Raw genomic sequence first — 230,686 nt, 5'->3', positions numbered from 1 at the left:
TTTCAACATATCCTAATACACGGATTGGTAACTTTTCTTCAATCTCCTTTTTAATAATCGGATAATACATAGAAGTCATATGATTTAATATTACTCCTGCAATTTTGCTATCCTCTACGTATTCTAAAAATCCTTTAATTAATGCAAGAATGGATCCGCTCATCCCTTTTGCATTGATAATTAAGATTACTGGGGTATCTGTAATACGGGCGATGTCATAAGAGCTAGCCTTCGTAGAAAGACCGCTAAGGCCATCATAATAACCCATAACCCCCTCAATTACCGATATATCCATACCCTTTGCTGTTTTTGCAAATACATATTTAAGTGTTTCATCCTCTAAAAAGTATGAATCTAAATTTCTAGATTTTGCTCCAATGACCCGACTATGAAACATTGGATCAATATAATCTGGACCACATTTAAACGAGGCAACTTTTAATTCTCTATTTATTAAAGCTTGTAATAAGCCGCAAGTTATCATCGTTTTACCACTTCCACTTCCAATGGCAGTTAGCATAACTCTTGGTAAATTCTTTTTCATAAATCTTTTCCTTCTCCTGTAAATGAAATAATATAGACAGGATTTTGTCCCATCATTAAGTTATAATCTCCTACATTTTTTCCTTTTGAGATCATTGCTTGCACTATTTCTACATCTTTTACTGGTAATTGCTTTACTAGTGAAATAATTTCACTTAAGGTTTCTAATGCAATCACATTTAAAACAATTCTAATACTTGGATTTTTATCAAGTAAGTCATAAATAATACATGCTAAGTTGCCAGAACTTCCACCAATAAAAGCATGGGTTGGTTTTGGCAGTTCTTTTATAACATCTGACGCTTCAGCGTGTATAATGTGAAGGTTATTCACACCAAACTTTTGCTTGTTCTGATTGATTAATGAAACCGCCTCTTCTTTCTTCTCAATCGCATATACCTCGCCACTTCTAGAAAGAATCGCTGCTTCGATAGAAACAGAACCAGTTCCAGCACCAATGTCGTATATAACCGAGTTTTCTCTAAGCTCTAACTTAGAAAGTGAAATGGTACGAACCTCGCTTTTGGTCATTGGTGTTTTATCACGGATAAATTCTTCATCCCTCATTCCATAGGACACTTTCTTTGAACCATTTAAACTATGAGAATCATGTTCTAGGTACATGACCGCCATATTAGAAACTGTAGTATAGAGTAACTCTTTCGCTGTCCCAGTTATAATTCTTTCGCCTTTATAAGAAAGATTCTCACCAATACTTATTCTTACATCGGAATAACCATGTTGAATAAGTTCAGAGCAAATATCAGGGATGTTTTTATCTCCTCCCAATAAAGCAAATATCTTATTGGAGTTTTGCAACTCCCTAACAATATCAAAGCTCCTGCCATGCAAACTTATAAAAGTAACATCTTCCCATGGGACACCTAATCGATTTAAAAAGTAAATTGACGATGAGATTCCTGAAATTGCTTCTACCTTAAAATCTTTTAAATATGGTCGTAAACGCTTTGCACCACTGTAAAATCCGATATCTCCTGAAAAAGCTACCACAATGTGATCTTTTTCCTTATGTTTTATAATATAATCAACAATATCTTCATTCTTTATGGCAACATAGGTTTCCTTTTTAAATTCCTTTAATTGCTCCAGAAGCCGTTGGGAACCAACAATTGCATCACAGTTTTCTAAAGCATTTAATCCCTCTAAAGTGATTGTTTCTTTACTTCCCATACCCATACCAAGCAAGCTTACTTTTCTTGTCTGTTTTATACCGTACTTCTTCTTAAGCCTAGTAATCACTTCTTCGATTAAGTAACCCTTCTCTTCTTTTGGTCGTCCAATGACAATCGGGGTTACCTTTGCTTCTAATGCTGCTTCTATTTTCTCTTCAAAGCCGCCACTTGTACCTGACTCTTTCGTTACAAGATAGGAGGCACCTACTTGTTTTAACATTGCAAGATTTATGTCTTTCCCAAAGGGTCCTTGCATACACAGTAAGTGATTATCTAAAAATCCTAATTGATTACACTCTTTTACCACAGATACGGTCGGAAGAACGCGTACAAAACACCGCTTTTCATATTGATTTAATTTTGTGAATTCTTTTAATTCCTTACTTCCAGTGGTTATAAAAATATTACCTTCCATCTTTGATAGATACTCTACCGCACCTTTATAATCCTTTACCCAAACACAATTTGCATCTCTTTTATAATCATTACTTCTTAAAACACGAACATATTCTATCTGCATTTCTTCGCAAACATTACGTATATTTTCAGAAGCAACCACAGCAAAAGGATGTGTTGCATCAATTACCATATCAAATGAATTATTATCAATTAAGGCTTTCATTTCAAGTTCATTTAAAGCTTTTGCTGATGTCCTTATGTACTTGCTCTCAGGTAACAATTGTTCTCCGTACTCCGTTGTAACGCACACAAACGTAGGTATTTTATTCTTATCGAAAAACTCCGCTAATGTTCTTCCTTCTACGGTACCGCCAAATAAAAGTATTTCTCCCATGCATTTATCCTCCATTCTGCCGTTTTGAAACTTAAAAATAAACCAAAACACCCTTGTGCTTTCGCAGGTTAAAATACTTTTTCAACCTTTTTCTATTGGTATCCCCTAGGCGTTACTATAGAATTTCCTATTCTTTTTGTTTGTGAATTTCCAATAAAAACTGTAGTAAACATATCAACTTCTTTAATCATTAGCTCTTCTAATGTCACAATTTCCATTGTTTCACCAAGTCTACCGATATTTTTAACAATACCGCAAATCGTATCTTTATCTGCGGATTCAAGGACAATTTCGCAAGCTTTTTTTAAGTAATCTTTACGCTTTTTACTGGATGGATTATAAAGACAGATAACAAAATCTGCTGCTGCTGCAAATTTTAGTCTTTTTTCAATCTTTTCCCAAGGTGTTAGTAAATCACTAAGACTTATTACTGCAAAGTCATGAATCAGTGGTGCTCCTAATACTGCTGCACCGCTTGAAGCTGCCGTTACACCCGGAATTATTTCGACTTTTACTTCTGGATATAATATTCCAATTTCAAGTATTAAGCCTGACATTCCATAAACTCCTGCATCTCCGCTACAAATCATGGATGTCGTTAAGCCTTCCCTCGCTTTTTCAAATGCTAGAATGCATCGATCTTTTTCTTTCGTCATTGGGGTTGTTATGTATTCTTTACTTTCAAAATAAGGTTTTATTAAATCCGTATAAACGGTATAGCCCACAACAACATCACTTTCTTCTAACGCCTTAATTGCTTTTACCGTCATCTGATCATACTCGCCTGGTCCAATCCCTACCACATATAATTTATTCAAAGAAAATCCTCCTATTTATCTTTGTGATTGCTAATGTCATTCCATCTCTTGCAATCTTTTTTTGAATCATCGAGCCATAATTACTCACTAATAAGGTTGCACGCTCACAGACATTTCCTACACCAGTGGTTTGATGCACGAAGTCAGATTCTTCAAAATCACCCTTTACTTGTTTTAATTCCTCGGAAGAATACGTAACAAACTTACTATTATACTTCGCTGCTAGAAAACAAAGTGCCTCTTCTTCTTTTTTTAGATCAATACTAGCAATGTAAGCAATTGCTTCTTTTGAAATATTATGTTTTTCTAATTCCTTGTCCACGAACAATTCCAAATCTTCTTTTCTTGTATTTTTCCTACAACCAATACCTAAGCATATGACCTGTGGAATTAATTGCAATGTAGAATGCTCTTCATCCATTGAGCTTTTTGATGTAACATGTATTTTATAAGCACTTCTAAGCTCGTCCGTATTTTCTGTAAATTCTGTATTTTCCATATTTTCTGTATTTTCTGTATTTTCTGTATTTTCGGTCCTTACAAAATTTATATCACCAGTCTCTTTTCGCTTAACAAACGCCGTTCCAATAAACTCATCAATTCCCACTGGAAACTCTCCATCTACTGGTAATTCAGTTTCAAAAGTTACATGTTTCCCATCTAATATATCAGCAGAAATCAACTTTGCTAACTCTTTATTTGTTAGTTTTAACTCATTCTTTTTTGCAAAGACATCCACTGCAAAGGCTCCATTCACATCCGTAGCCGTTGAAATAACCGCAACCCCACCAGTAATATTGGCTATTTCCATTGCTAGTTCGTTTGCTCCACCCACATGTCCTGATAACAAAGGTATGATATATCCTCCAAGCTCATCCATGGATATTACTGCTGGATCTGTAAATTTATCTTTTACAAATGGTGCAATTGCACGTACAGCAATTCCACACGCTCCAATATAAATAATGGCATCACATTCTTCAAAGGAATTTTCCGTCCACTTCCTAAGGGAATCATTTAAGGAAAATAACTGAAACATTTCTGCATACCGTTCCATCGTATAGCCTTTACAACTAATGTCACGGTTTGATAACGCCTCACATAATTTCTGATTCAATGCACTTCCAGCTCTTGTAAAACTAATAATATGAAGTTTCATTGTTCTTAGAGAGCTCTTAGTTTGAACGTTTATGTCTGGCATCTTTTATTCCTTTCCCTTACGGTATTCTGTTGTAAAAGCAGCATCATAAAGCTTAGATAATTCGTATGAATCTCCCAATACATTTCCAACAATGATTAGTGCTGTCTTTTTCACTTCATTTACCCTTGCAGTTTCTTCTAAGGTTTCAATGGTACAATGGAAAATCTTTTCCTCTGGCCATGTCGCTTTATAAACGATAGCCGCGGGTGTATTCCCATCATAACCTCCTTCGATTAATTCTACGGAGAGCTCTTTTAATAATCCAGTGCTTAGAAAAATAACCATGGTCGCTTGATGTACTGCAAGTTTTCTTATGTCCTCTTTTTCTGGTACTGATGTTCTACCTGCCATCCTTGTGATAATAATCGATTGTGATACACTTGGTAGCGTATATTCCATCTGCAAACTAGCTGCCGCTCCACAAAATGAACTTACTCCTGGACATATATCAAACTCAATATTCTTCTCTCTAAGCAAATCCATCTGTTCTCTAATTGCACCATAAATGGAAGGATCTCCAGTATGTAATCGGACTGTCATAAGCCCTTTTTCTTCTGCTTTTTCTACTACCTCAATGATTTCTTGTAAATTCATTGTGGCACTATTATAAATCTCACATCCTGCCTTCGTGTTCTCTAATAATTTTTTATTCACCAACGAGCCAGCATAGATCACAACGTCTGCTTTTTGCAATAACTTAAGTCCTCTTACCGTAATTAAATCCTCTGCTCCTGGTCCAGCTCCTACGAAATGTAACATAATAATTCCTCCACTCCTTGTGTTCTACCAAGGATTCCATGTTGATTTGAAAATGTGATAACACCAATTTTTAATTGATTCCCAGCCCGCTTGTTCATATGAAATAAAATCCGCTCCATAATTAAATTCATCGTAGAATCAAGCAATCCTGCTTCTTTTATGTAGTCTAGTGCTTCCTCTGTCGTGATAGCGTTCATAATTTGTTTCAGTAAAGAATTATTTCCACCAGCAAGGGCTGTGTATGCAGTTAAGATTTCCATTCTACAATCACCGTTTTTTGAATGGGTATTCATGATTCCACCAGCAAGCTTTATTAACTTACCAATATGCCCAATGAGAATCATTCCCTCTAACTTTTCCCTGATGGCATAATCAATGGTATCTCCAATGTAGTTACTGCATTTTATGGATTTCTCCATTGAAATCCCTAGGACTTCCCTTGAAAAATCTTCTCCGCAATTTCCTGGTGTTGTTAATAGATAGCTACCTCCAGACGCAGAAAGCATTTTAATTTCTAAATGAATTGTTTCTCGTATTGCATCCTCACTCATTGGCTCTACAATACCGCTTGTCCCTAAAATAGAAATCCCACCTTCAATTCCTAGTCGGGGGTTAAAGGTTTTTTTCGCTATTTCAACTCCTTCAGGGATAGAAATAATAACTTTTAAACCACCTTCATAATGGTATTTATTAATTTCCTCTTCAACGGCTTCACGAATCATTTTTCTAGGAACTTTATTAATCGCTGCTTCTCCAATTTCCTGTTCAAGACCTTTTTTTGTGACCCTCCCTACACCAATTCCACCATCTAATAAAATACCAGGCTCAGTCATTTTCTCTACACTTGCATAAACCATAATTCCATTGGTCACATCCGGATCATCACCGCTATCTTTTTTAATCCCGCAAGAAGCCATACTAGTATTATATATAGCCTCTTTTACTTCAAGATTTAGTAAAATACCTTTTGGTGTCATGAATGTAACCATGTCCACATTTTTTTGCTCTAATAACATCCTTGTGGCAGCTTTTGCAGCTGCAGTTGCACAAGAACCTGTTGTATAACCATACCTTAATCTTTTTTGCTCTTTTATGATATATTCATTCACTATGACAACCTCGTATTATTTAAACATTTTAAAGGGGTTACAAAGAAATTTTCTCACTATTATATCAATTATTAGGACTATGGTCAAACTCCTTATCTATTTATATATAGTACAAGCACCTTGAAAGTAGACTATAATATTTTTTGAAGTTGTTGTTTTTTACTTCTTATAAAATAAAAAACACTGAGATTCTATACTATAATCCAGGGCCATAAAATATGATATACATTTTTTGTGTTGTATTATAATTAGAGGATCTATATCGATTATACAAAAACAAAGTAACGTGTACAGTGCTGCTAAATTTAATGATACACCCATTTCACATTAAGGCATAGACAACATATTTTTGTGTAGTATAATAAAATATAACGAATCAATAAGAGGGAGATATTAATGAAGGAAATATTAGAAAAAATAGAATTGATGTCAAAGAATAAAAGACGTATAGTACTTAATATTGTAATATTTTTCTTAATTTTTGAAGCAATAGTTATATTTCCATTAAAATATGAATTTTCAATAATGAATGCTTCTATAATTTATTGTTACTTTATACTTGGATTTGCTTTGTGTGCTACAACAAGAAGAAAATCAATAGTTATACTTTTAGGAATTACTTTTACCAATGTGATAGGACTTGGATTGCGCATTTTGTTAGAATGGGGTGAATATTCGATGATTAGAGATTTAACGTATAAAAATGTTCTGCTTACGTATTTTCCAATTATCGCAATAACCTTCATCAGTTATCTATACACAAAAAATGTTATTCAAAGAAAATCGAATACAGTTTAACAGTATGATAATAAGCACCTTATCTCTAGGCGCTTATTATTTTTTTACATAACAACATTATAATCTAACAGAGCAAAAAAATAAAACCCTACAAGCTACATAATGCTTGTAGAGTTTCGTATATTGCGCTAAGCGCTTTATTATTGTAGTATTTCAACAACTACTTTTTTATCATCCTTTGTTGCGGCAGCTTTTACAACCGTACGAATAGATTTCGCAATACGACCTTGTTTGCCGATTACCTTACCCATATCTTCCGGAGCAACCTTTAACTCAACAACGATTGACTTTTCAGTCTCTGTTTCTGTTACAACAACTTCTTCCGGATGATCAACGAGTGACATAGCAATTACCTGAACCAATTCTTTCATTACTTTTCACCTCCGCATATTCTTCTTAATAGAACTGCGTATAATCAAGCTTTTAAAGCGCAATTATTTAACGATACCAGCTTTTTTAAATAATCTGCTAACAGTTTCAGTTGGTTGTGCACCATCTGCTAACCATTTTTTAGCAGCTTCCTCATCAACAGAAAAAGCACTTGGCTCTTTAGTTGGATCGTAAGTACCGATTTCAGCGATAAACTTACCATCTCTTGGGGATCTGGAATCTGCAACAATTACTCTATAGAAAGGAGCCTTTTTTTGACCCATTCTCTTTAATCTAATTTTTACTGCCATTGTTCAATTCACCTCCTTAAAACTTATATCTATGTTGAATTGTATTATCTATTTACGTGTAGTAAAATTATAGTGACTCCCGTTTACTACACTCCACAAATATTACAAGACACAGCTTTATAAACCAAATGGGAGCTTAAAGCGTTTCTTGCTCTTTCCACCCATCATGCCGGAAAATTGTTTCATCATCTTTTTCATCTGGTCAAATTGTTTTACCACACGATTGACTTCACTAATATCCACTCCAGCACCTTTAGCAATACGTTTTTTTCTTGAAGGATTTAGAATGTCTGGATTACGACGTTCTTCCTTCGTCATGGAATAGATTATGGCTTCAATACCAGCAATGGCATTCTCACCCTCATCCCAATCAACATCTTTAAGATTTTTATTACTTAGACCACCAACACCAGGAAGCATCTCCATAATCTTTTGCATGCCACCCATTTTTCTCATCTGTTGCATCTGTTCTAAGTAATCTTCAAAATCGAACTCTGCTTTCTTAATCTTCTTTTCGAGTTCTCTAGCTTTATCTTCATCAATTTCAGATTGTACTTTATCAATCAGTGTAAGTACATCGCCCATACCAAGGATTCTTGAAGCCATACGATCTGGATAAAATTGCTCCAAATCAGATAACTTCTCACCCATACCTATGAAAAGTATTGGCTTTCCTGTTACAGAACGAATGGATAATGCCGCACCACCTCTGGTGTCACCATCAAGTTTTGTTAAAATAACACCTGTGATTCCAATCTTCTCATTGAATGTTTCTGCAACATTAACAGCATCTTGACCTGTCATTGCATCTACAGTAAGAATAATATGATCCACTGATATATTTTCTTTAATTTCAATTAATTCATTCATCATATCTTCATCAATATGAAGACGACCAGCGGTATCTATGATTACAACATTGTTGCCATTCTTAATTGCATGTTCCATCGCAGCTTTTGCGATATTAACAGGTTTGTGGTTTGTTCCCATTGCAAATACAGGAACCCCTTGCTTCTCACCATTGATTTGTAACTGATCAATAGCTGCTGGACGATAAATATCACAAGCAACAAGTAAAGGTTTTTTACCTTTTGCTTTGAATTTTCCTGCAAGTTTTGCAATTGTAGTTGTTTTACCAGCACCTTGCAAACCACACATCATAATTACAGTAATCTCATTTCCTGGACGAAACTTAATCTCAGTGGTTTCATCTCCCATGAGTTTTACCATTTCTTCATTAACAATCTTAATTACCATCTGGCCAGGTGTTAAGCTTGACATAACATCTTGACCGATTGCGCGCTCTTCAACGGATTTTACAAAATTCTTTACGACCTTGAAGTTAACGTCAGCCTCTAATAATGCCATCTTAACTTCACGCAGTGCTGCTTTAACATCTGCCTCGGAAAGTTTTCCTTTTCCACGAAGGTTTTTAAATACATTTTGCAATTTTTCGGATAAACTTTCAAATGCCATACGAAACCTCCATTTTATAATTCATGTAATATATCTTCAGTAATCTGTACAATTTGTTTTAAATGATCAACTTCATTCGAGACTAACATCTCTTCTGATAATTCTTTAATTTGATTGACCTTTGCTTTCGTAATATGAAACTTTTGAACTAACATTAGTTTTTCTTCATATTCCTTCAACTTTTTTGTACATCGTTTTATTATATCATAAACACCTTGACGACTAATCCCTGCTTCTTCAGCAATTTCACCAAGAGATAAATCGTTTAGGACATAATCTTCAAAAATTTGCTTTTTATGTTCACCAAGCAGTTCACCGTAAAAATCATATAAAATGGAAAGCTCTACGACTTCCTTTAATGTTTCACTTACACTCTCTTTTGTGTTCTTAATTTTTCCACTCATAAAAAGCACCACCTGTAAAGTTTTTTTCTTTACAGATGGTAGTATAAAATAAATAAAAGAGTTTGTCAATAAAAAATTGAAATAAATTCTGAATATTTTAAAATTTATTTTTACGATATAAATCATATTTTTAATTAATATAAATTATTTTAACTCTACTTTATGTTTTTTTAATGGCATAGTTTTTCTTTTTTACTGAATGACCAACCATATCATTATATTTACTCTGGAGATATATTATACATTTTACGCATTCTACTTAGAAAATATATTTTCGTAATTATGACTATGAAAAAGGAAATGTAAGCTATCCATTCATTCATAAAGGTAGAACCGATTACTTGAGTCGCATATCCAAGAAATGAAAAGATCAAAATGTATCTCATATGGTAAATGTAACTCTGCTGCGCTTCTTTCTCATAAAAATCAGATAGATAATGAATGGTACCTTCTAATATATAATAATATAAAATTGTTTCAGCAAGACCAAATAACATAATCAAAATTATATTTCCAAAAGGTCCCATGGATTGAGTGCTTGATGACATGTTAAGAAATATATTAACGACATTTAATAATGCTAATAAGCTTGCACATGATTTAGCACTCTCAAAAGAACGATCATTGTATTCTGATAAAATACTTGTTAAACCCGCTACCATAATTAAGTACCCAATAAAAGGTGGAAATATCTTTATCGGTCCAAGGGTTATATAAATAAAAGTTATAAAAAATCCCCTAAATAATTTGTGATATCCTGCTTTCATATCTTACCTACTTTCCTTAATAAATTGATAGACATCCCACCAATTATTAAAATAAGGAGAATAATTTATGTTATTAATTATTTCTTCAAAGGTTCTTCCTTGTTCATCTTGATAGATAAATAATGGCCTAATGTCAATATTAGCGTATTTCAGTTCTTTTTCATTTGAAACATCAAGGAATGAATATACTGTAATCGTTTCCTCTGGTTGTAATACAAAATTCTTTAAATTCACTTCATATGTACATGGAAGCTGATAACTCCACAGATCTCCAAGAATCTTTAATGTAAGACTTTCTCCAAGAATTTCAGAGTATGGATTTATTATGGAAGTTAAATATATCTTCTTGTTAGCCTCATAACTAACACTCGTATCCCCTTGATTTGAGCCACTAACTGAAAAAGTGGAAAGACCACCCTCTTTATATTCATATTGGATTAACTCAATCTGTCCAAGGTCTACTTCCATTGTGCTGGAGTCACTAAATGAAACAACTGCTTTATTTAGATTAAGATTTTTTAAATCTAGATCGCTTACATTATTTATTGTTACATATACCGTTTGTATCTTGTATAAATCAACTATTTCTTCGTTTTCTCCAACATAGGAAAAGGATGGAAACATAGTTGGACTGTAATTCACATTGACATTTAATTCTGGATGTTCCACAAATGAAATGTTCCACATAAAACTAGATTTATCACGATTTGTTATGTATTGTATTGGAAACTCTACCGAATCATTTTCAGAATCAATTAAGTACTGGGCGTAACTTTTTATAAAGACTGGCTCTCGTAATCTCAAATGCCATTGTAATCCAATGCAAATTATAGTAAGGAGAATAAGTAGAATACTACCATTTTTTAAAATCTTTTTATTTAATCTCATAAGCACCTTCTTAACTATGTGTTATATCTAAGCTATTTAGATGAAACGAGATAAAATAAACTTAGACAATTATTTTTTGTTATATACTATTGTAGAAAATTCTTCCATTTTTGTCAAGTCCGTACACAAACATACCAATAAAAATCTTTACTTAATGAAATGTCATTTCAATTAAAAATCAACGAACAAATTCAACTAGTAGAAAGCACTGAAGATGCTTTTTGCTCAAAATAAACTGTCATTTATTTTTACTATCACCGCTTGTATCAAGGGCAAATACTGTTTGTACTGTAATAATTTTTCTATCATTATGATTTAAATTTAAAATAAGAAGGCTTCTTGAACTCGAACTGCACCCATATGTTATATTTTGTATCTAACATATGGTGGTTCAGTTCAACTTTAAAGACGCCTCCTTATTTCTATTTAATTTCTTCTATTTAATTATTTCTAATTAATTATATTCTCTTTACTCTTTGTACTCTCTATTAATTTAAGAAGTAACCATGAACTTGGATACATCTGTTCCATTTGATCTATGCCATACTGCTGCTTTAAAGAAAGGGCACTTTGTTTTAAATCATCATACCATTCTTGACCATTATCATATTCTACTTCACTAAGAAGGGCTTCCCCTTTGGTACCCATAATATCTTGACATATCAAAGCCATGATATCCCCTTTAAAGCCTGTTTGTTCTCCTTGTTCGAATAATTTGAAACAGTAACTAAGGGTATAGTTTCCATAGAAAAGTAAATCCCTATATTCTATTTGATCTTTTATTATATATTCATCTGGTCTAGATGAAATTTCTTGCGAAGATGCAATCGTATTTAGCAATGAAGTAATAATAGCATCACCATTTACACCTTCTTGCTGTATGGCTTGTTCATAACAGGACTGATCATGTTTTATATAACCTCCAACCATATCAAATACCGCATCGTGAATTTCTTCTGGAAATTTTTCTTTGATTGTAATAGAAAAATAGGAACCATCCTTTGGTGTCCAAAACTCAGTTACTTCATATTCTCCGTTCTTTAGTTTTTCAAATGTTATAGCAGTAGGTGAATGACTTCCCCGAGAAACAGATAAACTATCCCCTTCTAATTTAAACTCCAAATATAATGCCATTGCATATGCAGTTATAAAGTCTCCCTCTTCCACTACTTTAAGAATTGTATGTGCTTCAGTTGCAAAATCACTAAAGTAATATTCATCCTGATAGTTTTTTAAAACAGCGGCAGAAACTGCATTGTCCAAATTAGATACTTCTACATTTGTAGTCTTATCAGAATCATCTGGTGATTGAACTTTACTCTCCTCACTAGCAGTGATTTCTTTTGGTATTTCTTCATTGCTATCATTCTCACTATTTTGGTTATTAATATCGTTGATGCTAATAGTATCATTTATATTCTTAAGTTTGTTAGTAGAGGTACAGCTTACGCAGCTCAAACTAAGCAGTACGAATAGGACTAATCCAATCATAAAATTTTTATTTGTAAATAGATGAATTTTAATTTTTTTAACCAACAACTTTGTATTGTTATTTTTCAAAAGAATTCTTACCCTTTTCTTACTCACATTCATATCGTTTCATTACCTTTCCGTACATGTAATATACAATACTTACAATGTACACGATACATAATATACATTGTAAACAATTTACAATGGTTATATTAACTATTTGCATTTTAAGTCCATGTAAAACGAATCATGTATTTTAAAATCATCTTTAGTAAGGGCTCATCTGTTAAAATCAAAATTCTTTCATTTATAAATTGTTATTTTGGTATAAGCCACTATATTGTCATATTTAAATGTATACTGTAATACCAACTCTACAATTGTAGAATATCATCAAGTCAAATTTATAAGTATCACGAATAATGTCTATTCTTGTTCTACGCTTGTAGATTATCATATGTTAATCCCCTAACATCCTATTAATGTATCCATTAATATATTCGGAATCTCCTTTAAACTCACTAATATCATAGTTCTTATTGTGCATGTGGATAATAGCATTTCTTTTTATTACATTCTTACCTCTCCATCCACAAGACGTCCCACTGATTTTTTCTTTAAAAAATTTGTTATCCATTGTTGCAAATGTATAAACATCACCATTCATATAATCAAGAGTTTTAAATTCATTTAATACATTTATTTCTACCTCTTCATTATATGGGCATTTTAATTGGCAAAAATCACATCCAAAAACGTTTCCTTTTAATAGTCCGATTTCCTTATCACTAATTTCTTTCTTTTGAGTGATATAGGATAAACAGATATTTGGATTAATCTTAGTTTTATTAATTGATTTTGTTGGACATTCTTTGATACATCGTTCGCAACCAATGCATTCCTTGTATTCCGATATTTCACTAAAAGTTCGCTTATCCTTACAATCGATTTCTAAATCAGTTATAATTTCACCCAAGAATACGTAGGATCCATATTCTTTCGTAATTATCATATTATTTCTACCGATAAAACCAACGCCTGCTAAATATGCAATATAACGTTCTGGTAGTGAATTACTGTCAACAAAGCTCTTCGCTTTTCCACCTAAGCTCTCTATATACTCACATATCTTAGCTAAATATGAATTTACTACTCTATGATAATCAGCACGTTTTGTATAAACAGAAAACCCATTATTTTCTTTCTGAAGATTTTCTTGCTTACATTTCTCTTCTAAGTGAATGTTAACCGAATGGTTCTTTCCGTCATGATTTTCTTCCTCATGATTCAGCTCTTTATGAATCTTTAAATTTCCATCCTCATGATGCTTTACCACATGATTTTTTTCATCACTGCTCTCTTCATCATTACTATGATAATAAGGAAATGCTATAGATATAATGGTTTTTCCTTCCTCCATAGAAAGGTTAGGATTAATTCTCTTTTCAATATCTTTTTCTTCAAATTCATTCTGTAAATTATTTTCTTTACGATAGCGATAGAAGTCTCTCAATTCCTCAAAATTTCTACATGGAATAAATCCTATCGTATGAAGTCCTAATGTCTTACAGAAATCTTCAATTTTTTGTTTTACCATGTGAAACCTCCATGCTATAACCATTTTTCAATGGGATTAAAAACCTTTATGACATTTTTAACAATCTAAGCCCTCGATTTGTATCGAACGCCAATCATCATTTATCTTCTTAGGTTCACTTAAATCACCAAATCTTTTTTCTAACACTTGTAAGTGTCTCCAAGCACCAAATTTATAAGCAGTGTTTTTATAAATTGCAACTTCCGTAAATCCAAATTTCTTATGTAATGCAAAACTAGCCTCATTTGGATAGTCAAGCATTGAGTATATATTTTTATATCCCTGTTTTTCAACAATCTCAAATAATACTTTATACAATTTACTTGCGATTCCCTGTCCATGAAATTTCGGAGACAAGTATACGGCAACCTCGCAATCCCATGCAAAACCTGCTCGTTCAAAATGTGGGGATGCGTAGACATATCCTGCAATCTCTCCTTCTACTTCATATACAAGATAAGGATGTTTCCTCATAATAGATTCCATACGAAGTTTAAAATCTTCCAATGGAATCTTATCATACTCATACGTAATCGTTGTATTTAAGATATACGGCTCGTATATTGCTAGGATATCTTTTGCGTCTTCTAAAGTTGCAGGTCTTATTCCAGTCATTTCTTTACTCATCGTTTATGCCTTTCGCTTCACTTATCAAATTAATTTTAGTGTGTAAACATATACGTTCCAATACCAACGGCAATCGTTAAATTTAGCGAATCTACGTCTGGTGACTGAGGAATTATTATGCTTGTACCTACATTTAAATAACTATCATCTAACCCAGTTGCCTCATTTCCAAATACAAGGGAGAAGAGCTCTGGTTTCGGACAGTTTGATACTGTTAATTGGTTTTCACCATTTAACATAAATGTAAATACTTCTTGCTTGGAATATGCTCTTCTGTACTCTTCAAAGGAATCAAAATACTGATGACGTAAGCGAAACAACGCACCCATAGAGGAACGGATTACTTTCGGATTAAACACATCCGCACCTGGGCTTATAAAAGCAACGTCATAAATTCCAAATCCAACTGCAGTTCGAAGGATTGTACCTAAGTTACCCATGTTACTTGGATTTACAAGTACGATATGAGATTTATCTGCTGCCAGTTCACAGGTGAATTTTTGAAATACTCCAACAACAAATACATTTTCCTTATCACTTACCTTAGCAATGGTTTTGTCCCCTGCAAGAACAGGTATATTATTTTTCTTACATAATTGTTCTAAATTTTCTCTATCTGTAAAAGTAGAATGAATATATACTCCTAATACACTACTTGGCTTACTTTTTATTAATTCAATCGTTGGAAATGCTCCTAATGTATATGAATATTCAAATCCTTTTTTATATGGTTTTATTGGTTCCATGACAATTCTTCCTATCTAATTAATTTTTTTACTTTACTTATTGTAACGTTCTTTCTTTTATGTGTCTAGACCTGTACCATAAAAGCTTTTAAAAAATTAAGTAAATTGATTCTAGTTCATCATTGACCTCGTCCTTATTATTTAAACCATATTACTATAAAACACTATATATCATACTCAAAAAGCGATAGTAAAAGGGTCGTTGTCCTTATCTTGATTCCAATCATATTCAATACGATTCGTAATACTTAGAGCTTCATCGAAACCAATACGATCATGAATAAACCCAAGAGCCATATCGATACCAGCGGATACTCCTGAAGAAGTATAGTATTTATCATCTACCATTTATTAACATTTATTTTCTATCTATATTCAGCGAATACACAATGTCATAAACCACTTTTTTTGCAATCTAAGTAACCCAGATAGAAAAGACGTGGTGAAATTAATCAACTTCACCACGTCTTTTCATAATTTATACAATTTTATAAACACATTCTATAAATATTTTCGATATCCTGTTGATTTAAGTGTTTAAATCCAGGTAAAACATCCCCATAACATGCTTTTTGAGCCATAATACTAAATTTTGAATCATCAATACCTATTTCACTTAATGTACTCTTTAATCCCAACGTTTTAAAGAAGAAATCAGAAAGCATTTCAATGCTCTTCTTTGCAACTGTCATAGGTTCAAGATTTTTATCAATTCCAAATACATTACATCCAAACTGGTAGAATTTTGATACAGTTGTTTCGTCTAAAGTATATTCCATCCAACGTGGAGTTAATATTGCTAATCCTAAACCATGAGTTATATCATAATATGCTGATAACTCATGTTCCATTGGATGACAACTCCATGCCTGGTTTTTCCCACCATCAACAAATCCGTTGATTGCCCAGGAAGATGCCCACATCAAATTGGCACGTGCTTCATAGTCATTTGGTTTTTCAATCGCAATTGGCCCAAATTTAATTACTGTTTTTAAAAGTCCTTCCATAACAGTATCAAGCATATATAAATCTTGATCCATGTTAAAATATACTTCTAAAATATGTGATATGATATCAGCACATCCGCATGCCGTCTGATATTCATTTACTGTATATGTGTTGGTTGGATCTAAGAAAGAAACTTTTGGTAACATACTTGGATGCATCATGCCAATCTTATCCTGTGTGTCCATATTGCTAATAACTCCACCAGCATCCATTTCAGATCCAGTGGCTGATAAGGTTAATATCGTAACGATTGGTAAACAGTTCGTGATTGGAGCTTTCTCTATTAGTAGATCCCATGCATCTCCATCATAAAATGCTGCTGCTCCTATGAATTTTGTTGCATCAATAACAGAACCACCACCCACTGCTAGTAATACATCAATATGTTCTTTTTTACAAATATCTGCTCCTCTGTTGACAGAAGTATGTCTTGGATTTGGTTCAATCCCAGAGCATTCAAATAATTCTAAGCCAGCTTTTTTTATTTCTTCTGTAACTTTATCGTATAAGCCAGTCTTTTTAATGGAACCACCACCGTATACTAATAAGACACGTGTTCCAAACTTTTTTAATTCTTCTCCTAAATATCCTAATTTATTTTCACCAAAATACACTTTGGTAGGGATATCATAAATAAAATTTGAATTCATTCTTTCTCCTTTACCTATTTATCTTATATTTCATCTCACTATAATGTTCTTCTATAAATAATATTTTTTATCGTGACACATTAAAATTATAACATCTTTAATTAACTCTAAGTCAAGTAATTAATCACAAATAATTGAAAATAAAAATTCAGAACTAGAAATACTAACTAAAACCAATCTGACCGATACCAATTAAGCCAATAGCGTTTATAAAAAATGAAGCACATTTTCTATAAACGCTATCTTCTACTTACATACTTTCTTTTAAAATACTTACAATTTCTTCATGTGTTAGAACTTTATATCCACCTGGAAGAATGATTGTTGCATTCGCAATACCTTCAATCATATCTTCTGTAACGCCAAGTTCGGTGATATTCATCACAAGACCAAGTTCTTTCATCCAACGTTCCATTGCGCTAAGACCTTCTGCTGCAACCTGTTCTTTTGTCTTACCTTCAGCATTAACATCCCAGACATTTACTGCAAATCTTGCAAACTTTCCAAGTCCATAAGGCATAATGTATCTATAGTAAGGTAATGAAACTGCTGCAAGTGTCATTCCATGAGTAGCATCTGTATAAGCACCTACTGCCTGACCGAGCATGTGAACCATCCAATCTGTAGATTTACCCATTGCAACTAAAGTGTTGAGTGCCCATGTAGCAGTCCACATGATATTACTTCTTGCTTCATAATTATTAGGATCTTCAATTGCAATGCGGCTTGCATGAATTAAAGATTTCATCAAACCTTCACTAATATAATCACTTGTATTATCATCATCGCCTGAAAAATACTGCTCACAAATGTGGTTCATAATATCATAGAAACCCGCAATCATCTGTTGCTTTGGAAGTGTAAGTGTATACTTTGGATTTAAGATAGAGAATTTAGGCATAACATTATCCCCAAAAACATGACCAATCTTAAGTTTTGCTTCGTGGTTCGTAATAACAGCTCCACCATTCATTTCAGAACCAGTTCCAACCATAGTTAATATACAGCCTACAGGAACCACTTCACAGCTAACATCTTCAAAACGAATATAATATTTTTCCCATGGATCTTCATCACAATGAATTGATATAGATAATGCTTTTGAATAATCACATACAGAACCGCCACCTACTGCTAAGATAAAATCTATTTTGTTCTCTCTTGCAATTTTTACACCTTCACGAAGCTTTTCAATCGTTGGGTTTGGCATAACTCCAGATACCTCTGTAATATTCTTACCATTCTCCTTTAAAATACCAACAACTTCATCATAGATTCCATTTTTCTTAATGGAACCGCCACCATACACTAGAAGTACATTAGAACCATACTTCGGAAGCTCTGTGTTTAGATTCTGAAGTGATTCATCTCCAAAATAAAGTTTTGTAGGGTTACTAAATGTAAAATTTCCTAACATAATTTTTCCTTCTTTCTGAATAATATTTATTTTTTGATACGATAAAATGCCTCCTGTTATTTTTCCTTTATAAAATCTTTATGTACATAGACACTTTACACCCTTGACCTAACTTCAAGGCAAGCACTTTTTTATTTTTTTTTGTATCCTCTACATGAGTTACATCTTCGGTGTTTCTGCTTCATTTTCTTCTGTTTATTCTCTTTTGCTATTACTAAAATAATTTTATCATCATCACATAATAATAACAAATGCTTATACCAAATAACCCTCTATGCTTAATAGGCATATTAATATAAACAACGATACAAGCATTCTCTATACCAATCATTTTACATATTTCTAATGATGTTCCTCTCACATTTCTATATATGTCACTACAAAAAAATTCTAAGCCATTAAAATAATGACTTAGAACATTTTTATTACTTATCTTCTACTATTTATTTTATACTTGTCAACTAGGTGCTTTATTCTATCTCAATTATACGATTCGATATAACTTCTACTTCTAGTGGTTTTTTCCCAGTTAACTCTATACTTCTTTGATCTGGTTGGGAACCTCCAACATATATAATATAGCTTCCATTCCACACCTTTTGTTTTCCATTTTCATCAAATAGAGAGAAAGCTTCTATAGGGAGATGTAATGTAATAGTTTTCTCTTCATTAGGGTTTAATTCAACCTTTTGAAATGCTTTTAACTGCGCATTGGGAGAATCCAAATCCTTTGCTTTAATATAAACTTGAATTGTCTCTCTTCCTGCAAACTTACCATCATTTTTAACCTTTACAGAAACATTGATTCCTTCACTAGTAATCTCTGTACTGTTGCAAGTAAGATTTGAAAACGTAAAATCTGTATAAGATAAACCATAGCCAAACGGATACAAAGCTTCATTCTTCATAAAACGATAGGTTCTATTCTTCATTGAATAATCTGTAAACTCTGGTAACTCTTCTGTAGAACGATAAAAAGTAATTGGGAGCTTTCCTTCAGGTACACATTCGCCAAATACCAATTCCGCTATTGCTCTTCCCCCTTGCGCACCAGGATACCAACCTTGTATTATCGCAGGAATGTGTTCCTCTTCCCAATTTATCGCTAAGGCACTACCTGAGAGTAAAATTAAAATTACTGGTTTTCCGCTTTCATAGAGTGTCTTAAGTACATCCCCTTGCACACCTGGAAGATTTAAATTAGGCTTATCACCACTGGCAAATTCGTTTCCTCGGTCCCCTTGCTCACCTTCTAAGCCAGCATCAAGCCCCATACACGCAATAATAACATCACTTTTGCTACAAACAGCTTTTACCTCAGAAAGACGATCATTCTCAGTTCCACGTCCTCTTAAACGATTTTTATATAAATGACAACCTTCTGAAGCAAACACTCTTACCTCATCAACTAAATAATCTTGAAAACCTTCTAATACTGTTACATAACGAGAAGCCGTACCTTCGTAATTTCCTTCAAGGGCTTTTCTATTATTCGCATTTGGACCAATGATACCAATGGTCTTAATTTTAGTTTTATCAAGAGGTAGTAGATTGTCTTTATTCTTTAGTAGCACGAGACTTTTTTTAGCAACAGAAAGATTGAATTCTTTCATTTCCCTTGAATCAACAACCTCGTACGGAATGCTGTCATATGGAACTTTACCACTTTCCTCAAATAACCCAAGCTTCATTCTAGTTATAAACAATCTAGTTACTGCTGTATCTATTTGTTCTTCCTTAAGTTTTCCTTCTTTCACTGCTTCTAATAGATATATGAATAAATTTCCACAGTTTAAATCACATCCGTTTTCTACAGCAAGTGCAACCGATTCTACCGGTCCATTGGTTACATGATGATTTTCATGAAAATCCTTAATTGCCCAACAATCGGATACTACATGGCCGTCAAATCCCCAAGAGTCTCTAAGGATATCTTTTAACAACGTCTTACTTCCACAGCACGGCTCTCCATTTGTTCTGTTATACGCTCCCATAACAGACTCTACGTTTGCTTCTTTCACAAGTGCTTTAAATGCAGGAAGATATGTTTCATATAAATCTTTTTCAGAAACATTAGCATCAAAACTATGTCTTAAATCTTCAGGTCCAGAATGCACTGCAAAATGTTTTGCACACGCTGCTGCTTTTAAATAATTCTCATCATGACCTTGTAAGCCTTCTACAAATCGAACTCCTAACCGTGAAGTTAAATACGGATCTTCGCCATATGTTTCATGACCTCTGCCCCAACGCGGATCCCTAAAAATATTGACATTCGGAGCCCAAAAAGTAAGCCCTTTGTAGATATCGGTATCTCCAAATTCTTGTTGCATATTAAATTTTGCTCGCCCTTCTGTTGCAATTCCATCTCCAATCGCTTCCATCAACTCCTCATCAAAGGTTGCCGCTAAGCCAATCGCTTGTGGAAATACCGTTGCAATTCCTGCTCTGGCTACACCATGTAATCCTTCATTCCACCAATTGTATGCTTTCACATTAAGTCTATCGATACTTGGTGCAGTATGTAGCATTTGAAAAACCTTTTCCTCAAGTGTCATTTGTCCTACTAATTCTTTTGCTCGGTTTTTATATTCATTTACTTTTTCTTTATTTAACATAAAATCCTCCAACCGTATACAGACCTATTTAAATTTCACATGTTAATCCTTATCACTAGTTACATTCTTACGATAGTCCATTGGCGTAACACCGAAAATCTCATAAAAAATACGATTAAATGTCCTTTGACTATCAAACCCTGAATTTTTAGCGATAATCGCTACTTTATCATCAGTAGTACGAAGTAGATTTGCAGCATGCTCTACACGTAGATGTCCTAAATATTTTCTAAAATTTATCCCTAGCTTTTTTGAAAATATATGTGAGATATAATTCTTATTTACACAAAATTCTTTCGCAATAGACTCTAAGCTCAAATCACACTTATAATTTTCCCTAATATATTCCATCACTCTATAGCTAATATCCTTTACATATATTTTTTGAATTTCCTTTAGTTCAATATTCTCCAAGAACCGAGTTATTATCATAATCGTTGCTGCAAGTTGAGCTATAAAAGAATCTTCTATTTGTATATGTTCTAATGCATATACAGCGTCTGGATGAATTATGCTTTGGCTAAGAATTGGATTAAGTGGGATTTTATCTGACAAATCAGGGAAAAAATTACGATAAAATTCAGGTGAACATAAAATAATAATTTCTTCTGTGGCATTATTTGTTTCACGATGATAATCATGAAGTTGTTCTGGAAAGATAATCGCTGCCTCTCCTTTGTTAAGTACGTACTCTTGATTGTTTATATGTATTTTCTGCCTTCCTTCCCGCATATAGATAATTTCAATCTCTTTATGCATATGGGAAGGATATTTAAGCTCCCGAAAATTATGTTGTAATGTCAAATCTTTTTTCTGGATTTGATAAAATGGTACCATATCTTTTCTCCTAATTGCTCTAATAAAAAACTTAATCGATATTGGTATTGTACTATAGATAGTAGAATTAATAAATGTAATTTTGTCCATAAAATTTAACGTTCTCATCTTTATGAAACAACGTAATTAATTTAGATATGCTTATAAAAGCTGTTAAAATCAGCATATTGAGCCATTAACAAAATTACAAATCATTTTTTTATGTCCTTAAATTGTAGTATATTTGTCTACATCTTGTGTCTTTATGACCAAAAAAATCACAACATATTTTTATATCATATGTTGTGATTTTATAAAAAAATTTATTATAGCTTCTATCTTAATTATCATTACATTAATTACTTTTTTAAATTCAACCTTAATCCAAATCCTGTATATTCATTTTTTCTAATTCCTTATTATTTTTTAACTTCTCACGACAAGAGAAATAAATAGTAATAAAAATGATTGTAGGAATGTTTGTAATAATAAATACTGGAACTACACTTAATAACATCTCACCAACACTCGGTTTTAACTGCTGTGGTACTATAGCCTCTGACTCTATTACAGTACCATTCTCCATAGATTCGTTTGTCGACGTAGTTTCGGTTATTGACGTAGTTTCGGTTACTGTTACCGTTTTTACAGTCGAGAATAGATACATATTACTTATCGTCAGAATTGAAAATAAAAAGCAAATGAAAGGTATTACTAATCCCAACCACTTGTTTCTTTTTTTCGAAAGATTAATTTGTAGTACTACCAAACCTATTATAAACAGTAACAGTACTATCATAAAAATAAATACGTTTCTCATTTATCTATGCTCCTTTTTGATTTTTTATATTCTGCAATCAATATTTTAGCGGTATCAAAATCTACCTTATCATTCACCGCTAGCCTCTTTATCAGGGCAATATATGGCTCATTGGCATTCTCTTCGCTTATCTGAATTTTTTGTATTAACTTATCCAGTCTAAGTCTTACCGTTGGGTAGGTTACTCCATATTGATTTGCAATTTCCTTAAGGGATCCAGATGCTAAAAGAAACTTTTTGATAAATGCTACATCTTCATCGTCAAGATTCGCCATCCATTCTGGTACAACTTCTATTGCCATAGTGATTCCTCCTTTAACAATATTAAATATAACATTTAATTTTATTAAAATCAATATTAAATTAAATATATATTTTTCTTAATAAGATTTATATTAAACGATGCTTTATTTATCTCTCGTAAGTATAATTTACTTACAAAGATGTATGTTTCAAAAAAACGGTAGACTCCATTGATATGATCCTCCTTAAGTAGACAAGGTAAATAACCAAAATCTACTTAAGGAGGATTTTTCATGTCCAGAAAAGCTAAATACTCCCCTGAAACTAAAGCGAGTGCTTGTGAAGATTATTTATCTGGAAATTTATCAATGCGAGAAATTTGTGCAAAATATGATATTCCTTTTAACGAAAAGAAAAGGAATTGTTCTGTTCATAAATGGTTACATTTTTATAACTATTCAGGTATTGAGGTGTTTCAAAATCCAATAGGGAATAAAGCTTATACAAAAGAGTTTAAAACTGAAATGGTCGAACGATATCTGCGTGGAGAAGGATCTTTAGAAGAACTTGCAGCTAAATATAATATTTTGTCTGATTCGACACTAAAACAGTGGATTATGAAGTATAATGCCAATAGAGAACTTAAGGATTACGATCCGAAACGGGAGGTCTATATGGCAGAGGCAAGGCGAAAAACAACTATTCAGGAACGCAAAGAAATCGTTACATACTGCATTGAACACAATCGTGATTATAAGGACACAGCAGCACTTTACGATGTTTCTTACAGTCAGGTGTATTCCTGGGTGAAAAAATATGATGCCACAGGTGAAGAAGGTCTTACTGACAAACGTGGTCGACATAAGACAGATGATGAAGTTGATGAATTAGAACGATTACGAAGAGAGAATCTTCGGCTAAAGCGTCAGCTTGAAGAAAAAGATATGGTGGTAGAACTGTTAAAAAAAGTGAAAGAATTCGAAGGGATGTGAGACTCGGAAAGCAACGCCATGAATCAAAGTATCTTGTTATTGAATACTTCCATACGAACAAGGGTTGGAGTGTCAACTGGATGTGTGCACAGCTTGGAATCGCCAGAGCTGCGTTCTACAAATGGAAACATAGAATTGTACCAGAACAAGAAAAAACTAATATCGAAATCGCAGAATTAATCAAAGAGTATGATGAAAGATTTTCTCATATCTTAGGGTACCGAAGAATGACGGATTGGATCAATCATTTCAATCATACTCATTATTCAAGGAAACAAATTCATCGTATTATGAAAAAACTTGGAATCCATTCTGTTATTCGTAAAAAGAAGAAAAAATACAATTCTTCCAAGCCAGAAGAAACAGCAGAAAATAAGTTAGCAAGAGACTTTTATGCAACAGAGCCTAATCAAAAGTGGGCTACTGATGTAACGGAGTTTAAGATTCCTGAAACCAATAAGAAACTATATCTTAGTGCGATCATAGATCTCTATGATCGTTATCCTGTTGCATTTGTTATAAGCGGCAGAAACAACAATCAACTGGTATTCAAAACCTTTGATAAAGCAATTGATGCTAATTCAACTGCAAAGCCTATTTTTCATAGCGACCGAGGCTTTCAGTATACAAATAAGGTGTTCCAGAGAAAACTTCAAGATAGCGAAATGATTCAATCAATGTCCAGAGTTGGCCATTGTATTGATAATGGACCAACGGAAGGTTTTTGGGGAATCATTAAATCAGAAATGTATCAAATGTACGAGATAACAGATGAGTTATCATTACGTCATGCAATCAAAGATTATATCCGATTCTATCGAGATGAGCGACCTCAAAGCAGATATGATTGTAAAACACCTGCTGAGGTAAGGGCTGAAGCGTTAGCTTCCGCAACTCCAACAACATATCCGATTGCAAAGAATAAAAGAATTGAGAAATATAAATCAAAGTGGTGCGCATAAAAAATCAGCCATACGAAAATCGTATGACTGATTTATGAGCATTACTTTAGATATTTGGCCTGTCTACTTGACAGGGAGCATATCACATTTGGAATCTACCGTTTTTAAATTCTTCATTCACTTTAAATAAAATTGTACAATACTATATTTAAAAAAAACCTTACTTCCCATTATTATTTGGATCAAATGCATCTCTTAAAGCATCTCCAATAAAATTAATGGATAATACAATCAAAATTATCACAATTCCTGGTGGTATCCAAAGCCAAGGCTTAGATGTTAAAATTGTAAGGGATTGTGTTCCATTTAACATATTACCAAGGCTTGCTGTTGGTGCTTGAACACCAAAGCCCAAAAAGCTTAAAGCAGCTTCATCTAAAATTGCCCAAGCAATCCCTGAACTTGCATAAATTAAAATTGGCGCAATGGTGTTCGGTAATATTTCAGAAAATAAGGTACGTCTTGTACTATAACCTTGTACAACGCTTGCTTTTACATAATCAAGCTCCTTAATTGCTAACACATTACCTCTTACTAATCTTGCAACACTTGGCCAATTTAGGAAACCAAGAATTAATATAATATTTAATAATCCAGGTCCTACGATACCTGCAACTACTAAAATAAGCATAATATATGGGAATGACATAACAATATCAGTAAGACGCATAATTATCATGTCGATTACACCGCCAAAATAACCTGAAACTAATCCTAATACAATGCCGATTGCTAAACCAATTGCTACAGAACTAAGTCCAACTAAAAGTGAGATTCTTGCACCGTACATTACACGACTAAGAACATCTCTTCCAATCTGGTCAGTTCCTAGTAAATGATTCTTATCTGGTGGTGCACTAAATGAACCAACAATACTATCCGGATGATAAGGAGCAATCAGTGGTGCAAACACCGCACATAATATAATAAATAATAATACAAACACACTGACGAGTGCTAGTTTATGTTTCGTGAATTTCTTTAATACAGAAAGTAAGTAGTTATTATCTTTTTTTACATTCTGGACTCCATCAAATGCCTTGATTCGATTCCATGTCATAGCATGCTCCTCCTTACTTTAATTTTATCCTTGGATTTACGAGACCATAAGCAATATCCGTGAGTAAATTAGCTAACAATACAATTATTGCAGCTACCAAATTTAATCCCATAATGGTAGGATAATCACGACTCATAATAGAACTCATCGTAAGTAATCCAATTCCAGGCCAAGAAAATATTTGCTCAATAACAACAGCACCGCCAAATACGACTGGTATTTCCATACCAATTACAGTTACAATCGGAATCAAAGCATTTCTCATTGCATGTTTATTAACAACCAAAAAGTTTCTAAGACCTTTACCTTTTGCTGTTCTAAGATATTCTTGATCTAGTATTTCTAACATACTAGAACGTATATAACGTATATTTCTTCCTGCTACAGCAATTGTTAACACAAGTGCTGGTTGTATGATATGTTTTAGGATATCAACAAAATCCCCTTTTCCACCTAAAGTTACCATTCCACTAGACGGCAGCCATTTCAGCTTGACCGTAAAAATGTAAATAAATAGCATAGCTAAAAAGAAACTTGGAATTGAAATACCAAGGAAGGAGGCAGAAACTACTGCGTAATCAGTCTTTGAATACTGTTTTGTTGCACTAATCACTCCTACTGGTATTGCTATCAATAGACCAAAGAATAAAGACACACCCATTAATAATAAAGTTGGGCCTATATGACTTGCAATTAGCTTAGCTACTGGTTGATAAGTAATCACTGAATACCCAAGATTACCATGTAGTAACTCTTTTAACCATGTAAAATATTGAATGTATAAGGGTTGATTTAACCCAAGGGCTTGCTCCTTTAATTCTAGTGCCGTATCTGAAACAAATGGATTTCTCATCATGTCAAGAGGATTACCTGGCGCAAGATTCATTAATAGAAAGTCAACAATGGTGATTCCAATCAGAACTGGGATAGCAATCATTAAACGTTTTAAAATATATTTCATTCGAAATCACCTCCGTTAGAATTCATCTGCAAAAAAGCATGCTGACTTATGTTCGTTACCCATTAATTCTGGAACTTGCTGACTACAAATTTCTTTCGCATATGGACATCGTGGATGAAATCTACAACCACTTGGCACATTAATAGCATTTGGAACTTCTCCTGTTAGCACCATTCGTTCTTTTCCTCTTTGTCTTGGATCATGAATTGGTGTTGCATCTTTCATTGCCATAATATACGGGTGTTTTGGATGGCCAAATATTTCTTCAGCGGTACCGATTTCAACGATCTTACCAAGATACATAACTGCAATCCGATCACTAATATATTTCACCGCACCAAGGCCATGTCCTATAAATAAATAAGATATTTGTAATTCTCTTTGCAAATCCTTCATTAAATTTAAAATTTGAGCTTGAACAGAAACATCAAGCGCAGAAACTGGCTCATCACAAACGATTAGTTCAGGCTTCACTGCAATCGCTCTTGCAATTCCAATACGTTGACGTTGACCGCCAGAAAACTCGTGTGGAAATTTACTGGCTGCATTCTTTGGAAGCCCAACCAAATCTAAAAGACGATTCACTTCTTTTTCTAATTCGCCTTTTGATGCCTTATTATGAATCAATAAAGGTGTTGACAATATATCATAAACACGTTTTCTTGGATTTAGTGAAGACATTGGATCCTGAAATATCATCTGAATTTTGTCTCTATCATTTTTAATCTCAAGTTTCTTTGAAGTTGAAATGCATTTTCCTCCAAAATATATTTCACCTTCTGTTGGTGTTTCAAGTCCCACTATTTGTTTTCCAATCGTAGTCTTACCACAGCCTGATTCTCCAACAAGACCAAGAGTTTCTCCTCTTTCTATTACTAAATTCACTCCATCCACCGCTTTAACATAGGTTTTTGTACGTGATAAAAAGTCTTTCGACGCTTCGTAATATTTTTTTAAATCTCTAATTTCTAACAGAGGTTCTTTCGATTTATTATTTTCTTGCATCAAAAAATCCCTCCTTCTTCGCCGCAAAACATCTTACAAAATGATTTTCTTCAATTTCCTCTAATTGTGGATGTTCCTTCTTACATTTATCAAATGCATACTTACATCTTGAACAAAAACGACAACCTGTAATGTCTTGATAATTTTCTGGTACAGAGCCAGGAATTGATTCCAAAACTCTTGTCTTTTCATCTTCTACTTTTGGAATTGAGTCTAATAACGCTTTTGTATATGGATGCATTGGACGTTCAAATAAATCAAATACATTGGCTTCTTCTACAATCTCTCCCGCATACATAACAATAACTCTATCCACTAACTCTGCAATTAAGCCCATATCATGGCTAATTAATAGAACAGACATATTTTGTTCTTCTTTTAATTTTTTAATTAATTCAACAATTTGAGCTTGTATCGTAACATCAAGTGCTGTTGTCGGTTCATCCGCAATTAATAATTTTGGACTGCATGAAAGAGCCATGGCAATCATGGCTCTTTGACGCATACCACCGGATAGCATAAAGGAGAACTCTTTCATGATTTTTTCAGGTCTTGGTAGACCAACATTTGAAAGTAATTGAATAGCCTGCTTACGTGCCTCTTCTTTACTAAGATTTTGATGTGTACATATTGCTTCCACTAATTGATTACCAATGGTAAACACTGGGTTAAGTGCTGACATCGTATCTTGAAATATCATTGAGATATCATTACCTCGAACCTCATTCATATCTTTATCGGTACGTTTTACTAAATCTTCCCCTTCAAATAACACACTTCCGTTTGTTATTTTCACGTTCTTTGCTAGTAACTGTATAATTGATAAAGCAGTAACACTTTTACCACATCCAGACTCGCCGACAATACCAACTGTCTCTCCTTTATCTATATAAAAGGACACATCACTTGTAAGGTTCGTTTCTGTTTTCTGTTTAACTACACTTGTCTGAAGATTCTTAACTTCAAGTAAATGTTCCATTATTATCCCTTGCCTTTCACATCAAATTGATGTGATACTGCCATAAATCATAGAATACAAAGTGGCAATCACAATCCCCTTATCTATGATCTATGGCAGACCTTTCTAATTTAGATTTTTAAAATGTTTCTTTAATCTTTTATTGAACAATATCCCATTCATGGACATTGATAAATGTTCCGTATGCCTTTGCCTCTACACCACTAAGTCTTTTTGAAACAACTCCAATTGAACTTGGTGCATAAACAGAGAACATTGGCACTTCTTCTGCAGCGATTTGATTGATTCTTGCATAAATTTCATTAATTGTATCAAAATCATCCTCGCTCTTTACTTGTGCAAGTAAATTATTTACCTCTTCATTATAATAACCATTTACATTACCTTCTTGTAAAAGGTAAGAAATGTCTGGATAAGGATCTACTGGTACAAAGGTATATTGAATAACGCCTAAATCATAATTCATTGAATAAAGTTCATCTAATAATGTTGCAAAATCAGTCACTTTAATTTTTGCTTTAACGCCAACTTCATTTAAATTTGCTGCAACGATATTAGCTGCTTGAATAAATGTTTCATCTCCAGAGGATACACTAATTGTAATTTCTTTATTGCTATCCCATCCTGCTTCTGCTAACAACTCTTTTGCCTTTTCAGGGTTATATTCTGTTACTGATAATGAGTTATCAAAATATGGGCTATAAGAAGTAAAGAAACCATCAATTACTTCACCATTTCCAAGTAATAATTCATCCACAATACGCTGACGATTAATTGCATATACAAATGCCTTACGTACTTTTGCATCTGGAATAACATTTTCATTAATATAAACATATTGATTTGTAATAGGCTTATCCACAGTTGCTGTTACATTCTCAAGTGAAAGAATGGCATCATAATCAGTAACTGGAACCATAGCTAATGTAGGGATTGTCATATCGATTTCACCAGATTGTAATCTAGCATAAATCTGAGTTCCCTGCATAACATTAAAATTCATTTGATCAATCTTTGGAGCACCTTTAAAATAATCTTTGTTTGCAGCAAACTGTACATAATGATCTCTATCATAACTGATTAATGTAAATGGACCACTTGTTACAGTAGGATTTTGAAAGAATTCAGAAGCAACTAAATCTTCTGGTGCAATATCCTTAAGCGCATGTTCTGGAATCGTCCATAGATATCTACCTACGGAATTTTGGAACGTTGTTAATGATAAAGGTTCTTTTGCAACTAATTGTAAAGTTTTATCATCCACACGAATAACTCCAGGGATATCCGTTACTCCTTCTTCAATATAACCGGATTCATCAAATCCTTCAAAAACAGAATACACATATGCGTAAATTGATCCTACTTTCGGATTTGCAATTTGTTTGATTGTAAAGATAACATCATCAGATGTTACAGGAGTTCCATCGGTCCAAGTTGCCTTCTCATCAATTTTTATTGTGAATGTTAAATTATCTTCTGTCGTAATTGATTCTGCCAACATTGGCTGAAACTTCATATCACTATCTAATTCCACAAGTGGTAAAAATAATAAACCAGTTGCATAGGTTGCAACTTCTCCATTTGGAGATAATGGATTGATATTACCTGGTGCATAAGTTACCCCCACATTAACTATTTTTTTAGAGGTATCTTGCCCTATATCATTTGAGGTAGAACCACAAGCTGTTAACGACAGTGTTAAAACTAGGCTTAATACGATTCCACTAATTTTTTTAAACTTTTTAGAAAACATCCTACCCGTTCCTTTCTTATCATAATATTCAATTTATACCTAATATAAGTAATTACATTACTTGTAATCATATTGCTCGTAATTATATTAATGGAAATTATGTTTTTTCATTATATAATTTACTTTTTTATATTACATGTAATTATATTATTAGTTACTATATTACCCGTAATCATATAACTTGTTGTTATTATTCTTAATTATGTTATTTACAATTATATTACTCACAATTGTTTTGCTCACAATTATATAATTCATAATTACATAAATATAAGTATATAACTCACTGTAACATGATTCGCATTATATTATTGTTATTATATAACTCACAATTACATTGTATGCAATTTTATTGTTTTAAATCTTATTACTCATAATTATAGTCTTATAATAACTAAATGGCAATACTATTAACATACAATAACTATTGCCTATAATAACTTTTTCTTGTAATATTGTACATATAATAACTATCGTCTATAATACTTTATCTCATAATATATTTACTTATATTAACTATTGCTTTCAATAACTATTATCTAATAACTATTCTACTAATAATTATTTCAACATAGCTAAACGGAAATAGTTACATTATCTTTTACACACTTAAGTCTAATCGATACACTTATGTAGTCATATCTTATTCAACTAAAATATTTAACCATAATACTTAAAAATATGCAAGAAGTAATGTTTAATTCGTTATAAAGCTTACTAAATTCATTTCCTATTATTCTGATATAAATATGAAGTATTATAACTTACGGGAAATCTTATGTCAATACAAAACCCTAAAAACAACACACTCCAAAAACATACAAAAGTGAAAAATCTCTCTTTTTATGCTATTTCGTGTGTTGTTTTCTTGATTAATATTTAGACTGGATATGCTTGATTTGCTGTATCCGCAATTGTTACATCGATTCTTGTTTGTTGTGCTTGGCGATATTTGAAATACTCCATTGCAACCTGTGGAAATAATGCATAAGAAAGAATATCTTCATCTTGTTGCTTCCACTCAGACATTTCTTTTTCAATAGCCTCAAGTTCTGGTTTTAAAAGGTCCGCTGGGCGACATGTAATAGGTTTTTTATCACCAATTGCCTTCTTTTGAACCTCTTTATTAAAAGGCTTAACAGTTTTGCCGTACTCACCGCTAAGAAGAGCCTTACTTTCCTTTGTTATCATCTTATATCTCTCGCCACCTAAAACGTTAAGAACTGCTTGTGTACCTACAATCTGACTGGAAGGTGTTACAAGTGGTGGTTCACCAAAATCTTCGCGAACCTTCGGAATTTCCTTTAGTACATCATAATATTTATCTTCCGCTTTTTGTTCTTTTAACTGAGATACTAAATTAGATAACATGCCTCCTGGCACTTGGTATAAAAGTGTTTTTATATTTACACCCATAACCTTAGGATTTAATAATCCAACATCCAAAGCATTTTCTTGGATTGGTCTAAAATAATCTGCAATTTCAGATAATAAATCTTGACTTAAGCCTGTATCAAAAGCCGTATCCTTAAATGTTTCCACCATAACTTCCGTTGCTGGTTGACTAGTTCCCATTGAAAAAGGTGATATTGCTGTATCAATAATATCACATCCTGCTTCCACTGCTTTTAAATAGGTCATACCACCAACACCAGAAGTATAATGAGTATGAACTTCAATAGGAATTTTTATTTCAGATTTAATTGCCGTTACAAGGTTTGTTGCTTCATAAGGAATTAAAAGTCCCGCCATATCTTTGATACACAAAGAGTCTGCTCCCATCTCCTCAATCTGTTTAGCTATATTCACATAATATTCCGTAGTATAGGAATCTCCTAAGGTATATGCGATTGCAATTTGTGCATGACCTTTTTCTTTCTTTGTAGCGTCAACTGCACATTTGACATTTCGTAAATCGTTCAGCGCATCAAAGATACGTATAATATCAATTCCATTTGCAATTGACTTTTGAACAAAATATTCTACAACATCATCTGCATAATGACGATAGCCTAAAAGATTTTGTCCACGTAATAACATCTGTAATTTTGTGTTCTTAAATCCGTTGCGTAAGATACGAAGTCGTTCCCATGGATCCTCTTTTAAGAATCTTAAGGATGCATCAAATGTAGCACCACCCCAACATTCTACCGCATGATATCCAACTTGATCCATCGTCTCAATAATTGGTAACATCTGCTGCGTAGTCATTCGGGTAGCAATTAATGACTGATGCGCATCACGTAATATAGTTTCGGTAATCTTTACCGGTTTTTTAGCATGCCCTGCCATTATTCTTCCTCCTTACTGTCAAAACACATCCGTTCCTTTAGTTTAATGTAGCTAATACCTCGCCAGACTCAACATTCGCTCCTACTGCTACATCTATACTAGCTACTATTCCATCGGTAGAAGCAACAATTTCGTTTTCCATTTTCATTGCTTCAAGAATAACAATAACATCACCACGTTTTACAGCTTGACCAACATTTACTTTAATGCCTAAAATCTTACCTGGCATTGGAGCATTTACCTTAATGGAACCTTGTGCACCAGAAGTTTGAGTTTGCGCTGGTGCCGATGTTGGAGCTGATGATTGCGCTGGTGCTACTACTGGTGCTTTTGTTGGAGCCGGTGCTACCCTTTGAGCAGGTGATACTTGACTTGGTGATTGCATTGGCGTTTGTGTTGTTTTTGCTGCACCAGTGAAACCTTCTTCAACGCTAACTTCATAAACATTTCCATTTACAGTAATCGTATAATTCTTCATCGATTGATTCCTCCTAAAATTTTAACTATGCATTTTGCCATCTAGTTTTATTTACTTTACGAATTGATCTAACATATAATCCATTGGTTGAAATAGTATTTCCATTTGCCTCTTCATATGCTTCTATTGCAGCTGTTATAACAGCAACTAATTCTAAATTATCTGCTAAGTTTATTTCTTCACTTACATTTTCTATTTCTATCTTATCCTCATGGCTGGCTGAAATTAATTCTGGTATGTTTTCAGCCCCACTTAATGCTCTATTTGCTTTTGTTAGATAACGAATAATTGATACAACTCCGCAGAGGAAAATAAATGCGATGCAAACAACTCCTACACCGATTGCAATATTTAACAATGTGTTTTTTATATTGTTATCTGAGCTAGTTGCCACTTTCGTTGTTAACAAAATGATTTGGTTCATACTCATTGTCTCACCTCATTCTATACTGTACCATGCTTTTTGCTTGGCCTAATTTCCCTCTTTGAAAACAACATTTCAAATGCATATACAATGTGTTGCCTAGCAGATTCACTGGAAATAATCGCATCCACATAACCACGCTTAGCTGCTGATGTCACGTCCTGTTGTAATGCTTTATATTCTGCAGCTTTTTCATGATGATTTACAGTATTCTCTGGATATATAATCTGTGCTGCTAACTCTGCATTCATTGTACCAATTTCAGCATGTTCTAACGCAAAAACCATATCTGCTCCAATATGCTTTGAATTCATTGTTATATACGCACTTCCGTACGCTTTTTTCGTAATTAAATTCACCTTAGGAACCGTTGCATTGGCAAATGCGTAAGTTAATTTTGCAGCTGCAACTGCAATCGATGCTTCATCCTTCATTGTTGCACTATAGCCAGTCACATTGGTAAGTGTTAATATCGGTATATTATAAGCATCACAGATTTTAACAAACTTCTCAGCTTTATAACATCCTGCACTTGTTAATGTGCCATCAAATCTAGCAATCTCTTTTCCTTCTCCATCTAAAATTTCACTACGATTGGCTATTGCCCCTATCGTCATGCCATTTAGACGAATAAAACCAGTTACCATTTCTTTCGCATATGCTTGCTTTACTTCCATAAAAAAGCCTTGATCTGAAATATCTTTAAGAGCTAATGTTGCATCTCCAAGTTTTTCTTCTAAGGATGGCAATAAACGATTCAAATCATCTAAACATTCCCCATAAGAAGCATCGTCTTCATTGTTTGAAGGTAAAATAGTAACCAAATTTCTAATATTATTAAGTACACTAATTTCATCTTCATAAGTAAAATCAACTACACCTGCCTCAGCCATATGAGAAGCAGACGCCGTATCACATCTATCTTGATTATTTCCTAGAATAGTATTAGGAGCATTGACAAATAATCTTGCATTCTTCTCTTCCATAAATACAAAATCACTTAAAGAGGCTGATACTGCTGAACCACCACCGCAGGTGCCAAATACAGCAGTTATTTGTGGAATTACACCAGACGCTAATACTTGTTTTAAGTATACTTCACCAAATCCTGCAAGTGCATCTGTTGCTTCTTGCAATCTTAATCCTGCACAGTCAATAAGACCAATAATAGGCGTTCCGACTTTAAGAGCTAGATCATATAAATGTGCAATTTTTTTCGCGTGCATTTCACCAATTGTTCCATTCATCGCTGCAACGTCTTGAGCATATACATAAACAGGATTACCATCAATAATGCCATATCCAGTAATAACGCCATCCGAAGGTACTTCCTTTTGTTGCAAATTAAAGTCAGTATTTCTTTTTGTAACCATAGCACCGACTTCAACAAAACTATTATTGTCTAACAAAGTAGTAATTCGTTCCTTAGCTGACAAATGTGCAGTATTACCCATTTTAAGCCCTCCATTATTTCTATAAAAATATGTGAAAACCAATTTTTTTCCAATTATAATTATAGTATCTTTTGGTCAAATATGCAATATATACCCATATTTTAATAAAAAAAATGCTATAAAATATACCGCAATTGATATATTTTATAGCACTATTCATATTAACCAAGAGAGTTATTAATAAGAATCAAATTCCTCCATAGAAAACACCTTACGAATATTCTCACTAGAGAAACCTTTTCGATACAAAGATGCAGAAATTTTTAATTTTTCCTCTTTTGTTATGGTACTTAAATCGCTACATTTTTTACTAACAATTTTACGTATTGCTACAATCTCAGCATCTTCACAGTCTTCCATGTTACCTTCCGATTCTTTTAACTCTTCATATGCCTGCTCGATTGTATCTTCGTAAATGCCTTTTGCATAAAGTCCCATACTTATTTGTTTCTTACTCTTTGTCATACGCTTTAATCGTATATAAGAAACTGCATATCTTACATCATCAATATAATGGAAACTTCTTACGTAATCCATTGTTTTATCAACAATATCCAGGGGATATGCTTCCTTTATTAAACGATCTTTTAGTTCCTTTTCCGTCCGATCCATATGTTGTAACAATTGTAGCGCTTTTAATTTAGCCCGATAAAATACCGTATTGTCTACAATATCCTGTAATTTCTCAGGTAATATCGTATCGTATTCCTTAAGACCAAATAAATCCACTTCTTTATTATACAGCCAAAAAGCATAGGCTTCGTCGATATAAACATTAGTTTTTTGCTTTCCTGCTGTTTCTAATTTCGTTATAATCATAATTTTTTGCTACACTACTCAGCCTTTACCTCTGCTTTTGCTTTATCGTTTGCTTTATCGTTTGCTTTTTCATTTACTTTTTCTTTATGTCCGTCTGAAAGATTATAAAATTCTCGAACTTTTCCTTCGATTTCTTCAAGAATCATAGGATTTTCTTTTAAGAATACTTTAGCATTCTCACGTCCTTGACCAATCTTAGCATCGTTGTATGCATACCAAGCACCACTCTTTACTACAATGCCTTCATTTGCTGCTAAATCAAGGATATCCCCTTCTCTTGAAATTCCTTTACCAAACATAATATCAAATTCTGCTTCCTTAAAAGGTGGAGCAATCTTATTCTTTACTACCTTAATACGTGTTCTATTACCAACAATTTCACCGCCAAGCTTTAAAGATTCAATTCTTCTAACATCAAGTCGAATAGAAGAATAGAACTTAAGTGCACGACCACCTGTTGTAGTTTCTGGGTTACCAAACATAACACCAACTTTTTCACGTAACTGGTTAATAAAGATAACGATACAGTTTGATTTGCTAATAACTGCTGTTAATTTACGTAAAGCTTGTGACATTAATCTAGCTTGTAAACCAACATGAGAATCACCCATATCACCATCAATTTCAGCTCTAGGAACTAATGCTGCTACGGAGTCAACAATAACGATATCTACGGCACCTGAACGAACCATAGTTTCTGTAATCTCAAGTGCTTGTTCCCCGTTATCTGGCTGTGAAATATATAAGTTGTCAATATCAACTCCAATATTCTTCGCATATACAGGATCAAGAGCATGCTCTGCATCGATAAATCCAGCAATTCCACCACGTTTTTGAACTTCAGCCACCATATGTAATGCAACTGTTGTCTTACCACTGGATTCTGGACCATATACTTCTATAATACGTCCTTTTGGTACTCCTCCAAGTCCTAAAGCAATATCAAGGCTTATGGAGCCAGTTGGAACTGTCTCTATGTTCATATGAGAACTTGTATCTCCAAGTTTCATTACGGAACCTTTTCCATACTGTTTTTCAATCTGCGCTAATGCAGATTCCAATGCTTTAATCTTCTCTTCGTTAGCCATTATTCGTCTCCTTCTATATTCCAAACAAATGTTCTATTTTTAATTACATCTTATCTTATTCTGTATTCTTTGTCAATACTTATCTGACGTACTTTATATGCATTTGTGGAACTCTCTTAATCTATTTCTCTCTTAATATCTAGTATAACAAGTAACGGTACGCATGTCCACATGTCATAAAAGCAATTTTTTTGGCTATTTTTTGTTAAAAAGCACAAGCATGTATGAATTAGAATATTTTGTATAAACTAATATTGAATTGGAAGCAATCTTTGTGCAACCATTTTATTATTTTCAAATAATATGAAACCAATAAGATTTAACTTAGAATAGGAAAGGAACAGGTATTTTTATGAACGATGATGATATTATCTGCACATGTTTTGATTTAACTGTAAAGGATATTAAAGACGCTATAAGCAATGGAGCAACTAGTCTTGAGGAAGTGGAAGAAGCTACACAAGCTGGAACATTGTGCGGAGCTTGTATTGGCGATTTAGAAACTCTTTTAAATGACATATTGAAGAAGTAAAAATATTGAACCAAGTTCAGAACTTATGAAATGGCAGTTGTAAATTATTTTACAGCTGCTTTTTTCGTTTCGCAGGACAACGAACTTTAGCTTGTATTTTAACAAACTAAAAACCACCAGCAAAAAAGTAAACCCCTTTGATTAGACAGAAATCTAATGAAAGAGGTTCACTTATCGCCAATAGCCTTAATTATTATTATTAAAACATATGAAACCTTTTACCTTAAGAAGTACCATGGTTTACATATAAATTATCTTACATATATATTATCTTACATATAAGTTATCTTAGATATAAATTTCTTAGATATAGTTTATCTTAGATATATGTATTTTTTGGCTGTACGACTTTTGGACAATAGCCTTTATCTTTTAATGCTTTTACAATCGCATTTTTATGCTCATGTCCAAAGGCTTCCATAGTTATTATTAATTCTACAGCAGTGTTACGGTTTATACTTACAAACTGATTATGCTCTAGACGGATTACATTTCCTTTTTCTTTTGCAATCACACTTGCAACATTAACCAATTCACCCGGTTTATCAGGTAATTGAACCGATACAGTAAATACTCTACCACGTTCAATCAAACCATGTTGAACAACAGAGGACATTGTAATAACATCCATATTACCACCACTTAGGATTGAAACTACTTTCTTTCCTTTGCAATTTAAATGCTTTAATGCTGCTACTGTTAATAGACCAGAATTTTCTACAACCATTTTATGATTTTCCATCATATCTAAAAAGTTTACGATTAATTCTCTATCATCAACCGTAATAATATCATCTACATTTTTTTGAATGTATGGAAAGATCAAGTCTCCTGGTGTCTTAACGGCTGTACCATCTGCAATTGTATCAATATTTGGTAAGGTAAGCACATGTCCTTTTTTGATTGATTCTTGCATGCAATTAGCGCCTTTTGGCTCAACTCCAATTACTTTAATATTAGGATTTAGCAATTTAGCTAATGTGGATACACCAGCTAATAAACCGCCTCCACCAACTGGAGCAAGAATGATGTCTACCGTTGGAAGTTCTTTAATAATTTCCATTGCAATCGTTCCTTGTCCAGTAGCAACGACCTCATCATTAAACGGGTGTATAAAGGTATATCCTTTTTCTTTTGCTAAATCCATTGCATACTGACAAGCTTCATCATAGACATTTCCATATAAAACAACTTCAGCACCGTAGCTTTTCGTACGATTTACTTTGATAAGAGGAGTTGTTGTTGGCATAACAATGATCGCCTTTGCATTATACATCTTTGCAGCATAGGCAACACCTTGTGCATGATTTCCAGCAGATGCTGTAATCAGACCCTTATCTCGTTCCTCTTGGGTTAAAGTACTAATTTTATAATAAGCACCTCTCACCTTATATGCACCTGTAAATTGCATATTTTCAGGTTTTAAGTAAACCTTATTCCCAGTTATATCAGAAAAGTAATCACTGTATATTAATTTAGTACGATTGGTTACTTTTATGACTGCTTCACTTGCTTCTTCAAATTTTTCCAATGTCATCATGTTACTAGTCTCCTTACGTAAAAGTTTTAGAAAATAATCCTTTCCATCTCTTCCACAGGTAGCTAACAACTGCCTCTCGAATCAACAGAAGGCTTTATACGTTGAATAATGCATCTATAAAGTCATTTGGATTAAATTTTTGTAAATCATCAATATGTTCTCCAACTCCAATATATTTCACTGGAATCTTGAGCTCAGATTGAATTGCTATAGCAATACCACCTTTTGCAGTACCATCAAGTTTAGTTAAAACGATACCATCGATTTTAGCTACTTCATTAAACTGCTTTGCCTGAGCTAGGGCATTTTGACCTGTTGTTCCATCAAGTACTACCAATGTTTCACGGTAAGCTTCTGGATATTCTCTTTCAATTACACGGTCAATCTTTCTAAGCTCATCCATAAGATTCTTCTTATTGTGAAGACGTCCTGCAGTATCGCATAGTAAAATATCTATATTACGGGATTTTGCAGCATTTACAGCATCGTAAATAACTGCTGCTGGATCAGCTCCCTCTTTTTGAGCAATAATATCAACTTTAGCACGATTTGCCCATTCAGTTAACTGTTCAATTGCTGCTGCACGGAACGTATCTGCTGCTGCAACCATGACTTTTTTACCATCATCTTTTAATTGACCTGCTAACTTACCAACGGATGTTGTTTTACCTACACCATTTACACCGATCAATAAAACAACTGATTTTTTATCTTCAAAATCATACGCATCTTCCGTTAAACTCATCTGCTCTTTCATACTAGCTTTTAAAAGTTCACGGCATTCGCTTGGCTCTTTAATTTTATTTTCTTTTACTTTTGCCTTTAAATTTTCGATAATTGAAGTTGTAGCATTTATACCTAAATCGGCCATAATTAGGATTTCTTCTAATTCTTCGTAAAAATCATCGTCAATATTAGAAGCACCAGTAAAAATTGACTCAATTCCTGATACAATACTATCTCTTGTTTTCGTTAAACCTGATGCTAAACGACTAAAAAAACCTTTTTTCTCACCCATATTAAACCTCCATGTGTCTATCAATATATTTCAACAACAAAGGCACTTTAACGAATAATCTTTCTAAAAGGCTTGTTATTCACTACTTTGCCAATGTTGTTATTCTTTCGATAAAGCTATCGATATCATCGAAAAATACATATGGTTTTCCATCGCCACTTTAGCATGTTACTATATCATAGTCTTTTAAAACCCATATGTCAACCGTTACATCCTTATTATCTTCATTTTCTTAAAAAATAAAGATGTAAATTCCAAAACTTTACTAAAAAATAATCTATTTCCACCTTATATACTAGTAGCATCAAAAACCTTAGGATATAGATATACTACTTATCTAACTCACCCTCGATAAGGTTAACAGAAACAAGAGTGGAAACACCTTTTTCCTGCATTGTAATACCATACAAGATATCAGCTGCTGCCATCGTACCCCTTCTGTGAGTTATGATAATAAATTGTGTATCCTTCGTTAATTTGTGCAAGTAATTCGCATAACGCTTTACGTTGGAATCATCCAGCGCTGCTTCAATCTCATCCAGTAAGCAAAATGGAGATGGTTTTAAGTTTTGAATTGCAAAAAGTAAGGAAATCGCTGTTAAGGCCTTTTCACCACCAGATAACTGCATCATATTCTGAAGCTTCTTTCCTGGCGGTTGTGCTATAATTCGAATACCAGCTTCTAATATATCCTCATCTTCTGTTAATTCAAGTGTTCCTTTTCCTCCACCAAATAATTCCTTAAATACTAGATCAAACTGCGTACGAATTTCACTAAACTTTTCTTCGAATTGTTTACGCATTTCTATATCAAGTTCGTTTATAATTTCAATCAAACTTGCTTCCGCAGCCTCTAAATCTTCTTTTTGAGTTGTTAAGAATGTAAAACGCTCCGATAAATTCTTAAAATCTTCAATTGCATTTACGTTTACATCACCAAGATTTTTAATTATATTTTTTAATTCTTGGATTGCTTTTTTATAATTAAATGAATCCTCTAAACTATCATCTTTTAACTCATTTGCAGAAGAAACGGTTAATTCATATTCCTCCCACATATAGCTAATCTGACTATCTAATAACTCATTTACTTTTTCACCTTGATTTTGTAAGCGGAAGGACTCTTTATCCAGTTCATTCAATCGGTTAGAAAGTTCTTCTCTCTTTTGTAAAAAGGATTTATGATCTCTTGTCATACTTTCTTTTTGTTCTGTGTAGGATAAAATCATCTCTTCTGAGTGATTTAGCTCTGCTTGTTCAAAATCTTTTTTTGAAGTATTTTTATTTACAAGTTCTTCTCTCTCTAACTTAGCCTGCATTGACATCTTGGCATCTTCTCTTAGATTCGTTTCATCTTGTAATAATCGTTCTAAATCTTTTTTAACACGTTTTATATTTTCTAACGCATAATTACTACTTTGTTCTAAATTCGAAAACTCAACATGTAAAGCAACGGTTCCTTCATTGGCCTTTTGCTCGTTTTTATGTTCTTCTTCTAAGAGTTTATTGCATTCATCAATTCTTGCCTCTTTTGCTTTACTATAATTCATATTTTCAAGCAATTGAGTTTGCAAACGTTCCATTTGTTCCAATAAGTCGTGATTTTGTATCTCTAACTCTTTTAATTCCGAAGCAAATTCTAAATAGGTTTGCCTCATTACTTCCACCTTAGACTCTTCTTGGTTTAATTGAAGTTTAGCAGTATTTTGATTTACATATAATTCTTGTAAACGAACTTTATTGGCTTCTAAAGACTCACGCATGGACTTACGCTGTTCTCTAGCGATTTTAATATCCTGTTCCAGCTCTATCATCTGATTTTTTCGTTTTTGAATCGTTTGTTCTAACTCTTCGATTTCTCTTCGTCTACCTAAAAGATTACTTGAGTTTTTATATGCTCCACCAGATAAAGATCCACCTGGATTTAATTGTTCCCCTTCTAAGGTAACGATACGTAACGAATAATTGTACTTTCTAGCAATCGCCAGTGCATTATCAATTTGATCAACAACTAAAATTCGACCTAATAAAAACTGAACTAGATTTTTAAACTTGTCATCTACCTGTATTAAATCACTGGCAATGCCAATTGCTCCATTCTCTTTTAGTGCCTCTTTATTTGATAAAGTACTCCCCTTTATGCTTGTTAAAGGCAAGAATGTAGCACGTCCAAATTTATTCTTCTTTAAGTACTCAATCAGAGCCTTTGCAGTGCTCTCATCTTCCGTTACGATGTTTTGAATATTTCCACCAAGGGCTGTTTCCACCGCTGTTTCATATTCTTTTTCTACCTTAATGATATCAGCTACAACGCCTACGATTTTGTCGTTTTTTTCTTTTGCTTCCATGACACGACGAATACTCATACCATATCCATCATAGCGTTCTGTTAGATTTTTTAAGGATTCAAGTTTCGCTTGTTCTATCATATTCGCTTGTTGATTATCGTTAAACTCCTTAGATAGATTATCAATTCGAACCTGTTCTTTTCCAAGATTTTGTTCTAAGTCTTGATTCAGTGTTTGGATTGCAACTATGTCATTGGTTACACGTTGTAATTCTTCCCTACGTTCCTCAAGAACAATTTGAATCGTTGCTTCTTCACTTTTAGTTTTTAAAATCTTTTGATTGATTTCAGCTTTCTTAATATTATTCTGTTCATTAATCGTCTCATAACGTTGGATATTCGTTTTAATTGTGCCATTTTCGTTTAGAACTCTAAATATCTCATTATTGCATTCTTCAATCTCTTTGGTATATGCGATAATGCGCTCTTTGATTGCATTTAATGTTTCATTGGCCATAGCTTGCTTGTCATCAATTGCATCCAGTTTCTCATCAATTTCTTGTTTATCAATTGTATATTTATGTAGCTCCTGACGCTTAACTTCTATGTCCTTTTGTAAACTTGCAATTCTACTTTGGAATTGTTTATCATTTTGAATAATCGAAGCAATCTGTTCTTCTAAAACTTTAATTTCACCTTCGGTTTTTTCAATACTTAGACCAAGTTCGTTCTTTTTAGTGCGAACTTCTTCTAATACTGTATTCAGCTCTTCTAATTCCGATTCCAACTTTTCATATCTATTTTTTGTATTATCATATTCTTGTTTGGTTTGCTCTAGGTCGCCGGCAACAATCTCGAATTTATGATCGATTTCTTGTTTGACTTTATTATTTTTGTCATACTCTATTAAGAATTGATTTACCTCAAACTTTTTTAATTCTTCTTTTCGCTTTAAATATTCTCTTGCTACAATAGACTGCTTCTCCAATGGACCGATTTGCTTTTCTATTTCACTAATGATATCTGTAATACGAGATAAGTTTTGTCGTTCTTCTTCTAAGTTCTTTTCAGCAATCGCTTTTCTTTTCTTAAACTTAACAATACCAGCAGCTTCATCGAATAATTCTCTTCTCTCTTCTGGCTTACCACTTAAAATCTTATCAATCTGTCCTTGTCCAATGATAGAATACCCTTCTTTACCGATACCAGTATCTAGGAATAATTCTTGTACATCTTTTAATCTACAATGACTTCCATTAATCAAATATTCACTTTCACCAGAACGATAAACTCTTCTTGCAACAGTAACCTCATCATATTCAATTGGTAATTTATGATCTGAATTGTCTAGAGTGATTGCAACATATGCAAAACCTAAAGGTTTTCTCATCTCTGTTCCCGAGAAAATAACATCTTGCATATTGCTACCACGCAGCTGCTTTGCACTTTGTTCACCAAGTACCCAGCGAACTGCGTCTGCTACATTACTCTTACCACTACCATTTGGACCAACAATACCCGTAATACCATTGTGAAATTCAAATAAAATTTTATTTGCAAATGACTTAAATCCATGTACCTCAATACTTTTTAAATACATGCAATATCCTCTCTATAATTACGCTATTCTTTGTTCCCTGATACTCCCTTTTCTTTTTGCAATTTTAATATTGAACGATATGCAGCCTCTTGCTCTGCAGCTTTTTTCGTCTTTCCGATTCCTGTTTCTAATGCAGTGCTATCCATTTTTGCAAGTACTTTAAAAACCTTGTTATGATCTGGTCCTGTCTCCTCTAATAATTCATAACTTAATTGTTGTTTAAAGTCACTTTGAACAATTTCCTGCAAGATAGTCTTGCTATCAAAAAAGAGCTTTTTGTTATCAATATCTGCAAGTATATATTTGCTGATAAACTCTTTTGCATTAGCAAAACCACCATCTAGATAGATTGCTCCAATAATTGCTTCCATTCCATCGGAAAGTATTGAATCTCTATCTCTTCCTCCTGTAGCATCTTCACCTTTTCCTAAATAGATAAACTCACCAAGCCCAAGATCTCTTGCACACATAGCTAAAGTTGGCTCGCATACGAGACTCGCCCTAAGCTTTGTCAAATCTCCTTCTGGCATATTCTCATGGGTTTTATAAAGCCACTCACTTGTTGTAAGTTCCAGTACAGCATCACCTAAAAACTCTAATCGTTCATTATTTGCTAATTTATTTAATCGTTTTTCATTCGCAAAGGAACTATGAGTTAAAGCTTGACGTAGTAATCCTTTTTTCTGAAACGTATATCCAATTCTTCCTTCAAAGGTCTGTAACTTTTTGTTATTGATCATTTCAGCCAAAGATATCACCTCTCTTTAAAATATAATAGGGGCGATTGCAAAAATAGTAATCACTCACATTTTTGCAACACCCCTATTTGCAAGTTAGAAAGTGTTACAAGCTGCTACGTAAAAACGTATTGTAACACCCTTAGATACATTAGTTTAATGCATTCTTAATTTGTTCTACAGCATCTGCAACAGTAATGATATTTTCCGCTTCTTCATTCGCGATTTCAATATCGAATTCTTCTTCGATACCCATGATAATTTGGAAAATATCTAAGGAATCTGCTCCTAAATCATCCACAAATGTAGTATTCATTGTAATCTCATCTGCATCCACATTTAAAACTTCACTAATAATTTTTTGTAATTTTTCAAATTCCATACTATATATCACCTTTCTTTAATTCCTTGCAACTATTTAACGTTGCTCATTTTCTTCAAAGCTTATATTTTCTTTAATCTTTCCTGTTACGTCGCATTCTTTGAATGCTATGCTTTGAATAATAGAATTTTTAATTTCAACACTTTTAGAGCTTCCATGAGTTTTTATTACTAGACCATTTAAACCTAGTAATGGAGCTCCACCATACTTTGTTAAATCAAAGTCTTTTAGTGTTTTTTTCAATGCTGGTTTTGCTAACGCAGCTCCAATTGTACTAATTGGAGTACTTGTTAAGCCTTCTTTTATTTTCTTAACAAGTGCCATAGATAGACCTTCATATAGCTTTAGTATTACATTCCCAACAAATGCTTCACAGACAATAACATCTGCAGCTCCGTTTGGAATCTCTCTTGCTTCCACACTTCCTATAAAGTTAATATCTTTACAATTCCTTAGTAATGGATAGGTCTCTTTCACAAGCGCGTTACCTTTTTCTTCTTCTACTCCAATGTTTACAATTGCCACTCTTGGATTTTTTATTCCTACTATATTTTCCATATAGATAGAGCCCATTTTTGCAAATTGGACTAGATGGGAAGGTCTTGCATCAACATTAGCGCCACAATCCACCAATAATGAAACACCATTCATCGTAGGTATCAACGGAGCTAATGGAGGACGTTCTACGCCTTTAATTCTTCCTGCAATAAGTTGAGCGCCTACTAAAACGGCTCCTGTGCTACCTGCAGAAACAAAAGCATCAGCTTCTCCATTCTTAACTAAATTTAATGCAACAACGATTGAGGAATCTTTTTTACGGCGAATTGCCAAAACAGGTGCTTCGTCATTTGTTATTACCTCTGGGGCATGAACTACTTCAATACGATTTGAGTCGTAAGTGTATTTTTTTAGTTCACTCATAAGAACATCTTTTACGCCAACTAAAAAGACTTTAATATCGTCTCTTTCATTGACAGCTTCAACGGCACCCTTAACAATCTCAAGCGGAGCATTATCACCGCCCATTGCATCAACTGCAACTCGAACTGTATTTTGCATTTCCACCTTTCCTTTCCTTATCATTACCTATGTATCAATATAACCGATTGTTTTCAAAAAATCAACCATATTTTTAAAGAAATACATAGAAAAAGAAACACTTGATTTATGCTTGTTTATCCCTAATTTTTAGTTACAAAAATAACTTAAAAATTAACAGCAAAAAATGAAAAAATGGCAAATCTAAAAATAAATTACTTTAGATTCGCCATAATCGATACATCTATTCATTCCGATTTATATTTTTTTATAAAAGAAAGACTTACTAGATTTGTATCCCATATTTGATGGCTGTATTATCTGTTCGGTACTTCCAACAAATAATACACCATCTTGTTTTAAAGCTTGATTAAACTTATTATAAATCAAGTTCTTTGCTTCTTCGGTAAAATATATTAATACGTTTCTACAAACGATTAAATCAACACCTGAAGGATATGGATCTTTTAGTAAATTATGCTCTTTAAATTCAACACAAGCTTTAATACTATCAGATATCTGATATGTAGTGCTATTAATTTGAGTAAAATATTTTGATTTAAACTCTTTTGGCAATCCAGAAAGGCTTTTTTCATGATAGAAACCAGCCTTTGCCTTTTCAAGCACTTGCTTATCAATATCGGTTGCTAAAACTTTTATTTTATTTAACGGGAAAAATTTAGTTAGCAGCATGACCAACGAATATGGTTCATCACCTGTAGAACACGCTGCACTCCAAATTTTCAAATTACTACTTCTTGAAATAATAGCAGGTAGAATTTCTTTTTCAAGTATTTCCCATTGCTCTGGATTACGATAAAACTCAGATACATTAATAGTAATATAGCTTAGAAATTCGTCAAACATAATTTTATTACTTTTCAAAACTTCAACATATTCCTTATACGATGTAATCTTATATTTGGTAATCAAAGAATCAATGCGTCTTTTCATCTGACGTTCTTTATAATAGTTTAAATCTATCTTCGTCAGCTGCAATACTTTCTCTTTAAATAATTCATAGCTATCAATCATTCATTAGTACCCCATAAAATTACTCTTCAGTAGATGTAACCTCTTCTTCAACAGCTGGAGCTTCTAAAGCTTTTACGCTTAAGCTGATTTTTCTTTCATCGTTGTTAAAATCAACGATCTTAGCTGTGATTTCTTGACCAACTTTTAATACGTCAGCTGGTTTTTCGATGTGTTCCTTAGAGATTTGAGAAACATGTAATAATGCATCAACACCAGGAACTAATTCAATAAATGCACCGAAATCAGTCATACGAGCAACTTTTCCAGTTACTACATTACCTACTGCATATTTTTCAGCAGCGTTTACCCATGGATTTTCTTCTGGGAATTTAAGGCTAAGTGCAATTTTTTCTCCTTGAATATCTTTAATAAAAGCTTTTACAGTTTCACCAACTTTGAAAACTTTCTTAGGATTTTCAACACGTCCCCAAGACATTTCGGAAATATGAAGAAGACCATCTGCTCCACCTAAATCGATGAATGCACCGAAGTCTGTTACGTTCTTTACAGTACCTTCTACAACATCACCAACTTTGATTTTTGCAAATAATTCTTTTTGTAATTCTTGTTTCTTAGCAACTAATAATTGCTTACGATCACCGATTACTCTTCTTCTCTTAGGATTGAATTCGCTGATTACAAATTCAATTTCTTGATCTTTATACTTCTCTAAATTCTTTTCATAAGAATCAGATACTAAGCTAGCTGGGATGAAGATTCTTGCTTCATCAATAATTACACTTAAGCCACCGTCTAATACGTTAGCAACTTTAGCTTTTAATACTTCTTTATTGTTGAATGCTTCTTCTAATCTCTTGCTTCCTTTTTCTGCTGCAAGTCTCTTATAAGTTAATAACACTTGTCCATCGCCATCGTTTACTTTTAAAACTTTAGCTGTCATAGTGTCGCCTTCTTGCACAACGGTTCTAAGATCTACATTAGGTGTGTTGGTATATTCATTTCTTGTAATGATACCGTCTGACTTGTAACCTATATTTAACACGATTTCGTCTTCTTTAACACTAATGACTTTGCCTTCGACTACCTCTCCGTTGTGTATTGTTACTAAATTTTCCTCTGATAATAATTGTTCAAAACTCATTTCTGACATTGTGGTATGAACCTCCTTGATAATATTATTTGGGGTTGACGCCCCTGCGGTAATACCTACGCTACGAAAAGATTTAAAAAGTTTTAAATCCAGGTCACTAAGTGTCTGTATATAGTAAGTATTTTCACATTCTTTTTTTGAAATTTCGTAAAGCTTTCTAGTATTAGAACTCTGCTTTCCACCGATAACAATCATTGCGTCAGATTCTTTTGCAAGTTTACGCGCTTCAGTTTGGCGCTCCTCTGTCGCATTGCATATCGTATTTAAAACAAGTATATCATAACCCTTTTTCGAAATAATTTCAACTAATTCTTCAAAATTCTTGTAATTAAATGTCGTTTGAGCTACAATACACACTTTTTCACCTTTTGACAAACAAATTTTGTCTATATCATTAACATTTTCAATTATAATTGAACCATTATGGCTCCATCCTTTAATGCCAACGACTTCAGGGTGCTTTTCATCTCCGATAATTATGATTTTTCTTCCCAATGCACTTTGTTCTTCTACTATTTTATGAATTTTTAAAACAAAAGGACAAGTTGCATCAACAATTTCAAATTTCTTTTTTCCATTCTCATCGGTTTGATTCATGATATCATAAATTTCTTTTGACACCCCATGTGAACGTATAATTATTGTACCCCCAGACAGATTTTTCAATTCATCTATGGAATGAATCACTTGAACTCCAAGTTTGTTTAAATCATTGACTACTTCGTCATTATGAATAATGGGTCCAAATGTATACACTTGTTTACCTTCATTTACTTCTTTATATACCGTTTCTACAGCTCGCTTTACACCAAAGCAAAAACCTGCGGTATCTGCTAATGTTATATCCATTGAAATCTCCTATCTAAAATACGATTGATATTTTCATTCAATAACTTCAACGTTTTCCGAAAATAGACTTATAATTTTATCCGTTACTTCGTCTAATGTCATTTCAGAACTATCTACTAAAATAGCATCTTCTGCTTGACGTAATGGAGAAATGTCACGATTCATATCACGATAATCACGATCAATAATATCTGCTTCAATCTCATCAAAATTACAATCAATTCCTTTATCCATTAATTCATCGTATCTACGTTTTGCACGAATACTTGAACTTGCAGTTAAATATATTTTAAGATTCGCATTAGGAAGCACATGGGTAGCAATATCTCTACCATCCATTACGACATTCTCTTTTGCAGCTAATTTTCTTTGAAGCTCAACTAATTTGATTCGAACGTTAGGATTAATAGAACAATTGCTTGCCATTTTCCCTACTTCTTCTGCTCGAATGAATGCATTCACATTCTCATCCCCAAGTAAAACCTGCTGCTCACCATCCACGTATCGAATGGAAATATCAACTTCTTTGCATGCTTCTTCTAATTTTTCTTTTTCTGTTGGTTTTATGTTATTTCTTAAAAAATATAATGCCATGGCACGATACATAGCACCTGTATCTACATAGATATATCCTAATTGTTTCGCGATTCTTTTCGCAATTGTACTTTTTCCTGCACCAGATGGTCCATCAATTGCAATACTATAAAATCCCATAAGTCCTCCTGTTATGTCCTTATTTAATGCGATTTAACACTCATTTATGTTATAGCATTTCTACGTTATAACATTCCTTCTATGTTATTGCATTTCCTGCAGTAAAACCTGTTGACCATGCAATCTGAAGGTTATAACCGCCTGTCAATGCATCTACATCTAGAACTTCACCACAAAAATATAAGCCTTTGATTTTCTTTGATTCCATCGTTGAAGGATTGATTTCTTTTACTGATATACCACCTTTTGTTATAACCGCTTCATTATATCCTCCAAGTCGGCTGATATCGAACGTAAGATTTTTAATTAAATGAACAAGATTTAAACGTTCTTCCTTCGTTATTGCATTTACTTGCTTCTCAGGTGAAATACCGCTAAGAGTTATTATAACCCCAATTAATTTCTGTGGCAAGAGATGGTCAAGAGCATTTTTAAATTGTTTATTTATCATTTCTTCAAAATCTCTTAGTATTCTTGCATCTAATTGTTCATACGACAAAGCTGGTTTCAAATCAATTTTTAACTTCATTTCACAAAGATTTAGATATGGAATCAAGTAACTGCTAGCACTAAGTATAACAGGACCACTTACTCCAAAGTGTGTAAATAAAAGTTCTCCAAATGCTTCATATAACACTTTTCCTTCTTTTACTTTTTTAAGGTCTTTTGGCGAAACATTTGGTAACGGCTTATCAGCAGTTACCACTGCATTTATATTTCTTAAAGATAACCCCTGAAGATTTCTAATCCATTCCTCTTTTAAATGTATGGATACTAATGAAGGATTTAAGGATGTAACTGTATGTCCAGCATCCTTTGCAAAACGATAGCCATCTCCTGTAGAACCAGTAGAAGGATAAGAAAGTCCTCCTGTTGCAACGATAACAGCATCTGCATGTACAACTTCACCAGTACTTAACATAATTCCTGAAACATTTGTTTCATCATGTATTATCTTTTGAACTTCTGTTTTTAAGTGAGTGTTAACGGATAGTTTTTTCATCTCATTGGCCAATGCACTAATAACATCAGAAGAATGATCACTAACTGGAAATACACGATTTCCACGTTCCACTTTCGTTTTACACCCAGATTGATCAAAAAATTTAATTACATCATCATTTGTTAGATTATAAAATGCACTATAAAGAAATTTACGATTTGTAACTACATTTTCAAAAACGGTCTCCATATCCGATGCATTGGTAAGATTGCATCTTCCTTTTCCAGTAATATAAATTTTTTTACCTAGTTTTTCATTTTTCTCATATAAATGAACTTGATGTCCGTTTCTTGCTGCCGCAATTGCAGCCATCATACCAGCAGCTCCGCCACCAATTACGATTATTTTACTCATTTTTTAATACCTTTCATTACTATTTTTCATGTATATTCTTATCATATACATTTTTTATTTCAATTTCTATACCATTGAAAAAAGAAGCTGCCTTTCTTTTTGTAAGACAGCTTCGAATGTTTACAATATCTACAAAAGTTTAAACATACATTTACTATAGTAACAAATTTATTTCGATTTTTCCATATAAATATAATTTAAATCAAATGAATAATTGTCTGTTTGATAAGAATTGCCTAAAATACGAAAATTTACTTTCGTATAATCTTGTAAATTATCTAAAAGACTTTGTGCAATTGCATCTAAGATTGCAGTTTCAGCTTCTTTGCTAACATTTACAACTGGAGGTTTATCGTCTCGAAAACTTACGATAACCGTATCGTTATTTATAGTAACAGAATCAATTCCAATTACAAAAGATGCGTCTGCCATAGCATCTTCAACCATCTCTACTATTAAATTCGGCGTAATTTCAGTACTCTCTGGTACAAGTGCAGTGATTGCCTCTTTTTGAGTAGAACTCGCATTCATAGAATAGATAGAAATCTCTTTTGTTGCCATCATCGTTACGTTGGGTGTTGGAATTAAATCGTTATCATTTTCTTTTCGATTATCACTTTCAAAAAGGTCTGGTGTAATTTCTGCAACTCCTGTGGCCACACTACCATTAGTAATATCACCAGCATTATCTGTATTTACTTTATTTTTACAACCACTCAATAAAATTATACATAGAGTTAAAGTGGTTAACAGATATAAATTGCATTTATTCTTCATGTGCATATCTCCTTTATTCACCAACAAATCTTTGATTCCTTTTAACTTCCTTTAATTTTTCAAATAAGATAGCTAAAAATCAAAAATAACATTAGCTTCTCTACAATCATATCTGCTAAGTATGTCATTTCTATGTTAATTTCGGTATTAGTTGAAACTTTTTTTCACATTTTCTAATGTTTTTATGAGCATGAGGTATGAATCAATGCAAGAATACTGCAAATCGTGTACTTAAAGAGAAAATTGCTTGTCTTTTTTTTACGGCAACCGTAGACTATTAATAGTCTACGTATTACTTATAATATCAACAATCTACATGTTACTTCACTATCAACAACATACATGTTACTTTACTATCAATAGCCTACATGTTAGCCCATATCAACAGTCTAGGCTAACTTCCATTGCTAAAAGACTACGTCTAACTACACTGCTAAAAGTCTACGTCTTATCATATCCAAAGCAGAAATAATACTAAGTTCACGTACCTTCTCACGATTGCCACTAAAAACAAAGCGTTTAGAATACACCTCTCCCTTTACCACACAACCAATGCATACTGTTCCTACTGGATTTTCCTTTGTTCCACCAGATGGTCCTGCGATTCCAGTAATACCAATCGCAACTTCTGCATTTGCTTTCGTTGCAGCGCCAATTGCCATTTCTCTTGCAATCTCTTCACTAACAACCCCATATTGATCAAGGGTTTCTTTCTTCACGCCAAGTAAATTCATTTTAGCTTCTTCTGAATAAGTAACATAGCCTTCTTTAATCACATCAGAAACACCAGAAACATTAATTAAACGTCCTAAAAACAAACCGCCAGTACAAGATTCTGCAGCTGATAATGTGAATTTCTTCTCTTTTAATAAACCAACCACACATTCTTCTAATGTTTTTGATTCTTCTAAAGAATATATATTTTCATGAAATCTATTCTTTAATTCCTCTATAAAAGGATTTATAAGGCTTCTACCCTCTTCTTCATTCTTAGCTCTAGCAGTAATTCTAAAATGTACTTCCCCAAGCTTCGCATAAGGTGCAATGGTTGGATTGCTTTGATTTTCAATTAAATCAAGAATCAAAGTTTCTGCCATACTCTCCCCAATTCCGCAAACCTTAACCATTGCAGATACTAAAGTATCCCTTGATAAATTTTTAAGAATTGGTATTACTTTAGATTCCACCATAGGAATCATTTCTGATGGAGGTCCTGGTAAAATAAAAATATGTTTCCCATCTGTCTCTATATACAATCCTGGAGCCGTCCCATTCTCATTATCAAGAATGATAGCCCCTTCTATAATTTGCGCCTGCTTCCAATTGTTCTCAGAAATATTAGTTCGCCCAGTACGCGTAAAATAATCTGCAATTCTTTCCTTTGTATGATCATCCATTACTAGCCTTTTACCAATAACTTTAGCAAGAACTTCTTTTGTTATATCATCTTTTGTCGGTCCTAGCCCACCCGTTAAAATAATAATATCCGATCGACTTAAAGAAGTTTTTATCGTTTCACTCAAACGTATCTCATTATCTCCTACAGAAACTTGGTAATACAAATTTAGCCCTAACTCTGCGCACTTTCTAGCTAAATAATGCGCATTCGTATTTACTATATTACCAATTAATATTTCAGTCCCAACACTAATCAACTCAACAACCATACTTATTCCTGCCTTTCTTTTATTCTTTTTTTCTCTTTTTCCCTTTTTCTCTTATCTTTTTTTCTCTTATCTCTTTTTTCTTGTCTTTTAATTATTCATTTTTTCTCTTATGTTCTTATTCTCTTTCCATATTCCTCCCACAAAAGCCCTTCCAAAAAACTTCACTGGATATTTGCACAAAACAAAAAGAACGAATGCGCCTATGTAAATGCATTAGATGTTCTTTTCTTTCATAATTTATGTTATATCAAAAGACAGATTGTCCACGCGTAGCGAGTTATCTGTTTTTTGATATGTTTAACATAAATTATGAAAGAATTAGAACATCTTATGCATTGAAATCGAAGCATGAGTCTTTTTGTTTTGTACAAATATCCATCTCCATCATGTAAACAGGGCTTTTGCCCCGATGCCTTTCGTATAAAAACACAGGGTTGTCATAAAAGGCATAATATATGTTGAATTTTAAAATTACACATACGATGCCTTTATGACAACCCTTATTTTACTCTATTTTGTTCCGTCTTTTAAAACATGTGAATTCTTTACTAAATAATCAATCAAAGAAATTACTGTTAAAATTAAAGCCAAATATAAAAAGATTTGCTCTAATACATTAAAAAATGGATTATTAAAATTAGCAATAAATAAAATACACATAATCATTTGAGCAGTAGTTTTAAATTTTCCCCAATAACTAGCTGCAATTACAAGCCCATTATCAGACGCAACCAAACGAAAACCACTGATAATAAATTCTCTAGCGATTATAACAATAACAATCCATGCAGGAACTGTACCTAATTCAACAAAACATATAAGAGCTGAACATACAAGTAATTTATCTGCAAGTGGATCCATGAACTTTCCAAAATTCGTTACTAAATTATATTTACGCGCAATATGACCATCTAATGCATCAGATAGACATGCAATAATAAATACTGCAAGCGCTAAATAATTTCCAAATGGTATGTTTGGAACCAGTAACAATACTAAGAATAATGGAATCATGCTGACTCTAAAAATTGTAATTTTATTTGGTAAATTCATATAAAATACCTGTGCCTTTCTAGTTTTAAAATTTCTTTTTATTAATAATTTAAAACTTAAATCCCATTTATTTTGGGGGCAACACTTATAGGGCCTTACCAATTAAATCATAGTCCTTTGCCTCCATAACAAGAACTTCTGCAAATTCACCAGACATAAGTTCATCGCTTGTGTGTACAAAGATATAACCATCCACATTTGGAGCATCCATATAGGTTCTTCCAATATAAACACCTTCATCTGGTAATTTACCTTCAATCATAACTTTAAGTTCTTTACCAATCATATCCTTCGCATGATCAAAGGCAATTGTTTGTTGTAATTTCATAAGTTCTTTCTGTCTGCTAACCTTGACTTTTTTAAGAATTTGGTCTTTCATTTTAGCAGCTGGTGTATCTTCTTCTTTACTATAAGTAAATACACCCAAACGCTCAAATTTCATTTCTTTTACAAATGTTTTTAATATTTCATGATCTTCTTCTGTCTCTCCAGGGAAACCTGTGATTAAAGAAGTTCTAAGCGCTATATCAGGTATTTCTTTTCTTAATTTAGCAATTAAATCCCGTAATTCTTTTTGATTTGTACGTCTTCCCATGCGTTTTAAAATATTATCTGATGCATGTTGAATTGGAATATCAAGATAATGACAAATCTTTGGTTCTGTTTTTATAACTTCGATTAACTCATCTGTAATTTCTTCTGGATAACAATATTGTAAACGAATCCATTCAATACCTTCGATGTTACATAATTTATGAAGAAGTTCAGGTAATGATTTTTTACAATATAAATCAACACCATAAACGGTAGTTTCTTGAGCAACTAAAATTAATTCTTTCACTCCACCTTCAGCAAGAAATTCTGCTTCTTTGATTAATTTTTCCATTGGAACACTACGATAGTCACCACGGATTTTAGGTATAATACAATACGTACAGTGCTTATCACAGCCTTCTGCTATCTTTAAATATGAAAAATATCCACCAGTTGTATTAACACGATGTGTTTCAACTGTAGAAAGTTCATTTAAATCTTTAAAGCTTTCAGCTTTTTCACCCTCTAAAACTTTATCAATCACTTCAGAGATTGCATCATAACTTGTTGTACCAAGAAGTGCATCTACTTCTGGTATCTCTTTCATAATATCGTTCTTATAACGTTGTGCAAGACAACCTGTAACAATCAAGCCTTTTAATTTACCATTTTTCTTGTACTCTGCCATTTCAAGAATGGTATTGATACTTTCTTCCTTAGCATCATTTATAAAACAACATGTATTTACAACAATAATGTCTGCTTCCTGTTCTTCATTAGTTAAATGGAACCCTTTCTCACGAATGAGACCTAACATAACCTCACTATCTACAAGATTTTTATCGCATCCTAATGAGACAAAAAATATATTCATTCCTAGCCCAAGCCTTTCTCTACTACTATATAATACGTAATTTATTCCGATTGCCTTTTTAGCAATACTCTTATCAATTGTATCAGTTTTTCTTTTAAATTGAAATATAAAAAATATTTTTTCTAATAATTTTATAGTATTTTAACAATACTTTAAAAATATATCCCTATTTTTGTGTTATAGTGTTGTACTTGCAACACAATTTTTCATTAACATTGCTATGGTCATAGGTCCCACTCCACCTGGAACTGGCGTAATTGCACTTGCAACCTCTACAACATCGTTATAATCTACGTCGCCACAAAGTTTATTATTCTCGTCACGATGAATTCCAACGTCAATAACAACCGCACCCTCTTTTACATAGTCCTTCGTTATAAAACGTGGTTTTCCTAATGCAACAATTAAAATATCTGCACGTTTTGTTACTTCTTTTAAGTCCTTTGTCTTGGAATGACAAATAGTAACTGTGGCATTTTCCCGTAGCATTAACATTGCCATCGGTTTTCCTACAATATTACTTCTACCTACTACCACACATTCTTTTCCTTCGATTTCAATGTTAGAACGTTTTAATAATTCAATAATACCTGCAGGTGTACAAGAAACAAAGCCCTTTTGACCAATGCTTAAAGCACCGACACTTTGTGGATGAAAACCATCAACATCCTTTTTAGGATCAATGGTTTGAATTACTTTATCTTCATCAATATGTTTTGGTAGTGGCAACTGAACAAGAATACCATTTACATCAGCACGATCATTTAATTCTTTGACCAAGGCTAAAACTTCTTCTTCTTTTGTTTCTTCTGGTAATTCATAAGTCAAAGAATTGATTCCGATATACTCGCAGGCTTTCTTTTTATTGCCTACATAAACTGCAGATGCAGGATCATTCCCTACTAGAATTACTGCTAAAGTAACCGAAATTCCCTTTTGCCCTAAAACTTCTACTTCTTTTTTTAACTCTTCTTTAATTTCATTTGATATTCTTTTTCCATCAATAATTGTTGACATTTTTCCTCCCATCCACCAAACCTGGTGATCTAAAATATTTTAAAGAAACTTTTATTCGGTTTCTTTTATTGACTTATTATTCTTGCGCTTCCTTACCCTGACTTATCATTCTTGCTTTTTTTATAATAGTGGTGCAAACAAAATAAGAACAGCTTGTGCAAAGCGTTTTATGAAAGAACTGTTTAAATCCTCTTCACTAATCCGTCTACTTTGCTCGATTGTATTAAGGATATCATCTCTTACTTCTAAAACTGTCTTTGTATTATATAAGAATACACCACATTCAAAGTGTAAGTATAAACTTCGGTAGTCCATATTAATAGTGCCAACCGTTGCAACTTTATCATCGGATACAAAACATTTTGCATGTAAAAATCCCGGTGTAAACTGATATATTTTTACACCATTTTCAATTAATTGCGGATAAAATGATTGAGTTAATAAAAACACAATTTTTTTATCTGGAATGTTAGGTGTAACTATTCTTACATCTACCCCTCTTTTAGCAGCAAGACATAAAGCAACCATCATTTCGTTATCAATAATTAGATATGGTGTAAAAATGTAAACATAATCTACCGCATTGTTTATTATATTTAAATAAACATTTTCACCAACAGTTTCTCCATCCAGTGGCGAATCGCCATATGGTTGCACATACCCATCGTCATTAAACTCTAACTTATTATGGACTTTAGGCATAAAAGCTTCATAGGAAGTATCTGTTTTTCTTACAGCATTCCACATGGTTAAGAACATAACCGTAAGATTCCATACTGCCTCACCCTTTAGCATTATTCCAGTGTCTTTCCAATAACCAAATCGATTCTTTTCGTTGATGTATTCATCTGCGAGATTAATGCCACCAGTAAATCCTGTATGCCCATCAATAACAAGGATTTTTCTATGATCTCGGTTATTCATGACAACAGAAAAAAATGGTACAAAATGATTAAAAGCTTCACATTTTATCCCAAAAGACTCAATATACTTATAATACTTATATGGGAGTGTAGTAAGACTACCAACATCATCGTACATTACACGAACATCGACACCTTGTGCCGCTTTTTCTTTTAATACTTCTAATACTTCATTCCACATTCTTCCGTTTGCAATAATAAAGTATTCTAAAAAGATAAAATGTTTGGCACTTTTTAAGGCTTCTAGAATATCTGGAAAATTCTCTTCACCACTTCGATAATATTTCGTTTCTGTATTTTTATAAATAGGTGAATTGGAATGATCAAGTATATATTTTACTTGACCATAAGCATGCTTATCATTTTCCTTAATAGCCAATAATATTTCTTCTTTTTGACTAACAAATGGTAATATTGCATTTTTTGTATTTTCAATTGATGTACTCATTTTTCTTAGTGGTTCTTTCGTACCAAGCATTGCGTACAGCAATCCTCCAAATAGCGGAAATAAAAGAATTAAAATAGACCATGCTAGCTTAAATGCAGGATTATATCTTTTATTAATAACAAAAAGTAGAGCAATAATACTAAGAGTAGTAAAAAAGAAATTGATAATGATTGAATACTCTGTAAGTCTTAGAAAAAAAGTTATAAACCAGACAATTTGTAGCAGTATAATTGATCCAGCTATAACAATACGACTAAGCAAAATATTTTTAAGTTTCAAACTCTTTCCCTCCATTGCGAAATAGATTTTATCGCCCCTAAAATCTTCATGCTGTCTATTATAGTTCATTTAATTGGAAGAATCAACAAAACTTCTATAAAGTTTCTTAAAAGAATAAAACGAGGCTGCACAAAATAGTCTGCTAGATATGATGTTTCTATGTTTTTTAGTGTTCCCAATAAAAAACACGAAACATCCATAGAAATCTAAACTATTTTGTGACAGCCTCATATTTTATGGACGATACATTGCAGTAGCGTCACTATCTTTTAATTATTTTGCATCTTTATAATAGTTAATTAAGCAACCTTTTAATATGATTTCGCGTTCATCTTTTGTAAGTTCATTTAATTTTAAAGTAAACTTTTTCATTTCATCAGAAACAACATAAGCTTCTACTTCAGTCTTGTTTTCCTCAATGGCTTTCTTAACATCTTTTATAAAGATATAATCTCCATTGTTAAATGGTATTTCATCCTCGAATACAAATGGTAACATACCCCAGTTAATAAGATTAGAACGATATCTCTTCGTTGCATACTCTCTAGCAATATTAGCAAATCCTCCAAGAACCTTCTGACAACTTGCAGCTTGTTCTCTTGCAGAGCCATCTCCTGGTTTTACTGCATAAATTACACTACCAATTTGTGTTTCCAATGGATTAATGTTAAATGTTTCTTGGATTTTTTCAACAATTGGTTTAACTTCTTGGTTTGCTTCATAAATTTCATCTGCAGTTTTTGCAGTAAGTCTTGCTTTTTCTGCTTTCTGAACTTCTTTTGCACGTCCAACGTATGCAGGATCTTTTCTTGATAGAGTAAATTCTGCTAACCCAAGTGGATTGGAACGATAAGAAGAAGTCTCTCCTGATGGAATTAACTCATCTGTTGTTGTAACTGGGTCATGAATGACAGAAACAACCTTAAGTACCAAATCATCTGTCAATGCAGACATCGTTGGCCAGTCAACAATACCAGGACCAAACTTAATTTCAACATCTTTCTGTGGATTTCCAACACCATTATACACACGATTTTCATAAATTGTTGAATCATAGAAGTACTTTGGTTTATTGAAGTTAACATCAATATCTTCTGCAGATGTTAAATATCCTTTATTTGCTGCTGTAGCTGCGATGGAGCGAGCGTCCATTAATGCTACGGAAGCGATTTGACCACTTGTAATCTTTGAACCTTCTCTATTAGGGAAGTTTCTAGTTGTATGACGAATACTTAATCCGTTGTTTGCTGGAACATCTCCTGCTCCAAAACATGGACCACAAAAAGCGGTACGGATTGTAGCACCTGTTTGCATTAACTTAGCAACAGAACCGTTCTTTACTAATTCCATAAAGACTGGCTGACTTGCTGGGTATACACTTAGTGAAAACTCATCGTTTCCAATAAACTTGCCATCTAGGATGTCAGTTGCATCACAGATATTTTCAAATCCACCACCTGCACAGCCAGCGATAACGCCTTGCTCAATGTACAATCTGCCATTACGAACTTTGTCTTTTAATGTGTACTTAATATTGGAATTATCCAAACTAATCGCTGCTTTTTTCTCAACTTCATCTAAAATATCATATAGATTAGCATTTAAATCATCAATTGTATATACATTGCTTGGATGGAATGGCATTGCAATCATAGGTTTGATTTCTGATAAATCCACATAAATCATTCCATCATAATAAGCAACAGAACCAGGATTTAATTCTTTATAATCTTCTGGTCTACGATGAATTTCATAGAATTCTTTTACAGCATCATCGGTTCTCCAAATAGAAGAAAGACAAGTAGTTTCAGTGGTCATAACATCAATTCCAATACGATAATCAACACTTAAATTGTCTATACCATCACCGATGAATTCCATTACTTTATTGTTCACATAGCCATTAGCGAAAACCTCACCAATAATTGCAAGTGCAATATCCTGTGGTCCTACACCTTTTCTTGGCTTTCCAGTTAAGTATACACCAACAACTTTTGGCATCTTAATGTCATATGTTTTATTTAATAATTGTTTTACAAGTTCTGGACCGCCTTCACCCATTGCCATGGTACCAAGTGCACCATAACGAGTATGGCTATCGGAGCCTAAAATCATTTTTCCACCGCCTGCTAGAATTTCACGAGCATATTGGTGAATTACTGCTTGATGAGGTGGTACATAAATTCCACCATATTTTTTTGCGCAAGATAAACCAAACATATGGTCATCTTCATTAATTGTTCCACCAACGGCACATAAGCTATTGTGACAATTTGTAAGTACATAAGGAACTGGAAATTGCTCTAACCCACTGGCACGTGCCGTTTGAATAATACCAACGAATGTGATGTCGTGGGATGCTAATTTATCAAATTTGATTTTTAAATGTTCCATATTCCCAGAAGTATTATGTGCAGATAAAATTTGATATGCCATTGTATTCTTGGCAGCATCTTCTTTAGATAAAATATTATTTCCTAGTTTCTGGTTGAGTATTGCTGCTGATTCATTATTTTCTTCAATAATTTCAGCACCATTAAGTACATATGCACCTTGTTTAAAGAGCTTAATCATGTCAAAATCCCCCTTCTAGTATCTGTCGTTTATCCGCACTTACAAACTATGTTGAAAATATCTTTTGTATGAACGAATTTTTGCTCAATTGTTATGTTCATGTAAAGCTATTTACTATTTATTCATTATCTAGTAAATGCATTTCATAAGTATCATTACATAAAGTGTTTGCAGTTGAACCAAATAAGCCAGTGGAAGCTTTTACTTTCATATCAACTTCACCGCTTTTATCTTCTTTGAAAACAACTTTAATTTTTCCATCAAATTTTGAATTAAAGAGTCCAGTATCAATTGTTCTTGTTTCTTCGTTTTCAAAAGTAATCTCTAATATAAGACCGGATCCTGTTCCTTTTAATTCACTTAAATCAGGTAAAGAAGCTTTAAACGTCTCTCCCGCTGCAAGTTCAGTGTCAGCAATATTTTCTGATTGATATGCTACTTCTTTGGTTTCACTGGTTTTGTCATCACTATCAGTGCTTGTCTCTTCATATTTGGTACCAGAAAAGTATGCCTTAACCGATGTAATTTTTCTGCTTGTATCGTTTGTTATACTTATTTTAGATTTGCTTACACCTTCAGCAATTACCAAAATAACAAGCAATAACAATACGGCCCCAGCAATACCACCAAATAGCATTTTCTTTTCACGAGTCATTACTGCCTTCACATTAACTTCTTGTTTCTTTTTCGGTTTAATCTTCTTCATATGATCTTTCCTTCCTCGTATATGTTTCTAATGATTTGTATAACATATCCATTTAATATTAATATGAAACTATGGATTTATCAAGTGTATATTTTAACATTTCATGATGTATAAAGTCAAATTATGCGATAAAAAAAATGAAAGATAAAACTTTCTTTTGCACAAAGCAATAAAAGTATGGAAGAACATAGATAAATAGTTACTTCCATACTTTTAGAATTTTATTTTAAATTATATTTTAAGTTTATAATCTAGCGTATATCTTAGGTTTATAGCCTAGATTTATATCCTAGATTTATTTCCTAGATTTATTTCCTAGATTTATTTCCTAGATTTATAATGTAGTCTAATAATCAATAAATTTCACTAATCATTGCAGCATCTGCTTTGCTGATTATTGCAACCAATCAACTTATAGCGTTAAATTAATTTTATAAACAAAAATTTAAAAGTTAATTTGCTACATTTCGAAACTTAATATTCTCTTTTTTACAGATATGACGAATAACAAAAAATGCTATTATAACCGAAGTTATGGAAACTAAAGTATTACTAATAAACATAACCAAACCACAACTAACAGCACCTAAATCCGTAAACTTTTGTAATGCATAAAGAACTGGAATACGGTAAACAAATACTCTTAAAAAGTTGATGATTAATGTTATCTTCGTATACCCAAAGCCAAGTAACAAAGAAATAACGGATGCATTAAATGCCAATGGGATACAACCTCCAAAGGCTTCAAATCGATACATTGAAATAATCATATTTTGAAATTCAACATTAAAACCTCCAGATGAATTAGCAAATACATATGTTAGAGGCTTTAAAAATATAAGAGTTGTAACCATGCCAACAAAGCCAATTGTAACATTTACTACCAATGTTCTTTTAAAAGTTTCTAATGCACGTTTTGTTTGTGCAGCCCCTAAGTTTTGACTAATAATCGCTGCTCCACCTTCTTGAAATCCATTTTGAGGTCCAGTTGTAATTCCGCCGATATTATTTGAAATATTAAGCGCACCAACTGCCAATCCTCCATAACTACCACTCATTGAATTTACAATAACTTTACCAAGTGAAAAAGCCATTTTTTCGATAATTACAGGAAATGAAAGTCTTAACATCGGACCAATGACTGGCTTTTTTAATTCGATGCTTGAGAAGGAAAATCCGAACGCATTGTCTTTTTTATTCAAACTAATAATTGCAGCAATTAAAATAAATGATTGGGAGATTACATTTGCAATCGCTATCATTTGAATACCACTTTTTAATACATATACAAATATTGCTGTTAGTGACAATTTAAGTACGATAATACCAAAATTTAAATAAAGAATGCGTTTTGTATTCCCTCTTGCACGTTCAATTGCTAAATACACATTATTAAAAAATGTAATAACGATGCCAACTAATTCAATTGCAAAATACTGACTTCCCACTGCAATTAAATCTGCTGGAGTGTTCGCTAATTTTAAAATCCTTTGACTAAATGGAACCATGCATAATAAGACTGCCCCTAAAAGTGCACATATTGATACCAAACTACTTACACGCTTTTTTACTAATTCGTAATTTCCTGCACCATAAGCCTTACTAATTTCTAAACTACTTCCCACTGCAAGTCCACCACCAATTGCACTAATCATATTATTTAATTGAGATAGATATGCAACTGCAGATACCGATTCCGCACTTATATGGGAAGCCATCATTGTATCAATAAGACGGAAAACCAAATTTAATGTTTGGTAAAAAGCAAGTGGTAATCCGACACTAAGAACAACCTTCCACAAGTTTCCATTTAAAGCAAACTCTCTAAAATACTTATCTTTTTTTGATAAAACAACCTTTGACATTTTGTCTCCTTTTCTTGCATGTAAGTATTGCATTTATATAATGAATATCTATTACTAAACATCATAGGACAAATTTTTAATGTTTTCCATCGATTATTACTCATCAAAACTCATAATACAGTTTAATTGCTTTTAACTGAAACAAGTAAAAATGCCAGCATCATTAAAACATAGTGTTTTAATAGATTACTGGCATGTTTATTCATTACTTTTGAATCTAATAAAATTCAAATTATAGAACTTAAAAGATTATTTTTTATGTGATCCCATATTTAATTCTTCATTTTTAATTTCCCAATGAATTAAAAACGTTAATGCTGCTCTTAACAAAATAATACCGCCAACTAGAATAATTTCTTGGTAATCTCTAACAACAACGGTTCTTAATATTTCGCTTCCAAGTTTAAACTCTAGTCCCATGGACATCCCTCTAGCTAGATTTAATCTTGTATAGGGACTACGTTTTAAATGCTGATAAAGACCTTGTATTCCTGTAATTATTAATATAAAAACTCCAATATATTCAAATAATAAAATAGAACCCTCGACAATTCTTTCAAGTATGAAATGAAGTAATTCCATATTCTCCTCCACGGTAGTATTTTTTATAAGCACATATTAAAAATTTCCACTACATCATCTTTTGATAATGGAACGTATGCATCGGCTAGTCCGCCAAACTTAACAGCCTTTTCCGCCATGATTTCAAACTTTGAAGCATCGATTCCTAATTCAGTTAAAGTCATAGGAATCTTACACTCTTTAAAGAACTGCTCTGTTTTATCAATCGCCTCATTGGCTATAGCATACTTATCCTTACTTGCATCTAAGTTCCAGACATTCACTGCATATTCCACAAATTTATCAACTGTTGTCTCACTTAAAATATAGTGCATCCAACGTGGAGTTAATATAGCAAGACCTACTCCATGTGTAATATCATAAAATGCACTTAGCTCATGTTCAATTGGATGGCATGTCCAAGATCCAGATTTACCTGCACCAGTCAAGCCATTCAGTGCCATACTACTTGCCCACATTAAATTAGCCCTTGCTTCATAATCGTCCGGTTTTTCAAGTGCTATTTTACAATATTTAATACAAGCTTTTAAAATTCCTTCTGCAAATCGGTCCTGAATATAAGCACTTGTATCTGCTTTAAAATAGTTCTCAAATATATGAGACATAATATCAGCAGTACCCGCTGCGGTTTGAATTGCCGGTAAACTATAAAGATACGTTGGATCTAATATACTTGCTTTTGGAATCATATTCATTGAAGATGTTCCAAACTTTTCATTTGTTTCCATATTAGAAATTACTGCATTTTTGTTCATTTCTGAACCAGTTGCCGCCAACGTTAAAACAGTTACAATTGGAAGTACCTTATCAATCTTACTTGGATCAAGTACAATATCCCAAGTCTTACCTTCATAATAATACCCTGCAGCAATTACCTTACTACAATCGATTGTACTTCCTCCACCAACAGCTAATACAACATCTATATTATGTTCCCTACATAAAGCAACACCTTTTTCTACCGTAGTAATTCGTGGGTTAGGTTCAACTCCTGATAATTCTACTACATTATAATCTTTTAACAATTCCATTACTTTATCGTAAATACCAATTTTTTTAATACTGCCGCCACCATAAACAAGCAACACATTTTTTCCATATTCAGCGACAAGGCTTGGTAAGTTTTCTATTTGATCTTTACCAAATAACATATTCGTATACGCATGAAATCTAAAATTCTCCATATTTCCTCCATTTTCGCCGACAAAGACAGCCTAAATTTTATAAAATCTTTATTTCGGTTTCAATTCTTACATTGATACAATCATTTTACCTGTTTTCATTACGAATAGCAACCAAATATGAAAGGCTTTTGTAAACATTCGTGTACGTACCGTTTTTTAAACGTTATATAGTACGTATCACTTAGTTTTCAAAAGCCTTATTATTTCATATTAAATTAGTTATTCATTGATTCAATTTTTTCTTATAGATACACTTTGTTTCTATAGTTCCTATAATTCTATTATTGATAATATTTAGATTCTAAAAAATTACGAATCGATATATTTTTCAATTTAATTAATGGCTTAAATAGTTCTTCATATTCTTCAATGCGTTTTTCTCTAAACGACTCACCTGGGCTTGGGAAATATGAATTTCATCTGCAACTTCCATCTGAGTCTTTCCTTGGAAAAATCGGAGGTTAATAATATTATTTTCTCTTGGCGATAATCTTGACATCGCTTCTTTTAACGAAATTTCTTCAATCCAGTTATCTTCTTTGTTTTTCTTATCACTTACTTGATCCATTATATATAAAGTATCTCCACCTTCAGAATAAACTGGTTCATAAAGAGATACAGGACTTTGTATTGCATCTAATGCAGCCACGATGTCTTCCTGATTAATGCCAACTTCTGCAGCAATTTCAGAAACAGTTGGTTCCTTATCATTCCTACGTAGAAGTGCTTCTTTTGCATAAATTGCTTTATATGCAGTATCACGAAGTGATCTAGAAACACGTATTGAGTTATTATCTCTTAAGTAACGTCTGATTTCACCGATAATCATTGGAACAGCATAAGTGGAAAATTTAACACCTTGTGTAATGTCAAAATTATCGATTGCTTTCATCAACCCAATGCAACCAATCTGAAATAAATCATCTACGTTTTCATTACTATTAGAAAAACGTTGGATAATACTAAGTACTAGTCTTAAGTTTCCTTTGATATAAAGCTCTCTAGCCTCTTTATCCCCCTGCTTAATTCGAGTAAATAAAGCTTCCTTCTCCTCACCTTTTAATAAAGGCAATTTGGATGTATTAACGCCGCAAATCTCAACTTTATAAAGAGCCATACTGAAACCTCCGAATCATCTTCTTCATTCAAATTCCATCTTTGGAATTTCAATGTCTAGAATTAATGATTTACGTTTTCATCGCTCTTTATACTGAAAAAGTACATGTAATTATTTCCTATTTTTTATCCAGCAGTAAATAAATCATGACATTTCAAAATTCTAAATTTTATACATCCTTAGTACATAAATTAATTAAATTTTTCTGGTCATTTTAATTGTTCAAGGCACATAAAGTCACCTATACTTTTTAATCATTCACATCGTAACATTTCTTTCTTTAAACGCTTAATAATTTTTTTCTCTAACCTTGAAATATACGACTGTGAAATACCTAACATATCCGCTACTTCTTTTTGAGTTCTTTCATTTCCATCTTCGGTATTTAAACCAAAGCGTAGTTGAACAATGATTTTTTCACGATCATTTAATTTAGACAAGGCTCTACTTAGTAATTTTTTATCCACCTCATCTTCTATATTTTTATAAATAACATCTTCTTCTGTTCCTAAAATGTCGGATAATAACAATTCATTACCATCCCAATCAACATTTAACGGTTCATCGATGGAAACTTCTAATTTTGTTTTACTATTTCTTCTTAAATACATCAAAATTTCATTTTCAATACACCTGGAAGCATAGGTTGCAAGTTTAATGTTCTTATCTGGATTAAATGTATTAATCGCCTTAATAAGCCCGATTGTACCAATGGATATTAAATCCTCAACACCTACTCCAGTATTATCAAATTTCTTAGCTATGTAAACAACCAATCTCAAATTATGTTCTACTAATAAGGATTTAGCATTGGTATCTTCATCGGTTCCAAGCCTCCCAATTGCATCTGCCTCTCGTTCTGCATCTAAGGGTGCTGGTAAAACTTCTGCTCCTCCAATATAATGAATCTCTCCACGCTTTCTAAAAAATAAGTCCTTGAAGTTTGGTATCATGCGAAATTGGAACTTATTAGTTATAGATATCTTTAAAAGCATTCGATTCTCCTCCTATTCATTGCATTCATTTTATAAATTGCCTAATAACCTACTATGAAGTAACACTTGATAATCCTTACTATTTTTAAATTCATACTCCGACAATGCCGCAGTAATTTGACTTCTAGTAAAGGAATCTTGCTCATTCTCAATGGTAACCTCATCTATGCGAATTCCTTCTAGAAGTCCGTTTTCTTTACCAATGCACCGATAAGGAACCAACCTAATTTTTTCAGGATGATTCATTTTCACCTCTTCATATATGCTATGAAGTAAAACTCTATCTACTAAAATAACCGGTTTTCCATTTGTAGGATCATACAAAGAATTACCGGTATCCAAAAATCCTATACACGGTATACATTTTTCATCTATTTTAAGTATCACCCTATAATAACATTTTTCATCCTTAGTGTTTTTCTTAGCATTCAAAAGAATGATTGTCATTAGAGGAATTATTATTATAAGTAAAACGATCATCATTGTTCCTGATATGTTCTGATTTAATATAGAGTTAAATACCCTAGATAAAAGATTCATTGACTTTAATGAACTAAGGAAGGATTGTAGCATTCCTCCGAAAATAAATGTTACTATTAAAAAATATAAATAGTTATTCATCATTCCCCTTTTATTCTTCTTCCCAAAAACAATCAAAACCATAATAATTCCTGTGAATCCATAACTAATCATCAGATTTGCTACACTTGGCAAACTTAAAAATACCGTTATGAGGCATGAGATAAAAGCACCAAAAATAGCACCTAATATAATTCTAGCGCATGAAGTTTTCTGTCTTCTTAATAACTTCGTTATGTATAATAGTATTAGATTCATTAAGACATTCCAGAAAAATAGAACGTCAACATATACTTCAAGTTGCAATTCACCTCGCCTCCAATTGATACTTAACATTATAGCCTGTAGGAATGGAATATTTTGTAATACTGTAGTATATAATAAAGATTTTTAATAGTTTTTTTTCAGCATGAACCGATGGAAAGGCTTTAACTTTGACAAGCCATCTAAGAATTCGAGTTTTTAACCGAAAATATGGACATAATAGGGACAAGAATATGCGTATTGCATTCTCATTGTAAATACGCCTAACAAACAATTTAATTATCTAATCAGAAATCCAACTTAACCAATTAATTATGTATATTAAGATTCAAGGAAAACTTTTTAAATTTATTTGTCAAATGAAAAAAGGAGGGTTAATTCTTCCCTCCATACTTTTAATATCTATTTAATTCCTAATATCTATTTAATTTTTACTACCTTCCCATACCTTCGCAGTGGGTATTCTCCGTCATGAGGATCTCCTTGATATTCAGTTGACATATCCCCAGCATTTCGTATACGTGTTACGCCAGCTCGAATCAGCGTAAAACTTAGTTCCTCATATTCTGATTCCTCGCATATAAGACCTACCGTTTGCAGGTACCCACGATTTTCTTTTAATACATCAATAATATCCTTTCTAGGTAAGGCTTTCACCCACACATTACCATAAAGTAAGGAATTTTCTAAACTCGGCTCATACAATCGAATTAAACTAACATTATTTTCTTTATAAAGTTTCATTTTCCTATCATTATGTTCAATCTCATAATTATAAAGTTTTAACGTATTTTGCGCACGAATACCAATATCAAAACCATGATACTTCTTTGCTGTTGATTCTAAGATAGGTAAAAACCGCAAACAAAAATCATCAACTTCTTCTCCTTCTTCACAATCAATATAAATCCCCTGACATGAGCTGCATAGTAATTGCTTCGTCTTAATGATGTGCTCAGCTAAATCAAACATTTGCTCCTCATGCAAGCCTTCCTTCGTAATATAAGCAAAACTCATTTTATGTCCCCACTCTATTAATTTCGTGTTTGCAGGGACAACACTACGATAAAACGTAATAGCCTCATCACTTCCCCATACTACAACACCATCTGCGAGTTCACAAAGACGCTTAAGCTTATTTATTTTATTAGAAGGGATGCTAAACATATATATGTACTCTTTTAATAAAGGCTCCAAACGAATTAGCTCCTTTAATATTAGAACTGATATTGGATCATGATTGGAAGGAAGTTTCAAGATATTAATATTTCCCATTAAAAGTCCTTCAATGACACTAAAGGCAGAGATCCCGTCTAAATTGCCTGCACCAATATGCAGCAATACCCCCAGTGGAAAATATTTTACTTCATCCGGTCCAAGCTCTGTAGCAATCTTATTTCTTAAATAAGCTTCACTTAGCATTTCATAGGCTTCTTTGAGCTTATCCTTTGTAATCATTTCATAAAGGCCCATATTTTTCATAAGGTTATCATAGGTGCCAGTTGCTATTGCTACAGATAATTTATTACATGCTTGTAATACAATTTCCTTATTCAATAAAGGTTGTTTTAGCGTTCTTAATATGTTGTTTTTTAGATCATCATATCTCATATTTCTATTTTCCATACCTCTCAAAATGTTCACAATAGAATGCTACATGTAAGATTATAGTAATTCACTAGCCCCAGCTGCACATGTCTTGATTTCTTTTACTCCTACTCTACCAAGGATCTCAAAATAGGGAGATTTGATACCACAGCCACATTCTTTACCATCACGGAGGATACCAAGGTCATCGGTCATTATACTAACAAGTGGCATACTTTTTGCAAGTGGAGTGATTAAATTAATAAGTCCTACCTTCCCATTCGTAACAGGCTTTAAAGTATCAACATCTCGAATAATAACTCTACTAAATATCGGTACATGAAAATGATTATTTTTACAAGAGCAATATAAGGAAGGATGCTCTACTGCTCCAAAGAATTCTCTACAATTATGTCCTTCTATTCCAAAAACTTCATTTGCCAATTGGTACAACTCTTCCTTTTCCACCTTCTCTTTATAAAAACCTTTCCATCCTCCACCTAACATAAGCATTGAGTCTTTGGGTAACTGATACGAAAGCCCCTCGCTCTTTAACCACTGTAGAAGGAATAATGTATAAGAAGGAAATCCAACAATTCTCACTGGATAATTCATTTTCACATAACGATCCAATGCCTTTTTAATCCCTTTAAAATCAACTTCATAACCACCATTCCTATATTTAATTGCATATTTACGGTTCATTGGAGGTGCAAATAAGGTTGACACAAATTGTGTTTTTGTAATTACCGTTTGATTACTTTTATGTGGCTCATATCCTAAAACGATATAATTTGTTCTTTTTTTTGATAATAATTTGTGATATTTACTCATCCTCATAGCCATAATACCTGCATATAATAAGCTATTTAAATCAAATCCAATCTTACTTCTTTTTCCAGTGGTTCCAGAAGACGTTGCCTTTACTAGCATCTTATAATCTTTCATGGAAGCAATTTTATGTTTTTTAAAATAAATCGTTGGTAGAAATGGTATTTTGTATAAGTCTTGATAAGTCGCCAAATCACCAACTCTAAAATTCTTTTTCTTAAGTATCGCCTGGTATTTCTTATTGTGTTTTCTATGATAAGTAATATTTTCTTTCACTGCATTTAAAAACAATTGATTTGTTCCTTGATAATCATAAATGTCCTTATAAAAATATAATTTCCTTCGATAATTCATATCTATCCCCTAATAAATGCTTATTTTATATATGCAAAAAAGATTGAGCTCATCTGAACTAAATCATAATGTTCTCAATCTTTGTATGCAAAATTATATTATTTATTTCTATTCTTTTGTAAGAACTCAGGTATCTTAATTCCACCAGTTTCTTGATTACTTGCTCCGCTTCCATAAGTTGGCATGGAGAAGTTTGAAGGTTGTGGCTTTGTAAAGCCCTGAGTAACATTCGTATTTACACTTGGCTTTGGTTGTATGGTCTGTGAATTACTTGCTGGATTGTTGTATGTAGGTAAAGTTCCAGAACCAAGGCCAATTTTACCAGTTGTATTTCCTTTTAGGAAATCAGCTGTTTTTACAACATTTTGAGATGATCCATCCTCAAGACCTGTAGCAATAACTGTTATGATTGCTTGATCAGGTGTAGTCTCATCGTACATAGCACCGAAAATAATATTTGCAGAATCTCCTGCAAGCTCTTGTACAAATGTAGCTGCTTCATTCGCTTCAATTAAGCTGATATCACCTGAAATATTAATGATAACATGACTTGCACCTTGAATTGTTGTTTCAAGTAATGGACTTGTAATCGCTTGTTTTACAGCCTCTGTACATTTATCATCACCAGTACCAAAACCAATTCCGATATGTGCAACTCCCTTGTCCTTCATTACTGTCTGAACATCTGCGAAGTCTAGGTTAATTAAACCAGGAACATTAATTAAATCCGTGATACCTTGTACACCTTGTTGAAGAACTTCATCTGCTTTTCTTAAAGCATCTGGCATTGTAGTTCTACGATCAACAATTTCAAGTAATTTATCATTAGGGATTACAATTAATGTATCAACGTTTTCTTTTAATTTTTCAATTCCATTGATTGCATTATTCATTCTTTGCTTTGCTTCAAACTTAAAAGGCTTTGTAACGATTCCAACAGTTAGAATACCCATGCTTTTTGCAATGTTAGCAACTACAGGTGCTGCACCAGTTCCAGTACCGCCGCCCATTCCACATGTGACAAATACCATATCAGAACCTTTAATGATTTCTGTCAGCTCTTCACGACTTTCTTCAGCAGCTTTTTCTCCAATATCAGGTCTCGCTCCTGCTCCTAGACCTTTCGTTAATTTTTCTCCAATTTGTACCACCTGTGGCGCTTTACAATTCTTTAAATGTTGCTTGTCCGTATTCACACAAACAAAATCAACACCTAATATATTCTCCTCAATCATGCGGTTTACCGCATTATTCCCTGCTCCACCAACTCCAACTACAAGAATTTTAGCAGCAGAATCTGATTCATTCATTCTTATCTCAAGCAAGGTACTTCCTCCTTTTTATTACAATGGCTACTCTAAGCCCATTTGTTATTTCCTTCTAAACGCATATTATACCCCTCTTATAAAGTACAACATATAGTGCATTTTTACAAATTAATTTATTATTCTATACTATATAATATAATCTATTATAGAAATAATCAAGTGTAATTTACATTTTTTATAGATTTTTGTTCAATTAATGCTATTTCTAATTGCCCTATTTTAAAGGTTTTGCTGGTACCGTTGTATTATCTTTCGAATAATTTCTCAAATCAAATGTATATTTTTTTGTTCCTGCAAAATTAACCATAGATGCTAGAGCTGCAAGTTGTTCATCATACACTTCTCTATTCCCTAATAATACAATATTTCCATCACATTCTAACGTTACTTCATAACTAGAATTAAACTGAATTGTTTGTACTGGTAACTCATGTGATAGTATCAATTTTGTTAAATTCAAAATGGTATTAAATAAAGTACTCTTTTGTACCTCTAGTGGTTTGTGTAACATGACCTGGTTATATTTTAAACCAAGAATCAGTGGGACAGTCTCAATTCTTTCATTGGAACTTTCAACAATGATACCATCCTTGTCAAAATACATATAACCACCCATGACCTCAACACAACCAATCACAAGCTTTTCATATACCTTTATCTTAATTGTGTGTTTATCAACCATTTCAAAATCCATTTTCTGAATAAAGGGGATTTCTTTTCCTTTAGTTAATTTTTGTCTTAGATAAAATAACAATGTTATATTGTCAGTTGGTTTATCAAAAAGCATTTGCTTTATTTCTTCTTCTGTATAATGGCTTGAGCCCTCAACCACAACATTTTTTAGTCTACCATTTAAAATTAGGATAAGACAAATAAAGACTACCAAAAGACATACTATTGCTACTTTTGTTAGGAAATTCATGGGACGTTTTTTATCAATCCTTTGTATGGGCCTTACCATGTCCTATCAATTCCTCCTTAGAAAACGTTTTAATTTGGGCGCCTAATTGTCTTAGATCCTTGCATATATCTTCGTAGCCACGGTATATATAATCCGTGTTCTCAACAATTGTACTACCCATCGCTGTTAATCCTGCAATAACCAAAGCAGCACCACCGCGTAATTCTTTTGCAGTAATATTTGCACCTGTTAATTTTTCAACACCGGTTATTATAGCACGATTTTCATAGACAGTTATTTTTGCCCCTAGCTTTTTTAATTCATCAATAATTAAAAATCTTGCTTCGAAAATATTTTCTATTAGTGTACTTTCTCCATCTGCTGTGCATAACATAGCCATAAATTGAGATTGCATATCCGTTGGAAATGCTGGGAATGGTTTTGTTTCAATCTGCAATGGTTTTAAACGCTCAGTACGTTCAATGTAGCAATGATCTTCCACTAGCCTTAACTTTAATCCTGCTTTTTTAAGCTCGAATAAAACAGCAGCTAGCTCATTTTCTTTTACTCCATGTAGTAAAACTTTACCACCCGTTGATGCAACAAGTGTTAAATAGGTTCCTGCAACGATACGATCTTTTGGAACATGATAGCTTGTATCGTTTAATTGCTTTACTCCTATAACTTTAATCCTACTAGTTCCAATTCCTTCAATTTTTGCTCCAGCAGATACTAAAAAATCACACAATGCAACAATTTCTGGTTCCATTGCAGCACCGTGAATCACAGTTGTTCCAGATGCTAGTACAGCAGCTAATATAATATTTTCAGTAGCTCCAACACTTGGAAAGTTCAAGTAAATTTCATTACCTTTTAATTCACTAGTTTCACAAATAAGTTTTTCATCTTCACTAAATTTTTCTTCGACTCCCATTTCTTTTAATGCTTTTAAATGTAAATCGATTGGCCTCTTTCCAATGGAACAGCCTCCAGGATATGCAACAACTGCTCGATTATTTCTTCCTAATAGCGCTCCTAAGAACAATATAGATGCTCTTGTTTTTTTCGCAATCTCTTCTGAAATTTCTTCTTGCGCTAGCGTTGTTGCATCCACAACTAATGAATTTTCATTCCACGTTATATTACAACCAAGTGCCTGTAGCACTTCTGTCATATGAAAAACATCAGAGATTTTAGGGCATCCGGTAAGTACGCTTATGCCTTTATTAAGTATCGTTGCCGCAAGTATCGGTAATACTGCATTTTTCGACCCCTGTATCTCTAATTCTCCATATAACGGTTTACCACCCGTAAGTTCTATGGAAGACATATATGCACCTCAAAATAGGAATATAGTATTATACTATGCCATCCGTTAGAAATCGTGCCTAATCAGGTACCTTCATGCCTTTCTAACGAATTTTATTATCTTTCGTGTTGAATCTGGTTTGAAACACTAAGAACAATTCCCATTTCGATTAAAAGTACCATAAGAGAACTACCTCCATAACTAATAAATGGTAGTGGAATACCAGTGGATGGTATGGAATTTGTTACTACTGCTATATTAATTAATACTTGAACTGCAATATGTGCTAAAACACCAGTTGCAATTAATCCACCATACAAATCAGGAGCATTAATGGCAATGACAAATAATCTCCAAATAACTAATAAAAATAATATAATTACTGCAATTGCTCCAAACATTCCTAGCTCTTCACAAATTACAGAAAATATCATATCGTTATGCGCCTCAGGAATAAATCCAAGTTTTTGCATACTATTTCCTAAGCCTTTACCAAAAAGTCCTCCAGATGCAATTGCATATAAACCTTGTAGGATTTGATAACCATATGGATGATTTTCAACATCTCGCCAAACATCGATACGCTGACTTCGGTAAGAAACTCCAAAAACCAAAATCGCACCTAATACTGCAAAGATTCCTCCAGACACGAAAAAATAAGCCTTTTTTCTACTAGCTACAAAACAAATAGCAACCATGATAGAGAGAATAATTAAAGCTGTACTAAAGTTTTCTGCAACTACTAATGCTAACAAAGGGCCTACAAATACAACAACCCTCATAAATCCAATAAAATTATCAAGTCTCTTTGGAGCAAGCTGAACAACATATGCAGCAAAAAGCACAACACATACTTTAGTAAGTTCTGATGGTTGGAATGTAATACCGGCTACATTAATCCAACGCTGCGAACCCTGTGTTACATCACCAACTACAAGTACAATTGCTTGTAATGCCAAACAGATAAAGTATAACAAAATTACTGGTCTCATTTTTATGATTGGTAGTTTACTTATGTAGAAATGATAGTCTATTTTAGAAATAACTATCATTAAAGGAATTCCTGCAATAACGAACATTCCTTGCTTTCTTAAGAATAAGGAGGGATCATCGTAGTACTTCGCAGCATTATAAGAGCTTGTGCTATAGATCATTACCAAGCCGAAGCACACCAAAAATATGATTAAGAAAAGTAAGCTGTAATCATAATATTTACGCCCTTTTCTTCTTTTCCCTTGTTCCATCTCTTCTCTGGTCAAATGCTTCACCTCTTCTTACATATAATTAATCTTTAAGAGCATGCACATACTCTTTGAACATATTTCCGCGTTCTTCGTAGTTTTTAAACATGCCCCAACTTGCACAACAAGGTGATAATAAAACCGATTCCCCTGCATTTGCATGTATTGCACAAAATTCAACCGCTTCTTTCATACTTTCCACCATGATAATATCATGGAATCCTAATTTTCTCGCTGTATTTGCTATCTTTTCTTTTGTTTGACCCATGAGCACTAAATACTTTACTTTTCCATCAAATGCGCGTATCCATTCATCATATTCTGAATCTTTGTCATATCCGCCACCAATTAATAATGTCTTTGTTCTCATAGCTTTAACTGCTTGAATAGAAGCATCAGGATTTGTTCCCTTAGAATCGTTATAGTATTGCACACCTTGTTTGGTTGCTACATACTCAATTCTATGTTCTACACCCTTAAATTCTACCAACGCTTTATAAATGAAAGACATAGGTATTCCCATTGCAATGGACATACCTACAGCTGCCATTACATTTTCATAATTATGTCTGCCAAATATCTTTAAATCGTGAATATTGCAAACTGTGGTTTCAGAATTATCATTCTTATAAATAATATTATCGTTTAATAAATAAATTCCTTTTTCAAGCTTTCTTTGACTGGAAAACCACAAAATATTTGCTTTTGCTAACTCACCTATTTTACGTAATTCTTTATCTTCATAATTTAATACACAAGTTTCATTTTCACCTTGATTCATCATTATGTTTGCTTTTGCATTGATATAAGCTTCCATCGTATGATGACGGTCTAAATGATCTGGAGTTATATTAAGTATTGCACTTACATTCGGTACAAAATTATGAATGGTTTCTAATTGGAAACTACTCATTTCTGCTACTGTTACACTATCCTTTGTGGTCTTTTTAACCATACTCGTATACGGTATGCCAATGTTACCGACTACAAAAACATCCTCAAAATATGTTTTCATAATCTCTCCCACAAGTGTAGTAGTCGTTGTCTTACCATTGGTACCTGTAATTGCAACTATTTTCCCTTTTGAAAATTGATATCCTAATTCAATTTCTCCCCAGATTGGAACTCCATTTTCACGCAATTCATTTATGTAGTCTAGGTCTGTTGGTACTCCAGGACTTAAAACTACTAATTCAATTGTCTTCATTACTTCTTTCGGTAATTCACCTAATATAATCTGTCCGTTAAATTCTTTTGGTAGCTTTTCTCTTAATGCTGCCTCTCCTTGGCCTTCTTTGGAATCGTATAAGATGATATTTGCTCTCTCGCTGATCAATAAATTCACAGCTGAAATCCCACTGATTCCTGTGCCGACTACCAAGATGTTTACACCTTCTAATTCCATACTAACCTCCATGGCCTATAACTTTTTATAGGTTCCAATTTTACATCTTTCTAATTATAGGTCATTCCAAATATAAAATCAAGCTACTGTTATTCTCAATTACCTCACCTGCTAGCGGAAATTGCTCTTTTACTACAGTTCCTTCACCTAGGTAATATATACCATCAAAAGGATATAATTTTACTTGTTTTATAACTTCTGACTTTTCTAAGTTTGTAAAATCTGGAACTTCAAATGTTCCGATATTATTATCTTTTATCTCTTTTTCCGTATAAACTGGCTCTATACCTAAATAAGGTAAAATATTATCAAAGACTTCTGCAATTACTGGCGCTGCAATTGTTCCACCATAGTAAATTCCAACTGGCTCATCAATCAATACAATCGCCATAACTTGAGGATCATCCGCTGGTGCAAATCCAATAAAAGATGAGATATATTTCCCAGAACGTCTAGGTAATTTTTCCGATGTAGCAGTCTTACCACCAATACGAAATCCTGGAAGATATGCTCTCTTACCTGTACCATCGGAAACAACTGCCTCTAATAAAGATTTCATAGTCTCTGAAGTGGCTTTTGACACTACATTAGGAGTAGTTTCATAATTTAATGTCTTAATCGTAGTTCCTTCTGCATTGTTAATTTTCACTCCGAAATGTGGAGTAACTAAGGTTCCGCCATTAACGACAGCACTAGCTGAAACTAGAAGCTGAAGTGGTGTGATTTGAAAGGATTGCCCAAATGTCATTGTTGCAAGCTCTACAGCACCCACATTCTCTAACTTATGCTTTATAGAATTTGCTTCTCCAGGTAAATCAACTCCTGTTCTTTTAGATAAGCCAAGTTTATCAAAATAGGAATAGAACTTTGTAGCTCCAACTCTAGCTCCTATTTCCATAAATACTGGGTTACATGAGTTTTTAATACCATCAATGAAATTTTCACTTCCATGACCGCCCGCTTTATGACACCTGATTTTTCTATCCTCTACAATTTTATATCCTGGACAATAAAAAGTATCATTTAAGGAAACAACACCTTCTTCAAAAGCTGCTGTCGCAGTTATTATTTTAAAGGTAGAACCAGGTTCGTAAGTATCACTGATTGCAGGATTTCTCCACATATTATTTAAAAGATCATTTTTTTCTTTATCCGTAAGTGTGATACCCTCATATTTTTGTGTTAGATACGAATTTAATTGATAAGGCTGATTTAAATCAAATTCTGGTACACTGGCAATCGCATAAAGTTCACCATTTTGTGGATTCATAACAATGATAGTAGCACTATTCGCTCCTTTTGCCTCCATTACCTTGGTTGCTGCTTGTTCAGCATACATCTGAATATTAACATCAAGACTCGTATAAAGGCTATTTCCAGGGATCGGTTCTATTCTATTCTCTGCAGCATTCTCAATTTCAATTCCATGAGCAGTTGCTAAAGTTAAAATTGTTCCATTGACACCCTGAAGATAAGAATCGTACTCCACTTCAAGGCCAATAATACCCTGATTATCACTTCCAGTGAATCCTAATACCTTAGAGGCAAGACTTCCATATGGATAAAATCTCTTATAATCTTCATCTACCATAACGCCTTCCAAAGATAAATTTCGTATATAATCCGCAGTTTCTTTATCTACGTTAGATTTAATACGTTCAATGGAGGAATATTTCTCGACTCTCTTTCTTACGGTTTCCTCACTAAGATTTAACGCTTCTGAAAGTGCAGATATGACTCCTTCTGGATCTTTAATTTGATTGTGAATAACAGAAATGGTTGATACCGGTTTATTCGTCGCTATCACTGTACCATTTCTATCATATATAGTTCCACGCTCTGCCTTTATACTTCGTTCTCTTTCGTGCAGTTCTTGTGCTCTTACCGCGTATTCATCCGATGCAATTACCATTAGGTAAAATAATCTTCCTACTAAATAAATTGCAACAATAGCGATGACAGTAACTACTATCATTAAATTTTTACGATTATACGATTTATATCGAAACATAGTTTTTCCTTTTAAGGTAAGCTTTGTTTCATTTTATTATTAAATGTGCAAGGTTATGATTGCTTTTCACAAAGTGTTCATAAATTCCGACAACATTTAAGTACTACCCTAGTTTGCTTCATCTGAAAGAGCATCTGGATTTTCTTCATCTTGAGTAGGATCATAGATAAAATCTTCTAAACTTGAACTTTCATCCTCACCATCTGCTTGATTGGTACCAGACTGGTTATTAGGATCTACCGATTGATCTTTATTTACTGGTAAATCAACTTTATAATCAATTTCTCCATCTGGATAGATGCCTAAGAAAGGTAGTACGTCACTTAAGATTTCACTTGTTAATTGAGTAGCAACGGAACTTGATGCTTTTTTCTCTTCATCATGAACCTCATCAATAACCGTATAGATAACTACTTCTGGATTATCTGCTGGCACACCACCAATAAAGGAAACAATATATTTTTTCGCACTTCTTGGTAGTTTTTGCGCTGTTCCTGTTTTTCCACCAACTTTGTATCCTTCCACCTGTGCAGCCTTTGCTGTACCTTGATCAACCGTAAGAAACATTGCTTCTTTAATAAATTCAGAGGTAGAAGTAGAAACTGTTTCTGATACCAATTGATTATCATAGGATTCAATGGTTGCACCACTTGCATCTCTAACTTCTTTTACAACATGAGGCTTATAATAGTAACCACCATTTACTAGTGAACTATAAGCAGCCACCATTTGTGGCATAGTTACAGTAAAACCTTGTCCAAAACTATTCGTAGCAAGTTCTGTAACATTTAATTGATTAAGGCTATATAAAGTTCCTTCTGCTTCTGCTGGTAAGTCAATTCCTGTTTTCTTACCTAAACCAAAATGTTCCTGATAATAATGGAAGATTTCTCTACCTTCTAAATCTCCAATTTCCATAAGTGCAGGGTTACATGATTTCATTAATGCTTGCGCTAAAGTAACGTAACCATGACCACTCTTATTATTACAATGGATTGTCCAACCACCAACAACCTTATGTCCTGTACAAAGAAACGTTGATTCTGGTGTTACTAAATCTTCTTCTAATCCCGCAGCTACCGTAAAAGGTTTTGCTGTAGAACCTGGTTCATAAGAGTCACTAACTGCAAAGTTTCTCCACATTTTATAAAGGGCATCTAACTTTTCTTCTTCTGTCATCGCCTTTACTTCAGCATCTGTATAATATTTTGACAAATCATATGGATCATTTAAATCATAACCTTCGTTTGAAGCCATTGCGATAATCCCACCAGTGTTAGGATCCATTAATATAACAGCAATGTTCTCACTACCTATTTCATCTTGGAATTTCTTAATATGTTCTTCAACAAGTCGTTGTACATTAACATTAATTGTTGTTACTAAGGTATTCCCATCTTTTGCTTCTTTTACAGTTCTCTTTAGATTAAGTTCGGAATCAAAATATCCGTAAGTACGTCCATTTACACCATTTAATGTGGAGTTATAATACTGTTCAATTCCCCCTGTACCAACGTTTTCTGTATTAGAAAAACCAATGACATGAGAGGCTAAGCTTCCATATGGATAATTACGAACATATTCTTCTTCAAACCAAATTCCCTTTATATTTTTATCCTTTTTTGATAATGCTTCAAAAGCAGAAACCAACTCATAATCTTGTCCCTTTAAAATCTTTTCATAAGAGCTTGTTTCCTTTTTCTCGCTAATTAATGTTTTAAGTGTTTCTATATCAACACCAAACACTTCATTTAATGCCTTTAAAGTTGGGTCAATATAATCTTCATCCATTGAAATAATCTTAGGATCAAGAATTACATTATATACTTTATCGCTGGAAGCTAAAATAGTTCCATTGGAGTCAACGATACTTCCACGTTTAAAAGGTTTCGTTGAACTTACATAGCTTTGCTGGGAAAGTACTCGTTTTTCATAACGAGCACCATCTTTATGATTTAGATATATCAATCTACCGATTAAAGTCACCATAAGTGCTAATAAAACACAAAAAACAAGCAATAACTTTGCTTGCATTCGTGAGGTGAATTTTTTAATTTTCTTTTTCTTAGGTTGTCTGCTCATAATAACTCCTTATAATTTCTCATCTATGGCAGCAATTTATCCAATAGAGATTCTTTATCTACTTCTGGAATATCACTAAATTGTCTAACATAACCCGCATCATTCTTATCATAAGTGATGATCTTATTTTTATTTGGAAATACCATTCCTAACTCACCGACTGCTACATTATAAATTTTTTCTAAATCAAGCGCTGCCGCTAACGAATTTTTCATTGCGTTATTGGTATCTTTTAACTCAGTTAAGGAATTTTCCAATTTTACTATTTGTTTGTCTAGTTGTGTCACTCCTGATTGCACCTTTAAGTATTCTACACAAACTGCAAGAGTACAAATAATAGCTGCAGTCAAAATAACCATTGAGAAAAAGTCTATTCCCGAATCAATGGCTGGTTTACGTTGTGGTTTATTCTGTTGAGTACGATTTGGCTGTCTGGTGATTTGCTCGTCATAACCATATCTCTCTCGTTCAGGTACCACCGCCAATTTTCTAGCTGTATTACCTGATACATACAATGATTGATTTGTACGATACTTTCTTTGATTCGCGTCCATGCTTTTAATCCTCACTTCCCTCTTTTACTTAATTCCTTTCCGGGTGTACTATCTTCTTTCGAATACTCTTAGCTTTGAGCTTTTTGATCTAGTATTAAATTCCATCTCTTCATCCGATGGGATAATTGGTTTTCTTGTTATATTAATTCCTTTTGACTTGTTCCCACACACACATACTGGAAATGTAGGTGGACATGTACAAGGATTTTCGTTCTTTTTAAAATTGACTTTTACAATTCTATCTTCAAGTGAATGAAATGTTATGATACTAAGTCTTCCACCTGGATTTAATAAGTCAATCATATCATCGAGTGAATTGCTAAGAACTTCAAGTTCTTTATTTAACTCAATTCGTATTGCCTGGAATGTTTTCTTTGCTGGATGACCAGTATTCATTCGAATCTTCATAGGTATTGCTGCTTTAATCGCTTCTACTAATTGAAATGTAGTTTCAATTGGATGTTCATTTCTCATGCGAACAATGTGTTTTGCAATGTTTTTAGCAAATTTATCTTCCCCATAGTCCCTTATGATTCGATATAAATCAAATTCACTGTAATTATTTACAATATCTTTTGCTGTCATTTCATTTCTTGTGTCCATTCTCATATCAAGTGGTGCGTCTTCTTTATAAGAAAAACCACGCTCTTTTGTATCAAGTTGGTAGGAAGACACTCCTAAATCAAGTAAAATACCATCGACTTTATCGATATTTAAATTCTGTAATACATTCTTAATATTACAATAGTTACTACGTACAAATGTAACTTTATCTCCATACACAGCTAAGCGCTTTCCAGCAGCTCGTAGTGCATCTTCGTCTTGATCGATTCCAATATATCTTCCATTCTCGCCTAAACGTTTGCATACTTCAAATGCATGTCCACCGCCACCTAGTGTCCCATCGACATAGATGCCATCTAGCTTTACATTTAGACTATCCACTGTTTCCTGTAAAAGTACTGATACGTGTTTAAATTCCCCCGAGGATTTTTCATTCTTTTCTGTCATTGTTATACCTATTTCATGCCACTTTAAAATTTGAAAGAATCATTAGTTAACACAAGTTAAACTGTTATGGCAGGCCTTTCTAATATTATTTTCTTCCACTTTTAAAATATAATACCAACATTAGTATTCGAAATTATATGGAAAGTGATTCTAGAAGCTAAGTCCAAATTCAGACATATGATCTGCAATATCGTCCATATTATCATAACTGTTGTTTTCCCAACGTTCTTTGCTCCATATTTCTATTTTGCTAAGAACCCCTACAAATACAACATCTTTATCAAGACTAGCGTGTTCCCTTAATTTACTTGGTATTAATATTCTACCCTGCTTGTCCACTTCGCAATCAGCAGCACCAGCCATAAAATATCGTTGTAACTGTCTCGCTTCTTTATTTCCCGGAAGGTTTTTAAGTTGATTTACGAAGGTAAGCCATTCTTCATTTGGATATACAAACAAACAACCATCAAGGCCTAATGTAACTACAAAGTTTTCGCCTAATGCTTCACGAAACTTAGATGGTATTATTATTCTGCCTTTAGCATCAATCGTATGATTGTATTCCCCCATAAACATAAGCTTCACCTACCGTTTTTTACTCCACTTTTAACCACTTCTAACTACTTTTCACCACTTTTCACCACTTATAGTTCTATAATACTCTACTTTTTATAAAAAATCAAGCAATAATAGAATAAAAAAAAGTGATGAAAACTACTGAATATTAAGTGTTTTCACCACTTTACTACATATAGTATAAGGATAATTTCCTATACTATATTTACCATATTATTTATAAATATTTACTTTTTTTGCATTGCAACTTACAAATTATAGGTATAAATTACTAGCAACCTCTATCATTTGTTTCTACAAAGAAAAAAAACTGCTTACGCAGTTTTTTTCTTTAAACGTATTCTTATTATTGCAATAATTAAAATCGATACAATTACTAATAAAGCAGATAAAAGCTGTGATACCGCAATTGGTGAATTCCATAAGAACAATTGATCCGTTCTAAGTCCTTCAATCCATACTCTGCCTAGTCCATAACCAGCTAAATATAATAATAATATCTCACCGTTGAATTTCTTATGTTTTGAATAAAAAATCAAACATATTAGTAAAATCAAATTCCAAACAGATTCATATAAAAAAGTAGGATGTACTTGTATATACGTAATACCGTCAATTAGCTTTGTATTATTTCTAATTTCAATAATGCGTTCTAATGCATCTGGTCTATCCGCATAACGATTTGTAAGTGTTGCCAAAGAACAAGTATAATCGCTACTTACTGCATTAATATCAAGTTGCATTGCAAATAATCCATCTGTATATTTTCCAAACGCTTCTTTATTAAAGAAATTTCCCCATCGACCAATAATTTGTCCCACTAGCATACCAAGCATACCAGTATCCCCTAGTAAACCAAAGGAAACCTTTTTTATTCTACAGTAAACAAGTCCTGTAATCACAGCCGTAATCACACCACCATAGATTGCTAGGCCGCCAGTTCTAAGGTTGATTATTTGAATTGGGTCAGCTTTAAATTCATCCCAAGCAAACGCAACATAATATATTCTTGCTCCAATTACTGAAAGTATAATTGCGTAAAGAGCAAAGTCAAGATACAATTCTGGATTTTGACCTGTTCTTTTTGCTTGCCATTGAGCCATTAGCACGCCTAGTATCATACCAGTTGCAATAACTACTCCGTAAAAAGCAATATAGAATCCAAATACAGTGAATCCGCTTGGTACATTATTTAATTCCAAGCCTAAGTTTGGAAAGTTTATATTAGAACTCATTGCTAGAAACATTAATCCGTCACCACTTTTCTTTTATACATTGAATCTAAATAAAACAACATCACCATCTTGTACAACATACTCTTTTCCTTCAGAACGAACGAGTCCTTTGTCTTTTGCAGCATTAAAACTTCCACAATCAACGAGATTTTGATAGCTTACGATTTCTGCACGAATAAATCCTCTTTCGAAATCGGAATGGATTTTTCCAGCAGCACCAGGTGCCTTTGTTCCTTTTGTAATAGTCCATGCTCTTGTTTCTTTTGGTCCAGCAGTTAGATAACTAATTAAACCAAGAATAGAATAACTAGCACGTATTAATTTTTCTAATCCAGATTCTTTTAGACCTAATTCTTCTAAAAACATCTTTTTCTCTTCATCATCTAATTCAGCAATTTCTTGCTCAATCTGAGCACAGATAACAAATACTTCACTAGATTCTTGTTTAGCAAATTCTCTTACTGCATTTACATGTGGATTATTAATTGCATCGTCTGCTAATTCATCATCATTTACATTTGCAGCATAGATTACTGGTTTATAAGTAAGAAGATTTAAGCTTGCAATGATTTCAATTTCTTCTTCATCATCGGTAGGAAAACCTTTTGCTAATTTGCCTTCCTCAAGGAATGCTTTTAATTTTGTAAGCACCTCAACTTCTTTTGCAAGAGATTTATCATTTTTAGAACCTTTGATTGATTTTGATAATCTTCTTTCAATAATCTCAATATCAGAGAAGATTAACTCTAAATTTATAGTTTCAATATCTCTTAGTGGATCAATGGAACCTTCCACGTGAATAATATTGGAATCTTCAAAACAACGTACTACATGAACGATTGCATCTACTTCACGAATATTAGAAAGGAACTGATTACCAAGTCCTTCACCCTTAGATGCTCCTTTAACCAAACCTGCAATATCTACAAATTCAATTGCTGCTGGAATAATCTTTTCTGTATTATATAAGTCTCCAAGCACCTTTAATCTTTCATCCGGAACTGGAACAATACCGATATTTGGATCAATTGTACAGAATGGATAATTTGCTGATTCTGCTCCTGCCTTTGTTAGTGAATTAAATAATGTACTTTTACCGACATTCGGCAATCCAACGATACCTAATTTCATTAAAATACCCATGGCATATCGTAATTACAACGAGCTGCCTTACCTTTCTTTCGTTTTAATCCTGTGCTTCTATAACAAGTATGGTTCCACTTGTCATAGAAATTCTTGCTACATCCTCAATAATTTCATTGCTGATGCCAAGACTTTCTTCTTTCACTAATTTGTGATTATTTAAAGGATACTTAAATCCTTTAAGTGTAACACCCATTACAATGTCTGTGATCGGAATAAGTGATATATATTCACCGTATAGTTTTTCTTTTTCTATAACGGTTTCTTTATTAATTAAATATAATTTATTATTTTTATCAATGATATATGCTGCAATGTCTTTTTGTAAAAACTTAATTAAAAGACCTATATTGGCAAGCATGTGGTCAATACGGCTACCAGTTGCCCCTAAAATCACAACTTCTGTACTACCAATTTCAATTGCTAAATCAACTGCAATTTCAGTATCTGTATAATCTTTTTCTGGTTTAAAAGAACGTATATAGATATTATCATCGTTTTTATACTGTTCTAATATACTCGCATCCGCTGAATCAAAATCGCCCACGATTGCATTTGGTGTTATTAAAAGACTATTAGCAGCTACTAATCCATGGTCCGCACATATGATATAATCAAATTTATAATCATTTATAAATTGCTTAGCAAATGTGAAGTCTATATGTCCACCAGTTATAATTAAGGTTTTCTTTGACAAATTGAACACCTTCCTAAGATACGACTTTTCAATGAATTTTGCAACTAAAATTTTTAATTATTTATTAAAAATTTCTTTGAAGGCTTTCACGTTTTCTTCTATATCACCTTTAAATACAGAAGTACCTGCAACAAAGACATTCGCTCCTGCTTCCATTACCTCTTCTACATTACTTAAGGTAATACCACCATCCACTTCAATCTCAGCAACGCTACCTACTTCATTCATTAATTCTTTTAATTCTTTTATTTTATCTAGTGTAAATGGTAAGAATTTTTGACCACCAAACCCTGGATTTACTGACATGATAAGTACCATATCAAGTTCGCTTATCACATGTTTTAAAACAGAAACCGGTGTTGCAGGATTTAATGAAACTCCAACTTTAATTCCTTTTTCTTTTACTGCCATTACTGTTCGATGAAGATGTTTACATGCTTCTGCATGAATTGTAATAATATCTGCACCAGCTGATACAAAATCATCAATGTATCTTATTGGTTCATCTATCATTAAATGAACATCAAATATCATTTTCGTATTTTTTCTAATAGACTGTATTACTGGCATTCCAAATGATATACTTGGAACAAAGCTACCATCCATAACATCAATGTGTAGATAGTCTGCTCCTGCCGTTTCTACTTTATGGATGCATTCGCCTAATTTGCTAAAATCTGAAGCTAAAATTGATGGGGAAAGTTTGTACATCTTTGTTTCTTACCTTTCTTTAACGTCTAATATCTCTTTTGGTTTTTTAATTCTTCATATAATAATTTGTAATTTAAATAGCGTGTTTCGCTTATTTTACCATTTTGTACATTTTCTTTAATTACGCAATTTGGCTCATTAATATGCACACAGCCAAGAAATCTACATGGTTCATCAAACATATAAAATTCAGGATAACATTCTTTTAAATCTTCTTTTTCCATATCAAAAAGAGCGAGGGAACTAAATCCTGGTGTATCCATAATATAAGTTTCTTCACCCAAGTAGATTAATTCAGAATGTCTTGTAGTATGCTTCCCTCGTTTAATCTTTTCACTAATAGCTCCAGTTTCCATTTCTGCCTCTGGATTTATCTTATTAACAAAGGAAGACTTGCCAACCCCAGAAGGTCCTGCAAGTACAGTAGTTTTATTTTTTAAAAGTTCTTTTACTTCTTCTAAACCTTTATCAAATCTAACACTAATAAATTTAACTTTAGAACCAGAATCCTTATAAATCGCCTCTATAGCATCTTTCTCTTCTTCAGAAATTTTATCTATCTTGTTGAAACAGATAATTGTTTCTATATTCTGATTTTGCATCATGACTAAAAAACGGTCTAGCAAATTTAAATTCGGAGCCGGGTCGGCTGCCGCAAAGATCACAATTGCTTGATCTACATTGGCAACCGCCGGACGAATTAACTCACTTTTCCGCTCTATTACATCTGTTATATTTCCTACTTTTTTGTCTTCATCGATAATATCAATCTCAACATTATCTCCAACTAGGGGCTTTATTTTTTTGTTACGAAAAACTCCTTTTGCCTTACATTCATATAAGCCTAAAGATTCTAAATTAACATAATAAAACCCCGCAATACCCTTCATTATCTTTCCATGCATTATTGTACTAACTCCCGTACTAATTCAACTGACCAACTATTATATAGTGTATTATCAACATACATTCGAAGAATTCCGACGCCTTCTTTTGTACCTTCAATATTTAAAGGATATCCATTTACAAAGTCATCATAACCTAATGTAAGAGTCGCTACTTCTGTTGCTTCGCCATCTTGCTCAAGTTCAAAATATACTTGACCAGAATCACCTTCTGTAAATGGGTTTTCATTTATCTTAACTCTTCCAGTGTAACGATATTGTTCTGGAGCACTTGTTGGTTCTATCGTTGGTTCAGGCGTAGGAGTTGCAGTTGGTGTAGGTGTTACATCTGGACCTGTACTAATTGTAACATCAATAGTTGAACCAATTGCTACCTTTAATCCAGGTGTTGTTGATTGATAAGAAACTAAACCTTCCGCGTACTTATTACTTGCCTCTGGAGTTACATTGCCAAGAATTAAACCATAACGTTCTAATTCTTTTCTTGCATCTTTTTCTGACATACCAAGTATATCTGGTACAGCTACCATGCTTGATTGATCTGGTCCACTGCTAACATAAAGAATAACTGTAGATCCTTTTTTAACCATAACTGGATTATCATCAGAATCACTTCTTGCAGGGTTTGTACGAATAACCATACCAACACTCAAATCATTATTTGCTTCTTCTTTTACTTCAACTTCAAGACCTAAATCTTTTAATGTTTTCGTAGCTAATTCTTGTGATAGATTATATACATTTGGTAACTTAACCATCTCTGTGCCAGCACTAAGAGTTAAAATAATCTCACTATTTGGAGCAACTTCAGTATTTTCAGGTGGATATTGTTTCATAACAAGATCTTTATCATATTCATCTGAATACTCAGCTTCTTCAGCATATCGAATTTGGAAATTCTCAGATCTCTCTTTTAACGCTTTATATGCATCCTCAGTAGTTAATCCTACTACTCTTGGAACAGTTACTAAATCTGTAACGTCACTACCAGAGATTTCTGGTGTTGGTGATGGTGAAGCTGTAATTGTAACTTCTGGTGCAGGTGTAACATCATCTGGCTTCTTACCAAAAATATCAAATAAACCAAAGAATTTAAAAACAAAATACAATACTACTAAACCTAGAGCAACCGCAGTCACTACAGTTCCTACGACTAAAACTTTTTCTACTCTAGAATCTACGCTATCAAGCTCTTCCTCTTCTTCTTTTTGGACTTTACTTGACGCTTGTTCTTTAACAGATGCATCATATAGCGTAACTGGTGTTTTTGCAGCACTCTTAATGTGATTCATCTCATCATCTGTTAAATTTATTGTTGGAGAGTCTGTAATCGTACTTGTTGCTAAGACAACAAAATCTCCATCTGGATTTACTAAAGATCTCTTTAAGTCTTTGATTAAATCAGAAGCAGTTAAATATCTGCGTTCTGGTTTTTTCTGCATACATTTTTGTACAATTTTATTCAAACTAATAGGGACTTCTGGATTAAGTTCTCTTACTGGAACTGCCTCTCCTTGAATATGAAGGAGTGCAACAGAAACTGTATTATCGCCTGCGAATGGAACTTTTCCAGTAAGCATTTCATATAAAGTTACACCAAGAGAATAGATATCACTTTTTTCATCACTATATCCTCCTCTTGCCTGTTCTGGTGATAAATAATGTACAGAACCAATTGCATTCTGAGTTACCGTATTTGAAGTTGCAGCTTTTGCAATTCCAAAGTCAGTAACCTTTACTTTTCCATCTCTAGAAATAATTATGTTTTGAGGTTTAATATCCCTGTGAATTATGTGATTATCATGAGCTGCTTCCATACCTTGTGCAATCTGAATTGCGATACCAACAGCTTCTTTAATTTCAAGTTTACCTTTACGCTCAATAAATTTCTTAAGAGTAATACCCTCTACTAGCTCCATAACTATATAATATAGTCCGTCATCATCACCTACATCATATACATTAACAATGTTAGGATGAGATAACCCAGCTGCAGATTGTGCTTCTCCACGAAATTTAGTGACAAAATTTTTATCATTTGAGTATTCCGGTTTTAAAATTTTGATAGCAACATAGCGATTTAATCTATGACACTTTGCTTTGTATACATCAGCCATGCCACCAGATCCAACCTTATCTATTATCTCATACCTGTCACTAATAAACATTCCCGGTTTAATCATTCTACTACCTTATACCTTTCCGGCCTATATATTAACGCCTCTTTTCTCATACTATTATAAATACCTAAATTCGAATCATGACAATTGCTATATTATCTTTTCCACCATTTTGATTGGCTTTATCTACCAATGTCCTAGAGGCAGTTTCAATATCATCTCTATAAGTATTTACAATATCATATATCTCTGAATCACCTAACATATTGGATAATCCATCAGAACACAAAAGAATAATGTCTCCTGCATTAATATTAATTTCAAAATAATCAGCTACAACTGTACTACTTGCACCTAATGCTCTAGTTATAATGTTTTTATTCGGATGAAATCTTGCTTCTTCTCGTTTGATTTCACCGTTTTTTACCATCTCTTCAACCAAAGAATGGTCTTCTGTAACCTGTCTTATCTTATCATCAATAACATAAAGACGACTATCTCCAATGTTCGCTACATATGCAGTGTCCTCAAATATAGAGGCCATAACAAATGTCGTTCCCATACCTTCAAGTTCGCTTTGTTCTTTTGCTTTTTCAATCAGTAATTCATTTGTTTCACGAACTGCATCTTCAATATTTCCTATGACTGTCTTCGCAGATTTTGTCTCAATGAAATGAACAAAATTCTCCACACAAAATTTCGAAGCAAAGTCTCCCGCCTTGTGTCCACCCATACCATCCGCAACGATAAATAGATTTGGAAATGAACCAACAGGGTTTTCATTACAGTATACAAAGTCCTGATTTACAACACGTTTTTGTCCAATATCTGTAATAGAAAAAGTATTCACGATTGATTCTCCACCCCCTGCACTTTACAGCATTCTGTATAGCTCTTTCGCAATTGCCCACAGGCGGCATTTATATCAGCGCCCATTTCTCTTCTTATAGTAACATTAATTCTGTTTTTTTCAAGTATATTTTTGAAATTTTGTATATTTTTACTCGTTGAACGTTTAAAATCTCGCTCTTTTATTGGGTTAACTGGAATAAGATTTATATGGCAATTTTTTGCCTTTAAGAGCCTTGAAAGTTCTCTTGCTTGCTCTGGTGTATCGTTCACACCCTCCACTAAACTATACTCAAAACTTACTCGTCGACCTGTTTTTTCATAGTAATAGTCACATGCTTCTAATACCGTATGTAATTCATAACGGTTCGCAATTGGCATAATCTTTTTACGATCCTCATTATTCGGTGCATGAAGTGATAATGCAAGTGTAATTGATAAATCTTCTTCTGCAAGCTGTTTAATCTTTTCAACAATTCCACAGGTGGATACTGTAATATTTCGTTGACTTATATTTAATCCAGATTCATCTGTCAACATACGTATAAATTTAACTAAATTATCATAATTATCCATTGGCTCGCCAGTTCCCATTACTACTACATTAGAAACTCTCTCACCAGAAATTCTTTGAATCTGATAAATTTCATCAAGCATCTCTGAAGGCATAAGATTTCTCTCTAACCCTCCAATTGTGGATGCACAGAACTTACAACCCATTCGACACCCTACTTGTGAGGAAATACAAACAGAATTCCCGTGATGATATTTCATCAATACACTTTCGATAATATTTCCATCTGGAAGTTCAAATAAAAACTTGCATGTACCATCAATTGCAGATTCTAAACATTGTACTTCTTTTAATGTCACTAAGGTATATTGATCTTTTAATTTTTCTCTAAGATCTTTTGATAGATTTGTCATTTCATCAAAGCTTTGTGCAAGTTTCACATGTAACCATTCATATATTTGAGTAGCTCGAAATGGTTTTTCACCAAAAGACTTTAATTCCTCTTTTAATTCTTCTAATGTAAATGACTTAATATCTTTTTTTTCCATATTTTCTCCATTTGCTTCTTCAATTTCCAACCTATAAAACAAATAATTTATTCGCTCTTTCTTCTTAATCTAGATATAAAAAAACCGTCGGTACTGTGAACACCTGGTATTAATTGAATATATCCATTCTTTGTAGTTTCGCCTATAAGATTCTTAGGTAAGTATTCATCTAAGCTTTCTACCTCAAATGGAAAATTATCTAAAATATATTTTAAATTTTCTTCATTTTCTTCCCGATTTATTGTACATGTACTGTAAAGTAGCGTACCACCTTTTTTTGCATACTTCGTAACTACATTAAGAATCTGTCGTTGTAATTTCACTAGATCTTTTTGTTGATCTGGTTTCATCTTATATTTAATATCAGGTTTCTTACCAAAAACACCAAGTCCTGAACAAGGTAAATCCGCAATGACAATATCAGCAGATTCGATGCTATCCTCATCAAGTAAACTTGCATCCATTACTTTTGCTGTTAGATTACTTGCATGATTACGCTGGATATTTTCTTTAATTAGAGCTACCTTTTTATCCGTAAGATCTCTGGCTTCAACACTACCTTTAGCGTCAGTTCCCTTTTCTACTACTGTTAGTAACTCCGCAACGTGCAATGATTTACCGCCAGGTGCAGCACAAACATCAATAATTTTATCTCCTGGCTTTACTCCCGCTACCATACCAACAATCATAGAGCTTTCATCTTGTACTTGATAATACCCTTTTTGAAAGGACTGTAAACGTTCTAAAGAATCATAATTCTTAATTTTAAGAGCAAGTGGATAATAATCCCCTTCTTCTACACTTACGCCTTCCTCTATAAGAGTTTGAATTAATTCTTTTTTTGATATCTTACTTTCATTAACTCTTATGCTTGTTGTCTTTTCTTCAAAAGATGAAGCCAAGATTGCTTCCATTGTATCGTAATTAAATTGTTCGGTTAGTGTTTCTATGATCCAAAGTGGTGTTGAATATACAAGACTAAGACGTTCTGAGGTTGGTATCTCTTTTGGATACTCATATAAAGATTCTTTGTTTCGGATGGCATTTCTTAAAATACCATTAACAAATCCACTTAGACTTTGAAACCCTCTCTTTTTCGCTATCTTTACTGCTTCATTACATGCTGCAGAATCTGGAACCTGATCCATGTACTTAATTTGATACATGCCCATACGAAGCAGATTTCGAATCAGAGGTTTCATTTTATTTATCTTAATTTTAGAAAAACGTTCTATATCATAATCTAGTGTTATTAATCGTTCTATGGTGCCATTTAATAACCTAGTAATAAAACTACGTTCTTTCTTATCTAAATCATTTAATTCTCCTAAAGTACGAGAAAGAACTAAATGACTATGTTTGTCCTTTTCAATTACTTCAATCAGCATATCAAGCACAATTTCTCTTGCATTCATATATTGCTCCTGTCCGTGCTTTAATGCACTTATTTTTGTAGAAACTTTCATTTCCCACTCTAATAAAGTATTAAAACTTCTAGAAGAATTAATTAAATAAAATCATAATCAATTTCTTATGACATATGTGTCTTAAAATCATTGATGTGATTCCTTTTATAATACATTTCTTCTAGAAGTTTAAGATTAGTTATCTCGATTTCTGTTCCCGAATAGTAAAATAAGACGAAGAAGTTGTAAGATCGAGCTTGCAGCACCAGCGACATAAGTAAGTGCAGCTGCCGTTAAGACTTTTTTAGTATGAGAAATTTCATCACCATATAAAATTCCTGTATCTCCCAATACTCTAACTGCTCGTCTTGATGCATCAAATTCTACCGGGAGTGTAACTAATTGAAATAGTACTGCAAGCGAAAACAGTACAATTCCCAAAGTAATAAGTGGTTGCACCCAACCAATAATGACGCCTATAATAATCATAGGCCATGCTAAGTTAGCTCCAATATTAGCTACTGGCACTAATGCACCTCTAAGTTTTAATGGCGCATAACCAAGATTATGCTGTATGGCATGACCACATTCATGTGCAGCTACACCAATTGCAGCTACGGAACTGTCATTATAAACCGAGTCTGATAATCTTAAAGTTTTCGTTCTTGGATCGTAATGATCCGTTAAATTACCAGATACTCTTTGTATGCTTACGTCATAAATACCAGCATTACGGAGAACTCGCTCCGCTGCTTGTGCACCTGTTAATCCCGATAAACTTCTTACCCTTTGATACTTTGCATATGTTGATCTCATTTTAGCCGATGCGATCAAACAAATGACAGCACCAAGAATTACTAGCATATACGTAGGATCAAACATAAACGGATATCCATAATATAATAACATAATCTGCTCCCTTCTGCGTAAAATACGCGAATAATAAAGAGGGATTATTAAATTTTCCCTTCATGATCTTTTAACTTCAATCAGCATCTTAAGGTTATATTTAAGTAAACGTTTCGATACTTCTTTCCGTCTTTACTATAATACCACAAATTTAAGTCAAACCTTTGAAGAAACTATTAAATTTTTATGAAACATAAAGGGAAAAACTTGTTATTTTTGAAACGTATATCCTACTTCAATCGGATATCCACGAAGAAATTCTGCTGTGGTTACACGTTTTTTACCTTCTAATTGCAATTCAAGTATTTCTAATAGGCCACTAGATGTTTTTATGAAAAAACTGTTCTTTCCAACGCTAGTGATTTGACCATTTTGATATTGCTTAGATTCATCCTCTCTTTCTGGATCATTACAAACGGCTGCTCGCCAAATTTTTAAAGTTTTACCTTCAAAGTGAGTATATGCACTTGGCCAAGGATTTAAACCACGGATCAATCGTTCTAATTCAATCGCTGATTTATTAAAATCCAAATTTCCCATGGATTTATCTAACATTTTAGCATAGGTAAATAAAGAATCATCTTGTTTTTCTCTCTTCATCGTACCTTCTTTTATCTGATCAATTACTTTCATTAAAGCAGTTCCACCAGCAATTGCTAATTTATCATGTAAACTTCCAGCAGTTTCCTCTTTATCTATGGTTACTTCTTCTTTTAATATCATATCGCCAGTGTCACAGCCTGCATCCATTTGCATAATTGTTACACCTGTTACTTCTTCTCCATTAATGATCGCCCATTGATAAGGAGCTGCACCACGATATTTTGGAAGTAAAGATGCATGAACATTAATACAGCCATACTTAGGAATATCTAGTAATCGTTGGGATAAAATTTGTCCAAAGGCTGCAACAATAATAATATCTGGATTTAATTCTTCTATTATTTTTATAAATTCTTCATCTTTTACTCTATTTGGTTGATAAACAGGGATATTATTTTTAATAGCCAATTCTTTTACTGGAGGAAACGCCATCTCTTTTCCTCTTCCCTTTGGCTTATCTGGTTGAGTAACAACTGCAATAATATCTTGCTTATGTTCAATTAATGTATTTAAAATCACAGCCGCAATTTCCGGTGTGCCCATAAATATTGTTCTCATGATTAACTCCAATCTTATATAATATAACTTTCATTTGAACTTTCATTTGAACTATCCATGACCAGTGAACTTATTCATGCTTTTACTTAAGCCATTCATAATCATTTGAATTATTCATACTTTTACTTAAACTATTTATACATTCGCTTAAACTACGCAAATTTCATTTAAATATTTTTTATGCTTCTTCCTCTTCTTCCTCATATACAGTAGAATCATGAAGCTCGCCTTCTACTTTTTCAACATACAATACACCATTTAAGTGATCAATTTCATGGCATAATGCACGTGCTAAAAGTTCTTCTCCCTCTACCACGATTTCTTGCATATTGCGGTCGAATCCCTTCGCTTTTACATGGTTTGGTCTAGTTACCTTTCCTGCTTTTCCAGGAACGCTTAAACAACCTTCATCTCCTGTTTGTGTACCTGATGTTTCAATAATTTCAGGGTTAATTAATACGATAGGCTCGTTCCCCTCATAGGAAACATCAATTACGATAATACGTTTTAAAATTCCTACCTGAGGAGCTGCTAAACCAACACCGTTTGCATCATACATTGTCTCTAACATATCATCAATTAATGCTGAAATTTTTGGTGTCATTTCCTTAACTTCTTTTGCTTGTTTGTTTAAAATGGAATCTCCCATTACTCGTATATTTCTAATTGCCATTTTTATCATCCTTTCTTATAACAATATAATTTTATTTTAAATTGTTTTATATAAACTGTTTTAATAACTACTCATTGGATTAAAATCAAACTGAACGCTTACAGCTTCAAAATATTCCGAATTTTCTATATATCCTTCAAGGAAATCTTTTAAGAGAACTAGGCTCTCATAATTCTCATATTTAAAATATATAACTCTACGATAAATATCGTTTGCCTTTGCTAGGCTTGCATCGGTAGGCCCAACAATAATAGAATTAACAATCAGTTCATTCTCTTCTTTTGATTGGTTCATTGCAGCCAAACTTGATTCTAAATATACTCTTGCAGCACCTGCAAATAGCTCAGACGCCTTTTTAACCTTTGCCTCGTCTTTGGATAACAACAATCCCACTAGTATATGAGCTGCTGGAGGATATTTTAATAGTTTACGATAATTCATTTCATTCTCATAAAAACTAGTATAATCCTCTTTTGCTGCTGATACAATACTATAGTGCTCTGGTTGATAGGTCTGAATCACTACTTCACCTAAAAGTTCACCACGTCCAGCTCTACCAGCTGCTTGCGCTAGCAATTGAAAGGTTCTCTCAGCTGCTCTGTAATCTCCTGCATAAAGTGACATATCTGCTGCAAGTATTCCAACAAGAGTAACACCGCTAAAATCATGACCTTTTACTATCATTTGAGTACCAATTAGTATGTCGGCATCTCCACTTGCAAAGGTAGCCAAAATTTCTTCGTGGCTATTTTTTTGTTTGGTTGTATCTGCATCCATACGTAGCACCCTAGCAGTCGGGAATTCTCGCTTCACCATCTCCTCCACCTTTTGTGTTCCCGTTCCAAATGCTGCAATATAACGTGAACCACATACTGGGCAAAGTTTTGGCATTGTTTCTTCATAACCACAATAATGACATCTCAAACTCCCGTTGTTATGAGATGTCAAGGATATATCACAATGTGGGCATTTTAACACATGTCCACAACTTCTACACGAAACAAATCCTGCATAGCCTCTTCGATTAATAAAAAGCATTATTTGTTGTCTTTTTTCTAAGCGATCTTTGATTAACTCTCTTAACAAATTACTAAACATAGATTTGTTTTTATTTTTTAACTCTTCACGTAAATCTATAATATGAACTGTAGGTAATTTTGCTTCTTTTGCACGAGAATGCAACTTAAAAAGTCCAAACTCTTCATTTATTGCCTTGGAATAGGATTCTAGTGAAGGTGTTGCTGATCCAAGGATCACAGAAGCATTGGATAATTCCGCTCTTTTGATTGCCACTTCTCTTGCATGATATTTTGGTGGCATTTCACTTTTATAACTCGCTTCATGTTCTTCATCGATAATAATCAATCCTAGATTTTTAAATGGTGTAAACAATGCAGAACGTGGTCCTATAATAATGTCTACTTCTCCATTTTTAGCACGAAGACTTTGGTCATACTTTTCACCTTGGGATAATCTTGAATTCATAATAGAGATGCGGTCTCCAAACCTTCCATAAAAACGCATTACTGTTTGGTAGGTCAGTGCAATTTCAGGAATTAACATAATTACTTGTTTTCCAGCCGCTATAACACCTTCAATTATATCTAAGTAGACCTCTGTTTTCCCACTTCCAGTCTTACCATGAATTAGATAAGTCTTTCTGATTCCTTCCTTATAATCCTTTAATATTTCAGAAACTATATGCTTTTGTTCTTCATTTAAAATAATATTTTTTTTATGATTATTTTCTCGAATCACAGGATTTCGATACAAAGTTTTTGTTTCTACCTTAATAATACCAGACTTTTGTAAGCTTTCTATGGTAGATCTAGATATATTTAGCTTATTCACAACGATTTCATGGTCTAATTCCATTTTATCAATTAATTCTTGTAGTAATCTAGCTTTTGCTTTGTGACTTTTACTACTTGCTATCTTATATGACTCAATTGCTTCTTCCCTAGAAACTGCTAGTGTAACCGTTTTTTTCTCAACATGCTTAACACTTTTTTTAACTGGTATTACTGTTCTTAGAGCATCATTCATTGTACCGCCAAATTGTTCTTTAATATAATAAGCAAGTGCTATTAATTGACTTTCAATTCGAATTCCTTTTTCCTCAACCGCTGCAATCGGTTTAATATATTCTATTGAAATTTTAGGAGTTTCTGATAAAGATACGATGTAACCCTTTATTGTTCGGTTTCCTTTTCCAAAGGGAATAATTACAGGTGCGCCAATCACTGCAACACTTTTTAATTCCTCTGGAATACTATATTGGTAAGTCTTATCCAGATGTTCACTCGAGATATCAACAATAATATCCGCATATTGCAATGACCTCACCACCTTTTCTTCTTGTTGTATCATCTATATTTAAAATTTTTCTTTTATTTTATGCACGATTTCATCCAAATGCATCCCACGAGAACCTTTTAAAATAATAGAATCTCCCGTTTTTAACTCAGATAATAAATAATTCGCTGCACTTTCATTATCCGTAAAGTTAATTGTTGTTATTCTATTATTGTTTTCTTTGATTGCATCGGTTATATAGCGTGCCTCACCACCAACAGTAACTACTACATCTACGGATGTTTTCGCTAGGTATGTACCCACTTCATAATGGCAAGAATGAGACATTTCACCTAATTCTAAAATATCAGCAAATACTGCAATTCTACGATTTGCCTCAGGTAATGCTAAAAGTACATCCACTGCACTCTTCATGGAATCTGGACTAGCATTATACGTATCATCCACTAAGGTAATTCCATTTAATTTTTCAATTTCACCACGCATTGATATTGGACGATACTCTTCCAATCCTTTTTTTGCTTCCTTAGGATGAATTCCATAAGTATAAGCAACGGATAACGCAACTACTGCATTTAGCACATTATGCGTACCAAGAACATTTAATTTAATTTCTTCTTCTATCATTTTACCACGAGAATCCATAAAACAGAAGTTAAAAAATGTCTGTTCTCCTAAATTTCGAATATTTTTTGCGAAATATGCAAATTCATTTTGAAGACCAAATGCTTCTACAGTCGCATTTTCAAGGGCCTTTTTTGTTTCAAAGGATGTTTTTATTTTCGATTGTTTTTGTGTAGAATCTATATTTTTTGTATCTTTTTTATACGCATCATAAACTTCATATAATAATTCATCTTCACCATTTACAAATAGTGTTGCATCTTTGCTAAACTCATTTATTATATTTAATTTAGCTTCTCTTATATTTTCTTTACTTCCTAATTGTCCAATATGGGATACCCCTATATTTGTGATTACTGCAAGGTTTGGCTTCACTATTTTTGCTAGTCTTTCCATTTCACCTGGCAGACTCATTCCCATTTCAATAACGGCAATATCATGTTCTTTTGCTATTTTTAGCATCATCTGTGGCAATCCCACTTGACTGTTCATATTTCCAAGGGTTTTTAAAACATTGTATTTCACAGATAAAGCAGCCGCTATCATTTCTTTCGTCGTTGTCTTACCAACACTTCCTGTAATGCCAATGATAGGAAGTGTAAATTGTTCTCTATAATAAGTTGCTAATTGCTGTAGAGCATCAAGGGTGTGTTCTACTTTAATGTATGTCATATCATTCGTATCTTCTTCAATCTTATCACGCATTGTAAATGTAACACGCATCCCGCTGTTATATGCATCCTTTATAAAATTATGTGCGTCTACACGTTCTCCTATAATAGGAACAAACAACGTAGTTTCATTTCCTTCTTTGGAGTTTGTTGAGACAGCAGATATTAATTTACTGCCGTCTCCATAAAGAATACTTCCTCCAACGATTTCTGCTATTTTTAAAGCGCTAAATGTTTCCATGATCTTTATAACATTTCAAGTTATCCTTTGAAATGTTCCTTTCTTCTTATTTTTACATACATTATTCTTTAAATTCTTACTGTACATTCCATGCTAGTTGTAATACTTCACGCTTTTCTACTGGCATTTCATCTAAGATTTCCTTAATTAAATCACGTTCATCCATATGGTACTTTACTCCGCAAATTTCTTGATAATCTTCATGTCCCTTGCCCGCGAGTATGATAACATCTCCATCTTGTGCATTTTCAATACAGTATTTAATAGCATCCTTACGATTTATAATTGAAACGTACTTACCGTTTCCACGTTTTACACCTACGATAATATCTTCAATAATTGCTTCTGGCTCTTCATATCTTGGATTATCTGAAGTTACAACTGTGAGATCTGCAATATTGGAAGAAATTTCACCCATTTCAAATCTTCGATCTTTTGAACGATTCCCTCCACAACCAAACATACATACCAAACGTTTTGGCTGATATTCTTTTAATGTAGATAATACGCTTTCTAAACTCATTGCATTATGAGCATAATCAATCATTAAAGTAAAACGTTTAGAAATTGGCACCATTTCAACTCTTCCCTTAACTTTTACATCAAGCATTGCTTGTTTTATTGTTTCTACTGGAATATTAAAATGTCTACAGATAGCAATTGCTGTCAAAGAATTGTACACACTAAATTTCCCTGGAATGTTTACATGAATGTTAAAGTCCATCAAGCCTTTTACATCATATTTTACACCAAGGTTACCTAAACTGCTGTGTAAATCTACATTCTCTGCTCTTAAATCTGCTTTTTCAGAGAGCCCAAAAGTTTCAAGTGTACATGTATGACCTTTTAAAACCGTTTCCATATGTTCATCGTCTATATTTGCAATACCAACCTTACAATTCTTAAACAAGATTCCTTTGCAAGCCATATATTCTTCAAAACTACTATGTTCATTTGGTCCAATATGATCTGGTTCCATATTTGTAAAAATGCCAAAATCAAAAGTAAACCCAGAAACACGATGAAGCATTAGTCCTTGTGATGATACCTCCATTACAACGCTTTCACAACCGCACTTTACCATTTCACTAAAATATTGTTGAACAAGGTATGACTCTGGTGTCGTATTGTCTGCTGGGATTACTTTATCGCCAATAATCGTTTCAATCGTACCAATTAAACCAGTTTTAATTCCTGCTTTTTGTAGAATAGAATATACCATATAAGTTGTTGTCGTTTTTCCCTTTGTACCAGTGATACCGATTGTTTTTAATTTTTCTGCAGGATAATCAAAATAAGCAGCTGATAAAAATGCAAGTGCTTCTCTTGTATTTTCAACCTTAATTACTGTTACATCTTTTGATACTGTAACATCTTTTTCAACAACAATCGCTGTTGCACCTTTTTCCACTACTTCTTCGACATAATCATGGCCATCATATTTCGCACCTGAAATACACACAAACAAACTGTTATTTGTAACTTTTCTTGAATCGTATATAAGGCTTTCTACCTCAGTAGAAACATCACCCTGTACGCATGTATAATTCATTCTCTCCAATAACTTACTTAATTTCATAAAAAGTCCTCTCTTCGTTTCTTATTTTAAATACTTATTTTATTGCTAAATCTATTAATGCTTACTCCTATGTTTATATAAAATAAAATTATATGTATGGCTTGTTTTAATTGTCTATCAAGACACACCACACCATGTTATAATTATATAAAATTTTCTAAAAAAAATACACTTCATATAGTGGTGTAAATATTGCAAATTATGCTTTCCTTAAATATTGTACACACAAAAATGAGAATGTCAAAAAAATCTGTCTATATTTCTGCTAAAATTCAGCTTAAATCTTCTTTATTTAAAAATAATACATCTTCTAACAAAAATTTTCTTAAATAACAAATGAGAGTGCCAAAAAACATCAATTCTATGTAAGCCACATACACATTGATATTTCTTGACACCCTCTGCCTGATTATAAATTATTATATAGTTTTTCGTACTTATTTGCTGAGTTCCCCCATGAAAAATTTTGGTTCATTCCCCGATCTATTAATTTATTCCATTCTCTCTTTTTATTATAAAAAACGTTTTTTGCATAACGTATTGTATCTAACATTTCATGTGCATTGTAATTTTTAAAACGAAATCCTGTGCCAAGACTATTGTATTCATCGTATGGCATTACGGTATCTCTCAACCCCCCGGTTTCACGCACAATTGGCACCGTACCATAGCGAAGACTTATTAATTGACTTAATCCACAAGGTTCAAATAAAGATGGCATTAAGAAGGCATCACTTGCGGCGTAGATTTTGTGGGAACGTTCATCTGAATAAAAAATATTAGCGGAAACTCGTTTCTCATACTTCCAAGCAAAATGTCGAAACAAATTTTCATATTTCTCTTCACCAGTTCCCAAAACCACAAGTTGCGTATCCTCTGCACAAATTTCCTCCATCATATAGTCAATTAAATCTAAGCCCTTTTGATCCGTTAATCTTGAAACAATTCCGATCATAAAAACATTGTCTTTTTCATCCAAACCAAGCTCTGCTTGCAATGCACGTTTATTTTTAACCTTTTCCTTACGGAAATTTATTGGATTATAATTTTTAAAAATCAATGAATCCGTAAAAGGATTGTACTCTTCATAATCAATACCATTCACAATACCTATTAACGAATTCGATCTTGCTCTTAAAAGTCCATCAAGACCTTCTCCGTAAAATGGCATCTTAATTTCTTCCGCATAAGAATCGCTTACCGTAGTTATAAAATCTGAAAATACAATTCCACCCTTCAAATAATTTGCATCACCATATGCCTCTAATTTATCCATTGAGAAATAATTCTCTGGCAAGCCTGTGATATCTTTTATAGTCTTTTTATCCCAAACTCCTTGGAATTTCAAATTATGAATGGTTATTATCGTTTTTATATTACGGTAAAACGGATTATTTATAAATTCATCGTGTAGAAAAACTGGTATAAGACCTGTTTGCCAATCATGGCAGTGTATAATATCTGGCTGAAAATCGACTGCCTGAAGACATGAAAGTGTTGCCTTACAAAAGAATGCAAACTTTTCGATATCTTCATAAATATTTCCATAGGGCTTTACCCCTGTAAAATAAAATTCATTATCAATAAAGTAAAAAATAATTCCTTCATACTCCATCTCCATTATACCAACGTATTGATTTCTCCATGCTAAGTCCATATAAAAATGAGTCTTAGGAATCATCTTCTGTTTATAGACTTCAGGTATGGCTAAATAATTCGGAATTATTACTCGAACATCAAACTTCTCTTTATCTATGTATCTTGGTAAAGTTCCAACTACATCTGCTAAACCACCCGTTTTTATAAATGGTACACACTCCGATGCTGCAAATAATATTTTCTTCATTGTATACGCCTCCAATCAATTGGTAGTTGTATAATTTTATTTCATTATACATGAAACAATAATAATAAAAAGAGGAAACGAATACATTACAATATTTACATTGATATTACATTCTTAATTTATACTCTAATCGAATTTTATCTGCAATTAATGCTACAAACTCCGAATTTGTAGGTTTTCCTTTTCCATTACTTACAGTATATCCAAATAAATCGTCAATTGTATCCATCTTTCCTCTACTCCATGCCACTTCTATTGCATGTCTAATTGCACGTTCTACACGACTTGGTGTAGTTTTATGGCGTTTTGCTATCGAAGGATATAATTGTTTCGTAATGGAATTAAGCATCTCATTGTCATCCACTGACATCATAATTGCATCTCTAAGATATTGATATCCTTTAATATGAGCTGGAACTCCAATTTCATGAATGATGTTTGTTACATCAGATTCTAAATTTCTTTCTTTATAGGAATTTGTATTTTCATAAGTCACCATTTTGTGATTATCTATTAATCTGGAATGTGAATCACCTTTTACTTGCTTTATTCTACTAAGAACCATATTATTATCAAATGGTTTCATAATATAATAACTAGCACCAAGTTCAAATGCATTTTCCGTTACTCGTTCTTGTCCGATCGCTGTTATAACGATAAAAGAAGGGGTACGCTTAAACTCACTACTCTTCTTAATCTTCTCCATAACGCCAAGTCCATCAAGTTTTGGCATAATCAAATCTAGTAAAACGACGTCTGGATTTTTCTCTTTTATTAATTCAAGAGCATCTACTCCATTTTCAGCTCTCCCTATAACTTCAATTTCATTGTCTTCTTTTAAAATGTCTTCTAATAAATTTAACATTCTGACATTATCGTCTACAATAGCTACTGAAATCTTACCCATTAAAAAATACCTCCCAAAAACGATTCAATTTTACACTTTTCGACACATCTTTTGCTTCCCGTTGAATTTGTACAAAATTGGCGCCTAATTCTGCAAATTCTCTTCTTCTACTTTATATACAAACAATTGTAAATAAATGTAATTCTGTTTACAAATGAATTATATCCATTAATTCCCATATTTTCAATTCTATTTTAACGCATAATTCGACATATTGCAATAACTAATTAATAAAAAAATGGAAAAACTTTATATAAAACCAAGATTTTCTAGCAGTCGAATTAAAGGGGATACTTTTTGTTTTATTTTAATTTTTTATTTCTACTCTTGTAGAACTTGTATCATATTCTCGATAAATGTTCCATATCCTCTTGCTGGGTCTCGAACAAATACATGTGTCACAGCTCCAATTAATTTCCCATTTTGTATAATAGGGCTACCACTCATACCTTGAACAATTCCACCAGTTGTCGCAATTAAGTCAGGATCTGTTATCTTTATTACTAAACCTTTACTCAAATTACTACTATTTAAATCAACTTCTTCAATACGAATGGAATATTCTTTTATTTTACCTTCTACATAGCAAAGTATCGATGCATTACCAATTTGAACCTCTTGTTTTAAACCAATTGGCATAGGAACAGAATAATTATTATCAGACGCACTCTTATATATATCAGAGTTCGAATTTACTGTACCAAAAATTCCTTGATGGGTATTCTTAAAAAGTGTTCCAATTTTTCCAGTTTCATTCTGATGGATTACACCTGATAATTCGCCTGGAGCACCTGATTGCCCTTTTACAATTGAAATAATATCAGCATGGTAAATCGCACCTTCTCCTACTTCTAATAAAACTCCTGTATCAACATCCGTAATTCCATGTCCTAATGCACCAAAATCACCATTACTGCTGATAAAAGTTAAAGTACCAATACCTTGTGTATCATCTCGAATCCAAGTACCTATTTTATATTCTCCCGACGAAGTTTTTACTGGCTTTATTGAAACTGTAAGCTCATTTTTCTTTCTTCTAATATTAAAATTAACAATTTCACCGTTGGTCGCTTGTATCAATTTTATTAATTCTTCTTTTGACTTAACAGTTTTCCCATTGACAGCTGTTATATAATCACCTGTTTTTAAAATATTAATTGCAGGTTCGTAATTCATGCCATCTTCTCCCGTTATTGGAGCAGTTCCAAGAACCAAAATACCATTTGTACGAAGGGTGATACCAATAGGCATACCACTTGGAATCAATTCCATTGATTCTATAACATCCAAAGATATTTTTTTTAACTCAAGAAATCCAAATAACTTAAGTATTACCGTATAGCTTCCTGTCTTAGATGACTGAATTGAGAACGGTTCATTGAAATTGATATGAATCTGATTGGATGGAACTTTGGATTCATTTACTTGAAGTACACCAACATCTTCGGTAATTATATCTGCTTCAATTGGTAATTTGAAATCGAAATTCTGTGATTTATCTACTAAAATCCTTATCTTATCAGGTATAATGTTATTAAATCTATAATAAGTAAACCATATGATACCAATGATATTTAAAATAAAGAAAAGTATAAGTATCATTCGATATCTTCTCATGAATGGACTATCTGCTTTCCCTCTTGATAAACTCGTACGCATACTTTTTTCTCCTGCCTTTCTTTCTGTCGTTGTAAGCGGAATTTAAAAAACGCCAATAAGAAAAGGATATACACTCAAGTATATCCTTGCATTATTAGATTCTTCAATTAGTATGCGTATTTGTTTGATTTTCAAACTAGGATTTTTAGTAAATCGCCCCACTTAATGGTTTATTATTTTCGATTTTTATTTTTTTAGCCAAAGCTTTCATTTCTTTTGCATTATTCGTCACATTCTCTGTAATTTCAGCACCACCTAATATTCGGGCAAGCTCTTCTACAGATGCTTCTTCTGACAATTTTCGTATCGAAGTGGTTGTTGTTATACCATTGGTAATCTTCTCAATGACGTAATGTTGATCTGACATTGCTGCAATTTGAGGTAAATGCGTAATACAAAGAATCTGATGATTTCTTGCTATTACTGATAGTTTTTCAGAAACTTTTTGAGCAGTTCTTCCACTTACACCAACATCAATTTCATCAAAGATAAGTGTTCCCACTACATCTTTTTCTGCTAGTACTGATTTTAATGCAAGCATGATTCTTGATAATTCACCACCGGAAGCTACTTTTGATAATGGTTTTAATGGTTCTCCAGGATTTGTTGAAATCATAAATTCCGCATCATCAAATCCATTCATAGTAAAGTGTCCAAGTCGATTAAATTCCATTTCGAACTTTACATCTAAAAAATTCAAATCAACTAAAGCTTGTTTCATCTTAATGGTTAGTTCTATCGCTTTTCTTTTACGTATCTCTGAAATAGCACTACATAAGTTATTGATTTCATTTTCTTTTACTAAAAGCTTTTGCTTTAAGCCATTCATATATTCATCATAATCGAGATATTTTTGTTTTTTTATTTTTAAATTTTCTAAATAAGTAAAAATATCAGTTAACGTAATTCCATACTTTGATTTAAGATGATTGATTAAGTCTAGGCGTTTTTCCACTCCTTCTAATTCATCTTTATAATCCTCAAAATCAGTCATGTAATCTGAAACATCACGATTAAAGTCATTTAACAAACTTTCTATTTCTGTTATTTGGTTTAAATAACTAGATACCTTATTATCATATTCAGCAATCTTAGTTAATTGTCTTACTGCTCTACTTACTGCATCCGCTGCAGATTCTGTTCCTTCCCCTGTATAGTGATAAGCGCCAGATAATCCATCTGCAATTGCACTTGCATTCGATAAGCGTTTATATTCCGTTTGTAATTCTTCATCTTCATGAAGTTTTAAATTTGCTGCGATAATCTCATTTAATTCATATTCGATAAATGATAATTCTCGTAATCTTTTATCTTCATCTATATTAGAAGCATCATATTCTTCTTTTAGTTTACTATATGTATTATATTCCTGATGTAAACTTGCTTTTAAATCACTAATTTCATCTTTTGCAAAATGGTCAACAAATTCTAAATGTTTTTGTTTATATAAAAGGGACTGATGTTCGTGCTGTCCATGAATATCTAATAGTAAAGAAGAAATCTCCTTTATTATGGCAGTAGTTACATTTTCTCCATTGATTTTGCAAATGCTTCTTCCATTTGTCATGATTTTTCTCGAGATTAAAATCATATCATCTTCACAAGGTAAATCCAATTCCCTTAACTTGTCCATAACTTGTTTCTGGTTTGATTGGAATACAAGTTCAACAAGTGCATAATCTGTGTTTTGACGTATAATATCTTTGGATACTTTTCCTCCAAGCGCAACGTTAATCGATCCTATGATAATGGATTTACCAGCACCTGTTTCACCAGTAAGTATGTTCAAATGATCTTTAAAATAAACTTCAATTTCATCAATAATTGCAAAATTCTTAACATGAAGACTAAGTAACATATTTCCTCCTAACCTTCTCTCCAAAATCTATCTTTTTAAAATTACCTTTATTTACCACAAAACATATGTTCGTTATCATTGTATCACAGAGTATTTTTATTTTCAATCCTATTCATAAATATTTTTATAATTATTATTTTTCATTTTTATAAATTTATAACCTCTCTATATCAAATCCTAATTATGCACAATAAAGTGTATTTGCATTTTCAAATAACTACAAAGACTGTGCAAATCACATTCTAGTGCTGACGCTCCATCACTAAATGACTAACTACCTTAATACGTTATGTGCATCCTTAGCGGAGCGTTTCTAAACGATAGGACGTAATTTTCTAACATTGAACAAAAAACGTCCAATGCATATTCTCGTCGTTATTTACGACTGATGAGCACAGTCGTTTTAGGGATATATTTCATTTTAAGCGAGTGCATATTCTTAACGGAGCGATTTTTAAATGATAGGACAAAGCACTTATGCTTATATTTCCTAACATAAAAAAGAATTACCACAAAAAGTTATAAATCACTTTTTATGGTAACCTCTTTTATTTAATCTATAAGTTCTTATAGAAACAATTTTATTTCATAGAAGCTTTATTTAATCTTAGTCACTGTAACCTTGCAAGCAAGTCTACGGCCATTAACAACTGCGTATACATAGGTTGTACCAATTGCCTTACCTGTTACTCTTCCGTTTACAACCGTTGCTATCTCTTGGTTATCAACATCCCAGCGAACTTTAACATCATTCTTACCTGCTCCGTCTACTTCAAGATTTAGTAATAAGCTTGTATATTGTTGTAATGAAACTTCACTTCGACTAAGCCCAACAACATATACTGTTATTGTTGCACGGCGTCCAGATTCTGTCATTACTGTAATATTAGCTGTTCCAATGGCTTTTGCAGTAATTTTACCCGTCTTTTTATCGACCTTTGCTACCAATTCATTATCGCTACTCCATGAATAGCTATCGGTTGAATTGTTAGGAACAATGGAAATTGCCACTGTCTTAGCTTCCCCTGGGGACATTACAACTTCTGATTCAGAAACAGTGATTCCTGTACTTGCTACTGGTGCAATTACTTTAACATAACAAATGGATGATACTCCACTACTGTCATTTGCTTTTGCAGTAATAATCGCATTTCCTGGGCTAAGCGCTGTTACAACACCATTTTTATTAACAATAGCGATATCTTTTTGATTGGAGGACCATAATGGCACTTTATAGGTTGCATTTGTAGGTCGTACCTTAGCAGTAATCTTTTTTGATTTTCCTTGTACGATTGTTAGATAGTTAACATCAAGTGAAATACTAGTTACTAATCTAGTTACACGAACCGTACAAGTTGCATAAGCACCTGATCCATCAAGGGCTCTAACAGTAATCTTTGCCGTTCCTAAAGCGATTCCTTTGATACGTCCTTTGGAATCTACTGTAACAATCTTTTTATTACTAGATGTCCATTTTAACTTTTGATTGGATGCATTTGGGCTATTAATTTTTGCTACTAATTGATACGTCTTATTAAGACCTAATTTATAATAGGATTTATTCAGTGTAATCGTTGTAATAAATTCTTTCACCGTAACTACACAATGAGCTACATATCCACCGTCATTTGAAGTTACTGTGATAATGGAAACTCCACCCGCAACACCTTTTACTAAACCACTTTTATCAACAGTAGCAACTTTAGGGTTTGAACTCTTCCAAGTAACGCCCTTATCAGTTGCACCCTCTGGTGTAATCTTTGCCGTCAACTCCAATTTACCACCTACATAAATTGTAGCTGTCGTTTGGCTAATGGTAATCCCTGAACTTCCCTGTAAAACAGTCAAATTACAGTAAGCAGAAGATCCACTACTTGTTTTCACCATAATAATACAAGTTCCAGATTTCTTAGCAGTAACTCTACCAGTTTTACTAACTACTGCTATTGATTTATCACTAGACTCCCATGTAAGAGCCGCATTTGTGCTATCTGCTGGGGTTAAAGTTACTTTAAAATCATAGTAATCCCCGACATTTAAAGTTAATTTTGTTACATCTAATTTAACCGCAGTTGCTGTTCTACCAACTGTAATATTACATGTTGCTAAGTAGCCACCATCTACCGTACGTACAATAATTGTCGCTTGTCCTACTGCTTTTGCACTTACTACTCCTTCTGCATTTACAGATGCAACCGATGAATTTGTTGAAGTCCAAGTTACTGCTACGTTATTTGCATCCGTAGGTTTTACGGAATATGTTAAACGAAATGTTTCGCCTACAAACATATTTTTTGTCGATTGGTCTAATGTAATTCCACTGATTGATTTAGTAACAATAACATTACAAATAGCCATAATCGTAGAATTTACCTTTGATGTAACTACAATTGCTGCTTTACCAGCCTTCTTTAATGTAACCTTACCATTTTGATCCACAGTAATTACTGAAGTATCTGTAGAAGACCAAATTACATCTTGATCTTTGGCTGTATCTGGTGTAATCGTAGCATATAGTTGAAATGATCCTGCTGATAGTGGTGCTGTTACAAGCGTATCAGATAGTGTTATCTTTTGAATTGCTTGATATACATTAATAAGACAGGAGCCTACAACAACATTATTCTGATTAATTGCTGTAATAACTGCTGTGCCACCTTTAACACCACTTACTGTTGCTGATAAATTACCTGTTTGTGTAATCTTTACGATATTAGCATCGGAAGTAACCCATTTTAAAGAAACATTATTTAACTTTGGTGTAACCTCAGCATTAATCGTAAGGAAATCACCAACAGCAATGCTTGTATTGGATGGGTTTAATTTGATACTAGTTACCGATTGTTTTACTAATATCTTACAGGTAGCTGTTTTTGTAACACCGTTGATTGTCTGTGAAACGATAATCTCAGTCTCTCCTACTGCAACACCAGTAACCAAACCTTCTTTATCAACAGTCGCAACCGAAGGATTCGTCGATTTCCAAGTAACCGGCTCATAATTATTGGAAGTATTTAAAACTAATTGCAAGGTAGAACCTGTATATATTGAGGCATTTGATGTATTTAAAGAAATACCATCGATTACGTAAACTTCAAGGGTTTCATCTTTTGCGTATTCTGACTCAATCGGATATAAACTGCTAAATAAACCGCCTTTATAATGCATAATAATTTTAGTCTCACCATTTGCTTTACCAGTGATAACACCAGTTGAACTAGTTACAGATGCGATATTATTATTTTCACTTGTGAAACTAAAGTAATCTTGCGAAGGAAGATTTCCAATCTCAAGTATATTATAAATATCTCCAACATTCATATAGATAGGTCCTTTTGGAAGAGATACAGGAACAATCAAGGTAATATGCAAAGTCTGAGTCTTAGAGTTAATTTCTTCATATTTATCAGATTGTCTTGCAGTAATATAATAAATACCTGCCTTTACATTAGAAAGTGTTGCCGTACCACTAACATTACTTAGATATACATCCATAAATTTGTTATCTTTAATGTTAAGTTTATCTCCAGTGATGGAGTTTTTATGTATTGTCCAAACTAGGTTATCCGCTCTTTCAGCATTTGTTTGAATAATTATTGTTGAACCTTTACTTACATAAGTAAATTTATTTTGATAATTTTCAGCTTCGTCTTTTATATATCCTGTTGCGGAAACTAAAACACTAAACATAAGGGTTGCTGGTTTTCCAGTTTCAGATAACGTAGTTGTAGTAACTGTTACTTCTGCATAACCCGCTCCAGCTGCAGTTACTATACCATTATTATCAACGGTAACAACACTTGTATTGCTACTTTCCCATTTTAAGGCCGGCGGTTTCTCAGTGAAGATGTTATCACCCTTTAAAACAGTGTCATTAGTCACGTCATCTTTATAACTCACATATTTTAATTTAACTAAATAATGATTTAAATCCGTGGCTTCTTTGCCTTTTAACTGTAGAGTTCTCTTATCTTGATCCGTAACTTGCACCTGCGTCTGCATACCATATAAACCAGTTGCGCTATTTGCAGTATCGTGCAATTCTAGTGGAACATAAATTTGACAATATACCTGATATTCAATACCATTATACCTTACTATCGCTCCTAACTGTGCGTATCCTGGACTAACTGCATATACAGTTGCTTCGTACTTACTTATATAATCTACATGAAGGATATTCTCATCATAAGCTAGCCACTCAATATCTGCATCTACAGGAACTGTATTATTGCCAGATGTGATACTTAGTGACATTGAATTATTTTTCATCTGAATTTGTGATCCAGATGGATATCGATTCGAGTCTACAACCATAAAATATTGGTCAACTATTGTTGTAGGTGTTGGAGTTGGGGTAGTGGTTGCTGCCGCTGCACTTTCAACCATTGGTGTAATAATTACATCCCCTTCTCCATCCGAGACGGGAAATAAATTCACGATCAGTAGTGTTATTGAAAGAAGTATCGCAAATATTCTTCTTAATTTAAAATTCATCATTTTCCTCCTTGAACTTACATGCCATCCTAGTATAAGATTGTGCTTTTTTATTTATTACCTATTACCATAACTTTAGATAAGCTCAATCTTTGGCATCTAATTAAAGAACGTATCCTAAGTATGAGTTTTCATGATAGGATTATATCCTCGATAATAGATATAAACATCTATACATGATATCGACAATTTTATAAATTTGTTTAGCTGTTTTTTCATTATTCTAGTTTTTTTTCATTTAAAATTCCTATAAGTAGTATAAATAAGAATTAAATAGTAAAATCAATACAAGCTCTAGTTTCACGAACCTTGCCGATAAACTCTGATACTTTTTTATGTTCTGGATGAATTTGATAAGCATTTAAACCTTCGATATCTTCATATTCACAAACTAATACCAAGTCATAATTCTCTTTACTTGCATACTCATGATTTAATGCAACATACAAAGACTTCAATGTTGGGACTACACCATCTAAGGATTCCAGCATTTCTTTTGCGATTTCTAAATTTTCTTTCTTTGTTCTACCATCAGCACTCTCTTTAAATTGAAACATTACGATATGTCTTATCACTTTTACTACCAACCTTTCATTTATAATCTATTCTCCCAAGGAATAGATTTTTATCCATTTATTTGTTTTCTTTCATTATTATAGCATAATTGATATAATATTGCGTTTTTTTATATTAGATATACCTCTCATAATTTATTACGTAAATAACATTGAATTTGATACTCTTAATTAAATTTCTTAATTCATTGATACTCTAATTAAATAAATCGATAATTTAATTAATTTCTCGATAAATTTAAATTTTACTCAATAAAAATAGGCTGTCTTAATTTTTTGACAGCCTCATCTTTCATTTCTTAATTTTATATTGATATCGGTATTTTACAAAAATAAAAATTTCTTAAAATTCATCCTCAGCTTAAATTTGCTGAATTCTTTTGATATTCAAATATCGGTTTTCCTTCCTCACTCCATGTTATTTCCATTAACATAGCATGGCGATTTGGATCCTTTAACGGATCCCCTACAATTTCTTCATATTGTCTTGCATGAAATACCATGATATCCTTTCCATCTAAGGATTTTGTAAAACTATTATGACCTGGACCAAAGATTCCTTTCTCCGAATCCGTTTTTAACACAGGATATCTTTCTTTCACCCAAGAAGAAGGATCTAAAAGGTCAGAGTCTTCATTGGCAGTTAACAATCCCATACAATAGCATGCACCTGTTGCACTTGCTGAATACGTTAAGAATATCTTGCCATTCCTTTTAAGCACTGCTGGACCTTCATTTACCCAAAATCCAATACGTTCCCAATCATAATCTGGGGTCGTTAATAAAACCTGTGTCGTTTTTAATTTCACTGGGGATTCCATTTCAGCAATATATAAGTTGGAGATAGCTTTTCCGACTCCAGTTTTTTCAGCCCATATATAATAGTATCTCCCTAGATGCTCAAATACGGTTGCATCCAAAGAAAAGGAATGAAACGAGAACTCATCATCATCCGCTGCCTTCATAATACCTTTTTCTATCCATGCATCGTGCATAGGGTCATTACCTGTGCATTCCAATACATATGGCCGTATATTCCATATATTCTCAGCTTCTCCTGCTGCAAAATAGATATACCATTTTCCAAACAAATAATGTATTTCTGGAGCCCAAATATGATGCCCCATAATTCCAGTTGTATGTTTCTCCCATATGATAATCTCATCTGCTTCAGGCATTTCAGATAAACTTTTTGCCCTTCTTAAAATAATTTTATCAAAGGTTGGTACAGATGCTGTAAAATAATAATAGCCGTCACTATGTTTATATACGAAGGGATCTGCCCGCTTTTCGATCCATATGTCGTTATATTCTGTCAAAATTTCATTCATCTTGTTATCCTCCAATTACAATAAAACCTTCAATTAAAATAATTCTAACTCAAGATGTAATACACTACATGAAGGAATCTTAAATTGTAATCCACTCTCTGTAATTACGTAATCTTTAAATTCTGTTGGCTGTACAAGATTTGGTTCTTCGAATGTATTATGTGCTTTCATATCATTTGACAATATTGTTCCATTTACGGATTTCACTTTTGCCTCTGTTAAAATAGTATCTATATTATAACTTTCATCCAAAGATAAATTGTTAAGGGTTATATGAATCTTTCCATCCAAAGATTGAGAAACAGACTCACTTAAATTAGGTACCATATGCTTTTCTTCTAATCCAATTTGTTTTGTATCTATGTAACTCTCAAGCAGTTCTGCTTCCTGGTGTGCTTGATACATATGAAATACATGATAAGTTGGAGTTAATAGCATCTTATCACCTTCTGTTAAAATTACAGACTGTAGTACATTCACAAGTTGTGCAATATTCGCCATTTTCACACGGTCACAATGTTTATTAAATAAGTTTAAATTAATTCCAGCTACCAATGCGTCACGCATCGTACTCTGTTGATATAAAAATCCAGGATTGGTACCAGGTTCACAATCAAACCAAGTTCCCCATTCATCAACGATCATGCCAATTTTTTTGTCTGGATCAAATTCATCCATAATAGCACCATGACGAGTTATTAAGGTTTCCATGTATAATGTTTTACTCAAAGTTTTATACCATGTGAAATCATCAAACTCAGTGGCACTACCTTTCTTCTCCCATCCACCTGGATGTGTATAATAATGTAAAGATAGTCCGTCCATAAAACCGTGTAAATGTTTTGGTGCATGAGAAAATGTTGTTTCTAATACCTTACGTGTCCATTCATAATCATCTACATTTGCCCCACATGCGATCTTATAAATTGGTTTTGAGTGATCGTAAGTTCTTACATACGTTTGATATCTGCGATATTCATTCCCGTAATACTCAGGAGTCATATTACCACCGCAACCCCAATTTTCATTACCAACTGCAAAATAATCAACCTTCCATGGTTCTTTATGACCATTTTCAGCTCGTAAATCAGCCATTGGTGAAACTCCATCAAATGTTAAGTACTCAACCCATTCTGACATTTCACGTACTGTTCCACTACCAAGATTTCCGTTAATATAAGCCTTACAATCAAGCTGTCTACATAATTCCATGAATTCATGTGTACCAAAGCTATTATCTTCTACCACACCACCCCAATGGGTATTTATCATCTTTTTACGATTTTCCTTAGGACCAATTCCATCCATCCAGTGATATTCATCAGCAAAGCATCCACCTGGCCAACGAAGCACAGGTATCTTCATATCTTTTAATGCATTCACTACATCATTTCTCATCCCATTTGTATTTGGAATGGTAGAGTCTTCACCAACATAAATACCTTCATAAATACATCTTCCAAGATGTTCTGAGAAGTGTCCATAAATTTCTTTATTAATATGTCCTTTTTTAATACTTGGATTTATATATAATTTTGTCATTTTAATCCCCATTCTTGCACACATTCTTCTCCAATAACAAATTTGTGGTGCGCAATCACAAACTTGCGTGTGAATGATTTTTTATTTTTCACACTATTACCATGCATAATAATCTTGACTACCTCATATCCAATCCCATTAATACGCTCTATATGAAGTATAGATAAATGTAATAGATAAACATAATTGGTTGAAAGATAAATTCGTTAACGGCTCCTCCTTTTTTTGATTTTTTTTAACCTAGGTTCCCTTAAATAAATGAGTAACATAAAATCTTTAGGATACTGTTTGTTTCTATTAAATTACTTTCACTTTATACATTTTATAGTTTCACTATATAATGAAGTATTTAATTTATTAATTAACTTAAAATAACAATACTATTAAATTTTACAATCGTCAAGCATTTATATGAATTATTTTTGTCATTTTGACTATATATTTAAGCAATAGAATTAAAAGATTGACTTTAAAAACAAAGAATTTTATAATTACGTGTAATAAATTATGGAGGTAGCAAGGTAATATGTTATATTTAAAGTCAATACAAGAAGCTGAGGAAGTTTTTAAAGCATTAAGTGCTCCAATGCGTTTAAAAATCATGGAAATGATTTTTTTGGATGAAGAACTAAGCATGAATGATTTAGCAGAATCACTGCAACTTACAAACAGTGCTATTTCCATGCATGTAAGCAAATTAGAAAAGGCTGGTTTAGTTGATATACAAACAACTGCTGGAAAACGTGGAAATATGAAAATCATAAAACCACGTCATGACCGCCTCATGATAGATTTAGCACCTGTCAAAGAATCGAGAAAATGCTATCAGGATGATATTAGAGTTGGATACTTTACTAATTTTAAAGTTACTCCTACTTGTGGTATTGCTACTTCTAAAAAAATTGTTGGTTCCTTTGATGATCCTAGATATTTTACTTTCCCAGAAAGATTTGATGCTGGAATCTTATGGTTTGGAAGTGGCTTTATCGAATACAATATTCCAAATCATTTAATCGCTGGACAAACAATTACAGAGTTACAAATATCCTTTGAAATTTGTTCTGAATATCCAGACTATAAAGAAGACTATCCATCTGATATTTATTTTTCTATCAATAATACCCCTCTTGGAATGTGGGTTAGCCCGGGTGATTTTGGTGCTAGAAAGGGATTTGTAACACCACAATGGTGGCCAAATGAGCTAAATCAATATGGACTTTTAAAGACACTGATCATCAATGCTAACGGTACTTTTATAGACGGAGGAAATCAGATTTCTTCTGTTACAATCAATGATTTAAAAATTGATTATCTAAGTACTATTACTTTGAGATTTGAAGTTCCAAAAGATACTGCAAATTGTGGTGGATTTACACTGTTTGGTGAAGACTTTGGTGACCATAACCAAGCGATTCGCGTAAAGACATTTTATGAAGAAATGTGATTAAATTACTTTTTTTGAATACTACAAAGAAGACTGTTACCAAACAATATCACTTATTGTGATACTTTTATATGTAACAGTCTTTTTATATTTGAAACATTGAGTGATGATATGGTTGATATGGTTGATATGCTCTTTACTGATTATTTTTCACCTGCGTATCCGGATCAATCGGAGCTTCAACGTTTCCAACGATTTCATCCGGTAGCCCTTCTAATCTTAAAAAGCTGCTTTTCGCAAGATCTTCTGCGTTTGTATCTTTTCGAATTAAACCTAACTCTTTCATCTCTAAAATATTTCTAGTAAGTGCAGTTTCTACTCCGCTTACCGACGGCAAATACTTATAGGTCTTTAAAACTTGTCGATCGATTTCTAAATCACCTACAAGCCACTCGTTATCTAATTGAATCTTTGCTGCTAAATCTGTATTTTGATCCACCCATGCAGAAGCTTTTTGAATTGCTGAAACAACCTTCGTCACCTCATCTGGATATTTTTCTAACGCTTCATTTCGAACCCATAAAGAACAGCAATATTCATCTTTTAATAAATCATCGGTGGCTGAATTAAAAAGTTCAACAGCAGCGCCTTCATTAATTAAAATCGTTGCTTGTGGATCACCAATTGCAATAGCATCCACTGCGCCTTCTTTTAATGCAATTGGTAAGTCATCCTTTCCATAGGTTACAAATTCCACCTCCATATTTTCAACCGTCGAACCAATACCTTCACTTGCAAGAACCCGTTGGGCTACGATATGAGCAGAGGATGCCAATTGCTGAACTCCAATCTTTTTACCTTTTAATTCTGCAACAGAGGTAATCCCCGTATCTGTTCCCGCTAATAATAAAATACACCCTGTATGAATTCCTAATACGGTTTTTGCTTCTAGTCCGTTATCAAGTGGTGCTAGCATAGCTGCTACCAGTCCAAAACTAACATCGGCCTGACCCGTTGTAAGCATCTCAACACCAGATAAACTAGAAGTTACATATTCATAATCCACTCCTTCTACCAAGCCTTCTGCTTCAAAAAACTCAAGTTGTTTTGCTATATGTAATGGAATTCCACAAAGTCCTGAACTATAGAGTACTTTTATTAGGTTTTTATTTTCATTGCCTTTCGCTTCTTGAGCATTCGTTTTATCCTCACTAATGTCTTTTGAAGAAGCATTTGTAGTACCATTTGAAGTTTCATTTGAAGTTTCTTTTGAAGTACCATTAGCTTCCTTTGTATCTTTAGAGATATCCTTAGAAGCATCTTCATTTTTTCCAGCAGTTGATTCATTTTCCTTTAAAGCCTCATTCGCTGGACTAGCCTTACAAGCTGAAAGCGAAAATGTTAGTAATACAATTGTTAATAAGATACTGATACGCTTTTTTAATGATTTCATATTCCACCTCTTCTACAAATAATATTCCGGTTGTTGCGCTTTTCCAGTAAAATCAAGAATTTGAAGTATCTTAGACCGCAATTTCAAGAAATCTACACTATCTCTCTTTCTACCTAACGTTTCATTTCTACCAATCTCAACTTCAATGATCTGTTCAATCTTTGCTGGTCTTGGTGTCATAACAAAAATTCGATCACTTAAATAAATTGCTTCGTCCACATCATGAGTCACCATTACCATTGTCGTTCCTCTCTCTTTCCAAATACGCAATATTTCATCCTGCATATTCATCCTTGTAAATGCATCCAACGCTCCTAGAGGTTCATCCAATAACAATACCTTCGGATGGTTCACTAAGGCTCTAGCTAAACTTGCTCTTTGCGCCATCCCACCAGAGAGTTGATGTGGGAATGATTTTTCAAACCCTTTTAATCCTACAAGTTCAAGAAACTCCTCTACTTGCCGTTTATTTTCCTTATAGATGTGTCGAATCTTTAAACCATAGGATATGTTGTCATAAATCGTAAGCCAAGGAAATAAAGTTGGATCTTGAAATACTAACCCTCTCTCATGCCCTGGACCAACAATCTCCTTGTCATCCAAGGTTAAATCACCACTACTTGGAGTAATTAATCCAGCAATTAAACGTAACAAGGTAGACTTTCCACAACCGGATGGTCCAATGAGACATACAAACTCCCCAGCATTAATTTCAATATCTAAATTATTTAAGGCAACCGTCTTTTCCCCATCCAAACGCTCAAATTCTTTACATACTTGAACGGCTTTAATCCCTCCTTCTTTATTTTGCAAACCTTTATCCTCTTGATACCGTTTTATCACTGCATCTAAAAAATCTACCATTTAATAACCCCCTTTTGCCAACCTAATAATCGATCTCTTATTTTAAACTGTAAGGTTATAAACAAATAACAAAAACCTGCAATAATAAATAACCCCGCATAAACATTAGGATAAGCAACCATTTCTCTCTGCCAATTAATATACCAACCGATCCCTGATTTTGAACCTATCATTTCTGCTGCCATTAAAGCCACAAAGGAGCTACATGTAGCATTGAAAATACCCAAAAACATAGAGGGCAATGCATCCGGAATAGCGATACGAAACAAATTTTGAAGGTTTGTAGCTCCTAATGTGGATGAAACTTCAAAATAGGATTGTTTTACACTTTGTATCCCTGAACTAGTCAGAATTGTTAGTTGAAACCACGCTCCAAAAGCAATTAAGAACGCAGCTGCAAAACGAGGTGTTGGAAAAGCAATTAAAGCAAGTGGAATCCAAGTAGAGGATGGAATCGGTCCTAATATACGAATAATTGGATAAATCCAATAACTCCATTTTTTGCTCCACCCAACTAAAATCCCCGTGATAATACCAATCATTGCACCTACAATAAGGCCTTCTACTAGCAGACTAAAAGAACCTACCAAACATTTAATTAAAAACTTATAATCCGTTACATATACATTTAAAATACGATTCAAACTAGGAAAATAAATCTGTGGCAATAGAAGAAGTTTTACAGTGATAATATTTAAAATATTAAAGAATATAAAGACCCCTCCTACAAACCACGATTTATGCGCATATCTAATTCTAAAATTCTCATGAAATAGTGAAATTATAAACAGAATAACTGTAATGATCACTCCCGCTGTAAGTACACTGCGAAAATTGGTTAAGTCCCTATATTTTGCCTCTATATGATTTGGCACAAAAATATCGACAAGTAAAGCAGCTACTATAGTTACGATAGGAATGACCGTACGGTAGTCTAAGCTTATCTTTACATTTCTTTTATTCATTAAATTTATAGTCATACGTGACATCCTTTCTATAAAATATTTGTTTTAAATAATATTTCTCAATCTTTTTTAATGCATCTTCAATCCTTCCTTGATATTGCAGTGGGATAATATCATTATGTATTAGAAGTTTTTCCGTCTGACCTCCCATTTGCTTTACCAAAACAATTTGACAATCATGCAACGACTTGATTTTATCTAATATCGCTTCATTTTGATGTACACCACAGGAAAGTGAATGGGCAGTTTCTCTTTTTTCAATAACAATATACCCTTCTTCTTTTTGATCTATTTCAATAATAAAAAAACAACGACATTGCCCAAAATGTTCTGTTACATTTATCAAATCCGTGGTTCCTATTGCGACTCTATATTTCATGCTACCCCCATAACTATTCATCCTTTCACTCATCTACCTTCTAATCTATCATTCTCTAATCCATCGCCTACTAATCCATCGTCTACTAACCCATAATTCTCATATATACCCAATTTTTAATGACCTTCTTTCTAATCTAGCAACCTCTTGCATCCAAACTGAATCCATAAAAAAACAAACAACACGAATGGAAGTTTCTTAATACCAAAACTTACTTTTCTCATTGACTTCCTTTTTAAATAAATCCGTGGAAAGATAACGTTCCCCGGTATCCGGTAAAATGGCTACAATCGTCTTTCCAATGTTTTCAGGTCGATTAGAAATCTTTGCCGCTGCAAAAGCTGCTGCACCTGAGGAAATTCCAACAAGTAGGCCCTCTTCTCTTGCTAAAACTCTTGACGTATCGATTGCTTCCTCATTCCACACTTTATAAACTTCATCAATAACATCTAACTCGTAAATTTCAGGCACAAACCCCGCACCAATGCCTTGGATTTGATGCGGACCAGGATTTCCACCAGATAATACTGGGGAAGCGGCAGGTTCTACTGCGATTACTTTTAAGCTAGGATTTTTTTCTTTCAAATAGCTACCTGCACCAGAAACTGTCCCACCTGTTCCTACTCCTGCTACTAAAATATCTACCGCTCCATTTGTCGCTTCCCATATCTCAGGTCCAGTCGTCTTTCTATGTATTTCTGGATTTGCAGAGTTACTAAATTGCCCAAGTATAATACCATTTGGTATTTGAACGCTTAATTCCTCAGCCTTTCTAATTGCACCTTTCATCCCAAGAGCTCCAGGTGTTAATACTAGTTCAGCTCCCAGTGCTGTTAAAAGGGTCCTTCTTTCAAGACTCATAGAATCTGGCATAGTTACAACTAAGTGATATCCTTTTGCCGCAGCAACAAATGCTAGCCCTACTCCAGTGTTTCCACTGGAGGGCTCAATGATAACTGAGTTTTTATTTAATAACCCCTTCTCCTCAGCATCTGTTATCATTGCAAAAGCAATTCGATCTTTTACACTCCCTAGAGGGTTAAAATATTCAAGCTTAAACAATAAATCCACTTCTTTTATTTTTGCTAACTGCTTAAAAGTATTTGGTCGAAGTAATGGTGTATTTCCGATTAATTCCGTGAGATTATTTACAATAACGCTCATATGTTGACCTCCAAGTCATTCTAATAAATTTCACTCTCTTTGATATTATTTTTAGGGTCCTCCTCATACCAATGTGCACTCAGTGGTAGGTCTAAATTTGCTGAAATATTTTTTACAAAGTTCGTATTTTTTAATACTTTTGCAGCTTTTCTTGCTAACTCAAAAGCTCCTGAGTATCCCATGTAATTAAACACCTGACCAAACAGCGGTATATTGGGTATTCCTAATTTACTAACCCAACCATTTGCCCCCATATGACCTACATATAAATCCGGTTTTAAACGTCTAAGAAGATTTAATTCTTCTGCTGGCTGACCTGCTGCCACTTCGATCAGTAGTTCCGGACTTTCCAAACTATCTATAATATCTTCCACAAAGAAATCTACATTGTGCGATTTTACACCCAACAATTCCATACCTAAGGATGCAAAAAATTCAGCAGTTGTTAGGATTCTTGTTTCTCCTCCTCCAACAAATATTCGTTTTCCTGCTAATACTTTTCGATATGGCTCTAAGGCTTCTTTTAGTTGTTTATTTTCCAATTGAATCAAGCGTTCCGCTTCTTCCTCTAATTGAAACCTCTTCGCAATCAAGCGTATCCACCGATTTGTATTACGAATACCAATTGGTAACGTATCAATTAAATAATCCGTTCCAAACCTTTCTTTTAAATGCCCAAGTAAGTAGTCATCATGGGTTGCACAGATACTTACATTTAGTGCTGCATTACCTATATTCGATAAGTCTTCAAGAGAAGCATGCAATGGTAAAACACGTGGAATCAAACCGAGTGCTGATACAAGTCTTGATAATTCCACTTCATCACCATTACTATTGGAACCTACATTAAAAATGTTTACAGTTCTACTGTTGTTATATTTTTCTTTTTCATCCTTTTCATCACTTGAAATTACTCTATCGTATCGTTCTACAGGATTGATCAAATGCCTTAGGACACCATGGTATGCTGAGTCATAACCAGATGCAACGAACTTACTTTTAAAACCTTCACAATGAATAGGAACAATTTTTGCAGATGTTTGACTAGATAATTCCGTAACTAAGGAATCAATATCATCTCCTATAATTCCAGGAACACAACCATTGGCTATAATGATTGCTTCTGGATGATACTCTCTTTCTGCATAAAGAATAGCCCTTCGCAATTTATCAATACCGCCTATTACTACATCCATTTCATCCATGTTGGTATGTAACCATACAAAGTCTTCGTCCTTTTTACCCTTAGAAGCACGCATTGTCTTTCTTAGACCACCAGAACCAACGAAACCTGAGCAGCACCCTAACGGTGAATGAATAATCATTACAACATTAGTAAAACTGCTTACAATTCCAACCGCCAGATTCAGTTGACATCCAGTGCTTTGAGAAAACTTACGGTTCTGTAGTTGTGCACACCCAGAGGACATTCCATCTTTTAGATTCCTACAAGAACCGCAAAATGCGGAACATGATCCTATTCTTTCTTCTCTTGTTGGTGGTGCGTCTGCTGACAAATATCCATAGGTTAATGTATCTGTATAATTTGACATATTTACCTCTCATTCTGCCTCTCATTCTGGCATTAATTTATATTATAAATCCCGTCACGGGTTCTTATAGATTGAAAATTTTCATTCACTCATAACATCTTAAAAACTGCCACTTCGAAATTAATTTAGTGAATTCTTATTAGAACGTAATTAATTCTCATCCCTATTACTTAATGCTAACGAGCCGAAACTAACGATGAAATCAAATCTTCCACAAGTGAAACTCCTCCATAAAATCCCACATAAGTTTTATTTAAAACCACACGATTACTTACTGGAAATGCAACTGCTAAAAAACCTGCTCCAAGTTTTTCTGCCAGACTACGTTCAATACCACTGCCTATTACAAAGGCTGGTGAAAGGGAATCATAATACTTTTGATTATTATTTTTTGGCCAACTATTTCTTATATCTTTAATAACATCTCCTGCATTTTCACGAAAATAAACAAAAGGTGTAATTTCAGAGGTAATGTCAGAAAACTTTTTGTAATATTCTTCTTGATCTTTTATTTCAGAGATATCATTAATCGATACTAAATGTGGTATCCAACCTAAGTCATTTGCAAGGAATCTAGTAAGCGAATATGCGTAATAACTGTCAGCCACAACAATTGCATATCTTTGAAAATCAATGTCGGAATAAATATCTACAATTCTTTCAAGATAGGAGTAGTAAGTTTTCTTTTCATGTTCAATCACCTCTTCTATGACTTTCTCCTCCACCTGTAATAGACTTCCTATGTTTCTTAAGAATTTTTCCGTGCCACTCGGACCGATTGGAATATCTTCTAATACATAGGGAATGTGATGTAAATCTTCAAAGGTAATTGCAGGTAATACCCCTGCTTGCGTGGATAACACAATATTTAAGGAGGCTTTTCCATAGGTTTTAATGGTTTCAATACTTTCATTCTCGCCAAAAAAAGTATTTGCCTTGATTCCTACTAGACTTAGCAAACGCCTTAACTCTTCTAAATTTCCTCGATAAAATACATCATGCCCAGGAACAATACCTAAAAGATTGACCGTTTTCTCTTCTTTTTCTCTTACTGGCTCAATTACTTCTTTAATAATTGCATTTAAAACCGCATCATAACCTTTAAAGGTATTTCCCAAAAACCCCGGAGTACTTGCACCAATCACATTTTTATCCCGAAACTTACCTGCAATTCCAACTGCATCATCACCAATAATTTCAACTTGACATCCAGTTACTACGATATACAAATCTGCGTCGATTGCTATAATTGTTTCTTCTATCTGCTCCTCTAACCTTTTTTCTCCACCAAAAACAATATTATTTTCTGTCACATTACTTGTAGGGATCATAGAGCCTCCACAATATCCAGTTCCACGGTAACCCGAAGCTAAATTATATGTATTTGATAATGCAGCTGCACAGCCCCCTGAGGCATGAACAATCGGTACTGCTTTTGGTAATCCTGCTATGGTTGTTAATGCTCCCCCTAAAGCACATGAAAATTTTGCACGGTCAATAAAATTTGCCAAAATACTTCCTCCATTCTAAATTAGAATTTTTATTAGTAATCAAATATAAAATCTACAAATCCATTTCTTAAATACAATTTTTCACTTACTACATTTCTCTACTGTTATTTTTTATTGTTCTTTTACTGTTATTTTCTTCTTCACTTTTATTTTCTCTTTCATATTTACTGATATTTTTCTATTTCTACTGTGTTTTATCTCCTCTAACATAGATCAATCAAAGATCTAACTAATAATTTGATTACTCTAATTATTTTCACTGCTATGTTATATACCAGCTTGATTTCCGCCTACAACAACACCTGTTTCTAATTCAAGTAATTGATTTCCCCATTCCGCTGCCCATTCACGTAATTCAGTTACTTCCATCGGTGATGGAACCGTGGAATGTTCATGTTCTGCAATACGCTCTGCTAGCTCCATATAAATCTTTGCTTGTTGTGAATCAGGTGCTGCTTCTATTGTTGTTTTTCCTTGTAATTCACTTTGTGTTACAGTTACGGAACGAGGAACATATTGCATGATTTGTGTCTTTGTACGTTTCGCAAAATCATCTATAATATCTTTTGCATAAGCCTTATTAATAGAATTTGCTATGACACCACCAAGAAGTGCTCCACCAGCATTGGAATACTTTGTGATCCCTCGAAATAAATTATTGGAAGCGTATACACTCATAAAATCAGCCGAGGAAACGGTAAATACATGTTCTGCAATTCCTTCTCGAATTGGTACAGCAAATCCCCCACACACAACGTCACCTAAAACGTCGTAAATCACTACATCTAAATCTAATTCCTCAAATACTCGCTGTTGTTTAAATAATTGAACTGCCGTTATAATCCCTCTACCTGCGCAACCTACACCTGGTGCTGGACCACCTGCTTCTACACAATAGATTCCGTTAAATCCTTGATAAAGCACTTCATTAGCTTTTACTGTATTTTTTTCTCGTAAGGTATCAAGGACCGTTGGAATATATTCACCATTTCGTAATGTGTTCGTAGAATCACTTTTAGGATCACAGCCAAACTGCATTACCTTATAGCCGAGTTTTGATAAGGCTGCACTTATATTAGATGTAGTTGTAGATTTTCCGATTCCCCCTTTTCCATAGATTGCAATTTGTTTGATTTTCTTTGCCATAATTCCCTCCTTATTAACGCTAGGTAGTTTTATTCATAAGCTAAATTCTCTGTGCTTTTAGCCAGTTAAGATACTCATGTCAACTTACTCTTCTACCTTTTTTTAAGTTGTTATAAAACTATTTAAATAATCAATAATAAATCCCTTATGTAATCTCACTTCAAGCTGATTATCATTTAAAACTCGTTCCGCTCCATATCCGATTTGACTAACAATTACGAGCTTACAATCCGAAAGAATTTTCGCTACTTTTTCAATTGCATCTATGTGTGAATTACTTGAATCTTTAGAATATGTACAGCCAACCCCTGTACATGCAGGCACAACCTCTCTTACTTCAATAACCTTCCAAGCATTTTGATCAATACTTACAATACAAAATTTCTTACTATACCCAAAATGCTCAGATACTACCTTTCCATCCTTTGTTGCAATTGCTATCTTATAACTCATAATCACCCTCATTGCATTTGATTGTTAATGCTTGTTTATAAATATAGATTTCTTACTAATAAGCCTTTATATTTTTAACCATGTGAAAACGTTTCTTTTATAATAAAATCCTTTCTATATATTTGATCGCCAATCTCTAGCTTTCCTGGAATTCCAATTGCATCTGCTCTACAACGCATACAATGGCGAAATACTTCAATATATTCACTTGCCTCTCTCCTTGTACTGTCAATATCATTACAAGGAGGTTCTTCACAGTAAGCTAATTTATTTTGAGGAATCAATGGAATAATGTTATATATCGTTGCTCCTGCTTCACTTACTGTTTTTGCAATTTCTTTTATATGTTCTTTATTAATTTCATTAATCAATACTGTATTGACCTTGATCGTAACCCCTGCTTTAGAAAGTACTCTTATTCCTTCCAATTGGTTTTGAATTAAAATATTAGCTGCCTCAAGGCCTACAAACGTTTGGCCATGGTATATAATCGCTGGTACAATTCGCTGTAAAATTTCTGGATCCACAGCATTCACCGTAACTGTTAACGTATCTATGCCAACCTCTATTAACTCTAAAGCTTTTTCAGGTAACAACAGTCCATTCGTACTCATACACTTTAATAATTGAGGAAACTTGCTCCCAATTAAGCGGAACGTTTCTATCGCATTGTCTGATGCTAAAGTATCTCCAGGCCCAGCAATTCCAACTACTGTTATGTCAGGGCACATATGTATGGCTTTTTCCACTACCTCTATCGCTTCTTCAGGATCTAAAATAGTAGAAGAAACACCTGGACGGTTTTCATAATCATTAATCTTTCTATCACAAAAGTTACATTGAATATTGCAAGATGGACAGACAGGTAAATGAATTCTACCTTTATTACCTACACTTCCAAAACAGGGGTGGAGTGCTTTTACTTTTTCATAATTACTCATATTTTCTCATTCCTTTCATGTTTGATTTACAGATCCTTTCATTTTTAATTTTCAAATCCTTCTATATTTGCATTTCAGATCCTTCTTTACTTGATTTTCAAATCCTTCTATATTTATTTGAAATCATTGCGTAAGAAATAATCTGAATGTACCTCATGTATTAAGAATGTGATTTTCTAAGGTTAAGAATTACATGCTTTAATTTTCTACAAAGAAAAAAGAGGCCTTATTATGTTGATACATAATAAAACCTCTATTTTTTATAGTCAGTTTTAATATTCATTTATAATCCATTCCTTATTGCTTAGCTCTATAATTTACTTTTAACATCACCAATTTCATTTCTTCTTTTCACATTTGCTGTCTCATTACTTTACTTTGTTTTTCTTAAATTCTTTCCTTTTATTTAACTCTTATCTTCTCATTTTTTTCAATTTGAAGTATCTTACCATCCTGTACAATAATTGTTACAGAACCATATTGGATTGTCTGTAGAATTTCAATAATCTTATTTAAATCCTTTCCTAAGATAACATTCTTTTGCTGCTCCCCCTTATCCATTGAATCCTCCTAATTAATTTCATACTATTCTTATATGAATATAATGTATTTTATATAAGATAACCTTTTTTTGGTTATTTGTCAATCATTTTTTGTTTCAATTTTTATTTATTTTACGACATTTTAATGACAGAAGTGAAAAAATGCCATAAAAAAACTGCCACAAAAGAATTTCAATCCACAATCTAGCTTAGATCAAGCTATTTGATAATTGATTCTTTTTGTGACAGTTTATATTACTTTAAGTGTGATATTTCTATCTTACTTGTTATCTTAGATAAATCTTACCTAATATCTTACTTAAAAATTACTTTTTACTAATTGCTCTTTGAATCAACTTAACAATTTCAACAATTGGAATTACTAAGAATGCTAATCCAAGGGCAACTGCATACTCAGGTATAGAAATATGAGCAAATCCAAATGCATCTGAAATACCTGGTAAGTAAATAACTGCTGTTGTTAATACTAAACTTAATGCCATACCACCAAGTAACCAGAAGTTTAAGGACTTCATTTTAAATAATGTACCTCTTTGGCTTCTTAAGTTAAAGGAGTGGAAAATCTCTGCCATAGACATTGTAAGGAATGCCATTGTCATACCATCTTCGCTGTTTGCAATTTCCCAAACACCAGCTTCCATATAATGACCAATAAAATAAGCTGCTAATGTAATAATAGTAACTAAAGCACCTTGATATAACGCATCCCCACCAAGACCACCAGCAAAAATACCGTCTTTTGTACTTCTTGGTTTACGTTCCATTAAGTCGCTTTCCCCTTTTTCTACACCAAGTGCAAGAGCAGGGAAACAGTCTGTAATTAAGTTAATCCATAATAAGTGTACTGGTTTTAAGATTGTAAAGCCCATAATAGTTGCTATAAAAATACTTAAAACTTCACTTAAGTTACTGGACAATAAGAACTGAATTGCTTTACGAATGTTATCATAAATACGACGTCCTTCACCAACTGCACTAACAATTGTAGCAAAGTTATCATCTGCAAGAACCATATCTGCAACATTTTTAGTAACGTCTGTACCAGTGATACCCATACCAATACCGATATCCGCGGACTTGATACTTGGAGCATCATTAACACCGTCACCAGTCATCGCTGTAATCTTGCCTTTTTCACGCCATGTATTTACAATACGAACTTTATGTTCTGGTTGAACACGTGCGTAAACAGAGTACTTTTCAATTTCATTTTTAAAGTCAGCATCTGAAATATCATTTAATTGAGCTCCAGTGATTGCTTCACTCGCATCTTTAATGATACCAAGTTGTTTAGCAATCGCTACTGCGGTGTCTCTATGATCACCTGTAATCATAATTGGCTTAATTCCAGCTTTCTTACATTCTGCAATAGCATCAACAACTTCTGGACGAATTGGATCAATCATACCAGTTAATCCAATGAATACAAGATCCTTTTCTAAGTTTTGTGGTTCATAATTACTTGGTTCTTGATCATATTCTTTATATGCAGCTGCTAATACACGAAGTGCTTTGCCAGCCATTTCTTTGTTGTTAGTTAAGATTGCATTCTTAATCTTATCATCTAAAGCAACAACTTTACCATTTACTAATGCTTTTGTACAACATTTTAATATTTCATCAGGAGCACCTTTTGTATATTGAATAATGCCCTTATCTGTTTTATGTACAGTACTCATCATCTTACGCACAGAATCAAAAGGAGCTTCTCCAACACGTGGTTGTTCTTCTTTTAATTTATCTTTGCTTAAAGATAATTTAGTTGCATAGTTTACAAGTGCACATTCTGTAGGTTCACCAACTGCATCTCCATTTTCACCAACTTGAGCATCACTACAAAGTGACATAGCAGTTGCTAATAAGTTTTCATCTTCACCATAGTGTTCTACAACAGTCATCTTGTTTTGTGTTAAAGTTCCTGTTTTATCACTACAAATGATTTCTGCACAACCTAAGGTTTCTACTGCTGTAAGCTTTCTTATTACAGCATTCTTCTTACTCATATTGGTAACACCAATACTAAGAACGATTGTAACAACGGTTGCAAGACCTTCTGGAATCGCTGCAACTGCAAGGCTTACTGCAACCATGAATGTATCAAGAGCAGTTTCACCAGTGATTTCACCTGCTTTTAATAAACTAAAGGCAAAGATAAAAATACAGATACCAATTACAAGTACACTTAATGTCTTACTTAACTGAGCTAATTTAATTTGAAGAGGTGTACGACCTTCTTTTGCATTTGCAAGAGCATCTGCAATTTTACCCATTTCAGTGTCCATACCAGTAGCAGTAATAACTGCACTACCACGTCCATAAACTACTGTGCTACCCATGTAGATCATATTTTTACGATCACCTAATGGGATATCTTTTTCATTTCCAAGAGTAAGTTTGTCAACTTTCTTATTAACAGGAACACTTTCACCTGTTAACGCTGCTTCTTCAATTTTTAAACTTGCAGATTCTAAAATTCTAGCATCGGCTGGTACTGCATCACCAGCTTCAAGTAAAATAATATCACCTACTACTAAATCTTCACTTTTAATCGTTTGTTGAACGCCATCACGAAGAACTTTACTTGTAGCAGCCGCCATTTGTTGTAAAGCCTCAATAGCTTTCTCAGCTTTACTCTCCTGTGTAACACCTAAAATTGCATTGATGATAACAACAGCTAAAATAATAAATACGTCTGCAAAAGACTCATGAGCATATGCTGCAGTAATACCAGATACGGTAGCTGCACATAATAAGATAATTGTCATAGGGTCTTGCATTTGTGATAAGAATTTAATAAATAATGGAGTCTTTTTACCTTCCGCTAACTTATTCTTACCATTTTTCAAAAGACGTTCTTCACTGTCTTTTGAGGATAGTCCTGTCAATTGGCTTTTCGTGTCTTTTAACACTTCATCCGTTGACTTCAAATAAAAGTTCATTTTACTCTTCCTTTCCCTCTTATAAAAGATATCTTTTCCAACCATGCGAGAAGCATCCAACAACATACCTCATATTCCGTGTGGTGCGCACAAAAAAAGACCCAAGTATAACTTATAAAACAAATTTTCTAAGTTATACATGAGTCTCACTCTTTAAGACAAAACCAGGCTATTATCGGCCATGATGTTGGCGTTGTCACGCAAATTGATGCGTGAGTTACTCCCTCATATATGTATTGTTAAGAAATTTTAACACAATTTACTTTTTTGGTCAATACTTTCCTAACTATTTGTTGATTTAACTAAAAAGTAGATAAACATGAGCAGATTTTTTTGCCAGTATAATGTGATACCTGAAATCAAATACTTTATTATGTATCAATATGTTTCGATATTTTTAATTAGAAAGGATATCTCTATGCAAAATAGCAGAAATAAAACAACTAGTACGAATGTATCAAACTCCAAAGCAACACCTAGTAAAACTACCAATTCAGATGATGTAGCACATTCTTTTACTACAGATGTTTCAGACAAATCACAAAATTGCTGTAGTAATTCCTTCTCTCCAGATGATTCAGAACGTCGCGATGGTCCTGGTGGGGAATAAATTTAACTTAAGAATATAATCTTTTATAAATAAGCTGTTGAACAAGTAAGAAGCATGTATGTTCAGAATCATGTATGTTCAGCAGCTTATAGTTTCATGTTATCATATCAGCTTAATTCACTTAGTATCCAATTGAAGAATCCTTATATCCAGCCCAAATATCAATAATTCTGATTTCTTTTCCATTTAAGTCAATTAAATTATAATCGATCAGTAATTCATTCTCTACTATAATTCTTTCATCATCCAAATATGCTCGCAAAATTCATCATAATATACTTCGCCAACCATTCTATATCCTTGATTTACGTAGAATTTACTCACTCTTAATTGTGCTGATAAATAAATACTACTTCCTCCAAGTTCTTTGATGCTTTTTTCAGCCTCTCTTAAAATCATTTCACCTAGCTTTTTCCCTCTATGTTGTTTTCGTACCGCTATCCGTCCTACGATATATGATTTTTTAATTTCATCCCAAAAATAACGGCAGGTAGCCACAGGTAGTGCATCATCAAATAGCACTAAATGTGTTGAAATATCATCAATTGAATCAAACTCATTTTCAAATCCTTGTTCCTGTACAAAAACTTCATTTCTTATTAAGACTGCTTCTGGTTGTAGTTCTCTAAATTGCTTTATTTCCATTTCTTCCTCCTATAAAATAAAACATTCAAAAGCAAACCTTTACCTCTAGTCTACTTTTGAATGCCTTACGGACTGTAGTTTATTAAATAAACTACAATTAATAAACTTATATAATTATTTACCATAATTATTCAACAACATTATTTATCTCTACTAATCTTTCTCCATCAAACATAATAATAGGTTTAGTAAGCGCTTCGTAAAATCCTTCAATATCACTTTTTAAATCTTCATAATTTTCACAACAAAGTGAATCAAGTTCAACCCAAGTAACAGGTTCATGGTCTGCGTTAAAATATACTTCTCCTATTTTATAAGTATCGTTCTCTTGCTTATGTATTATTCTATAATCCCAATATTCGATATCTATTTCTTCGGCTGATTCATCTACTTCAAATAAATCTATATCATCAATTTCATCTAGAGTTGATGATAAATTTTTTATGTACTTATCTGTTTCACTTGACATTTTACATACCCTCCATAAATTTAATGATAATTTGCTGTAATCGTCCAATGAATAATTTTTCCAAGTTTATTATATCATAATAAATTTGGAAATCAATGTTGGTTTGAGAATTAAAAAGACCTTCCTAGCATTAGTTAAATGCTAAGAAGGTCTTTATTGTAGTGTGCCCAGCATGGGCGCAATCTAATGGGTTAAAGTCCCTAACACAGCCTAGTAGTGGCAAGTGTATAGCCTAAGACAAGGGTGTCGTTCGTGAGGGCGAATCTGAAGGAAGTCCGTGGGCAAATCTCTGGTCTGACGAACAGAAATCACATACAAGGCATTAATTAAGGATAAGATTGCTATACAAATCGAAGTCCAATAACTACTCGAAATTAATTAATGTAAATGTGGCAGATAGATGGAGAGGAAGATTGCGTTCTTACCTGGGGAGGTCTTAGTGATACGTCATGGAAGTGAACTCTGAAATGACAACCCATGCAGTGATGTATGGCTGAACACTAAGAAGTCAGCAGAGGTCATAGTACCGGAGGTAGTCGACGACCTATGGGAAGGACTGAACAATAGGAGGTTTTGAAAGTTTGAAAGAAACAAAGAAATGTGATGACAGCAGACAACTGAATACAGAATCAGGTCATTTGCAAAAGGATAGAGTGGAACTCGAAAGCTATGCAAAGGCGCCGAGCATTTCTATGACGTCGGATAACAGACAGAACGCCCGAAGAGAATATCACTATGGATTGCTAGAGAAAATCATTAGTAATGAAAATCTAAATGAAGCCTTTAAACGTGTAAAGAAGAATAAAGGAAGTCATGGAATCGACAAGATGGGAGTAGATGAACTTCTACCATATCTAAGAAGTCATGGCGAAGAGCTTAAGCAATCCATAGCAGATGGAAGTTATAAACCGAATCCCGTAAGAAGGGTAGAGATACCAAAGGATAACGGGAAAACAAGACCATTAGGGATACCAACTGTAGTAGACCGAGTGATACAACAGGCAGTATCACAAGTACTAACGCCAATCTTTGAGAAGAAATTTTCAGAGAATAGTTATGGATTTAGACCAAATCGAAACGCGCATCAAGCAATTCTAAAATGTAAAGAATACATGGATGAAGGCTATAAATGGGCGGTAGATATAGATTTAGAAAAGTACTTTGATACTGTCAACCACGATAGGTTAATTGGGCTGATTTATAAAGAAGTCAAGGATATACGAGTAATCGGACTGATAAGGAAGTATCTAAATGCAGGAGTGATGGAAAAGGGATTAGTAAGTGCTACTGTAGAAGGAGTGCCTCAAGGTGGGAACTTATCTCCACTATTAAGTAATATCATGTTGCATGAACTAGATATGGAATTAGAACGAAGAGGACTTAAGTTCTGCCGTTATGCAGATGATTGCAATGTATACGTGAAATCAAAGAAATCAGCAGAGCGAGTTATGAAAAGTATCACGGAGTTTATAGAAAAGGACTTGAAGCTTAAAGTTAACAAAGAGAAAAGTAAGGTAGACCGACCATGGAAACTAAAATATTTAGGATATACCTTTTACAATAAGAAAGGTGAAATGGGAATAAGAGTACATCAAGTTTCTGTTAAGAAGTTAAAAGGAAAACTTAAGAGTATCACTGGAAGAAGTAATGCAATGAGTATGGAACTCAGAGCTATTAAACTAAAACAATTAATTGTTGGCTGGATAAGTTACTTCAAACTAGCAGATATGAAAGGTACCTTACGAGAACTTGATGAGTGGCTAAGAAGACGTTTACGTCTTTGTTACTGGAAACAGTGGAAAAAGATTAAAACGAAACATGATAACTTAGTTAAACTAGGGGTAGAGAATTGGAAAGCATGGGAACATGCGAATACAAGGAAAGGCTACTGGAGAATCTCCAATAGCCCAATCTTAAATTCAACTCTTACCAATAAATATCTTAGAGAACAAGGTTTTATAACACTTAGTGAAAGATATTCGCAAATAAGGTAATCTTATTGAACCGCCGTATACCGAACGGTACGTACGGTGGTGTGAGAGGACGGAAATTCAATTAATGAATTTCCTCCTACTCGATTATTCATCACTGAATATTTTATTCTTCTTCATCTGGCTCATCCCAGTTGTGATATACTTCTTGTACATCATCATCTTCATCTAATAAAGCAAGCGTACGATTGATGTTTTTAAGATCTTGTTCATCTGTTAAAGTAACATATGTTTGAGGAATCATAGTAACATCTGCAGATGCCATAGGAACACCAGCATTTTCAAGTGTTTCACGAACTGCACTAAAGCTTTCTGGATCAGTAACGATTTCAAAGCTGTCTTCTTCTTCGCTGAAATCTTCTGCTCCAGCATCAAGTGCTATCATCATAAGTTCGTCTGCATCTAATTTACATTCTTCCTTATCGATTAAAATCTGACCTTTTTTATCAAACATATAAGAAACACAACCTTGAGTTCCAACATTACCATTTCCCTTTGTAAATGCATTTCTTACATTGGCTGCAGTTCTATTCTTGTTGTCAGTTAAAGCTTCAACAATAATAGCAGTACCGCTTGGTCCATAACCTTCATAAGTAACAAATTCATAATCTACGCCGCCATTGTCACCAGCAGCTTTTTTGATACTACGTTCAATTGTATCATTCGGCATATTATTAGATTTCGCTTTAGCAATAATATCTTTTAATTTACTATTGTTATTTGGATCTGGTCCACCTTCTTTAACTGCAACGGCAATTTCACGACCGATTCTTGTGAAAATCTTACCTTTTACAGCATCGTTCTTTTCTTTTTTATGTTTAATGTTTGCAAATTTAGAATGTCCTGACATGTTAAACTCCTTCTATTGTTTTCTAATGATTCTATTCTTCTGTCTGTATCTTTGAAGTTCTTTTAAAAATCACCCAAAGTATATTTTAACACGATTTATCATGTGAATCAAGATTTATACTTCAAGGTTACTATTCTTTACCATTCACGATCTTTGATAACTTTTCCATTACCGTTACTGTTTCTTCTACGGAACGTATTGCGCACATAATAGTGTCATCACCTGCAATACAACCAACAATACCATCAAAATGAAGATTATCTAATGCTGCCGCTACAGCCATAGCCATTCCTGAAACGGTTTTAACTACCATAATATTTTGTGCCATATCCATAGAAACAAATCCATCGCGAAGTACTCTAATATATTTATCAGTAATACCTACTTCTTGGTTTTGTAGCGCAACATACTTTTGACGTCCTCCATCTGTTGCAACCTTCGTTAATTTCAATTCACGAATATCTCTAGAAATAGTAGCCTGAGTTACATTATATCCCGCGTTCAATAATAATTCCGCTAGTTCTTCCTGAGTTTCTATATTGTACTTTTGTGTTAGTTCGATTATTTTACTTTGTCTCCCTATTTTCATCGTCTGCTCCTATCTATCTCATTTACAGATTTAATATTTAGGGGGATAATTAATTGTTGGCATCCCCAAGTTTCGTTCTTAAAATATGAAAAAAATTAGCTTTTCCCACACGTATTAGCTTCGTAACTTCTACTGCTTTACCAATTTCTATACTATCTCCTGCCTTTAATTGAATAGCTCTACAACCATCAATTGTAGCAATTGCTTCTTCCTCTTGTGTCTTTTTACTTTCACGTATTTTAATTGTAACTTTATCATTACTTGTAACAACAATGCTTCTCGCATTTAACGAATGTGGACAAATCGGTGTTATAATAGTAAGTTCAGCTTCTGGAGTGACTACTGGTCCACCTGCTGATAAATTGTATCCTGTAGATCCCGTAGGGGTTGATATAATGACACCATCTCCACGAAAATCATTCACAAATGCTCCATTCACATAAATTCTTACTCCAATAATTCTTGAAAATCCACTTCTTGTTATAACGATATCATTTAATGCAGAAGTACAGTTTTTATCTGAATAAATCTCGTTTGAACTTTGTAAAACACAAGCATTTAGCATCATACGCTCTTCAATAACATAATCGCCATCAAATAAAGCATCCAATGCCTGCCAAACATTTTGTAACTCTGTTTCAGCCATGAATCCTAAGGTACCCAAATTAATACCTAATATTGGTATGTTATAACCTAACAAATCGTGAGCCGCTTGTAAAATGGTTCCATCACCGCCAAGAACAATTGCACATTCCGTATTCTTTGGTATTGTGGCAGCATCCGTGTAAAAACCACTTTCTTTATCTTGTTCTTTTGCAAGAAAGACTTCCTTCTTTTTTGATGTAAGATACGCTATAATCTTATTCGTTATTTCCAAATTCGTATCTTTATCCCGATTTGTAATAATGCAAAAGTGTCTCATCTTTCCTCTTTCTGCATACTCAATCTGCACATCTTCCTACAAATTGAATACTGCTTAATCAGTTGTTATATCTACCCAATACCTTCCCTTTATGTTTTACACCGAGTGCATTCTTGCACCACTTATCTAATGATAAGATAGCATATATTTATATTTCTATCAATACTACAATTGTAGTGTTCCATGTGCCATTTCTACTACATTACCAACTAACTCTAGAATAGCTGCGACATCTGTTCTTGCCTTTATTATATCAGTGATAGAATCTTCAATTACAGCTTCTGTAGTATTATGATCGTTGTCTAACTCCTGATCATCTTCTAAATCCTGTTCTTCCTCATCTACTTCATCGGATGCAAACTTTGTTTGCTTTCTCATATAAAGTAAATACTCAATATTGCCCTCAGGTCCCTTAATAGGAGAAAAATCAAGAGCTAACATTTCAAAACCTAGTTGTGCGGCAAAAAGAATAACCTTTCGAATTACCTCATCATGGACACTTTTTTCTCTAACAACACCTTTTTTCCCAACCTTTTCTCGACCCGCTTCAAATTGAGGTTTGATAAGGCAAACGATTTCACCATGCTCTTTCATAAGTTTAAACACTGGTCCTAAAACCTTAGTTAAAGAAATAAATGCTACATCAATTGAAACAAAATCTACATATTCCTTGATATCATCAATTGTAACATAACGAATATTTGTTTTTTCCATTGAAACCACTCTAGGATCTTGACGTAATTTCCAAGCAAGTTGGTTTGTCCCAACATCAACTGCAAATACCTTTGTAGCTCCATTTTGTAACATGCAATCAGTGAATCCACCAGTAGAAGAACCAACATCCATACATACTTTATCGATTAGATTTACCCCATGTTCCTCGATTGCTTTTTCTAATTTATAACCACCTCGGCTGACATACTTCATTGAAGCACCCTTAACTTCAATATTCACCTCAGGTGGAAACATACTTCCAGCCTTATCTTCTCTTTGCCCTTCAACAAATACGTTTCCAGACATGATAATAGCCTTTGCTTTTTCTCTTGACTCTACTAGGTTTCGTTGTACTAATAGCACATCAAGACGTTCTTTCATACTTTTACCCATTGTATCTCACAAGACCTTTCTATATTAGATTACGTTCAATAAATCATGTAAAGCAATGGTTCCTTCACATTTCCTTTCAGACGTTAAAGATCAAATGCGATACTAATTCTTTATAGAACTTTCAATCTTTTTTACAATACTAATGGCATCTAAGCCACTCTTTTCTCTTAAAATTCCTTGGTCTCCATGCTCTAAAAATTCATTCGGTAGTGATATATTAATATGTTTTACCCCTTGAATTCCTTCTTCAAATAAGAAGACGGATACACTTTCACCAAAGCCACCACGTTTTACATTCTCTTCCATTGTTACAATTACTTTATGAGTACTTGCAATCTCTTTAATCATTTCATGATCAATTGGCATAATAAAACGAACATTAACAAGAGATGCTTTCATTCCATGTTCTTTTAATAATGAAACCACATCAACTGCTGTTTGTACCATGCTACCAACTGCTAAAATAGCAATTTCTCCATCATTTGATATTATCTCACTTTTCCCATAAACAATAGGCTCTCTATGTTCAGAGAGTCCAAGATAAGCTCGTCCTCTTGGATAACGTATCGCAATCGGTCCATCATGCTTAACAGCAAACTGAATCATATCTATAAATTCATCGCCATTCTTAGGCGCAATAATAGTCATAGTTGGTATATGAGAAAGAAATGAAATATCAAATATACCTTGGTGTGTTTCACCATCGTTCCCAACAATACCAGCTCGATCAATTGCAAAAACCACTGGCAATTTACTTACGCAAACATCATGTACAATTTGATCGTATGCACGTTGTAAAAATGTTGAGTAAATAGCTACCACAGGACGATATCCCCCAGCTGCTAAACCTGCAGCAAAAGTTACTGCATGCTCTTCTGCGATTCCTACATCAAAAAATCGTTTCGGATATTCTTTACTAAATGGTATTAAACCAGTTCCAGCTGGCATTGCTGCTGAAATAGCCACTACATTTTCCTGTGTTTTACCAAGCTCTAACATTGCTTCAGAAAAAATATCTGTATAATTTTTTCCTTCTTTCTTTGATAAATTCTTTCCCGTTTTTATGTCAAATGGCTCTACGCCATGATACTTCCAAGGTTCTTTTTCTGCCTTTTCATAGCCTTTTCCTTTTTTGGTGACCACATGTACTAATACGCCACCTTTTACTCGACTTGCAGACTGTAAAGCAGTCATCATTTGCGTAATATTATGTCCATCAATTGGACCAATATAAGTCAAACCCATATCCTCAAATAACATTCCTGGAATCATTAAATGTTTTATTGAATCTTTTGAACGTTTTAATTTAGAAACAAGAGCATTACCTACTTTAGGTACTTTTTTAAGTGCAACTTCTAATCCACCCTTAAAATCCGTATACGTAGTATTGGTACGTACTTTACCTAAATAACTAGCTACTCCACCTACATTTTCAGATATAGACATGTTATTATCATTTAAAATTATTGTTAAATTAGTTTTTAGTCTACCCGCATTATTAAGTGCTTCATAAGCCATACCACCAGATAATGCACCATCACCAATGACAGCTACGATATTTTGCTTACTCTTACTTAAATCTCTTGCTTTTACAAGACCCATAGCAACAGAAATAGATGTGGAACTATGACCAGTATCAAATGCATCACAGTCGCTTTCTTTTCTTTTTGGAAAACCGCTCATTCCTTCAAATTGACGAAGTGTTTTAAATTCTTCTTTACGCCCCGTCAATAACTTATGGACATAGGCTTGATGACCTACATCCCAAATTAATTTATCTTCCGGTAAATTTAAGCATAAATGCAACGCCATAGTAAGTTCAACAACTCCTAAATTTGATGCAAGATGCCCTCCAGTTTTACTTACTTCTGAAATAAGAAACTGTCGTATCTCTGTAGCTAATTTTCCATAAAATTTTTCATCTACTTTTTTTATATCGTTGGGTTCATTAATTTGATCAAGAATTTTAGGCATTCTAACCTCCATTCTAAGACTCAATATATAAAATATTTAGAGTTATTTTTCCCTATTAATTAAATATTGAATCAGCTGTATTACAAATTTATCATCTTTATTAAGCTTTGTAAGATGTTCAATTGCTTGATTGGACAGACGTTTTACTTCATCATGACAAAAATCAATTCCACACAATGAAACATATGTGGATTTTTCATTCTTCTCATCACTTTTAATAGGTTTACCTAGAACTTCCTGGGTACTTGTCACATCGAGTATATCATCTTGAATTTGAAATGCCATTCCAACATCTTTTGCTACTGATTCAAGGCAATCTAATTCTTCTTTTGTAGCTCCAGCAAGAATTCCTCCAATTAACATTGCAGCTTTTAATAATGCACCAGTTTTTAGCTCATAGACAAATTGAAGCATTGGTAAATCCAAAGCATTACCACTTTGTTCAACGTCAACTACCTGTCCGCCTACCATACCGTATATACCAGCATAATTAGCTAAGGTGCTCATAGCTTTTGTTGCTCTTTTGTAGTAAGTTAATTGTTCTTTTTCTGGCATTTCTTCGATGATATCAAATACCTTAGAGCTTACTTCAAAAGCATAATTTAACAAACCATCTCCAGCTAAAATACCCATAGCATGCCCAAATGCTGCATGTGTTGTCAACTTTCCTCTACGATATTCATCATTATCCATTGCTGGTAAATCATCATGTACTAAAGAATACGTATGTATTAGTTCCAATGCTGTTAAAAATGGCGCAACCAATGCTTCATTTTTCTCCTCTTTGTCTGCAACCATCATACGATAAGTCTCTAATAAAAGAAGAGGACGTATTCTTTTTCCACCCGCAAGCACACTGTAATTCATTGCTTTAAAAATCGTTTGTTGGTAGCCCTCTTCCTTTAATAAATATTCACTTATTATTGTTTCAATTTCTTTGACCTTAAAATCAAGCAAATTTTCAAAATTCATTTAAAACCTCCATGTGCTTTTTAAAACACGAAGTGATAATTGTTATTCATCCATTCCATTCTCTTCAAGAATCATTAACTCTTTCTCAACTTTGTCAATTGAGTCATTGCAGTACTTTAATAACTGCATTCCTTTATGATAAAGACCAAAGGAATCTTCCAAGCTAATGTCCTCTTTTTCTAGACTATCTATAATTGAATTTAACTCTTCAAATGAGCTTTCTAATGTCTTTTCTTTTTTTCCCAAAACGCTACCTGCCTTTCTATTCATTCTTCTTCGTTTGATCTACAGATGCAATAATAGTACCATCTGTTACTGTAATATGAAGTTTACTTCCTACCGTAACCTTATCAACACTATTGATTACATGCCCTTCTTCATCCGAAGTATAAGAATAACCCTTTGATAGTTTTTCTAACGGGGAAAGTGCCTTTAATTTTTCTATATATAATTCGAGCTTATGACGATTCTTTTGTAGATTTAAATTCATGTATCTAGTCAATTTATCCTGCATATCTAATGCCAACTGTCTTTTTTGACGAATCTGATAAATTGGATTGCCATAGCTTAAACGTAATTTAAGTTGCTCTACTTGCTTGCGATAATTACTTATCTTACGTAGCATCCCTTGCGTTAACATGCTATGATAATCTACCAATGTTGCATTTAATAATGAAATATCATTCACTGCAAGTTCAGCTGCTGCCGAAGGAGTAGGTGCTCGTAAATCGGAAACAAAATCAGCAATTGTGATATCAGTTTCATGGCCAACCGCTGAAATAATCGGTGTTTTACAAGCATAAATAGCTCTAGCTACGACTTCCTCATTAAATGCCCATAAATCTTCTATGGAACCACCACCACGCCCAACGATTATCGTATCAACGCCTAGTGCATCTAATTTTTTGATACCACGAACGATTGTTGCCGCAGCCCCATCGCCTTGAACCTGTGCAGGATAAAGAATTAACTGTACATAAGGATTTCTTCTCGTAGCAATGTTAATGATATCTTGTATCGCCGCACCAGTTTTCGCAGTTACAATACCAATCTTTTTAGGGAAGGCAGGTATTTCTTTTTTTATTGAAGGATCAAATAACCCTTCTGCTTCTAAACGTTTTTTTAATTGATCAAAACGCTCATAAAGAACACCGACGCCATCAAGGGTAATCTCCCTTGCATACATTTGGTATTTACCATCTCGCTCATAAACGCTTATACTTCCGTGAACAATTACTAATTGTCCTTCCTCTAACCGAAAATGAAGACCAGTACGCTGGCCTGCGAACATAACGCAAGCCATCTGACCCGTCTCATCCTTTAGTGTAAAATAGATATGACCTGAAGTATGATATTTACAATTGGATACTTCTCCTTTCATGTAAATACGATTCAGGACATAATCTCTAACAAATAAATTCTTAATATAATTATTGACCTGTGAAACTGAATATACTTGTTCCATACTAGACTACCTTTGCTAGGACTCCATTTACAAAACTTGCTGAGGATTCCCCACCATATTTTTTCGCAAGTTCAACGGCTTCATTGATTGCTACCTTAGTAGGTATTTCTTCATCAAATTTAATCTCATAGGTTGCCAATCGCATAATATTTAAGTCGACTTTTCCCATTCGGTTAAGTTTCCAACCACTGGTAGCTTCGGACAACATAACATCGATTTCACCTAACTTGTCCGTTATATTTTTAAAACGACTCTCAATATATTCTAACTCTACTTCACTCGCATCTTCCAAAGTTTCAAAATAAAATTCCACTTGTTCATTTAGTTCAGAAGGCTCATGAAACTCCTTGCGAAACAGCATACGGAATAAATGCTCTCTAATTTCTCTTCTTGTCATCTAAATCCTCCTAAGATTATCCCTATCGTAATAACGTAACACTCATTAATAAAGGCTGAGGTAATAAAGATTCTAACACAAATCACGTGTTAGAATCCCTTACCCCACCCCTAAAATTTCTACTTAGTATTCTCTATGTCTACACCAACAATTCGAATATTAACTTCTGAAACGGTAAGTCCAGTCATATTCTCAATTGCTGTCTTAACTTTGTCTTGTACAGACTTTGAAGTCTTAGGAATACTATATCCATACTTCATTGTTATTGATAATTCCGCAGTCACAGCTTTATCAATTACTTCAATCTTTACTCCCTTAGAAAGATTTTTCATGCCAAGCTTACCAACGATTTCATTCGTTAGATTTCCTGACATAGCAGCAACTCCCTCTACTTCTGTGGCAGCAAGACCTGCGATTGTTGCAACAACGTCATCTGCTATCTTAACTTCTCCGATCTTACCAGAAGTCTCCATTGTATATGAGTGATTCTGAAGTTCCTTATTCATCGGTGTTACCTCCTGTATTTCATGCGCATGTGCGCGTTTAATCAAAACAATTGATTTGCTTCTTAAAATCATATTGTATAATTCTTTGATTCTATTATAGCAAACTAATAGTGATTTGCAAAGTGTTTTCTTTTCTATCATTATTGACGAAACTTCCTCCTTTATTCACCATTTATTGTGCAGAAGAATCATTCCCTCTTAAATAGTTTTATCATCCCTATTCTTCAGCGATAACAGGAGTAATAACGATATCTTTTATATCTGCTCCAGTCTTTCTAGTTACGATATCTTCAATCTGTGCAACTTGAGCGTCTGTAATACTCTCACAATTAACGATAACATCTACGGTGCCTTCACCAATATTAACAACAACGCCATCAAATCCTTTTGCTTCTAGTAAAATTTCAGCAGCATTTTCTTTTTCAGAAATATTTGCAATTTCAGTATAATCTTCTAGAGCAGCTTTTTTATCTTCTTCGTTTACATCTGCACTTGTGATAATACTCCAAAGTAATTCTTTATTTTTTGAACGAACTTGCTCTCTTTTAAGTCTTGCAGTTGAAAAGTAACTACTATCTAGTGTTGTACTTGCAAGGATAGCTTCACCTGGAGAACTTACTTTATCTTCTCCTGCAACTTCTGCGTTTTCACCGGTAGCGTCTGTCGCTGCTACATCGTCCTTATTCACTGAGCCATCTGCAGTTTCGGCGTCTGCATTCTCATTGAGTACTAAACTACCATCATCCGATACATTAAGTTGTTGACCAGCATCTGCAATATCTTCATCACTGATATCTCCATATAAGTCATTCTCATCTGTTAATGCTAGATCGTCATTTACGTTAGTAGAATTAACAACTTGATCTTTGCCTTTATCTGCACTATCCTTGGTAAAATTCAAATATCCCGCAACAGCTATCATAATAGCAAGTGCAGTGATGATAACTTGATTTTTCTTAAAGATATTCTTCATTTATGTAACCTCCATTTTTATAATGATTCCTTTTAAACGATTCAAATAGCTAGGTTTTTCACTTACTCTTCATTGGTAATACTTTAATCTTATGCGCGGGAACATTAAAAAGTACCTCAACAGCTTCTACAATGTCTACTTCCAATTTGCTGTTACCACCGCCTTCTGCTACAACTACAACACCTTCGATCAAGGCTTCTAGCTCTTTTGTTACGTAAGGATTTGCTTGCCCGTTTCCGTTTGTTATTAACACTGTCTCCTCATCGTTTTTAAGACTTGAACTAATTCTACTCCCGCCTGCCTCATCCGTTTCATTTAGATTCTCTTGTTCATATGGACTGTCTTTTAAAACGACTTGTTCCTTAGAACTTTTTAATGTAATCATAACTTCTACGTCTCCAACACCTTCCACTTTCTTAAGTGTCTTCTTTAACCTAGATTCAAATTCTGCAACTACTGAATCAATGGTACCACTTTCTTGTGTCTGTGTACTTGTTATAGCCGTATTTACCTTATTATCTTCCGTTTTACTTTTGCTGCCGAAAAGGTCGGGAACGGATAGCACAACTAAACATATCCCTGCTAAGAATAAAATGACGAGCTTAGGAACACCTATCTCCTTAATCGATATTTTTTTCTTATCCATTGTGGTCCTCCCGTATACTAATATTTATATTAGACGAATCTATATTATAGAAGTCAGCTAATACATTTTTTATATTTATTTCCATCGGTGAATATATTTTCACTTCTTTTTCCTCTTTTTTCTCCTTTTCCTCTCCTATTTTAATACGATCAATCGTAATAGGATTTATTGCTACTTCCTCATTTTCATTTTTATAGTAAGAAGCCTCTACATTCATTCTTATAATCGTGCCATATGTTTCACTTTGTATATCATCATCAATTTCAATATTTAAACTCGTTACATATAATCCTTTATTTTTAAGCAATTTATTTGTCTGCTCCATTAACATATTTTTATACTCTGATGCGATTGCATCATTACTACTTTCTTCCATTTCTAAAATTTTATTCGTCATATCTTCCGACTGAATCTTATAATTATATGACCCAAAGGCAAAATTAAAAAAATCACTATCCCCAGCGATCGCAATAATTGGTTTTATTACATACAACACTAAGATAAGTCCAGTTATTATTCCAATGTACTTTTTAAATGAGCTTTTTCCTAATAAATTCATTATGATTGTTACAAAAATCATGAAAATAATAATATCTTTCATCCATACGTATAAACTTTGCAATTTTATCCCTCCTTATACAATCCCCCTTGTTGAAATCGCTATTATTGTAATTACTATTTCAAACAATACAGCGCCAACAAAGACCGTTTGCAGCAATAATGAAGTAGCTTCCGCAGAGGCACTAACACAGTTTAAGATACGCTTGTCTGAAATTGGTTGTATCACTGCACTTGCAAGCTTATAGATAAAAACATAGATAACCAGCTTTATTAAAGGAATTGCGCAAATAATAATAACTGCTACCATGCCTGCTACTCCAATTGAGTTTTTTAATAAAACTCCAGCGCCAAGGACTGTTTCTGTGACCCCTGACAATAATCCACCAATCGCTGGTATACTACCTGTTGCTTTAATCACTGCTGATCGTTTCATCTGATCAATTGCAGGTGCTAACAAAGATTGAATCGTTCCAATCCCAATTACAACTGCAAGCAAGGTTTTTAAAACCCAGCGAATTGCGGTAGATAATAAGTCAGCCAATTTTGATAGCAAATCCTCTTTGGATAAATTGTTTGCAAGTATTGCCATCATATATAAATTAATCAATGGTATAATTATTTTAATTAAAATAATATCAACTAAGGTTATTAAAACTAAAATCCCTTGGTATACAAGTGTAGAGGTACTTGCACCAGTACAAAAGGCAACTGACATACAATAGGCGGGTACCAATGCTTTCATAAAATCTAATATCTTGTCCAATGTATTTGCTGCAAGGGAAGTAGCTGTCATAAACGTCGCAGCAAGTATTCCAAACATCAAAAGATATGTAACATAAAATCCCGTTTCTGCTACTTGTGAATTTTGAAAGGTATGTGAAAAATTAGTAAATATTGCTGCTATCACTGCTATTGTAATCAACTTAGTTAAACTTCTAAAGTTACCAAGGATTTCGGATGTAATTACTTGCTTTATCTTTCCTAAAATCCCACCAAAAGAAATTGATTCTTTACCGCTTACAAGTTCACTTACATAGGTTCCAAAGTTCATGCTTTCATCATCTGATAAAACATCATCTAGCACGGATTGTATTTCTGTATAGTCCAAATCTTCTGGCGCTAATTCATTTGCAGCAACTGTTTTGACTTCTGTTAAAAATAAGCTAAGATAAATAAAGAGAATCAATTGTATGCATCTTTTTAGAAATCTTCTTTTTCTCACTGTTTTTTTACACACCCTTCTAACCATCGACGTTTGTATGAAATGTTTAAATATTCCGCTTTTATAATCTTTCTCTACGCTGTTAAAAAACGATCAATGGTATCAAGTAACGCTAAAAGTATTGGCATACTAAGTGCCATAATACTAAGTTTCCCTGCAAGTTCTATTTGATTACCAATCGCAGCGTAACCAGCATCTTTACAAAGATTTGATGAAAATTCTGCGATATATGTGATTCCAATTATTTTTAATAAAATTGATAAATACTCTGAATTAACAGATAAATATCCTCGAATCTGATTAATGGAATCCACTATAGTAGATAACTTTCCTGCGCTAAAATAAAAAATTAAGACACATCCTGTAAGACTAATTAAAATACCATATTCCGACTTTCCACTTTTAAATTGTATTGCTGCTAATACGGAGACAATACCGATTAGGGCTATCTTAATCATTATTTATACACTCTCCTTTATTAGTTTAAGTTTATATATGTAAGCTTGTTCCATTCTTTCTCTAACGAATTCCAGCTATCCAATCATGTTTTCGTTACATTTTATAACGAGAATAGCTGTTGTATATAACCAAACAATTCTGCTATATATGGTACAACCCAAAACAATACCAAAATCAAGCCAGCTAAACTTGCCAAAAAGGCTTGATCATCCCTTCCTGTTTGTTTTAAAATTTGATTAAGGACCGATATTAAAATACCAACCGCAGCTATTTTGAATATTAGATTTATAGTCATGTGTTCCTCCCACTAAAGTATTAATATAATGACAAACAATCCAAACAAAACGCCTAGACTTTGGTATAATCGCATTTTTTGTTTCGATTCTGCCGTAATATCTTTCATGATTTCGTCCAATTGTGTGATATACCAATCAATCGTATTCATTTGCATATCTTTATCGAGATACCCTAAATGATCTCCTAATTGCACTAAACATTCTTTATCCTTTTTTGAGAGGGCGGTATGTGATAATTCTTCTTTCACTGCCTTTCTCCATATTTCTTTTAAACTTGTTCCAGAATATTGCTTTAACTCACCAGATACTCGTTTAAGAAAAGGTGCCAATCTTCCCTCATGACGTCTTGCTGCATTATCAAGTGCCTCTGGTAATGCTGTTTGTGCATACCGAATGTCACCTCTTAATAATATTGCCATGGATTTTGCAGCCTTTAAATCTTCTAGACGGCGTTGTAATTCGCTTGCTAACAAAAATCCTGTTCCAGCGCAAGAGCTTATAATTAAAATACACCCGACTATTTTAAGTGCAATCATTTTCAAATTCTCCTTTCTATAAGTTTCTATGCTAAATAAAGTCTAGTTCCAAATTCATCGTAAATTTCCTCAACTCTTCCAACTTCTTTTTGATTGCTTAAAATAATATATCTCTCAAACATATGCTTCTGTATTAAATCTCCTAGCAAAGGTTTTTCTCTCACTTCGTCAATGGAACCGCCATGAACCGTTGCAATCATTTTACAACCGCACCCCATTGCATAATGAATGGAACTAATATCTTCTCCTACACCAATTTCATCCACTGCTATAATTTGAGGTGCCATAGAACGGATAAGTAGCATCATACCTACTGCTTTGGGACAGCAATCTAATACATCGGTTCTAATTCCAAGTTCATTTTGTGGCATTCCCATATAACATGCAGCAATTTCGGAACGTTCATCAACAACACCAATTTGAAGCCCCAACATTCGATTTCCATTGATATGAAAACCATCGGAAAGTTGACGAATCATATCACGTAATAAGGTTGTCTTCCCACACCCTGGAGGTGAAATAATTAAGGTATGGAAAATGCTATTTCCTTTTAATATGTAAGGTAGGACAACATTTGCACATCCTTTTACTTGGTGAGATAACCGCACATTGATAAACGATATGTATTTCATACTTTTTATCTTGCCCTCTTCAATAATTACTTTCCCGGCAATACCGATTCGATGCCCTCCTACAATTGTTATAAATCCTTGCTTTACTTCTTCTTCAAATGCGTACAGTGAATAATTGCTAATATACTCCATAGTTTCTTTTATTTCTGCCTTTGTAATAAGAAAAGAGTCTTCGCTATTATTGGTAAGCCTTGATTGATTATTTATAAAATACTCTTTGTTTTTATAACGTAGCATCAAAGGGGCATCGACTCGTAATCTTATTTCTTGTATTTGTTCATAATCAAGAGGTGTCTGTGCTAAGACGGTTCGCAATCTTAACGAAAATATCTTAAGTAAATCATCCTTTTTACTCATACTAACCTCCAACCACTGCCATAGCTTTTTATTAATAAGCATTTAAATTTTGACTTTGATAAATATCTAATTGAATTTGATAATCATCTAAGTAAATTTGATATTCATCTAAGTAAATTTGATATTCATCTAATTTACTTTGATAATTCTCTAATTGAAATCGATTCTTTTATTTTCAATCAGGTTGTCTGTTTTTTACAATATATGAATGAGTGGCTAAATTATGATATAGAAATAATTAAATTTTAGACAAGCTGATATTTGATTAATTTCTCTTATTGTAGTAAGATATTGTTTAATAAATTTCAGCTTTAGAATTAAACTGCCTAACGGCATCTTGGAGGTTATTATGGAATACGGATTAATTGGTGAAAAATTATCACATAGCTTTTCAAAACCTATACATGAAAAGCTTGCAGACTATACATATGAAATTACTCCTTTAAATCATGATGAGTTCATTGAATTTATGGAGAAAAAAGATTTCAAAGCTATTAATGTGACAATCCCATATAAATGTGATGTTATCCCTTATTTGTATGCTATGGATGAAAGAGCAAAGTCCATTGGCGCAGTGAATACGATTGTTAATAAATCTGGTAAATTATATGGATATAACACAGATTTCTTTGGATTTTTATATATGATTCAACACAACAATGTTGAGATAGAAGGTAAGAAAGTTTTAGTCCTAGGAAATGGTGGTGCTGCTAAAGCAGTTTTTGCTGTCTTAGATTTCTTAAAAGCGAAAGAAGTATATGTTGTTAAATATAAAAGCGAACCGAATGTATTAACTTATGAAGAAGCTGCGAGATTACATTTTGATGCAGATGTTATTGTGAATACAAGTCCAATTGGTATGTATCCAAATGTGGATGCTTCTCCGATTGATCTAACACCATATAAAAATTTAAGTGCTGTTCTTGATTTGATATATAACCCATTAACGACTCGTTTCATGGAACAAGCGATAAATCGTTCCATTAAAGCAGTAAATGGTTTAGAAATGTTAGTTGCTCAGGCCAAATATGCGGTTGAATATTTCTTAGATAAGAAAATTGATGATTCTGTCATTGAACCGATTTATTTAGATATTTTAGAAATGATGAAGAATAAATAATGCCCGCTTATGCATTCCAAAACTAATTTGCGGATTTAATCATTGCCATAAACAGAAAGTAAATATATGAAACATTAGAAAAGGCTTTGTTACACAAACACTTTAACCTGTTTGTTAACAAAGCCTTTCTATTATGTAAACCACCAATCATTCATTACTTTTGTAAATTTAATATTACATTCCAATTATAAAAGAATCTAAATCTAGATTTTAAAGACACTAATTGCCTCTGCTAATTCATGGGATTGCTTCGTTAATTCTTCCGCTTCTTTGCTAAGGCTGATGGCAGCTCCTAATTGCTTATTTGCCGCCTCATTCACTTCTTCGGTTGCTGCTGCCGTTTCTTCTGATACCGCGGAAATGCTTTCAATTGCAATTAATGTATCTTGTTTTGTACGTTCAATATTTTTCACACCATCCGTTATTTGTTCTAAGTTACTTGTTAGTGTAGTAACATGTTGCTCAATGCTATTAAATATATCAACCGTCTTACGTAAGGATTCTCCCTGAGATAATACAATATCTTCTGCTCTTTTTGTGGTAATTACAGTTTCCTTCGTTTGATTTTTAATATTGTCCACAATAATTTTTATCTCATTGACAAAAGTTACTGATTGCTCCGCTAATTTACGAATTTCATCTGCAACTACTGCAAATCCTCTTCCAGAATCCCCTGCTCTAGCCGCTTCGATGGAAGCATTTAAGGATAGCAAGTTTGTTTGATCTGCAATATCATTAATTCCACCCACTATTTTATCAATAGAATTCGAGGAAATTTCTAATTGCTCGATATTTTTAATAATGATACGGGTAATATCCGTTGTGTCTTTTGATTTAACATCTAAGTCATCGATTGTGTTAATTCCTTGTTTTACTATTTTTTGTGTTCCCTCAGCAATGGATGCGATATTATTCGAGTTCTCAGAAACGATGTTAATTTTTTCTGATAACTGATCCATTTGCAATAAACATTTTTCAGAATCTTGTGCTTGCTGCATAATTCCTTGTTCAATTTCGCTAATTGACTGGGTAATACCTTTGGTTGCAGTTAGAAGCAGTTGTGAGTTTTTAGCTACTTTTTCAGAAGAGCTATTCACTTCATATGTAACATGCATTGACTTCTTTAATATTTCTTTTACGCTTGATAACATGCTCATAATACCGCCACCAAGAGCACCTAATTCATCTTTACGCTTTGTTTTTATTTCAATTGTTAAATCACCCTCAGACACTTTTCCGATTCCACTCATAAATCGCTGTATGGTTGAACCTATGGAGGAGGATAAAACTATAGCTATAATAAGTACTACGATTACTGAAAATCCAACAATAAAAAATGTCATCATTGCAAGGCTTGTGGCTTCTTTTACTATAACGCTTTGAGGAACTAAGGCACAAGTCATAAAGCCTTCCTCATTTAATTTCTTATATATAAAACGATATGGTTTACCTTCATAATCAACATAAACAGCATTGGATTCCTCGTTACTATCGATTGCATTTTTATAAAATTCTTGTTCGGTGATATATGGAGTATCCCTTTCTTTTCTTATAGTTTCTATGCTAGTTGTTTCACTAGTCGTGTCATTTTCTTCATTTCTAACATAAGATATTTCGCGACCATCCGGTGTTATAAGCGCTAAAATACTATGTTCTCCCACATCAATATCTTTTAATACGTTCTCAAGAGCACTTAATTTAACATCTACATAAACATATCCAACCTTCTTATATCCTGTAGATAAAAGCTGTCTTGCAACGGTTAATCCATATTTTTTGGGACTCGTTTTTGAATTCTCATCTAAGTATTTGTGGTATCCTAACCATTGAACTCCTTTTTCATCAATGGAACGAGCTTCTTCTGTATCATTAAATTTGCTGTATAAGTCATTTGGTATCATTGTACTGCCATAGAGGGAGTTCCCGTATTGTCCGAAAACAGCAATATCTTGAACATAATTATTCGTCATTATCGTAGCTTGGATATTCTTCTTGTTATTTGAAGAAACCGTTACTTCTTGAAATGTATCATTATTATAATACTTAGAATAATACTTTTGTATTTGTTCATCCATTACAATTTCAAAAGAGGTAGACTTAACACTATTTAAAATCAAATCATAATAATTAGCTGCCATATCAATCGTAGACATTGTTGAATTTTCATAGCTTTTTATCATTGCTTTCGATGATTTTGAATAGGATAGAATGCCTATCCCAACCATAAATGAAATTGGAATTAAAAAACCTACAATTAACTTTAGTCGTATACTTGATAAATTACGAACTCTCTTGGTTTTAACCTTTGCTAGTTTTACCTTTTTTTCTTTAATATTACGTTTTTTAAGATTCCTCATTTTGTTTACCTTCCCTTTTTCGCCCATAAGTATCCCCATATTTCATAATATTTTCTTTGGTTTCCAATAGATTACCACGCAACTTCCTATTTTTTAATGTATTTTCTATTTTTTGCCTTATATTCTTTATTATACCAAAATATGATATATTTTTACAATGGCTTTTCAGCTTTATTTTGTCTATTCTTGCAATTTAGAAATTTTGGTTTTTTAATCTTATTTTTTATAATAATAGCTAAAGCATTTCTTAATATAATTTATGTTGACCACCCTATCCTTTTGAAGTAATCTATCCTATGAGGACGAATATTAAAAAAAATACATATGTGTATTAGGAGGTTTCTTATGCTTTATGGTGCTTTAGAAGCTGGTGGAACAAAAATGGTTTGTGCGATTGGTACAGACTCTGGGAAAATTATTGAGCAAATCTCAATACCAACCAGTACTCCATCAGAAACAATGCCAAAAATAATAGATTATTTTAAAGAGAAAGAAATTGTTGCTTTAGGAGTTGGTTCTTTTGGACCTATTGATTTAAATCAATCCTCTCCTACTTTTGGCTATATATTATCAACACCAAAACTAGCATGGGCAAACTATAATTTACTTGGCACATTAAAAAACGCTTTGCAACTACCAATCGGGTTCGATACCGATGTAAATGCTTCCGCTTTAGGAGAAGCTACATTTGGATGTACAAAAGGTCTTAATTCAAGTATTTATATTACAATCGGTACTGGAATTGGAGTTGGAGTTTATTTAAATAACTCTCTTTTACATGGGATGTTACATCCAGAGGCTGGTCATATTTTACTTTCAAGAGCATCTAATGATACATATCGCAGTTGTTGTCCTTATCATAACGATTGCTTTGAAGGTTTTGCATGTGGAATTGCTATTGAGACTCGTTTTGGAAAGAAAGCCTATGAATTAACTGATAATGAAGAAGTTTTGGAATTTGAATCTTATTATATTGCACAAGCTTTGATGAATTATGCATTAACACTTTCACCTCATCGCATCGTACTTGGTGGTGGAGTAATGCATCAAACACAACTCTATCCTTTGATTCGGAAAAAGTTCTTAGAATTGTTAAATGGTTATATCATGACAAACGAATTAAAAGATATTGATAATTATATTGTTGCTCCATCATTATATGGAGATCAAGGGATCATGGGTTGTATTCAGTTAGCGATTAATGAATATTTATCAACACATCAAAAAGGAGCTATTGCAAAATAGCTCCTTTTTGATAACTTGTTATTACCACTTGTTATTACAATTTTTGTATCACTCTTAAACTAATTTTTCACTGATTATTTACTATTAGAATCTTCAAATTTCTGCGTTCACTCTTTATTTGCTAGCAAATTTTCGCAATAATCTTTTATCCCCTCATATACAAATGTAGCAATTATTTGATATCCCTCTATATCAGGATGAATCGTATCAGGAAAAAAGTCTTTCATATCGTTCGTGTAATTATGAATATCAATTAAGCCGCATTCAAATTTTTTCGCCATTTCTCTTTGAATCACAACTACCTTTTCATCAACAATTTCTGGGATGATTGTATTGTCATCTAAAATACCATAATCTCTCCATGCTGTTGGTGAAGTTGCAATAAATATATACGGATTTGATTCCATACCTTTATATTTATTAATAAGTTTCTCATAATCTAAAATGAAATTAGTTTCATTCTTTGCCCAATTACCAAGCTTTGCATCATTCGTTCCTAGCATTAATATAACTATATCTGCATTGGATTCTAAACTCTGTAAGTATTGAACGGTTTGCGTATATGGAGTTTCCGTGTTACTAAGCACAGTCATGGCATTTACTCCATAATTATTTACAATGAAGTTATCCCCTAATAATTCTTGTAATCTAGCAGGGTAACTTTCATTTTCAATGTTATTAGTACCATAACCATAGGTAATACTATCGCCAACACAGGCTATTCTAATTTTCTGATTCATACTAATTTAGCTCTCCTGTACTTAATTCTCTTTTTCTATCTCAGCTAATAGAATATCTTTCGCAAGGGATATCGCTCTTTTTACGCTACCTTCCTCAAATGGGATCGACAAGTTTGCAAGTTTTAAAAGTTCTAAATAGCTCCTACTAGAACCTGCTTTACAAAGATTTAAATAATCTCTCCAAGCTTCTTCGCGGTTTTCTATGAAACGCTTTTTAAATTCCATTGCGCCCATCGTTGTAAGCGTGTAATTAATATAATAAAATGGATACAAGAAAATATGTATCTTATGATACCAGTATCCGCCTCTTTCCATAAATTCATCATCTTCATACTTGCGCCATGGCATATACTTCTTTTCTAATTTATGCCACTCCAAGGTTCTTTCCTTTGGTGTAAGTTCTGGATGTTCGTACATAATATGTTGAAATTCATCCACAGCAACACCAAATGGAACAAATGTAACTGCTTCTTGTAAATGAGCAAAACGGAATTTATCAGCATCTTTTCCGAAAAACTGCTCTGCATACGGATACGAAAATTGTTCCATTGCCATAGAATGAATTTCAGCAATATCTGTTCCACCCATATAATAGGCCGATGTTTTTTGATTTCTCATGGACATAAATCCTGCAAATGCATGGCCAAGTTCGTGTGTTAATACTTGCATATCATAAATGGTATGATTAAAGCATGAAAATACATATGGCGCCTTATATGAACTTAAAACAGTCATATATCCAGTAGATGCCTTATTTGGCTTATTCTTTAAATCCATTAAATCATGTTCAATCATAAAATCTATAAATTCAGCGGTTTCAGGGCTTAAATCATGATACATCTTTTGAGCTTCTAAAACTAAGTAATCATCATCTCCAATAGGTTCTGCATTCCCATCCGTAAACATAAATTTCTCATCATAAACTTTTAATTCATCTACCCCAATTCGCTTTGCTTGAGCTTCATATAATTTTTGACACAAAGGTACAATTTCACGATGAACTTGATCTCTAAAAGAAGCAACTTCTTTTACACCATAATCACTTCGTTTTTGCTGCATATAAGCAAGTGGTATGAAATTATCATATCCCAGAGCTTTTCCCATTTCATTACGTATTTTAATAAGCTCAGAGAAAATCTCTTCCATCTCCTCTTCATTCTTATGATAAAAATCAGAGTAAGCCTTAAACGCTCCTTTTCTTATCTCTCGATCTGGATGTTCGAAATATTTTTGAATTCCATGTATATTTAAAATTTGGTCATTAAATGGAATTTGTGCTGTAGCAATTAATTTTTGATATCTTTGAGTTAATTTCGCCTCTTGTTGTATAAACGGAATCAATTCCTCTTTAAACTGATCTACTTCTCTTTGTAGAATAACAAGCAATTCTTTCCCATAATCATTTGAAATTTCATCAGTAAATTTACAATTTAATATAGCTTTATAAAATTCGGCTGAAGTTGTTGCAGCCACTGCCTGACGCTCTGCTATAAATTCGTATTCTTTTTCATAAAACTCATCCGTCGTATTTAAGGTATTTCTTATCATAGCAACCGTTGTCATTGTATCAACGGCATTCATGTATTCATCGGCTTTTTCTAATATTTCTTTGATTTCGCTATAGCTATTTGCATCCTTTACTTTCTCTGTTAAATCCTTTAAGTAAGCCTCGAATTGATCGAAGTCTGGTCGTTCGTATTGAATCGTCTCAAATTTAAAGTCTTCCATGTTTTCTCCTTTACACTTTAATGTTATGTCCATATTTTAACAATATAATTAATAGAATACAAGGAAAATAACCGATAGAAACTTAGAACTGTAACAAAATCATAAGCACTAAAGAAAGAATATGAAATAAGCATAAGAGATACAATTTTTTTTCTTGTTTCCTAGCACCAAAAATAATTAACGCATATAATAAAGATATCGTAATTATATAAGCATCAAAAAATTTGTAGTATGAAATATCCAAAATATTAACAATAACCACTTTAGCAATAAAAGAAATTATTAATACAATGATTCCAATAATCACTTGATCTTTCACTGTTATATCCCTTGAAAATTTCATAATTTATCTCCTTAACTATTTCATATTACAAATAAACTACCAAATAGGTATTTCTTAGTCAAGTTCGTAATATGTAGCCACTATAATATACTCAACGAATTAAATTCAGAATCTAGCTTTCATCATTGCTTATATAATACATAAGAACATTCATGTTCTATTACTCCCATATGTGTTGTGAATTCTCCTTCACAGAAAAATTGGAAGCCACACTTCTTAATAACACTTTTTGATTGCTTATTCCATTTAAAGTGTCCTACTGTAAGAAAATCCAAAGATAATTGCTCAAAGCAATAAGAAATTACACTCTTTACTGCCTCTGGCATTAATCCCATTCCCCAATAGGATTTACTTAGAACATAACCTAGTTCCCTGCCCCTCTTTTGATTAAAGTCACCATTGAACTTATTTTCATTATATTTTTCGATACCAATGGAGCCAATAACCTTACCATTTTCTTTTAATTCAAGTGCAAAGGTTTTCTTTCCCTCAATAAATTCATTTAAAATAAGTCTGGAGATTTCTTTATTGTCATGTGGCTTCCAACCTGCCATCTGTCCAACTCCATCAACAGAAGCGTATTCATAAAAATCTTCCAAATCATTAATTCTAAAAGGCCGTATTAATAAACGTGGTGTCTCAATAATTATATCTGTTATATCAATTTCTGCATTCATATATATCCTCCATATTACGGTAGGTTCTTAATCAGCGATATGCATCCCTTATGTTTACACGACAAATAGGATACAAACAAACGCTCACCGTAATCTCCTTATGTAATTATATAATTCTACTTTCGAAAAGTTACTCATCGCATAATATTGTTAAACAGTGTAACAAAACTAGCTGATATTATTCCTATTATTATTCCTATAACACCCCCCTTAAAGGCACCTTTTATATGATGTATCGAATTTTTATACTCTAATCATATCCTCTGTACCTTTATTATCACTTTTTTACTATGACAAAAAAAACCTATATTTAATGTTATTTTCTATTTTTAAAAAACACAAATACACTACAAAGTATATAAAAAATCACAATAATAATCCCCATCGGAGTTTCATTAATGATTTGTCCTGTATCCTTTGTCCCCATATAGATAAAGTGAATTCCTGGTAATGCGCCAAGAAAACCACCCCAAAATTTACCTTTGCTTAATAGAATGGCACTTACTACAAACAATGCAATCCATACCACTACCACTGGGGAAATCGCGCTAAAACCAATTGAAGTTGCCACTGTCCAAAAAATAGCAATAAAAAAAACGGCTGGTATATAAAATACAGCTTTTTTCATAATGACCTTCCTCCATCCTTCATCAAAAATAACTCTTCTTTATTTTATAAAGAATGCATACATAGCCTTACCTTGTGGATAGTTAGCTTCTACAATATATACATAACCCGTTTTAGCTATAAAACTACGACTTTTGATATCAGACATAACTCCTCCTTACTTAATGTACATCTTTAGTATGAGTATATCCAAAATATGCCATATGTCAATCTTTAGTTTATTATCATATGAATTTTTAAAACTGTGTCCTTTTCGATACATTTTTATACTTTATAATACGAAGTATCTTCGCTTATACTTCGTATAAACTAAAAAAACACTGTAAATCCAGTGCTTTTTTAGCATTTCTGAATCTACAGTGTTTTTTATAAAAAATTGTAAAAATTATACTCTCTTCATGTATTCGCCAGTTCTAGTATCGATAGAAATCTTATCTCCCTGGTTAACAAATAAAGGTACGTATACAGTAGCACCAGTTTCAACAACTGCTGGCTTAGTAGCACCCTGAGCAGTATCACCTTTGAAACCTGGTTCTGTTTCAGTAATTACAAGTTCTACAAATAGAGGTGGCTCGATTGCGAAAACTTGTCCAGCATGAGATAACATTTTAACCATGTCATTTTCTTTAACGAATTTTAAAGTATCACCAATTGCATCTTCATTTAAAGCAATTTGATCGAAAGTTTCAGTATTCATAAAGTGATATAATTCACCATCTGTGTAAAGATATTGCATGTCGCTTCTTTCAATATGAGCCTGTGGATATCTTTCAGTAGGTCGAAATGTCTTTTCAGTAACGCCCCCATCCTTGATATTTCTTAATTTTGTTCTTACAAAAGCTGCACCTTTTCCTGGTTTTACGTGTTGAAATTCAATAACTTGATATACGGCATTATCTATTTCTAGTGTTAATCCATTTCTAAAATCGCCTGCTGATATCATAAAAAATCCTCCTTAAAATTAACTACATAATAGTGTATAATACTTGCACAATTTTTTCAACTATTTTTTTATCAGTATAACTCAAAATTTATATTTTTATAGTTCAATTAATTTTTTCTCTGAATGTGTAAAGTTTTCACAACCATCTTTTGTTACAACTACAAGGTCTTCAATACGAACTCCACCAAAGTTTCTTACATAGATTCCTGGTTCAACAGTCATAGTCATATTTTCTAATACTAAAGCTTCTGCTTTCATCGATGCTCTAGGATTTTCATGAATAAACAAACCTACGCTATGTCCAAGGCCATGACCAAAGCAACCTTCATATCCTGCAGAGTAGATAATATCTCTTGCAATCTTATCAATTGCAACGCCAGTCATACCAGCTTTTATTTGATCTAATACTGCTAATTGAGCTTTTAAAACAGTATTATAGATTTCAAGTTGCTTTTCATTTGCTTTACCAACAACAACTGTTCTAGTCATATCAGAGCAGTATCCATTATAAAGACAACCAAAATCCAATGTAACAAAATCACCATGCTCAATTTTTTTACGGCTTGGTACCGCATGTGGCATGGAAGAATTAATTCCAGATGCTACGATTGGGTCAAAGGAAATACCTTCTGCACCATTTGTTTTCATATAATATTCAAGCTTTGCTGCTATTTCAAGTTCTGTTACACCTGGCTTAATATCCTCAAGAATCTTTGTAAATGCAATGTCTCCAATGTGTTCTGCCATTTTAATATTATCAAGTTCTTCTCTAGTTTTTACCATACGAAGATCTGATAATTCATCCTTCATAGGAACAAATTGAATTTCTTCTAAGTTTTTAACATATGCTTTATATTCTGCATAATTTAATTCAACTTCTTCAAATCCAACTGCTTTTACCTGGTCATTCTTTGCAACTTCAGCGATGGAAGCAGCGTAGCCTTTATCAGTAATATCAATAACTTCAAATCCAGTTGCTTCTGCTTCTGCCTGATAAATATAACGAAAATCTGTAAAGATAATTTTTTTATTCTTACTAATATATGCTACCCCAGTATCACCACAATATCCAGTAAGATATCTCCTATTATAACGATTTAAAATGATAATAGCATCTACAGATACTTTATCCATAATTTCATATACTTGAGCTTCTTTTCTCATAAATATACCCTTTTCTTGTCATAAATTAATGATATAAATCACCTATGACGAACCTTTCTATTTTATTTCTTCAACTAATTATTGTTAGCTGCTAACTCTAAAATTGCATCAACTGCTAATAAATAACCTTGTAATCCAAGACCTACTATCTGCCCTGTACAAACAGGTGCAGTCACAGAAGTATGACGAAACTCCTCTCTTTTATGTACATTAGAGATGTGAACTTCTATAATTGGTACTTCGATAGAAGCAAGTGCGTCTCTAATTGCGTAGCTATAATGAGTGTAAGCTCCTGGATTAATAATAATTCCATCTACCTTATCATAATACGCTTTTTGAATTCGGTCAATAATTGCACCTTCACAATTGCTTTGATATGTTTCAATTGAAATTCCTGTTTCATTCGCTTTATTTTCAAGCATTTCAAGCAAAGAATTAAAATCTTTCGTTCCGTAAATTCCCTTTTCACGAATTCCTAGGAAATTAATATTTGGTCCATTAATTACTAATAAATTCATTTAATCCTTGTACGATGTATTTAGACTAAAATACGTCGATACACTCCTTTCTTTTTTACTTCGTTATAATCAATAATAATTAAATTAAGAGCCTTATTATTACTTTAGATTCAAATAAAATCTTGAAAATCTCTTATTCAACTTCTAATTATTCTTACACCACTTTAAACGAATTATCCATGCATTGCTCAATTTCGTTAATGACATCATAAAATGATTTATCAGATGTATCAATTACCGTATGGGCACAAGATTTATAAAATGGAAGACGTATTGAAAGTAATTCTTGGATTCGCTCTTCTTTATTCTCATAAGCCAATAAAGGACGTTTTGTATCTCCTTCAACCCTCTTTAAGATTGCATCTTTTGATGCATCTAAAAAGATAACATGTCCTAAAGAACGAAGTAATTCTTTATTTTCTTCTCTCATTGGCATTCCACCGCCAGTAGAAATAACAGCCCGATCAGTCTTTACATTTAATTCTTTTAGTATATCCGTTTCAAGATTTCTAAAATATTCTTCTCCATCGGATTCAAAAATCTCTGAAATAGATTGCCCTGCCTTTTCAATAATCAATGCATCCGTATCAAGAAAAGTATATGAAAGCTTTTTTGCCAGCCTTGTTCCAATACTAGTTTTTCCACAACCCATAAAACCAATTAAGATAATGTTATTTTTCATCTTTTGATACCGTGCCTTTCATTTTTTTAAGCTTCGATTATAAAAAAATAAAACTATGCGTTCAAAATATCTCTTAATAACGATTTGAATTTCTTCTTTCTTTCCAATGGGTTTTACGAGAAATGTTTTCATACCAATTCTATTCGCACCATACACATCCGTAAACAATTGGTCTCCGATAAATACGGTATTCTTAATTGTAGTCCCCATTAACTTCATTGCTTGTTGATATCCCTTTTTGGATGGTTTATTTGCTTTAAATATATAGAGACCATTAATATCTTTATTAAATCGTTTCACTCTTTCTTCATTATTGTTTGATAAAAAGCATACTTTAAATCCTATCTCTTTTAGCTCTTTCATTAAAGCAAGTGCTTCTTTGGATGCATCTGCGCCGTGTTCAACCAATGTATTATCTACATCAAAGATTAAACCTCGGTATCCTTCTTTATAAAGATTCTTATAATTTATTTCAAATGAAGAATTTACATATTCACTGGGATAAAATTTCTGAAACATGACAACCTCTTTCATATATTAATTTACAAAGCTAGTGTATCACTTTTTTTACATTCAATAAAGTGATTTCTTATATATTTGCATATTATAAACAATATTATATCATTATTCAAGGATATCAAAAAGGCGCTATATGAATTAAATGTATTAGTGACTAATTGATACCTTTATTTCCCTATATAATATGAATTCTGTCGATATATGTTCAATTTGTAAGTGCTTACATCCTAATGTTTACAGTTTAATTACTATATTACTTGATTTTTCAAACCCATTGAGATATAATTATTAAAGTAATTACTAGTGACATAACAAATAAATGTAAGTGCTTAATTTGCCGCATTTTACATAGTTTCAAGTAATTCTAATATTTTATGGAGGTATTCATATGGATTTCACAAAAAACTTTTCACTTGAAGGTAAAGTAGCATTAGTTACTGGTGCTTCTTACGGTATTGGATTTGCAATTGCAAGCAGTTATGCAGCTGCTGGTGCAACCATTTGTTTTAATGATATTAAACAAGAATTAGTAGATAAAGGACTTGAAGCATACAAAGAAGCTGGTATTAACGCTCATGGTTATGTTTGTGACGTAACTAACGAAGAGCAAGTAGCAGCTATGGTTGCTCAAATCGAAAAAGAAGTAGGTGTTATTGACATTTTAGTTAATAATGCAGGAATCATTAAACGTATCCCTATGTGTGATATGACTGCAGCTGAATTTAGACAAGTTATCGACGTTGATTTAAATGCACCATTCATCATGGCAAAAGCTGTTATTCCTAGCATGATTAAAAAAGGTCACGGTAAAATCATTAACATCTGCTCTATGATGAGTGAATTAGGTCGTGAGACTGTATCCGCTTATGCTGCTGCTAAGGGTGGTTTAAAAATGTTAACTAAGAACATCGCATCTGAGTACGGTGAATTCAACATCCAATGTAATGGCCTTGGACCTGGTTACATCGCAACTCCTCAGACTGCACCATTAAGAGAAGAAGGACATCCTTTCAATAACTTTATTATTGCAAAGACTCCTGCTGCTCGTTGGGGAACACCTGAAGATCTTGCAGGTCCTGCTGTATTCTTAGCATCCGAAGCATCTAACTTCGTAAATGGACATGTTCTTTATGTTGATGGTGGTATCTTAGCTTATATTGGTAAACAACCACAATAATATAGCTTTTAATAACACATAAATTAGGGATGATACAAAATAGATTGTTAGCATAACACTATTTTGTATCATCCCCTTTTTTATTAATAATTAACTAAAGCTCTTCAAATATTTAAGCTCTTTTTTTTAATTTTGGCTCTAAAATGTTTAGGTGCAAACTCCAAGATTTTGTTTTACAATAAAAAAAAGACCTCCTCGTGCCAGTCTGCCCAACAAATCACAAGGAGGTTGCAATAATGCATAACTATTTTATCAAAAAATCAATAAATTTAAAAGAGGTAAAATTAAAAAATATCATTTATTCGAATTCTTATCGATTCTAAATGTGATTTTTTATACCCTGTTCCAATATCTTACTTTTAACAGCCAAAATAAATTGAATAACAGGCATTAAAGATGTTATTTGCTTCTAGCACATTCAAATACTCTTTTTCCTCTAAATCCCCACGAAAATCAACCTTATCGCATCTTCCATACCAAGGCTCAATACATACAAAAGGTACCGCTTTTTTAGCAGGTGACCATACTCCAAATAAAGGTGTATCAAAACTTACTGTAACATATGGTGTTTTATCGGGCTTACATAATTGTACGAAAGTACATTGTTTATCTTCAATAACAAGGGCATCATTCTTAAACAACGATTCTGTTATCCGTAAATATCCCTTATCTTCTATCACTTCATTCATAGGCATACCTATAGTTTCATTCTTAGCTAGCCCTGTATTCATATCAATGGTACGAACTTTCAATTCCTTAACCCCATCAAAAGCGATAAAATAATTCGATTCTTCCTCTTCCATAACCGCCTGAGTATTAAAAGCAGGATGTGCTCCTATTTGAAAGTACATCGTATTATCACCTTTATTTTTTACCATCCAAATTACATCCAACTTCTTCTCTCTTAAAATATATGTAACTTCTAACACAAATTGAAATGGATAATTTTTTTCTGTAACACTACTTGATTCTAACCGAAATACAGCCTTCTCATCTTCTTTTTCTACTAGAACATACTCCATATCTCTTGCAAAACCATGTTGTGCCATAGGGTATTTCTTCCCTTTATAGCTGTATTTCTTTCCTTTCTGATTTCCTACAAAAGGAAATAGAATTGGTGAATGTCGATTCCAATAAGCTGGGTTTCCCTCCCATATGTACTCTTGACCTGACTTCTTACACTGTACAGAAGTAACTTCTGCACCAAAATCCTCGATTTTAACAATTAAATCCTGATTTTCTAACGTATGAAATGCCATGTTGATACCTGTCCCTTCTCCGTTTCATTTTGTAACATAAAAACCCTCAATACTAGTATTATATAATTAATAATAAAACTCTATATAATAAATGATTCAGGTGATGAAACTTACTAAATATAGTAGTTTTATCACTTGAATCAGTTACCTTTTGTCTTTATTTATTTCACTTTTTATATATTTTATTTCATTTTATATATATATGGTTTATTCCAGTTTTTATATACTTCGTCTATTTCAATTTATACAATTTATTTCAATTTATAAAATTGGTTTACTATTTATTTTAAAACTATTTTTTTCTTTTTGTTTTTTAATGATCGAATTTTTCCCTTATTGGATGGTTTTGTACCAGATTCACTTCTAGTTCCTTTCCCTGAGGACTTTTTCACATCATTACCATTTCTACGATTCGAAGATTTAGATGAATAACTTCCTTTTGATGGGTTTCCACCAAACTTGTCCTTATCTTGATAACTTGGGCGAATCAAGCACTTCTTATCATACCCTATCAAATCCGTTCTACCAGCAACTGTTAAAGCCTCCACCACCAATCGATAGTTTTTAGGGTTACGATATTGAATCAATGCTCTTTGCATTGCTTTTTCATGTGGATTCTTTGGTACATAAACAGGTTTCATTGTTCTTGGATCAATTTCTGTATAGTACATACAAGTAGAAATAGTACTTGGTGTAGGATAAAAATCTTGTACCTGCTCTGGCATATATCCTAAATCTCTTAAATACTCGGCAAGTTCTACCGCCTCTTTCATCGTAGAACCCGGATGTGAAGACATAAGATATGGAACAACAAATTGCTTCATACCAAGTTTTTCATTGGTTGCACGATATTTTTTAATAAACTTTTCGTATACCGCATTCTCTGGTTTTCCCATCATAGTAAGAACATTATCACTAATATGTTCTGGTGCAACCTTTAATTGACCACTTACGTGATTTTGACATAACTCTTCAATAAAAGTATCATCTGGATCATTAATTAAATAATCAAAACGAATACCAGAACGTATAAACACCTTTTTAACCTTTGGTAATTCTCTTAATTTCTTTAATAAGCTTAGATAATCTTTATGGTCAATCTTCATATTCTTACATGGTTTAGGGAAAAGACATTGTTTATTAAGACAAACACCCTTCGTAAGCTGCTTTTCACATGCCGCACTACGGAAATTTGCCGTTGGCCCACCAACGTCGTTAATATATCCTTTAAACTCAGGATCCCAGGTAAGAATAGTAGCTTCGTGTATAATAGATTCGTGACTTCTTGTCTGAACTATTCTTCCTTGATGAAATGTAAGTGCACAGAAATTACATCCTCCAAAACATCCACGATTGCTAGTTAAGCTAAATTTTAACTCTTCAATTGCTGGTACCCCACCAAGCTCTTTATAAGATGGATGATAATCACGCATATATGGAAGTGAATATACTCGATCCATTTCAGATTGTGTTAATGGTTTCGCTGGTGGATTTTGTACTACAAACTCATTCTCTTTATACTGTTCCACAAGTACCTTTGCTGTATATGGATCTGTGTTTTGATATTGAAGATAAAAACTCTTTGCAAAAACCTTCTTACTATCTAAAATTTCTTGAAAGGTTGGTAATTGTATTGCATCATAAACTGAATCTAAGTTTTTTGCTTTATATACCGTTCCAGGAATGAAGGTAATATCTTTTACATCAATTCCACTATTTAATGCATCTGCTATTTCAACAATGGACTTTTCTCCCATACCATATGAAATAATATCTGCTTGAGAATCTAATAAAATAGATCTCTTTACTTTATCACTCCAATAATCATAATGCGCAAGTCTTCTAAGAGATGCTTCAATCCCTCCTATAATAATAGGAGCATTTTTATATTTTTTTCGTATTAAATTACAGTATACAATTGTTGCTCGATCTGGACGTTTTCCAATGACACCTCCAGGTGTGTAAGCATCATTGTGTCTTCTTTTTTTAGCAACTGAATAATGGTTTACCATGGTATCCATATTACCGCCAGATACTAAAAATCCTAGTCTTGGCTCCCCAAGGGCCGCAATGCTTGATTCATCTTTCCAATCTGGTTGAGCTATAATTCCAACCTTATAACCTTCGCTCTCTAAAATACGGCTAATAATCGCAGGTCCAAAAGAAGGATGATCCACATATGCATCACCAATAACATAGACAAAATCACATTGCTCCCACCCTCGTTTTAACATATCTTCTTTATTTAAAGGTAAATAATCTTTTACCATATTATTTCGCACCAAACCTTTCATACATTAACTTATAGGTATTTATAAACTAACTTGTATTATCATTCGAATTCTATACTTTTTTAAACCACACCTAATATAACATGTTTTTATTATTTCCACAAGAAAAACAATTTGGTTTATACAAACTAATAAGGCCTTTATAAAAGTAGCTTAAGCTTACTTTTACAAAAGCCTTATATAATTATCTTATTGCACTAATTCACCATTATAATAAACTTTAACAACAGCATTTGTAAATTCGCCATACACTGACCAATCTGGTTTTGCAAATCGAAGGTCTAGGGTTAGCTTACCTTCCCCTTGGGCAAGTGTGTTCCCTTTCGTAATAGTAAGCGTTAATTCCTTGTTACTAATTATTCCAGATATATTTCCATTCATAGATACGTACCACGGAGAAACGCTTAATTGCAATGCTGCATTATCAAACCATAGATTTTGAGCTACTGAACTCATTCCATCTGCCGTATAAACGATTGTAACTTTTGATAAATCAATGGTACCCGATAATGCGCTAACCGTATATTGTTGACTTATATAATTACCATTATGTTTCGTAGTTACTGCTACAACAGGTTTTCCCTCCACTGGTATAGTCGTTGGTGTTGGAGTTAATGAAGGGGTTACCGTTGGAGTAATCGTCGGTATTACAGTTGGGGTTACGCTTGGCGTAATCGTTGGAATTACCGTTGGTGTTATTGTCGGCGTAATCGTTGGTACTACCGTTGGTGTTACTGTCGGCGTAATCGTCGGTACTACCGTTGGTGTTATTGTCGGAATAATCGTTGGTACTACCGTCGGTGTTACTGTTGGCGTTACTGTCGGCATTGGAGTAACACCCTCGATTATCGAATAATATGCTGGCTTTGCCTTATAATTTCCATCAAATAATAATGGATATCCACCAAGCCAACTTGTTTTGTCTGTAACTCCCCAGAAAATTACGTTCGTAATATTAATTCCTTCTTTTTTCAATGAAAGTACTTTATTCATTAAAAGCTTATAACGACTCGCCTGAGCTGCTAATGCAGAAGTACTGTTATCTGGTTGTTTTATATCAAGCTCTGTTAACTGAATCTCAATACCTAAAGAATTGTATTTACGAACGGAGGATTCAAACATGCTAATACTTGGATATTCCATAACCCAATGGGATTGCATGCCCATGCCATCCACTAAACCTTTATCCTTTAAATTCTTTAAGATATTAAAGATAAATGTACTCTTCTTATCTTCGTACTCATTATAATCATTATAGAAAAGTTTACAACCTTCTGGCGCATATTTTCTGGCATATTCAAAGGCTTTTTCTATAAATTCTACTCCAATTGTTTGCATCCATAGTGAATTACCTGCAGTAACATTATTAGAACCAGGGTTTCTCATACCGGTAGAAGTATTCGGATCCACCGCTTCATTTACAACGTCCCACGCATAAAATTCTACCGTTGGATAGCTTGTCTTAATGAGTTCCATTAGATTCTTTATGTAATTTTCAAGTCGTTGTAACATGACTTCTTTAGAAACCCATGCTGCACTTGAATCCATAGAATAATTTTCTTTAAAAAACCAATCTGGCGTTTGACTATGCCAAACCAATGTGTGTCCCCGGACAGGAATATTGTTATCTCTTGCAAATTCAAGTAAAGTTTTTGCTGCTCTTAAATTCACTTGTGGATTCACCTGATTTCCACCATTTGCTTCCATATAAGCTATTGTAGCTGCATGATCTAAAACTGCGTCTGGTTTTAATTCATTTCCAAACGTTAAATTATTATAATGCTTTCGTACCAAATCTTTTGCAGGTAATGGTGCTATCTCACTTGCGGTTGCTGCACCTCCAATATTAAAATAACCCGCAAATACATCTTGTAAACTTGCGATATTTTTCTCAATCTCTGGTAAAACCGCTGGTGTTGCTGTAAAGTCATCAATGTAAAAGTCCATAAAATCTTGTGCTGATGGAGAGGATTTATACTCTGTCTCAACATAGACGTAAACATTAGTTGCATCCGTAGGAATTGTATATTCTCCTTGCAATAATGTCCACTGACCTTTTGTTACGGCCGCTGATTTTATCGTCTTGTATTGATCATTCACACCATCATTATACTGCAACTGCAAACTAAATTTTTGTGTACTAGAATAAGAACTTCCAGTATACTTAAACATCATTCCAAATACGTAAGTCTCCCCAAGTGTTAGTTCATTCGTCATGTCACATGTAGCACCATGCCATGTCTTGCTGCGATTGCTAATCTTTACGCTATTCAATCCTGAATAAGCTTCTTCTGTACTTATAGCAACAACTTCTGCATCAATTCCTCTTGGAACCCAACCATTTAGTCCTGATTCAAAATCCTGATAGATTAGATTTCCATAAGTAGTAGCGGAATCTGCTGCCACAGCTTTACTCTTTGGTATGTTAGAAACTGTCGTAGGTACTACAAGAGCAAGGGCTAATACAAGTGCAATTAGCTTTTTTTGGAACATAAACACACCTCCTATTTGTAAATGAATAGTAATATTACATTAGGCCTAGCTTTTAATAAAAGCTTATCCACTTTGGTAATATCTATATTTTACTACAAATAGGAGGTGATATATAGTGATTTTAAACTATCAGATTCCAAACTTTTTGATTATTTTTGTGCACATTGTCTTTGTATTAAAAATTTCTATCGTTTTAACTAATTAATTGCTTACTTTTTATAAAAAGGATCTAAATCTTTAATTGCATCTTTTCCTAAATTAGTATCAATCGTAGTTAATTTAAATAGTTTATCATTTAAAAATGGGAATGCTTTATCAGCTATCTTATCAAAGGTTTCATCCATATCCCCTGTAAGATCAACAACGATTAAATGACTTTGCACATTGCCCTGTAACATTAATCTGTAATATGCAGCATTCACATTTGGTAATTCTTTAAGATAATCTGAAATTGCTGTTAACAATTCAGTTGGTTGTTCCTTTGGTTCTCCAAGATAAATCTTAGCATTCATACGCTCTTGTTTTTGTTGTTTTAAAGAAGCTACTAACTCTTTTTTAAATATTAAGTTTTCTCCATAAGGATTAATTACAAAACCTTTAAATCCAAACTCATCGTTTAGAACTAACTCAGCATAATTATCAAATGTTGAAAGGACTGCTTCTTGATTATCACCGTTATTCCATTTTCTTAATTCAGACCAATCTGTAAATGCTAAACAGTATTTATCACCATTTTTGTCCTTTATATAGCGATAGTTTACTTCTGTTTTATCATCAATTGCATTATATCCTGCGTCATCACCAGATTTTGTAACAAATGCTGGCATTAAAAATTGAGCCTTCATGACTTCATCGATCATCTGGCTTATGGACTCATCTGTTCCTCGTTTTCTCATAATCTTTATTGCGTTCAAAAGATCTTGATTATTTGTATCACTCATATGTCTATCCTCTTCTTTTTATATCGTACTCAAAACATCCAAAACTTTTGATGCTTTATATACCAATATAAAACATTCTTTATCATAATGTCAATAAATTTCCGATAATTCTGTATATTATTTGTGAAATTTTAATAATATTTTAATATGTAGGATTTTCCATCTAACTTATAATGCTTGAACAAAATACCAAATGATACAACAAATTATTTAAATACTACAAATTCTCTGAGGTAGAAAAAGATGTAGTAAGAAATCAACGTTTACACGTTTTCTTACTACATCTTTTAATTACTAAATTTAAATTCCCAAGCTTTCACAAGTAGGAATCGTACTTGATATGATTAAATTATTCGTTATCTTCTTGGGATTTTTGTGCTGCTTCTTCAATAACTTTTGATTGTACATCAGAAGGTGCTGGCTCATATCTTGCAAACTCATAGGAATAATCCCCTACACCACCTGTCATGGAGCGCAAATCTGTTGCATAACCAAATGTCTCGGACATTGGTATATCTGCTACAATTTCCTGCTTACCATTGTAATGTGGATTCATTCCAAGCACTCTACCACGTCTCTTATTCAAGTCTCCCATGATATCTCCTGTGAATTTATCAGGTACTACAACTTTTAATGAAACGATTGGCTCTAATAGAATTGGGCTAGCTTCTAAGACACCTTGTTTAAAGGCTTGAATCGTAGCCATCTTAAATGCCATTTCAGAAGAGTCAACAGGGTGATAGGAGCCATCTACTAAGGTAGCCTTTATTCCCACTACTGGGTAGCCCGCTAGTGGTCCTCTTAAAACACTTTCTGCAATTCCTTTCTCAACTGCTGGGAAGAAGTTTCTAGGAACGGATCCTCCAAAGACCTTCTCCTCAAATTCATAAGATTTATCGGTATCTCCAAGTGGTTCAAATTCCATATGCACATCGCCGTACTGGCCATGACCACCGGATTGCTTTTTATACTTTCCTTGTACCCTAACTTTTTTACGAATTGTTTCACGATAAGCTACTCTTGGTTTCTTTAGCTCAATATCTACTTTGTAGCGATTGAGTAATTTACTTACAACCACTTCAAGCTGTTGTTCTCCGATACCATAGATTAATGCTTGGCGATTCTCCACATCATTAACAATTTTAAGTGTTAAATCTTCTTCCATTAATTTAGCCATTGCTTGTGAAACCTTATCATCGTCACCTTTATTCTTTGTCTTATATCTAAGATAAGCATACGGAGTTGAAATTTTAGGTCGATCATATACAATCGGAGTTGCCTTTGTGGAGAGTGTATCTCCTGTTAAGGTATTGGATAATTTACCAATCGCACCGATATCACCAGCATAAAGTTCTTTTACTTCAATCTGTTCTTTTCCGCGAAGAATATATAAACGACTTAATTTTTCCTCGGTATCTCTTTCTGCGTTGTATACCACCGCATCTGATTTTAGGACTCCTGAACAAATCTTAATTAAAGAAAACTTACCAATAAACGGATCTGCAATTGTTTTAAATACTCTAGCTGTCATCGGCTTATTTGCATCATAATCTGCAGCAAAGGTTGAATCCGTCTTTAAATTTCTACCCGTTATCACCTGTTTGTTTGGCGATGGGAAATACTTTTCAATTGCTTGCAATAGCATATTCGAGCCTTGTGCATTCAGCCCTGATCCCATTAATACTGGTACTATGCTACAATCAATTACACTGCTACGTAATGCAGTTGAAATCTCCTGTGGAGTAAACTCCTCTCCTTCAAAATATTTTTCCATAAGCTCCTCAGATGTTTCTGCAACTGCATCCAATAAAGCTTCTCTATATTTATCCACATATTCCTTCGAATAATCAGGAATCGGACACTCTGTATATTCACTTAATTTTGTAAATCTTCTACCTGCCATTTTAACAACATTAACAAAACCAACAAATTTTTCATTTTCACGAATCGGAGAATGAAATGGAGCAATTTTTTTGCCATACAATTCTTGCAATTTTTCTACGACTGCTCGAAAACTAGCATTATCATCATCCATATCAGTTACAAAAAACATTCGAGGAAGTTTATATTTTTCACAGTATTCCCATGCTTTTAACGTTCCTACTTCCACTCCTGCCTTTGCAGAGACAACGATAACAGCAGCATCACAAGCACTTAATGCTTCTTCTACTTCTCCAACAAAATCAAAGTAACCCGGAGTATCTAGGATATTAATTTTGGTATCTTCCCAAATAATTGGCACCAATGTTGTACTAATTGAAAAAAGACGTTTAATTTCTTCTTTATCAAAATCACTAATGGTATTACCTTCTTCGATCTTGCCCTGTCGGTTTATAATTCCTGTAGTATACGCCATTGCTTCTACCAATGTTGTTTTTCCACACCCACCATGTCCTAACATTGCAACGTTTCGAATTTTTTCGTATTTGTAAGTTTCCATGTCTGTTGTCCTCCAATACTTAATAGTCAAGGAGTGATACAAGTAAACTTTCTGCACGTAAGGCTATGAATTACCTTGCCTCTTTATTTAGTTGTTACGTAACACCCTCTTGCCAAAATAATAATTACCTTGTCAGCTACTTAAAAAATCCTTTCTTTAGATTGATTTTGCATGTTATTCCTTATGAAATAGATTCATTACTTCATGTACTTATTTTACTAAATTTACATTTAATTTACAACTGTTTTATGTATTTATCACAAATCTTTTTTGATTTATGCTTAACTATCTTAATTTATCACGAAATATATTCTATATTTTCACATTTCGACATTTTTCTCCTTAAATTCATGTATAATCGTATTTTCCTCTTTATTTTATTTACATTTTAGATTGCATTTTTACTAATCTGCTTTACAGCGTTACGCTGTAATGTATTACAGTATTGACATTATAATTATATTGCGTTACAATTACAAAAACGTTAGAATAAATATTGGCTAAGTGAGTGGTGTACAAACTCATCTTCCAAAAGCAATTGTTGCAGAACGAACACAAACTTTTTTTGGTTCATGTTACAATGAAAGTGTAAGGAGCCAGCTAAGGCTTATTTGCAAAATTAGAAATAGCAAGAAATGAAACCAAATATTTGTAGAAAGTAAGGTAATATTATGATTATAGTAATGAAACAAGGAGCAAAAGAATCTTCCATTGAGAATATTCTTCGAATTATAAAAGAAAACGGATTAGAAGCCCATCTTTCCACTGGAAAGCAAGTAACTATCATTGGTGTAGTTGGTGATAAATCTAGATTAAGTGATAAAAACCTAGAAGTGGAAGAAGATGTAGAACGTATTGTAGCTGTAACCGAAAGTTACAAGTTAGCTAACAAAAAATTTCATCCAGAACCATCCGTAATTAAAGTTGGAAATACAAGCATCGGTGGCAATAAATTAGTTATTATGTCCGGCCCATGTGCTGTAGAAACGAGGGAACAATTACTTGAAACAGCATTTGCTATTAAAAAAGCTGGTGCACAAATTTTAAGAGGTGGTGCTTATAAACCAAGAACCTCCCCATACTCTTTCCAAGGACTTGAAGTAGATGGTCTTAGATACATGAAAGAAGCGAGTGAGGCAACCGGTTTAGCAACGATTTGTGAAGTAACAAGTTTAGAGGCCATTGAAGCTGCTGTGAAATATGTAGATATGCTACAAATCGGCGCTCGTAACATGCAAAACTTCTATCTATTAAAAGAAGTTGGTAAAACTGGTATGCCAGTTCTTTTAAAACGTGGACTTGCTGCAACCATCGATGATTGGTTAAATGCAAGTGAATATATTATGGCAGAAGGTAATCCTAATGTAGTGCTATGTGAAAGAGGAATTAGAACCTTTGAGACTTCTACAAGAAATACATTAGATTTAAGTGCAATTCCTGTAATAAAAGAAAAGAGTCATCTACCAATTATCGTAGATCCAAGTCATGCGACTGGTGTTAGAAATTATGTAGAACCTCTTGCCAAAGCAGCGATTGCAGCTGGTGCAGATGGTCTTATGATTGAAACTCATCCAAATCCTGCTACTGCATTATCTGATGGTCCTCAATCCTTAACATTCCCTCAATTTGAAACTTTGTGTGAAAAATTGCGTCCATATGCTAAGCTTGAAAATAAATTCTTCTAAGAAAGGTAGGTTTACTATGGATACTACAATCGTTGGCTTTATTGGTTTTGGACTCATTGGAGGTTCCATTGCAAGAGCTTTAAAAGAAATTGATGGAACCATTCCTTCCTCATTAACAAAAAAGAATGAGAATCCGTCTGAAACATTTTATAATATTGCTTATGATTATCACACAACTGGAGTCAATGGTGGACTCTCTCTTGCCTTAGAAGATGGTACCATTGATAAAATATCTAAAAATTTATCCGAAGATTTTAAAGATTGCGATATCATTTTTTTATGCGCTCCTGTCTTAATGAATATTGAGTATTTGAAGCACTTAAAGGAAATTATAAAACCTACCTGTATTATCACTGATGTTGGAAGTGTAAAGGGAAATATTCATGAAGCCGTGAATGAACTTTCACTCACAAAGAATTTTATAGGTGGCCACCCAATGACTGGATCAGAACGTACTGGATATGCAAACTCAAATTCATTATTACTTGAAAATGCATACTATATTTTGACACCAACTAAGGATACCGATCAAGGTGTCCTTAGCTATTTCACAAATTTAATTAAGAAAATGAATGCAATTCCTTTGGTTATCGATTATAATGAGCATGATAACATTACAGCAGCAATCAGTCACGTTCCACATATCATTGCTGCTCAACTCGTAAATCTGGTTCGCACTTCGGATGATTCGGAAGAAAAAATGCGTACATTAGCTGCAGGCGGTTTTAAAGATATTACAAGAATAGCTTCCTCCTCTCCTATTATGTGGCAAAATATTTGTTTGACAAATACTTCAAGTATCAAACATTTCTTAAAACAATACATTGATTCCCTAAATCATGTTGTGGATGCCCTTGAAAAAGAGGATGAACAATATCTTTATGAAATCTTTGATACTGCCAATACATATCGAAGTCTAATTCCAAACAGTCGTGGCATGATGAATCGCATTCATGAAATCTATATTGATATTACAGATGAAGTTGGTGCGATTGCTATTATTGCAACCCTTCTTGGAAGTAATACGATTAATATTAAAAATATTGGAATTGTTCATAACAGAGAATTTGAACAAGGTGTATTGCGTATCGAATTTTATAATGAAGATGATTTGACAAAAGCCGTAGCTTTGTTAAAAGGACATAATTACACTTTGTATGAACGCAGTTAATGAATCCAAACGATTTGCGAAGCAACCAAATTGGAAAAGGAGTTTAGATTACTATGCAATTTGAAAAAGTACATCAATTATCTGGTCGCTTATCCGTACCAGGTGACAAATCCATCTCTCATCGTGCAGTGATGTTTGGTGCTATTTCCGAGGGAAAAACTGAAGTTTCAAACTTTTTACAAGGAGCAGATTGCTTATCAACCATACGCTGCTTTTCACAAATGGGTATTGAAATTGATAATAACAAAGAAAAAGGTACCGTAACAATACAAGGAAAAGGACTCTACGGGTTAAGTAAACCTAACGATATCCTTGATGTGGGTAATAGTGGTACGACACTACGTTTAATTTCTGGTATTTTATCTGGGCAAAAATTTGAAACTAGACTTAGTGGGGATTCCTCCATCCAAAAACGTCCTATGGAACGTGTCATTACTCCACTTAGTATGATGGGTGCTGATATTTTAAGTATTAACTCAAATGGTTGTGCACCTCTTCGAATCAATGGTACACTTTCCTCTAGACTTCGCAATGTTGGTGGTTATGAAAAGCAACTACATGGAATACACTATAACTCCCCTGTTGCTTCTGCACAGATAAAGTCATCTATTTTACTTGCAGGTCTTTATGCAACGGATAAAACTTCAGTTACTGAGCCTTATGTTTCAAGAAATCACACTGAAATTATGTTGCGTCAATTTGGTGCAAGTGTTCATACTGAAAATACAACTGCTACCATTGAGCCAAATGCAAAATTAACTGCATCTAAGATCATGGTACCTGGAGATATTTCTTCTGCAACTTATTTTATCGCTGCTGCACTTTTAATACCAGACTCTGAGATTCTAATTGAAAACGTTGGTGTCAACCCAACAAGAGATGGTATCCTTGAAGTTTGCAAACAAATGGGTGCAGATGTAACAATTGAAAACTTAAGAAATACTGAATTTGAAGCGACTTGCGATCTTCGTGTACGCTCTAGCAAGCTACATGGTACAACCATTGGTGGTTCTTTAATTCCTCGTTTAATCGATGAAATACCAATGATTGCTGTTATGGCTTGTTTTGCAGAAGGTGAAACAATTATTAAAGATGCTGCTGAATTAAAAGTAAAAGAAAGTAACCGAATCGATGTTATGGTTACCCAGTTAAAGATGATGGGCGCTGATGTAGAGGCTACTGAGGATGGAATGATCATTCGTGGGCAAACTCCTATTAACGGAAAATCACCACTTACCGGTACTGAAATTGATAGTAAGGAAGATCACAGAATTGCAATGTCCTTTGCCATTGCTGGAATTGCATCAGAAGGTACTACTAAAATTAAGGGCGCTGAATGTGTTAATATCTCCTACCCTAGTTTCTATGAGGATTTAAAGAAATTAGTTGTGAGATAATATATCATCAAAAAGTTATAAAAGAAAAAAGAGGGTGTTACCAAATGTTTTATTGACATTTAGTAACGCCCTTTTTTCATATCAGTTATTCAATTACATCTCGCTTCCATGTTGTTTTTATTAAATCATAAAGTCGTAATGTAACCCTTCCTTTTGCTTCTGCAATTTTATCTTTAAGCAAGACTTCGTCTTTTTCTTTTTCATTGTTATCTACTGTAAATAAATAAAAACCAAATATATCACCGTCTTTATATTTCAATGAATCAAATGTACTTAGGCTACATGCATAAGGCATTCCATCCAAAAGAACCTGCATTTTACCAACAATAACGTCACTAATATTTTCTTCTTTTATTGGCTTTTCCTGAGCTGTAAAACCGCTATATGATGTACCATCAATTAAATGATACTCAACTATAGAATATTTAGTATCATTTAATGAGCTTTTATATATTGGAGTAACAAGGGTTCCACCATGTCTATTATATCGTCCATGGGTACGAAAAAAAACATTATAAACACCATTATTTTCTTTCACAATATGATCAATATCTATTATACACTGTCCATCATCATAGATTACTTTACCAATATTACTTTCAAGATTGCTAAGGTCTACTTCAACTTCATAAAATGTGCTAGTATTTTCAAACTCGACGTTATAATCGTTATTTTGTACCATAAAAGCTAATCCGTTTTTTAAAACACCTATCGTTCCATTTAACGATAATTTGTTATAGATCATCACTCCAATAATTCCAAAACACAATATACCAATAGCTACTCGGTACTTCATTACCGTTTTCCGTTTTTTATTTATTCGTATTTTTTTCTCATGAGGAAGGCCCTCCGATATCTTTTTACAAAAACTTTCTATATCATCACCATAAATACTTTCTGGTACCCGACTCTCTTTCTGTGCATCGTATAGCAATACCAAGATATCTTGCATTACATCATTTAACTTATCCTCTTCTACCCTTTCTTTCAGAAAAGCACACAACTTTAAATACTCCAAGGCATATTCACTCTTTAGATATTTTTCAACATTCTGATTGTTTTGTACTGTATCTTGCCTATCTTTTATCATAAACTGTATATACCCCCATTATGTTATCAATGATGATACGCAAATTACTCCAAACAGCTTGATAATCATTTAATTGTAATTTTCCCTTTTCACTAAGAGAATAATATTTACGGATTGGTCCTTCATCTGGATCCATTTTATGGATTTTAAATAGTCCTTCTACCTCTAATTTTAAAAGTACTGGATATAAAATACCTTCATTCACATCTTTCAATCCGTATTCTCTTAATTCATTCATAATCTCTTTTAAATTTAATGATTTATCATTTAGAAGCATTAGAATGCAACCATCTAATACATTGTTTAACTTGTTTGTAATACTCATCACATTTTCACTCTCCTTTTTAGTAAGACATGTTGTCATATCTATTATTATATTACAAAATATTTCCATTTTCAAATATTGGAATTTATTTTGTTATTTAAAAAGTAAGAATAAATTATAGACACCTAATAATGGATTTAAAAAGAATATGAAAATAATATACTTTTATAGAAGATAGCGTATTCTAGAGAAAGTTTTTACAGAATCGATGAATCCTTATATAAAGAAAATAGGACAATGAAAACTAGCTCTTGCCCTGTTTTCATTGTCCTGTAAATACTAATAAAATCCGTTATAATACGATCCGCTCATATTTCCTGAATTAAACTTTCCGTTTGCCCCATAAAGTTTATTTCCATTAACACCAGCCAATGCTTGGTTGCTAATCTCGAATGCCTTGATATAAACCTTACTAACATAAGAATTATTTCCTTGAAACAAGGTCTTAATATCACTAATATCAGCATCTTTAAATTTCGTTTCATCCAGTGATAATTTATTATCACCGCTTACTGAAATACCTATTTTATCTAGTAATTTAGAATTCGCAGTGGTTGCTCCTGTCATGAACGTAGCTTTTCGTAAAATGTTCACATTATCTGTATTACTTGCAGAATCTAAAACTGAATTATAGGCTTTAATATAGTTCTTAAGCGCACCTTTAATCGAATCCATATCATATTCTAATGTAGTTGTCTCTACTAGTGTTGTTTCATCTGTTACGGTAGTTTCTTTCTTGTTAAATAAAGAATCCTTACCTTTTGCCAAAAGCTTGTTGGCTGCCTTCATTAAACTATCCGCATCTTGCTTTGCAGTAACATACTCTGCTTTTGTTGTGGTATCATTTCCTAAGATACCACTGGTGTCACTTCCTAATATACTGCTGGTATCATTTCCTTCTGCTTCTTGCTTTTCATAATAAGCTCTTAATAATTTTTTATAGCTACCATTTTTAATACTTAGATAGTCTCCCAATATATTGTTTGGTTTTGATGAACTTTGATTGTTCGTTGAAAATAGTGAATTAGAAAAGTTATAATACCCCGAATTGATATTCATAAAATCACTCCTTTGTATGGAATAACATTACTGTTACTTCTGACATCCTTGTCAAATATTTATGCATCTAAACATTATATCGGAGTTTTTTATAAAAATATTATAGGAGCATATTTAAGTCCTTTAAAAATCTAATCCTAGACTACAGCGAAAAAAATCTTTTTCATTTGTCAACAACGAAAAGATAATTAGGTTATTAGAAAAAACCTTTCTTAAAATTTCTTTCTCCATAAATTTGGTGATAATAACATCAAAAATGGAAAGATTTCTAATCTTCCAATTAGCATATCAAGACAGAGTACCACTTTAGATAAAACAGAAAATTGAGAAAAATTTCCTGATGGTCCTACCTTAGATATTCCTAATCCACCATTATTAATCGCAGATAATACCCCACTAAAAGATGTGGCGAAATCGAAATTATCCAATGATACAATCAGCACTGATATAATTAAAATAAATACATACGCAATCATATACATATAAACACCATGAATTGTTTCCTCATTTATCTTTTTCCCATTTATCTTTATAATACGAATCGATTTTGGATGTATCATTTTTGCAATTTCTTTTTTTATACTTTTTAGTAAAATTAAAAATCTCGCTACTTTAATCCCTCCGCCAGTAGAACCTGCACAAGAACCGATGAATCCTACAATTAATATCATACTTTTAGAAAATTCAGGCCATAAATTAAAATCGTCTGTAGCAAATCCTGTGGTTGTAATCGTAGACGCTACCTGAAATAATGCATATCGCAAGGACTGAAAAACAGTACCATATATATCAAAAATATTCATAGCAATTAAAACAGTAGCTACGATAATTACTATAAAATATGCCCTTACTTCTTCATCTTTCCATACATTTTTCACCTTTTTAAAGAGAAATAAATAATATAAATTAAAATTAATTCCAAATAGAATCATAAATACAGTAATAACAATTTCTATATAAATGCTATTATAAAAAGCAATACTATTGGTTCGATTATTAAATCCACCAGTTCCCGCTGTACTAAATGCATGAGTAATGCTGTCATATAAATCCATTCCTCCTGCAAGAAGGAATACTACCATAATAACTGTTAGTGCAAAATACATTCCATATAAAATCTTTGCAGTTGTACGTGCCTTTGGCACTAACTTACTAAGCTCTGGACCAGGTACTTCCGCTCTCATTAAATGCATTGAATTTTTATCATGTAAAGAAGTGATAACCATTACAAAAATTAATACTCCCATACCACCGATCCATAGTGTTAAGCATCTCCAAAAATTTATTCCTTTTGATATTTTTGAAACGTCCCCAATTACGGTTGATCCTGTGGCAGTAAAACCTGAAACTGTCTCAAAAAATGCATCTATGTAATTGGGAATGCTACCAGAAATATAAAAAGGTAGTGCACCAAATACAGACCATAACACCCATGCAGCCGATACAATTATTAATCCGTCTTTGGTATAAATTGTTGTATTCTCTGGCTTCTTTCTTCCAAAACATAAATAAATAAGCAATAAAATTGCACTGGATATTAAAAATGAATATCCACTTTCTTCTTTATAAATCCATGATACAATTGCGGGAAGTAAAATAATAATAGCTTCTACACCAAACATTTTTCCAAGTATATATCTTGTCATTTTATAATTCATGATATGCCTCCAACTATATGAAAATTTCCGCTATATCTTGAATTCTTCGCTCTTTTGTAATAACAACAACACTATCACCTATATGTATTGAGTCATCACCACTTGGAATAATAATCTTACCTTTTCTTCCAATGCAGGCAATTAATATATTTTGCTTTATTGAAAGATTTTTAATTGGAATATTTGTGTATTCTGTTTCCTTATGAATTAAAAACTCTAATGCTTCAACTTTTCCATCTACTAACAAATACATCGTTTCTACATTTGCACTTTTAATGGAGTTGTGACGTGCCCTTACATAGCTAGTAATTGCATCCGCAGTTACATCTTTTGTGGACACGGTACTATCTATTCCTAGATTTTCTACCATTTGTACTCTCATATCTTCATTTACTTTAGCAACAATTTTATCAATTAGATCGTGGTCTGTTGCATCCCCATGTATTATGGTAGCTTTAGGAAGCATCTCACATAGCTTTTCACATTGTTGATAGTCTTTTTCAATAATTTTTACTTGCATACCTAGCTGACATAATTGTTTTGACAAATAGTAACCAACTCTTCCACCACCACAAATAATTACTTTATTAATTTTACGCTCATAATTTCCAATAGACTTAAAAAATGCTTCCATTTTTGCATGGGCTGCTGCAATATGAAGTCTATCTCCCTTTTCCAGTACAAAATCACCTGTAGGAATGATAACTTCTCCATTTCTCTTTACTGCACAGACAAGTATTTTAATTCGATATTTTTTATATATTTGTAAAAGACTCATTCCGATTACCGGATTTCCATCTTTAATAGAGTACTCTACTAACTCCATTCTACCTTTTACGAATGTTTCTATTTTACTTGCTACTGGAAAAATTAGAATTCGTTCAATTTCTCTGGCAACTGCAAGCTCTGGATTTACTGCCATACTCAGTCTTAGTTCATCCTTTAAGATATCCATTTGTTGAAAATAGATAGGATTTCGCACTCTGGCTATGGTATGTTTTGCTCCAATTTTCCTAGCAATCAGGCAAATAAGCATATTTAATTCATCCATTGATGTACACGCAATTACTAAATCTGCGTCTGGTACGTCTGCTTCCTTTTGTACTTCTACACTAGCTCCATCACCAATGATACAGCTAATATCTAATTTATCCGTTGCTTCTTTTAATTTAATGGGATTTTTATCTATTAATATAACATCATAATTTTCTTCGGAGAGTTGCTTTGCTAATTTATAGCCAACTTTTCCATCTCCAATAATTACAATTTTCATAGTATCTCCTTAGTCTTATGTTCGATTGTGTAACGTTTATCACAAGTTTTTTACTATAAACTTATATGTTCTAGAAAATATAAATTTATATGTTTAAATAAATATAAATTAAAGATATTCAATACAATAAAAAAACAATGACCTCCCTTTTTTATGGTATAATTTCTATTCCAAAAAAACTTATACGAAAGGAGCCATTGCTCATGGGTAACATTATACTATAATTACTTATTAATATCAATCTCAACAAATTATCTACTTTTTGAACTATATTTGCAAATTGTAATTACTTTTTCAACTCACTGAATTTTATTTGCAGATACATTCCTGTAAAATAGAAAACCTCCAAGTTACCTCCTTATTGAACTGCCCTCATAAGTTAAATCCAAAGATTTAATAAGCCCCTTGCCAAGTAGACAAGGGGCTTATCATATCAAACTTATGGGGGTCAGTTCTTATTTTTATAATCTTGAAGGTTTTGATTATTGAAATCTACAATGCACAGCATATATAAATTACTCTAATTCAATTACAATCTAACGCTCCCTTAAATCATAACATACTATTTAACCGCAGATTCTCCTGCAATAACAGATACCAGATTGAAATCCTTCTCTCCACTTTCTATAATACGTATCTCTACAGTATGTTTTGTATTTTCACCATTCATGAGAAGATTATGCATATAAATCCAATCACCCCATCCATTTACAAAGTTACCATCCAAGGCGATTGCTTTCTCTTCCTTACCATCAAGTATTGCGATAGCTTTTGGTGCACCTAGGGTATTGGTTCTCTTATACTGAATGGAAATATTACCACCAGTCACCTCAAACGTTATACTATCTCCAACATTCTTTGCAGTAAATCCACGTTTAAATACATCTGTAATACCATTTTGTTCTCTCGTATCTGCTACAAATCCTTTTAATACCGGTGAACTATTTGTATTATTATATCTTGTTAATGTCATACCTACACATACACTAATTTTATCAGGAATATCATAATCCTCAGTTGTAGAATAAGTTCCTTGCTTCACCTTTTCTAAGAAGTTGGTTACAATTTTTGCACCATACCTATGCCCAGTATCATTTGGATGAAGGTTATCCCCTGATACATCTGACGCTTTCAACTTCCCTAATAAGATTTCTTCAAATACACTCTCCTTCATACTAACAATCGGTAACTCATATGCCTTTGCTATTTCATTATGCATAATTTGCACGTTATTCCCAGTATCATAGCTAACCATGTTAAGAACCATAACCGCAGGTTGATTCTTTGCACTAAGTATCATTCGCAAAAGGCTCTCATAGCTATCTTTAGAAATATCTCCAGATTCATCATTTACACTAAATTCAACAACAACAAAATCTGGTTCATATTGAAGTAAATCTTCCTCTACTCTTGCACAAGCAAATTGAGAGGTCGTTGCTCCAATACCCGCATTTACAAAGGTAATATTAGCATTTGGATACTTCTTACACCACCAGTCATACACTAATTTCGCATAGCAGTGATCATTATTTGATGCTCCGGACCCCATTGTAATAGAGCCACCGATGAAACCAATGGTAATATCCTCGCCATTCTCTGCTCTTGACATAACATCTTGAATTCTTTTCGTATTTCCTACATTTAATATTGCTCTTTCTTCTAATGGAATCATGTCTTTCGTCACCCTCTTTACACTATAAATTTCACCAGCGGTACCAAATCCTAAAATATGAAAGTTCTTTTGAATCGAATCTTCACTTACCCGAATTTCTACGACATGCTCGCCTTCTTCTACCTCATTTAGTAATAATGCTACTTCAGGATTATTCCAACCAGATGGTGAATTACCATAGACCGTCTCTTTTTTCTTACCATCGATATAAACCTCGATATTCCCCATGTTATCACTATTGTCCTCTTTATAAAGAAGAAAAAGATTTCTACCCTTCATGGTAAATTTAAAAGAACCTGCATCTTCTTTGCTCCAAACCCAACCATTTAGAAAATGAACAATATTAGAGTTCCCTTCTAAAAACCCACCAAGTGACTCTGGATATAAATTCTGATTGTTATAAAACTTTAGGGAAGAATATATTGGTCCATATGCTCTAACCTCTGTATAATCTAAATCTGTGGCATCCACTTGACTTACAATTGCATTTTCAAAATAATAAACGAGGTAATCCTTAATCATCCCATGGCCTTCTTTGGTTGGATGTGCCTCATCCTGTGCGTAGGTACTCCAGGAAAGTGTTGCGTCCTCTATGTCCTTTGTAATTGCTTGTTTTACACTGATCATAGGGAGTTGATACACTTCTCCTACTTTTTTCATCTCCTCTTCACAAGAATATCCATTCTCAAGAACTGTAAATAACAAGATTACCGCAGGGCTATTTTCTTGCTCTAAACATCGTTTCACTAAACTTTCGTATACCATACTGCTAGTGGTATCATTTGCATCATTTACTGCAAATTCTATCACAATAATATCAGGATTCTCATCTAGAACATCCTGCTCTACTCTTAATAATCCAATGGTGGAGGATGTACCGCTTAGACCTGCATTTATACTTTCAATGTTCTTATTTTGAAATTTCTCTTGCAACCACTTAGTCGTTTGAGTTACATAATTTTGATTCTTATTCACTAAATACCCTTCCGTAATAGAACCACCGAGAAAAGCAATTTTTGTTTTCTCTCCTTGCTTCATTTTATTAATTGCTTGATGAATTCGATATGTATTTCCAATATTTAAAAGAGAACGCTTCACGGTTTCTGTTGCTTCTATTTCGACGTTTGCTTCTATCTTGACGTTTTCTTTTGTTCCGACGTTTTCATTTAGCACATTACTTACCTGCTCATTTGAATCATGGTTCATCTCATTCCCACCATTGTCCGCTCCCTTTTTTATAAAAAAAATTACCACAACTAGAATTAAAACAATGAATAAACCACCAATATAATATTTTATTTTTTTGTCCTTCATCTTCACACCCTTTGATAAACTTTCATTTAAATCCGTATAAGAAAATTGAATACTATATGAACTCTTCTCACAATTATACAGATTTTAATATATAAAAAGCCGCTAAACATATGCGTAACAACTACACATATTCAGCGGCTTTGTCAAAGTTTTTTTGTCGTTATTTTATTCTGCTAGTTTTAACAATGGCGCTCTTAAGCTTTCAAGCTTTTTACTTGCATCTTCAAAATTGCTTCCTTTTACACCAATGTAGAATTTAATTTTTGGTTCCGTACCTGAAGGTCTTACGCAAACCCAAGCATCGTCTGTTAATTCAAAATATAAAACATTTGACTTAGGTAGACTTGTACTTGAAACATCAAAAGTCTTTAAGTTAAGTACTTGGTCTTTTTCGTAATCACGGAATGCTACGACTTCATAATCTCCCAATACTTTTGGAGGATTATTTCTGATTGTCTCCATCATCTCGTTAATCTTTGCAGCACCTTCTACTCCCTTTAACGTAATGGTCTCAAGTCCTTCTTTAAAATATCCATACTTCTCATATAGATTTAACATCTGATCCCATAGAGTAAGTCCTTTTGTCATATAGTATGCAGCTGCCTCACAAAGAGCCATAACTGCTACAATTGCATCCTTATCTCTTGCATGAGTTCCAATGAGACATCCATAGCTTTCTTCAAAACCGAACTCGTAAGTACCAGTTCCGTTTTCTTCAAATAATTTAATTTGTTCACCAATATATTTAAATCCAGTTAATACTTCAATCAATTTGATGTTATATTCTTCTGCAACTTTATCAGCCATATTGGTAGAAACGATTGTCTTAATTAATGCACCGTCTTTTGCTATTGTACCCATTTCTTTTTTCTGACTTAATAGGTATTCACAGATTAATAAACCGGACATATTACCGGTAAAGGATACATACTCTCCTGTTTTAGAATCTTTCGCATAAACACCTAAACGGTCTGCATCTGGATCCGTTGCCAAAACTAAATCAGCATCTTTTTCCTTAGCAAGCTTTAAAGCTAAAGTAAATGCGTTTGGATCTTCTGGGTTTGGTGATTTTACTGTAGAGAAATTACCGTCTGGTTTTTCTTGCTCTGCTACTACATAAACATTCTTAAAACCAAGCTCATCTAATACTCGACGAACTAAAACATTTCCAGTACCATGAAGTGGTGTATAAACAATTTTTAATTTTTGACCAACTTCTTCAATAATTTCTTTATGAAGTACTAGTTTCTTTAATTCTGCTACATATAAATCATCAATATCTTTACCAATTGTATGATAAAGGCCTGCTTTGATCGCATCTTCTTTTGACATTGTCTTAACATCGTTAAAATCAGTAACCTTATTCACTTCACTGATGATTGCTTCATCCTTTGGATATGTGATTTGTGCGCCATCTTCCCAGTAAACTTTATATCCATTATATTCTGCTGGATTATGGCTTGCTGTAATTACAATACCTGAAATACATCCTAATGTACGTAGGGCAAAGGATAATTCAGGAGTAGGTCGAAGTGACTCAAAACGATATGCTTTAATGCCATTTGCACAAAGGCAAAGTGCAACTTCTTCACTAAACTCAATTGACATATTTCTAGAATCATATGCAATTGCAACGCCCTTATCTTGGCCGCCTTCTTTAATAATAAAATTTGCAAGCCCTTGGGTTGCTTTTCTAACTGTGTACAAATTCATACGATTTGTTCCAGCTCCTACGATTCCTCTAAGTCCACCAGTACCAAATTCTAAATCCTTATAAAAACGATCTTTAATTTCTATATCATTACCAACTAATGATTTCAATTCTGTTTTAGTTTGTTCATCAAAGTAAGGATTTTCACACCAGTCATTAAACTTATCTAAGTATTCCATGATTGTTGCCTCGCTTTCCATATTTTAAGTTCCAATGATTGCCTATTACATAACGTATTTAGTTTATATCTCTTTGCAGAAAATATCAAGATTTTTCTAGATAAAAACTAATTATAATCAATCATATTAAGTTTGACTTGTATTTTACTTCTTTATTATAATCCCAAACTTCGCAGATTCAAAATCTTTACTATACTTGATTAATTCAGCAAAAGCATAAATGACTTACCATGATTAAAACTTTTACATCGACGTGACTATGATGATTTAGCTTAAATTATGCCTATCGTAGCATCATCTGCAATGTCTAAATGATTTTCAATCACAAAATTTACAATCTCATGAACCGTAGTAAATGCTAGTCCAACATAGCTATCTGCTGCTCCATAATAGATTGCAATTCTTCCAGTATCGGCATCTGTTAATGCAGCGCATGGAAATACAACATTTCCAACAAATCCACGTTCTTCATACCACGTTTCAGGTGTTAAGATTAATTTTTCAGAACGATATTTTACCTTTGATGGATTCTCAATATCAAGAATTGCTGCACCCATACTGTATACATAACCATTACATGTGCCAGTAACGCCGTGATAAATTAATAGCCAGCCCTCACTGGTTTCAATTGGAGCTGATCCACCACCTATTTTTAGTGACTGCCACCACTGACCATGTCCCTTTGTCATTACATGTCTATGTTTTCCCCAATACACTAAATCTTTACTTTCACTGATAAAGATATCACCAAATGGAGTGTGTCCACTATCGCTTGGTCTGGATAACAATGCGAAATTGCCATTTAGCTTTCTAGGGAATAATACACCGTTTCGATTAAATGGTAGAAATGGATTATCCAAGCGTACAAATGTTTTAAAATCCGTAGTCTTTGCTAAACCAAGCGCTGCCCCATAAAAATCGGTACACCAAATGATATAATATGTATCTTCCACTTTAATAAGCCTTGGATCGTACGCATAACGAGGCATAAAAGGTTCTCCTTGCTCGTTTACGAATGAAATCTTTTCTTGCTCATACGTCCAATGAATGCCATCTTTACTATATCCAAGATAAAGATGTGGAACTCCATTCGTTTGCTCTGCACGAAACACTCCAATGAATTCTCCCTGATATGGCACTACTGCACTATTAAATATTCGTGCTACTCCAGGTAGGGGATTCCGATCAATAATAGGGTTTTCTGAATATCTCCATACTGGACCAACACCGTTTTCTGGTTTTTCTTGCCATGGGATATTTGGTAAAGAATCTGTTAGCATTTTTACATTAATCATAATTACCTCCATGATGTCGCTATGCGTATTTTTTATAAGAACAATTGAAAGATTCATTCAATTATCACCTTAAGGTTCTTTATGAGGGGGTGTTGCATCTTTTCACGTTATTTTGCAACACCCTCTCTTTATTAAACTTTATAAATCTTTATTTAAAATAAGAATCGAGTGCGTCTTGAATAACTAATTTACTTTCTTCTGCTAATTGTGATGCTGTTTTTTCTCCATTTAAAAGTGGAACTAATGAGAAATTATCGCCTAAACCTAAGCTTCCCCATATATCAAATTGCTCTTTGGTTCCCATGTCTTTTAAATAGTTAAAGTTTCTTTCCGTAATCATCTGATTTTCAAACCACTCTGTATCATCCCTTAACTCTGTATCTCCATCATACCAATTCGTCCAGTCATAAAATACATTGTAAACTAACTCAGGATCTTTAATTCCTTTTGGAATAAAATAGTAACTACCAGCTGTGATGTTATGTTTGTTATTTTCAAAACTTCCACTTGGTCCCACTGGCCATGGAACAACACCTATTTCAAAACTCAAATCAGATCCACCATACTCTGCCATAACCCATGCAGCAGTTGGCCAAAATGCGATTAATCCTTCGGCATAAATCGTTGTATTAATACCCCAATCATCTTGATTCCATGGTTTTGCAACTTTATCTACGTTATACATATTGTAAATAAAGTCTAATACTTCAATTGTTGCTGGGCTATCAATTCCTGTTGTTGTAGAACCTGCAATATGAGTACCGTTAGACATTAACATCTGATTTAACAGATTGGTCCACCAACCGCCATATCCATATACATCTGTAACACTATCTCCATCTTTATCTTTGGTTAAAGCAAGGAGATATTCTCTAAACTTAGCCCAAGTCCACTCACCTCTATCGTATAAATCTTGAGGATTTTCAAGATTTGCCTCTTCTATCATATCCATATTAAAAGCAAGCGGATAAGGATTTAAATTCACTGCTGTTTGTTTAAAAAGATAAACGCCTTCTTTTCCCATGTCGCTTAAATCCATTGAAGATAACACAGTCTGATCATTAAAGATATCATTATCTCCACCAATTACTGTACTTAAATCAGTTGCGTACCCATTTAAAACAGCTGGAATACCAAATTGAAGATCAACTTCATAGATATCACACTCAGGTACCCCTGCCATAATGGAGGTATTAATACTTTCAATTGTTCCATCCCATGTTAAATTCACAAACTTAAGTTCAATATTGTATTTTTCTTCGATAGCCCTTATGTTATCTAATTGCATTTGAGCAAGCTCTTGATCCGTAACATTTGGATTATCAGTTATTGCTTTATGATCACTTGTATAATAATGGTCATACCAAGTACCTACAGTTATCACTCTTTTTTCTCCACTTTTAACTTCCTGAGTTGGAGTTGGATCAGCTGCTTTTGTAACATTGTTAGTTTCTTCTTTTATTGTCTCTTCTGTTCCACCTTTACCACATGCACTTAGTGAAAATACCATTACAAGGACAAGCATAAGTGCCATAAGCTTACGATATCTTAATTTACCCATAAACAATCCCTCCTATAATCGATTATTGTATCGTTACCTTTGTAACTTCTAATGCTGCACCACAATCTCCAACATTAAAAGCATCTAAGTAAGTGGCTAAATCAGTCGTACCAAACGCAGCTGCCATATCTTCATAGGTATAAGTAGCAACCGTTCCAGTATCTGCACTTGCAGCAACTTTTGCCCATCCAGCAGCTTCTGGTTTACCATCAGTCCAACTTTGTAGTATAAGTTCTGGGCAAATCTCCGAATTATAATAAACTGAAACAATACAACCTTCTTTTAATAAAGATGGATCAAAAGTACCGCCGTCATTTTTAATGGTTTGCATTACAACTGCCTGCCCCCAACCGCCAGCTGAGCTACCAGTGGCACCTTGTAATTCTACTTCTTCTCCAGTACTTTCTGCTCCATATGAAATTTTTGCAACAGATAACGCATTACCAGTATCTCCAACGATAAAATTATCTAAGTATGTAATAAAATCGTCAGTGCCAAAGGCCGCTACCATATCATCATACTTATATTGAGCAATTGATATAGAATCATTTATTGCAAAAGGAGCTACCTTAGCCCAACCAGCAGCATCTGGTTTTCCATCCGTCCAGCTTTGTAATACTAATTCAGGAGCAGAAGCAGATGAGAACCAAATTGTTATAATAGTACCAGGTTTTAAGATAGAAGGATCAAATACACCACCGTCATTTTTAAGGGTATTTAGTTGAACTGCTTGCCCCCAACCACCTGTAGATGAGCCTGTTCCTCCATCAATTACTGCTTCGCCAACAACCTTTGTTAAATTCGAAAGATCGTCTGCACCAAAGCCCGCAGGTTTATTGAAACTAACGGAAGTATCCACTGGAATTGGATTTCCATTCACATCTCGTATAATGATATTGTCAATATACAAATCACAACCTTCTACTCCTTTTGTGATGCCATTATCCGTTTCTTTTGTAAAAACAAAGAAATTGTATGCGTTTGCTACAAATGCTTCGCCTTTATTTTCAAGAACACCTTTTGCTAAATTTGGATTCTTTGTTTCAAGATAAACCGACCAAGCATCTCTTGATTCGGTACGATTCTCCCCACTATATGCATAAAGAAATCCGGAGGAAGCGTAGAATTTACCATCTGGATATTCTGTTGAAACAGTCATTTCAATGGAATATACGTCTGTAATCTTATCCCCAACTAAGCTACTAACATCAATAGCTACATAAGGAATTTTATTCTCTTTCACATCAACTTTTAATGCCTTACTACCATTAAAATCAACGATGGATATTTCCGATTTGTCTGCATTACCTGGTGCAGTATTAAGCATGATAAAATCGTATTTACCATCTTCAAATGTAACCCCTTGCCCCTCTGTTACAATCACTGGCTCTTCCTTCTCAACCACAGGCGCTTCCGTAGGTGTTGCCTCAGCTTGTGTTGGTGCAACCGTTGCAGGTGCATCCGTTGGTTCATCCTTACTCTTGCATGCGGATAGAGAGATTATCATAATAATTGTCATGATAATAGAAAGAAACTTTTTCTTTTTTAACATACTACTACTCCTCCTTAATTTTTTCGTAAAATTAACATAGCTTTTCAACTCTTCTGTATTCTCTCTTCTTTTTGTTTCTTTCTTTCGTATAGCGGCTTGCATAAGATGCTTTTCCTAATAATCCTTTAACCAACAATACCGCTTCGTTCAACACCTTCAATAAACTTCTTTTGCAACACTATATAGATAAGGATGACTGGTAAAATAACTAAAATAATACCAGCATTCACATATAGAGTCTGAATTGAAATATCAAGTATTCGATCTGCATTTGCAATCGTGTCCTGTAAAGATACGATTTTTCTACTTAATAATTGATTCGCATCTATAACAAATAACCTAGAGAAAAAAGTATCGTTATATTGCCATACAAGTGAGAATATAGCTACCGTAATAACAGAAGGAATTGCATTTACTAACATGATACGAAAATAAGTCGTCCACATTCCTGCTCCATCCACAAATGCAGCTTCCTCAATTTCTTTTGGTAATCCTCTAAAAAATTGGTTGAAAATATAAATATACAAGCCAGAACGTAAACCACACCCAAACAAAGTCATTATTATCATTGGTTTCGAAGATTTTAATAAATTCACAGCTTCTCCATTGACAGCTTTTATAATGCCAAAAATATCGAACTGTTGAAATGTAAGATAAAGAGGTAACATAATCGTATGGGTAGGCATGATGATCATAATAATAACTAAGCTAAATAAAAATTTTTTAAATGGAAATTGAAATCTAGCAAATCCATAGCCCACCATAGAACAAACTAGGACTTGAATAATCATTAATCCTATATCATAAGCAAGTGTGTTAATAAGCACCTTTATGTAATCTAATCTAAGAAATGCAAGTCGATATCTTTCAAGCGTTGGATTTGAAGGTATTAAATATACCATTGGGTTATATTGATCCTCATCTGAGAAGAAGGAACTACTTAACATTCCAATTAAAGGACCTATAATGACATAACAGATTCCTATAATTACAGCAAATCGGAATAAAGTAACTACTAAACTTTTCGCTTTTGATATCCAACGGCTACGATCATTTGCGAATTGTTTATCATTTTTTATTTTATAAACTGTATCTTTATACTTTGTAATTATATTCATGCCCTCTCCTTTCCTAGTTATGATAAAATGTTCGCTTGGATATCAAACCACATGATACGATAAGTATTGTACATACACACAAGGTACTTATGATACTAAAGGCTGAACTAAGTCCATAGTTCATATTCGTCATTGCAGTATCATAAGATAACTGCACCACATCACTGGTTATAAAGGCATCTACCACCGTATAGACAACGTTGGTAATTATAAGTGGGGATACCATTGGGAGCGTAACCTTCCAAAAAATTTCATAGGCAGTGGCACCTTCTATCTTAGCCACCTCATAAAGTGATGGGGATATCGACTGTAACGCAGCTATAAATATAACAATTTGCACTCCAGAAGCTGTAATAACATAACTGATTCTACTAACTGAAAGTATGACATAATCTAAGAGAAATTCAGGCATGCCAAATGAATCAAATAAATAAAGGTAATACTCAATATTTACAGTTGAAGATTCTGCCATCTCTGCCGATACCGCGCTCACACCACCAACCATTACTTCCCTTGCATGCTGAATCGCTACCCAAATTGCTTCCGAATTCATGATTACTGGAAGGAAAAAAATTGCACGTACCAAGGTTCTTCCTTTAAACTTTTTATTTAAAAGTAATGCCATAAATAAACTAAAAAATATAATTAAGGGCACATTTAGCAGCATATTACCAATGGACTCCACTAGTATTTTTTTAAACGATCCATGTACAGTAAATGCATATTTAAAGTTATCAAAACCTATAAATTGTGTTATATATCCTGTTCCTTCTCCAACAATAATATTGGATAAACTAAACTGGATAGTCATAAATATACTTCTAACATAGAACATTAAAAATCCAATGAGCCATGGTGAAATGAAGAGTAAGCCAACAATTGCACGCTTAGTCGCAAGCGTTAATTTTTTCTTTTTCATTCGCCTAATCCCTCCATTTCGTAACTTTTTGCTGTGACAGTGATACCTTCATACGTAAGGTCCTTACTTGATTGATTGATATAAAATACAACTCCATTATCATAAGAAACCTTCTTAAATCCATCACTGATGATTTCATGATTTATGATTTTTGCGTTGGTTACATATTTTAGAGCTTCATTTACTTTTTGATATACCTCAATCGCATCCTCTTTCCAAATAGAAAACTGCGTGCTATGAAGCATGTTTAATCCAGTATATTTCATTTCAGATGAATCTTTAGACGTAAAGGTATAATGAGGGGATGCCCCATACTCAATTAATCTCAATATAAAGTCATCTTTTTTATAAGTATCCATCAAATTAATTGCACTACCTGAGTAATTCACCAAGCCATGGATTACCATTTCATAAAATGGAACTTCTTCATCTACAATTGGATAAGAATTATGCCCGATTGGTGCATTAATAACATCGTCACTATAGGTAAGTGAATAGAAATTACCGCCATTAACCATGATATTCTTATTTGTAGTCTCAAGCTTTTCAAATTGATCCATTACTACGTGTTTTGCTTGTTCTCTGTTGATACCTTCCGTTCTCTTCTTATCCGATTGCAGGTAATCTCCTAAATCTTTTAAGGTAACACCTGAAATATTATATTTCGTTATCTTATTCGTGAATTTATTTATATAACGAGGTAGATATTTTGGAGATAATACAAAATATTTCGTTTCAATATATCCTAAGGATGAGGATTGATAATAGGTCATAGGATTTACCTGACCAAAATTAACAACATAACCACTACCGTAATATTTAGAGCTTTCCACATCATATTTATATCTATCTGAGGTAAATGGTACTTTTTGAAATGCCACCTCTCCATAGACTGAGCCCCCAAGGGATTCTACTTTATTCGTTAAGGCATTCAAGCCTGATTTACCGCCTAATTTGCGTAGTACCTTTATCTTTGAAGCTACATCATGATAATACCCACCATTAAACCATCCTTGGTAATTCATAATAAGATTCGTTACCCCGTTGTTATGTAAATCTTCTACGATGTTTCCAGCTTCCTTAAACGTTGTCATAGGATAAATCTCACCATATTGTTTACCAAGAAAAAATCCAGTCCTTCCAACCCCACCCACAACATCCATATAAAATGGAATAGATTCAGTTTTATCAACCGTTTGTAATACTCCTTCTCTTTCAAGTCGTTCTCTAAAATAGCGCGCCATACCTGAATAATCTGCATAATTTTTATCTAAAAATGTGTATTTTACAGTTAAGTTAACATCATAAAATTTCTTTTCTAGAATTGGTAATTCTGCTGCTGCGCCCGTTTGCCCAAACATGGATAACGTATCATATCCTCGTATTTGAAATTCAGAATACGCATAATTATAGGAATTAATTTTTCCAGCAACACTTGCATAAATTGCAGCTAAAGATTCTCCTTCTTCAATCGTTGCTAAAATACCACTATTTTTTCTGCTGATTCCAAACAAAGGAAGTCTTGCATTTTCTGTGTTTTCAAGTACTAAATATTGCGATAAGAGTGGATCAAGTCCATATACAAATTGGGAATAATCCTGTGTCTTTGTTTTGCCATTATTAAAGTGAATCAAAGAACCAGAGCCATTTGGTACTAGAAAGTATCCTTCTTCCTCGGTACCTGCTGCAGCAAAATAACGCAATACTTGGATTCGAAATATAAATCCCCCTCCGTGCTCTTCTACCTTACATGTAGGAATTGAAACATCAATACCATCCTCAGACAGTCTATATTCTAGGGGGACTACAAAAGATATTGGCATTTCTGCCTCAGCACCTGCTGCCACCATATCCATTTCATAATCTTCAATTGTATAGCCTGCAGCTGTTAGATATTCATTTATCTTTCTTAAAGTAGATGCACCAGTCTTTGCAGCTTCATTTAATTCTAGAAATCCATCTACCTTCCCAGATTGTGAATACCGTTTTGCTATATATTTTGCAGACTTTTCATCTAGGTTTGACAAAAATGATTCTAGACGCTCCTCTGTAATAAACATTGGAGCAATACCAGTAGCACTCGACAAGTCACCAATGGTGTAAGTATAGCGAAATCCATTATGAATAGCTTCTAATTCAAATTGCCCTAATGTGGTAGAATAATCATAAGAATTGTATGACCCACCAACTCTACTAGCATTAAAATAGTCTATGATAATTTGTGATTTTAACATTGACTTATTTACACTACTAGCAACAGAGTCTTCGTCTGCCTTCTGAGGATTTGAATACGTAATCTCATCCGTTCGCTTATCATAAACAGCAATTTCAGCTGTTTTAACATTGGTATATAATTTCAGATATTCATTTTCAGCCCCTAAGACCATCCCAGATACTGAAGGGTTACTATCTTCTAATGATTTAAACTCTTTTCCTTCTTCATAATCATAACTTGTAAACGATTCCTTATATTCATCATATAGTACATAGTGAAACAAGTAATATGCTCCATATGAAACACCTATGATGAGTGCAAAACAAATACCGAAAAGAATGAATTTTTTGTATCTCTTCATATGCATCCCTCCTAGGTTCTAAAAACTAGTTCTATATAAATATTACGGAAGAAACCAATTACCTGCGACACCAAATCACTTAACATAACTAAAATAAATACGATAATCAACATAGCTATAAACGTTAAAAATAAAGTAACTATCGTTTTTGCTAAGGTATAATTATGTACTGTCATAATACCGATTAAAATCATAATCGCAGTCCAAGCAACTCCAACAATTAAAAAGACATAGTAAAAAGCCTCTTCATCCGCTGCTATAAACCTAGAAAGTATGGTAGCTGGAACAAACGTAAGTACGAGAGGTAACATTCCATATCCTACGGCAATAACAATATCTTTAAATCTCCCCTCTCCTTGCATTAAACAAGTAATGGACCAATTGCCAATACAAAATAAAAAGAAAAAAAGAAAAAGGGCTTTTAGTTCATAGTAACTATCTACTTCTCTTGGATCCGTATTATTTACAACGAAACTAGCTAAAATACGATTCATGGAAAAAGAAAAGCTAAATAGTGCTGCGATAATGAGTGCAATAGGAACACTGCCACGTTCTCTATGCCTTATTTCATAAAATCCGTCCATTGGATGTGTTAATACATAAAACGGATATAGGAATTTTTCTTTTGAGAAATACTTGCCCATTGATATCAACCTAACCCTTCTTCGTAATCTTTTTTACCATGTTTCTTTCTTTTTATCCGTACAACTACTTGGTAAGTGATTAATAAAACAATAGCACCTGTAAATACATATCCTAAATTATCTTTTAAAATAGCATTTCGATAACGTTTATATGCAATGGAATAGTACTGTCTATCCATTCCCTTTTTTAAGTACTCTAATGCCAATTTATTATTTCCAGCAGTTAGATAGGCTTTCCCAATTCCGATATAAGCAAGCTCAAAATTTTCATCAATTTGTAAAACTCTCTCCCAAAGCTCAACGGCTTCTTTCTCATTACCATCAAAGCGCAATCCAACCGCTTCATTGATAAGACTTCCATATTCGGAAGCTTGAAAACTGATTAATTCAGCTCGGTAAGAGTCTAGTACAATCATCCGGTCTTTCGTTGACTCAATCGCAACAGGAAGAGTAAAGGTTCCTGATTGAGTCCCTAATCCTCCAAAGATATATAAGAGGTTTCCTTCATGGTCATAGGTAAAAATTCGTCCTCTTCTAGAATCTAGTAAGGAATAAATACCATTCTCGCGATAAACAACATCTACAATATAAGAAGGGCCACTATACCTTGTGATACCACCAATAAAAATATCCCCTCCAAGATTTTCATTTTTACCTTTTTTAATTACATCTTCTCCTTTTGGATTCAGTCTTCGCACTGCTTGCACACCCTCAGTATCAATATTAGAAGCATAAACAAAGCCACCTGGATCTACATCAGCACCAGTAAATTCCGTTGGTACATAGAGTAATTGTTTTTTACGCTGTTCTTTCGTTGATAGCCGTTTCCAAATCTTTTCCCACAAGGTGATTTTTACTTTAATCGTTCCGAAAAACCCTGTGAAGGTTCCATTATCCTCAAACATCATGATGCCTTCAAACATTCCCTTAGCTATACAATAAACACGATCTGCATAATCAACAGTTATCTTTAATGGAGTGAATACAAAATCATCTGCAAGAATTTCAGACGTTGGCTTATCAATGATTTTGACCAATTGATCCTTATCATTAAGTACAACGATACGCTTATTCTCTGAATCGGCTATGTATAATAAATTCTTCTCCGATACACACACGCCATAAGGAGCATTAAAGGTATCAGTCTTTCCCTCATTCTCAAAGGAAGTTATAATTTTCACTACTTGATTCATATCTGCATTCATAACTACAATCCGGTGGTTTCCTGTATCTGCTACATAAACATTTCCTTCTTCATCCATACAGATATCTTGCGGATTTAAAAAGGCATCGATTCCAAGGGAAGTCCCTGAAATGGTTTTCTCTGGTAGATATGCAGCTGGAGTTCGTATTGTATATTTTCGGTAGTCAAAATTGTATGTATCATATGGCACATTCGTACCGCTTGCATAGACTAAGCTGTTATTAGAAAGGAGGCAAAACAAAAGAATAAGGGCAAATACACTTCGGATTTTTAGGTTTATTGTTATCTTCTTAATCTCTATTTTACCTAAGGGTAGCTCGATGTTTAAGCGATACACACCCTTTCGGCTTTTTGCTCGCTGAAATGCTTTATTCAACCAATCTCCCCCCTATTCCTTTATTCCAGATGTCGTCATTGTTTCTAATATGTTGCTTTGACAAATTAAGAAAAATATAATTGGTACTGCTGCAATGATAAAAGTAACAGCTGCCGAAGCCCCTGCTCTACCAGCACCACCTGCTGTAATTTGTTGAAGAGCAGCTTGCAAAGGTTTTAGCTGTTCACTTCTTAAAAAAGCATATCCGGTATTTCCCCACATCTGTTGAAATTGAAATATTGCAAGTGTCAACCAGGCAGGCTTTACATTTGGCATTATAATTTTTCGATAAGTTTGAAACTCAGATGCACCATCAATTCTTGCGGATTCAATTAAAGAATCTGGAATTTGTTCCATAAACTGTTTCATCAAATATAATCCCATACCAAATCCCCAAGCAGGTAAGATAAGTGCGAAAAATGTATTGTTTAACCCTAAGAAAGAAATAATCATGTAGTTTGGTATCTGTGTTACTGTCCAAGAAAACATCATTGATAGTATTACTAGTTTGAAAATAAGATCTCTTCCTGGGAACTTATGCTTGGAAAGTGGGTAAGCTGCTAAAGAAGCAATCAAAACATGCCCTACCGTTCCACTACCTGTAATAATAATCGTATTTAAGATGTACCTTGTAAATGGAACCCAAGACCCTGTCATAACAATAAATAAGTCCTTAAAATTATCAAGAGAGGGGTTTCTTACAAAAATCTTTGGTGGATATTGAAACAATTCATCAAGGGGCTTTAATGCATTATTTATGATCATAACAATTGGTAAAACCATAAAAAGTCCACAGATAAACATTATGGTGAATAATAATCCATTACCGGCAGCGGAACGATTCAGCCGTTTCTCTCGATGAAATAAGCGCCTTCTTGGTTTAAAATAGTCTCTTGCCAACTTATTCCCCCACCCTTCGTATAATTCTTTGAACTAGCTTATTCGTACCAACCATCATGAAAAACAATACAGTCGCTATTGCTGATGCATAGCCCATTTCAAATCTTGTGTTTCCATAGTCTAAGAGGTGAGTTACTACAGTTGCACCTGCGTAATTAATCGATGGGTTTCCCGCTAGATTAATTGAAATATCAGCTACTGCAAAAGATTGTGTAATCTGCATAACCGCACCAAACATAAGCTGTGGTTTCATCGCTGGCAGTGTTACATGCCATAATTCCTGCCACCTGTTTTTCACACCATCCATTGCAGCCGCTTCATAAAGAGTTTTATCAACGGTTTGAAGGCCTGCGATAAAGGAAAGAAATCCCGTACCTAGACTAAGCCAAAGCTGTACAACAACTAGTATTGGTAGAATATATTTTTCTGTTTGCATCCATAGTTTTGGCTCATTGATAATACCAAGTTTTAATGCAATACCATTTAAGTATCCATATCGATCCCCGGTAAGAATAATATTCCATATTAAGTAAGCATTTCCACATATGGATGGAGCGTAAAATATCAATGTTAAAAATGCTCTTAATTTCCCTTTAAATTCATTAATAATCCAAGCAAACAATAAGCAAAGTAAGTAGCTTACTGGACCTGTGATTACTGCAAATAAAAAGGTGTTTTTTAATGCGATTAAAAAAATGTCATCCTCTAATAAAAGTTTCGTGTAATTTTTCCACCCTACAAAGGTTGGTGGTTCTAATATATTAAAGTAGGTAAAACTCAAAACAACTGAGGAAAGTATTGGTAGTATGGTAAAGAAGAAAAATAAAATTAGATAAGGTGCCATCATTATGTAGGATGTTTTACTTTTTTTCATTCTCTCCCATAGTGTTGATTCTTTTTTAACTTTTTCTAACACTGCCGTTTGATCCATGAAACCGCTCCCTTCCTCCGTTAATTTTCACTTGCTAGAGGTAACTTAAATTCACGCCTCTTATAGGTTATCTCATCATTGATATAGATAACTTTTTCCATCAATTCCTCTCTTGGAGTAGCAGCTTTTGTATCTGTTGTAACTTTGAAAAAGGCATTGTTTACATTTCTCCAAGAAAAATATCCTCCAGGTACTTGTGGAATTCCTTTTACCTGCTCTAATTGCTCAGTTAACGCTTCATAGATATCATAAGACCACGGAAGGCTATCAAAAGCATCGATGTTTGCCATTGGAACTCTAGCAGCGGAACCCATTAAGCTCTCCATCTCTTTTCCATAGGTGATTTGCGTTTCTGCTGAATTCCACCACTTTAAAAATTCCCAAGCAGATTCTTTATCTTCGCTGGATTCCATAATCATAGAGGCAAGACCTGAACTTGCAACAGAGTGGTCAATCGTTCCATCTTCCTTTTGTATTCCAGGAACAGGTGCCATTCCCCATAACCCTTTAATATCCGGTGCCGATACTTGTAAATTGTTAAATATCGTATAATCTGCAAGTATAATCGGACATTCACCAGTACGAAATCTTTCTTCTACACTGGTCCATTTGTCTAATTTATAATCGGTATATAATTCACAGTATTCTTTAAACGCAAGAATTGCTTCATCGCTATCAAGACCAGAACGTGTTGCATCCTCATTGTAATAAGAACCACCATGTTGATATAAGAGCATTGCATAAATTGCTTCATTTGGTAAGACACCAAATTCCATCTGGTTTTTACTTAACACAGAAGTAATTACTTTTACTTCATCCCAGGTCTTAGGAACTTCAAGGCCAATTTCATTTAATATATCTTTTCTATAAAACATCATTGGGAATGTTTGTGTCTCTGGTAGTGCATAAATATGGCCATCGAAAGTAAACGCTGTTAACGCACTTTCTCTAAATTGTTTGGTAACTTCATCAATGTCTGAGAATTGACTTAAATCTGCCACTGCATGCCTGAGTCCATAGTTCATTGGGACATCATTTGAGATCTGGGCAGTATTTGAGCCAGCCATGGCTCCTACTTGAATTGCTACATCTGGTCCTTGCCCTGCTAATGTTGCTTGCAATAATGTACTCATATCGACTAGCATTACATTGACATTAATTCCATTTTTATTCGTAAAGGTTTCATCAATCAACGATTTAATTACGTTCGCTTGATCTCTACCAGTTCCTACCCAAAGAGTTATTGTCTTTTGCTCCTCACTTTTTTCAGTGACATTACCAATCTGGTTGTAATTAATAATAAAGGAATAAAACAACCTTGCTAGCTCATAAAATAGCTTAGCAAAAAAAGAATCATGTTCCACTGTAACTTTTACATCAGGAGAAGAAATATAAATTGTATCTAACTGTAATGGTTGCGCTAGTACTTGCGTAATCCATTTTCCACAGGCACGAACATTAATTTTGTAAGATTTAATCAACTTCGTAAAACGCTCCTGATCCGTAATTAAGGAATTTAATTGATCACGCATTGTGATTAAAACTGCTTCCTTATCACTACCATTGCCTGCAACTTCTTTTAGCCTATTAATTGCTCTATCCAATTGATCTCGTACTTCAATTAATTCGCCTTCTAGTTCCGGTAGACTTGCTTCAATTTGATAGTCTCGAAAAGTATCTGGGTCTACTCCAATGATTCGAATTACTTTTCTATAAATTGCATTTAATTTTGTCATGGAGTCTTGTACTTCACTAACGATATCAGAAAAATCACCAAGTACTACTTGCATTCGTAAGGTATGACTTCCCTTTTCAAGATATATCTTATACGGCTCATCATCTTTACTCAAAGTTTCTAAGCGCCAATTCTGACTATGTGTAAAGCCGTAATCATTCCATTCATCAAATAAAACTTCATTATCAATAAAGATTTTTCTAGAAACATAAATTCCTTTTTGAAAGTTTTGCTTTAAATATGCCGTGATATTGTAATATCCACTTTCTTCCACTTCAAAATCCCATTCCATCCATTGTCCCGTCAGTCGCCAGGAGTTGCCACCAATTGTATTGTTTAGAAGCTCTTTGGTACTAGAAGGATGAACCGCTGGCGAGGACTGATCTTGTTGTGGGTATAACATCTGAGAAGAAGTTTTGGTTACATTCTCAGCTTCAATACGTATCTTTTGTCCACTAGAATCCTTATAACCTAAGGCATCCCATTCCCCTTTCACTATCTCGTAACTTTTCGTTGGCTCTGTATTATCTAATTGAAGTTCTTTTAAAATCATAGGCTCTCTTAAGGAAACCATTGTTATCCTATGAACCCCTTCAGATAAATAAATTGATAGTTTTTCTGTTATATACCCTTCACTATCATAAAGATAGCTCTTGGTCCACTCTGGATTTTCCCTCATAGATGGTTTTAAATCATTGCCTTGATTATCTTTCTCCCACACTTTACTCTCAATTCCATTTTTATCAATACGTGTTTCAGTAATCTCGTTTTTCCAAATTCTTGAGAACTGGATAAGGGAAAATTCCTTAAATGGAAGATTACCATCTACAAAAAAGCTTCTTTCAATGTCTGAACTTTTCCCTTCAATTGGATAATAAAGAATTGATAAATTATAAAGTCCTGGAGTTTTTATATTTACCTCATATTCAATGAATCCACGTTCTTCGGAATAAACAGAACCTCCGCTCATTCCTTCATAATCCATATAGATTTCTGGTGTTGCTTCTACTTCATTCCCACTTTTATCGTATTCGCCAGTTGAATATCTTACATAATCGGTTGCTTCTATTTTATAAGTTTCATTTGGCCTAATCTGTTCATTTTTCTCTTTATAATCGATGTATTTTGGTATCGAATTATCGATTGAGTAAGTTTCCACTATTTCCTCGTATTCCTCTGTTGAAAGCTCTGTTATAGCACTTGCTTTCATCTTAGAACCAAGGCTTAAAACAATCGACATTATAAGTAAAAGTGCAATGGCTCTCACTGGAAATCTTTTATGAATCATACGTTATCCTCTTTCTGCAATCTAGTCATGCCTATTTTGACACATCATTGCCTGCAAATTTAATACAATTTATGAGCTAAAAAATTAACGTAAGTTTTTAAATGTTTACTGATAAAACCATAATTCTTCCCCATCAATTGGCTTTGCCATATAAAATTTAAGAACCTTTTCTATAAGAAAAGAAGAAATATAGCACCAAAATCCTGGAATCAGTAAGGTCATAAAAATCGGTAGAAACCAGATTGCAATCATACATAAAAACGTTCCAGCGATTAATAACAACGTGATTGGTAAGTTCCGAAATGCCATATGTAAGGACATTTTTATTAGTTCTAAGTTTTTTAATTTAAATCTTGATAAATTGGGGAATAAGTAAACTGCCATTCCAATGGTAATTGCAATTAACACATCATAAATTAAAATGAAATAACTACTTTTAAGCGTGCCCTCATGCCCTACATACCCTCGATTAAGATAAAGTATCAGCCCCCAAATAATGAATCCTATGGTAAAAATGCACCCATTTTTTACATTTCTTTTAAAAGCCTTCATATATTCCTTATGTAAATAGCCGTGCTCTCTACGTATTACTTTAACCACAGTGTAGTACATTGCACTGCAAGCTGTACCTATGGTGATAATCGGTAAGCATGAAATTAACCATAGTACTGTCACGATAATAAGTTGCCCGATTTTATTAATAAATGAGAGGATGGATTCTTCTCCTTTTAATATCCAGTTCATAGTAACCCCCAATCTAGTCATGGATTTCATAGGTTTTTAAATCTGGTAGTTCGTCTAAGGTTAAAACTTTTTCATGGCTATATACTTTTTTCACCATATCTATCTCTGTATATTTTTCTGATAAGAAGTTAAGCGTTGAAGATTTTGTTACAAATTCTCCACCCCATGTTGCAAAAAATCCCCACATTGCACCATCTCTAATTGCTATATCCGGATCAAATAAGCAGCCATTTTCCGATAGAACTATCATTTTTTTAGAATCTGTATAAGATAAAGCTTTTAGATATCTTGGCATCTGAGATGTATACACTCTTTCCCCTGGATAGATATCTTCTCCAATGATGTCAACATATTCATCCCCTGGATACCATTCTTTATCCTGTCCATTCCATAACCAAATTAAATTATTTAATTCATGATAATTTGTTAAACGATCATAAAGCATTATGTACAATTTCTTATAAGCATCCGCTCCTGCATCTCCCCACCAAAACCATCCGCCACTTGCTTCATGTAATGGTCTCCATAGAATCGGAACTCCTGCATCTTGTAATTTCTTTAATTCAACCGCAATGGCATCAATATCGGAAACCAATAAATCATAACCTTCCTTATCCTCACCATTCATAATAGCCGCTAAGTCAATGTTCGTAGCATTTGTATAAAATCCCTTCCACCAGGTATCTGTTAAATACTTTTCTGGCGAATTCCAGTGCCAACAAAATGTAACAATTCCACCTTTGTTCCAAAATTCTATTGCATATTCCGTCGCTTTTGAAGTACTACCATTCGCAACTCTAGAAGGTGAATACTCGATAAAATCAAGACCTAAAACTGCTGGAAATTTACCATCGGTTGTATTCCATATTGCAGCTACTTCATTCCCATACATTCCAGTATCGCAATATTGGCCAGATAAAAAATATTCGCCATATATATCTGTTAAATAACTCATTAATCGTTTTGCATTCTCATCTGCCTTTGGATTAACTAATGTTGCAGGCACTTCATAAATTGCCTTATCTATTGGTTTAGATGCTGTAATTTTTAATGAATCGATACCAATCCACCCCCAAGATTTTTTAATCGATACCTCATGTGATCCTTCTTCTAAATAAATCCGTTCAATGAAAGAATCTGTAAACGTATCACTTTCTACTGATATAACACCCATATTTTGCTCATCAACATAAACCAAATTTTCTTTATAACCACCAAGGCTTAATGTGATAAAGTTAAAATCATAGAAGCCTTCTTTCTCAATTTTAATTTGAAAGGTACAAGTATCCGCTTCACTTTCAATTCCAGTCACATAACCAGTACCTGTAAATCCGCTTTTACTTTTTTCTACTTTTGCATTGCCTTGCATGATTGCCTCTTCCGCCTCATAAGTCATCACCAAAGTCGTTGGTTCTTCCTTATTCTTGCAAGAAGTCATTGATAACATTAGTAACATAAGTACAATTCCTATATGTAGACGTTTCATAACATCCTCCATCCTGCTGCTGACAGTTCTCTTGGTACTTGAACTGCATTCTATGCTTAAACGTTATTTTTAAAAAGATCATTGGTTTTTACATCATAGTGCAATATGATGCATTTAATAATGCATTTATATTACATGAGATATATTATTTAATTGCATTATATCATGCAGCTTTAAAATTCACAAGCATTTTTTGGTTTTTATGTACAATTTCTTCCAGTCTATTTTTAAATATTTAGGATATTTTATAATATATGTATATATTTGTAATTTGATTATAGCATTTTTAATAGTGCACTTACTTTATTTTTTGCACTATTCATATATTTTATAATACATATTCTTTTTGCATATTACGCACAAAACGTGTAAATCTTATATTTTTTTCATAATTTTTATAGTGATAGGATTGATGACGTGCTGCCACGAAAAATAACTATCTTAGCGCATCATGCACATCCTTAGCTAAGCGTTTTTAATATAGGACGAAGTATTTGTGTTTTAAATAAATAAAGAAATAAAGAAAGAAACAAAGAACGCATGACACAGTGCTATTTTAATCACTGTTATCATGCGTTCTTTTAAGTTATTTTATCATTTTAAGTTACATTATTATTACAAGTTATCTTATTATTCTAAGTTATATTACCATTCTAAGTTAATTTATCATTCCAAGTTATATTATCATTCCAAGTTATATTGTCATTCCAAGTTATATTGTCATTCCAAGTTATATTGTCATTCCAAGTTATTTTGTCATTCTAAGTCATATTGACATTGTGATATGCACTATTTTATTAATTAAGACTTACTTACAGAGGAACTTCGAAAAATTGGTTTTGTTTCAATGTATAAAGTTTCTCTTGGAAAATCAGGATTTTCTATACGCCAAAGCAACTGCTGTAGCAAGCGTTTTCCTATTTTCTGATTGTTCACTTTCACTGTTGTAAGCACAGGTTCTGCCTGTGTCATAGACTCTACATTATCAAAGCCAGTGATAACAACATCGTTTGGTACTGATAATCCACGCTTTTTAAGGCAGCGAATCACATCTAAGGCAATATCATCATTGGCACAAACGATGCCTTTTGGAATATGTGAAAAACTTGTTAGTGCTTGTTCCACTTCCTCCGTTTTATAGTAACGATTGCTTTTATGTCCTGTGGCAATAATTGATGTATCAATTGGTAAATTCCCATTATTCAATGCGTCCAAGTATCCTTCATATCTTTCTTTTACAGAGGTACAATATGAGGTATCACCAATAAATCCAATATCATTGATCCCTTGTTCTATTAAACTTTCCGTAAGTATGCGTGTACTATTTCTACTTTCACAAATGATATAATCCCCATTGGAAAACATCTCATTATTCTCAGCAGGGGCATCTAAATATACAATTGGTAAATCCATCTTAACTAGCTGTTCTACATATTGCTGTGAAAAGACACAGATAAAAATAACTCCATCAACATCTTCCATAAATTCGATTGGAAGTACAAGATTTTTTTCATCTTCATCACTCACAAAGCTAAGACGTAGTCTACAACCATTTTTACTTGCTTCATCGGATATTCCCATAATGATACTATTCCAAAACATTGATAATTCCCTACGGATTATTACAACGATTGTTTTGTAATCATTTATGTTGTTTTTTAACTTAAATTCATTAAGAACTGCTGGAGCTAGCTTTTGATATCCCATCTCACAAGCTTTCTTAATTACCATGTATCTAGTTTCATATGCTACGGTATCACTATTGTTTAATGCTTTTGCTACTGTATTTCTAGATAATTTAAGTTCTTTCGCTACATCTTGAATTGTAACTTTCTTCATAACACGCATCCCTTTGCATTAATTTTACACTATTGTGCATTCTTCTCATAGTTTACTATATTTATCCATTTTTTACAAGATATATTTCATTTATTTTTGCATTTTATATTAAAAATGCATCATCAATGTTGCATTATTCAAAATGAATTGAACAATGTGTAATTGATGATGCACTAAGTTATTTTAAAGATAAAATGATTAATTATATTTGGACAGAGAATCAAATCTCTGCTATGAATACAGTGTTCTTTAATCTACTCAATAAAACTATGATATAAACATTGCATCTCCAAATGAGAAGAAACGATACTTTTCTCTTACTGCCTCTTCATAAGCAGCTAAGATATGTTCTCTACCAGCTAAAGCAGAAACCAACATAACAAGTGTTGACTCTGGTAAATGGAAGTTTGTAATAAGACAATCTAATACTTTAAACTCATAACCTGGGTAAATGAAAATGCTTGTATCACCACTTCCTGCTTTCACTAGTCCATTTTCATCTACAGAAGATTCTACTGTTCTACAACTTGTAGTTCCAACACAGATTACTCTTCCTCCATTTTGCTTTGTTCTATTTATTTTTTCTGCCTCTTCAGGTAACACTTGATAAGTTTCAGAATGCATGTGATGATTTAAAACATCATCTTCTTTTACAGGTCGAAATGTTCCAAGTCCAACATGAAGTGTAACTCTTGCAATTTCAATACCTTTTTTCTGAATTTCTTCTAGTAATTCTTTTGTAAAATGAAGACCAGCGGTAGGTGCTGCTGCTGAACCCTCGTATTTTGCATAAACAGTTTGATATCTATTTTTGTCTTCTAGTCGATGAGTAATATATGGTGGTAATGGCATTTGTCCCAATGCGTCTAAAATTTCTTCAAAAATTCCTTGGTAAGTAAACTTTACCAAGCGATTTCCTTCTTCAATGATATCAACGATTTCACCAATTAATAATCCATCGCCAAAGCTTATTTTTGTTCCGATTCTAGCTTTCTTTCCTGGTTTAACTAAGGTTTCCCAGATGTCATTTTCTCTTCTTTTAAGAAGTAGTAACTCTATTTTCGCTCCTTCAATAGAACCACTTTCCTTCTGCTTCTCTGTTTTTTCATTCATTCTATGTCCGATTAATCTTGCAGGAATTACCTTGGTATCATTAATTACCAAGCAATCGCCAGGCTTTAGATAATCTATAATATCTCTAAAATGTTTATGTTCAATTTCACCGGTCTTTTTATCAAGCACTAACAAACGTGATCCACTTCTATCTTCTAGTGGGTCTTGTGCAATTAACTCTTCCGGTAAATCAAAGTAAAAATCTTGTTTTCTCATCATTTTCTCCTATTCATTCTCTCACAAACCATTTACTATTTCTATGTCATAGTATTGACACTATGAACCGCTAGGTAACATATCTTCTTTCATTTTCACTTGTTTGAAAAGAAATCCTAGTACATTATAGCGCCTTTTCTGATAAAAATCTACACAAGCTGTTGTATAATTTGAAAAATCCATTATAATAGTACTTATAAATAAAAGGTGTGTCCTTTGACCATCAATATGATTATAAATTAGTCTTTATTAATTGTAAGTAAAATGACAGAAAGGTTTTTACATGAAGAAAGAAATCAAATTAAATTCATTCGTTTTGTATCCCATTTGGTTATTAATTTTATTACCAAATTATTGGTTGATACTAGCAGCCTCAATCTTTATTATTCAAAGTATCGTATTAATTGGAGCACTCAAACATCTTCAGTTTGATGATGTCCCATCAGTATGGCGTAAAAGTATCCTATGGAACACGTTTTATGGATTCCTTTCCTATATAGTGGCTTCCGGACTTTTTGCTATCACACTTTTTGTAAAATCAGACAATAGTGTTGGCCAATGGTTTATAGCAAATGTTTCTGATCCATTAGTTAAAAATCCATTTTCCAATGTATTCGCATTGTTATACGCTTTGATTGTACTTTTCATAACTGGATTTTTAATTTTTATTGCCAATCGTGCAATTTCATTCCGTAGAACAAGTTTAAATGCACTAGGAGTTAAGAAAGTATCTCTTTACTTAGCAATTTTTACAACTCCTTATCTTTTACTTCTCCCAAGTACAAGATTTTATAGTAGCGTTATCGGTATGATTCAATACCTTTTTATACATTAAACAAAAGCAGAAGAAGGTAGTATTTCCTCAATGGAATATACTACCTTCTACTCTTTTGTTCGGTTATATAATAAGCCAAACTACTAATTAATTCTTTACTCTAGATCCTATACTAGGTTCTTCACTATATTATCAACTTTTTCTATGTTGATGTTTCGAAGTCTGTATTTTATGCTCCAAACACAAGACAATATTTTCAGGAATAAATTTAGCTGTCTGTCTAAGCAAACGATTTGTAAATCCAGGAATAATTACTTCCTTTCCTTTTAGCATTTCTGATACTGCATATTCGGCACATTCTTTTGCAGATTGTCGAAATAATACACGGAATTTAAATTTATTAACACCATTATCAAATTCAGTATCCACTGGACCAGGACAAAGGATAGCAATACGCACTTTACTTTTCTGGCGTTTTAACTCATAGCCCATTGCTCTACTAAATTGATAAATATAAGATTTTGTAGCTCCATAAACTGCCATACCCGGGCCTGGTTGAAATCCTGCCATACTGGAAACATTTAAAATAATTCCCCTCTTCATATGCCTTGCAAATAACTTTGTGAGAAGGTGAACTGCAACCAAGTTCGTTTTAATCATTTCAGAATCTTTTGATAAATTCATTCTTGTTACATAGTCAGGATGGCCTACTCCAGCGTTATTGACAAAAATCTTCACAGGTTTGTTCTTGCAATATTCAAATAATTTATAACATTCTTTTGTCTTTTTTAAATCGCAAACAAAGACTTCTGCATTTACCTTATAACGTTTCTTAATCTCTCTTTGCAAATTTAATAAACGTTCTTCTCTTCTAGCGACAAGAATAACATCAAACCCTCTTTTTGCCAATGCTCTTGCCATTTCTTTTCCTATGCCACTTGAAGCACCTGTAACTACTGCAACCATAATACCTCCTATTCTATAAAGCTTAGGTTAGGTTTGTATCGAAACCATGCTTTACCAAGTATCTTATCCTTATGTACAAATGGATTCATCCAGTATCTCGAATCATCTGAAATATTACGATTATCTCCCATCATAAAATATGAATTCTCTGGTACTGTAAAAGTTAGTACTCCTTCCGTATACATCTCTTCTTTTAAATACGGCTCATCTAGTGGTCCTTCTATTAAAGTTCCATCTTCATCGTAAATGTATACACACTCATCTTTAATTTCAACGGTTTCTCCAGGTAATCCAATAATACGCTTGATATAATCCTGCGTTTCATCATCTGGGAACTTAAATATTACTATGTCCCCACGTTTTGGTGATGTAAATAAATATGCCAATCTGTTACCTATGATCTTATCTCCAGTCATAATTGTAGTTTCCATAGAATTTGATGGAATCACTGCTTTGATAATAACACAGGAAGTAATAAAATTTGCTAGAAGATATGCTATAACCGCAATGGCAATCCAACTAAATATTTCTTTCTTTAGATTCATTGGCTTTTTCATATCGACTTCTTGATTATTTGTTTTCTTATCTTCATGATTCATTTCATTCAATATACAAGTCTCCTATCTTTCTAAATAGTAAAACCGCTGTTATCACTAGTTTAGTGAACAGCGGTTTTGATGTCAAGTAGTTTGTTATATTTCTAGTATTTAAGAAATTCGTTTATCTTATGATCTATCATTTATCATTTGATTCTTAAGATTTTAAAATATTATAAAGTCTCATAACCATTTTTGTGAGTAGAATGCCACTTCCATGCAGATGCGATAATTTCTTCTAAATCTGCATGTGCTGGCTTCCATCCTAAAACTTCTTTTGCCTTTTCACTTGAAGCAATTAAAGTTGCTGGGTCTCCAGCTCTTCGATCACTAAGAATGGCAGGAATCTCATGTCCAGTCACTTTTCTTGCGCACTCAATTACTTCATTTACCGTGAAGCCGACACCATTTCCAAGGTTAAAGATATTACTCTCATTACCTTTTCTTAAATATTCAACTGCTAAAATATGAGCACTTGCAAGATCTGTTACGTGGATATAGTCACGAACGCATGTGCCATCTTTCGTGTCATAATCATTACCATAAACCATAATCGCATCTCTTTTTCCATTTGGGACCTGTAAAATAAGCGGAATCAAATGTGTTTCTGGTTGATGGGCCTCACCAATATTTCCACTCTCATGTGCGCCACAAGCGTTAAAATAACGTAAAGATACGAAACGTAAATTATGAGCTACACTAGTCCAATGGAACATCTTTTCCATAGAAAGCTTTGTTTCACCGTAAGTATTTGTAGGACAAGTACGGTCTGTCTCTAAGATTGGAACAGATTCAGGTTCCCCATAGGTAGCTGCTGTTGAGGAAAATACAATTTTATCGATTCCATGTGCAACCATAGACTCTAACAATACTTTTGTACCGCATAAATTGTTATCATAATATTTCAAAGGATTCGTCATACTCTCGCCAACTAAAGAATTTGCAGCGAAATGTATTACAGCCTCAATTTCTTCTTTTTCAAACACACTATCAATAAAGGAACGATTTCTAATATCCCCCTCATAAAAACGTGCTTTCTCATGAACAGCCTCTTTATGTCCTGTTTCTAAATTATCGACAACGACAACGTCTTCTCCTTTGTCAATCAATTCATAAACTGTGTGGGAACCAATATATCCCGCTCCTCCTAGTACTAAAATAGCCATGTTACTATTCCTCCTTAAATAATCCTTGGGCCGTCGCCAACTTCTACGACATAAAAGTCGGCAGCATAACCAATTCTTTCTTTATATTTTGTTCCGACGTTTATTATAAAGTCGTCAACAAAAATATCTTCTACAATACTTACCGTGCATCCACCAAAACCTGCACCGGTCATACGAGAACCTATAACACCTACTTGTTCCCATGCTACTTCAACTAATGTATCTAATTCAACTCCAGTCACCTCATAATCGTCACGAAGTGATATATGGGATTGATTCATTAATTTACCAAATAGCTTAATATCATTATCTTTTAATGCCTTTACCGCTTTTATTGTTCTTTGATTTTCATAAATCGCATGCTTTGCACGTTTTCTTCTTATTTCATCTGGAATAACTGCTTTGATTTCTTCAAATGCCTCTTCTGTTAAATCACCAAGGTTTTTAATATCTGCTTTGGTCTGAAGAAACTGAAGTGCTTCTTCACATTCTCTTCTTCTTTCATTATACTTTGAATCACCAAGTCCACGTTTTTTATTGCTACATGCGATTACAATTTTCTTACCCTCTAATATAATTGGGGCATACTCATACTCTAAGGTGGCAGTATCTAAAAAGATTGCATGATCTTTTTTCCCCATAGCGATTGCAAACTGGTCCATGATTCCACAATTAACACCGATAAATGTATTCTCGGCCTTTTGCGCAAGTAATGCTATATTTATATTATGTAATTCCAATCCAAATAATTCTTTACAAAGATATGCTGTCAATACCTCTAAGGAAGCTGAGGAAGATAAGCCAGAGGAATTTGGGATATTTCCATAATATAAAACATCCATTCCCTCATCAATCAAAAAGTTCTCATCCTTTAAAATCTTAATCATACCTTTGGGATAATTCGCCCAATCGTGATTTTTTTCATTCTTAAGATCATTTACATCTGCCTCAATAATTCCTAAGTTTTCAAAATTCATTGAGTAAAAACGTAAGGTAGTACCACTATTTTTCCTTGCAACTGCATATGTACCTATAGTTAGAGCACACGGAAAAACATGACCTCCATTGTAATCCGTATGTTCACCAATTAAGTTCACTCTTCCTGGTGCAAAAAAAACTTGTGCACGATCAGTATCTCCAAAAATACGCCCAAATTCCTTTAATAACACATCCTTCATCATTATACCATGCCTTTCAATTTTAATAACTGTTCTTGTTAATCAAGTATAAATATAATGCTAGTATATATAATGCATTTATTCTTCTTAGAAATTAAATCTGTTACACTGGTATTTCAATACTTTATTGGAATTATAAAGTTTGATTTTAACTAAGTTCGTTTCTAACTGAGTTTGTTTCTAACTAAGTTTGTTTCTAACTAAGTTCGTTTCTAAGCAAATTTATTTAAAAACAAATCTAAATAAAATTTAAAACAAAACTATATAATGATTTTAATACCAAACTATATAATTTATTTTAAAAAAACTTTATAATTTATTTAAAACAAAACTATATAATTTATTTATAACATAATTTCTGTTATAAATCATATTTTCTGTTTCAATTATACAATAGCTCTATGCCGAAGTAAAGCAAAAGAGAACGTTACAATTAAATTTGTAACATTCTCCTAATGTTTCAGTGTTATTAAGTCAATGACCTCTCATTAAAAGAGAATCTCTTTTTTCCTATGTAGTAATCTTGCACCATTTGTAATAATTAAAGCACCAGCTAAACAGCCAAAGACTGTAACACAGATTCCAATTACCAAGTCGAAAACTCCGACGGATTTCATTGTTCTATAAACTCTTTCCATATTCATCCCCATGCCTTTCTAATTGTAATGGTTATATTTCTACTTATCTTATGCACCGTATTGTTCATAATAAGCGTCAATGGCATTCTTTATCGTATCGTCAATAATGATATTACCATTATAAGGCTTATTGTATAAATGTTCAACTACTTCTTTCATTGTAACAATCGCAGTTGTTTTAATACCATACACTTCTTCAATCTCTTTTAACGCACTCTTTTCGCCTTTTCCACGTTCCATACGATCCACAGAAACAACAAGTCCTAATACACTAACATCGCCTTGTGCATTTAAAATAGGCATTGTTTCACCAATGGAAGTTCCAGCTGTTGTTACATCTTCAATAATTACAACCTTATCTCCATCATTGATTGGGCTACCAAGTAAAATACCAGTATCACCGTGATCTTTTACTTCTTTACGGTTGGAACAATATTTGATTTCCTTATCATAAAATTCACTAATTGCCATGGAAGTAGCAACGCTTAGTGGAATTCCTTTATATGCTGGTCCAAATAAAATATCAAAATCAAAACCATATGCATCTGCAATTGCTCTTGCATAATATTCACCAAGTTTTCTTAATTGCTTTCCAGTTCTATAAAATCCTGTATTTACAAAGAAAGGTGTTTTTCTTCCACTTTTAGTAACGAAATCTCCAAACTTTAAAACTCCACAGTCTACCATAAATTCGATAAAATCTTTTTTATATTGCTCCATAATAAGCTCCTTTCATTTTAACCAGTTTCTTACCAGAATATACCTATTCTCTCACCTATATTTAGGCAAAAAAAATTAAACTATTTCACGCAACCAATTAATTCATTGATATCGTTGATTTGATTTAATTTCATATATTCATTAATTCCCTTAATTACATCTACTGTTGCATAAGGATTGATAAAGTTTGCTGTACCAACCGCAACTGCAGTCGCACCTGCCATAATAAACTCTAATGCATCTTCTGCTGTAGCAATACCGCCCATACCGATGATTGGTAATTTTACTGCATTAGCAGTTTGGTAAACCATACGGATTGCAATTGGTTTCACCGCTGGGCCAGATAATCCACCTGTTTTATTGGCTAAAACAAAATTACGTTTGTTAATATCAATCTTCATACCAGTTAAAGTATTAATGAGTGATAAAGCGTCTGCTCCACCTGCTTCTGCTGCCTTTGCAGTTTCTGTAATATCCGTTACGTTTGGACTAAGTTTCATGATAATTGGCTGTTTTGCTCTCTTTTTAATTTCAGAGGTAATTGCTTCTACCATCTTAGGGTTTTGTCCGAAAGCAATTCCGCCTTCTTTTACGTTTGGACAAGAGATATTAATTTCAAGCATATCCACGTCACAGTTTCCTAATCGTTCTACAACTTCGATATAGTCTTCTGTTGTCTTACCACAAACATTTACGATAATTTTTGTATCAAATTGTTTTAAAAATGGGATATCTCTTTGTTCAAACACATCGATGCCTGGATTTTGTAAACCGATTGCATTTAACATACCACCGTAAGTTTCTGCAATTCTAGGAGTTGCATTTCCTGGCCATGGAATGTTGGCAACACCCTTAGTTACAACTGCTCCAAGTTCACTTAAATTAACAAAATCACTATATTCTGCACCTGATCCAAAGGTACCAGAGGCTGTCATAACTGGATTTTTAAAGGTTACTCCTGCAATATTAACTGCTGTATTCATTCGCTATGCCACTCCCCTTCTAAAGTTCTATATCATCTGCAAGAAATACTGGTCCATCTTTACAGATACGTTTATTGTTCACATTGGTATGATGGTCTTTTTCTTTGCTCTTACATACACATGCAAGACAAGCACCAATTCCACATGCCATTCTCTCTTCTAAAGAAAGCCAAGCGGTAATACCATGCTCCTTCGCATACTGCTTAACTCCACGAAGCATTGGAGTAGGCCCACATGCAAAAATAACATCCGCATTAAGCTGATGTTCTTTCATAGCATCAATTACATTTCCCTTAGTTCCTACACTACCATCTTCTGTTGCAACATAAACATCCGCATAGTCTAAAAACTCTTTGTCAAGAAATGTAACATCTCGATATCCTAACACCACTTGCTTTTCACATTTTAATTGTTTCGCTAATTCTAGCATAGGAGGAATACCAATACCTCCACCAATTAATATCGCACGCTTTCCTTCTGTAAGAGGAAATCCGTTACCAAGTGGTCCCATTACTTCTATAAATTCACCCGCCTGATAGGTAGCAATTTCTTTAGTACCTGCTCCCATCGCACGAAATACAAGGCGTATCTTGCCTTCCTTAATCTCACACACACTGATTGGTCTAGGTAATAACTTAGCCCCATCTTTGCAATATAACGATAGAAATTGTCCTGGTCTTGTAGCACTCGCTATTTTCTCTTCGTTAATCCACATACTGTATATTCCATCACTAATTTCTGTGATGCTATCAATCTTTGCCGCGCACTTAACAGTCGTCGCCATGCTTACCACCAAGCCTTTCTTTTGTTTTCTTGTACCATTTTATATGAAGTGTTCGAAAAAGGCAATAACTGATTTACTAAAATTGCGATTTATTAAACTTTGGTAGGTCTTAGAATGAACTTTGGTAGGTTTTTCATTCATTTTATACATATCTTGTTCTAAATCATAAGTTTCCCTGTATCTTGATAATTCATTAGCAACTCATTTCTAGCCTGATCATATTGCTTGAAGATAGTTTTTGCATCATCCTCTTGATCATACACCTTCCAATAGCCACAAAGTTTGCAGTTTTTACCGCCTTGTCTTATAAATTCTTGAATATCATACAAAGGATATTCAAGAAATACTCCCAATTCGTGTGGAAATACTTTTCTCCTATTATGATAATCATACATTTTGCTACGAAGCTGATTAAAACATTCCTCTACATTTAACGGACGATAACCAAGCTGTAGCAAATATGCACAATAAGCGACTTGATTCATTACCTTCAACATTTGATTTCTACGATAAAATAAGACAACTGCAACGGAATTATTTTGATACAGTGTTTTCGTATGAACTTCTGTATCTTTAATCACTTGATTCACTTTATCTAAATCAGAATGTAATAAAGTAATCGTATTCCCAGCTTTAAGCCCTTTTAAGACTGGCGCACAATGTAATATTAACTGCATTTCCACTGAATTTTCATAGTGTAACATTACCTCTGCACCAATCATGTTCCCTCCAAACTTGTAATTAATTAAAATTTTCGTTACGATATGTAGTTTTTCCACCCATAACCGTCATTAAAACATTAACATTTCGAATTTCTTCATTCTCTATCTGTAATAAATCTTTATCCAATACAACAAAGTCTGCATACTTACCTTTTTCTAAACTTCCCTTTACCTGTTCTTCTCTTGATGCGTATGCACCTTCCATTGTAAACGCTTGCAAGGCTTGTCTCATAGTCAAAGCTTCTTCAGTATGAAATCCTTCCACAGGTTGTCCAAACAAATCCTTTCTAGCAACTCCACAATAAATATTGTTCATTATATTAAAATGCTCCACTGGACAATCAGAACCACCAGACGTATGCACTCCACTATCCATCAAAGTATTAAAGGCATAACTTGTAGAAGCTAACTCTTTTCCTACCCTATCTTCAACCATATGCAAATCATATTCTAAGAAAATAGGCTGTATATACGCAAGGATATTCTGTTTATTAAATCGTTCTAATAACTCTTTATCGGTAATCTGACAGTGAACAATTCCATGTCTTAAAGGATTTCGATAATTATTCTTAGCATCTAATTCTTGAAAACAATCTAATATCGCTTCAATTGCGCCGTCTCCAATTGCGTGAACCGCAATTTGCATACCATTATCATCTGCTAATTTCATTCGTTCCAGCAATTGCTCTTTCGTTTCAACAAAAACTCCTCTCGTACTTGGTTCATCATGATAAGGATTTCTTAAGTACGCAGTTCTTGCCCCCAAAGAACCATCGGATAAGATTTTTAGAGCACCTAAGGAATAGTAAGGATTGAAGACCTTACTAGCATATCCTTTATGGATAAATTCTAAGAGTTCCTTAGAATCTTTTATAAGGCATTGTTGATTCACTCGAACCTTTAATAAATTCTCCTCACCCAACTCACGATATGCAGTAATTACATCTTCAAAATGCTCCACCGAAGCAAAGTCATCACTATGAGCCGAGGTAATTCCATGGGCAGCCATTTCATTTGTTGTTTTTAGTATCAATTCTTTAACCTTAGATACACTAGGCTTAGACAAAGTATTGTAAATAAGTTGTAATGCATTTTCAGTTAAAATTCCATTAGGTTTCCCATCTTTACCAAGAAGAAATTCTCCACCCTCTACCGCGGGAAGAACACCATTCGAACTTAATAATTCAAGAGCCTTATCATTTACAACGGCAATATGATGGCAAACACGAAGAATTACAATGGGAATTGTTGTTGAAATCTTATTTAAATCGTCTTTTGTTGGCATTCTTTTATCTTTAAAATGATCTTGGTTCATGCATCTACCAATCAACCACTGTATATCAGTACTATTTGAATCAGCATTATTAGTACCTCTATAATTAGTATCAATATTATTAGTTTCAATATTACTAGTTTCAATATTAGTAGTTACAATATTACTAGTTTCAATATTATTAGTAGTAGCATTACTAATCTCATTATTACTATGCTCATTTAATGCGGATTTCATAACTAAAATAAGTTCATCAATCGATTTTACATGAGATAAATCGATTCGCTCGGCTTGTATAGCGTATTCTAAAATATGCATATGACTATCATTAAATCCAGGAAACACGACTTGATTATGTAAATCATAAATTTTTGTTGTATCCGTTTTTAATTTTAATATATCCTCATTACTTCCAAGTTCACAAATCAAACCATCTTTGATGGCCATAGCCTCATAATCATTGTTTTCGTGGTCTAAGCTATGTATAATTCCATTCACATATATTTTATCCATTTTACCTCCGTATACCTTTATGCAGACTCACTAACTAGTGCTACTCCATATTCTTCTTATAATATTCTACTGCTGGATCAAGCATATCATATACACGTTTAAATTCATTCGTATCTTCATCTCTTTTTGTTAAAGAACGATTCCGATATAAAAACCGAGTCAAATCATAACAATCAACCCAAATCTCATTATACCCCTCTTTTTGCGATTCATCAAAGATTAATTGCAATCCAAAATGAAGATGGGAAGTAGAAATATTATTGGTATTCTCTTTTGCACTATAACCAGTTCTACCAAGATACCCAATTACTTCCCCTGCTGTTACAATACTCCCCTCACCAAGAGAGGAATTATAAGGCATATCCTTTCTTAAATGCGCATAATAATAGTACCTTTTACCATCAAAGCTTCGGATACCAATTCTCCAACCACCATACTGATTCCATCCAATCGCCTCAACATACCCTGACTCAACAGCAATAATCGGCGTACCTATCTGTCCCATCATGTCATGTCCAAGGTGCCTCCTTTTATATCCATAGGACCTCGACACCCCAAAATCATCATAATGATAAAAATAATAATCCTTTGCAATCGGTGAGTAACCTTTCAATCCATAGCGTTTCTCCCAAACCAAGTCAGATTTATCATCCGTTAACACTTGAATCTCAAACTCCCCTACCAAGCCACCTAAAACAGCCGAATACGCCTCATAATAATAAGGATAGTATTTCATATCCTCCGTCATAGTACCCATAGTTTCATCACCACTAAGCAATAAATCTGCTAGCTTTTTCATATCCGCACTCTTATACCTTGAAAAATCGCCACCAAACTTTGCCCCAAAATAAGCAAGAAGTTCAATCCAATGCAATTCTATCTCATTATCATGAGTCTCCAAATCATAATGATAAGCATCATCCATCGCCTCATAAGTAACCGTAAAATCCACCCATTTGATATAATTTTTAGTTCCTTTTTCAGAAGCAACCAATAGCGTATCCATTTTATTATTTTCAAGAGTTCTAACTAAAAACATAGCACCCAAAATCAAAAGCGCAATGCATTCAAACCCTATAATTAATACAGAACGATATTTCCTCATTTTCATGAAAGCACTCCAAAACAAACTTAATAGTATTTTATGATATAAAATACTTTCGTAGTACATCAAAAGAAAAGCAATTAATATAAAGCCCATATCCCCTAAGCCAATAAAATAATCTAATAAAATATAATCACAACCAAATCAGAACCAAAATTTTATACCACAATCTAATACCAAAACCATATAATAAAAACAATAAAAAACAAAAAACAGTTTAAATCCAAAAAATGTACAGGCAATTGGAGCAAAACAGAAAGAACGAATGCGCCTATGGAGATGCATTAGTAGTACTTATGCATCGTAATCGAAGCATGAGTCTTTCTGTTTTGCTCCAATTGCCTCACAACCCAAATTTTTTTATAAATTTTCTTTTGTGGAAAGGCACTGAAACTGTCCAACAGTCATAGAGTAATAGTAAACCCTAAGCGTTGAGGTGCCCTCTTGAAATCATTCCCAAAACCGTTAAGCGCAAAGGAAGAAAATGAAATGCTTTTACAATGTCGTTCTGGCAACCGGGTTGCGAGAGATATATTGATCGAGCGTAATCTTCGTTTAGTAGCACACATTGTTAAGAAATATAACACGCAAGACCGAGAAACTGATGATTTAATTTCAATAGGAACCATTGGATTAATTAAATCGATTGACACCTTTGATACCGAAAAAGGAATAAGACTTGCAACTTATGCTTCTAGATGTATTGATAACGAGCTATTAATGATGTTACGAAGTGGTAAAAAACAGTCCCGAGAAGTATATCTATATGAACCAATTGGTTCGGACAAAGAAGGTAATGAGATTAATTTACTGGATATTATTGAAAGCATGGACGAAGATATTGTTGATGTAATGGAGTTAAAGAGCAATGTAAAAAAACTCTATTCTTTTGTTGACTCCGCACTTACAGACCGTGAAAAAGAGATCATAGAAATGAGATATGGTTTAAACGGACATAAGGAAATCACTCAAAGAGAAATCGCAGATAAACTTGGAATCAGCCGTAGTTATGTTAGCCGTATTGAAAAAAAGGCGTTAAAAAAGCTCAGAGATCAGTTTGTTTCTTAATTCATTAAACATTACTTATTGTAGGTGTAAATAGCAAAAGCAGCCAAATTAAGGCTGCTTTTGTTGTTTATATTACATTATTCACTTTTCTCTTCTTTTCTACGAATAATATCGTACTGTTCAAGCTTGATTCCAAAATCAACAAAGATTTTTTGCTTTGGATGTGGACAACTTTCCATTTCATTGCCTTCTTCATCAAGAATCTTTTTCACAGTAACTAAAATATTCTCACCGTTTGGCTTCATAACTTCAACTTCATCGCCAACGCTAAACTTATTTCTTTGTTCTAATTCGCAAAGGTTATTCTCATCCACGGAACCTACAGTACCAAGATAAGTATACTCTTTTACATATACATTGTTATCATAAATCTGAGCATCTGCCTTAGGCTTATCGAAGAAGAAACCTGTTGTAAACTGACGATAGGTGCATTTTGCAATTTCTTGTCTGTAGTACTCTAAATTCTCTTTATAAAGCTCTGGAGATTCAAAGAAATCATCAATTGCTTTACGATAAGTTCTTGCAACAGTTGCAACATAAAGAGCTGTCTTCATACGACCTTCTACCTTTAAACTGTTGATTCCTGCTGCAACGATCTCAGGAATATATTCAATCATACATAAATCTTTTGAGTTAAAGATATAAGTACCTCTATCATTTTCAAACACTGGTAAATACTCACCAGGACGGTTTTCTTCCACAACATGATACTTCCATCTGCAAGGATGTGTACAAGCACCTAAATTCGCATCTCTTCCTGTAAAATAGTTACTTAATAAGCAACGTCCAGAATGAGCAATACACATAGCGCCATGAACGAAGGTTTCGATTTCTAAATCGGCAGGAATGTTCTTTCTTAAATCTGCGATTTCATCAAGGGAAAGTTCTCTTGCGGATACTACTCTTGTAGCACCCATCTTATGCCAGAAACGATATGTTCTATAGTTTACGTTGTTTGCTTGTGTACTAATATGAATATCAATCTCAGGTGCTACCTCCTGTGCGATATCAAACACACCAGGATCAGAAATAATAATCGCATCTGGTTTAATTTCTCTTAACTCTTCAAAATATTTAGCAACACCATCTAAATCACGGTTATGAGCCGTAATATTTGCTGTTACGTAAACTTTTTTACCATATTTATGAGCAAAAGCGATACCTTCCTTCATATCTTCTGCAGAAAAATTCTTAGCTTTCGCTCTTAATCCATACATTTCTCCGCCAATATATACTGCATCAGCTCCATACATAATTGCTGTTTTTAATACTTCTAAATTGCTTGCTGGAATTAATAATTCCGGTTTCTTAATATATTCCATTTTAATCCTCCAAGTAAATATTCAATTTTCCATAGTTTGTATCATACAATTTCTTTCTATGTTTATCTGATGAAAGTATAAACCCTCATCAAAAATCTACATAATTTATATTATACAATATCCTTCTATGCTCATCTGATGAAATCATAAACTTTCATCTAAAAATTGAATACTGTCTAAATGCGTTAATTGTTTACTTTATCGTTATTTAAATGTTTACTTTATCAATATTTAAATGTTTAATTCTTTTTTGCTTTTTAACTATGTTTAATTCTTTACTAATTTTATTACTATCTTGATTACATAAAACTTATTACTTTTAATTACTTATAAATTATTGCTCTTCTAATTATTTAAAAATTATTGCTCTTCTAATTATTTAAAACTTATTACTCTTTTAATTACTTAAAACTATTACTCTTTTGATTACTTAAAACTATTACTCTTTTGATTACTTAAAATTTATCTCTCAATACTTACTTAACCCTAGTACTAAGAGTCATCCCATCTCCCACAGGAAGAATAACAGTATCTAATTCCTCCATATGAGTCAACGCATAAAGATATTCTCTCATACGCACATGAATGGTTCTATCTCTTCTGACAATACTATATTTTGAATCCGCTATGCTTCCCTCTTGAAGAACATTATCTGTAATTAATAGACCGTCCAATGGTAACAGATCCATAATTTCAGGTAAGAAGTTCATATATTGACCCTTTGCAGCGTCCATAAAAATAAAATCATACGGTTCACTTAATGATTTATTAAGTTCCGCAATCTTATCAGAGTTTACATCATCTATTTCAAAATAAGATTTATTATCATAAGGTGTATAAATCTCACTAATATTTCCCTCTTTTTTGCCATTCAAAGCTTGTAAAACATCCATTGCGTCCCCTATTAAAAGTACCATATCTTTGGACCTTTTTGCAAGGGACAAATTTTTCTTTGCCTCTTCCACTCGTTTTGGAAATTTTTCAATGGTAGTAATTGTACAATCGCTAGGCATATACTCTGCTAATAAAGAGCAGGAAAAGCCTACTGCTGTCCCGACTTCTAAAATTCTCTTTGGCTTTTTTACCTTTAAAAGAAAACGAAGTAAGGATTGTGCATCTTTTCGAATGATCGGAACAAAATCTTTGAGTGCTTGCTGCTCTAAGGCTTGTAAATTCTCAGGTAATTCCCCCTCAAGTGAATTAATATAGGCGGCAATACGTTCATTTACAATCATATCTATCTCCTAACATCTTATCATTGAAAAGAGGTCGTCACATAACTATTGATAAGCATAAGCCTACAAAGAGTTATATGACAACCTCTAACTATTGTCAACGCGGATACTTAAATCCACTTACGCTACTACTACGGAGTCGTTGTTTCTGTATCCACTGCTTCTTCCTCCGCAATGGAATTCGTCGCATCCGTAATTATTTCTAATACATCATCATAATCCATGGATGTATTAAGAATAAAAGTCCCCGGCATAATATTGTATTCTTTTAACTTTGTCTTTAAATAGAACGAATACTTATTTACTGCAAGTTTACTTACTTCAAGTCTATTTGCTATATCCATAGTAGACTCGCCCTTTTTAATTTGAAATTCAACATCTCTACCAGGCTGCGCTTCCACTGCTACGGAACCAAATACTTGATATGCCATGTTATAAGTGTATGTTCCAACTTTTACAATAAGCATAATCACGATAAGGTAAAATAAAATATTTAAAAACATGCGTACTAGTGAACTAGTAATTTTATAAACTAATTTAGCTGTCGTGGTATTTGAATTTTCCATAATTATCTCCCTCGACAAAGCATACTTTCTTTGCCTTCAACTTTCTAAAGAGTCATGCTAAGCAAATACTTTATACTTCCATAATGATTGGAAGTATCATAGGATTTCTCTTCATCTTCTTCCATAAGTAATCGCTTAGGGAATCCTTAATTTCATTCTTAATTTTTCCCCAATCACTCATGTTCTTGCTTAAACACTTATCAAGAGCATCGTTTACAACAATTCTAGCTTCTTCCATCAAGTTTTCAGATTCTCTTACATAAACAAATCCTCTAGACACAATATCTGGTCCAGATAACACTTGATTGCTGAATTTTTCTAAAGTAACAACTACAATGATAAGACCATTCTCGGATAAATGCTGTCTATCGCGAAGAACGATATTACCAACATCACCAACACCAAGACCATCTACTAAGATGCCTTGAGCTGGTACTTCGCCAACAATTTTAGCGCTATCTTCCGATAATTCTAAAACATCACCAGAAGAAATTAAAACGATATTATCTTTGTGAATGCCCATTCCTTCTGCTAACTCAGCATGAGCTTTTAAATGACGATACTCACCATGAATTGGAATCGCAAATTTAGGTTTTGTAAGAGCATAAATTAACTTAATCTCTTCTTGACATGCGTGACCAGAAACATGAGTATCTTGGAATATTACTTTTGCACCCTTCATTGATAATTCGTTGATTATCTTAGATACATTCTTTTCATTTCCTGGAATTGGTGTAGAACTAAAAATTACAGTATCTCCAGGTTTAATGAATACTTTTTTATGAATAGAAGCAGCAATTCTTGATAATGCTGCCATTGCTTCGCCTTGGCTACCAGTCGTAATTAAAACAATCTGATCATCAGTATAATTCTTCATCTGCTCAATATCAATTAAAATATTATCAGGCATAGTAATATAACCTAAATCAGAAGCTGTAGAAATAATATTCACCATACTTCTACCTTCAATTACAACTTTTCTTCCGTATTTTGCTGCTGAATTGATTATCTGTTGAACACGGTCAACATTAGAGGCAAAGGTAGCAACGATAATACGGCTCTTTGAGTTCTCAGCAAAAATATTATCAAAGGTTTTACCAACAGTACGTTCAGACATTGTATAACCAGGTCTCATTACATTCGTACTATCTGCCATTAAGGCTAAAACACCTTTTTTACCAAGTTCTCCAAACTTTTGTAAATCTATTGTTTCACCAAATACTGGTGTGTAATCTACTTTAAAATCGCCTGTGTGTACAATAATACCAGCTGGCGTATGAATTGCTAATGCAGCTGCATCTGCAATACTGTGGTTTGTTCGAATAAATTCAATACGGAAACAACCTAAATTAATTGATTGTCCATATTTGATTACTTTTCTCTTGGTTGTTTTTAAAAGATTGTGTTCTTTTAATTTATTCTCAATGATACCAACTGTTAGCTTAGTAGCATAAATTGGTACATTAATGTCTTTTAATACATATGGTAAGGAGCCTATGTGGTCTTCATGACCATGTGTAATGACAAATCCCTTAACTTTACTAATATTATCCTTTAAATAAGTAATATCAGGGATTACTAAATCAATACCAAGCATCTCATCTTCTGGGAAAGCTAATCCGCAGTCTACAACAATGATGGTATCTTCATATTCAAATGCGGTAATATTCATACCGATTTGTTCAAGACCACCTAATGGAATAATCTTTACCGCAGGTTTTGCTGGTTTTCCTTTTTCCTTGTTCTCAACAACAACCTCTGGTTCCATCTTCACTGTAAGTTCAGCTTTTGTAGAAGCAGCAACTTTCTCAACTCTGTTTTGTCTTGATTGTTGGTATCCTTTCTTGGAATAATTATAATTTCTTTTCTTATAATTACCCGTATTTGCTCCTTTTGTTATTTCATTTTCTTTCAAAATTGCACCTCCAAAAATAAATTGATATGTAAATTTCGAAGTGCATTCGTATGTCAGCAGTTACTGCTGAATATGTTAGAGCTATTTATTTTCATCCGATTGTTTCTTTTTCATGCAATCATTGCATCTTCCAAATAATTTCACTTCATGATCAAGCACCTCAAAGTTCATCGTCTCATGAATTCTTTGTTCCAGTGCCTCCAATAAATCATCTTGAAATGTAAACACTTGACCACAGTCAAGACAAATCAAATGATGATGATGATGTCCACAATGTTTTTCATTTTGCTTTCCTATTTCATAACGTACATATCCATCATCTAAATTCAATTTATCGATTAGATTGAGATCAGATAACACTTGTATCGTCCGATAAACGGTTGCTAAACCAATATCCGGATACATATTTCTAACACAATCATAAATCTCCTCCGCGGTCAGGTGTTCATCCGGCCTTGAGCTTAACACCTCTAGGATTGCAATTCGTTGCGTCGTTATTTTTAATCCGTTTTGCCTTAGCATTAACTTAAACTTCTCCTGCATATCATCCATATCATCACCTACTGTTCTAACATTTTACCATAACGTATGCATTCCTTAATTATTGACTAAATCTATAAATTCAATCCTTATTGACTAAATAAAACATTGAATTTCATACTACTTAAATTCACATTAGTATGTATTATTATTCCGATATAATATCAGTATCTTCTAATAATTCTTCAAAAATCGATGCAATAAGGTTAATCTCTTTCTCATCTTCAACGATATCATATATCGCTTCACTATCATCTTGTTTTGAAATATCTTTTAAAATATAAGCTTCTTCTTCATCTTCAGAATCTTCTGTAACTAATAAATAACTAACTCCATTTAACTTAGTTTCTTCAATTACACGAAATTTAACCTCTTCATTATCCTCTGTGAAAAAACTTACAATATTATCGTTCTTATTCTCCATGAATACCCTTTCCTACTATAACAGACCAAGTCTATACTATATTATCATGTCCCTGATTTGAAAGATAGTCAAGATAGCTTTGTAATATAAACACTGCTGCTATCTTATCCACAACTTCCATCCTCTTTTTTAAACCAACGTTACCCTGATCTAAAATCTGATGTGCAGATACGGTTGTTAAACGTTCATCCCATAATTGTACAGGAAGTCCAGTTCTTCTCGTTAAATGTTCTGCAAATTCTTCTGATTTTAGTGCACGTTCACCAATGGTATTATTCATGTTCTTAGGATATCCAAGAACAATTTTTTCTACTTGGTATTCTTTAATTAACTCCTCAATACGAGCTAAGGTCTGCCTTAACTTTGTTTCTTGTTTCCTTCTTATGGTCTCTATTCCTTGAGCAGTAATTAACAATTCATCGCTAATTGCAACTCCAACGGTCATAGAGCCATAATCCAATCCCATAATTCTCATAAATTTAAACTTCCAACCTTTACATGATTACTTTAAATGGTTCTCGATATAATCCTTTAATAGTTCCTCAATTATTTCGTCACGTTCTACTTTCATAATTAAGCTTCTAGCACCTCTATGGTTCGTTATGTATGTCGGATCTCCAGACATTACATATCCTACAATCTGATTTACTGGATTGTATCCTTTTTCCGTTAAGGCAAGATAGACAAGGTCAAGCACTTCTTTAATAAATATCTCAGGTTCTTTCGCTACCTTGAAATACTGTGTATTGTTCATCTCTTGCATATACTCTCACGCCCTTCTTACTTTACAGTCTAAGAATCTAGCAAGGCTGTACATAAGAATTCCTCTTTGTTCAGTTCGCTAGATTCTCTCAACTTAACATTAATATTAGATGTATCTACGACTTCTACCTCTTACCTATATAATAATACAAATGTTTTGAAATATCAATCTAATATTTCTGTTAGCATAGTATCTTTGTCATATTGACCAATTATTTTAACTTTTATAATTTGGTTTGTTAAATCTTTTGATGTCTTAATAATACATCTTATATAGCGTTTATTATGCCCAACAGAATAAGTTTCACCATCAATAGTAATTTGTTCTTCTACTAAAATTTCATCACTTTGACCAATAAATTGTTCGCGGTAATTTCTTCTCATTTCTTCTTCTAAATGAATTAACTCTTCGCTACGTTTGCTCTTATCCTGGTCAGCAACCTGATTTGGCATGGATTCTGCATTTGTACCCTTACGTTTAGAGTATTTAAACACATGCATTTGTGCAAAAGCAACCTTTTTTAAGAAAGACTTAGTTTCTTCAAACTCTTCTACTGTTTCACCAGGAAAACCAACAATTACATCAGTAGTAATTGCAGGATCTTTAAAATACTTACGTAATAAAGTACATTTTTCATAATACTGATCTGGTGTGTATTTACGATTCATTCTCTTTAGAGTTTCTAAACAACCACTTTGTAAGGAAAGATGGAAATGAGGACAAATTTTTGATTGCTCTGCTAAAGTCTTCACAAAATCTTCTGTAATTATTCTTGGTTCTAAGGAGCCAAAGCGAATTCTTTCTAATCCTTCAATTTGATTTAATGAAATAATAAGTTCAAGCAATGGTGATTTTCCATCATCCGCTTGTAAAGAAGCTTGTTCTTTTACTGATTTTGTTTCAAAGCCATAAGAAGATAGATGAATTCCTGTAAGTACAATTTCTTTGTATCCTTTTTCAGTAAGGCGTGTAACTTCCGCTACAATATCTTCTTTCGCTCTGCTGCGGATACGACCTCTAGCATATGGGATAATGCAATAACTACAAAATTGGTTACAACCATCTTGTATTTTAATATAAGCACGTGTTTTTTCAGATACCGTAGCTAAGGATAAAGTTTCATATTCATTCTCTGCTGCAATATCAACAACAGAAGCGATTTCTGTTTCATTATAAAATGAATTTACAATGGAAACAATTTCACTCTTTCTGTTATTTCCAATGACAATATCAATGCTATTATCACTTTCTAGCTCATCTTTTGCAGCTTGTACATAACAGCCAACTGCAACAACAATTGCTTCTTCATTCATGTGTTTAGCTTTATGAAGCATTTGTCTGGATTTACGATCTGCAATGTTTGTTACGGTACATGTGTTTACAACGTAAATATCTGCTGGATCGCTAAAGTTTACAACCGTTGCACCTGCATCTACAAACAATTGTTGCATCGCTTCTGTTTCGTAGGAGTTAACCTTACAACCAAGGGTTAAAAAAGCGACTCTTTTATTTGAAATTTGATTATAATTGATGTTATTTTGGGCATTGATATTACCATCTATATTTTTTTGTTCCACGTCTATCATCCT

At 33.3% G+C, this 230,686-nt stretch carries 198 protein-coding genes and 1 pseudogene (1 of these 199 cut by a window edge); 15 read left to right on the top strand and 184 right to left on the bottom strand.

Annotation, left to right across the window (positions count from 1 at the left end; translation table 11 throughout):
• The 6 genes from BN4220_RS14930 to cbiD form a co-directional block, all read right to left on the bottom strand.
• Nucleotides 1-544, bottom strand: the beginning of a protein-coding gene (locus tag BN4220_RS14930) for a cobyrinate a,c-diamide synthase (protein WP_066718060.1). 830 nt of this gene lie to the left of the window's left edge; the window shows 544 of its 1,374 coding nt (coding positions 1-544); the start codon lies at nt 542-544; the stop codon falls past the left edge of the window.
• Nucleotides 541-2,529 carry a bifunctional cobalt-precorrin-7 (C(5))-methyltransferase/cobalt-precorrin-6B (C(15))-methyltransferase gene (locus BN4220_RS14925; RefSeq protein ID WP_066718057.1) on the bottom strand — a complete coding sequence of 663 codons (1,989 nt, stop codon included), beginning with the start codon at nt 2,527-2,529 and terminating at the stop codon, nt 541-543. Before BN4220_RS14925 ends, BN4220_RS14930 begins: the two co-directional genes overlap by 4 nt.
• Before the next feature lie 92 nt (nt 2,530-2,621).
• A complete protein-coding gene (gene cobJ, locus BN4220_RS14920; protein WP_066718054.1) occupies nt 2,622-3,347 on the bottom strand; it encodes a precorrin-3B C(17)-methyltransferase in 726 nt (241 codons plus the stop codon).
• On the bottom strand, nt 3,340-4,548 hold the full coding sequence (locus BN4220_RS14915) for a cobalt-precorrin 5A hydrolase (RefSeq protein ID WP_066718051.1): 1,209 nt from the start codon (nt 4,546-4,548) through the stop codon (nt 3,340-3,342). Before BN4220_RS14915 ends, cobJ begins: the two co-directional genes overlap by 8 nt.
• 3 nt (nt 4,549-4,551) lie before the next feature.
• Complete coding sequence (gene cobM / locus BN4220_RS14910; RefSeq protein ID WP_066718049.1) at nt 4,552-5,307, bottom strand: precorrin-4 C(11)-methyltransferase; 756 nt, start codon at nt 5,305-5,307, stop codon at nt 4,552-4,554.
• Nucleotides 5,292-6,416: a cobalt-precorrin-5B (C(1))-methyltransferase CbiD gene (cbiD, locus tag BN4220_RS14905; protein ID WP_347477113.1), complete on the bottom strand. Its 1,125-nt coding sequence runs from the start codon at nt 6,414-6,416 to the stop codon at nt 5,292-5,294. The genes cobM and cbiD overlap by 16 nt, the downstream gene beginning before the upstream one ends.
• Before the next feature lie 396 nt (nt 6,417-6,812).
• Here cbiD and BN4220_RS14900 point away from each other — a divergent pair, with 396 nt between their 5' ends.
• Nucleotides 6,813-7,214 carry a hypothetical protein gene (locus tag BN4220_RS14900; protein ID WP_066718040.1) on the top strand — a complete coding sequence of 134 codons (402 nt, stop codon included), beginning with the start codon at nt 6,813-6,815 and terminating at the stop codon, nt 7,212-7,214.
• A 140-nt stretch (nt 7,215-7,354) separates the two neighbouring features.
• Here BN4220_RS14900 and BN4220_RS14895 read toward each other — a convergent pair whose 3' ends face one another.
• The 17 genes and pseudogenes from BN4220_RS14895 to BN4220_RS14820 form a co-directional block, all read right to left on the bottom strand.
• The gene (locus tag BN4220_RS14895; protein ID WP_066718037.1) at nt 7,355-7,585 is read right to left on the bottom strand and encodes a KH domain-containing protein; all 231 of its coding nucleotides are present in this window, start codon (nt 7,583-7,585) and stop codon (nt 7,355-7,357) included.
• A 63-nt stretch (nt 7,586-7,648) separates the two neighbouring features.
• Entirely contained in the window at nt 7,649-7,894 is a 246-nt protein-coding gene (rpsP, locus tag BN4220_RS14890; RefSeq protein ID WP_066718034.1) for a 30S ribosomal protein S16, read from the bottom strand.
• Nucleotides 7,895-8,011: 117 nt separating this feature from the next.
• Nucleotides 8,012-9,370: a signal recognition particle protein gene (gene ffh, locus BN4220_RS14885; protein ID WP_066718032.1), complete on the bottom strand. Its 1,359-nt coding sequence runs from the start codon at nt 9,368-9,370 to the stop codon at nt 8,012-8,014.
• A gap of 14 nt (nt 9,371-9,384) precedes the next feature.
• Entirely contained in the window at nt 9,385-9,774 is a 390-nt protein-coding gene (gene ylxM / locus BN4220_RS14880; RefSeq protein WP_066718029.1) for a YlxM family DNA-binding protein, read from the bottom strand.
• A 221-nt stretch (nt 9,775-9,995) separates the two neighbouring features.
• The gene (locus BN4220_RS14875; protein ID WP_066718026.1) at nt 9,996-10,541 is read right to left on the bottom strand and encodes a hypothetical protein; all 546 of its coding nucleotides are present in this window, start codon (nt 10,539-10,541) and stop codon (nt 9,996-9,998) included.
• 3 nt (nt 10,542-10,544) lie between these two features.
• Nucleotides 10,545-11,429 (bottom strand): hypothetical protein, encoded by an 885-nt coding sequence (locus tag BN4220_RS14870; RefSeq protein ID WP_066718023.1) that lies wholly within the window; start codon nt 11,427-11,429, stop codon nt 10,545-10,547.
• Nucleotides 11,430-11,879: 450 nt separating this feature from the next.
• On the bottom strand, nt 11,880-12,989 hold the full coding sequence (locus tag BN4220_RS14865; protein WP_148401748.1) for a hypothetical protein: 1,110 nt from the start codon (nt 12,987-12,989) through the stop codon (nt 11,880-11,882).
• Nucleotides 12,990-13,362: 373 nt separating this feature from the next.
• Nucleotides 13,363-14,499 carry an epoxyqueuosine reductase gene (locus BN4220_RS14860; RefSeq protein WP_066718017.1) on the bottom strand — a complete coding sequence of 379 codons (1,137 nt, stop codon included), beginning with the start codon at nt 14,497-14,499 and terminating at the stop codon, nt 13,363-13,365.
• 57 nt (nt 14,500-14,556) lie between these two features.
• Nucleotides 14,557-15,126 carry a GNAT family N-acetyltransferase gene (locus BN4220_RS14855; protein ID WP_082812329.1) on the bottom strand — a complete coding sequence of 190 codons (570 nt, stop codon included), beginning with the start codon at nt 15,124-15,126 and terminating at the stop codon, nt 14,557-14,559.
• A gap of 35 nt (nt 15,127-15,161) precedes the next feature.
• Nucleotides 15,162-15,872 carry a TrmH family RNA methyltransferase gene (locus BN4220_RS14850; protein ID WP_066718014.1) on the bottom strand — a complete coding sequence of 237 codons (711 nt, stop codon included), beginning with the start codon at nt 15,870-15,872 and terminating at the stop codon, nt 15,162-15,164.
• Nucleotides 15,873-16,049: 177 nt separating this feature from the next.
• Nucleotides 16,050-16,202, bottom strand: a pseudogene (locus tag BN4220_RS20130) (DJ-1/PfpI family protein); the annotation flags it as partial.
• A gap of 158 nt (nt 16,203-16,360) precedes the next feature.
• Complete coding sequence (locus BN4220_RS14845; protein ID WP_066718011.1) at nt 16,361-17,530, bottom strand: iron-containing alcohol dehydrogenase; 1,170 nt, start codon at nt 17,528-17,530, stop codon at nt 16,361-16,363.
• 250 nt (nt 17,531-17,780) lie between these two features.
• Nucleotides 17,781-18,947 (bottom strand): iron-containing alcohol dehydrogenase, encoded by a 1,167-nt coding sequence (locus tag BN4220_RS14840; protein WP_066718008.1) that lies wholly within the window; start codon nt 18,945-18,947, stop codon nt 17,781-17,783.
• A gap of 470 nt (nt 18,948-19,417) precedes the next feature.
• Nucleotides 19,418-21,565 (bottom strand): glycoside hydrolase family 3 C-terminal domain-containing protein, encoded by a 2,148-nt coding sequence (locus BN4220_RS14835; protein WP_066718002.1) that lies wholly within the window; start codon nt 21,563-21,565, stop codon nt 19,418-19,420.
• Nucleotides 21,566-21,607: 42 nt separating this feature from the next.
• On the bottom strand, nt 21,608-22,402 hold the full coding sequence (locus BN4220_RS14830; RefSeq protein ID WP_066718000.1) for a helix-turn-helix transcriptional regulator: 795 nt from the start codon (nt 22,400-22,402) through the stop codon (nt 21,608-21,610).
• A 358-nt stretch (nt 22,403-22,760) separates the two neighbouring features.
• Nucleotides 22,761-23,201 carry a hypothetical protein gene (locus BN4220_RS14825; RefSeq protein ID WP_066717998.1) on the bottom strand — a complete coding sequence of 147 codons (441 nt, stop codon included), beginning with the start codon at nt 23,199-23,201 and terminating at the stop codon, nt 22,761-22,763.
• Nucleotides 23,198-23,503, bottom strand: a complete 306-nt coding sequence (locus BN4220_RS14820; protein ID WP_066717996.1) for a DUF2089 family protein — start codon at nt 23,501-23,503, stop codon at nt 23,198-23,200. The genes BN4220_RS14825 and BN4220_RS14820 overlap by 4 nt, the downstream gene beginning before the upstream one ends.
• Nucleotides 23,504-23,737: 234 nt before the next feature.
• Here BN4220_RS14820 and BN4220_RS14815 point away from each other — a divergent pair, with 234 nt between their 5' ends.
• Nucleotides 23,738-24,436, top strand: coding sequence for a helix-turn-helix domain-containing protein (locus tag BN4220_RS14815; protein ID WP_066712009.1), 699 nt, complete (start codon nt 23,738-23,740; stop codon nt 24,434-24,436).
• Nucleotides 24,433-25,398, top strand: a complete 966-nt coding sequence (locus tag BN4220_RS14810) for an IS3 family transposase (RefSeq protein ID WP_066712010.1) — start codon at nt 24,433-24,435, stop codon at nt 25,396-25,398. Before BN4220_RS14815 ends, BN4220_RS14810 begins: the two co-directional genes overlap by 4 nt.
• Before the next feature lie 160 nt (nt 25,399-25,558).
• Here the strand turns inward: BN4220_RS14810 and opp4C are convergent, their stop codons facing one another.
• The 11 genes from opp4C to recA all read right to left on the bottom strand — a co-directional run bounded on the left by opp4C (nt 25,559) and on the right by recA (nt 37,711).
• Entirely contained in the window at nt 25,559-26,458 is a 900-nt protein-coding gene (opp4C, locus tag BN4220_RS14805) for an oligopeptide ABC transporter permease (protein WP_066717993.1), read from the bottom strand.
• 13 nt (nt 26,459-26,471) lie between these two features.
• The gene (locus BN4220_RS14800; RefSeq protein WP_066717990.1) at nt 26,472-27,419 is read right to left on the bottom strand and encodes an ABC transporter permease; all 948 of its coding nucleotides are present in this window, start codon (nt 27,417-27,419) and stop codon (nt 26,472-26,474) included.
• Between the two features lie 15 nt (nt 27,420-27,434).
• The gene (locus tag BN4220_RS14795; protein ID WP_066717987.1) at nt 27,435-28,424 is read right to left on the bottom strand and encodes an ABC transporter ATP-binding protein; all 990 of its coding nucleotides are present in this window, start codon (nt 28,422-28,424) and stop codon (nt 27,435-27,437) included.
• Nucleotides 28,411-29,403 carry an ABC transporter ATP-binding protein gene (locus BN4220_RS14790; protein WP_066717983.1) on the bottom strand — a complete coding sequence of 331 codons (993 nt, stop codon included), beginning with the start codon at nt 29,401-29,403 and terminating at the stop codon, nt 28,411-28,413. Before BN4220_RS14790 ends, BN4220_RS14795 begins: the two co-directional genes overlap by 14 nt.
• Before the next feature lie 139 nt (nt 29,404-29,542).
• Nucleotides 29,543-31,156 (bottom strand): ABC transporter substrate-binding protein, encoded by a 1,614-nt coding sequence (locus BN4220_RS14785; protein ID WP_242867801.1) that lies wholly within the window; start codon nt 31,154-31,156, stop codon nt 29,543-29,545.
• Between the two features lie 879 nt (nt 31,157-32,035).
• A complete protein-coding gene (locus BN4220_RS14780; protein ID WP_066717980.1) occupies nt 32,036-33,448 on the bottom strand; it encodes an oxaloacetate decarboxylase subunit alpha in 1,413 nt (470 codons plus the stop codon).
• Between the two features lie 37 nt (nt 33,449-33,485).
• Nucleotides 33,486-33,926, bottom strand: coding sequence for a biotin/lipoyl-containing protein (locus tag BN4220_RS14775; RefSeq protein ID WP_066717977.1), 441 nt, complete (start codon nt 33,924-33,926; stop codon nt 33,486-33,488).
• 25 nt (nt 33,927-33,951) lie between these two features.
• Complete coding sequence (locus BN4220_RS14770) at nt 33,952-34,356, bottom strand: OadG family protein (protein ID WP_066717973.1); 405 nt, start codon at nt 34,354-34,356, stop codon at nt 33,952-33,954.
• A gap of 14 nt (nt 34,357-34,370) precedes the next feature.
• Entirely contained in the window at nt 34,371-35,804 is a 1,434-nt protein-coding gene (locus BN4220_RS14765; protein WP_066717971.1) for an acyl-CoA carboxylase subunit beta, read from the bottom strand.
• A 177-nt stretch (nt 35,805-35,981) separates the two neighbouring features.
• Nucleotides 35,982-36,623 (bottom strand): regulatory protein RecX, encoded by a 642-nt coding sequence (locus tag BN4220_RS14760; protein ID WP_066717968.1) that lies wholly within the window; start codon nt 36,621-36,623, stop codon nt 35,982-35,984.
• A 14-nt stretch (nt 36,624-36,637) separates the two neighbouring features.
• The gene (gene recA, locus BN4220_RS14755) at nt 36,638-37,711 is read right to left on the bottom strand and encodes a recombinase RecA (protein ID WP_066717964.1); all 1,074 of its coding nucleotides are present in this window, start codon (nt 37,709-37,711) and stop codon (nt 36,638-36,640) included.
• Between the two features lie 352 nt (nt 37,712-38,063).
• Between recA and BN4220_RS14750 the strand changes: the two genes are divergently transcribed.
• Entirely contained in the window at nt 38,064-38,243 is a 180-nt protein-coding gene (locus BN4220_RS14750) for a (2Fe-2S)-binding protein (RefSeq protein WP_066717956.1), read from the top strand.
• 319 nt (nt 38,244-38,562) lie between these two features.
• Here BN4220_RS14750 and ilvA read toward each other — a convergent pair whose 3' ends face one another.
• The 59 genes from ilvA to BN4220_RS14455 form a co-directional block, all read right to left on the bottom strand.
• Complete coding sequence (ilvA, locus tag BN4220_RS14745; protein ID WP_066721055.1) at nt 38,563-39,783, bottom strand: threonine ammonia-lyase; 1,221 nt, start codon at nt 39,781-39,783, stop codon at nt 38,563-38,565.
• A gap of 94 nt (nt 39,784-39,877) precedes the next feature.
• The gene (ftsY, locus tag BN4220_RS14740) at nt 39,878-40,801 is read right to left on the bottom strand and encodes a signal recognition particle-docking protein FtsY (protein WP_066717954.1); all 924 of its coding nucleotides are present in this window, start codon (nt 40,799-40,801) and stop codon (nt 39,878-39,880) included.
• A gap of 329 nt (nt 40,802-41,130) precedes the next feature.
• A complete protein-coding gene (smc, locus tag BN4220_RS14735; protein WP_066717952.1) occupies nt 41,131-44,688 on the bottom strand; it encodes a chromosome segregation protein SMC in 3,558 nt (1,185 codons plus the stop codon).
• A gap of 23 nt (nt 44,689-44,711) precedes the next feature.
• The gene (rnc, locus tag BN4220_RS14730) at nt 44,712-45,428 is read right to left on the bottom strand and encodes a ribonuclease III (RefSeq protein WP_066721051.1); all 717 of its coding nucleotides are present in this window, start codon (nt 45,426-45,428) and stop codon (nt 44,712-44,714) included.
• A gap of 148 nt (nt 45,429-45,576) precedes the next feature.
• Entirely contained in the window at nt 45,577-45,807 is a 231-nt protein-coding gene (acpP, locus tag BN4220_RS14725) for an acyl carrier protein (protein ID WP_066717950.1), read from the bottom strand.
• A 36-nt stretch (nt 45,808-45,843) separates the two neighbouring features.
• Nucleotides 45,844-46,866 carry a phosphate acyltransferase PlsX gene (plsX, locus tag BN4220_RS14720; RefSeq protein ID WP_066717948.1) on the bottom strand — a complete coding sequence of 341 codons (1,023 nt, stop codon included), beginning with the start codon at nt 46,864-46,866 and terminating at the stop codon, nt 45,844-45,846.
• A 237-nt stretch (nt 46,867-47,103) separates the two neighbouring features.
• A complete protein-coding gene (locus BN4220_RS14715) occupies nt 47,104-47,880 on the bottom strand; it encodes a CheR family methyltransferase (protein WP_066717946.1) in 777 nt (258 codons plus the stop codon).
• A 19-nt stretch (nt 47,881-47,899) separates the two neighbouring features.
• On the bottom strand, nt 47,900-49,840 hold the full coding sequence (locus BN4220_RS14710) for a bifunctional 4-hydroxy-3-methylbut-2-enyl diphosphate reductase/30S ribosomal protein S1 (RefSeq protein WP_066717943.1): 1,941 nt from the start codon (nt 49,838-49,840) through the stop codon (nt 47,900-47,902).
• Between the two features lie 33 nt (nt 49,841-49,873).
• Nucleotides 49,874-50,554, bottom strand: coding sequence for a (d)CMP kinase (gene cmk / locus BN4220_RS14705; protein WP_066717940.1), 681 nt, complete (start codon nt 50,552-50,554; stop codon nt 49,874-49,876).
• A 79-nt stretch (nt 50,555-50,633) separates the two neighbouring features.
• Nucleotides 50,634-51,911, bottom strand: a complete 1,278-nt coding sequence (locus tag BN4220_RS14700; protein WP_066717937.1) for an NAD(P)/FAD-dependent oxidoreductase — start codon at nt 51,909-51,911, stop codon at nt 50,634-50,636.
• A gap of 168 nt (nt 51,912-52,079) precedes the next feature.
• Nucleotides 52,080-52,688 (bottom strand): GerMN domain-containing protein, encoded by a 609-nt coding sequence (locus BN4220_RS14695; RefSeq protein WP_066717934.1) that lies wholly within the window; start codon nt 52,686-52,688, stop codon nt 52,080-52,082.
• Between the two features lie 425 nt (nt 52,689-53,113).
• Nucleotides 53,114-54,355 (bottom strand): competence/damage-inducible protein A, encoded by a 1,242-nt coding sequence (locus BN4220_RS14690; RefSeq protein WP_066717931.1) that lies wholly within the window; start codon nt 54,353-54,355, stop codon nt 53,114-53,116.
• A gap of 510 nt (nt 54,356-54,865) precedes the next feature.
• Nucleotides 54,866-55,408 (bottom strand): CDP-diacylglycerol--glycerol-3-phosphate 3-phosphatidyltransferase, encoded by a 543-nt coding sequence (pgsA, locus tag BN4220_RS14685; protein WP_066717928.1) that lies wholly within the window; start codon nt 55,406-55,408, stop codon nt 54,866-54,868.
• An 85-nt stretch (nt 55,409-55,493) separates the two neighbouring features.
• Nucleotides 55,494-56,816, bottom strand: a complete 1,323-nt coding sequence (gene rimO / locus BN4220_RS14680) for a 30S ribosomal protein S12 methylthiotransferase RimO (protein ID WP_066717925.1) — start codon at nt 56,814-56,816, stop codon at nt 55,494-55,496.
• A gap of 177 nt (nt 56,817-56,993) precedes the next feature.
• On the bottom strand, nt 56,994-57,833 hold the full coding sequence (gene folD, locus BN4220_RS14675; protein ID WP_066717915.1) for a bifunctional methylenetetrahydrofolate dehydrogenase/methenyltetrahydrofolate cyclohydrolase FolD: 840 nt from the start codon (nt 57,831-57,833) through the stop codon (nt 56,994-56,996).
• Nucleotides 57,834-57,953: 120 nt separating this feature from the next.
• Nucleotides 57,954-59,483 (bottom strand): cardiolipin synthase, encoded by a 1,530-nt coding sequence (cls, locus tag BN4220_RS14670; protein ID WP_347477112.1) that lies wholly within the window; start codon nt 59,481-59,483, stop codon nt 57,954-57,956.
• A 273-nt stretch (nt 59,484-59,756) separates the two neighbouring features.
• Nucleotides 59,757-62,057, bottom strand: a complete 2,301-nt coding sequence (locus BN4220_RS14665; protein WP_066717914.1) for a hydratase — start codon at nt 62,055-62,057, stop codon at nt 59,757-59,759.
• A 118-nt stretch (nt 62,058-62,175) separates the two neighbouring features.
• The gene (locus BN4220_RS14660) at nt 62,176-62,763 is read right to left on the bottom strand and encodes a hypothetical protein (RefSeq protein WP_066717912.1); all 588 of its coding nucleotides are present in this window, start codon (nt 62,761-62,763) and stop codon (nt 62,176-62,178) included.
• Nucleotides 62,764-63,215: 452 nt separating this feature from the next.
• Entirely contained in the window at nt 63,216-64,628 is a 1,413-nt protein-coding gene (locus BN4220_RS14655; protein ID WP_066717910.1) for an MATE family efflux transporter, read from the bottom strand.
• 249 nt (nt 64,629-64,877) lie between these two features.
• Nucleotides 64,878-65,210 (bottom strand): DUF1622 domain-containing protein, encoded by a 333-nt coding sequence (locus BN4220_RS14650; RefSeq protein WP_066717907.1) that lies wholly within the window; start codon nt 65,208-65,210, stop codon nt 64,878-64,880.
• A gap of 23 nt (nt 65,211-65,233) precedes the next feature.
• Complete coding sequence (locus BN4220_RS14645; RefSeq protein WP_066717905.1) at nt 65,234-66,394, bottom strand: iron-containing alcohol dehydrogenase; 1,161 nt, start codon at nt 66,392-66,394, stop codon at nt 65,234-65,236.
• Between the two features lie 337 nt (nt 66,395-66,731).
• Nucleotides 66,732-67,511 (bottom strand): RNA polymerase sporulation sigma factor SigG, encoded by a 780-nt coding sequence (sigG, locus tag BN4220_RS14640; RefSeq protein WP_066717903.1) that lies wholly within the window; start codon nt 67,509-67,511, stop codon nt 66,732-66,734.
• A gap of 254 nt (nt 67,512-67,765) precedes the next feature.
• The gene (gene sigE / locus BN4220_RS14635) at nt 67,766-68,506 is read right to left on the bottom strand and encodes an RNA polymerase sporulation sigma factor SigE (RefSeq protein ID WP_066717900.1); all 741 of its coding nucleotides are present in this window, start codon (nt 68,504-68,506) and stop codon (nt 67,766-67,768) included.
• Nucleotides 68,507-68,536: 30 nt separating this feature from the next.
• The gene (locus BN4220_RS14630) at nt 68,537-69,391 is read right to left on the bottom strand and encodes a sigma-E processing peptidase SpoIIGA (protein WP_066717897.1); all 855 of its coding nucleotides are present in this window, start codon (nt 69,389-69,391) and stop codon (nt 68,537-68,539) included.
• Between the two features lie 378 nt (nt 69,392-69,769).
• The gene (locus tag BN4220_RS14625) at nt 69,770-70,975 is read right to left on the bottom strand and encodes an acyl-CoA reductase (RefSeq protein WP_066717894.1); all 1,206 of its coding nucleotides are present in this window, start codon (nt 70,973-70,975) and stop codon (nt 69,770-69,772) included.
• A gap of 39 nt (nt 70,976-71,014) precedes the next feature.
• Nucleotides 71,015-72,121, bottom strand: coding sequence for a LuxE/PaaK family acyltransferase (locus tag BN4220_RS14620; RefSeq protein ID WP_066717892.1), 1,107 nt, complete (start codon nt 72,119-72,121; stop codon nt 71,015-71,017).
• 98 nt (nt 72,122-72,219) lie between these two features.
• Nucleotides 72,220-73,446 (bottom strand): cell division protein FtsZ, encoded by a 1,227-nt coding sequence (ftsZ, locus tag BN4220_RS14615; RefSeq protein WP_066717889.1) that lies wholly within the window; start codon nt 73,444-73,446, stop codon nt 72,220-72,222.
• A 217-nt stretch (nt 73,447-73,663) separates the two neighbouring features.
• Nucleotides 73,664-74,410 carry a cell division protein FtsQ/DivIB gene (locus BN4220_RS14610; RefSeq protein WP_066717887.1) on the bottom strand — a complete coding sequence of 249 codons (747 nt, stop codon included), beginning with the start codon at nt 74,408-74,410 and terminating at the stop codon, nt 73,664-73,666.
• Nucleotides 74,385-75,680: a UDP-N-acetylglucosamine 1-carboxyvinyltransferase gene (gene murA / locus BN4220_RS14605; protein WP_066717884.1), complete on the bottom strand. Its 1,296-nt coding sequence runs from the start codon at nt 75,678-75,680 to the stop codon at nt 74,385-74,387. The genes BN4220_RS14610 and murA overlap by 26 nt, the downstream gene beginning before the upstream one ends.
• A 95-nt stretch (nt 75,681-75,775) precedes the next feature.
• The gene (locus tag BN4220_RS14600) at nt 75,776-76,918 is read right to left on the bottom strand and encodes an FtsW/RodA/SpoVE family cell cycle protein (RefSeq protein WP_347477110.1); all 1,143 of its coding nucleotides are present in this window, start codon (nt 76,916-76,918) and stop codon (nt 75,776-75,778) included.
• Between the two features lie 25 nt (nt 76,919-76,943).
• Nucleotides 76,944-78,305 carry a UDP-N-acetylmuramoyl-L-alanine--D-glutamate ligase gene (murD, locus tag BN4220_RS14595; RefSeq protein WP_066717882.1) on the bottom strand — a complete coding sequence of 454 codons (1,362 nt, stop codon included), beginning with the start codon at nt 78,303-78,305 and terminating at the stop codon, nt 76,944-76,946.
• Between the two features lie 61 nt (nt 78,306-78,366).
• Nucleotides 78,367-80,316: a penicillin-binding transpeptidase domain-containing protein gene (locus tag BN4220_RS14590; RefSeq protein WP_066717880.1), complete on the bottom strand. Its 1,950-nt coding sequence runs from the start codon at nt 80,314-80,316 to the stop codon at nt 78,367-78,369.
• A 108-nt stretch (nt 80,317-80,424) separates the two neighbouring features.
• Nucleotides 80,425-82,398 (bottom strand): peptidoglycan D,D-transpeptidase FtsI family protein, encoded by a 1,974-nt coding sequence (locus BN4220_RS14585; protein WP_082812326.1) that lies wholly within the window; start codon nt 82,396-82,398, stop codon nt 80,425-80,427.
• Between the two features lie 23 nt (nt 82,399-82,421).
• Nucleotides 82,422-82,952, bottom strand: a complete 531-nt coding sequence (locus BN4220_RS14580; protein ID WP_066717877.1) for a hypothetical protein — start codon at nt 82,950-82,952, stop codon at nt 82,422-82,424.
• Nucleotides 82,953-83,000: 48 nt separating this feature from the next.
• The gene (rsmH, locus tag BN4220_RS14575) at nt 83,001-83,963 is read right to left on the bottom strand and encodes a 16S rRNA (cytosine(1402)-N(4))-methyltransferase RsmH (protein WP_066717874.1); all 963 of its coding nucleotides are present in this window, start codon (nt 83,961-83,963) and stop codon (nt 83,001-83,003) included.
• A gap of 150 nt (nt 83,964-84,113) precedes the next feature.
• Complete coding sequence (mraZ, locus tag BN4220_RS14570; RefSeq protein WP_066717871.1) at nt 84,114-84,539, bottom strand: division/cell wall cluster transcriptional repressor MraZ; 426 nt, start codon at nt 84,537-84,539, stop codon at nt 84,114-84,116.
• 314 nt (nt 84,540-84,853) lie between these two features.
• Nucleotides 84,854-85,786: a prolipoprotein diacylglyceryl transferase gene (gene lgt, locus BN4220_RS14565; protein WP_242867800.1), complete on the bottom strand. Its 933-nt coding sequence runs from the start codon at nt 85,784-85,786 to the stop codon at nt 84,854-84,856.
• 21 nt (nt 85,787-85,807) lie between these two features.
• Nucleotides 85,808-86,905, bottom strand: coding sequence for a redox-regulated ATPase YchF (gene ychF / locus BN4220_RS14560; protein WP_066721033.1), 1,098 nt, complete (start codon nt 86,903-86,905; stop codon nt 85,808-85,810).
• Nucleotides 86,906-86,960: 55 nt separating this feature from the next.
• Nucleotides 86,961-87,614 carry a thiamine diphosphokinase gene (locus BN4220_RS14555; RefSeq protein WP_066717868.1) on the bottom strand — a complete coding sequence of 218 codons (654 nt, stop codon included), beginning with the start codon at nt 87,612-87,614 and terminating at the stop codon, nt 86,961-86,963.
• Between the two features lie 57 nt (nt 87,615-87,671).
• Nucleotides 87,672-88,325: a ribulose-phosphate 3-epimerase gene (gene rpe / locus BN4220_RS14550; RefSeq protein WP_066717866.1), complete on the bottom strand. Its 654-nt coding sequence runs from the start codon at nt 88,323-88,325 to the stop codon at nt 87,672-87,674.
• 26 nt (nt 88,326-88,351) lie between these two features.
• Nucleotides 88,352-89,230 (bottom strand): ribosome small subunit-dependent GTPase A, encoded by an 879-nt coding sequence (gene rsgA / locus BN4220_RS14545; RefSeq protein WP_066717865.1) that lies wholly within the window; start codon nt 89,228-89,230, stop codon nt 88,352-88,354.
• Complete coding sequence (gene pknB, locus BN4220_RS14540) at nt 89,230-91,413, bottom strand: Stk1 family PASTA domain-containing Ser/Thr kinase (protein WP_066717862.1); 2,184 nt, start codon at nt 91,411-91,413, stop codon at nt 89,230-89,232. The genes rsgA and pknB overlap by 1 nt, the downstream gene beginning before the upstream one ends.
• Before the next feature lie 64 nt (nt 91,414-91,477).
• Complete coding sequence (locus tag BN4220_RS14535; protein ID WP_066717859.1) at nt 91,478-92,200, bottom strand: Stp1/IreP family PP2C-type Ser/Thr phosphatase; 723 nt, start codon at nt 92,198-92,200, stop codon at nt 91,478-91,480.
• Nucleotides 92,197-93,261, bottom strand: a complete 1,065-nt coding sequence (rlmN, locus tag BN4220_RS14530; protein WP_066721031.1) for a 23S rRNA (adenine(2503)-C(2))-methyltransferase RlmN — start codon at nt 93,259-93,261, stop codon at nt 92,197-92,199. The genes BN4220_RS14535 and rlmN overlap by 4 nt, the downstream gene beginning before the upstream one ends.
• A gap of 47 nt (nt 93,262-93,308) precedes the next feature.
• Nucleotides 93,309-94,676, bottom strand: a complete 1,368-nt coding sequence (gene rsmB / locus BN4220_RS14525) for a 16S rRNA (cytosine(967)-C(5))-methyltransferase RsmB (protein ID WP_066721028.1) — start codon at nt 94,674-94,676, stop codon at nt 93,309-93,311.
• A 186-nt stretch (nt 94,677-94,862) separates the two neighbouring features.
• Nucleotides 94,863-95,576, bottom strand: coding sequence for a zinc metallopeptidase (locus BN4220_RS14520; protein WP_066717856.1), 714 nt, complete (start codon nt 95,574-95,576; stop codon nt 94,863-94,865).
• Nucleotides 95,577-95,786: 210 nt separating this feature from the next.
• Nucleotides 95,787-96,737, bottom strand: coding sequence for a methionyl-tRNA formyltransferase (fmt, locus tag BN4220_RS14515; protein WP_066717853.1), 951 nt, complete (start codon nt 96,735-96,737; stop codon nt 95,787-95,789).
• Nucleotides 96,738-96,915: 178 nt separating this feature from the next.
• A complete protein-coding gene (gene def, locus BN4220_RS14510; protein ID WP_066717851.1) occupies nt 96,916-97,410 on the bottom strand; it encodes a peptide deformylase in 495 nt (164 codons plus the stop codon).
• 60 nt (nt 97,411-97,470) lie between these two features.
• Complete coding sequence (gene priA / locus BN4220_RS14505; protein ID WP_347477108.1) at nt 97,471-99,756, bottom strand: replication restart helicase PriA; 2,286 nt, start codon at nt 99,754-99,756, stop codon at nt 97,471-97,473.
• 30 nt (nt 99,757-99,786) lie between these two features.
• A complete protein-coding gene (murF, locus tag BN4220_RS14500; protein ID WP_066717844.1) occupies nt 99,787-101,262 on the bottom strand; it encodes a UDP-N-acetylmuramoyl-tripeptide--D-alanyl-D-alanine ligase in 1,476 nt (491 codons plus the stop codon).
• A 76-nt stretch (nt 101,263-101,338) separates the two neighbouring features.
• On the bottom strand, nt 101,339-102,841 hold the full coding sequence (locus tag BN4220_RS14495) for a UDP-N-acetylmuramoyl-L-alanyl-D-glutamate--2,6-diaminopimelate ligase (RefSeq protein ID WP_066717839.1): 1,503 nt from the start codon (nt 102,839-102,841) through the stop codon (nt 101,339-101,341).
• A gap of 409 nt (nt 102,842-103,250) precedes the next feature.
• Nucleotides 103,251-104,687, bottom strand: coding sequence for a glycogen synthase GlgA (gene glgA, locus BN4220_RS14490; RefSeq protein WP_066717836.1), 1,437 nt, complete (start codon nt 104,685-104,687; stop codon nt 103,251-103,253).
• Between the two features lie 106 nt (nt 104,688-104,793).
• Nucleotides 104,794-105,594: a sporulation transcription factor Spo0A gene (gene spo0A / locus BN4220_RS14485; protein ID WP_066717832.1), complete on the bottom strand. Its 801-nt coding sequence runs from the start codon at nt 105,592-105,594 to the stop codon at nt 104,794-104,796.
• A 321-nt stretch (nt 105,595-105,915) separates the two neighbouring features.
• Nucleotides 105,916-107,253: a SpoIVB peptidase gene (gene spoIVB / locus BN4220_RS14480; protein WP_066717830.1), complete on the bottom strand. Its 1,338-nt coding sequence runs from the start codon at nt 107,251-107,253 to the stop codon at nt 105,916-105,918.
• Nucleotides 107,254-107,398: 145 nt separating this feature from the next.
• Entirely contained in the window at nt 107,399-109,111 is a 1,713-nt protein-coding gene (gene recN, locus BN4220_RS14475) for a DNA repair protein RecN (protein ID WP_066717828.1), read from the bottom strand.
• 597 nt (nt 109,112-109,708) lie between these two features.
• Nucleotides 109,709-113,608, bottom strand: a complete 3,900-nt coding sequence (locus BN4220_RS14470; RefSeq protein ID WP_066717826.1) for an Ig-like domain-containing protein — start codon at nt 113,606-113,608, stop codon at nt 109,709-109,711.
• Between the two features lie 269 nt (nt 113,609-113,877).
• The gene (locus BN4220_RS14465) at nt 113,878-114,183 is read right to left on the bottom strand and encodes a Dabb family protein (RefSeq protein WP_066717824.1); all 306 of its coding nucleotides are present in this window, start codon (nt 114,181-114,183) and stop codon (nt 113,878-113,880) included.
• A 356-nt stretch (nt 114,184-114,539) separates the two neighbouring features.
• Complete coding sequence (locus tag BN4220_RS14460; RefSeq protein ID WP_066717822.1) at nt 114,540-115,514, bottom strand: glycoside hydrolase family 43 protein; 975 nt, start codon at nt 115,512-115,514, stop codon at nt 114,540-114,542.
• A 33-nt stretch (nt 115,515-115,547) separates the two neighbouring features.
• Nucleotides 115,548-117,056 carry an alpha-N-arabinofuranosidase gene (locus tag BN4220_RS14455; RefSeq protein WP_082812323.1) on the bottom strand — a complete coding sequence of 503 codons (1,509 nt, stop codon included), beginning with the start codon at nt 117,054-117,056 and terminating at the stop codon, nt 115,548-115,550.
• 526 nt (nt 117,057-117,582) lie between these two features.
• Here BN4220_RS14455 and BN4220_RS14450 point away from each other — a divergent pair.
• Nucleotides 117,583-118,500 carry an ArsR/SmtB family transcription factor gene (locus tag BN4220_RS14450; RefSeq protein ID WP_066717816.1) on the top strand — a complete coding sequence of 306 codons (918 nt, stop codon included), beginning with the start codon at nt 117,583-117,585 and terminating at the stop codon, nt 118,498-118,500.
• 136 nt (nt 118,501-118,636) lie between these two features.
• Here the strand turns inward: BN4220_RS14450 and BN4220_RS14445 are convergent, their stop codons facing one another.
• From BN4220_RS14445 to BN4220_RS14395, 12 genes are all read right to left on the bottom strand, one after another.
• The gene (locus BN4220_RS14445; RefSeq protein WP_066717813.1) at nt 118,637-119,893 is read right to left on the bottom strand and encodes an ABC transporter substrate-binding protein; all 1,257 of its coding nucleotides are present in this window, start codon (nt 119,891-119,893) and stop codon (nt 118,637-118,639) included.
• 12 nt (nt 119,894-119,905) lie between these two features.
• Nucleotides 119,906-120,757, bottom strand: coding sequence for an ABC transporter ATP-binding protein (locus BN4220_RS14440; protein WP_082812322.1), 852 nt, complete (start codon nt 120,755-120,757; stop codon nt 119,906-119,908).
• Nucleotides 120,751-121,737, bottom strand: a complete 987-nt coding sequence (locus BN4220_RS14435) for an ABC transporter permease (RefSeq protein ID WP_066717811.1) — start codon at nt 121,735-121,737, stop codon at nt 120,751-120,753. Before BN4220_RS14435 ends, BN4220_RS14440 begins: the two co-directional genes overlap by 7 nt.
• Nucleotides 121,715-122,101: a NifB/NifX family molybdenum-iron cluster-binding protein gene (locus BN4220_RS14430; RefSeq protein WP_197467944.1), complete on the bottom strand. Its 387-nt coding sequence runs from the start codon at nt 122,099-122,101 to the stop codon at nt 121,715-121,717. Before BN4220_RS14430 ends, BN4220_RS14435 begins: the two co-directional genes overlap by 23 nt.
• Before the next feature lie 198 nt (nt 122,102-122,299).
• Nucleotides 122,300-123,265, bottom strand: a complete 966-nt coding sequence (cysK, locus tag BN4220_RS14425) for a cysteine synthase A (RefSeq protein ID WP_066717807.1) — start codon at nt 123,263-123,265, stop codon at nt 122,300-122,302.
• Nucleotides 123,266-123,285: 20 nt separating this feature from the next.
• Complete coding sequence (locus BN4220_RS14420; protein WP_066717804.1) at nt 123,286-124,818, bottom strand: nitrogenase component 1; 1,533 nt, start codon at nt 124,816-124,818, stop codon at nt 123,286-123,288.
• Between the two features lie 176 nt (nt 124,819-124,994).
• Nucleotides 124,995-126,329, bottom strand: coding sequence for a nitrogenase component 1 (locus BN4220_RS14415; protein WP_066717793.1), 1,335 nt, complete (start codon nt 126,327-126,329; stop codon nt 124,995-124,997).
• 267 nt (nt 126,330-126,596) lie between these two features.
• On the bottom strand, nt 126,597-127,475 hold the full coding sequence (gene nifH, locus BN4220_RS14410) for a nitrogenase iron protein (RefSeq protein WP_066717783.1): 879 nt from the start codon (nt 127,473-127,475) through the stop codon (nt 126,597-126,599).
• 102 nt (nt 127,476-127,577) lie between these two features.
• Nucleotides 127,578-127,928 carry a NifB/NifX family molybdenum-iron cluster-binding protein gene (locus BN4220_RS14405; RefSeq protein WP_066717780.1) on the bottom strand — a complete coding sequence of 117 codons (351 nt, stop codon included), beginning with the start codon at nt 127,926-127,928 and terminating at the stop codon, nt 127,578-127,580.
• A gap of 74 nt (nt 127,929-128,002) precedes the next feature.
• Nucleotides 128,003-128,869 carry a radical SAM protein gene (locus BN4220_RS14400; protein ID WP_066717777.1) on the bottom strand — a complete coding sequence of 289 codons (867 nt, stop codon included), beginning with the start codon at nt 128,867-128,869 and terminating at the stop codon, nt 128,003-128,005.
• Between the two features lie 402 nt (nt 128,870-129,271).
• Nucleotides 129,272-129,430, bottom strand: coding sequence for a YezD family protein (locus BN4220_RS19890; protein ID WP_082812320.1), 159 nt, complete (start codon nt 129,428-129,430; stop codon nt 129,272-129,274).
• 307 nt (nt 129,431-129,737) lie between these two features.
• On the bottom strand, nt 129,738-132,371 hold the full coding sequence (locus BN4220_RS14395) for a cation-translocating P-type ATPase (RefSeq protein ID WP_066721022.1): 2,634 nt from the start codon (nt 132,369-132,371) through the stop codon (nt 129,738-129,740).
• 418 nt (nt 132,372-132,789) lie between these two features.
• Between BN4220_RS14395 and BN4220_RS14390 the strand changes: the two genes are divergently transcribed.
• On the top strand, nt 132,790-132,981 hold the full coding sequence (locus BN4220_RS14390) for a hypothetical protein (protein ID WP_066717774.1): 192 nt from the start codon (nt 132,790-132,792) through the stop codon (nt 132,979-132,981).
• Between the two features lie 121 nt (nt 132,982-133,102).
• Here the strand turns inward: BN4220_RS14390 and BN4220_RS20645 are convergent, their stop codons facing one another.
• From BN4220_RS20645 to BN4220_RS14380, 3 genes are all read right to left on the bottom strand, one after another.
• Nucleotides 133,103-133,231 (bottom strand): hypothetical protein, encoded by a 129-nt coding sequence (locus tag BN4220_RS20645; RefSeq protein ID WP_278280738.1) that lies wholly within the window; start codon nt 133,229-133,231, stop codon nt 133,103-133,105.
• Nucleotides 133,210-133,626 carry a GNAT family N-acetyltransferase gene (locus BN4220_RS14385; protein WP_066717771.1) on the bottom strand — a complete coding sequence of 139 codons (417 nt, stop codon included), beginning with the start codon at nt 133,624-133,626 and terminating at the stop codon, nt 133,210-133,212. The genes BN4220_RS20645 and BN4220_RS14385 overlap by 22 nt, the downstream gene beginning before the upstream one ends.
• Nucleotides 133,627-133,753: 127 nt before the next feature.
• Nucleotides 133,754-134,095 (bottom strand): hypothetical protein, encoded by a 342-nt coding sequence (locus BN4220_RS14380; protein ID WP_066717768.1) that lies wholly within the window; start codon nt 134,093-134,095, stop codon nt 133,754-133,756.
• Nucleotides 134,096-134,676: 581 nt separating this feature from the next.
• Here BN4220_RS14380 and ltrA point away from each other — a divergent pair.
• Nucleotides 134,677-136,089 carry a group II intron reverse transcriptase/maturase gene (gene ltrA, locus BN4220_RS14375; protein ID WP_066713335.1) on the top strand — a complete coding sequence of 471 codons (1,413 nt, stop codon included), beginning with the start codon at nt 134,677-134,679 and terminating at the stop codon, nt 136,087-136,089.
• Nucleotides 136,090-136,192: 103 nt separating this feature from the next.
• Here ltrA and BN4220_RS14370 read toward each other — a convergent pair whose 3' ends face one another.
• The 18 genes from BN4220_RS14370 to spoIIIAA form a co-directional block, all read right to left on the bottom strand.
• Entirely contained in the window at nt 136,193-136,936 is a 744-nt protein-coding gene (locus BN4220_RS14370) for a YebC/PmpR family DNA-binding transcriptional regulator (RefSeq protein ID WP_066717764.1), read from the bottom strand.
• A 130-nt stretch (nt 136,937-137,066) separates the two neighbouring features.
• Nucleotides 137,067-137,525 carry an arginine repressor gene (argR, locus tag BN4220_RS14365; protein ID WP_066717762.1) on the bottom strand — a complete coding sequence of 153 codons (459 nt, stop codon included), beginning with the start codon at nt 137,523-137,525 and terminating at the stop codon, nt 137,067-137,069.
• Between the two features lie 49 nt (nt 137,526-137,574).
• Nucleotides 137,575-138,447 (bottom strand): NAD(+)/NADH kinase, encoded by an 873-nt coding sequence (locus tag BN4220_RS14360; RefSeq protein WP_066717759.1) that lies wholly within the window; start codon nt 138,445-138,447, stop codon nt 137,575-137,577.
• A 165-nt stretch (nt 138,448-138,612) separates the two neighbouring features.
• Nucleotides 138,613-139,542, bottom strand: coding sequence for a TlyA family RNA methyltransferase (locus BN4220_RS14355; protein WP_082812423.1), 930 nt, complete (start codon nt 139,540-139,542; stop codon nt 138,613-138,615).
• A 114-nt stretch (nt 139,543-139,656) separates the two neighbouring features.
• Nucleotides 139,657-141,528 (bottom strand): 1-deoxy-D-xylulose-5-phosphate synthase, encoded by a 1,872-nt coding sequence (gene dxs, locus BN4220_RS14350; protein ID WP_066717756.1) that lies wholly within the window; start codon nt 141,526-141,528, stop codon nt 139,657-139,659.
• Nucleotides 141,529-141,570: 42 nt separating this feature from the next.
• The gene (locus BN4220_RS14345) at nt 141,571-142,500 is read right to left on the bottom strand and encodes a polyprenyl synthetase family protein (protein WP_066717754.1); all 930 of its coding nucleotides are present in this window, start codon (nt 142,498-142,500) and stop codon (nt 141,571-141,573) included.
• 42 nt (nt 142,501-142,542) lie between these two features.
• On the bottom strand, nt 142,543-142,746 hold the full coding sequence (gene xseB, locus BN4220_RS14340; RefSeq protein ID WP_347477107.1) for an exodeoxyribonuclease VII small subunit: 204 nt from the start codon (nt 142,744-142,746) through the stop codon (nt 142,543-142,545).
• A gap of 16 nt (nt 142,747-142,762) precedes the next feature.
• On the bottom strand, nt 142,763-143,965 hold the full coding sequence (gene xseA / locus BN4220_RS14335; protein WP_066717748.1) for an exodeoxyribonuclease VII large subunit: 1,203 nt from the start codon (nt 143,963-143,965) through the stop codon (nt 142,763-142,765).
• A gap of 1 nt (nt 143,966) precedes the next feature.
• Nucleotides 143,967-144,362 (bottom strand): transcription antitermination factor NusB, encoded by a 396-nt coding sequence (nusB, locus tag BN4220_RS14330; protein WP_066717746.1) that lies wholly within the window; start codon nt 144,360-144,362, stop codon nt 143,967-143,969.
• Between the two features lie 119 nt (nt 144,363-144,481).
• Complete coding sequence (locus BN4220_RS14325) at nt 144,482-144,868, bottom strand: Asp23/Gls24 family envelope stress response protein (protein WP_066721017.1); 387 nt, start codon at nt 144,866-144,868, stop codon at nt 144,482-144,484.
• A gap of 217 nt (nt 144,869-145,085) precedes the next feature.
• Nucleotides 145,086-145,841, bottom strand: coding sequence for a SpoIIIAH-like family protein (locus tag BN4220_RS14320; RefSeq protein ID WP_066717744.1), 756 nt, complete (start codon nt 145,839-145,841; stop codon nt 145,086-145,088).
• 58 nt (nt 145,842-145,899) lie between these two features.
• A complete protein-coding gene (locus BN4220_RS14315; RefSeq protein ID WP_066717741.1) occupies nt 145,900-146,487 on the bottom strand; it encodes a hypothetical protein in 588 nt (195 codons plus the stop codon).
• On the bottom strand, nt 146,480-147,109 hold the full coding sequence (locus BN4220_RS14310; RefSeq protein ID WP_066717738.1) for a stage III sporulation protein AF: 630 nt from the start codon (nt 147,107-147,109) through the stop codon (nt 146,480-146,482). Before BN4220_RS14310 ends, BN4220_RS14315 begins: the two co-directional genes overlap by 8 nt.
• Before the next feature lie 12 nt (nt 147,110-147,121).
• Nucleotides 147,122-148,234, bottom strand: a complete 1,113-nt coding sequence (locus BN4220_RS14305; RefSeq protein ID WP_197467943.1) for a stage III sporulation protein AE — start codon at nt 148,232-148,234, stop codon at nt 147,122-147,124.
• A gap of 110 nt (nt 148,235-148,344) precedes the next feature.
• Nucleotides 148,345-148,728: a stage III sporulation protein AD gene (gene spoIIIAD, locus BN4220_RS14300; protein WP_066717732.1), complete on the bottom strand. Its 384-nt coding sequence runs from the start codon at nt 148,726-148,728 to the stop codon at nt 148,345-148,347.
• A gap of 101 nt (nt 148,729-148,829) precedes the next feature.
• Nucleotides 148,830-149,024, bottom strand: a complete 195-nt coding sequence (spoIIIAC, locus tag BN4220_RS14295; protein ID WP_066717729.1) for a stage III sporulation protein AC — start codon at nt 149,022-149,024, stop codon at nt 148,830-148,832.
• Between the two features lie 12 nt (nt 149,025-149,036).
• Nucleotides 149,037-149,561: a stage III sporulation protein AB gene (locus BN4220_RS14290; RefSeq protein ID WP_066717727.1), complete on the bottom strand. Its 525-nt coding sequence runs from the start codon at nt 149,559-149,561 to the stop codon at nt 149,037-149,039.
• A gap of 26 nt (nt 149,562-149,587) precedes the next feature.
• A complete protein-coding gene (spoIIIAA, locus tag BN4220_RS14285; protein WP_066717725.1) occupies nt 149,588-150,550 on the bottom strand; it encodes a stage III sporulation protein AA in 963 nt (320 codons plus the stop codon).
• A gap of 349 nt (nt 150,551-150,899) precedes the next feature.
• Here spoIIIAA and BN4220_RS14280 point away from each other — a divergent pair, with 349 nt between their 5' ends.
• Nucleotides 150,900-151,670 (top strand): shikimate dehydrogenase family protein, encoded by a 771-nt coding sequence (locus BN4220_RS14280; protein WP_066717723.1) that lies wholly within the window; start codon nt 150,900-150,902, stop codon nt 151,668-151,670.
• Between the two features lie 203 nt (nt 151,671-151,873).
• Here the strand turns inward: BN4220_RS14280 and BN4220_RS14275 are convergent, their stop codons facing one another.
• The gene (locus BN4220_RS14275; RefSeq protein ID WP_066717721.1) at nt 151,874-154,027 is read right to left on the bottom strand and encodes a methyl-accepting chemotaxis protein; all 2,154 of its coding nucleotides are present in this window, start codon (nt 154,025-154,027) and stop codon (nt 151,874-151,876) included.
• 345 nt (nt 154,028-154,372) lie between these two features.
• On the opposite strand from BN4220_RS14275, the gene BN4220_RS14270 reads away from it, so the two are divergent.
• The gene (locus tag BN4220_RS14270) at nt 154,373-155,272 is read left to right on the top strand and encodes an ROK family protein (RefSeq protein WP_066717718.1); all 900 of its coding nucleotides are present in this window, start codon (nt 154,373-154,375) and stop codon (nt 155,270-155,272) included.
• A gap of 107 nt (nt 155,273-155,379) precedes the next feature.
• Here BN4220_RS14270 and BN4220_RS14265 read toward each other — a convergent pair whose 3' ends face one another.
• The 10 genes from BN4220_RS14265 to BN4220_RS14220 all read right to left on the bottom strand — a co-directional run bounded on the left by BN4220_RS14265 (nt 155,380) and on the right by BN4220_RS14220 (nt 163,213).
• Nucleotides 155,380-156,012, bottom strand: a complete 633-nt coding sequence (locus BN4220_RS14265) for a GDSL-type esterase/lipase family protein (protein ID WP_066717715.1) — start codon at nt 156,010-156,012, stop codon at nt 155,380-155,382.
• Nucleotides 156,013-156,033: 21 nt separating this feature from the next.
• A complete protein-coding gene (locus tag BN4220_RS14260) occupies nt 156,034-157,740 on the bottom strand; it encodes a M3 family oligoendopeptidase (RefSeq protein ID WP_066717712.1) in 1,707 nt (568 codons plus the stop codon).
• An 82-nt stretch (nt 157,741-157,822) separates the two neighbouring features.
• The gene (locus tag BN4220_RS14255) at nt 157,823-158,083 is read right to left on the bottom strand and encodes a hypothetical protein (protein WP_066717709.1); all 261 of its coding nucleotides are present in this window, start codon (nt 158,081-158,083) and stop codon (nt 157,823-157,825) included.
• 122 nt (nt 158,084-158,205) lie between these two features.
• Nucleotides 158,206-158,760 (bottom strand): GNAT family N-acetyltransferase, encoded by a 555-nt coding sequence (locus BN4220_RS14250; RefSeq protein WP_066717703.1) that lies wholly within the window; start codon nt 158,758-158,760, stop codon nt 158,206-158,208.
• 316 nt (nt 158,761-159,076) lie between these two features.
• Nucleotides 159,077-159,388, bottom strand: coding sequence for a hypothetical protein (locus BN4220_RS14245; protein WP_066717700.1), 312 nt, complete (start codon nt 159,386-159,388; stop codon nt 159,077-159,079).
• A gap of 384 nt (nt 159,389-159,772) precedes the next feature.
• Nucleotides 159,773-160,330: an elongation factor P gene (efp, locus tag BN4220_RS14240; RefSeq protein WP_066717697.1), complete on the bottom strand. Its 558-nt coding sequence runs from the start codon at nt 160,328-160,330 to the stop codon at nt 159,773-159,775.
• Nucleotides 160,331-160,426: 96 nt separating this feature from the next.
• The gene (locus BN4220_RS14235; RefSeq protein WP_066717694.1) at nt 160,427-161,494 is read right to left on the bottom strand and encodes a M24 family metallopeptidase; all 1,068 of its coding nucleotides are present in this window, start codon (nt 161,492-161,494) and stop codon (nt 160,427-160,429) included.
• Between the two features lie 74 nt (nt 161,495-161,568).
• Nucleotides 161,569-162,012, bottom strand: coding sequence for a type II 3-dehydroquinate dehydratase (aroQ, locus tag BN4220_RS14230; RefSeq protein WP_066717688.1), 444 nt, complete (start codon nt 162,010-162,012; stop codon nt 161,569-161,571).
• A gap of 154 nt (nt 162,013-162,166) precedes the next feature.
• Complete coding sequence (locus tag BN4220_RS14225) at nt 162,167-162,694, bottom strand: shikimate kinase (RefSeq protein ID WP_066717685.1); 528 nt, start codon at nt 162,692-162,694, stop codon at nt 162,167-162,169.
• An 18-nt stretch (nt 162,695-162,712) separates the two neighbouring features.
• Nucleotides 162,713-163,213 carry a YqeG family HAD IIIA-type phosphatase gene (locus tag BN4220_RS14220; RefSeq protein WP_066717682.1) on the bottom strand — a complete coding sequence of 167 codons (501 nt, stop codon included), beginning with the start codon at nt 163,211-163,213 and terminating at the stop codon, nt 162,713-162,715.
• Nucleotides 163,214-163,601: 388 nt separating this feature from the next.
• Between BN4220_RS14220 and BN4220_RS14215 the strand changes: the two genes are divergently transcribed.
• Nucleotides 163,602-164,390, top strand: coding sequence for a gluconate 5-dehydrogenase (locus BN4220_RS14215; protein WP_066717679.1), 789 nt, complete (start codon nt 163,602-163,604; stop codon nt 164,388-164,390).
• 359 nt (nt 164,391-164,749) lie between these two features.
• Here BN4220_RS14215 and BN4220_RS14210 read toward each other — a convergent pair whose 3' ends face one another.
• From BN4220_RS14210 to fusA, 5 genes are all read right to left on the bottom strand, one after another.
• Entirely contained in the window at nt 164,750-165,649 is a 900-nt protein-coding gene (locus tag BN4220_RS14210; protein ID WP_066717676.1) for an aldose 1-epimerase family protein, read from the bottom strand.
• 281 nt (nt 165,650-165,930) lie between these two features.
• On the bottom strand, nt 165,931-167,919 hold the full coding sequence (locus BN4220_RS14205) for a YgiQ family radical SAM protein (RefSeq protein WP_066721013.1): 1,989 nt from the start codon (nt 167,917-167,919) through the stop codon (nt 165,931-165,933).
• Nucleotides 167,920-168,129: 210 nt separating this feature from the next.
• Nucleotides 168,130-170,433, bottom strand: a complete 2,304-nt coding sequence (locus BN4220_RS14200) for an endo-1,4-beta-xylanase (protein ID WP_066717673.1) — start codon at nt 170,431-170,433, stop codon at nt 168,130-168,132.
• Nucleotides 170,434-170,642: 209 nt separating this feature from the next.
• On the bottom strand, nt 170,643-171,374 hold the full coding sequence (locus tag BN4220_RS14195) for an enhanced serine sensitivity protein SseB (RefSeq protein WP_066717669.1): 732 nt from the start codon (nt 171,372-171,374) through the stop codon (nt 170,643-170,645).
• 349 nt (nt 171,375-171,723) lie between these two features.
• Nucleotides 171,724-173,814 (bottom strand): elongation factor G, encoded by a 2,091-nt coding sequence (gene fusA / locus BN4220_RS14190; RefSeq protein WP_066717666.1) that lies wholly within the window; start codon nt 173,812-173,814, stop codon nt 171,724-171,726.
• Nucleotides 173,815-174,485: 671 nt separating this feature from the next.
• Between fusA and aroF the strand changes: the two genes are divergently transcribed.
• From aroF to aroA, 3 genes are read left to right on the top strand one after another with little or no spacing between them, the layout of a single operon-like run.
• Nucleotides 174,486-175,499 (top strand): 3-deoxy-7-phosphoheptulonate synthase, encoded by a 1,014-nt coding sequence (gene aroF / locus BN4220_RS14185; RefSeq protein ID WP_066717664.1) that lies wholly within the window; start codon nt 174,486-174,488, stop codon nt 175,497-175,499.
• A gap of 16 nt (nt 175,500-175,515) precedes the next feature.
• The gene (locus tag BN4220_RS14180) at nt 175,516-176,670 is read left to right on the top strand and encodes a prephenate dehydrogenase (RefSeq protein WP_066717661.1); all 1,155 of its coding nucleotides are present in this window, start codon (nt 175,516-175,518) and stop codon (nt 176,668-176,670) included.
• 53 nt (nt 176,671-176,723) lie between these two features.
• Entirely contained in the window at nt 176,724-178,067 is a 1,344-nt protein-coding gene (gene aroA / locus BN4220_RS14175) for a 3-phosphoshikimate 1-carboxyvinyltransferase (protein ID WP_066717658.1), read from the top strand.
• Between the two features lie 85 nt (nt 178,068-178,152).
• On the opposite strand, the gene BN4220_RS14170 is transcribed toward aroA, so the two are convergent.
• The 22 genes from BN4220_RS14170 to queA form a co-directional block, all read right to left on the bottom strand.
• On the bottom strand, nt 178,153-179,157 hold the full coding sequence (locus BN4220_RS14170) for a hypothetical protein (RefSeq protein ID WP_066717655.1): 1,005 nt from the start codon (nt 179,155-179,157) through the stop codon (nt 178,153-178,155).
• A complete protein-coding gene (locus BN4220_RS14165; RefSeq protein WP_066717651.1) occupies nt 179,144-179,482 on the bottom strand; it encodes a PadR family transcriptional regulator in 339 nt (112 codons plus the stop codon). Before BN4220_RS14165 ends, BN4220_RS14170 begins: the two co-directional genes overlap by 14 nt.
• 279 nt (nt 179,483-179,761) lie before the next feature.
• On the bottom strand, nt 179,762-180,541 hold the full coding sequence (locus tag BN4220_RS14160) for a hypothetical protein (protein WP_066717648.1): 780 nt from the start codon (nt 180,539-180,541) through the stop codon (nt 179,762-179,764).
• A gap of 212 nt (nt 180,542-180,753) precedes the next feature.
• Complete coding sequence (locus BN4220_RS14155; protein ID WP_066717645.1) at nt 180,754-182,199, bottom strand: TrkH family potassium uptake protein; 1,446 nt, start codon at nt 182,197-182,199, stop codon at nt 180,754-180,756.
• A gap of 13 nt (nt 182,200-182,212) precedes the next feature.
• Complete coding sequence (gene trkA, locus BN4220_RS14150; RefSeq protein WP_066717642.1) at nt 182,213-183,472, bottom strand: Trk system potassium transporter TrkA; 1,260 nt, start codon at nt 183,470-183,472, stop codon at nt 182,213-182,215.
• A 562-nt stretch (nt 183,473-184,034) separates the two neighbouring features.
• The gene (locus BN4220_RS14145; protein WP_066717639.1) at nt 184,035-186,458 is read right to left on the bottom strand and encodes an SGNH/GDSL hydrolase family protein; all 2,424 of its coding nucleotides are present in this window, start codon (nt 186,456-186,458) and stop codon (nt 184,035-184,037) included.
• 165 nt (nt 186,459-186,623) lie between these two features.
• The gene (locus tag BN4220_RS14140; protein ID WP_347477142.1) at nt 186,624-188,351 is read right to left on the bottom strand and encodes a phospho-sugar mutase; all 1,728 of its coding nucleotides are present in this window, start codon (nt 188,349-188,351) and stop codon (nt 186,624-186,626) included.
• A 269-nt stretch (nt 188,352-188,620) separates the two neighbouring features.
• On the bottom strand, nt 188,621-189,643 hold the full coding sequence (locus BN4220_RS14135) for a glycoside hydrolase family 130 protein (protein ID WP_066717628.1): 1,023 nt from the start codon (nt 189,641-189,643) through the stop codon (nt 188,621-188,623).
• Between the two features lie 148 nt (nt 189,644-189,791).
• Nucleotides 189,792-191,204, bottom strand: a complete 1,413-nt coding sequence (locus BN4220_RS14130; protein ID WP_066717625.1) for an ABC transporter substrate-binding protein — start codon at nt 191,202-191,204, stop codon at nt 189,792-189,794.
• A gap of 22 nt (nt 191,205-191,226) precedes the next feature.
• Nucleotides 191,227-192,756, bottom strand: coding sequence for a hypothetical protein (locus BN4220_RS14125; RefSeq protein WP_066717622.1), 1,530 nt, complete (start codon nt 192,754-192,756; stop codon nt 191,227-191,229).
• A gap of 125 nt (nt 192,757-192,881) precedes the next feature.
• Nucleotides 192,882-193,874: a carbohydrate ABC transporter permease gene (locus BN4220_RS14120; RefSeq protein WP_066717619.1), complete on the bottom strand. Its 993-nt coding sequence runs from the start codon at nt 193,872-193,874 to the stop codon at nt 192,882-192,884.
• Nucleotides 193,875-193,887: 13 nt separating this feature from the next.
• Nucleotides 193,888-194,793: a carbohydrate ABC transporter permease gene (locus tag BN4220_RS14115; RefSeq protein WP_066717616.1), complete on the bottom strand. Its 906-nt coding sequence runs from the start codon at nt 194,791-194,793 to the stop codon at nt 193,888-193,890.
• A complete protein-coding gene (locus BN4220_RS14110) occupies nt 194,790-197,369 on the bottom strand; it encodes a DUF5696 domain-containing protein (protein WP_066717613.1) in 2,580 nt (859 codons plus the stop codon). The genes BN4220_RS14115 and BN4220_RS14110 overlap by 4 nt, the downstream gene beginning before the upstream one ends.
• Nucleotides 197,370-197,380: 11 nt before the next feature.
• Nucleotides 197,381-198,013 carry a Yip1 family protein gene (locus tag BN4220_RS14105; RefSeq protein ID WP_066721010.1) on the bottom strand — a complete coding sequence of 211 codons (633 nt, stop codon included), beginning with the start codon at nt 198,011-198,013 and terminating at the stop codon, nt 197,381-197,383.
• Between the two features lie 5 nt (nt 198,014-198,018).
• Nucleotides 198,019-199,593 (bottom strand): gluconolactonase, encoded by a 1,575-nt coding sequence (locus tag BN4220_RS14100; RefSeq protein ID WP_242867798.1) that lies wholly within the window; start codon nt 199,591-199,593, stop codon nt 198,019-198,021.
• 12 nt (nt 199,594-199,605) lie between these two features.
• Nucleotides 199,606-200,493 carry a carbohydrate ABC transporter permease gene (locus BN4220_RS14095; protein ID WP_066717610.1) on the bottom strand — a complete coding sequence of 296 codons (888 nt, stop codon included), beginning with the start codon at nt 200,491-200,493 and terminating at the stop codon, nt 199,606-199,608.
• Between the two features lies 1 nt (nt 200,494).
• On the bottom strand, nt 200,495-201,424 hold the full coding sequence (locus tag BN4220_RS14090) for a carbohydrate ABC transporter permease (protein ID WP_066717609.1): 930 nt from the start codon (nt 201,422-201,424) through the stop codon (nt 200,495-200,497).
• Between the two features lie 20 nt (nt 201,425-201,444).
• The gene (locus tag BN4220_RS14085) at nt 201,445-204,447 is read right to left on the bottom strand and encodes an extracellular solute-binding protein (protein WP_066717608.1); all 3,003 of its coding nucleotides are present in this window, start codon (nt 204,445-204,447) and stop codon (nt 201,445-201,447) included.
• A 105-nt stretch (nt 204,448-204,552) separates the two neighbouring features.
• Nucleotides 204,553-205,191, bottom strand: a complete 639-nt coding sequence (locus BN4220_RS14080) for a YesL family protein (RefSeq protein WP_066717604.1) — start codon at nt 205,189-205,191, stop codon at nt 204,553-204,555.
• Between the two features lie 13 nt (nt 205,192-205,204).
• Complete coding sequence (locus tag BN4220_RS14075) at nt 205,205-206,677, bottom strand: glycosyl hydrolase (RefSeq protein WP_066717601.1); 1,473 nt, start codon at nt 206,675-206,677, stop codon at nt 205,205-205,207.
• Nucleotides 206,678-207,478: 801 nt separating this feature from the next.
• Entirely contained in the window at nt 207,479-208,516 is a 1,038-nt protein-coding gene (locus BN4220_RS14070) for a LacI family DNA-binding transcriptional regulator (RefSeq protein WP_066717598.1), read from the bottom strand.
• A 267-nt stretch (nt 208,517-208,783) separates the two neighbouring features.
• Nucleotides 208,784-209,845 (bottom strand): tRNA preQ1(34) S-adenosylmethionine ribosyltransferase-isomerase QueA, encoded by a 1,062-nt coding sequence (queA, locus tag BN4220_RS14065; RefSeq protein ID WP_066717589.1) that lies wholly within the window; start codon nt 209,843-209,845, stop codon nt 208,784-208,786.
• Between the two features lie 283 nt (nt 209,846-210,128).
• Here queA and BN4220_RS14060 point away from each other — a divergent pair, with 283 nt between their 5' ends.
• A complete protein-coding gene (locus tag BN4220_RS14060) occupies nt 210,129-210,680 on the top strand; it encodes a hypothetical protein (protein WP_066717587.1) in 552 nt (183 codons plus the stop codon).
• A 132-nt stretch (nt 210,681-210,812) separates the two neighbouring features.
• On the opposite strand, the gene BN4220_RS14055 is transcribed toward BN4220_RS14060, so the two are convergent.
• From BN4220_RS14055 to BN4220_RS14010, 11 genes are all read right to left on the bottom strand, one after another.
• Nucleotides 210,813-211,586: an SDR family NAD(P)-dependent oxidoreductase gene (locus tag BN4220_RS14055; RefSeq protein ID WP_066717585.1), complete on the bottom strand. Its 774-nt coding sequence runs from the start codon at nt 211,584-211,586 to the stop codon at nt 210,813-210,815.
• Between the two features lie 8 nt (nt 211,587-211,594).
• Nucleotides 211,595-212,185 carry a signal peptidase I gene (gene lepB, locus BN4220_RS14050; protein WP_066720997.1) on the bottom strand — a complete coding sequence of 197 codons (591 nt, stop codon included), beginning with the start codon at nt 212,183-212,185 and terminating at the stop codon, nt 211,595-211,597.
• A gap of 170 nt (nt 212,186-212,355) precedes the next feature.
• Nucleotides 212,356-213,348, bottom strand: coding sequence for a UDP-glucose 4-epimerase GalE (gene galE / locus BN4220_RS14045; protein WP_066717582.1), 993 nt, complete (start codon nt 213,346-213,348; stop codon nt 212,356-212,358).
• A 14-nt stretch (nt 213,349-213,362) separates the two neighbouring features.
• Nucleotides 213,363-214,526 carry a galactokinase gene (locus BN4220_RS14040; RefSeq protein WP_347477141.1) on the bottom strand — a complete coding sequence of 388 codons (1,164 nt, stop codon included), beginning with the start codon at nt 214,524-214,526 and terminating at the stop codon, nt 213,363-213,365.
• 488 nt (nt 214,527-215,014) lie between these two features.
• Nucleotides 215,015-215,164 (bottom strand): hypothetical protein, encoded by a 150-nt coding sequence (locus tag BN4220_RS20305; protein WP_197467942.1) that lies wholly within the window; start codon nt 215,162-215,164, stop codon nt 215,015-215,017.
• A gap of 48 nt (nt 215,165-215,212) precedes the next feature.
• Nucleotides 215,213-215,884 (bottom strand): orotate phosphoribosyltransferase, encoded by a 672-nt coding sequence (gene pyrE / locus BN4220_RS14035; protein WP_066717576.1) that lies wholly within the window; start codon nt 215,882-215,884, stop codon nt 215,213-215,215.
• A gap of 80 nt (nt 215,885-215,964) precedes the next feature.
• A complete protein-coding gene (locus BN4220_RS14030) occupies nt 215,965-216,867 on the bottom strand; it encodes a dihydroorotate dehydrogenase (protein ID WP_066717574.1) in 903 nt (300 codons plus the stop codon).
• A gap of 19 nt (nt 216,868-216,886) precedes the next feature.
• Nucleotides 216,887-217,651, bottom strand: a complete 765-nt coding sequence (locus BN4220_RS14025) for a dihydroorotate dehydrogenase electron transfer subunit (protein WP_066717571.1) — start codon at nt 217,649-217,651, stop codon at nt 216,887-216,889.
• Nucleotides 217,652-217,809: 158 nt separating this feature from the next.
• Nucleotides 217,810-218,373, bottom strand: a complete 564-nt coding sequence (locus BN4220_RS14020; protein ID WP_066717569.1) for a DUF3793 family protein — start codon at nt 218,371-218,373, stop codon at nt 217,810-217,812.
• A 19-nt stretch (nt 218,374-218,392) separates the two neighbouring features.
• Entirely contained in the window at nt 218,393-220,159 is a 1,767-nt protein-coding gene (locus tag BN4220_RS14015) for an amidohydrolase (protein ID WP_066717567.1), read from the bottom strand.
• Nucleotides 220,160-220,199: 40 nt separating this feature from the next.
• A complete protein-coding gene (locus tag BN4220_RS14010; RefSeq protein WP_066717563.1) occupies nt 220,200-221,270 on the bottom strand; it encodes a M23 family metallopeptidase in 1,071 nt (356 codons plus the stop codon).
• 438 nt (nt 221,271-221,708) lie between these two features.
• Here BN4220_RS14010 and sigK point away from each other — a divergent pair, with 438 nt between their 5' ends.
• Nucleotides 221,709-222,332 (top strand): RNA polymerase sporulation sigma factor SigK, encoded by a 624-nt coding sequence (gene sigK / locus BN4220_RS14005; protein WP_066717562.1) that lies wholly within the window; start codon nt 221,709-221,711, stop codon nt 222,330-222,332.
• Between the two features lie 77 nt (nt 222,333-222,409).
• Here sigK and BN4220_RS14000 read toward each other — a convergent pair whose 3' ends face one another.
• From BN4220_RS14000 to mtaB, 9 genes are all read right to left on the bottom strand, one after another.
• Nucleotides 222,410-223,645 (bottom strand): U32 family peptidase C-terminal domain-containing protein, encoded by a 1,236-nt coding sequence (locus tag BN4220_RS14000; protein ID WP_066720994.1) that lies wholly within the window; start codon nt 223,643-223,645, stop codon nt 222,410-222,412.
• A 485-nt stretch (nt 223,646-224,130) separates the two neighbouring features.
• Entirely contained in the window at nt 224,131-224,889 is a 759-nt protein-coding gene (locus BN4220_RS13995) for an O-methyltransferase (protein ID WP_066717561.1), read from the bottom strand.
• Nucleotides 224,890-225,020: 131 nt separating this feature from the next.
• Entirely contained in the window at nt 225,021-225,455 is a 435-nt protein-coding gene (locus BN4220_RS13990) for an endolytic transglycosylase MltG (RefSeq protein WP_066717560.1), read from the bottom strand.
• Nucleotides 225,456-225,525: 70 nt separating this feature from the next.
• Nucleotides 225,526-227,223 (bottom strand): ribonuclease J, encoded by a 1,698-nt coding sequence (locus BN4220_RS13985; protein ID WP_066720992.1) that lies wholly within the window; start codon nt 227,221-227,223, stop codon nt 225,526-225,528.
• A gap of 228 nt (nt 227,224-227,451) precedes the next feature.
• Nucleotides 227,452-227,922: a Fur family transcriptional regulator gene (locus BN4220_RS13980; protein WP_066717547.1), complete on the bottom strand. Its 471-nt coding sequence runs from the start codon at nt 227,920-227,922 to the stop codon at nt 227,452-227,454.
• A 136-nt stretch (nt 227,923-228,058) separates the two neighbouring features.
• The gene (locus BN4220_RS13975; RefSeq protein ID WP_066717543.1) at nt 228,059-228,334 is read right to left on the bottom strand and encodes a DUF1292 domain-containing protein; all 276 of its coding nucleotides are present in this window, start codon (nt 228,332-228,334) and stop codon (nt 228,059-228,061) included.
• A gap of 31 nt (nt 228,335-228,365) precedes the next feature.
• On the bottom strand, nt 228,366-228,809 hold the full coding sequence (gene ruvX, locus BN4220_RS13970; RefSeq protein WP_066717542.1) for a Holliday junction resolvase RuvX: 444 nt from the start codon (nt 228,807-228,809) through the stop codon (nt 228,366-228,368).
• 27 nt (nt 228,810-228,836) lie between these two features.
• The gene (locus BN4220_RS13965; protein WP_066717539.1) at nt 228,837-229,097 is read right to left on the bottom strand and encodes an IreB family regulatory phosphoprotein; all 261 of its coding nucleotides are present in this window, start codon (nt 229,095-229,097) and stop codon (nt 228,837-228,839) included.
• Between the two features lie 164 nt (nt 229,098-229,261).
• Nucleotides 229,262-230,674 (bottom strand): tRNA (N(6)-L-threonylcarbamoyladenosine(37)-C(2))-methylthiotransferase MtaB, encoded by a 1,413-nt coding sequence (gene mtaB, locus BN4220_RS13960; RefSeq protein ID WP_347477103.1) that lies wholly within the window; start codon nt 230,672-230,674, stop codon nt 229,262-229,264.
• Nucleotides 230,675-230,686: the final 12 nt, after the last annotated feature.

Origin of the sequence: Clostridium sp. Marseille-P299 (assembly GCF_900078195.1) — a bacterium.
Lineage (GTDB): Bacteria > Bacillota > Clostridia > Lachnospirales > Lachnospiraceae > Lachnoclostridium.
This window is presented reverse-complemented; position numbering and strand designations above follow the sequence as displayed.

Coding starts and splice junctions, on each gene's coding strand:
- BN4220_RS14585 (WP_082812326.1), bottom strand. CDS start 82,398: ATGAGCAGACAACCTAAGAAAAAGAAAATTAAAAAATTCACCTCACGA.
- BN4220_RS14220 (WP_066717682.1), bottom strand. CDS start 163,213: ATGTTTCAGAAATTTTATCCCAGTGAATATGTAAATTCTTCATTTGAA.
- BN4220_RS14665 (WP_066717914.1), bottom strand. CDS start 62,057: ATGATTAAGCTCTTTAAACAAGGTGCATATGTACTTAATGGTGCTGAA.
- BN4220_RS14695 (WP_066717934.1), bottom strand. CDS start 52,688: ATGAAGAATAAATGCAATTTATATCTGTTAACCACTTTAACTCTATGT.
- BN4220_RS14055 (WP_066717585.1), bottom strand. CDS start 211,586: ATGGTTGCAGTAGTTACAGGTGCTTCAAGTGGCATAGGAAAAGAAATG.
- ftsY (WP_066717954.1), bottom strand. CDS start 40,801: ATGGGTGAGAAAAAAGGTTTTTTTAGTCGTTTAGCATCAGGTTTAACG.
- BN4220_RS14625 (WP_066717894.1), bottom strand. CDS start 70,975: ATGGAAAATAGAAATATGAGATATGATGATCTAAAAAACAACATATTA.
- BN4220_RS14205 (WP_066721013.1), bottom strand. CDS start 167,919: ATGGTAAAAGATTATTTACCTTTAAATAAAGAAGATATGTTAAAACGA.
- BN4220_RS14780 (WP_066717980.1), bottom strand. CDS start 33,448: ATGGCAGGGCATGCTAAAAAACCGGTAAAGATTACCGAAACTATATTA.
- ruvX (WP_066717542.1), bottom strand. CDS start 228,809: ATGAGAATTATGGGATTGGATTATGGCTCTATGACCGTTGGAGTTGCA.
- BN4220_RS14060 (WP_066717587.1), top strand. CDS start 210,129: ATGAAGAAAGAAATCAAATTAAATTCATTCGTTTTGTATCCCATTTGG.
- BN4220_RS14040 (WP_347477141.1), bottom strand. CDS start 214,526: ATGAAGGATGTGTTATTAAAGGAATTTGGGCGTATTTTTGGAGATACT.
- BN4220_RS14290 (WP_066717727.1), bottom strand. CDS start 149,561: ATGATTGCACTTAAAATAGTCGGGTGTATTTTAATTATAAGCTCTTGC.
- BN4220_RS14200 (WP_066717673.1), bottom strand. CDS start 170,433: ATGTTCCAAAAAAAGCTAATTGCACTTGTATTAGCCCTTGCTCTTGTA.
- BN4220_RS14105 (WP_066721010.1), bottom strand. CDS start 198,013: ATGGGCAAGTATTTCTCAAAAGAAAAATTCCTATATCCGTTTTATGTA.
- BN4220_RS14455 (WP_082812323.1), bottom strand. CDS start 117,056: ATGACAAAATTATATATAAATCCAAGTATTAAAAAAGGACATATTAAT.
- BN4220_RS13965 (WP_066717539.1), bottom strand. CDS start 229,097: ATGCAAGAGATGAACAATACACAGTATTTCAAGGTAGCGAAAGAACCT.
- spoIIIAA (WP_066717725.1), bottom strand. CDS start 150,550: ATGAGTAAAAAGGATGATTTACTTAAGATATTTTCGTTAAGATTGCGA.
- murF (WP_066717844.1), bottom strand. CDS start 101,262: ATGGAAACATTTAGCGCTTTAAAAATAGCAGAAATCGTTGGAGGAAGT.
- BN4220_RS14470 (WP_066717826.1), bottom strand. CDS start 113,608: ATGAATTTTAAATTAAGAAGAATATTTGCGATACTTCTTTCAATAACA.
- BN4220_RS14900 (WP_066718040.1), top strand. CDS start 6,813: ATGAAGGAAATATTAGAAAAAATAGAATTGATGTCAAAGAATAAAAGA.
- BN4220_RS14275 (WP_066717721.1), bottom strand. CDS start 154,027: ATGAGGAATCTTAAAAAACGTAATATTAAAGAAAAAAAGGTAAAACTA.
- BN4220_RS13990 (WP_066717560.1), bottom strand. CDS start 225,455: ATGGAAAATTCAAATACCACGACAGCTAAATTAGTTTATAAAATTACT.
- BN4220_RS14715 (WP_066717946.1), bottom strand. CDS start 47,880: ATGATTGATAGCTATGAATTATTTAAAGAGAAAGTATTGCAGCTGACG.
- BN4220_RS14225 (WP_066717685.1), bottom strand. CDS start 162,694: ATGAAAAATAACATTATCTTAATTGGTTTTATGGGTTGTGGAAAAACT.
- BN4220_RS14325 (WP_066721017.1), bottom strand. CDS start 144,868: ATGAATAAGGAACTTCAGAATCACTCATATACAATGGAGACTTCTGGT.
- pgsA (WP_066717928.1), bottom strand. CDS start 55,408: ATGAATTTACCAAATAAAATTACAATTTTTAGAGTCAGCATGATTCCA.
- BN4220_RS14260 (WP_066717712.1), bottom strand. CDS start 157,740: ATGGAAGACTTTAAATTTGAGACGATTCAATACGAACGACCAGACTTC.
- BN4220_RS14855 (WP_082812329.1), bottom strand. CDS start 15,126: ATGAGTAAAGAAATGACTGGAATAAGACCTGCAACTTTAGAAGACGCA.
- fmt (WP_066717853.1), bottom strand. CDS start 96,737: ATGAGAACAATATTTATGGGCACACCGGAAATTGCGGCTGTGATTTTA.
- BN4220_RS14815 (WP_066712009.1), top strand. CDS start 23,738: ATGTCCAGAAAAGCTAAATACTCCCCTGAAACTAAAGCGAGTGCTTGT.
- BN4220_RS14120 (WP_066717619.1), bottom strand. CDS start 193,874: ATGAATATAATTACAAAGTATAAAGATACAGTTTATAAAATAAAAAAT.
- def (WP_066717851.1), bottom strand. CDS start 97,410: ATGGCAATTAGAAATATACGAGTAATGGGAGATTCCATTTTAAACAAA.
- BN4220_RS14170 (WP_066717655.1), bottom strand. CDS start 179,157: ATGATAAAAGATAGGCAAGATACAGTACAAAACAATCAGAATGTTGAA.
- BN4220_RS14090 (WP_066717609.1), bottom strand. CDS start 201,424: ATGGATCAAACGGCAGTGTTAGAAAAAGTTAAAAAAGAATCAACACTA.
- BN4220_RS14820 (WP_066717996.1), bottom strand. CDS start 23,503: ATGGCAATAGAAGTTGTACCAGAATGGATGGCGAATCTTGACGATGAA.
- BN4220_RS14655 (WP_066717910.1), bottom strand. CDS start 64,628: ATGTCAAAGGTTGTTTTATCAAAAAAAGATAAGTATTTTAGAGAGTTT.
- nusB (WP_066717746.1), bottom strand. CDS start 144,362: ATGACAAGAAGAGAAATTAGAGAGCATTTATTCCGTATGCTGTTTCGC.
- BN4220_RS13995 (WP_066717561.1), bottom strand. CDS start 224,889: ATGATTGTAAATGAACGTATTGCCGCCTATATTAATTCACTTGAGGGG.
- BN4220_RS14180 (WP_066717661.1), top strand. CDS start 175,516: ATGGATACTACAATCGTTGGCTTTATTGGTTTTGGACTCATTGGAGGT.
- BN4220_RS14145 (WP_066717639.1), bottom strand. CDS start 186,458: ATGAAGGACAAAAAAATAAAATATTATATTGGTGGTTTATTCATTGTT.
- BN4220_RS14400 (WP_066717777.1), bottom strand. CDS start 128,869: ATGAGTAATTATGAAAAAGTAAAAGCACTCCACCCCTGTTTTGGAAGT.
- BN4220_RS14345 (WP_066717754.1), bottom strand. CDS start 142,500: ATGAATTTTGAAAATTTGCTTGATTTTAAGGTCAAAGAAATTGAAACA.
- spo0A (WP_066717832.1), bottom strand. CDS start 105,594: ATGGGTAAGATTTCAGTAGCTATTGTAGACGATAATGTCAGAATGTTA.
- BN4220_RS14620 (WP_066717892.1), bottom strand. CDS start 72,121: ATGAATTATCGAAGGAAATTATATTTTTATAAGGACATTTATGATTAT.
- BN4220_RS14795 (WP_066717987.1), bottom strand. CDS start 28,424: ATGCAAGAAAATAATAAATCGAAAGAACCTCTGTTAGAAATTAGAGAT.
- BN4220_RS14320 (WP_066717744.1), bottom strand. CDS start 145,841: ATGAAGAATATCTTTAAGAAAAATCAAGTTATCATCACTGCACTTGCT.
- BN4220_RS14520 (WP_066717856.1), bottom strand. CDS start 95,576: ATGTTATTATATTATGGATATCCGTTTATGTTTGATCCTACGTATATG.
- BN4220_RS14770 (WP_066717973.1), bottom strand. CDS start 34,356: ATGAGTATGAACCAAATCATTTTGTTAACAACGAAAGTGGCAACTAGC.
- BN4220_RS14750 (WP_066717956.1), top strand. CDS start 38,064: ATGAACGATGATGATATTATCTGCACATGTTTTGATTTAACTGTAAAG.
- BN4220_RS14915 (WP_066718051.1), bottom strand. CDS start 4,548: ATGCCAGACATAAACGTTCAAACTAAGAGCTCTCTAAGAACAATGAAA.
- BN4220_RS14700 (WP_066717937.1), bottom strand. CDS start 51,911: ATGAGTAAAATAATCGTAATTGGTGGCGGAGCTGCTGGTATGATGGCT.
- cysK (WP_066717807.1), bottom strand. CDS start 123,265: ATGAGCGTTATTGTAAATAATCTCACGGAATTAATCGGAAATACACCA.
- BN4220_RS14845 (WP_066718011.1), bottom strand. CDS start 17,530: ATGAATTCAAATTTTATTTATGATATCCCTACCAAAGTGTATTTTGGT.
- fusA (WP_066717666.1), bottom strand. CDS start 173,814: ATGGAAACTTACAAATACGAAAAAATTCGAAACGTTGCAATGTTAGGA.
- BN4220_RS14850 (WP_066718014.1), bottom strand. CDS start 15,872: ATGGAACCAATAAAACCATATAAAAAAGGATTTGAATATTCATATACA.
- BN4220_RS14405 (WP_066717780.1), bottom strand. CDS start 127,928: ATGAGTTATAAGATAGCAATTGCAACAAAGGATGGAAAGGTAGTATCT.
- BN4220_RS14860 (WP_066718017.1), bottom strand. CDS start 14,499: ATGGTAAAACAAAAAATTGAAGATTTCTGTAAGACATTAGGACTTCAT.
- BN4220_RS14450 (WP_066717816.1), top strand. CDS start 117,583: ATGTTATATTTAAAGTCAATACAAGAAGCTGAGGAAGTTTTTAAAGCA.
- BN4220_RS14790 (WP_066717983.1), bottom strand. CDS start 29,403: ATGGAACATTTACTTGAAGTTAAGAATCTTCAGACAAGTGTAGTTAAA.
- BN4220_RS14650 (WP_066717907.1), bottom strand. CDS start 65,210: ATGGAATTACTTCATTTCATACTTGAAAGAATTGTCGAGGGTTCTATT.
- efp (WP_066717697.1), bottom strand. CDS start 160,330: ATGATATCAGCAGGCGATTTTAGAAATGGATTAACACTAGAAATAGAT.
- BN4220_RS14430 (WP_197467944.1), bottom strand. CDS start 122,101: ATGAAATATAGAGTCGCAATAGGAACCACGGATTTGATAAATGTAACA.
- pyrE (WP_066717576.1), bottom strand. CDS start 215,884: ATGGAGCAATATAAAAAAGATTTTATCGAATTTATGGTAGACTGTGGA.
- BN4220_RS14460 (WP_066717822.1), bottom strand. CDS start 115,514: ATGAATGAAATTTTGACAGAATATAACGACATATGGATCGAAAAGCGG.
- BN4220_RS14610 (WP_066717887.1), bottom strand. CDS start 74,410: ATGGTAAGGCCCATACAAAGGATTGATAAAAAACGTCCCATGAATTTC.
- BN4220_RS20305 (WP_197467942.1), bottom strand. CDS start 215,164: ATGGAAAGAGTTTATAGAACAATGAAATCCGTCGGAGTTTTCGACTTG.
- BN4220_RS13975 (WP_066717543.1), bottom strand. CDS start 228,334: ATGGAGAATAAGAACGATAATATTGTAAGTTTTTTCACAGAGGATAAT.
- murA (WP_066717884.1), bottom strand. CDS start 75,680: ATGTCTTCCATAGAACTTACGGGTGGTAAACCGTTATATGGAGAATTA.
- BN4220_RS14760 (WP_066717968.1), bottom strand. CDS start 36,623: ATGATTATAACGAAATTAGAAACAGCAGGAAAGCAAAAAACTAATGTT.
- BN4220_RS14085 (WP_066717608.1), bottom strand. CDS start 204,447: ATGATTCATAAAAGATTTCCAGTGAGAGCCATTGCACTTTTACTTATA.
- ychF (WP_066721033.1), bottom strand. CDS start 86,905: ATGAAATTAGGTATCGTTGGATTGCCGAATGTCGGTAAAAGTACATTA.
- rsmH (WP_066717874.1), bottom strand. CDS start 83,963: ATGACAGAAAAGAATGAAAAATCCTCGGGGGAATTTAAACACGTATCA.
- BN4220_RS14135 (WP_066717628.1), bottom strand. CDS start 189,643: ATGATTAATGTAAAAATGCTAACAGATTCTTTACCAAATATCCCATGG.
- BN4220_RS14840 (WP_066718008.1), bottom strand. CDS start 18,947: ATGTTAGGAAATTTTACATTTAGTAACCCTACAAAACTTTATTTTGGA.
- BN4220_RS14250 (WP_066717703.1), bottom strand. CDS start 158,760: ATGAATGCAGAAATTGATATAACAGATATAATTATTGAGACACCACGT.
- xseA (WP_066717748.1), bottom strand. CDS start 143,965: ATGGAACAAGTATATTCAGTTTCACAGGTCAATAATTATATTAAGAAT.
- BN4220_RS14025 (WP_066717571.1), bottom strand. CDS start 217,651: ATGGCGACGACTGTTAAGTGCGCGGCAAAGATTGATAGCATCACAGAA.
- BN4220_RS14660 (WP_066717912.1), bottom strand. CDS start 62,763: ATGAAGAAGATTAAACCGAAAAAGAAACAAGAAGTTAATGTGAAGGCA.
- pknB (WP_066717862.1), bottom strand. CDS start 91,413: ATGATTAAACCGGGAATGTTTATTAGTGACAGGTATGAGATAATAGAT.
- rlmN (WP_066721031.1), bottom strand. CDS start 93,261: ATGGAAAAAAAAGATATTAAGTCATTTACATTAGAAGAATTAAAAGAG.
- folD (WP_066717915.1), bottom strand. CDS start 57,833: ATGTCAACAATTATTGATGGAAAAAGAATATCAAATGAAATTAAAGAA.
- spoIIIAC (WP_066717729.1), bottom strand. CDS start 149,024: ATGACTATAAATCTAATATTCAAAATAGCTGCGGTTGGTATTTTAATA.
- BN4220_RS14690 (WP_066717931.1), bottom strand. CDS start 54,355: ATGGTTGTTGAGTTGATTAGTGTTGGGACTGAAATATTAATTGGTAAT.
- BN4220_RS14265 (WP_066717715.1), bottom strand. CDS start 156,012: ATGAATCAGAAAATTAGAATAGCCTGTGTTGGCGATAGTATTACCTAT.
- BN4220_RS14445 (WP_066717813.1), bottom strand. CDS start 119,893: ATGAAATCATTAAAAAAGCGTATCAGTATCTTATTAACAATTGTATTA.
- BN4220_RS14155 (WP_066717645.1), bottom strand. CDS start 182,199: ATGAATTATAAAATGACAAGATATATACTTGGAAAAATGTTTGGTGTA.
- BN4220_RS14800 (WP_066717990.1), bottom strand. CDS start 27,419: ATGAAATATATTTTAAAACGTTTAATGATTGCTATCCCAGTTCTGATT.
- BN4220_RS14710 (WP_066717943.1), bottom strand. CDS start 49,840: ATGGATATAACATTAGCAGATACCGCAGGTTTTTGCTTTGGTGTAAAG.
- BN4220_RS19890 (WP_082812320.1), bottom strand. CDS start 129,430: ATGGATAAGGGGGAGCAGCAAAAGAATGTTATCTTAGGAAAGGATTTA.
- BN4220_RS14130 (WP_066717625.1), bottom strand. CDS start 191,204: ATGGGTAAATTAAGATATCGTAAGCTTATGGCACTTATGCTTGTCCTT.
- rnc (WP_066721051.1), bottom strand. CDS start 45,428: ATGATCAATAACAAAAAGTTACAGACCTTTGAAGGAAGAATTGGATAT.
- spoIVB (WP_066717830.1), bottom strand. CDS start 107,253: ATGCGTACGAGTTTATCAAGAGGGAAAGCAGATAGTCCATTCATGAGA.
- BN4220_RS13980 (WP_066717547.1), bottom strand. CDS start 227,922: ATGGATGATATGCAGGAGAAGTTTAAGTTAATGCTAAGGCAAAACGGA.
- cobM (WP_066718049.1), bottom strand. CDS start 5,307: ATGTTACATTTCGTAGGAGCTGGACCAGGAGCAGAGGATTTAATTACG.
- BN4220_RS14580 (WP_066717877.1), bottom strand. CDS start 82,952: ATGGACGCGAATCAAAGAAAGTATCGTACAAATCAATCATTGTATGTA.
- BN4220_RS14440 (WP_082812322.1), bottom strand. CDS start 120,757: ATGGTAGATTTTTTAGATGCAGTGATAAAACGGTATCAAGAGGATAAA.
- BN4220_RS14030 (WP_066717574.1), bottom strand. CDS start 216,867: ATGAATACAGCAGTTAATATTGCAGGAGTAACCTTTAAAAATCCAGTT.
- BN4220_RS14210 (WP_066717676.1), bottom strand. CDS start 165,649: ATGGCATTTCATACGTTAGAAAATCAGGATTTAATTGTTAAAATCGAG.
- BN4220_RS14785 (WP_242867801.1), bottom strand. CDS start 31,156: ATGTTTTCTAAAAAGTTTAAAAAAATTAGTGGAATCGTATTAAGCCTA.
- BN4220_RS14235 (WP_066717694.1), bottom strand. CDS start 161,494: ATGAGAAAAGAAGCTCAAGTATATGAAATTATGGATAAAGTATCTGTA.
- plsX (WP_066717948.1), bottom strand. CDS start 46,866: ATGCAAAATACAGTTCGAGTTGCAGTTGATGCAATGGGCGGTGATAAT.
- BN4220_RS14070 (WP_066717598.1), bottom strand. CDS start 208,516: ATGAAGAAAGTTACAATTCAAGATGTAGCGAAAGAACTTAAATTATCT.
- BN4220_RS14075 (WP_066717601.1), bottom strand. CDS start 206,677: ATGAAACGTCTACATATAGGAATTGTACTTATGTTACTAATGTTATCA.
- BN4220_RS14255 (WP_066717709.1), bottom strand. CDS start 158,083: ATGAAATTTTCAAGGGATATAACAGTGAAAGATCAAGTGATTATTGGA.
- BN4220_RS14495 (WP_066717839.1), bottom strand. CDS start 102,841: ATGAAATTAAGTAAGTTATTGGAGAGAATGAATTATACATGCGTACAG.
- glgA (WP_066717836.1), bottom strand. CDS start 104,687: ATGAAGAAAATATTATTTGCAGCATCGGAGTGTGTACCATTTATAAAA.
- rpe (WP_066717866.1), bottom strand. CDS start 88,325: ATGTACAAACTTTCCCCATCAATTTTAGCTTCAGATTTTAGCAAATTA.
- BN4220_RS14160 (WP_066717648.1), bottom strand. CDS start 180,541: ATGAATATCAATTCGGGGTATTATAACTTTTCTAATTCACTATTTTCA.
- nifH (WP_066717783.1), bottom strand. CDS start 127,475: ATGGCAAAGAAAATCAAACAAATTGCAATCTATGGAAAAGGGGGAATC.
- BN4220_RS14830 (WP_066718000.1), bottom strand. CDS start 22,402: ATGGTACCATTTTATCAAATCCAGAAAAAAGATTTGACATTACAACAT.
- BN4220_RS14875 (WP_066718026.1), bottom strand. CDS start 10,541: ATGAAAGCAGGATATCACAAATTATTTAGGGGATTTTTTATAACTTTT.
- smc (WP_066717952.1), bottom strand. CDS start 44,688: ATGTATTTAAAAAGTATTGAGGTACATGGATTTAAGTCATTTGCAAAT.
- BN4220_RS14080 (WP_066717604.1), bottom strand. CDS start 205,191: ATGAACTGGATATTAAAAGGAGAAGAATCCATCCTCTCATTTATTAAT.
- BN4220_RS14315 (WP_066717741.1), bottom strand. CDS start 146,487: ATGGATAAGAAAAAAATATCGATTAAGGAGATAGGTGTTCCTAAGCTC.
- recN (WP_066717828.1), bottom strand. CDS start 109,111: ATGTTACTTAGTCTTCATGTTAAGAATTTTGCAATTATTGATGAAATT.
- galE (WP_066717582.1), bottom strand. CDS start 213,348: ATGGCTATTTTAGTACTAGGAGGAGCGGGATATATTGGTTCCCACACA.
- rsmB (WP_066721028.1), bottom strand. CDS start 94,676: ATGAATGCAAGAGAAATTGTGCTTGATATGCTGATTGAAGTAATTGAA.
- BN4220_RS14590 (WP_066717880.1), bottom strand. CDS start 80,316: ATGTTTCGATATAAATCGTATAATCGTAAAAATTTAATGATAGTAGTT.
- BN4220_RS14280 (WP_066717723.1), top strand. CDS start 150,900: ATGGAATACGGATTAATTGGTGAAAAATTATCACATAGCTTTTCAAAA.
- BN4220_RS14110 (WP_066717613.1), bottom strand. CDS start 197,369: ATGAAGAGATACAAAAAATTCATTCTTTTCGGTATTTGTTTTGCACTC.
- BN4220_RS14775 (WP_066717977.1), bottom strand. CDS start 33,926: ATGAAGAATTATACGATTACTGTAAATGGAAATGTTTATGAAGTTAGC.
- BN4220_RS14645 (WP_066717905.1), bottom strand. CDS start 66,394: ATGGAGAATTTTAGATTTCATGCGTATACGAATATGTTATTTGGTAAA.
- aroQ (WP_066717688.1), bottom strand. CDS start 162,012: ATGAATTTATTAGTAATTAATGGACCAAATATTAATTTCCTAGGAATT.
- sigE (WP_066717900.1), bottom strand. CDS start 68,506: ATGCTTTTAAAGATATCTATAACTAATAAGTTCCAATTTCGCATGATA.
- BN4220_RS14195 (WP_066717669.1), bottom strand. CDS start 171,374: ATGAGTGATACAAATAATCAAGATCTTTTGAACGCAATAAAGATTATG.
- lgt (WP_242867800.1), bottom strand. CDS start 85,786: ATGTTTCTAGCAATGAGTTCTAATATAAACTTTCCAAACTTAGGCTTG.
- mraZ (WP_066717871.1), bottom strand. CDS start 84,539: ATGTTTATGGGGGAATACAATCATACGATTGATGCTAAAGGCAGAATA.
- queA (WP_066717589.1), bottom strand. CDS start 209,845: ATGAGAAAACAAGATTTTTACTTTGATTTACCGGAAGAGTTAATTGCA.
- BN4220_RS14390 (WP_066717774.1), top strand. CDS start 132,790: ATGCAAAATAGCAGAAATAAAACAACTAGTACGAATGTATCAAACTCC.
- BN4220_RS14125 (WP_066717622.1), bottom strand. CDS start 192,756: ATGTTAAAAAAGAAAAAGTTTCTTTCTATTATCATGACAATTATTATG.
- BN4220_RS14360 (WP_066717759.1), bottom strand. CDS start 138,447: ATGAGACACTTTTGCATTATTACAAATCGGGATAAAGATACGAATTTG.
- murD (WP_066717882.1), bottom strand. CDS start 78,305: ATGGAATTAGAAGGTGTAAACATCTTGGTAGTCGGCACAGGAATCAGT.
- BN4220_RS14395 (WP_066721022.1), bottom strand. CDS start 132,371: ATGAACTTTTATTTGAAGTCAACGGATGAAGTGTTAAAAGACACGAAA.
- BN4220_RS14435 (WP_066717811.1), bottom strand. CDS start 121,737: ATGACTATAAATTTAATGAATAAAAGAAATGTAAAGATAAGCTTAGAC.
- BN4220_RS14020 (WP_066717569.1), bottom strand. CDS start 218,373: ATGATTGGTGCAGAGGTAATGTTACACTATGAAAATTCAGTGGAAATG.
- BN4220_RS14870 (WP_066718023.1), bottom strand. CDS start 11,429: ATGAGATTAAATAAAAAGATTTTAAAAAATGGTAGTATTCTACTTATT.
- BN4220_RS14270 (WP_066717718.1), top strand. CDS start 154,373: ATGCTTTATGGTGCTTTAGAAGCTGGTGGAACAAAAATGGTTTGTGCG.
- BN4220_RS14385 (WP_066717771.1), bottom strand. CDS start 133,626: ATGGAAATAAAGCAATTTAGAGAACTACAACCAGAAGCAGTCTTAATA.
- BN4220_RS14245 (WP_066717700.1), bottom strand. CDS start 159,388: ATGAAAAAAGCTGTATTTTATATACCAGCCGTTTTTTTTATTGCTATT.
- argR (WP_066717762.1), bottom strand. CDS start 137,525: ATGAAAATAGGGAGACAAAGTAAAATAATCGAACTAACACAAAAGTAC.
- BN4220_RS14895 (WP_066718037.1), bottom strand. CDS start 7,585: ATGAAAGAATTGGTTCAGGTAATTGCTATGTCACTCGTTGATCATCCG.
- BN4220_RS14925 (WP_066718057.1), bottom strand. CDS start 2,529: ATGGGAGAAATACTTTTATTTGGCGGTACCGTAGAAGGAAGAACATTA.
- BN4220_RS13985 (WP_066720992.1), bottom strand. CDS start 227,223: ATGGAACCAGAGGTTGTTGTTGAGAACAAGGAAAAAGGAAAACCAGCA.
- trkA (WP_066717642.1), bottom strand. CDS start 183,472: ATGAAAATTGTAATTATTGGAGATGGAAAAGTTGGCTATAAATTAGCA.
- BN4220_RS14380 (WP_066717768.1), bottom strand. CDS start 134,095: ATGTCAAGTGAAACAGATAAGTACATAAAAAATTTATCATCAACTCTA.
- BN4220_RS14215 (WP_066717679.1), top strand. CDS start 163,602: ATGGATTTCACAAAAAACTTTTCACTTGAAGGTAAAGTAGCATTAGTT.
- BN4220_RS14835 (WP_066718002.1), bottom strand. CDS start 21,565: ATGTTAAATAAAGAAAAAGTAAATGAATATAAAAACCGAGCAAAAGAA.
- BN4220_RS14115 (WP_066717616.1), bottom strand. CDS start 194,793: ATGAAAAAGAAAAAATTAACGCTTGCGACTAAGCGTGCAATTGTTGGC.
- BN4220_RS14010 (WP_066717563.1), bottom strand. CDS start 221,270: ATGAAAATGAGGAAATATCGTTCTGTATTAATTATAGGGTTTGAATGC.
- spoIIIAD (WP_066717732.1), bottom strand. CDS start 148,728: ATGATTAAGATAGCCCTAATCGGTATTGTCTCCGTATTAGCAGCAATA.
- BN4220_RS14370 (WP_066717764.1), bottom strand. CDS start 136,936: ATGTCAGGACATTCTAAATTTGCAAACATTAAACATAAAAAAGAAAAG.
- cmk (WP_066717940.1), bottom strand. CDS start 50,554: ATGGGATTTTATAGTATTGCAATTGATGGACCATCTGGTGCAGGAAAA.
- ilvA (WP_066721055.1), bottom strand. CDS start 39,783: ATGATGACATTGGAAAAATTTGAAGAAGCAAGTGAAGCAGTCATAAAA.
- ylxM (WP_066718029.1), bottom strand. CDS start 9,774: ATGAGTGGAAAAATTAAGAACACAAAAGAGAGTGTAAGTGAAACATTA.
- aroF (WP_066717664.1), top strand. CDS start 174,486: ATGATTATAGTAATGAAACAAGGAGCAAAAGAATCTTCCATTGAGAAT.
- rpsP (WP_066718034.1), bottom strand. CDS start 7,894: ATGGCAGTAAAAATTAGATTAAAGAGAATGGGTCAAAAAAAGGCTCCT.
- recA (WP_066717964.1), bottom strand. CDS start 37,711: ATGGCTAACGAAGAGAAGATTAAAGCATTGGAATCTGCATTAGCGCAG.
- BN4220_RS14165 (WP_066717651.1), bottom strand. CDS start 179,482: ATGAGTATTACAAACAAGTTAAACAATGTATTAGATGGTTGCATTCTA.
- lepB (WP_066720997.1), bottom strand. CDS start 212,185: ATGAATCATGAAGATAAGAAAACAAATAATCAAGAAGTCGATATGAAA.
- opp4C (WP_066717993.1), bottom strand. CDS start 26,458: ATGACATGGAATCGAATCAAGGCATTTGATGGAGTCCAGAATGTAAAA.
- BN4220_RS14825 (WP_066717998.1), bottom strand. CDS start 23,201: ATGAGAAACGTATTTATTTTTATGATAGTACTGTTACTGTTTATAATA.
- aroA (WP_066717658.1), top strand. CDS start 176,724: ATGCAATTTGAAAAAGTACATCAATTATCTGGTCGCTTATCCGTACCA.
- acpP (WP_066717950.1), bottom strand. CDS start 45,807: ATGGAATTTGAAAAATTACAAAAAATTATTAGTGAAGTTTTAAATGTG.
- dxs (WP_066717756.1), bottom strand. CDS start 141,528: ATGCCTAAAATTCTTGATCAAATTAATGAACCCAACGATATAAAAAAA.
- ffh (WP_066718032.1), bottom strand. CDS start 9,370: ATGGCATTTGAAAGTTTATCCGAAAAATTGCAAAATGTATTTAAAAAC.
- rimO (WP_066717925.1), bottom strand. CDS start 56,816: ATGAATATATTTTTTGTCTCATTAGGATGCGATAAAAATCTTGTAGAT.
- rsgA (WP_066717865.1), bottom strand. CDS start 89,230: ATGCATGGAAAGATAATGAAGGGTATTGCGGGGTTTTATTATGTTAAT.
- sigG (WP_066717903.1), bottom strand. CDS start 67,511: ATGGCTCTTTATAAAGTTGAGATTTGCGGCGTTAATACATCCAAATTG.
- BN4220_RS14355 (WP_082812423.1), bottom strand. CDS start 139,542: ATGAAAGAACGTCTTGATGTGCTATTAGTACAACGAAACCTAGTAGAG.
- BN4220_RS14420 (WP_066717804.1), bottom strand. CDS start 124,818: ATGTCAAATTATACAGATACATTAACCTATGGATATTTGTCAGCAGAC.
- BN4220_RS14015 (WP_066717567.1), bottom strand. CDS start 220,159: ATGGATAAAATATATGTGAATGGAATTATACATAGCTTAGACCACGAA.
- BN4220_RS14765 (WP_066717971.1), bottom strand. CDS start 35,804: ATGGGTAATACTGCACATTTGTCAGCTAAGGAACGAATTACTACTTTG.